Below are 230,686 nucleotides of genomic sequence, written 5' to 3'. Positions count from 1 at the left end.
TCAGCTCGTAGCCGGCCTGCTGTACGGCGTCGAAGAACGCCTCGAACAGGGGGCTGCGCGCCGGACCTCGCTCGAGCACCAGCGGCCCGTCGCCGCCGCGCCAGGAATCGGGGCCAGCCAGGCATGTCTCCATGCGCTTGAAATACGGCAGGCAGTGCCGGTAGTCCCACGCTGCCATGCCCGGCCGGCAGGCCCACTTGTCGTAGTCGGCCGGATTGCCCCGCTGGAAGATCATGCCGTTGATGGAGCTGGAGCCGCCGAGCACCTTGCCGCGGGCGTGGTACACCCGCCGCCCGTCCATGTGCGGCTCGGGCTCGGTCTCGTACTGCCAGTCGTAGAAGCGGTTGCCGATCGGCATCGCCAGCGCCGCCGGCATGTGGATGAGCACGTCCCAGCGGTAATCGCGACGGCCGGCCTCGAGCACCAGCACCTTGTTCGCGGGGTCTGCGCTCAGCCGGTTCGCAAGCGCGCATCCGGCCGATCCGCCGCCGACGATGATGAAGTCGTACACGGGATCGTCCATAGGCCAGATCGTTCACGGTTTCATGCGCTGGACTGCGGGGCTTGACGTGCGAGACGAGCCCCGTCGGGGCCGGCCCGGCTGTGCCTTGCGGCGCAGCTTGTGCCGGGCCGACGCCGACGGGTTTGCGTCGTGCTCCAATCGGAACGCTGACGGGCTAGTTCAGCCAGGCGCTCCAGGTCGCCTCGTTGTCTGCGATCCACTGCGCAGCGGCATCGTCGATCGACATTCCTTCGCCCTCGACGGCGGCAAGCATGGCGATCTGGTCAGCGCTGTCGTAGTTCATGGCCCGCAGGAACGCGTCCGCTGCGGGGGCGTTGTCGGCGAGGCTCGCGTCGATGATCTTGAACAGCACATCGGCGGGGTAGTCGCAGTCGACTCCGCCAGCATCTGCGGTGGCGTAGCACTCGTCGCTGTAGTCAGGCAGCAGCACGTTGGTGAGGTCGTAGCTGTTGAACGCCGAGTGCGGCGTCCACAGGTAGACCAGAATCGGCTCTTCCCGGCTGTACGCGGCGTCCACGGCTGCCAAGATCGCAGCCTCGGACCCGGCATACACCACCTGCATCGGCAGGCCCAGGTTGTTGATGATGTCCTCGTCGTACTGGACGAAGCTCGGATCGCCGCCCAGGAACTGTCCCAGGTCGCCGGTCTCCGCGGTGGCGTACAGGCCGGCCAGCGCCGGATCGGCGAAGCCCTCCCATGTCGCCAGCTCCGGATGGCGCTCGATCATGTAGGTCGGCGTGAACCAGCCGATCTTGCCGACCGGGCCGAGCAGCCCGGCGTTGTCCACATTGGCGCCGTCGTTATCGATGAAGTCGATCACGTTCTGCGCGTGGCCTGACGGCCACACCTCGAGCGAGGCACTGATCTCGCCGGTGTTGATGGCCGCCCACTGGCCGTTTTCGTCGATGTCGACGATCTCGACCTCGTAGCCGAGCTCGCTCTCGAGCAGCTGCGCGGCGACTGCCACGTTCAGCGCTGAGCCGTTCCACGGGTTCGCGGCCAGTGTGATCGTGCTCTGCGAGCCCAGGTCAGGACCCTCGTCGACCGGCATCTCCTCCGGCTCTTCCTCCATGGCCTCGGTCGCGGCGGCCGGCTCTTCGGCCACATCGTCGCTGTCGCTGCCCGTACAGGCAGCAGCGAACAGCCCGAGCGCTGCGATGAGCGCTATGAGCAGCTTCCAGCTACTGAGCTTTCGACGCCGGCGAACTCGCTCGCCGGATTTGAATACTTCAGACATGGGCACCCCCCGGTTTGTGTCCTCCGTCTGTCGCCGGCATCTGCCGACGGCCCTCAGCGAGGGCAGTCGGCCCTCCGCGGATCCGACCTCCCCAGTCGTCCCGGCAAAACAGGCCATTTGGACGGTTTTGAAAATAGTAGCACGCCCGAGAAACGCCAGATCCGCGCACATGTGCGCGCTCTTGACTGTCGAGTGCCACCAGCCCGTCGAGTGCCTTGTGGTGTGTCGCACATCGCCTCTACCCGAGATGCGAGACAGCGAAAACCCTGGCAGCGACGAGCGGCGCGCGTCATAGATTCGCCGACGAGAGTCCCAATGCTGCTTCGCGTCGAGCGACGGAGACGCCATGAGTACGATCACAGAAATGACCGACGAGCACGCACCGGCTGCCGTACCGGTGCCAGCAGCTGCCTCCGGCCCTGGCGAGGGCACTGCTGCGGGAGCCAAGCGGGACCGCGCGCTCGTCATCCCCGTACCCACAGCCATCACAGCGGCACTGGTCGCGGGGCTGTTCGGGCTGCTGTTCGTCAGCCTCAACGGACTCGGCAACGACATCGAAGGTTTACGCGGCGAGATCGGCTCACTTCGCAGCGACGTGGACGCGCGGTTCCGGGAGGTCAACACCATCCTGCTCGACCACACCGACTGGCTCGCTCGCATCGAGACACATCTCGACATCCGGCCGCCCTCCGACACACAGGCCCCCGAAGCGCAGCCATAGGCGCCGTCCTCACCGGCCTGGGCCGGAGCGGGGCCCAAGCTCCGCTACCCCGCGAGCAGCTGAGCCGGCTGGCACAGATGTCATAGCTGCGGAGGCGGCAGGGAACTCTGCGACGTTGCGACCTGCCGGATCGCGGGAGCAGGGGCCCTGCCGCCTCCTCCGCGGGCGCACCTCCCGTCGGGGCGAGGCTCGCAACGCTGCGGAAACACTTCGGCAACAGCGCCGACCCGCGCTGTGCATCGAGCGGTCATGTCGAGGTGACTCCCGCGCAACACGCCGTTTCTAGGTTCGCCCCGTCAGCCATATATCGGGAGTCGAGTCCTAGGAGATTCGCCATGAAACGCAAACTCTTCGTCATCGTCGCGGGCGCCGTCGGCGGCCTGTTCCTGTTCGCCGGACCAGCCGGCGCGCAGGACGAATCGCTGTCCGCCGAGATGGTCCAGGCAGTCATGGACAACCTGTGGGTGTTCATCGCCGGCGTGCTCGTTTTCTTGATGCAGGCCGGTTTCGCCATGCTCGAGTCGGGCCTGACCCGCTCGAAGAACGTGGCCAACATCATGGCCAAGAACCTGGCCGACGCGTCCATCGGCATCTTGGCGTTCTTCCTAGTCGGCTACGGCCTCGCCTACGGCGGCGACGGCAACAGCGCATTCGGCTGGGGCTCGTTCGCACTGTCGGGCGTCGACCTGTTCGACATCTCCGAAGGCCTGTCGGGCTCGACCGACTTCTTCTTCCAGGCCGTATTCGCGGCCACGGCGGTCACCATCGCCTCAGGCGCCATGGCCGAGCGCACGAAGTTCAGCACCTATCTCATCTTCAGCCTCGTGACCACGGCGATCATCTACCCGATCGTCGTGCACTGGACCTGGGGCGGCGGCCTCATCGCCAACATCTCCATCGGCGACGCCGTCTACAGCGACTTCGCCGGCTCCACCATCGTTCACAGCGTGGGCGGCTGGATCGCCCTCGTCGGTGCATGGATGCTCGGGCCGCGCCTCGGCAAGTACGGCCCCGACGGGACGTCGCGCAACATTCCAGGCCACAACGTGACGCTCGCCATCTTGGGCGTGTTCATCCTGTGGTTCGGCTGGTTCGGCTTCAACCCCGGCTCCGAGCTCGCAGCCGACGAATACGTGATGTTCGTGGCGCTCAACACGGTGCTGGCTGCGTGCGCCGGCGTGATCGGCGCCACAGCGCTGAACTGGCTGCGCAGCGGCCGTGCTGACGTGCCGATGGCCGGCAACGGTGCGCTGGCCGGCCTCGTCGGCATCACCGCCGGCTGCGGCACGATGACGCCCTGGGGTGCCATCGTCACCGGATTCGTCGCGGGCCTCATCGTCGTGCTGGTCGTCGGCTTCGTCGATCGCAAGCTGAAGATCGACGATCCCGTCGGTGCCTTCGCCGTTCACGGCGCAGCAGGCATGTGGGGGACGCTCGCCATCGGCCTGTTCGCCCGCTACGACGACGCCTTCTTGGGCCGCGAGAACGCCGGACTGTTCTACGGCGGCGGCATCGAGCAGCTGGTTGTGCAGTTCCTGATGGTGGTGATCGTGGCCGTCTGGGTGATCGTTGCCTCGGTGATCCTGTTCGGGGTCCTCAAGGCCACCATCGGGCTGCGGGTGTCGGCGGAGGAGGAGATGGTGGGCCTCGATGTTTCTGAGCATGGGGGTCCTGGAATGGCGCTGGACGACGTGGTTTCGAGCGGCTGACACTCGGCCATGGGCTGAGTTGTCTGGCCCTTCCTTTTCTGCTGTCAGCGGGGGTCCCCGGGTTCTTGCCCGGGGGCTTTCCGCGTTTGTGCGTTTGCGCCCGCGGTGGAGGCGGCAGGTTCCTCTGCTCTCGCGATCCGGCAGGGGTTTCGGTTGTGTCCGCTGCGGAGGCGGCAGGGTCCCCGGCTCTCGCGATCCGGCAGGGGTTTCGGTTGTGTCCGCTGCGGAGGCGGCAGGGCCCTCTGCTCCCGCGATCCGGCAGGTCGCAACGTCGCAGAGTTCCCTGCCGCCTCCTCCGCTGTGACATCTGTGTCTTTGCCGTCTCCGCCGCTCGGGCATCTGTGGCTTTGTGCTGATGCTCTAGGTTCGGCTGGGTGCTGCGGCGGGTGCTCTCGAACTTTGCTCGGGGGCTGGCTATGGGGGCTGCTGATGTGGTGCCGGGGGTGTCTGGTGGCACCTTGGCGCTGTTGCTGGGGATCTATGACCGGCTGGTGGGGCAGGTTGCGCAACTGAGCACTGCTGCGGGGCTGTTGCTGCGGGGGCGGGTGCGCCATTCGCTTGCGTTGATCCGGCGGGCTGAGTGGGGGTTTCTTGTTCCGCTGGCGGTGGGCATCGGTGTTGCCATTGTTGGGCTTGTCGAGGTGCTTCGGTGGTTGATTGATGAGCAGCCAGTTGGGCTTTCCGCGGCGTTTTTCGGCCTGGTTGCGATGACCGTCGTGACCACCAGGTTGCAGGTGAGCCAGTGGCGGGCGGGGCTCGTGGTGGTGTTTGTCGCGGTCGCGGTCGCCGTGTTTGTGGTGCTAGGGGTGCGCGCAGGCAGCGTCGCCGATCCCGCTGCGGTGGTGATCGTTGGCGCTGGTGCGCTGGCGATTTGCGCCATGATCCTGCCTGGGATCTCGGGTGCCTTTGTGCTGTTGCTGCTGGGGCTGTATGACCCGATCACCGAGGCTGTGTCTGAGCGAGATTTCGGCACCATTGTCTTGTTTGGGCTGGGTGCGGCAATTGGGTTGGGATTGTTCTCGCGGCTGTTGGCGCGGCTGCTGGATCGCTGGCGGGATGCGATGATCGCTGTGCTGATGGGGCTGATGGCTGGCTCGTTGCGGGTACTTTGGCCATGGCCTGTCGGTGATGCAGATTCGGGCGGTTTCGGGAACGCGGAGCTTGGCGCTGCGCCCGCGTCGGACCTCTTGGTGGCCTTGATCGCTGCCCTTGTGGCGGCCGCCGTTGCGGTTGGGCTGCACCGTCTGGGTACCCGGCACGAGACGTCCTAGAGAATCCTGAGCGTCGTTTCGCGAGGTAGTTGCGCTACCGTCCGGCGCTGTCTGCGTCAACGTCGCAACTTTCTGTACTGCGGTGCTGGCGCTGGGTACCTCTGATCTCTATGGCCACTTCTCTCGTCATCGTCGAGTCGCCCGCGAAGGCGCGCACGATCTCGCGTCTTTTGGGCGACGAGTACGTGGTGGAGTCTTCGGTGGGCCACATCCGGGACTTGCCTCGCAATGCCTCCGAGGTGCCTGCCGCCTACAAGTCCGAGTCGTGGGCGACGCTGGGCGTCAACCCCGACGACGGCTTCAAGCCGGTCTACGTGGTGACGGCGCGTGATCAGGTGCGACGGTTGAAGTCGCTGCTGCGCGACGCCGACGAGCTCTATCTCGCCACCGATGAGGACCGCGAGGGCGAAGCCATCGCCTGGCACCTGCTCGAGGTGCTGAACCCGCAGATTCCTGTGCGCCGCATGGTGTTCCACGAGATCACCGCCGCCGCCATCCGCACGGCCATCGACAACCCGCGTGACCTCGATCGGCGGCTGGTGGATGCGCAGGAGGCTCGGCGCATCTTTGACCGTCTCTACGGCTACGAGGTCTCGCCGGTGCTGTGGCGCAAAGTTGCGCCGCGGCTGTCCGCGGGGCGGGTGCAGAGCGTGGCCAACCGCCTCATCGTGGAACGCGAGCGCGAGCGCATGGCATTTCGGGCTGCGGAGTACTGGAGCATCACAGCGACGCTTGACACTGGGTCGGGCGCGGGTGCCGGCGACTCGGGTGGCGGTGCTGGCAGCCACGCGGGTGCCAGTGCCAGCAGCGGTGCGGTGCCTGGTGCGTCTCGCGCGGCGGAGCGGTTTGATGCTTCGCTGGTCTCGCTGAATGAGCGGCGGGTCGCTACCGGCCGTGACTTCGACCAGCAAGGCGAGCTGCGCTCGGGTGACATCGCTGTGCTTGACGCAGGTGCGGCCGCGTCGCTTGCTGAGGCTCTCACCGGGGCGCCGTTCACTGTGAGCTCCCGGGAGTCCAAGCCGTACAGGCGCCGACCGCCGGCGCCATTTATCACCTCCACCTTGCAGCAGGCTGCTGGTGCACGGCTGGGCTTTTCGGCCTCGCGCACCATGGCGGCTGCTCAGCGGCTGTATGAGAACGGCCGCATCACCTACATGCGCACCGACAGCACCACGCTGTCGGCTCAGGCGCTCGACGCGGCTCGGCGCATCGTCGCGGGCCGCTATGGCAGCGAGAACCTCCCGCCCAAACCCCGCACCTATACCCGCAAGGTCAAGAACGCTCAGGAGGCGCACGAGGCGATCCGCCCCGCCGGCGAGAGCTGGCCCGCTCCCGGCGGCGTCGACGACCTCGGGGGCGATGCGTCGCGCCTCTATGACTTGGTGTGGCAGCGCACCGTCGCCAGCCAGATGATCGACGCCACCGGCGAGACGGTCACCATCAAACTGGCGGGCACTGCGGTGTGCGACTTGGCGCCTGCTCTCGCGCCGGCCAACGGGGCCGGATCGGACCGTCACAGCGTCGAGTTGTCCGCCGCTGGCACGGTGGTGCGCAGCCCGGGCTTCCGGCTGGTGTACGCACCGCCTACCACCGGCGCCGACGAAGAGCCCGAGCGCATCCTGCCCGACATCGACGCCGGCGATTCGGCCACCGCGGTGGCGCTCGAGCCCGCTTCCCACAACACGAGCCCGCCAGCCCGCTTCACCGAGGCGTCGCTGGTGCGGCGGCTCGAAGAACTGGGCGTCGGCCGCCCGAGCACCTACGCCAGCATCATCGAGACCATCCAGGCGCGGGGTTACGTGTGGAAGAAGGGCTCCTCGCTGGTGCCGGCGTTCACGGCGTTCGCCACGGTGGGCCTGATGGAGCGTCACTTCGACCGCCTGGTCGACTATGCGTTGACCGCTCGCATGGAGGAAGACCTCGACGAGATCGCGAGCGGCGAGCGCCATGCGGAGCCTTGGCTGACGGAGTTCTACTTCGGCGACAAGCAAGCGCCCACGTCGGAGGCGACGGGCGGCTTGCGCTACCTCGTTTCCGACGACCGGCTGGCAGACATCGACGCGGCGCAGATCAACAGCATTCCCATCGGCATCGACGACGAGGGTGAGCCCGTGGTCGCCAGAGTGGGCCGATTCGGCCCGTACCTTCGACGCGGCGACGCCACCCGGCCGCTGCCCGACGACCTCGCGCCCGACGAGCTGACGATCGAACGAGCACTCGCCCTGCTCGACGAACCCAGCGAGCGGGTGCTGGGCACCGACGCCGACACGGGCCTTGACATCATCGTGCGGCCGGGTCGGTTCGGCCCCTACGTCTCGGTGGGGCGGCCCGACGAGGTCGACGAGCGCCCCCGTACGGCATCGCTGTTGAGCCATCACACACCCGAGACGATCACGCTCGACGACGCCCTGCAGCTGCTCTCGCTGCCGAGGACGGTGGGAGTCGATCCCGCCGACGGGGCGGAGATCACGGTTCGCAACGGGCGGTTCGGTCCGTACCTGACGAAGGCAGCGGTGGGCGAGGCCAAAGACGAGAACCGCAGCCTCGAGTCCGAAGCGCAGCTGTTCACGCTGACCCTGGAAGAAGCGCTGACGCTGCTGGCTCAGCCCCGGCGCCGGCGCGGCCAGCAAGCGGCGAATGCGGGTCGTGAGATCGGCACCGACCCCGACAGCGGCAAGCCGATGGTGCTCAGGGACGGCCGTTTCGGGCCGTACGTGACCGACGGTGAGTACAACGCCTCGCTGCGCCAGGGCGACGACGCCGAGTCGCTGACCGTCGAACGAGCGGCGGAGCTGCTGGCGATGCGACGTGCGAGGGGACCGGCCAAGAAACGAGCGTCCAAGAAGCGGGCAGCCAAGAAGTCGTCGACGCGCAAGAAGTCTGCGGCCCGCAAGACCGGGGCCAAGAAGAAGACAGCAAAGAAGCGGGTGACCAAGAAATCGCCTGCGAAGAAGAAACCGGGGAAAGAGTCAGACACTCCCGGCTCCTAGCCTGCTGAGTGTCATGAGTTCGGATAGCTCGAACCCCTCGTTCGACGGCTCGGACGCGTCCGATGTTGACGCCGGAACCGGCAATGGAGGCGACGGCGAGGCTCCGCGGTCCGGATTGTTCGCAGCGCCAGGATTCCTGCGCCTGTGGGTGGCGCAGGTTGTCAGCTCGTTCGGCGACTGGATCGGGCTGCTTGCCACCATCGAGGTGGCGCGGCGCATCGGCGGCGACCAGCCGGGTTCGGCCATCGCACTGGTGGTGACGGCACGGGTGCTGCCGGGCTTCTTCTTGGCGTCGGCGGGCGGCATCATCGTGGACCGCTTCAATCGCAAGCGGCTGCTGGTCATCTGCGACATCGCGCGGGCCGGCGTGCTGCTGACGATCCCGTTCATCGACCGGGTGTGGCTGCTGGTGCTGGCATCGCTGGCCCTGGAACTGGCCACCTCGCTGTGGAGCCCGGCCAAGGAGGCGATCGTCCCCAACATCGTGCCCGCCCGGCACCTCACCGCCGCCAACTCATTGGGCCTGGTGGCCGCGTACGGCACATTCCCGCTAGGCGCCGCTGCCTTTGCCGCCATGGCGAAGCTGGGCGAGCTGATCGGCTGGACCGACATCGGCCAGGTGGAGATGTCGCTGGTCCTCGACTCGGCGACGTTCTTGATCGCCGCAGCAATCATCGCGACGCTGCCGCTCTCGTCGCACATCACCGCCGCGCACCGCAAGCGCGACAACGGCCGCCGCATCGACTGGCGCCAAGGCTTCCGCGAACTGCGCGAAGGCTGGGACTTCATCGCCCTCAACCCCCAAGTGCGCGCCGTGCTCGTGGGCTTGGGCACCGGCATGATCGGCGGCGGAATGCTGGTGCCGCTCGGCGCGGTCTACAACGACGAGGTGCTCGGCGCCGGCAGCGCCGGCTTCAGCTCGATCCTGGTGGCAATGGGCGTCGGCGTGGGCGGCGGGGTGGCGCTGGTGACGCTGCTGCAGAGCGCTGCGAACTATCGCGGCCGCCAATCCGCGTTGGCCGCGGAAGGGCGTGCCCGCCTCTTTGTGTTCTCGGTGTTCCTCGCCGGTGCGTCGCTGTTGTTTGCCGCTTCGGCGTCCGTCACGCTGTTGGTGCTCGGCGGGGTCCTGCTGCTGGGGCTGGCTGCGGGATCGGTGTACGTCACCGGGCTGACGCTGCTGCACGAGAACGTGGAGGAGGTGCTGCGTGGGCGGGTCTTTGCGGCCATGTACACGCTGGTGCGGTTCTGCCTGCTGATCTCCATGGCGGCCGGCGGGTTCTTGTCGGACGCCTTCCAGTGGCTCTTTGACGTCGCGTTCGACAACGAGATCTCCATCGGCGGCTCAGTGCTGGCACTTCCCGGCGTACGAGGTGCCTTGTGGCTGGGAGCTCTGCTGATCCTGATGGCGGGCGTCTTGGCCGGGATCTCGCTGCGCAGCCGGCGTGGCGAGGGGCGCAGGGCGCCGCATGCAGTCCGCGACGTGGGGGAGCGTCCGTGAGCGCCCGGGGCCGGTACATCGCGCTGGAAGGCTTCGACGGCAGCGGCAAGTCGACCCAGGCAGAGATGCTGGCAACCCACCTCGATGCTGTCGCTACCCGTGAGCCGGGCGGGACGCCGCTCGGCGCATCGCTGCGTGAGGTGCTGTTGCATTCGCCGTCGCAGAATGCGCCCGCAGCGCGCACCGAAGCGCTGCTGTTTGCCGCTGATCGGTCCCAGCACATCGCCACGGTGGTCGCGCCGGCACTTGAGGCGGGCCGCGACGTCGTGACCGACCGTTCCTATGGCTCGACGCTCGCCTACCAGGGCTACGGCCGGGGGTTGCCCCTCGACGAGCTGCGGTCGCTGATCGACTACGCGTCCCGCCGACCGGCGGGCGCGTCGAGCGAACTGCCCGAGATCATCTTGCCCGACGTCGTCGTGCTGCTCGATGTGCCGCTGGTCGACGCAGATCGACGTGTGCACCATCTCGATCGCGTCGGCGGCGAGCAGATGTCGTTGCTGGAGTCTGGGTTGACGGCTGACCCAGAGGTGGGACAGCCCGGAAGCGACGGGCCGGACCGGCTGGAGGGCGAAGCGCTGCAGTTCGCGCTGCGGGTGTGGCGCAGCTACCGCGAGCTGTGCAATGCAGAACCTGATCGCTGGGTCCGCGTGGATGCTGTCGGCAGCGTCAGCAAGGTTGCCGAGCGGGTGCGTGCGGCAGTTGCCGAGCATCCCGCGATGGCGGATTGAGGCGTTCGCGGTGGCATCGAAAGCTGGCGACCCATCCGATATCGAGAGTGCAGGCGAGCCGCCTGGCGCGGAAGACCCAGCCGAGGCGCCGGCCACGTCTGAGCCGCCTCGCGCAGCCGAGCCCGCCCCGCTGTCGCTGTTCGACTTCGGAGACGAGCCTGCCGCTCCGCCACCCCCCACTCCCGATCCGCCGACGCCGGTGCCCGCATCCAAGCGCGCGTCCGCTGCTGACGTCCCAGCTGCCCCCGCGGTCGCTCCGCCCCCGGTTCAACTTGACCGGTCGGAGCCGGCGGCTGAATCGACATCAGCTAGAGCCGAGCGTGCACCGGCGACGCCTGCGCCCGCTGCGGCCCCGGTCTCCACTGCGCGATCATCGCTCGATGAGGCGCCGGCCGACGAGCCGCCGGTCGGGAACCTGCTCGACGGCATCGCCGGTCAGCCCGCAGCCGTTGAGCGGCTGCAGGCAGCGCTCGCCTCGCCGCTTCCGGCCTACCTGTTCGTCGGTCCCGCGGGTGCCGGGCTGCGCAGCGCGGCCTGCCGGTTTGCGGGCGAACTGCTGGCGGCGCGCAGCGCGACCCCCGAGCGTGAGCGCCGCCTTGCGCTCGCCGAGCAGCATCCCGACCTGCTCGTCTTCGACCGTGTCGGCGCAGCCATGACGGCCGGGCAGGCTCGCGACGCCGTGCGCGCCGCCGCCGCAGCGCCCGTGTCCGGCGAGCAGAAGGTCATCGTGCTCAGCGACGTCGACCGCGCCGCGCAGAGCGCACCGATCCTGCTCAAGTCGGTCGAGGAGCCGCCGCCGTCGACGGTGTTCGTGCTGCTCGCCGAGGAGGTCAACCGGTCGATGGAGACGCTGGCCTCACGCTGTGCACGCGTCGACTTCGAAGCGCTGGGCGAAGCCGACCTGCACGCCATCCTCATCGCCGATGGCGTCGAGGCTGGCCGTGCCAGCTTCGCCGCGGCCGCAGCCGGCGGCTCGATCGACCGCGCTCGCCTGCTCGCCTCCGACAACGACGCCGCTGAACGGATCGAAACCTGGCGAGGGCTGCGGAGTTCGCTGAACGGAACCGCGGCCGCGGCGATCCTGGCTGCGGACACCGCGCTGGAGGCGACCGAGCAGGCGGCGGCACCGCTCGAAGCCCGCCACGAGGCCGAACGTGCTGCAGCCGACGAGCAGGCCGAGCTCTACGGGACGAACGTCGGCCGCAGCTCGCTCGACGAGCGTCACCGGCGCGAACTGCGCCGTGTGCGCACCGACGAGCTGACGATGGGACTGGCAGTGCTGGCCGCACAGATCCGCGACGAAGCCAGCAGCGGCAGCCTGCGGCCCGAGCCAGCCGCGGGGCAGCTCCACGCCATCGGCGACGCAGCCGAAGCACTGCGCTTCAACGCGAACCAGCGAGTGGCCCTGGGCTGCCTGTTCATCCGCCTCGGCCACCGGGGCCGCTAGCGCGAGCCGACCGGGCGCAGCCGCCGAGCTAGCGGGGCAGCCGGCGAGCCCGAGGTGGGGATTGAACCCACGACCTGCTCTTTACGAGAGAGCCGCTCTGCCACTGAGCTACTCGGGCGCTAGCCGGCTCACGGTACCAGCGGGCGAAGGCCCCTCACGAAGGGGCTTCGACGTCGATGACCACTAATATTCCGGCTATGAACCTCCTCGCCGCGCAGGTCTGGCACTACTGGCTGGCGGTCCCGCTCACCGTGGTGACGGTGCTGACCGTCTTCAAGCTGGTTGCGGGCTACGTACAAAAGGTGGTTGCTCCGCGCTACCCCAAGCGCTGAGCCGCAAGGTGACCGACCCCGCCGACGAGCACGTCGACTGGGACTTGGCGCGCCGCATCGCGGTGCGGGTGGCGGGCACCGAACCGCTGTACCAGTCTTATCTTGCTGAGCCCCTGCGCAAGGACTTCGCCAGGTTCGTGCCGGTCGCTGCTGAGCTGGTTGCCATCGAGACCGGGCTGGAAACGCCTGGCGAGGCTCACGCGGAGGTCATCGACCGGGCTGGCTGGATTGACGCCAACATCGCAGCGTTCCGGAGACTGCTGCAGCCGCTGCTGGGCGCACCGGCCGACACTGCAGAAGCCGACGCTCTAGAACTGGCTGAGCCCTCACGTGTGACGCGCACGGTCGGAGCGGTCGAGTTGGGTTCAGTGCTGGGCTGGATGGCACGCAGGGTGCTCGGCCAGTACGACCTGCTGTGGGCATCAGACGATGCTGGCGACACGGGTAGTGACTTACGTGGCGACACGGTCGGCGACACCGTCTACTTCGTCGGACCGAACATCTTGGTGACCGAGAAGCGCTTCGCATTCGTCCCCTCCCAATTCCGCCTGTGGCTCGCGCTGCACGAACTGACGCACCGCTCGCAGTTCACCGGCGTCCCCTGGCTGCGGCCGCATTTCCTGCAGCTCGTGAACGGGTTGGTCGACGAAGCCCAGCCTGATCCCGAACGCCTGCGCGACGGCATTCGCACGCTGATGACCCAACGCCGCAGCAATTCGGGTCGAAGCAAGTCGAGTGGCAGCAATTCGGGTCAACCGGGCCAGGACCTGCTGGGCGAAGGGGGGCTCGCCGCAGTGTTCGCCACCGAGCACCAGCGCGGCCTGATCGCCCAGGTCGGCGGCATGATGAGCTTGGTGGAAGGGCACGGCGACGTCACCATGGCGCGAGCCGCCCGCGGCCATATCCCCGATGCCGACCGCTTCGCCGTGGTGATGCAGCACCGGCGCCGCAACGTTCGCGGCATGGCCCGCCTGATCCAGCGCTTGCTGGGCATCGAGGCCAAGCTCGCCCAGTACCAGGCGGGCGAAGACTTCATCGCCAGGATCGAGGCCGAGCGGGGCCCTCGTGCGGTGGACCGGATCTGGGAACGCGTCGAGCACCTGCCGTCTATGGCCGAGATCCGCGACCCCCAAGCCTGGCTGGAGCGTGTCCCCGCCGCCTGACCGCTCCGCGCGGACCCCGCCGGACGCGGGGGACGGGACTGCACCGCCGAGTTCGGAGCGTCGGCCGTCTTCGTGCAGCGACGCCGCTTCCGGCGCGCCGGGGAGCTCCGACGAGATCGAGCGTTTGGTAGACCGCTGCACATTCGGCGATGTCGCGCGCCCCGAACTGGTCTGCGCGGTGTCGGGCGGCGCGGATTCGGCCGCGCTGCTCACCCTGGCCTGCCGTTTCGCGCAGCGCAACGACTCGGCCGCAACAGCAGTCACCGCCATCCATGTGGACCACGGGTTGCGGCCTGCAGGAGCAGCCGAAGCGGCGCAGGTCGAGGCGCTGTGCGGCCGGCTCGGAGCGGGCTTTCGCGTCGTGCAACTCGACCTTGCGCCGGGCGCCAACCTGCAGGCGCGAGCTCGCGACGCCCGCCACGCCGCCGTGGGGCCCGACGCGCTGCTGGGTCACACCGCCGACGACCAGGCGGAGACCGTGCTGTTGCACTTGCTGCGCGGCGGAGCACTCGATGCGCTGGCAGCCATGCGGGCCGACCGGCGGCCGCTGCTGGGACTACGACGCAGCGAGACCGAACGGGTCTGCGAGCTGGCGGGCTACGAACCAATCCGTGATCCCTCCAACGCCGATCCTCGCTTCTGGCGCAGCCGCGTGCGTCATGAGGTGATGCCGCTGCTGTGCGACATCGCCGGGCGCGATGTGGTGCCCCTGCTGGCGCGTGGATCCGCGCTGGCAGCCACCGAGGCGGACCTGCTCGATGTGCTGGCCGCCGACATCGACCCCACCAGCGCCTCCGAGCTGCGGTCTGCGCCGGTGGCGTTGGCCCGGCGATCCATCCGGGCATGGCTGCGCACCGATCATCCGCCCGATGCCCGCACCGTCGAGCGAGTGCTCGAGGTGGCCCGCCACACCCACCGCGCGACCGAGGTCGGTGGCGGCCGGCGGGTCACCCGATCAGCCGACCGGCTGCGCCTCGAGAGCTGAGCGCTTCGCCATCGGCAACACGCAGGCGCTAGGTTCGACTCACGTGACACCCGCGCCGGGATCGCCGAGCACCCCCAGCGACCTCGACTCCATGCTCGCCGGCGACCCCGCCGTCGGGAAGGTGCTGGTCTCCGGTCCCGAGATCGCCGAGCGGGTTGTCGAGATGGGCGCGCAGATCACCGCCGACTACGCGGGCCGCGAGCCGCTGCTCGTCGCGGTCCTCAAAGGCGCTGTGATGTTCGCCTCCGATCTCAGCCGGGCCATCGACCTGCCGGTGGAGATGGACTTCATGGCCGTGTCGTCCTACGGCAGCAGCACCCGTTCGAGCGGTGTCGTTCGCATCCTCAAGGACCTCGACATCGACATCGCGGGGCGCGACGTCATTTTGGTGGAGGACATCGTCGAGAGCGGTCTGACGCTGTCGTACCTGCGTCGCAGCCTGCTGGCCCGTGGCCCCGCCAGCCTGGCGGTGTGCTCGCTGCTGACCCGCGAGCACAACGGCAGCCTGAACGGCCTCGTCGACTACATCGGATTCCGCCTGCCGCCCGTGTGGGTCATCGGCTACGGGCTGGATCTGGCCCAGAAGTACCGCAATCTGGCCGAGATCCGCGCCTACGACGCTGCTGGCGAGCAAAGCGCCTGAATCTCTTTGGGAAGGGCCGTGCAGGGCCGGATCGGCACCGGTACATTCGGCTGTGAGCACGCACTGATGTACTGCGAGTGTCAGTGGCGCTGCGAGGGACGGCGAGCTATGAGAGGGAAGTGGGCGGAGGGCATTCAGCCCCGCAACTTCAACTGGGTCGTCGCTGAGCGCCTCGCCGTGTGTGAGCGTCCCGGCGGCTATGGCGCCAGCCACCGGCGCGTCCGCCGTCAGGAAGAGATCATCTGGCTGCGCCGCAACGAATTCGACATCGTCGTGTCGCTCATCTCCGCGCCGCACAACTTGCACAATTACGACGAACTCGACTTGCCGTACCTGCACCGGCCGTGGCCCGTCATCGACGACTTGGGCAAATACCTCGAGTCGGTCCACGACGACCTCGAACGGTTGGCAAGTGAGGGCAAGCGCGTGATCTTGCACAAGGAGCGGGTCGGCGAGGATGTCTGCGGCTTCGTGGCGTCATACCTGTTGCTGTCGGGCAAGGTGCCCACCGGCCCGCAGGCGACGGCCATCACCGAGCGGATCTTCGGCCAGCGGGTCGGGCCCGAGGGGCGCCGAGTCGTCGACGTGGCACTCGGCATTCTCGCTGAACGCGGCGCAGCAAGCTGAGCACACCGGTGCCAGCACCAGATAGCGACCGCTGTGTTGATGATGCGTTCGCCACGAGCGACCGCTGCGCTGATGATCCGGTCGCCATGGGCGACCGCTGCGCTGATGATCCGGTCGCCACGAGCGACCGCTGTGCCGATGATCCGGTCGCCACGAGCGACCGCTGTGCCGATGATCCGGTCGCCACGAGCGACCGCATTGAGCTGCGCGATCTGCGGGTGACGTGCGTGATCGGGGCGCTGGCCCACGAACGCACGGCGCCCCAGCCACTCAGCATCGATGTCGACATTCACGCAGATCTGAGCCCTGCGGGAGCTTCGGACGACCTGCGCCTCACCGTCGACTACGGCGCCGTGTGCGACCGCATCGTGGCGCTGTGCCACGAGTCCCAGCCGCTGCTGCTCGAACGGCTGGCCGAGCTGATCGCCGCAGAGCTGTGCGGCATCGGTGCCGTGACCGCCGCCACGGTGACCGTCACCAAGCTGCGCCCGCCCGTTGCAGCCGACCTCGGCACCAGCGCCGTGCGCATCACCCGTCACCCAGTGTGAGCGGGCGCGCCGACCGAGCATGAGCCGGTGAACGAGCCCCGCGTGCGGGCATTCGTGGGGCTGGGCGCCAACATCGGCAATCCGGCGGCGCAGCTGATCGCGGCGCTCGAATCGCTGGATACCGCCGGAGTCCTGGTCGCCCCCTCGGGCGTGTACCGCAGTGCGCCCATCGGACCGCAACAGCCGGAATTCCTGAACCTGGTGGCCGAGTTGGCAGTATCCGAAGGTCCATACGAGTTGCTGGCCCGCTGCCAAGCCCTCGAGGCCGCGGCACGCCGGGTGCGCCGTGAGCGCTGGGGTCCCCGCACACTGGACGTTGACGTGTTGCTTTTCGGCGAGGTGGTGATGGGTGATCCCGAACTGCAGATCCCGCACCCACGCATGTGCGAGCGCCGATTCGTGCTCGACCCGCTGGCCGAGCTCGCACCCGAACTAGTCACCCTCGGCGACGTGGCCGCAGTCGCGGACCAAGACTGCGAGCGCATCGGCGGCGCCACACTGCTGCGCGAGCTGGCCGCAGCCTCGGCAGAGCATTAGCAGCATCTGATAGCCGTGGAACCCCAGCGTTCCGCTCCGACCGGACGACGGTCTAGGCGTCGGGCCAGTAGGCACAGCTGCCATAGCTGGGGAGACGGCAGGAGACTCGGCGACGTTGCGACCTGCCGGATCGCGGGAGCCGAGGCTCATGCCGCCTCCCCAGCGGGCGCACCCACCAGCGCGTCTCCTCAGTCGTCGGGGACCGCAGGCGCGTCGGCCCGCAGGATGAACAAGCCTTCGGCGTTGACGCACAGACCGTCGGGGCCGTGCACCTCGGCGTGCTGGACGATCTTGCGGCCCGACGTGTGGTCGATCCAGGCCCGAAGCCGCAGGGGCACGCCCAGCGGAGTCGCGGCGCGGTAGTGGACGGTGAGGCGGCCGGTGTAGGCCTGCCGGCCCCGCATGCGGTTCAGCGCGCCCATCAGCTCGTCGATGATGAGCGCCACCACGCCGCCGTGGGTGCGTTCGGGAGGCCCCGCGAACATGGGGTCCACCACGGCCTCGCCGGTCACCGACTCGCCCGACTCCTTGAAGTAGCGCACCTCCACCGATGCCGGATGCAGCTGCCCCCCGCCGATGGAGAACGGATCGAACTCGATCTCGTCACCGTCCGACAGCGGCAGCGGGAAGTACTGGCCCTCGTAGATCTCCCGCAGGTGCGGCCGCGAGAGCATGTCGTCGATCTTCACCCGCAGCGTGCCCGCCTCGAGCCGCGCGGCGTTGGCCTCGACCGACGCCGTGATCTCGTCGAGCACCCCATCTTCGACCCGCCGATTCGTCAGTGCCTGGTTCAGCCGGCGCATCGCAGCGGCCGCTCGCTCGACCGCGCTCCAATCATGACCGGGTCTGATGGGGCTTGGGGGATCGCTCGGCGAATCCTGCTGCGTCACGGCCCGTGACGCTAGCTGTGTTGGCACATACGCTCGTCGTATGCGGCGCACCATCTTTGAAGACGAGCACGAGATGTTCCGCGAGACGGCCAAGGCCTTTGTCGAGCGCGAGATCGTCCCCAACCACGAGAAATGGGAGGCCGACGGCAAGGTCGACAAGGCCATGTTCCGCAAGGCGGGCGACGTGGGCCTGCTGGCCACCGACGTCGACGAGCGCTACGGCGGCGGCGGTGTGGCGGACTTTCGCTACAACGCCATCGTGGGCGAGGAGATCATGGCCTCGGGCGCTGCGAGCTCGGGCCAGTGCATCACGTTGCACAACGACATCTGCCTGCCGTACTTCACCAAGCTGTGCAACGACGAGCAGGCCGAGCGCTGGATGCCCGGCATGTGCAGCGGCGAGCTGATGAGCGCCATCGCCATGACCGAGCCCGGCATCGGCTCGGACCTCGCATCGATGAGCACGACAGCCATCCGCCAGGGCGACGGATACATCGTGAACGGCTCCAAGACGTTCATCACCAATGGCATCAACTCCGACATCGTCATCGTGGCGGCAAAGACCGATCCCACCGAGAAGCACCGAGGCATGTCGCTGATCGTGCTCGAAGAGGGCATGGACGGCTTCGAGCGGGGCCGCAACCTCGACAAGCTGGGGCTGAAGTCACAGGACACCGCCGAGCTGTTCTTCGATGACGTGTTCGTGCCCGAAGAGAACGTCCTCGGCGGCGAGGGCAACGGCTTCATGCACCTGGTGCGGAACCTGCCCCAGGAGCGGCTGTCGATCGCGGTCGGCGGTGTGGCGCATGCGCAGGCTGCGTTCGACTGGACAGTCGACTATGTGGGCGAGCGCACGGCCTTCGGCCAGACCATCGCCTCGTTCCAGAACACCCGCTTCGAGCTGGCCGAGATGAAGACCGAGCTCGACATCGCCTGGGTGTTCGTGGACCGCCAGATCGAGGCGCTCAATGCTGGCGAACTCACTGCCACCGACGCCGCGGAGGCAAAATGGTGGGTGACCGAGATGCAGCTGCGGGTCATCACCCGCTGCCTGCAGCTGTTTGGCGGCTACGGCTTCATGACCGAGTATCCGATCTCCAAGGCCTACGCCGACGCCCGAGTGCAGACCATCTACGGCGGCACCACCGAGATCATGAAAGAGATCATCGGCCGCGAAGTCACCGGCACCCGGTAGGAAGCACCCATGAGTGAAATTGACACGGCCGAGCCTGCGAGGCGCATTGATTCGGCCGAGCCTGCGAGGCGAATTGACACGGCCGAGCCTGCGAGGCAAATCAACTCAGTAGCGATCATCGGCGCGGGCACGATGGGTGCTGGCATTGCCGCAGTCTCGGCGAAGGCCGGCTGCCGGGTGCTGCTGCTCGACGTCGACGAAGCCGCAGCCCAGCGGGCGCTCGACGGTGTCGAAGCGGAATTCGGTGGACTCGTCAGCATCGGCACGGTCGCCGACCGGCTCGACGACATTGCCGGCTACGACTGGGTGTGCGAGGCCGTCGTGGAGGACCTCGCCACCAAGCGCGAGCTCTTCGAACGGCTCGAAACGGCCCGAAGCGACGGTTCGGTCATCTCCTCGAACACGTCGGGCATTCCCCTTCGGCAGATCAGCGAACACATGAGCGAGCGCTTCCGGCGAGACGTCGCGATCACGCACTTCTTCAACCCGGTGCAGGTGATGAAGCTGTTCGAGCTGGTGCCCGGCGAAGACACCGAGCCCGAGGTGATCGACGCATTCGCCCGCTTCGGCGCCGAGCGGCTCGGCAAGGGCGTCGTGCACGCCAAAGACACCGTCAACTTCATCGGCAACCGCATCGGTTGCTTCTTCATGCTGTCGGGCCTGCACATGGCCAAGCCGTTCCTGGCCGACGGCATGACACAGGAGACCGTCGACGCCGTGCTCGGCGCACCGGTCGGCCTGCCCCCGACGGGCCTGTACGGGCTCATCGACCTCATCGGTCTCGACGTGATGGAGCTGGTGGGCGCCAACTTGGCCCAGAACCTGCCGGCGGGCGACCGGGGGCTCGACTTCGCTGAGTTTCCTGCTGCGGAGCAGGCGATGGCGGACCGAGGCCAGCTTGGGCGCAAGACCGGCGGCGGCTTCAGCCGGCGGATCAAGCTTGACGACGGGTCACGCTCGGCCGAGACGTTCGATCTGGTGCGCGAGGAGTGGCGGCCTGCGGCCCAGCCGGACCTCGGAGGCGTGCCTGCTGATCTCGGCGAGGTGCTGTTCGCCGATTCGCCTCAGGGGGAGTTGGCTCGGCATATCTTTGGTGGCACCTTGGCGTATGCGGCAGACCTTGTGCCTGAGATTGCCGATGACATCGCCAATGTGGACAACGCGATTCGGTGGGGCTTCAACTGGGTGCACGGGCCGTTTGAGATGCTTGACCATCTCGGTCCTGCGCGGGTCATCGAGTTCCTGAGAAGCGTCGACGCGCCGCTGCCGGCCATGCTCGCCACACTCGAGGCATCCGGCCGGTCGACCTTCTATAGCCGAGGCGCAGACGGCAATCGTTGGCAGTTGATGCCCGACGGCGCGGTCGCACCCGTCGTGAGCTAAGAGGCTAAGCCGATAGGCGAAGCCGTGGCCCGAGCGGCCCGTGAGCGACAGCGAACAAGAGCGGGAAACAACTGGTGCGACAGCGGGAAGGTCCACATAACCGCGCATCTTCTAAGACCCCAAGCCGCCTTTAGGGGGTGGGGCGGACTATTGCGTCTGTCATTTGGATTGCTTGGGTCATTTGGGGCGTGTCGTGTACTCGCACTATGTCTATGCCTGCGTAGATGGCGGCTGTGATGGTGGCGGCGGTGCCGAAGAGGCGGTCGTCGATCTTGGCGTTGGTGATCGCACCGATGGTCGACTTGCGTGAGGTGCCGATCAGCATGGGGAGCTCCAGCGCCCACAGCTCGGGCAGGCGGCGCATCATCTCGAGGTTCTGCGAGACGCCGAACCCGAAGCCGAATCCTGGGTCGACCACGATGCGATCGGTGCCAACGCCTGCTTCGGCGCAGATCTGCAGGCTGGTGTGCAGTCCGTTGGTCACATCGGTGATCAGGTCGGTGTGGGGTCGGCCCCGCTGGTTGTGCATGAGCACCGCGGCGGCCCCGCGTTCGGCCACCAGCGGCGCCATCTGAGGGTCGAGGCGGAAGCCGGTGATGTCGTTTACCACCGTGGCACCGGCGTCGAAGGCCGGCTCAGCCACTTCTGCCCAGGTCGTGTCCACCGAGATCGGCACTTCGGCGCCGATGCGATCCAGTTCGGCTCGCACGGCCTCGATGACCCTCACCGCCCGGCGCCGCTCCACTTCGATGGGCGTGGGCTCTGCACCTGGACGGCTGGAGGCTCCGCCGATATCGATGATGTCAACCTCGCCGTCCACCAGCTCATGTGTCAGCGCGAGGGCTTCGTCGAGCCGATCGGCTACGCCGTCGCCGGAGAACGAGTCGTCCGTGGCATTGATAATGCCCATGACGAAGGTGCGCGAGCCCCACTGCCAGCACGGTCCGCGGCCGGGGTCCCATGATCCATGCCGGTAGCGGCGCCGGATCGGCCAGCCCGGCTGCATGTGCGGACCGGTCGCTTTCAGACTGCGCCGGTCGCGCCGGCTGCGTCTGCGCTGGCCGCTTTGGGCGGCAGGGCGCTGAGCAGATTTGACGCTGCGGCCCGCAGGCCGACCGTGCCCGGCGTTGCATCGAACGGCGCCAGGGCGTCCAAGGCCTGGGTCACGTAGTGCTGTGCCGTCGTCACCGAGCTGGCGATTTCGGGGCCGTCCACCACGATCCTCCGGGCTCGATCCCGCCGATCATCGTCCAGCGGCTCGCCCAGCAGCTCGCCAAGGCCCTCGTCGGCGGAGCCCCCGTCGGCCAGCATCCGGATCACCGGCAGCGTGTACACGCCTTCTCGCAAATCGTTGCCCGAGGGCTTGCCGAGCTCCTCGTCGGAGGCGACGAAGTCGAGCACGTCGTCGACGATCTGAAATGCCATGCCATATGCGAGCCCGAATCTGTTCAAGCGGTCGAGAATCTCGCCGTCGGCGCCGGCCACCAGCCCGCCGATGCGGCACGACGTGGCGTACAGCTCGGCGGTCTTGCCCTGGATCGCCATGAAGTACTGGTCCTCGGTGCGGCTGAGGTCGTAGATCAGCTGCAGCTCGCGCACCTGGCCCTCGCATAGGCGCCCGATCGTGGCGGCCAGCAGGGCGGCCACCTCGGTTCCCAGTGACGCCGCCAGCTCGGAGGCCTTCGCCAGCAGGAAGTCGCCCGCCAGGATCGCCTTCAGGTTGCCCCACCGGTGGTTCACTGCCTCGATGCCGCGGCGGGTCTCCGCGTCGTCCATGACGTCGTCGTGATACAGCGAGCCCAGATGCACCAGCTCCACAGCCACGCCGCCGCAGATCATGTCGTCGGTGACCGCATCAGACGCAGCGCCGTCGGGGTCGAGCGCCAGCGCCGACGCGATGACGAACGCAGGCCGCAGGCGCTTGCCGCCCGCAGGGATCAGGTGCGAGGTCACCTCGGTGAGGAAGTCGTCGCCGGTGACCGCTGCGGCACGCAGCGCCGACTCGACACGAGCCAAGTCTTCATCCGAGCTGGGTCTGGCCTGCAACGGCGAAAGCGGCGCCACGGCGCAACCGTAAACGACAACGGTCGTGTCCCCACACCGCAGTCGCGCCCGAATCCTGTCGCGCTGCAGCGGGGTGAACGAGGCCGATCCCTGAGAGAGCGATCCGGCAGGGCATCGTTACACTGCTTTCAGCAGACCCGAAGCACCGTGTGCAACGCCGTGTGCAAGGCTCAGAGCAGGAGGCCCAGTGTTCGAACGCTTCACCGATCGGGCTCGCCGGGTGGTGGTGTTGGCGCAAGAAGAAGCGCGCCTGCTGAATCACAACTACATCGGCACCGAGCACATCCTGCTGGGGCTGATTCACGAGGGCGAGGGCGTTGCTGCCCAAGCGCTCGAGTCGCTGGGCATCTCGCTGGAGGCCGTGCGCAACCAAGTCGAGGAGATCATCGGGCAGGGCAGCTCATCGCCCAGCGGTCACATCCCGTTCACGCCACGCGCCAAGAAGGTGCTCGAGCTGTCGCTGCGTGAGGCGCTGCAGCTCGGTCACAACTACATCGGCACCGAGCACGTGCTGCTCGGTTTGATCCGTGAAGGCGAGGGCGTGGCCGCGCAGGTGCTGGTCAAGCTCGGTGCCGACCTGTCGAAGGTCCGCCAAGAGGTCATCCAGCAGCTGTCGGGCTACAGCGGCTCGGGCAGCGGCCGCGAGACCGTCGGTGCCTCGTCGGGCCAAGGCAGCGAGCAGGGCGGCCAGAGCGGCTCACTGGTGCTCGATCAGTTCGGACGAAACCTGACCTCCGATGCCCGGGCCAAGAAACTCGACCCGGTCATCGGCCGGCTGCGTGAGACCGAGCGCGTCATGCAGGTGCTGTCTCGCCGCACCAAGAACAACCCGGTGCTCGTCGGCGAGCCCGGCGTGGGCAAGACAGCCATCGTGGAGGGTCTCGCCCAAAAGATCGTCAGCAATGAAGTCCCCGAGCTGCTGCGCGACAAGCAGCTCTACACGCTCGATCTCGGAGCGCTGGTGGCCGGCTCGCGCTACCGGGGCGACTTCGAGGAGCGTCTCAAGAAGGTCCTCAAGGAAATCCGCACCCGTGGCGACATCATCTTGTTCATCGACGAGCTGCATACTCTCGTCGGCGCCGGTGCAGCCGAGGGCGCGATCGACGCCGCATCGATCCTGAAGCCGATGCTGGCCCGTGGCGAGCTGCAGACGATCGGCGCGACAACGCTCGAGGAGTACCGCAAGTACCTCGAGAAGGACGCGGCCCTCGAACGCCGCTTCCAGCCGATCACCGTCGATGAGCCCACGCTCAGCCACACCATCGAAATCGTCAAGGGACTGCGCGACCGTTACGAGCAGCACCACCGGGTCACCATCACCGACCAGGCCCTCGTGGCAGCGGCGAATCTCGCGGACCGCTACATCGCCGATCGGCACCTGCCCGACAAGGCCATCGACCTCATCGACGAGGCCGGGTCGCGCCTGCGCATCAAGCGCATGTCGACGCCGCCCGACTTCAAGGAGATCGAGAAAAAGCTGGCCGATGTCACCGAGCGCAAGAAGCAGGCGGTCGAGTCGCAAGACTTCGAGACGGCCGGCGCGCTGCGTGACGAAGAGAAAGATCTGCTCGAACAGCGAACTGAAGTGATGGCCCAGGCTCGGGCCGAAGGCCACGACCTGTTCGACGAGGTCGACGAAGAGGCCATCGCCGAGGTGCTGTCCATCTGGACTGGCATTCCCGTCTACAAACTGACCGAGGAAGAGACCCAGAAGCTCCTGAGGATGGAAGAGGCGCTGCACAAGCGGGTCATCGGCCAAGACGACGCCATCAAGGCCGTCAGCCAAGCCATCCGGCGCACCCGTGCAGGCCTGAAGGACCCCAAGCGGCCGGGCGGCTCGTTCATCTTCCTGGGCCCCTCGGGCGTCGGTAAGACCGAGCTGGCCAAGACGCTGGCGGAGTTCCTCTTCGGCGACGAGAATTCGCTGATCAGCCTCGACATGTCCGAGTACATGGACAAGTTCACGGTGAGCCGCCTCGTCGGAGCGCCACCCGGGTACGTCGGTTACGACGAGGGCGGCCAGCTCACCGAAGCAGTGCGCCGCAAGCCGTTCTCGGTCGTGCTGTTCGACGAGATCGAGAAAGCCCATCCCGACGTCTTCAACACGCTGCTGCAGATCCTCGAAGAGGGCCGGCTGACCGACGCCCAGGGCCGCTCGGTCGACTTCCGCAACTCCGTGCTCATCATGACCTCCAACTTGGGCACCGCCGACCTGCGCAAGGCGCGGGTGGGCTTCGCCACTGCCGATGAGGGCGCCAGCTACGAGCGGATGAAGGAAAAGGTCAACGATGCGCTCAAGGCGCAGTTCCGACCCGAGTTCCTGAACCGCATCGACGACACGATCGTGTTCCACGAGCTGAGCGTCGAGGAGGTCACCCAGATCGTCGACCTGATGATCGCGCGCACCAGCGAGCAGCTACGGGCCCAAGGCCTGGGGCTCGAGCTGACCGACGCTGCCAAGGAATGGCTGGCCCGCACCGGCTACGACCCGCAGCTGGGCGCCCGCCCGCTGCGTCGCGCGCTGCAGCACCACGTCGAGGACGCGCTCAGCGAGCGGATCCTCTACAAGGAGTTCCACGCCGGCGAGATCATCGTGGTGGACGTCGAGGACGACGAGATCGTGTTCCGCGCCATCGAGGGCTTTGACCCCGGGCCGATTGAGCTCGAAGAGGCCGCAGCGGCCGAGTAGCAGTGCGCCCGCGAACACGTCTTCGTGGTTCGCCGGGACCCAAGAAGCTGAACAGCGGGCCGTGCCGGCGGGCGCTTGGTGGCGCGCTGGCTGGTCTGGCGGTGCTGATGGCGGCCGCGGGCTGCCGGGTTGACCTCATCGTCGACATCGACATCTCTCATGACGGCGCCGGCAGGGTCAGCGTCGAGATCACCTTCGACGAAGAGGTGATGCGGTGGGCGCCCGACCTGGGCAGGCTCATCGTGACCGATGGCCTCGTGGGTTGGGATGTCCGCCAATTCGTCGAGCCGACTCCCGCAGGCGAGCTGCTCAGAGTGACGGCATCCAAGCGCTTCTCGACTCCAGGGGAACTGGCAGAGGTGCTGGCCGAGATCGACCGGCCTGCAGACGGCTCCGCCGGGCTGTTCCGCTCAACGACCTTCGTGGGATCGCGTGACGGAGCGCGGGTGCTGTACGACCTGGCGGTGACCGTCGGTTTGAATCGGCCGGTCTCTGGGCTCGTGAACCCGGCTACCGCCGACGCACTGGAAGGCGAGTTGTTCGGGCTCCCCATCAGTGAGATTGAACAGCGGGCCGGGACTCCGCTCGACGAGCTGGTGACGCTGGTGGTGCGGGCGACCGTGCCTGGGGGGGCGGGGAGCTTGCCTGCGGAGGGGGTGCTGCGGCTGAACGAGGGCGGGTTTCGGGAGCTGCGTGTCTTTGGTGAGCTGCTGGATGCCGAGATCGAGGCTGCTGATGCTGAGGCTGAGCGGTTGGCTGAGCGGGCTTCTCGGGGGGCTCGGATTGCGGTGATCTGGTGGGTTGTCCTGGCTGCTGTAGTTCTTGTGGTGGTCTTGGTTGCGCTTCGTGGTCGGCGACGGCGCCGGGGGCTTACGTTTCGGTAGCCGCTCGTGTGTTTCTTGCTACCCGGGCTTTTCGTGTGCCCGGTCTGGGGAGGGGCAGGCGCACCCGCGCTTCAAACAGATGAAGCGCTTCGTGCGCAGGCTGGGTGTGCGCGGGGTGCTTCATAACTGCGCGCGGGCACCCCTACCCCTCCCCAGCCCTCGTCACCTGGTGTGCTTGGACTCCGGGTGCTCGTCTGCTGGGGTCGTTGGGCGGCGCACACTTGGCGGGTGGCTCGGACTTGGACGCTCGTGCTGGCTGCCGGGGCCATGCGTCGTGGGCGATTAGCCTGTTGTGATGGCGGTCCGCGATGACGCGCTGATCGTGCCGACGCTTGTCCATGCCCGAGCCGCTGCGGAGGCGCTCGCCGCCGAAGGCGCGGCGGTGGTGGTGCTGCACGGTTCGGTTGCCTGTGGCACCGCACGCGTCGGCAGCGATGTCGACTTGGTGGCCGTGTTCGACGACATTGACTACGCCGAGCGGTATCCGTTGCGGTGGCGGCTCGAAGCGAGGTGCAGCGCCGCGGCGGGTGTGCCGGTGGAGGTGCATGTCACCGATTGGCCTGAATGGAAGCACCGTACTGGGCAGGTGCCGTCGTCGTATGAGGCTGCTGTCGCGGCCTGCGGGCAGACGCTGTTCGAGCGTGCCGCGGGGGCTGAGGCGGTGGACTGGGGCAAGGAGATCGGCATGCCCGACAGCAATCTCGACGAAGCGCTTGAACGCTTGAACGATGTCCGGCAAGCCCTGGGGGACATGAGCCGCAACTGCCGGGCAGACGCGAACGAGACTCGACGCGTGGATGGACAGCTCCGAATCGACACAGTTCGCCGAGACGGACGTCTGCGCAGTTTGTGCGCTGACGCAGCGATGACGATCGAGAATGCGCTCAAGGCGTGGTGCGCCGCGAGAAGCGTGCCTTCCGAGCGCACTCACAGCATTGCGCGGCTTGTTGACCTTGCCGGCCCGCTGCCTGGCTCGGTCGAGGATGCACTAGGGCCGCTGCAGGCCAACACGATCCGGCCGAGCCGCGAACCCTGGGACGATGTGTCCTGCTGGCGGATCGGCGGCACGTATCCGTCGGCTCTGCCGCAGGCGATGTCTGAACGAATCGCCGAACTCGCCGACGCCCTCACCGTCACAGCGCTGGTCGCGGTCGAGGCGACCGTGGAACGGCTTCTCGCGGACGGCGCCGACCCCGACGACGAACGAATAGCCATATGCGGCGAATGGCTGCGCGACGCGCAGGCGATGCTCGCCTCAGGCGATGTCGTGGCCGGCATCCCTCCCGCGGCGCCTCCTGTCGCCTCGACGCCAAGCGTCGACTGACATCCTTCGGCCATGACCGTCTACTTGGACTTCGACGACTACCCCGACCTGGAGCGGGAGGACATTCTCGCTTGCACTGCCCACGCGCATGCGGTGATTGCGGGTGACACGCTGGCCACGGTCTCCGTGGCCGGAGCGTGAATTTTCCGGCTGAACGGCGCATTGTGCTTATGTCGGAGGTCATCGAGCGCCACGGCGGTGACCTCGATGAGCGGGCAGTGGCCACTGTTCGGGGCGGCAGAATTAGGGTTTCGCGGCCTCCGTCTGAGTAACGGACGATCAATGCAGGTCGGCACACAAGGGTCGTTTCCGCAGGCAGACTTGGCGGGTGGCTCGGACTTGGGCGCTCGTGTTGGCTGCGGGGGCCGGGACTCGGTTCGGCACCAACCCCGACGGCTTGACCAAGGCAATGGTGCCCATATTGAAGCGGCCGATGGTTGCTTGGAGCGTTGAGGCGGCTCGGCGTGCTTGTGATGGGGTGACGCTCGTTGTCGCGGCGTCGATGGCTGAGCGGGAGTTCGACGGGGTCGATACGGTGGTGGCTGGCGGTGATTCTCGGTCGGAGTCTGTTCGGGCTGGGCTAGAGACGGTTCCTGATGATGTCGATGTGGTGGTCTGTCATGACGCTGCCCGACCGGGGGCTTCGGCGGCGTTGTTCGAGCGCGTGATTGCTGCTGTCCGGAGCGGGGCCGATGCTGCCGTGCCGGCATTGGCGGTGAGCGACACGTTGAAGCGCGTGCCGGAATGGGGCGACAGCGGCGGCGCGGTGGCGGAGACCGTGAGCCGTGACGGCATCTTCGCTGTGCAGACGCCGCAGGCCTTTCGCCGCGCCGCGCTGGTCAATGCCCACGACGTCGAGCCCGAGGCAACCGACGATGCAGCGTTGATTGAGGCTGCGGGCGGCACCGTGATGGCGATACCGGGCGAGGCGACAGCGCACAAGGTCACGACGGCTGCAGATCTCGTCGTGGTCGAGGCACTGCTGAGCGGCCGCGCCGGGAGCGACGGGCTCTAGCGTCCACGGTTGTGAGTGCTGCTGATCGGGACGCTGCTGGGCCAGCTCTGCGAGTGGGGCATGGCTACGACGCGCATCCGTTTGCCGATCCGGCGAGCACGCCTGCGCGGACATTGGTGCTGGGTGGGGTCCGGTTTCCTGACGAGCAGCCCCTGGCGGGTCACAGCGATGCCGATGTCGTGGCGCATGCGGTGATCGATGCGTTGCTAAGTGCGGCCGGGCTCGGCGACATCGGCACGCACTTTCCTGACAGCGATGAGCGCTGGCGTGATGGCGACAGCGTCGAGATGCTGGCCCAGGTCGCGGCTCTGCTCGAGGACAGCGGCTGGACGTTGGCCAATGCCGATTGCACAGTCATCTGTGATCAGCCGATGATCGCCTCGCATCGCGATCAGATGCAGGCGCAGCTCAGCGGCGCTGCTGGCGGCCCGGTCACGGTGTGCGGCAAGCGGACCGAGGGGCTCGGCACCACCGACGGGATCGTGGCCCATGCTGTGGCGCTTGTGATTGCCGACGACGAGAAGCTCGCAACGCAGGTCGGGGAGGGCGACGATCGATGAGCGCGGAACGGGGCAGACGCCGAGGCGCTCCCCCCCAGCGCAGCGGGCGGGGTGCTGATGCCCAGCGCGGGGAGCGGAGAACTCGGCCTCCGGGTCGCGGTCGAGGAGGACAGGCCAGGGGCTCCGGGCCCCCCAACCGTTCAGGTGCCGGCCGGGGCGGGCCAAACCAGGAGCAGCCGGCGCGCTCGCAGTCACGGCCGCGAGGTCTCGGCGGGGATCACGTCGAGGGCCGGCAGGCCGTGCGGGAGCTGCTGCGGGCTGGCACGCGCAAGGTGCACGAGGTACTGATCTGTGAAGACGCGCACTCGGCTGCCACGTTGGCCGAGATCGTCGACCTCGCCGGCGACCGCCGGGTGCCGCTGCGCGAGGTCACCCGCCGCAAGCTGGACGAAGTCGCGCTTACTGCCGCGCCCCAGGGCGTGATCGCCAAGGCTGCGGCTGTCCAACCGGTGACGCTGGAAGAACTGGCCAGACCTGTGGGGAATACGCCGCCGCTCATCGTGGCGACCGACGGCGTCACCGACCCGGGCAACCTCGGCGCCATCCTGCGCACCGCCGAGGTCGCCGGCGCCACCGGCGTGGTGCTCACCAGCCACCGCTCCGCAAACCTCACCCCGGCGGCAATGAAGGCCGCTGCAGGTGCCGTGGAGTACCTGCCGATCGCTCTGGTCGGGGGCTTGCCCGCGGCGCTCGCGAAGCTGCGAGACGCCGGCCTGTGGGCCATCGGGCTCGACGGCCATGCCCCCGGTGGGCTCGAATCGCTGCGGGTCGGCGATGAGCCGCTGGTGCTGGTGCTCGGTGCCGAAGGCCGGGGACTGTCGGCGCTCGTGGAGCGCCGGTGCGACCAGGTGGTGTCGATCCCGGTGCTTGGACGCATCGAATCGCTCAACGTCGCAGCTGCTGCCGCGGTGGCCCTGTTCGACATCGCCCGCGTCCGCAAGGGCTCCGGCGACGGCAGCACAGCTCGCGCCCGCAATCCAGCCTGAAATTTGGGACGCGGCCCATACGCTGAAGTGAGCGCCCGAGTAGCTCAACGGCCAGAGCACCGCTCTTGTAAAGCGGGGGTTGTGGGTTCGATTCCCACCTCGGGCTCGCCCCATCCGCCTGTCCGAGCAAGAGTTTCAGGTGCTCATCAGGGCGGGGCACACTACCGACCTGTGAACACGCCGGATGCAGCACGGATCGCCGTCGCCATGGCATCGGGAACGAGCACGCTCGAAGCAGCGCGGCTCGCCGTTCGAGCGGGTGCGTGGGCAGTGACGGTGGATGGCGCCCAGCCGAGCCTGCCGACGATGGCACAGCTGCAGGGCGCTGCCCCAGCGGGCGCACCTCCCCACGCGGCTGCTCAGGCCAGGCCGTAGAGGCGATCGCCGGCGTCGCCCAGGCCGGGCACGATGAACTTTCGCTCGTCGAGATGGCTGTCCACGGCGGCCGTCACGATGCGGATATCGGAGGCGCCTGCCTGCAGGGCAGCGACTCCCTCGGGTGCGGCGAGCATGCACACCATCGTGACGGGCCCCACGCCCGATGCCGCGAGCATCCGGATCACCTCGGCCGCCGAGCCGCCCGTGGCCAGCATCGGGTCGAGCACCAGCACCGGTCGATCCTCCAGCACGCTCGGCAGCGACTCGAGGTAGCGCTCGTGGCCGACGCCGTCAGAAGTCTCGATCCGACGCATTCCGATGAACCCCACCGGTGCAGCGGGCAGGAGCCTGAGCGCTGCATCGAGCATTCCCAGCCCGGCGCGCAGCACCGGCACGATCGCGGGCATCGGCTCAAGGCGCGAGCCCTCGGCGGGTCCCAGCGGCGTCTCCACCGGCTCGGCGACCGATGCCGCATCGGCGAGTGCTTCTGAGACCAGCAAGAACGTGAGCGCGTCGAGCCGCTGTCGGAACTCCTCGACGGCGGTGTTCTTATCGCGCAGCCGAGTCAGCAGGGCTGCGGCTACCGGGTGGTCGACGATGCTGACGCTCATGGGGGCTACTCACGGTTTGTTCTGGATCGGGGGATCGGGGGATCGGGGGATCGGGCTCCGTTCGCAAGTTAGGTCCTGAGGGGTACACCCGGTAGCGCATCTTTGCCCCTACGCTCACAGCACTGCCGCTGACAAGCGGTTCTTAGCCATGTTCCAGCGCGACCAACGCACAGGAGTTGCAGCGCACGCCGGCCTCGGCTGCGGATCGCAGTGAAACGAACCCGGGCCGATCACAGACGGGAGGTCACCCGATGAACAGCCAAGCCGGCGAATCCAACAGCGGCGCGGCAGTGCGCGGATTGCTGCTGGTGCTGGTGGCCGTGGTCGTGGGCGTGCTGCTGCTCCGTTCGGTCGACGACCCCGACGACACCACCGCCACCGACACGACATCGGCTGCTGAGCCCGGGGACACGGTCCCGACGGCGACGGAGGCACCGACCGCGGCGACGGGCGTCTCCGATGCCGGCGGCACCGGCTCCGTCACGGTCACCACTGTGGCGCCGACGGTCACCGCCGAGCCCTCCACCGACACGACCTCGGCGGGGGCAGAACCGTTCCAACCCCGTCCTGCGTCAGAGGTGTCCGTGCAGGTCGCCAACTCCACCGCTGTCCGGGGAGCTGCGACGCGGCTGACCGACCGGTTCAAGACGCTGAGCTACATCACCAACACGCCGACCAACTATGCGGGCACACCGCTCGACAGCACGATCATCTACTACAAGCCGGGTGCGTTGCTCGAAGCGCGGGCGATCGCAGGTGTGCTGGAGCTCGACCCCGACGACGACGTGCGCCAGATGCCCGCAGACACGGCGGCCGTGCAGGACTTCGAGTCGCCCGACGTACTGGTGGCGCTGGGGACCGATATAGCTGAGTAATCGGCGTGCGGGTTGTCGCGTGCCCGGACAAGTTCCGCGGTACCGCGTCGGCAGCGGAGGTGGCAGCTGCGATCGCGGCGGGCGTGCGCCAGCACGCTGGTACGCGAGCCGAGGTCGTCTGCCTGCCCGCGGCTGACGGCGGCGAGGGCACGCTCGACGCGCTGGGCGGGCCGAATCGAACCTCATTGGTGACCGGACCCCTGCGGGAACGGGTGGAGGCCCCTTGGCGACTCGCGGGCGACGACGCGATCGTGGAGATGGCTCGTGCAAGCGGGCTGCTGCTCGCGGGCGGCGTCGAGGGCAATGATCCGCTCGCCGCGACCACGGCTGGCACCGGTGAGCTGATCGCGGAGGCCGTTGCGAGCGGCGCCCGGCGCGTCATCGTGGGCGTGGGCGGCTCGGCGACCACCGACGGCGGCCTCGGAGCGCTCGATGCCATGTCGCCGCTGGCCCGCCTCGCCGGTGTCTCAGTGGTGGTGGCCTGCGATGTGCGCACTCGCTTCTGCGACGCCGCACGCATCTTCGGCCCGCAGAAGGGCGCCTCGCCGCCGCAGATCAAGCTGTTGACCCGCCGACTCGAGCGGCTCGTCGACGTGTACCGCGAGCGATACGGCACAGATGTCAGCGAGATGCTGGGTGCAGGCGCTGCGGGCGGTTTGGCGGGTGGGCTCGCGGCAGGTCTGCGGGCCGAGCTGACACCGGGTTTCGAGGTTGTCGCGACCGAGATCGGCCTGCTGGACGCGATCGAAGGCGCCGATCTGGTCATCACCGGCGAGGGACAGCTCGATGCGGGCTCATTCGACGGCAAGGTCGTGGGCGGCGTGCTGGAAATCGCCGCCGAGAATGGCGTGCCCGTGGGCGTCGTTGTGGGTGCTCGCGAGCCCGGCGCCGATCCTGCTCACTGGCGCCCGCCCGCGGGCGAGCTGGCCCCCACGGGCCTCGTGGTGCTGACGGAGCGATACGGGGCCGAGCGGTCGATGGGCGACACGCTCAATGCCGTGCGGGAGGCGGCCGTCGAACTGGCCGCACAACTCACTTGAGGAGTTGGCGGTTAGCACTCTCTTCCCTAGAGTGCTAATGACTGCCGCGATCGCCGCGGCATCGTGACGTCGAGTCACCCCTTCCGAGAGTCATCCAAGACAGGAGCCACCTGATATGGCCAAGATGATCACCTTCGACGACGAGGCCCGCCGTGCACTCGAGTCGGGTATGAACCAGCTCGCCGACGCCGTGCGCGTCACGCTGGGGCCCAAGGGCCGCAACGTCGTGCTCGACAAGAAATGGGGCGCCCCCACGATCACCAACGACGGCGTGTCGATCGCCAAGGACATCGAGTTGGAAGATCCGGTGGAGCGCATCGGGGCCGAGTTGGTGAAGGAAGTCGCCAAGAAGACCGACGATGTTGCCGGCGACGGCACCACGACTGCCACCGTGCTGGCGTGGACCATGGTGCGCGACGGTCTGCGCAACGTGACCGCGGGCGCCAATCCGATGGCCGTGAAGCGGGGCATCGAAGCCGGCGTCGAAGCCGCAGTGAGCGCCATCGAGGACATGTCGATCAGCGTCACCGATTCCAAGACCCACGTCGCGCAGGTGGCGGCCATCTCCGCCGCGGACGGCGACATCGGCCAGCTGATCAGCGACGCGTTCGACAAGGTCGGCAAGGACGGCGTGATCACGGTCGAGGAATCGCAGACGTTCGGCCTCGAGATGGACCTCGTGGAGGGCATGCGTTTCGACAAGGGCTACATCTCGCCCTACTTCGTCACCGATCCCGACTCGCAGGAAGCGGTGCTCGACGACGCGCACCTGCTGTTCATGCAGGGCAAGATCTCCGCGGTCCGCGATGTGCTGCCGGTGCTCGAGAAGGTGACCCAGGCGGGCAAGCCGCTCGTGATCATCGCCGAGGACGTCGAGGGCGAGGCGCTCGCCACGCTCGTGGTGAACAAGATCCGCGGCACGATCCGCTCGGTGTCGGTGAAGGCACCCGGCTTCGGCGACCGCCGCAAGGCGATGCTGGCCGACATGGCAATCCTGACGGGTGGCCAGGTCATCAGCGAGGACGTCGGCCTCAAGCTGGAGAACACCACACTCGATCTGCTGGGCACGGCCCGCCGGGTGGTCGTCACCAAGGACGAGACGACCATCATCGAGGGCGCCGGCGACGAGGCCGAAGTGCGCGGCCGCATCGAGCAGATCAAGAACGAGATCGAGAACACCGACTCCGACTACGACCGCGAGAAGCTGCAGGAACGGCTGGCGAAGCTGTCCGGCGGCGTGGCAGTGCTGCGTGTCGGCGCGGCCACCGAGGTCGAGCTGAAAGAGAAGAAGCACCGCATCGAAGACGCAGTCAGCACCACCAAGGCGGCCATCGAGGCCGGTGTGGTGGCCGGCGGCGGCGTCACCTTGGTGCGGGCCGAAGAGGCGGTTCGCTCGGTTGCGGACAGCCTTGACGGCGACGAGTCCACCGGTGCTCGGCTGGTCGAGCGTGCCTTGGCCGGGCCGCTGAAGCAGATCGCCGAGAACGCCGGTCTTGAAGGCGGCGTGGTGGTCAGCCGGGTTCGTGATCTCGACGGCTCCATGGGTCTCAATGCCGCCACTGGCGAGTACGAAGACCTGGTCGCTGCGGGCGTCATCGACGCTGCCAAGGTGACGCTGTCGGCGCTGCAGAACGCTTCGTCGATCGCGGCGCTGTTCCTTACCACCGAGGCCGTGATCTGCGAAGAGCCCGATTCGGGCGGCGGCGCTCCGGGCGGCATGCCGGACATGGACTTCTAGCGGGACCTGTCACCACCCCAAGAACAACCCAACCCAATCGAACCGGCCCGGGCCACGGCCCGGGCCGCTTCGCGTCCGGATTGGCGCCGGTATGTTCCTCATGTGTCGACTACATCAGTCGAAGTCGATCGAGACATCGCAGCACAGGCAGCCGAGATCCTGGGCACGGCGACTTTTCGAGAAACCGTCGACGCGTCGTTGCACGAGATGGTGAACATCAAGCGCCGCCTTGAGCTCATCGAACTCTTCGCCGAACACGACCGCTTCGATTGGGCTGCTGCGGATGAGGCTTGGGGCGGCGACAGCTGAGATGGCCCGCGCCGCGAATCTCGCCGGCGCCGGGGCTAGCGACCTGCAGGCGCGTACGCGTCGCCGTGTGCCGTTGCTGCTGCTCGCTGCGGTCGCCTGCGCCGTGGTCGCGCAGGGATGCGCGTCGTCGGAGCCGGAACCTCAGCAACCGACGAGTGCGTCCACAGTGGCGCCGACATCGATTCTCGAATCGGCGCCTACGACGACGGCAGTGTCGTGGTTCAGCCCCCTAGAGCGGCAATCGGGATCTCCAGCCGAGCTGCTCGGCCACAATTCCAGTCGGTTCTGGGCAGATTTGACCGGGTTGAACGGGCCGACGAGCAATAGCGCGTGGCGGGTGCGGCTGGAAGCTGCCTGTGCGGCCCCCATCTGGGAACACGCGGCGGCAGCGGAGCTTGTGGACGGGTTCATCTCGGCCGATGGAGGCGATCCCGAGGCCCCAGCCGCGTCGCCTGACGGGCTCAGCCTGCGCGATGACGCGATCTTTGTGTTGTGGACGATGGTCAACAACGGCGATTGGTGTGCCGCATCGTTCCCGCCGGCATCACTCCATGTCGACAACTGGCTCAACTCGACAGGATTTCGGGGTCCGATGGACCTTGCTGTCTGGGAGTCCCGTCTCGACCGGGCCTGCTCCATCGGCGAGGAGGACATCGATGGGTGGCGACTCCTTGCGACTGAATTCGTCGAGGTAGACGGCGGCCGCAGGGCTGAAGCTGCACGGGTCGACGGTGCTGTCGGTGCGCTGCAGATCATGCTTCGACAGCAGGTGCGCATCCGCGACGATGCTTCCGATGACTCGATGGACGGAACGTTGGTGCCGATTCACGCCTGCGAATAGACGGGCAACTCCTTGCAGTGGTGCCAGACGAACGGGTGCCGGCGCGGGCGAACCGGAACGGGGGGTGCCGGTACCCTGACCGGATGCGGCGGGGGCGCACGATGCGGGTGCTGGTTGACCGGCTGCGACAAGGCGAATGGCGGCGCTCGCCCGACGAGGTCGTGGTGGAGGAGCCGCTCGAGATCCGCCTCGACGGGCACATGGTGGCCACCACCATGCGCACGCCCGGGAACGACTACGAGCTGGCGGCGGGCTTCTGCGCAGGCGACGGGCTGCTCGGCGACGCAGCGGTGACGGGCGTGCGCTACTGCGGCGAAGGCCCAGCAGCCGAGTTCGAGTACAACGTGGTCACCGTGGGCACCGGCGGCAAGGCACCGGTGCCCACGCCGCGACTCGGCAACGTCAGCGCCGCCTGCGGGATCTGCGGCAGCACCACCATCACCGACATGGCCGCTCGTCTGGGACCGCTGGCGGGCACCCACCGCTTCAGCGTCGAAGCTGTGCACGCCGCACTGGCCGCGGTCCCGGGAACCCAAGAGATGTTCGGCCGCACCGGAGGGCTGCACGCCGCCGCAACCTTCGATGCTGACGGCCATCTCGACGTCGTGCGCGAGGACATCGGGCGACACAACGCCGTCGACAAGGTCATCGGACGCCGCCTGCTCGACGGACGAGACGACGCTGCGGCCATGGCCCTGTTCGTGAGCGGCCGCGCCAGCTTCGAGATGGTGCAGAAGGCCTGGGCGGCAGGGATCGGAACCCTCATTGCCGTGAGCGCCCCGAGCTCGCTCGCCATCGAGTCGGCTCGGGCCGCCGCCATCACGCTCGCGGGTTTCGCTCGCGGCGACGAGCTCAACGTGTACAGCGGCGGCCTGGCCGGTGTTCCTGAGCGTCTCGGCGAGACCCCCGCAGCCGTCTCGGTAAATTCCTAAGAAATGCGCGAGTAGCTCAAGTTTCCCGCGTTGGCACCTGCTGTTTCCCGCTCGTGTTCGCTGCGCTCACGGGCCGCTCGGGCCACGGCTTCGCCTCATAGGCTGCGCGGGTGTCTCAGATGCCAGAGGTGACCACGTCGGTCGGGTGGGGTGTGCTGCACCTGTTCTGCAAGTTGACTCCTGCCGCCAACCGTGCCGGCGTGCTTGCAGCAGTCGACGCCATCGTCGACGACGACCACCAAGTCCTGACGGTCGCCGTGCTGGGCCACAAGGCCGATGTCGGCTTCATGGCGCTGGGGCCTGACCTGTGGCGACTGCGCAACCTGCAGACGCTGCTGCAGACCGCTGGCCTGGACGTCGCCGACAGCTACGTGTCGATGACTGAGGTGAGCGAGTACGCGCCCGACCTGCCGCCCGAAATGAAGACCCCACGCCTCTACCCCGAGCTCCCGCCCGAGGGCAAGCGGGCCTTCTGCTTCTACCCCATGTCCAAGCGCCGCAGCGCCGTCGCCGAAGGCAGCGGCAACTGGTTCACGCTGCCCTACGACACCCGCCGCGAGCTCATGTACGACCACGGCAAGTCAGGCCGGCAATTCCGGGGCCGCATCCTGCAGGTCGTGACCGGCTCCACCGGCGTCGACGACTTCGAGTGGGGCGTGACGCTGTTCGGCGAGCACCTCGACGACCTCAAAGACGTCGTGTACACGATGCGCTACGACGAAGCCAGCGCTCTCTACGGCGAGTTCGGCACCTTCTACACAGGACTCCTCGCCGACGCCCCCACCGTCGCCGACCGCACCGGCCTGCGCTAGCAGGCGCAAGCCAGTACGGCCGCGCTAACAAGCGCGCCAGGCTCGGCCTGTACCAGCCGACTGGATCTGGCCTACTTGTCCGGGCGAATGTGTCCGATCGGTGGTCTCGAAACCCGCTCAATTCCAAGCTGACAACGCAACCGCGGTCCAGAGGGCAGCCGTAGTGCCGCATATGCTCACGGCGATGTTGTTGCGAACCGATCAGCGTCCGCTGGGCGGCAACCGGCACCGATGCGCGTGTCGCACCCCTGTGCTGAGATGTCTCGCATGAGTCCACTCGGTGACAGCCAGTCCGAGCAGCCGCCATGGTGGTGGGAAGACGTCGACCCAAACAGAACCGGTGTCAGTGGTGATTTCGCCAAGGAGTTCAAGAACGAAACGGTGAAGGAACCGGGGATACTCGCCTGCGACCACATTCCGGCTGAGGCGTCGCTGCTGGTGCGCGAGTCCATACAAAACTCCTGGGACGCTGCTCGGGAGCGCTACGCCGCTGATGCCGACGTAAACGCGCGGGGGGGGGGTTCCGAGCCTTTCGCGATCCGGTTCCGCTTCTTGGAACTCGAGGGCGCGGATCGTGACTCGTTCTGCGCCGAGATGGGCCTGAACGATCTCGCCGACCGCATTACCGAAATGCGCCACCAGTCCGGCAAGGATCCTCGAGGAGATCTGGGCTTGGGCGAACGCGACTGCCTGACGAGCCTGCGCGCTCCCCACTCGCTGCATGTCTTACAACTCGTCGAGGAGCACGGCGGCGGCATGGACGGTCCGTGGCAGGGAGGACGCTCCAAGTTGTGGCGTGCCATGTGCTCGCTGGGCATGACGCGGGAGACTGCCGGGCACGGCGGCTCGTACGGTTATGGCAAAGCAGGCCTCATCCGCGGCTCCGCGATCCGCACAGTGGTCGCATACACCTGCTTTCGCGAGCATCCGCATGACAAGGGAGTAACGCGGCGACTGCTGGGCATGACCTACTGGGGCAGCCATCGGCTCGGCGGCGACTACACGGGCACTCGATGGTTCGGAAGCGTCACGGACGACGGTGCCCGAGTGCCCTTCGTCAACGAGGCAGCGGACGATGTGGCTCGCCGATTGGGGATCGAGATCCGTAACCCACGTTTCGCGGCACAGTTGGGGACCACCCTGCTGGTCGTGGACCCGACGGTCACGTCCGATGACGTGTTGCGTGCCACGGAGCGCCACTGGTGGCCAGCCCTCGAAGACGACGATGTCGATTTCTGCGTCTCGGTCGTCGACGAATCCGGTGATGGCGTTGAACGTCATCCCCAGCCGACAAGAAATCGTGACCTCAAGCCGTTCATCGACTCCTACGAGCGAGCACTCTCGCCTCCTGACGCTGCCCCAGGAAGGAACGACCTGTGGCGAGTGCATGCTCTGAACGCGGTCCTCGAGTTCGGGAAGCCGGGGACCTTGGCCTTGGCGGCTGATTCGAGCGACGGCGAGAACTGGACATTTCCGAGTATCGGTGCCGACGACGGAACGCAAAGCGGCCGATCGTGGGAGCACCGGAGCTTGGTTGCCTTGGTCCGCGGGCCGCGCATGGTGGTCGAGTACTGGGACAAGAAGCAAGCGTGGCCGTACGTGCGTGGCACATTTGTCGCGAGTCGTGAAGTCGATGATGCCTTGCGTGCCACTGAGCCCAAGGCGCATGATGAATGGCACGACGACTGGGTGTCGGGCGATGTACCCGAGGCTTCGGCGAGGCTGGCCAAGACAGTCATCAACGCGATCGGCCGCCAGATCGACAAGTTTCGCAAAGAGCTGAAGCCTGAGCCGCCACCTAGTCGTGAGCTGAAGCTGGACATCTGGGATGACTTGGCGAGACTGCTTGACGGTCCCGACCGAGGGACTGGCAATCCGCCGCCTCCGCCGCCGCCTCCGCCTCGGTCCCTTTCGATTCACCCGGGTGGTCGGCTCGTCGCCGATCCTGACGGACGGATCCACTGCGCAGGCACCGCGACGGTGCAGTGGAACGAGGACCATCTGCCGCCTAATGCGGCGACCTCAAACATCGAAGTCCGACTGCGCTTCAACTTCGAAGGTGCTGACCGCAAGGAGGTCGTCGGCGCGGAACTTGTGGTGCAAGCACCCCATGGCTTCGCAGAGACCGAACCAGGCAGCGGCCGGTTCAGCGGACGGCTCGCTGTCGGTGAGACCGCTGAATTCGAGTATCTGAGCGAGTCGTACAACCCTGAGTGGACCGGCACGCTGACGGTTGACGCAGTCGTCGTCGGGGACTTGATGTCGGCCGCGGCGGAGACCGGAGGCGTCGAGGAGTGAGCAGTGAGTCGCGCACCGTCCGGCCTTTTGGACCCAACCGTCGGCTGAGGCGCCTCTTCAATGATGCGACGTTGCGCTTCGGCTCACAGCATTGCGCCGCTGACAGCAGCATCACGATTTCCGACGCATTCGAGCGCTGCGAGGCTTGGCTCAGATGGGCCGGGGACGGCCAGCACCGTGAATTCGTCCAGAGCATTCGTGAGGGTGTCAACGACGTGGGGCTGCGACTCGAAGACTGCTGCGTGATCGCGGTCGCACGCAACGGTTACCTCAAGATGCGAGAGGTGGTGTTCAAACACTCTTTGGTCGATCCGAGCGCACTCGTGGCCGACGCGCGCCTTGATCTCGCTGAAGACGCGGCGCAGCGCCGGAGGGTGTTTCGAGGCGGCTCGCACGGCATCACAATCGACGCCTACGTGGTGCTGGCTCGCACAGTCCCAGAGTCGGATCGCCGGCCGCTGCGGCCATGGCGAGCGGGGACATGGCTGGCGCATGGCCGCTTCACGGTGCGTTGCCGCAACGACACGGAGCTGTTCAGGCCACATCTGCTTGACAAGGAGCAACGGGCACGACTCGGTTTGCCCGACGGGTCCATGATGTTCGCGGATTTCGATGGCGATGTTGACGACCCGGAGGTTCCGGCTGCCGACGCCGTCACGTTCTGGGTAGACGAAGAACTGCTGCAGGCAATCGATGCCCAGCGACGCTCGCCCGCCAGCGAGTTGATCCAGCGTTGGCTGTTTGCCGAGTTCATAACAGCCGTCATTCACAGGTACGCCAACGAGGCTGCAGCAAGCCCCAATGCCGGCCGACCCACCTACGACGAGATAAAGGGCAGCCTCATCGCACGCATCGTCACAATGCTGGCGGGTCGAAGCGGCGCCGACGACGAGCGAGACGATCTGCTGCGAGATATCCGCCACAGGCCGGAATTGGTCATTGCCCGCGTGCAAGACCGCATCTCACTGCTTGGCCCGGCCCGCAAGACCGTCAAGGAGGCGTCACCGTGAGGCATCCGCACATCGTCCCCAGTGTCGCCGTCCGGATTGCGCAAGAGCGGGTGCGCCGCATGCATGAGACGGCGTCAACGGTCCTTGACGACCTTGCGGAGGATGTGGAGGGCAAGGTCAGCTGGCCCGGTACAGGCGTGCAGATTGACCAATTGCCGTTGGAGTCGGCGCGGGCGCAGATTGAACATCTGATCGCTGGCGAACGCCTGCTGGACGGTGCAGCGACAAGCTGCGATCAAGACAAGCTGGAAGGTGAAGCCGCCACGCTGTGGCACCGGGCGCTGCTGGCCAGCGGTGCCCGCGTCGCCGCGCTGGACGACCCCGGGTTCTGGTGTTACCTGGGGCTGGCGTACACATGGAACTTCGCTGCGTGGCGTGAGACCAACGGCTTCAAGCTCAAGCTCGATGAGAGCGGACAGCTCGTGCCCGCCAAGAGCCTGCGCGCCTATGTTGACGGCGCCAAGCAGCGTGAGTGCGTGCCGCTGCGAATGTTCTTGCGGCTTGAGGTCTTGGGCGGTCAGCAGCACGCTGCGCTTGCATCTGCTGTGCGAGACGGGACCGACTTCTGGGCAAGCCACATTCTGCGAGTGACTGCTGGAGAGCACCCGCCCATCGTCCGGGCCATGGTGCGCCGACAAGCCGAGGAATCGACTCGCCTCACCACCCCTCCGCTGCGCGAGTTTGCCAAACAGCTCAACAGGACGCTCACCAACGTGGTGCCCGATCTGCTCGACGACGATGCCGCTGACAGGCTCGTGGGCGATCTCTGGAATCGGGTGCGCGAAAGCGATGGCGGACTTGATGCCGCGCATCCCGAGGTCTTGGGGATTCAGAGAGTGTTTGAGCCCACGCGCGCCGAGTGATGGGAGTCCGGCGATGAGCACCCTGACCGAGGCTGAGTCGGACGTAGCCCCTGAACGGGGACCAGACGGATTCCGAACCCCGCACTTCGACCTGCGCGAGGGCATACTGACGCGCTCTATCGGCGTCGGCCCCGCACGGCACAGCGCCTGCATCAATCTGGGCACGCGCCTTGGCGCGGCGGACTGTATGGCGGCCGCCGATGCGGCACCTCCGAGAGCGGCAGACATCGGCGCCGACCCGGCAGGGGCTTGGTGGAAGGCACTGCTGGCCGGTGAGCTGCCGCGGCCCGCGGCCTCCGCTGGCGACGTTCGCGTCCCGGCCGCGATTGATGTGTCACCGCTGCGCACGGCGGATCTCTTCTGCGGTGTCGGCGGACTCTCTGCGGGAGTACGTATCGCAGCCGCTGAGTTCGGGCGCGAGGTCAGATGCGAGCTCGCCGTTGACACCGATGCCGAGGCATTGGCTGTATTTCAGCGCAATCACCGAGCTGGGCAGATCAGCACCGAGTCAGTCCGCGCCCTGCTCGACTACCGAGTCCGAGGCGACGGTCGCAGCGCTGCATTCGTCTATGCGCCAGAACTCCTGGATCCGTTGATAGCTGAGCAATGCGATGGGGTGGACTTGGTTGTCGCGGGGCCGCCCTGCCAGGGCCATTCCAACCTCAACAATCACTCACGACGAGCCGATCGACGCAACCATCTCTATCTGAGCGTGGCCGCATTCGCTGTGGCCACCGGAGCGCGGGCAGTAGTCATCGAGAACGTCACCGCTGTCGTGCATGACGCCAACCAGGTGGTCGCGAGCGCAACCGCGCTGCTCGAGACCGCTGGCTACGCCGTCGAAACCGGAGTGCTCGCCGCTGACGACATGGGCTGGCCCCAGACGCGCAAGCGACACTTCCTGGTGGCGTGTGCCGCAGACGGACGCTTGCTCGACGAACCGGCCGCGGCAGCCGGATGGGCCGTCGGCAACGGTCCGGCACCGCTCACGAAAATGGCTGACGCGCTGCGCTCAGCCGAGCCGCGGTCAGTGATGTGGGCCATCGGCGGCGACCAAGCACTGTCCGGTGACGCGCGATTGCACGAATTGCCAGAGATCAGCGGCACGAACCGTGAGCGCATCGCATGGCTGTTCGAGAACGATGCCCATGATCTCGCGCTCACCGAACGCCCCGAGTCACATCGTGACGGAACGACGTACGGGGCCTCTTATGGCCGCATGCACGCCGACCGGCCATCGCCCACTATCACCACCGGATACACCACGCCCGGCAGAGGCCGATTCGTGCATCCCACGGTGCCACGGACGATCAGCCATGCAGAAGCAGCGCGTTTGCAAGGGTTCCCAGACACGTACTGCTTCGCGCCGTCACCTGGACGCGTCGCGACCTCTGCCCAACTGTCGAAGTGGATCGGCAATGCCGTTTCTGTCCCGCTCGGCTATGCGGCAGCGCTCAGCACACTGCTGCCAACCCACGCGCAGTCCGATCCGGAGCGAAACACGTAGTGCCACATTGGAACCACGACACATGAGTGTCTTTGCTTGAAGTAGCGATGCTCGGGCATCTGCCCCCCGAATTGTGGACTGGAAGTCTGCCATTTTGTAGATTGTCGACATGCCAAGTTGTCGATCTGGGGCACGGCCACTGCGGAGTGTGGCTCTCGGGAGCCTTGCATGAATTCGGTGACCCCCACGCCGGGCTACCAGCAGCGCATCGCTGAATCGGCCATCGACAAGGCGCTGAGCGCTGTGGGTGCCGTGGTCATCGAGGGGCCTCGGGCATGCGGCAAGACGTGGACGGCGAGGCAGTTCGCCCGCAGCGAAGTGCTGTTCGACGGCAGCGACGAGCAGAGAATGGCGTTCGCAGTGGACCCGGCACGGACGCTCGACGGCGACGTGCCGCGCCTGCTCGACGAGTGGCACATGGTGCCCGGAATCTGGAACGCCATGCGCCGAGCCTGCGATGACCGGCGCGACAAGGGAATCTTCCTGCTCACCGGATCAGCTGTCCCACCCGACGACATCACTCGGCACTCCGGCGCTGGCCGGGTTCGGCGAGTTCGGATGCGAACTATGTCCCTGACCGAGTCCGGCCGGTCAACGTGCGAGGTTCCTCTCAGCTCGCTGCTCGCCCGTCGCACAGTTTCTGCGATGAAACCGGACGTCTCGTTCGAGGAGATCGTCGAGATCGCGGCTGTCGGCGGTTGGCCCGGCTTGATAGAACTGCCACCCGCCGCAGCACAAGAGAACCTGGTCGCGTATCTAGACGAGATTGCGAGGACAGACGTCTCGCTCGTGGATCGGGTGCATCGCGATCCGAGAGGCGTCTCGACGCTGACGAGATCGCTCGCTCGCAACGTCTCGACAGAGGTCAGCTTCTCCACCTTGGCACGGGATGCCGATCTCGACCGGACAACCGTGAAGGCGTATCTCGAAGCGCTGGAGCGGTTGTTCGTTGCTGAGCGTGTGCCGGCTTGGCAGCCCCGTCTGAGGTCCCGCGTTCCGCTGCGACAGTCACCCAAGAGACTGTTTGTCGACCCATCATTGGCCGCCGCGGCGCTCGAGGTCGGCCCTGATCGACTGCGTAACGAACTCGGCTACTTCGGCTGCATCTTCGAGAATCTGGTGATGCGTGATCTGAAGGTGTATGCCGAGGCGAACGGCTGCGGGTTGCACCACTACCGAGACAAGACGGGCCTCGAAGCGGACGCGATCATCCAGCGCCGCTCTGACGGCGCATGGATAGCCGTGGAAGTGAAGCTGGGCGGCGCCGACGCGGTGGATGCCGCTGCTGCATCGCTCAAGCGTGTCGAATCCGCTGTCGATACCAGCGTCATTGGCCCAGCGGCCAAACTGCTAGTGATCACCTCGACCGGCTACGGCTACGAGCGTCCCGACGGTGTCGCCGTTGCGCCCGTCACTGCTCTCGCACCATAGCGATGAGACGCCAGCCGCAAGCCGCCAGGCCAGCGAGCCCTCGCGGGCTGTAGAGGGCGAGCCGTAGTCTGGTCGCACGCTGGCCCGCCACCGCGACGCCCCGTCGCACGACGACCCGGCGCCGCCCGACAAACCAAGCCGCCCTGCGAGGTTGTGATGTCTGAGTACTCCGCCCCCGTCGACGACATGCTGTTCGTGCTCGAACACCTAGCCGATCTGGATGGCTTGGCGGCTCACGAACGGTTCGCGCACGCCGATCTCGAGACCGCAGGTGCTCTGCTGGACGAGGCAGGCCGGTTCATGTCCGCCGAGGTTGCTCCGCTCAACGTGCCCGGCGACCAACAAGGGCTCGATTTCGACGACGGCGTGATCACCCATCCCGACGGTTTCGCTGATGCCTACACCAAGTTCGTGGAGGCCGGCTGGAATGGCATGGCTTTCGACGACGACTTCGGCGGCGGCGGGATGCCGTGGTGCGTCGGGCTCGCCGTCCAAGAAATGCTCACCGCGGCCAGCATGGCGTTCAGCCTGTGCCCGCTGCTGACCCAGGGTGCCATCGACGCCATCACCCACCACGCGGATGAGACGCTGCAGCAGACGTTCCTGCCCAAGATGATCAGCGGCGAATGGTCCGGCACGATGAATCTGACCGAGCCCCACGCCGGCTCCGACGTGGGTGCCCTCACCAGCCGTGCTGTCCCGCAGGACGACGGCAGCTACCTCATCACCGGGACGAAGATCTTCATCACCTACGGCGAGCACGAACTGGCCGACAACATCATTCACCTGGTGCTGGCCCGCACGCCCGACGGCCCCCCCGGCACCCGTGGCATCAGCCTGTTCCTGGTTCCCAAGTACCTCGTGAATCCCGACGGCTCGCTGGGGCGCCGCAACGACCTGCGGGCAGTGTCCACCGAGCACAAGATCGGCATCCACGCCAGCCCGACGTGCGTGATGTCCTACGGCGACGAAGGCGGTGCAGTCGGCTATCTCGTGGGCCCCGAGCACGGCGGCATGCGCGCCATGTTCACCATGATGAACAACGCCCGGCTGTCGGTGGGCCTCCAAGGCCTGTCGCTCACCGACCGGGCGTACCAGCAGGCACGGGAATATGCCGTCAACCGCAAGCAGGGGCGGGCCATCGGCGCCGAGCTTCCCCCCGGCGAGTCCTCGCCGATCGTGGACCACGCCGATGTGCGGCGGATGCTGCTCACGATGCGGGCGAACGCCGAGGCCATGCGCTGCGTGATGTATTTGAACGCGGCGGCGATCGACCGCGCCCTCGTCGCGACCGATCCGGACGAGCAGCAGCGAGCCGACGAGCTCACCGCGATCCTGACGCCGATCAGCAAGGGCTGGGGCACCGACCTGGGCGTCGAGATGACCTCGCTCGGCGTGCAGGTGCACGGCGGCATGGGCTATGTCGAAGAAACCGGCGCCGCACAGCACTGGCGCGACAGCCGCATCGCCCCGATCTATGAGGGCACCAACGGCATCCAGGCGGCCGACTTGGCGTTTCGCAAGCTGCCGCTCGGCGGTGGCGAGGCCATGGCCCGGCTAATCGGCGACATGGGAGCGACAGCGGGCGCTCTGGCTGCCAGCGACGACGCCGACCTCGCCGCCATCGGCGCCGCGCTCAACGACGGAGTCGCTGCTCTGGGCGAAGCCGCCATGTGGCTGGGCGGGCAGCTCTCCTCGGCACCGAACGATGTGGCCGCCGGCTCTTCGCCGTTCCTGCGGCTGGCAGGCGTGGTGGTCGGGGGCTGGCTGATGGGCCGCAGCGCGCAAGCGGCAGCCGAGCTCCTCGATACGCAGGGTCTAACGCTTACCCAGGCCCGGCACGATGTCACAGCCGTGTCGAACGGCAGCGCATCGCCGCAGTTCCTGGCCGACAAGATCGCCACTGCTCGCTTCTACGCCGACCAGATCCTGCCGTCGGCCCGCGGGCTGGTTCCCGCGGTCACCGGCGGCGCCGAGCTGTTCTACGCCATCCCGGCCGACCGGCTCTGATCCGGGGCATCGCATCGATGAGACCGGGTGAGAGCCCCGAGCAACGGCTCGACCGGCTGCGCGCTTTCTTTGCCCAGTCGGGTCCGGTCATCGTGGCGTTCAGCGGCGGCGTCGACTCGTCGCTGGTGGCTTGGGCGGCCAACGACGTACTCGGCGACGATGCGTTCTGTGTGACCGCCGTCTCGCCGAGCCTCGCCACCGACGAGGCGGCTGACTGCGCGGCCCTGGCGGCCGAATGGGGACTTGCGTGGCGGACCGTTGAGACCGACGAGATGTCTCGCGCCGCCTACCGCACGAACGACGCCAACCGGTGCTTTCATTGCAAATCGGCCCTCATGGACCAGCTCGAACCGCTGGCCGCAGCACGCGACGCTGTCGTGGTGCTGGGCGTGAACCTTGATGACCTAGGCGACCACCGCCCCGGCCAGCAGGCAGCAGGCGACCGGGGTGCCCGCTTCCCGCTAGTGGAGGCGGGTTTCTCCAAGGCCGATGTCCGGCGCGTCAGCGCCGAACTGGGCTTGCGCACCTGGGACAAACCCGCCGCCGCATGCCTGGCCTCGCGGGTGCCCTATGGCACGCAGGTCACGGTGCCGCTGCTGGCGCGGCTCGATCGCGCAGAGGCCGCCTTGCGTCGGCTGGGCTTTGCCCAGCTGCGAGTACGCGATTACGGCGACACAGCGCGCATCGAGCTGCCGCTCGACGATCTCGGCGAGGCGGTCCGCCGGCGTGAGGCCGTCGTGGAAGCAGTCAGCGGCGTCGGCTATCGCTACGTCACGCTCGACTTGGAGGGCTTCCGCTCCGGCAATCTCAACGGTGCCCTGGCCGATGGCGTGTCGCTGCCTCGTGCACGAGGGGTCTGCGAATGAGCGCGGCTGGCACGGGCACCAGCGCGGCAGAGCCGCGGGCTGACTGGGTGCCCAGTTCCCTGAGCGAGGCGGCCGAGACGCTGGCCGACGGGGCCATCGCCGCGCTGCCCGGCTGGGTGGAGCGGTGCGTGGCGCAGGTGTGCGAGCGTGCCGGTGTCGCTACAGCGAGCCTCGGTGACTCGGCACGCACGGCCGGCGTGCGGTGCGCCGCCGAGACCGGCCCGCCGCTGCGAGACCTGTTGGCAACCGATGTCGACGAGCAGCAGACCACGCCGTTGAGCGTGCTTCGCGGTGCCGTGCGATTCCCGACACAGGTACTGAGCGACGGCGGCGTCCCGGCGCTCGTCCGTGATGACTTCGATGCGTCTCGCTTTCCCGACGATCCCTTCGGGCTGACGCCGGCTTCGTTTGCCGACATCGATCCCGCGCTGGGACCGATCGGCATCGCCTGGGGCGCCGCGAAGGCGTTCGAAGTGCTGCAGCGGCGCCGCACGGCCGAGCCTGCGAGGCGCAGTGACACGGCCGAGCCTGCGAGGCGCGGTGACACGGCCGAGCCTGCGAGGCGCAGTGCCGCGGCCGAGCCTGCGAGGCGCAGCGATACGGCCGAGCCTGCGAGGCGCAGCGATACGGCCGAGCCTGCGAGGCGAATTGATACAGAGGGCCAGCGATGACGTCGTTCGGCGAGCGTCGAGCGGCACTGGCCCGCACGGCTGACTCTGCCGATCTGCCGGCCGCGCTGTCAGCGTTGACCGATGCGTGGCTGGCCGAATGCTTTGCGGCCGAGGCAGTCGAGTGCGGGTTGGACAGCGTGAACGAGGCGGGCACGGGCGTCGCTCTTGTGGCCGTCGGCGGCTACGGCCGCGCCGAGCTGTGCCCCGGCAGCGATATCGACCTGCTGCTGCTGCACGACGACATCGACACCGGCAGCCTGGCCGACCGCCTCTGGTACCCGATCTGGGACGAGAAGCTGAAGCTCGGCCACGCCGTCCGGTCGCTGGCTGGAACGCTGGAATTGGCGGCTTCGGACACCGACACGGCCACTGCGCTCGCCGACGCGCGCCACCTGGCCGGCGACGCAACCCTGACGGCTCGCCTCAGCGAGGGCGTTCGGGCCGACTGGCGCGACAACGCAGCGGGGCGGCTCGATGAGCTGCAGCGTGCCGTGAGCCGTCGGCACGGCCAGAGCGGCGAGGTGGCCTTCCTGCTCGAACCCGATCTCAAGACCGGCCGCGGCGGGCTACGCGATGCGCACGCAATCCGCTGGGCCAAGCTGGCCGGCGTCGAACTGCCCGCGGCCGACAACGAACGCCTCGTAGAGGCCTATCAGACGTTGCTGCGGGCCCGGGTGGAGCTGCACCGCACGACTGGCCTGCGCAGCGATGTGCTGTCCGCTGACGACCAGGACGCCGTGGCCGAGCGATCCGGCGCGGTGGATGCCGATGCGTTCATGGCCGAGATTGCACAAGCCGGGCGCATCATCTCATTCCTGTCGGACCAGCTGTGGTCGAGCGTTACCCGCCGGCAGAGCGAGCTCGCCGCCGCGGAGGTGGACATCTCGGGACTGTCGATTCGCGACGGCGAGCTGGTGATCGACGGCGACCCCTCGACCGATGTCGTGCTGGTGCTGCATGCGGCCGTGCAGTCGGCCCGCAGCGAGGTCCCGATCAGCCGGGCCAGCCTCGACAAGCTGGCTCAGCGCCAGCCGCAGTTCCCCGACCCATGGCCTCAGGGCGCCCGGGCGCTCTTCGTCGAACTGCTGAGTTGCGGGCGCAAGGCCATCGACGTCATCGAGACGCTCGACTACTTCGATGTGTGGACACGAGTGCTGCCTGAGTGGGCGCCAAACCGCAACCGTCCCCAGCGCTCCCGCTACCACCGCTTCACCGTGGATCGCCATCTGCTCGAGGCCGTCGCCGAGGCGGCCCGCTTCACCCACCGGGTGGCCCGCCCTGACCTGCTGGTCATGGGAGCGCTGCTGCACGACATCGGCAAGGGCTACCCGGGCGATCACACCCAAGCCGGCATGCGGCTGGCAGGCCCCATCGCCCGGCGCTGCGGCTGGAGCTCCGACGACGCCGACACGCTCGTGCGCCTCACCCAGCATCACCTGCTGTTGACCGATGTCGCCACCCGCCGCGACCTCGACGATCCGCTGACGGTCGCCACTGTCGCCCGGGCGACCCAAACGCCCGAGTTCTTGGAATTGCTGGCCGTGATGACCGAGGCCGATTGTCTGGCCACGGGCCCGATGGCGTGGGGGGAGTGGACGTCGAGCCTGGTGTCGAGCCTGGTGGAGATGACCTCGGAGCACATGAGCGGTGCTGATCCGTCCCAGCCGAGCCGCCGCCGTTTGCTCACCACCGAAGTCGTGGAGCTGATGGCGGCAGGCGAGACGGCGCTGCGAGTTGATGACGACGTGCTGACCGTGGTCGCGCCTGACGAGCGGGGCCTGTTCAGCCGGGCTGCTGGCGTGCTGGCGCTGCGTGGGCTCGACGTGCTGCAGGCAGACGCCTACTCGAGCCCTGCGGGAATGGCGGTGTCGTCATTCCGGATCGTTCCTCCCGACACGCCAGTCGACTGGGACCGGGTGATCTTCGATGTGCGTCGGTCGCTGCGGGGACATCTGGCGCTGGAGGCGCGCATTGCCGAGCGTGCCCGGGTGTACCGGCGCCGCCGTGCGCTGTCAGCGACGCGAGCCGCCACGAGCGTCACATTCGACGCCGAGTCGGCCACCGGAGCAACGATCGTGGAGGTCCGCACCGAGGACCACATCGGCGTGCTGTACAAGGTGACCCGGGTGCTGGCCGAGATGGGCCTCGACATCCGCTCGGCCAAGATCCAGACGCTGGCGAACGAGGTCGTCGACTCGTTCTACGTGGTCGGTCCCGACGGACCGGTCATCGACGAAGCACACCAGCGAGAGGTAGAGCTGGCCCTGCGCCACGCCCTGACCTAGCTGCACAATTCTCTTGCCGCGTGCCTTGGTGCCTGGTTACAGTCCGAAGGGACGCATCGCCCCCGGCTCAGTTGGCAATTCTGGTTCGCAGAGACGCTGCGCTGCTGATCAATCTGGTTCCTGCTGGCGCAGACTGATCAGTCTGGTTCTTGCTGGCGCAGACTGATCAGTCTGGTTCTTGCTGGCGCAGACTGATCAATCTGGTTCTTGCTGGCGCAGACTGATCAATCTGGTTCTTGCTGGCGCAAGAACTGCTCCAACTCGTTGATGAGGCCGTCGGGGTTCTCGACCATCTCGCTGAAGTCTTCTACTGCTTCGGCTGCTGATTCCTCGAGAATTTGCTGCGCGTACTGGGCCAGCGTGTCGTCGCCAGCGACCAGCTCGTCGATCTGACGGCCGTAGTTGGCGGCTGCGCTGTGCAGCTCCGACTCGCCCAGCGTCACGCCCAGGAACTGCCCCACCCGCTCGGCGAGCGCCAGGGCGGCCTTCGGCGAGGGGTAGTTGTGCACGTAGGTGGGCACGGTGGCCCAGAACGACACGCTGTCGAAGCCGGCCCGATGGCAGGCATCGTTCAGCACGCCGATGATCCCGGTGGGGCCCTCGTAGGTGGATTGACGCAGGCCCATGTTCAGGTTGAGGGCGGCATTGTTGGATGCGCCCACCACGTTGACCGGTGCGTTGTGGTGGGTGTCGGTCAGCAGCGCACCCAGCGTCACCACGGTGGAGACCCCCAGCGAATTGGCCATCTCGATGATCACGTCGCAGAACGTGCGCCAGCGCAGCCGGGGCTCCACGCCAAGCACGGTGATCACCGCACGCCCGTCGTCGACCTCGCCGATGCGCACATCGGGGGTGGGCCAGTCGATCTTGCGCTCGCCCTCGACCACCTGCACGCTGGGGCGCACCGAGGCGAAGTCGTAGAAATACTCAGGGTCGATCTGCGCGACCGGATGGCAGCGAAAGCGTCGCCGCAGGTACTTGGCGGACTCGGTGGCGGCGTCGCCGGCGTCGTTCCAGCCCGAGAAAGCGGCAATGAGGATGGTGTCCTTGCCGGGTTCGGGTCGCTCGATCCACTCAAGATGGCCCACGTCGGCGAGGCTAGCGGCACCCCTGCGGCCGCCGACCCTGAGGGGATCGGATGCCCCTACGATGCGCACTGTGGCTGAGCCCGTTGCGTCGCCGACGATCTTGCAACCCGGCGTTCGCGTCGAGGTGTGCGACTTGGTCGATGACGGGTTGGTCGACGCATTCGCGCGGCTGCACCCGCAGCTGTCGAGCTCGCCGCCGCCCGACGCTGAAGCGCTCGAGCGCATTGTCGGTCACGCCGCCAACACGGTGCTGATTGCCCGTGCCGGGTCGGATGAGGCATCAGATCTGCCATCAGACGAGATCGTCGGCGCGATGATTCTGGTGCTCTTCCCGCTGGCCAGCGGCCTGCGGGCGTGGATCGAGGACGTCGTGGTGGACGAATCCGCGCGCGGCCGCGGCATTGGTGCCGCACTCAATCGGCATGCGATCGAGATTGCCCGGCAGGCGGGCGCTCGCACGGTCGACCTGACGTCCCGACCCGACCGAGAAGCTGCCAACCGCCTCTATGCGCGGCTCGGTTTCAACCAGCGCGCCACCAACGTCTATCGGCTGGACCTGTAGGTACCGCAAGACGAGTGTGATGCTCTCGGAAGCTCGGCCAGCGCATCACCAACGTTTGCCGGCTGGACCTGTAGGTACGGTTTGACTTCGAGCGACCGGCCGCACACGGCTGGGGCACCTTCGAGGAGGCCATCGGAACATGGATCCTGACAGCATCAACTTGGGCCTGTTCGTCCTGCGAGTGATCGTCGGCGTCACCCTGGCGCTGCACGGCATCGCCAAATTTCGGGGCGGGATCCGGGGCGTCGGCAACTGGTTCGCCTCCGAGGGCTTGCGCCCCGGCCTGCTGCACGCCTACCTCGCCGCTCTCACCGAGATCGGGGCCGGCATCGGCTTGGCGCTCGGGCTGCTGACTCCGCTCAGCGCCATGGCATTCATCGGCGTGATGACCACCGCAGGGTGGGTCGGCCACCGCAAGAACGGCTTCTTCATCATCCGGGAGGGCTGGGAGTACGTGTTCGTGCTGGCCGTGGCGGCGGCGGCGGTGGCGGCGACTGGCCCCGGCGAATGGTCCCTCGACAATGCGCTGGGCCTCGACTGGAGCGGCCCCGTGTGGTTCGTGGTGGCCATTGCGGGCGGGGTGGCCTCGACGCTGTTGCTGCTGGCCGCGTTCTACCGGCCGGACGCACCGGCGTCCGAGTGAGCCCCAGCGTCCGAGTGACCCCCGGTGCGCGTCCCCGGCTGTGAGGCCCGTGCGATCTGGCGTGGCAGCGAGGCGTCGATGGTGAGTGCTGCGCGATGAGGTGGGGGCTGCTGCTGCGGCGGCTGGCCGGGTACGCAGCGGTGTCGGCCGGTACCGTCGTGGTGACCCAAGCCGTGCTGATCTTGGCGTACAGCGTGCTCGGATGGCCTGGGGTGGTCGCCAACATGGTGGCGGTCTGCGTTGCGGCCGGTCCGGCGTACTACGCCAACCGGCGCTGGGTGTGGGCCCGCACCGACCCGCACTCGGTGACCCGGGAGATCATGCCGTTCTGGGCCTACAGCCTCGCCGGGCTGGGCCTCTCGTCGCTGCTGGTGGCGCTGGCGGACCGGTGGTGGCAGTCGGCGGTGGCGGTCTCGGCGGCCAATCTCGCTGGCTTCGGTCTGCTGTGGGTGGGCAAGTTCGTGCTGCTCGACCGTGTGTTGTTCGCCCGCTCGTCATCGGATCCCGTGCCGGGTTCCCCGCAGCGGCCATGATCCCGCCGTCAGATCCGCCTCGCAGCACCGATGAGCTCGTCGTGTCAATGAACCCCGAGCTGGCAAGCCTCGCCCAGCAGGTCAAGGGCTTCATGCCCCACAACGAGGGCTTGGCGCTGCATCGGGCAGCCGCCGAGGTCGCCGCGCTGGGACCGCTGGTCGAGATCGGCTCATATTGCGGCAAGTCGGCGGTATACCTCGGTGCCGCAGCGGCGGAGGTGGGCAGCGTGCTGTTCACGATCGACCACCACCACGGCTCAGAGGAGATGCAGGCTGGCTGGGAGCACCACGACCCCGAGCTGATCAATTCCCGCACCGGTCTCATGGATTCCCTGCCGGTGCTGCGCCAGACGATTGCCGATGCGGGGCTCGACAACACCGTGGTGCCCATCGTCGGCGACTCACCCACAGTCGCCCCCCACTTCGCCGGCGCCGCGCTGGTGTTCATCGACGGCGGCCACGGCCCCGCCCCCGCACACGCCGACTACGAGGCCTGGTCGCCCAAGGTGATGTCCGGCGGCCTGCTCGCCATCCACGACGTCTTCCCCGATCCCGCCGACGGCGGCCGGCCCCCCTACGAGATCTGGCTGCGAGCCCTCGACGACGGCTTCGCCGAGCACACCACCGAAGGCAGTTTGCGCGTGCTGCGAAGGTTCGCCGACGGGTGAACCCTCAGGGTGCACCTATGTTCTTGCCCGCTGTTGTCCGCTCTGCTCACGGGCCGCCAGGGCCGCTGCGTCCGGCCTCTGGCCGCCGGATCAATATCTCGGCGCTGTGATGAGGGCACCCGCAGCCGGGGTTCGGCGATCGAGCGCGTCGGTGGCGAGCAGCACGGCCGCGGCGGTGTAGCTGGTGCATTCAGCGTCGGGGAAAGTCCTCGCCTTGGGCACGACCCAGCCGGTGTAGTAGCTGCCGTCGGCGTTTCGCATCGCCGAGGTGGCCTCGATGAGCCGGCGGGCGGCGGCGGCGTCACCGGTGCGCAAGTAGGCCAGCGCACACTCGCAGGTTTCCGCTGCGGTCACCCAGGACTGATCGGCCACGCAGCGCACGCCGTAGTTGCCGAGCAGGAACTTCGGTGCGCCCGCAGCCAAGTGGGACCGGGCCTGCGCGCCGTCGAGGGCGCCGCACAGCACCGGGTAGTACCAGTCCATCGCCCAGCGGTCCTTGGGCTCGAAGCCGTCGGGCTGGTGGCGGACCTGGTGCTCGGTGCGGGCCAGCGTGCGGGCCCATTCGGGCCGTTCCTGACCCATGAGGGCGGCCAGCGCCAGGCCACACCGCAGCGAGTGGACGATCGACGACGAGCCGGTCAGCAGCGCATAGGGCCACGGCGTGCCGTCGACGTGGACGGCCCACGGGATGTGCCCGCTGGCGGTGCGCAGGCTCACGACGAAGTCGAGCGCACGGGCCACGGTGGGCCACATCGATTCGGCGAAGCCCCGGTCGGCGGTGGCGAGCCAGTGGTGCCAGATGCCGGTGGCGACATAGGCGCAGCAGTTCGTGTCGACCTTGGCGTCCTTGATGGCGGAGGCCGTGTAGTAGTTGTGCCAGCTGCCGGCGGCGTGCTGGTTGGCGGCGAGCCAGTGATAGGCGGCTTCGGCCGCGCGATGGCGGCCCGCCGCTGCGAGCGCCATGGCGGCCTCGACATGATTCCACGGGTCGGCGTGGCCGCCGTCGAACCACAAGATGAGGCCGTCGGGCCGCTGGCACGCCTCGATGGCGTCGGCGGTTGCGGCGACCTGTCCGAGTGTGAGCAGTGGTGCAGTGCCGACGGCGAGCTGCGCGTGGTGGTTCTGTCCGGTGTCGGGTGGCGTTGTGCGCTGTTCGTGGTGGTCGCGCCCAGTGTCGGGTGCTGCGGCGAGGTCGGAGGGTGCGAATTCAGGCTGCATGTGCAGCTCCCACCGGTTCGGCGAGCGGCTGAGGCGTTTCGCTCGCTCGGGCCTTGTACGCGTACAGCACCGTCGACTTGGGCAGCACTGCGTTCAGCAGGCGGTCGAGCATGCGGGTCAGCGGCGGGGCCGCCGTCATGTCCCACACCAGCAGCCGGTGGTACGCCCGCACCAGCGGGTTGGTGTCGTTGCGGGGGCCGACCATGCAGCGCAGCCACCAGTACGGGGTGTGCAGGCCGTGGGCGCCATGGCTGTCGGAGACATCGAGGCCCGCCGCAGCCAGCTTCGCCCGCAGCTCAGCTGAGCTGTAGATGCGCACGTGGCCGTCGGGCACGGCGGGGGCGTGGTAGTCGGCCGACAGCGCCCAGCAGACTCGCTCGGCAGCGGCTGCCGGGACTGTCACCGCAATCGTGCCGCCGGGGCGCAGCACCCGTGACAGCTCGGCGATGGCCCGTTCGTCATTGACGATGTGCTCGAGCACTTCTGCAGCGATGATCCGGTCGAAGCTGGCATCGGGGTACGGCAGCGCAGTGGCGTCGGCAACGACCGCGTGGCTGATCGAATCCTGGCCGTCGATGCTGCCGCCCAGCGCGCCGGGTGCCGCTGAACTGCGATCGGGTGCGTCGGCGCACGCTTTCTCGGCGCTCGGGGCGTCGAATTCTCCCGCCTCGGCCATGGCAGCGAACATCTCCGTGACAGCCCGCAGCTCGTCAGCATCACGATCCGAAGCGACCGTGACACAGCCCCGCCGGACGCTCTCGAAGGCATGACGCCCTGCGCCGCACCCCAAGTCCAGCACCCGGTCGCCCCGCCGGGCCCCAAGACGCTCGTAGTCGACGGTCAGCATCAGCGTCCGACAAACGCCCTGATCGGCGACGTGCGGGCCGTCGTCCGCCGAGCCGGGGAATCGGCCAGCAGCGCCCGATACTGCTCCACGGTGTTGCGAGCCGTCGCCGCCCACGAGTAGTTCGCCTGCACCCGTGCCCGGCCCGCCGCGCCCACCGTCGAACGAAGATTGAGCTGGTCCAGCGCCCAGCCGATGCGAGCAGCCAGCGCTTCCGAATCGCCGGGCGGCACCTGCAGGCACGTCTCCCCGTCGGCGCCGGTCACCTCCGGCAGAGCGCCCCCGGTCGTCGCCACCAGTGGCACCCCGCATGACATCGCCTCGATGGCGGGCAGTGAGAACCCTTCGTACAGCGACGGCACCACCGCCAGCTCAGCCTCGTTGTACAGCTCGACGATCCGTTCATCAGCCACGCCGCTCACAAACTCGACGCTGCCGGCCAGGTCGAGCCGATCGATCAGCCGACTCGCCGTCGAATCGTCCTTCGGCCGCCCGATCACCACCAGGTGCAGCGAGGGGTCCTCGGTGCGCAGCTTCGCCAGCGCTTCGAGCAGGTAGGCGAGCCCCTTCATGGTCACGTCCGCACTGGCGGTGGTCATGAGCCGCCCCGGCACCGGCGCCACTTCAGGCAGCGACCGGAACAGGTTCGGGTCTACGCCGACCGTCACGATGTTCAGCCGGGCAGGGTCCACGCCGAGGTCGGCGACGATGTCGTCGAAGCTGTTGGTCGACACGGTCACGATCCGGTCAAGGCGCCGGGCCACCCGGTTCTGCATGCGGGTGAACGCATAAAAGCGCCGCATGGCGAGCCGCTTGCTCCGGTTCGGCGCATGGGCGATCTCGAGGCGGCGGTCGACGGTGATGGGGTGATGAACGGTGCCCAGGACGGGCATGCCCGCCCGTCGCAGCCAGTCGATGCCGTAGCCCAGGCACTGGTTGTCGTGCACGAGGTCAAAATCCTCGAGCCGACTGCGGAGCGACTGGAAGGCCCGCAGGCTGAACGTGAGCGGCTCGGCGAACGAGGCCGTGCAGGTGATCGCCCACTCCGCCACGTCGATCGGCGAGCGAAATTCGGCCAGCTTGGGCACCCGGAACGGGTCGGGCATGCGGTACAGGTCCAAGCTGGGCAGCTCGGTCAGCTTGATGCCCTCGTCGAGGTGCGGGTAAGGCGGCCCGCTGAACACCTCGACGCTGTGGCCGAGGGCTGCGAGTTCCCGGGCGAGGTGGCGGACGTAGATTCCCTGGCCGCCGACCCAGGGGTGGCCGCGGTAGGTCAGCAGCGCGATTCGCAGCGGCGGCCCGGTGTCATCAGGGGCAGTGTCGGCGGGGGCACTGTCGGCTGGCCCGCCAGAGAGCTGCGCGTCGGCCCGCCAGTCGCTGGGCTGCATGTCTGCTGGCCCGGGGTCGGGACCCATCGCAGCCTCCGTCGGAAAGCGAGAACCCGGCGAGCGAAAGCCCGGCATAGCCGGATCGAGCAGGCAGGCTCGTCAAGGTCGCGTGAGGCTACTGGCTGACCTGCTCCCCGAATGCCGCGTAGGACTCTCTTGTCACGCGAGTACGCTGCGAAACAACGGTTGACTGCGAGGAGTCCGCAGGGTGAGCGACACGCAGCTCGGCGCTTTGCTGGAAGTCATGCCGGAAATCGCAGCAGCCGTCAACGATTTTCAGTCAGAGTCCGTCCAGCGCGACGCGTTCCGGGCGCTGGTCGACGTTGCGGGATTCGATGTCTCATGCATCGACTGGAATGAGGCCGGGATGTCGAAGGCGCTGCTCGAAGGACTTCTCGGCCATGTCGGTTTCGGGGAAGTCATGGACAAGCTGGCTGCTCTTGAGTCGGCTTCGCTCTCCTCGCTGCCCGATCAGGCGCATCGGCAGGATGGCTGCACCCCTGAGGAGCTGCGCGGCATGGCCCAGCGGGCCGGCCGCGGCGAGCCAGTCAGCCTCGCATAACACTGAGCTGCGCGGCATGGCCCAGCGGGCCGGCCGCGGCGAGCCAGTCAGCCTCGCATAACACAGCGGCTGGCCCTGGTGGACCTTCGAGAATTGTGAGTTCGGCTCGCGCCGGTACCGTTCGCAACCCATGGCTGACACTCCTGAGGTTGCCGCGGCGCACGCTGGAGCGCTGCCGACGGATCATCCCGCTCACCGAATGAGCGCCAGTCCGTACTTGCGTGCGGCGCGCTGCCAGCCGACCGAGCGGGTGCCGGTGTGGTTCCAGCGCCAGGCCGGTCGCTCGCTGCCGGAGTACCGGGCGCTGCGCGGCGAGGGCAGCATTCTCGACGCCATCGCCGACCCGGCCACCGCAGCAGAGATCACACTGCAGCCGGTTCGGCGCTACGGCGTCGATGCGGCAGTGCTGTTCTCCGACATCGTGGTGCCCGCGGCAGCAGTGGGCTTCGGGATCGATGTGGTGCCCGGCGTGGGTCCGGTAGCCGCCGAACCGCTGCGCAGCCGCGCCGACCTCGACCGCTTGCCAGTGCTGGACGCCGAGGCCCACACCCCCTACGTGCTCGAGACGGTGCGCCTGCTGGCAGCCGAGCTCGACGTGCCGCTCGTCGGGTTCGCCGGGGCGCCGTTCACCGTGGCGAGCTACCTAATCGAGGGCCGCCCGTCTCGCCAGCACGAGATCACCAAGGCGCTGATGCACACCGACGCGGCGCTGTGGCACGATCTCATGGAGCGTCTGGCCGCGATTGCGGTGGCATCCATGCGCTCGCAGGTGCTCGCCGGTGCCAGCGCGCTGCAGCTGTTCGACTCGTGGGCGGGCACGCTGTCGCCGGCGGACTATGCCGCATTCGTGGCGCCGCACAGCAAGCGGGTTTTCGACGAGCTGGCCGACCTCGGCGTGCCACGGGCGCATTTCGGCGTCGGCACCGGCGAGCTGCTCGACCAGATGGCCCAAGTAGGGGCCGATGTGGTGGGCGTGGACTGGCGGGTGCCGCTCAGCGCAGCTCGCCAGCGAGTGGGTGCCGGCGTTGCGCTGCAGGGAAACCTAGATCCGGTGCTGTGCCTGGCCGGATGGTCCGCCGTGCGCACCGCGGCCGACCGCATCTTGGCCGAGGGCACCCAGCAGCCCGGCTACATCTTCAACCTGGGCCACGGCGTGCTGCCCGCCACCGATCCCGCAGTGCTCGAGCAGCTGACCGACTATGTGCACGCGTACGAGCCGACGTACGCGGGTCAGCACGAGTGAACGAGCCGAGAGACTATGTCATGGCGCCCAGTCGTCATGTTGATGTGTAGTCATGGCACCTAACCGAGTCATCGTCGTCGGTGGCGGCATATCGGGGCTGACTGCTGCGTACCGCCTGCTGCATCCCGCTGACGCGGCGACTGCGGTGCCCCGGGTGGTGCTGATCGACAGCGCCGAACGCTTGGGCGGCAAGATTCTCTCGACGCCATTCGAAGGCCGCCCCGTCGACGAAGGTGCTGATGCTTTCTTGCTGCGAGTGCCGTGGGCGATCGAGCTCTGCGACGAGCTGGGCATCTCGACCGAACGCATCTCACCGGCGGTCGGAGGTGCCTCGGTGGCACATCCGGGCACGCCCGGGCCGGAGCTCACGCCCCTTCCCGATGGGCTGGTGGGCGGCGTGCCGACTCGGCTCGGCCCGCTCATCCGCTCCCCGTTGCTGGGCCCGGCGGGCACGCTGCGCGCCGCAGCCGACTATGTCCTGCCGCGCCGGTTTACGGCGCGCCGATTGCACCGCGATGCGATCGACCGGCTAGACGCGGCAGCGGCTGCCGCCAGTGCGTCCGGCACCGTGCGAGTTCGGCCGAGTCCCCTCACTGTGGGCGACATCGTTCGGTGCCGGCTCGGAGCGGCCGTGGCGTCGCAGGTGGTCGACCCGCTACTCGGCAGCATCAGCGCAGGCGACATCAACCGGCTCGACGCGGCGACGTCGGCACCCATGCTGAGCGAAGCACTCGGACGCAGTCGCTCGCTCATGCGGGGACTGCGCCGGATGCAGCCGGCCCCAGTCGCACGTGCTTCGGGCAAGTCGGGCCCCGCACCGATCTTCGGCAGCTTCGAAGGCGGGATGGGTCGGCTGGCCCAGGCCCTGATGGAGCGGCTGGATGGGTGCATCCTTCGGCTGGGCACCCCGGTGCAAGCCATCCGGCGCCCCGGAACGCGGTTCGCCGTGCACACCGGGTCTGAGGCGCTCGACGCAGATGCGGTGATCATTGCTGCACCCGCACATGCGGCGGCTCAGATGCTGCCCGCCGCGCCCGACACTGCCGCTGCGCTCGGACTCATCAAGTACGCGTCGGTTGCCGTAGTGACGCTCAGCGTGCGCCCCGATGCCATCGATGCGCCGACCGAGGCCGGCTTCCTGGTCACCCGGGACACCGGCTTGCTGGCCACGGCCTGCAGTTACGGGTCGGCGAAGTGGCCGCAGTGGTCCGGCGGCGACCGCAGCGACAGCGCCGACGCCGGCCCCGCCCACGCGGTTCTGCGCATCTCGGTCGGCCGGGATGACGACGACCGCCACACGCGCCTCGACGACCGCGAGCTCACCGAGACTGTGACCGAAGAGCTGTCGAGCCTTCCGCCGCTGCGGGGCCTGCGCGAACCCGACGCGGTCACTGCGTGGCGGGTCTCGCGCTGGCCGCAGTCTCTGCCGCAGTACCGGCCCGGACACGGTCATCTCGTCGATCGGATCTCCGAGGTACTCGCTCGCGAGATGCCTGGCGTGTTCGTTGCCGGTGCCGCCTACCGGGGACTTGGCATCCCGGCATGCATCCGGCAGGGCAACGAAGCCGCAGCAGCGGTCGTGCGGCACCTCGGCTCGGACCGGGCATCTAGCTCGCCGTGAGTCGAGCCGGCGTCGCCGATCGGCTGCTGTGCGACGGTCGAATCGTCGCCACGCCGTCGCCGTGAATCGACCGGTGAGGTCTCGCCGGCTGCTGCGCGACGGCCTTGCGCTCATGCTCGGGGCGCTCACGATGCTGTCGCTGCCGCCGTGGGGGCTGTGGCCGCTCGGCCCGATCGGTCTGGGGCTGTGGCTGCGTTTCTGCCATCGCGGCGCAGAGCGCTGGCGCGACCGTTTCGAAGTGGGCATCGCCTTCTGGCTGGGCGCGTACGTGCTCGGGCTGTTCTGGATGACTGAGCTGACCGTGCCGGGCTGGATCGCGGCCGTGCCTGTCGAGTCGCTCATCATGGCGCTGCCGCTGTCGCTCATCTCCGCTGGCGCCCGCTGGCGCTCAGTCGGCATTCCCGCTGCCCTGGTGGCGGGCGAGGCCGTTCGCTGGGCCATCCCGTTCGGCGGCGTGCCGATGTCCAACCTTGCGCTCGGCCAAGTCGACGGGCCATGGCTGGGCGCAGCAGTCTTGGCCGGGCCGCTGGGAGTGATTGCGCTCGTGGGCGCGGGCGCTGTCATCGTCGAAGGGCTCTGCGCGCGCGAATGGAGCGCGGTCTCATGGCCTGCGCTCTTCGCCATCGGCGTCCCCATCGCGGCGCTGGCCTGGCCCGCCACCGCCATCGACGGCACCATTACCGCAGCCGTTGTCCAAGCGGGCGGCGAACTCGGCACCAACGTCGATACACCCCAGCGCAGCGTGCGCCTCCGGCACCTGGAGGCCACCGGCGCCTGGCAGGGCGACGCCGACCTCATGGTGTGGAGCGAGAGCAGCACGTCCAGCGACGCACCGCTCGAGGATTCGGGCCGTCTCGCCGAGCTGGAATCGCTGGCGGAGCGGCGCGACCTAGTCCTGATCGCCAACTTCTACGAGCGTGCCGCCGATGCCGAGCGCTTCCGCAACACCACAGTTGCGATCAACCCTGACGGGGGGCTGTCTGGCCGCTACGACAAGGCCCACCTCGTGCCGTTCGGCGAGTATGTGCCGCTGCGCAGCGTGGTGGAGCCCTTCGCTGATCTGTCGCTGATCTCCCGGGAAGCCATCGCTGGCGAGGGGCCCGGACTGCTGGCGACCTCGCTGGGCGACATCGCCGTCGTGACGTCCTTCGAGGTGTACTTCGCCGACCTCGTGCGCGACGGCGTGCGAGCCGGCGGTCGCATCATCGCCAATCCCACCCTGGCGTCGTCGTACAGCACATCCGCGGTACCCGCCCAGTCGCTCGCCAGCGCACGGCTGCGCGCCGTCGAGACAGGACGCTGGGTGCTGCAGTCGTCCACCACCGGCTACAGCGCCATCGTGTCGCCCGACGGCGATATCGCCCGCCGCAGCGAGCTGCGCGAAGCCGTCGTGTTGAGTGCCGATGTCGACCTCCGTTCGGGATCCACCCCGGCGACGGTGTTGGGATCGTGGCCCCTGATCGTGCTGGCTGCCGCCGTGCTGGGCGGGCATGCGTTGCTTTGGCTGCGGGTGCGCCGCGAGTAGCCTTGATCAGCCTCAAAACGGTGACGGGCCAAGCGTGAGCCATCCGGAAATTCAGGCAGAACAAGCTCATATTGACCGCGCGTACGCGTTGCTGGAGTCGTCCAGGCAGCGGGCGAGGCGGTTGCGAGAGATGGTCGAGGTGGGCCGCGGCGGCACCCGGCAGGCCAGATTCGAACGCGATGTGATCGAAGATGCCGTGGCTGGGCGTCTGAGCCAGCTCGAGCTCGGCTCGTCGTCGCTGGTGTTCGGCCGCATCGACCGCGCAGCGAAGACGAACTCAGTGACGTCGAACTCAGTGACGTCCAACACAGCGAAGACAAGCGCCGACGCGCAGGTGCCGGACGCCACCGGCCCCAGCGAGACCTTCTACATCGGCCGGCTCGCTGTCGCAGACGAGCGGCAGGAACCCGTCGTAGTTGACTGGCGAGCCCCGATCGCGGAGCCGTTCTTCCGGGCTACGGGCGGCAACCCGCTGGGATTGCTGCGCCGGCGGCACTTCGTGTGCCGCGGCCGGATCCTGTCGGACCTCGAAGACGAGATCTTCGACCTCGATGCGCTCGACGGCGCCTCCGCCAACGGCGACCGCCCCCAGCTCGTCGCTCACGGGGCGCTGTACGCCGCGCTCACCCAGCGTCGCGACGGCCAGCTGCGCCAGGTGGTGGCCACCATCCAGGCCGAGCAGGACGAGATCATCCGCAGCCCCCGCAAGGGCATCCTGGTGTGCCAGGGCGGTCCCGGCACCGGCAAGACCATCGTGGCGCTGCACCGTGCTGCCTACCTGCTGTACACGTACCGGTTCCCGCTGTCCGGCCAGGGCGTGCTCGTTATCGGCCCCAACCGATTGTTCCTGCGCTACGTCGAGCGCGTCCTGCCCAGCCTGGGCGAGGCCGGCGTGCACCTGTTCGTGCTCGCCGACCTGTTCAACGAGATCTTCCCCGAGGTGCGCATCCGCCTGGCCGACGCGCCCGACGTGGCTCGCATCAAGGGCGATGCCGCCATGTCGCAGGTCATCTCGAATGCGGTGCGGGATCGCCAGCGCCCCCTGCGCAGCGATCTGCGGCTCGACTTCGGCCTGGGTTATGTCACCTTGGCTGCGAGCACGTCGCGCGCCATCGTGGCCGAGGCTCGCCGGCGTTTCCGCCATCACAACGCCGGCCGCTCCTATGTGGAGCAGGCGGTCTATTCGGCCATGTCGGCCTCGCACCGGCGCCGACCCGACCCGTCCAAGCTGCGCGAGCGCTTCGCTCGCCATCCCGACGTCATGGCGGCGTTCGAACGCATGTGGCCGCTGCTGACCCCCGCCCAGCTGCTGCGCGACCTCTACGGCTCACGCGCGCTGCTGCGGTCTGCGGCTGCCGGAACGCTGAACGAGGCCGAGTGGGAACACCTGTGGCGCGCCCGGGAGGACAGCGAGGACGACTACGAGTGGAGCGACGCCGACGTGCCGCTGCTCGACGAGGCATATGCCGTGCTGGGCCCTCGGTCTCGCTCGCGTAAGCGACGCAGCGACACCGAGGTGCGCACCTACGGCCACATCGTGGTCGACGAATGCCAGGACCAGCCGCCGATGGCGCTGCGCATGATCGCCAGACGGTCGCTCAACGGCTCGATGACGCTGGTGGGCGACATCGCCCAGGCGACATCTGCGCATGCCCCGTCGAACTGGCAGGAGATTCTGGACCACCTGCCGTCGGGGCCGGCGGAGCCGCGGCTGTCCGATCTGACGCTGAGCTATCGCATCCCCCAACCCAGCCTCGAACTCGCCAACCAGGTGCTCGCCGCGGCAGCGCCCGGCCTGGCCCCGCCTGCTGCGGTGCGCATCGAAGGCACGCCGCCGCGCTTCGTGTCAGCGCAAGCCGGTGCAGAGGCTGAGCCTTCGGGCGAAGCCGTGGCCCGAGCGGCCCGTGAGCCCGAGTCGAATGAGGACGGGGAACAAGAGCGGGAAGAGATGGTTGCCACGAACGGGTCTGACGTTGAGCGCTCCCTGCTGGCTCAGGCAGTGCTCGAGACGGTGACGACTGAGTCAGCGGCGCTCGATGGCGGGAACATGTTGGTGGTGTCGCCACTGCACCATATGGACGACATAGCGGCGCTGCTGGAAGATGCTGGCGTGGATTTCGGGCGGGCCACTGCTGCGAGCCGCAACGCCACCGGTGCGCTGCACCCCCACGTGACCCTGACGCCGGTGCGGCTATGCAAGGGCCTCGAGACCGACGGCGTGGTGGTCGTGGAGCCTGCCGACATGGTCGATGAGGAGCCTCAAGGGCTGCGGGCGTTGTATGTGGCGCTGACACGGGCGACCAAGCGTGTCGCGGTGGTGTCGTCGCGGCCGCTGCCCGAACCGCTCCGCTCGGCGGTTGCATCATGCGGTGCCGAGTCGTGCAACACTGGCCGCGCTGCCGCACACGCCGATGCGGTCGAAGAAAGCTCGGGAGATGCACATGGCTGATGTCACGGTGACAGTTCTGAACAACGGACCGCTGCTGGTCCGTGGTTTGTGTCAAATCGACGACCACGAGGGGAACACGGTTGCCGACAGCGACTCGGTCGTGGCGCTGTGTCGTTGCGGCGACTCGAACACCAAGCCGATGTGCGACGGCAGCCACAACCAGGGATTCGACGGAACGCTGAACCCGCCTAGCTAGAGATCTGGGCCCGCGGGCCCGCGCCCGCTGCGGAGGCGGCGGGTGTGACACCTGGGTTGTAGTAATGGCATTCGATGGCTGGTGCTATTGCTGACAGCGGTGCTTCTGGGCGGGTGCATCCGGTGCTCGGTGCGTTTTCCGCGCCTACTTCGGCTTGGTTTTCTTCTACGTTTGCCGAGCCGACCCAGTGCCAGGTCTCGGGTTGGGACACCATCTCGCAAGGCAGTCACTGCCTGATTGCGGCGCCTACTGGGTCTGGCAAGACGCTGGCTGCGTTCTTGTGGGCGATCGATCGGGTCATGTCCGAGCCCGAGCCGCCACGGCCCGAGCGCACCCGGGTGCTGTACCTGTCGCCGCTGCGGGCGCTGGCGGTCGATATCGACAAGAACCTGCGGGCTCCGCTGACGGGCATCGGCCTGGCCGCCGAGCGGCTCGGCGCCGACGTCCACATGCCGACGGTGGGTGTGCGCACCGGCGACACGAGCGCCGCTGAGCGGCGGCGGCTGGTCACCCGGCCGCCCGATATCGCCATCACCACGCCCGAGTCGCTGTACCTCATGCTGACCTCGCAGGCCCGAGAGACCCTGCGCTGGGTGCGGTGGGTCATCGTCGATGAGATCCACTCGGTGGCTGCCACCAAGCGGGGCACGCACCTGGCGCTGTCGCTGGAGCGGCTGTGCGAGCTGACCGCCACGAAGGGCGGGTCGCCTCAGCGGATCGGACTGTCGGCCACCCAGCGACCGCTGTCGGAGGTGGCCCGGTTCCTCGGCGGCAACGATCCCCACCAGCCGGCTTCGCGCCATGTCGAGATCACCGATGCGGGCATGACCAAGCAGCTCGAGGTGGAGGTCATCGTCGGTGTCTCCGACATGGGTGATCTGGCGGCTGCGAGTGCCGGAGCTGCGCCGAATGGCACCGTGCGCGTCGATCACGACGACGACTTCGCGCTCGAATCGTCGCCGCCCACGCTGCGGGACGTAACAGCGCCGTCGGACACAGCGTCGGACACTGTGTCGTCGGACACAGCGTCGGACACTGTGTCGCCGGACGAGGCGTCGCCGCAATCAACGCCGGCTCCCGAGACTCACTCCAACAGCATCTGGCCTGCCATTCATCCGCGATTGCTCGAGCTCGTGTATGCGCACCGGTCCACGATTATCTTTACGAATGCGCGCCGGCTAGCCGAACGGTTGGCTTCACGACTGAATGAACTGCATCTCGACGGGCTGAACCGTGCTGCGGAGGCCGAGGGCACTTCGCCGCCGGAGGGTGCTGAGCTGGTGCGGGCTCATCACGGCTCGCTCAGCCGCGAGCAGCGGCTGGGAATCGAGGACGATCTGAAGGCGGGCCGGGTGCGCGCCATCGTGGCCACCTCGTCGCTGGAGCTGGGAATCGACATGGGCGCGGTGGATCTGGTGATCCAGGTGGCCTCGCCCCCGTCGGTGGCGGCGGGAATGCAGCGCATCGGCCGGGCGGGCCATCAGGTCGGCGAGCCGAGCGTGGGCAAGATCTTCCCCCGCCACCGGGGCGACCTGGTTGAGGCCGCGGTGGTGGCGCAGCGGATGGGAACGGGCGAGATCGAGTCGATCCGCTTCCCGCGCCAGCCACTCGATGTACTGGCTCAGCAGGTCGTTGCGATGGTGGCGGTCGATGACTGGTCGGTGCCCGACATGCTCGCTGTTCTGCGCCGAGCCGCTCCCTACGAGCAGCTCAGTGAAGAGGTGTTCTCGTCGGTGCTCGACCTGCTGGCGGGCCGATACCCGTCCGAGGAATTCCGCGAGCTGCGGCCGCGCATCGTGTGGGATCGCACCACCGGGATGCTGCGCGCCCGGCAGGGCGCTGGCCGGTTGGCGGTCACCAACGCCGGCACCATTCCCGACCGGGGCCTGTACGCGGTGTTCACCACCGACGGGTCGCGTGTCGGCGAGCTCGACGAGGAGATGGTGTACGAGGCCCGGGTGGGCGAAACATTCCTGCTGGGGGCGTCGACGTGGCGGATCGCCGAGATCACCTTCGACCGGGTCGTCGTCACGCCCGCTCCGGGCGAGCCGGGCAAGATGCCGTTCTGGCACGGCGACGGGCCCGGTCGACCGCTCGAGCTGGGCCGAGCGGTCGGGGCCTTCATACGCACGGTCGGCGACGAGATTCCTGCCGACCTCGAATCCCACCTGATGCAGCTCGATGCCGAAGCGGAGCGGGCCGCCGTAGCGGCTCGGCGCGGCGATCAGACATCTCCGGGCAACGGCGCACGGCCGAGCCGGACGGCTTCACGAGCCGCAGAGCCGACCGCTCGTCTCGTCGAGCGGCTGCAGCAGGAGAACTGTCTCGACCGTGCTGCCGCGGTGAACGTGCTGCGTTACCTGGAGGCGCAGCGGGTGGCGACCGGTGTGGTGCCCGACGACCGCACGATCGTGGTGGAGCGCTTCCGTGACGAGATCGGCGATTGGCGCATCTGCATCCTCACGCCGTTCGGCGCGCGGGTGCATGCGCCGTGGGGCATCGCGCTGCAGGCCAAGCTGGCCGAGCAAGCCGCTGGTTCCGCGGGAGCGCTTGCCGACGGCATGGGCGGCGTCGAGCTGTTGTGGAGCGACGACGGCATCGTGCTGCGGCTGCCCGATGTCTGGTCGCCCGACGACCTCGACGGCCAAGGCACTGGCGATAACGGGTCTGCCTGGAGCTCGCCGGGTGCGGGCGCCGCGCCCGTGCTGGATGCGACGGACCTGGCGCTCGATCCCGACGAGGTACGCGAGGCCATCGTGAGCCATCTGCCCTCGACGGCGTTGTTCGCGTCTCGCTTCCGGGAAGTCGCGGGCCGGGCGCTGTTGCTGCCTCGCCGCCGTCCCGGAGAGCGGGTCCCGCTGTGGCAGCAGCGCCAGCGCTCCGCGGGCTTGCTGGAGGTTGCGGCCAAGTACCCGAGCTTCCCGATGCTGCTTGAAACCTCCCGGGAGTGCCTGCAAGAGGTGTTCGACGTGCCGGCGCTGACCGAGGTGCTGTCCGATGTCAGGTCCCGCAAGATCCGCATGGTCACTGTCGACACTGACGGCGCCTCGCCGATGGCCCAGAGCCTGCTGTTCGACTGGATCTCGGTGTTCATGTACGGCGGCGACGCGCCGCTGGCCGAACGCCGAGCTGCGGCGCTGGCGCTCGACCGCGACCTGCTGGCCGACCTGCTCGGCGCCGAAGAATTGCGGGAACTGCTCGATGCGGAGGTGCTCGCGACCCTTGAGCTGGAGTTGCAGCGCCTGGCCGACGGGCGCCGGGCCCGCAGCCCAGACGAGCTCGCCGATGTGTTGAGCCGCGTCGGCGACCTCACGTCCGAAGAGTTGTCGTACAGGTGCGAACCGAGTTCCCCGCTGCCCTCGCCGCACGAGCACGACGCTGCCGAGCCGGTCGAGTCTGCTCACGCCGGCGCTGCTGCCGCGGTCTCCGAGCGGTATTCGTCGTTCGGCGGGCAGGGGTCGGCGGGACCTCCCGCAATAGATGGAATGCAGCCCGTTCCGTCGCCTGACGCGTTGTCCGGGGAGGGCTGGCTCGCCGATCTGCTCATGCAGCGTCGTGCCGTCGAGCTTCGCATCGCAGGCGAGACTCGGTACGTGGCGGTGGAGGACGCCGCTCGGTACCGCGACGCGTTGGGGTGCGCATTGCCCGTGGGTCTGCCCGCCGCGCTGACCGTCGACGTGCTGCCGCCCGGCACCGACCCGCTCGACGAACTGGTGGCTCGCTTCGCGGCCACGCACGTGCCCTTCGAGGCGGAATCCATCGCGCAGCGGCTAGGCATCGGTGAGGCTCGGGTCACTGCGTCGCTCAACCGCCTCGAAACGGCACGCCGGGTCACTCGGGGGGCGTTCCGGCCCGACGGCACCGGCACCGAATGGTGCGACACGTCGGTGCTGCGAACGGTGCGGCGTCGCTCGCTGGCGCGGCTGCGCCACGAAGTGGAGCCAGTGCCGCCCGAGGCATACGCCCGCTTCGTGGCGGCCTGGCACAGCGTCGACCGGCCGCGACGGGGTGCCGACGCGCTGGCAGACGCCATAACTCAGCTTGCGGGCGCGCCCGTGGCGGCCTCGATCCTGGAATCCGATGTGCTGCCGGCACGCGCGGCTCGCTACAGCGGGGCCGATCTGGACGCGCTGTTGGCCAGCGGCGAGCTGGTGTGGATCGGCGCGGGCTCGCTTGGCCCCAACGACGGGCGCGTCCGCCTCTACTGGCGTGACGAAGTCGCCACCTTGGCACCGCCGCCCGCTGACGAGCCCGACGATCCCTTGGCCGCAGCAATCCTGGGCCACCTCGGCGAGCGGGGCGCCGCCTTCTGGCCCGACTTGCTCAACGCCGCTGCTCTTGGGACTCGCGAGCACGATTCGGAGGGCCGGCACGCGCAGCAATCGCCGCTGGGCCAAGGTGCCGAGGCTTTGGAGCTTCGCCAGCACGCTTCAGAGGGCTTGCCGAGCGCGCCGCCCACCTCAGTCGCGACCAACACAGATTTCTCCGCCCGCGTGCTCGCAGCGCTGTGGGACCTGGTGTGGGCGGGACTCGTTGCCAATGACACCTTCGCCCCGCTGCGAACCCTGGGCCCGCGCCGCACGGCTCGGCGCTCGCGCAGCCCAGCCAGCCGATCCTCCGGTGGTACTGGCAGAGCCCCAGGCGTCGGGCGCCAGAACGCTCGCCAAGGCCGTTCGGGTGTGCTCACCCGCTCAGGCCCGGGGCGCCGCCCGCGCCCGGGCCGTCTGCGCTCGGGCGGTCCGCCCAGCGCAGCGGGCCGCTGGTCGCTGACCTCGCTGCTGCGCGAGCCTGCGCCTTCGCCCACCGAGCGTGCCCACGGCTCTGCACAAGCGCTGCTCGAACGCCACGGCATCGTCACCCGCCCCGGCGTGCTGGCCGAGGGCCACCCAGGCGGGTTCGCTGCGGCCTACGGCATCCTGCGTGCGCTCGAGGAGCGCGGCAGTGTGAGACGGGGCCACTTCGTGGAAGGGCTCGGCGCTGCACAGTTCGCCACCGCTGCCGCAGTGGAGCGTCTGCGGGATCACCGCGAGGGCGCAGGCAACGTGCTGATGCTCGGAGCGGCCGATCCGGCCCAGCCATACGGCGCCGCGCTCAGCTGGCCGCCCAGTGGAGGGCGGCCCAGCCGCACAGCAGGCGGCCATGTGGTGCTCGCCGACGGCGTTCCGCTCGTGATGGCAGACCGCGGCGGCCGCACCCTGCACACGTTCGAGCACGCCGCCACCGACCTGCGCTGGATCGACGCGCTGCGCCAGGCACTCGCCGACGGCCGTCTCGCCAAGGTCGAGCTGGCCCGCATCGACGCCACCCCCGCAGCGGAGCACCCAATTCACGACACCCTCATAGAGAACGGCTTAACCCCCGGCTACCGAGGCCCCACACTCCGCCCCTGATCGTCCAATACGAGTAGTCCTCGCTCCTCGAGCTGGGCGGGAGGAACTTCGGTCTCACACGGGAATGACGTTCACCTGCAGGCGCGCCGCTTGGACGAGCGCAGAGAGATCATCGGGGTCCGAAGTCAATATTTCGTCGTCGTGGTCGCACAACGCGACGAGTGCCCCAGCGTCAAGGACGAGCGTCACTCGATCGACTGGACTCGGGCCGTGGCGCGGGCACGAACATCGGCTGCTGCATCCAGGTCGCGCCGACGCTGTTCGTCCATTTCTTCCTCGGTGATCTCGCCGAACTCAGCTTCGTAATCGGAAATGGCCTCGGCCCAGGCGGCGAGACGCTGACTGTGTCTGCTCTTGGCCTCCATTGCCGCATTCACCCACGCGCTTACCGACGATGCCTGGCCGGTGTTCACAGCGTCAGATGCTGTTTCGATGAGTTCTGCATCAATCGTGAAGGCAATACGCCGCTTCGTCATACTTCGGTCATATTTCGCGTCGCCTCGGCCGTCACGACCCGTGAGCGGGTTTGTCAGGTGTGGCAGATCGTTGAGGTAATGAACTGGACGGTGTGAATTATCTGATTTGGACGGTCTGAAATGTGTGAATTGGACGCTTTGGGTTATGCGATCCGGACAATTGCCCATCGACCGTTTCGACAGCTCGACCACTGTCTGCTTTGTGACCGTTGCTTGGCACGTGGCACCTGGCAGGTTGGTGCTCGGCAGGGCTGACAGCCACAACTGACTTGTCCGGACGTCGCGATTGGCGAGGCCGCGCGGATGCGGAGAACACTCACGCTCCGCGCCTGAGAAAAACCTGAACATGGGCGGCGGACCGGCGTGCGTAGAGTTGCGCGCCGGCCGTCAACCTCTTTGGGAGGCCCCATGTCTGTCGCGGCTCCACCCACGCATGCAGCGGCGCAGGCCGTCGCCGCCACCAAGATCTACGGCTCGGGCGACACTGCGGTGCGGGCGCTCGACGCCATCGATGTGACGTTCGGGGATGGCCAGTTCACCGCCATCATGGGCCCGTCGGGCTCGGGCAAGTCCACGCTCATGCACTGCATGGCCGGCTTGGACAAGGTGACCGAAGGACAGGTGCTCATCGGCGAGACCGACCTGTCGACGCTGTCCGAACGCGATCTCACGCTGTTGCGTCGAGACAACGTCGGGTTCGTGTTCCAGGCGTTCAACCTGATTCCCACGCTGACGGCGATCGAGAACATCATGCTGCCGATGGACCTCGCCGGCACCAAGGGCGACGCCGCATGGATCGACGAGGTGGTCGGCGCGACCGGCCTGGCCGATCGTCTCAAGCACCGGCCCGGCGAGCTGTCGGGCGGCCAGCAGCAGCGCGTGGCGGTGGCACGGGCGCTGGCCGGCAGGCCGCAGGTGATCTTCGCCGACGAGCCCACCGGCAACGTCGATCTGAACACCGGCGCGGAGATCCTGGGCTTCATGCGCAACGCCGTGGAGGACATGGGGCAGACCATCGTCATGGTGACCCACGACGCGGTCGCGGCGTCATACGCCGACCGGGTCGTGTTCCTCGTGGACGGCAAGATCGTGGACGAGCTCGCCGACCCCACGCCCGAGCGCATCCGTGCGCAGATGAACCAGCTCGGCGCTTGATCCATGCTGCGACTCGGCATCAAGTCGCTGCTGGCCCACAAGGTCCGCTTCGCGCTGACGGCCAGCACGATCGTCATCGGCGTGGCTTTCGTGGTGGCGTCATTTGTCACCGCCGACTCGCTGCGCTCGAGCTTCGATCAGCTCGCCGAGGACATCAACACCGGCACCGACTACACCGTGCGAGGTGCACAGGCGTTCGGCAGCATCACCGAGACGGTGGCGCCGCCGGTACCCGCCGGACTAGTCGAGGAGATCAACGCCGTCGAAGGCGTGAGCATCGCCGCCGGCGCCATGTTCGTCGACGGTGTGATCCCGGTGGACGGCAGCGGCGAAGCGGTGACCACCTTCGGGCCGCCCGTCGCAGGCGCCAACTGGCTCGAAGATGAATCGCTGTCGCAGTTCTACCTGATGGAAGGTCGCTGGCCCGTCGGCGGGAGCGAGTTCGCCCTCGACATCACCACGTTCGAAGACGTCGCCTACGACTTCGAGCTCGGCGAGGCGTACCAGATAGTCACCCCGACCGGCCCGCGCCTGTTCACCCTGACAGGCGTCGCGCAATTCGGCTTCCCCGACAATGCCGGCATCGGCGCCGTCTTCTCGCTGTTCGACACGCCGACGGCTCAAGAGGTGCTGGGCTTTGGGGGCCAGTACACCCAGATCGGCGTGCGAGCTGACCCCGGCGCCGACCTCGACGCCGTGCGCAGCCGCATCGAGGCGGTGCTGCCGGAGAGTGTGGAGATCATCTCGGCGGGCGAAGCCACCGAAGAGTTCAGCGACGCCACCGAGACATTCATCGGGCCGTTCCAGACCATCTTGCTGGTGTTCGCGTTCATCGTGCTGTTCGTGAGCATGTTCATCATCTCCAACACGTTCAACATCGTGCTGGGCCAGCGGGTGCGTGAACTCTCGCTGATGCGCGCCGTGGGCGCCACGCCTCAGCAGGTGCGCCGCTCGGTGCTGACCGAGTCGGCAATCATCGGCGCCGTCGCGTCGGTGGTCGGGCTGGGGCTCGGCATGCTCGGCGCACTCGGACTGCAGGCCCTGTTCGACGCGCTGGGGCTGACGCTGCCCGACTCCGCGCTGTCGCTGGCGCCTCGCACCGTGCTGTGGGCCCTCCTCGTCGGGGTGGGATTCACCGTGGCGGCTTCGCTGCTTCCCGCGATCAAGGCCTCTCGCATCTCGCCGGTCGTCGGCCTCGGCGAAGGCGTCGGCGGCGACGAGGGCGCGAGCTTGGGCTGGAAGCGTCTCGCCGGAGGATGCCTGTTGCTGGCCGTCGGCCTGCTGTTCACCGGTCTGGGGCTGTTCGCCAGCTTCGGCAGCACCACGGCGCAGCTCAGCTCGCTGGGCGCGGGCGCCGCTGTCACGTTCATCGCCGTGGCGGTGCTGAGCCCGCTGGTGGCCCGTTGGGTGGTCTCGCTAGTGGCGCGGCCGCTCGAGTGGATCATGCCAATCTCGGGCCGCCTGGCCCGCGCAAACGCCGCCCGCAATCCCCGACGCACCTCCGCGACGGCGGTGGCGCTCACCATCGGCCTGGCCTTGGTGACGATGGTGTCGATCGTGGGCCAGTCGCTCAAGGTCTCCTTCAGCGACACGCTGGCAACAGCCATCAAGGCCGACTTCGTGGTGTCGGTCAACACTCAGGCAGGTTTGCCCAAGGCGCTCAGCAGCGAAGTGGGCGCCGCGGGCATCGGCACGACGGTGGGCTTCGACTTCGACATCGCTCAGGTCACCGTGGCCGCTGCGGGGTCGCCGTCGCCGGAAGTGATCGAAGAGCAGATCACCGCCGCCAGCGTCGGCGATCTCGACGAGGTCGTCGATCTCGGCATCGTGTCGGGAACGCTGGACGGCTTCGACCCCCAAGACGGTCTGCTGGTTCGCAGCGACGTGGCCGACGATCTCGGACTGGGCCTCGGCGACGAGGTCGATCTCGCGTTCGTGAGCGGAGACACCGCAACCGTGACCGTGGCAGCGATGTTCGAGGGCAGCGCCTTTTGGACCGACTGGATCATCGACAGCGACCTGTATGACCCGGTGGCCACCAGCGCATACGACGACTTCGTTCTGGTTCGCTCGACGCTCGACGACCCCCAGGCCGCCCGAGCGGCCATCGACGAGGTGCTCGCCGACTACCCCCAAGCACGCCTCGAAGACCGCCAAGAATTCCAAGAGAGCATCGAGTCCAACCTCAACACCGTGCTGGTGCTGGTGAACGTGTTCTTGGGGTTTGCTCTGCTGATCGCGCTGGTCGGCATTGTGAACACGCTCACCTTGTCAGTCTTCGAGCGCATCCGTGAGATTGGTTTGCTGCGAGCCGTGGGTATGACCCGTCGGCAGATGCGGCGCATGATCCGCTGGGAGGCAGCCGCCGTGGCGCTGTACGGCGCCTTGGTGGGTGTCGTGCTCGGAGCAGTGTTCGGCGTCGCCACCTCGATAGCGATCCCCGATGACGTCATCGACACCGTGTCGGTGCCGATCGCCCAGCTCGTCCTCTTCTTGATGATCTCGGTGGTATTCGGGTTGATCGCTGCGCTGTTCCCGGCGTTTCGGGCCAGCCGGATGAATGTGCTCGACGCCATCGCCGACGAGTAGCGAGCCGCCGTATCGGCCCGACAGGCCCGCCGCCACAAACGGGTCTGGTTCGGTAGTCGTTTCTAGACTGCTGCGATGACGTGCCCTGCCTGCGCTACCGAAGTGCCGCAGGGCGCACGCTATTGCCCGAGCTGCGGGAACCTGCTCTCCCATACCGAGGAACGACGTGTCGTCACGGTGCTGTTCGCGGACTTGGTCGGGTTCACCGCCATGGGCGAGGCAGCCGACCCTGAGGAGCTGAAGCACCTCGTCGACCAGTGCTTCCAGCGGCTCGTGGGCGACGTCACCGCATTCGGGGGCACGGTCGACAAGATCATCGGCGACGCGATCCTGGCGCTGTTCGGAGCGCCCACTGCGCACGAGGACGATCCCGAGCGGGCGCTGCGCGCCGCATTCCGGATGCAGCGCTCGCTGGATGCCTTCAACGCCGAACGCGGCCTCGCACTGCGAATCCGCATCGGCATCAACACCGGCGAAGTGCTGGTGGGAGCGCTGCGAGCAGGCGGCGATTACACGGCGATGGGCGACACTGTCAACATCGCGAGCCGATTGGAGACCCTGGCCGAGGCGGGCGAGGTGCTCGTGGGCCCGACGACCCAAGCAGCCACGGTCGGCATCGTGAACTACACCCCCCGCGGCGAGATCGGCCTGCGCGGGCGTGACGAGCCGGTGAAGGTCTTCTTGGCCAGCGGCGAGCTGGCGCCGCCCGGTCGGCACCGCGGCTCGTCGCTTTCGCAAATGGTGGGCCGCGGCCTCGAGAGCGCCCTGCTGGATTCCGCCGTCGACACCGCCGTGGCCCGCAGGCGCGCTCAGCTGTGCCAGATCGTGGGCGAGGCCGGCATGGGCAAGACCCGCCTCGCCCGTGAAGCGGCCTCGGGTGCGGTCGAGCGTCACGACGCGATGGTGCTCGAAAGCATGGCATTGCCCTACGACGAGACCAATCCGCTGCGCTGTCTGGGCGACGCCATCGCGGCAGCGGCAGATGTGAGCGCAAGCGATTCGACCGTGCTGGCCACCCGGCGCATCTCGTCGCTGGTCGCCGACGTGCTGCAGCCGACGACCGGCGCAGGCCCGGGTGCGGGCTCGGACGCACCCGCCCGCAGCGTCAACTACGAGGAGATCGACGAGATCACCGATGTCGTGCTCGCCGTGCTCGGGCGCGTCGGCAGCGGCGATCCCGCGGAGATCGAGTGGCGCGCGGATGCCACGTTTCGCTCCCTGCGCCGCTTCCTGGGAGCGCTGACCGCTCGCCGACCGGCGCTGCTGTTGCTCAGCGACGTGCATTGGGCCGAGGAACGGTTGCTCAGCGTGCTCGAACAGCTGCTGGCGGCACTGGCGAACCAGCCGTTCGTCGTCATCACCACAGCGCGCTGGAACATGGACGAACAGCGCTGGACCGTACCCCCGGGTCGTCACAGCACCGTGGTGCTGAACCTGGACCCACTGGGTCGCGCTGCCACCGCCGAGATGGCCGCTGAGCTGCTGGGCGGGAGCGTTCCTGCCTACCTGGCCGATCAGCTCTACGAACGCAGCGGCGGCAACCCGTTCTTCTTGGAGGAGATGTGCGTGCTGCTGCGTGATTCGGGAGTCGTGGGTCCCGGCGCCCGCCCCGATCACGAGGAACGGTCGCTGGCCGAGATGCCCGACACGCTGCGCGGGCTCGTGGCTGCTCGCCTCGACACGCTGAGCCCGCCCGAGCGACGGCTGGTGGATGCTGCCTCGGTGCTCGGGGGCGGCGGGGGGATCAGCGAGCTGCTGGAGTTGGTGTCGGCGACGAATCCGGCCGACGGCGGCGAGGGAGACCTCGCGGTGTTTCAGCGGCTGGTCGACAAGGACATCTTCGCCAGCGAGGCAGACTCCTGGACGTTCCGCAGCGACGTGGTGCGCGACGTCGCCTACAGCATGCTGACCAAGAGCGACCGGGCCGAGCGGCATCTCGACGTCGCGTTGTGGCTGGCGCAGAACCGCGACGATCCCGCCAGCGACTCGGTCGGCGTCATTGCCGATCACTTCGCTTCGGCAGTGGAACTGGGCGGCGATGCCGGCCAGACCGTGACCGGCACATCGGTTGCGGGCAATGCCCGTGCAGGCAGCGGCCCCAGCGGCGATGTCTTCGAAGGCGGGATCACCGAAGTGGCCATCGAATGGCTCGGCCGCGCTGGCAAGTGGGCGGCCCTGCGCGACAGTCACTACGCCGCGGCGCAGTTCTACCGCCGCGCCATCGAAATGCTGGGCGACGCCGACCCGCGGCTCATCGACATGGCCCTGGGACGGGCGGCCGCACGCCTGCGGCTGGGGGAGCTGCACGGCGCCCATGCCGACGCCGAGCTGGCCCGCGCGCTGGCGACGCTGAACGGCAACCGGCTCGCCGCGGCACATGGTCTGCGCGTGCTGGGCGAGGTTGCCTTGGCCGGCGACGACCATGCAGCCGCAGACAAGCTGCTCGCCGACGCGCTGGACCAGTTCCGCACGATGGGCGAGGTGCGCGAGGCAGCCGAATCGCTGCGACTGCGCGGGATTGCCTCGCTGCGAGCCGGCGACTACGCACGCGCCGACCGCTACATCAACGAGGCCAACGGCACGTTCGCCTACCTGGGCGACGACAGCGGCGTGGCATGGTGCTTGCAGAACCTGGCCTGGCTGTCGTTCGAGCAGGGCTTGATCTCCGAAGCCAGCGACCGGGTCACCACCGCCATCGGGAGATTCGGCGATCTCGGCGACATGGTCGGCTTGGCTACTGCTGAAAGCCTGCTCGCGTTCCTGCGATTCCACGCGGGTGACCGCGACGAGGCCGAAGAGCTGGCCGGATCGGTGCACACCATCGCCCACGAGCGGGGGGAGCGATTCACCGAAGCAATGATGGACCTGCTGCTGGGGTCGCTCGGGCTGTGGTCGGGGCGGGCGTTGCAGGCTGTCGAGCGAGCTCGTGCAGCCGAACAGGTCTTCCGCGATGTGCACAGCGATTTCGGCGTCGTGCAGGCATTGGGACTGCTGGGCAGGTCCTATGCCGCAGTGGGCGAACTTCAGCGCAGCCGGGCCGTGCTGGCGGAGTGCTTTCAGCGAGCCAGCGACATGCCAGGCCGCCCGCTCGAAGGATTCGCCCGGGCGGTCCGCGCCGGCGCAGCAGTTCAGATGGGCCATCCCGAGACCGCCATGGACGACCTGTTGCGGGCCGGCTGGGATCGAACCACGGGACGCGATGGGTTCGCCGCTGCAGGTCCCGACGAGACCACCGACCGAACCGAGCGGACCGCGGTGATCGGCCTGCTCGACCTGGAGGTGTCGGTGGGGCTGGCGTTGCTGCAGCTCGGCCGGCCCGAAGATGCGATCACCGCACTCGAAGCCGTCAGCTCCGATGACCTGCCTTCCACCTACCTGCACTCCAGCCTGGCCATCGCCTATGCAGCCGTCGGTCGCACGATCGATGCGCTGGAGCAGTCCCGCTTCGCCATGGCGAGCGGCACGGGCACCTATCTCGATGTGCGCACTGCGCTGGTGGCCCGTGCCCTTGCATATGCGCGCGACGCCGACCGGCCCGCGATGGAATCAGCGTTCGAGCAGGCCCTGGTACTCATCGACGCCACCGACAGCCGGCTCAGCCAAGCCGTGGTGCGGCTGGCCCGCGCCATCGGCTACGAGTCGTTCGAAGCGCCCGACACCGACGCGTTGCGTTCTGAAGCCGAGGTGGCCATGGCTCAGCTCGGGACCCGGCCCAGTGGTTGGGAGACGGCGTTCCGGTTGGCTGCCGGGCTCGAGGCGGCTGCGCCGGTCATCAGCGGCCCGCTGCCCGAGGCGATCCCGTATCCCGGGCACTCAGAGCAGTAGCTGTGGCGTCTGTGTCTCTCGGTTGATCCTCTAGGGTCGCTGCGATGTCTCGGGTGCTGATCGCGAAGCTTGGCCTGGACGGGCACGACCGCGGGGTCAAGGTGGTGGCGCGGATGCTGCGTGATGCCGGCTTCGAGGTGATCTACACCGGGCTGTTCCAGACTCCCGAGAGCGTGGCTGCGGCCGCCATCGACGAGGACGTGGACGCCATTGGGGTCTCGATGCTGTCGGGTGCCCACGAGGCGCTCATGCCGCTGGTCGTCCAACGCCTGCGTGAGCAGGGGGCCGAGTCGATCCCGGTCATCTTGGGCGGCATCGTGCCCGACGGCGACCTTGAAGCCATGCACGAGGCGGGCGTGGCTGCGGTGCTGACGCCGGGGGCAACCGCGGACGAGGTGGTGGCGGCCGTGCGTGGCGCCATCGACCGATCCCGGCCCACAGCCTGAGATTCTCCTGAACCTCCACGCGGGTGCCGGCGACCCGGCGGACACGGGCCGGTAGATTGCCCCCGTGACTCAGGGTTCCATTGAACGAATAGGGGTGGTCGGCTGCGGCCTGATGGGGTCGGGCATCGCCGAAATCGCCGCCCGAAACGGGTGCGACGTCAAGATTGTCGAAGTCGACGAAGGTGCGCTCGCAGCCGGCATGGCTCGCATCGAGAAGAGCCTGAACCGGGCGTTCAACGCCGGCAAGCTCGACGAGGCCGGGCGCGAATCTGCGCTGGGTGCCATGTCGTTCGGTCTCGACCTCGACGATCTCGCCGACCGTGAATTCGTGATCGAGGCCGTCGTCGAGGCTGAGGCGGCCAAGCTGGAGGTGTTCGGCCGGCTTTCGAAGGTGCTGACCGACCCTGGCGCGGTGATGGCGTCCAACACCTCGGCCATCCCGATCATGAAGCTGGCCATGGCGACCGACCGGCCATCGCAGGTCATCGGCATGCACTTCTTCAACCCGGTGCCCGTGATGGGGCTGGTCGAGGTCATCTCGTCGCTGCTGACCGCAGAGGACACCGCCCAGCGGTGCAGGGCGTTCGCGTCCGAGCGGCTCGGCAAGCGGGTGGTCGATTCCCAGGACCGGGCCGGCTTCGTGGTGAACGCCCTGCTGATCCCCTACATCCTGTCCGCCATCCGGATGCTCGAATCGGGCTTTGCCTCCACCGAAGACATCGACGCCGGCATGGTGCTGGGCTGCAATCACCCGATGGGCCCGTTGGCCTTGTGCGATCTGATCGGCCTCGACACGACTCTGGCGGTGGCCGAGTCGCTGTATGAGGAGTTCCGCGAGCAGCTCTATGCCCCGCCGCCGATGCTCAGCCGCATGTGCGATGCCGGGCTGCTGGGTCGCAAGACCGGCCGGGGCTTCTACACCTACGGCGGCTGAGGCGCACTGTTGGCCTGCCTGCTCGGGCCTTCGGGCTGGTGCCATGCCGGCTGACGGCGACGCGCCAGCGGGGATCGACGCCCCCGCGGTCAGCGAGTGGTTCGCCGCCCACGTCCCGCAGGCTGCGGGGCCGCTTCGATTCGAGCTGATTGCGGGCGGGCGTTCCAACTTGACCTACCGCGTGCACTGCGGTGACGGCACCTCGGTGGTGCTGCGCCGGCCGCCGTTGGGACATGTGCTGGCCACGGCCCATGACATGGCACGCGAGCACAAGATCATCTCCGGCGTCGGCCGCACCGACGTGCCGGTTCCTCGTGCGATCGCGCTGTGTACCGACGAGACGGTGAACGAGGCGCCGTTCTACGTCATGAGCTACGAGCAGGGCGCGGTCCTGCACTCCGCCGACGAGTCGGCGCTGGTGCCCGAGGGCGAACGCATGCCACTGAGCCGACGGGTCGCCGAGGTGATGGCTCGCTTGCACGCCGTCGAGCCCGACGATGTCGGCCTCGGCGACCTGGGCCGGCGCGAGGACTACCTGGGCCGGCAGCTGCGCCGGTGGAAGCGCCAGTGGGAACAGTCCAAGACGCGTGAACTGCCGATCATGGATGACGTGGCCGCTGAGCTGGAGGCCCGCAAGCCCGAACAGATCGGCTCGGCCATCGTTCATGGCGACTACCGGCTCGGCAACATGATCTCCGGTGCCAAGCCCAATGAGCACTGGGCCATCGTGGCCGTGCTCGATTGGGAGCTGTGCACGCTGGGCGACCCGATGGCCGATGTGGGCTACCTGATGAACAACTGGGTGTCGCCCGACGAGCCGTCGGCGGGTACCTCTGCGCCCACCCAAGCCGGCGGGTTCGCATCGCGCAGCGAGATGCTGGATTGGTACGCCGATGCGTCGGGGCGCGATGTCTCGGGCGTCGACTACTACCGCGCGTTCTCGTACTGGCGATTGGCTGCTATATCGGAGGGAGTGCTGAACCGGTATCTGCGCGGAGCAATGGCTGACGCTGAGGAAACCGACACGGACGTCTTCCGGACCCACGTCGACTTCCTGTCGGCGAGCGCAGCCGAGCGTCTCGCCATTCGCTGATGTTCTTCCCGTACTCGGCCAGCCCGCCCCCGCTGAAAGGATCAAGCGACGAGACGCAGCCGGGCGCCGCGGCTGATGGCAGCACCGAGCCATCGCCGCTGTCAGCAGTGCTCGAGACGCGACGGGGCGGCGAGCCGGCACCCGAAGTGCTCAGCGCGCAGTCGACGGTTCAGCAACCGAGTGTGCCTTCACAGACGCTGCCCTCCGCACGCGGGGTCGATGACCTGCAGCGGTCTCGGCCCGGCTGCTTGCTGACGGGCATCGCCGCTGCGGTCGGCGCGTTGGCAGGCGCGGCGGTGGCAGGGCTGATTCTTGTCGTGGTGCTCAGCAACGACGACGCCCCGTCCACCGCTGAGGCGACGGCAATGCAGCCCGCATCGGTGCCGGACGACGCCGTCGACACCGACGACGACTTCGACGAAGCGTCGCTGCAACCGGCCCAGCAATCCGTTTCATCGGCGCTGCAGGGCAACGACGAGGGCGCTGCGGTTGGCGAGTCGGCACCCGCGGAGTCCACTGGCGACACCGATTTCTGGAGCCAGGTTCTCGCCAATGCCAACCTGTTCGGCAGCTCGGCGTCTGACGATTCCCCAACCGCGGGCGACAGCAGCTCATCGGGGGACGAGACCATCGACCTCGATCCGAACGTCCTCGCCGAGACATGGGCGCGGATGCTCGCCGGCGCGTCGAACCAGCCTGGGGCGCCGCTGGGAAGCCGGATCGAAGGCATCAACGTCAAGGCGGTGCTCGAGGAGGTACAGGAGTCGGTGGTGATCGTCAAGATCGCGACCGACGACGGCGGCGAAGGCGGAGGTTCGGGCTTCGTCGTGTCGTCTCGGGGGCACATCGTGACCAACGCCCATGTGGTGGAAGACGCAGTCACCGTCGACGTCAGACTCTTCGGCGGGGAGCTCCTGTCGGCGGAGGTGATCGCCAGCGACTCCACCAGAGACCTTGCCGTCTTGAAGATCGATCGAGACGGACTGCCGGCGGTGCGTCTGGGCTCCACCGACGGGGTCGAGGTGGGCGATGAGGTGATCGCTATCGGCAACGCGCTCGACATCATCGGCGAGCCGACGGTCACCGCGGGCATCGTGTCGGGCCTCGACCGCTACATCGAGTTTCCCGACGGCAAGCGGCTGGTGAAGCTGATACAGACCGATGCTGCGATCAATCCGGGCAATTCCGGCGGGCCGCTGGTGAACGCGGCGGGCGAGGTGATCGGCGTGAACACTGCGATTCAGGCCAGTTCGTCGACGCTGCGCGGCATTGCCGAGGGCATTGGTTATGCCATCTCGATCGATCATGCCCGCCCGATCATCGATCAGCTGCTCGAGGGAGTCGTCCAGGCAAAGGCATACCTCGGCGTGCGCATCATTTCGGTGGAGGACTTCATCGCATCGAACGGTGCACCCGAAGAACCCGACGATCCCGACGCAAACCTCGGTGACCGTGGCCCCGAGACCGTCGAGCCGGGGCCGGATCCCGATGACGATCTGGCCGATGTCGACGTCGCTCCCGAGGTCACCTATGGAGCGCTGGTCGTGGGTATTGACGAAGGCGAGGCCGCCGATCAGGCGGGCATCGAGCCCGGCGATGTGATCATCGAATTCGACGGCGTGGAGATCCGCACGAGCGAGGATCTCGTGGTGGAGATCTTGGCTCGGCTCCCGGGAAGCCGGGTCGAGCTGGGTGTGATCGGCGGTGACGGGAGGCTCCGAAGCGTCGAGCTGATCCTCGGCTCCTTCGTTCCCGACGACACCGCGGGGTAGCTCAGGCACAGCCAGTCGCATGGTCCTGCGCGTGTTCCACCCGTCCGCGATACTGCGGAGGCTGGTTGCGTCGGCACAGGCTGCACCGGCGACCAGACCGAACAAGGAGTACCAAGATGGCTGACCGGGTCTTCGATACTGGGACCGACGACATACTCGTCGACATCAGCGACGGCGTGATGACGATCACGCTCAACCGCCCCGAGCGCCGCAACGCGATGTCCACGCCGATGATGGAGGGGCTGGTCGCTGCGATCGCCGATGCCGAAGTGGCCTCCGACGTTGGGGCGCTGGTGCTGACCGGAGCGGGCGGCGCCTTCTGCGCCGGCGGCGATGTGAAGGGCATGGCCGCGGCCGGCGGCGAGGGCGGCGGCAGCCCGCTGCAGTACGACGCGCGGGTGCACGGCCAGCGCCGCAGCCAGCGCGACACCTCCGGGAAGCTGTACGAGATGCCCAAGCCGACGATCGCTGCACTGCCGGGTGCAGCCGCCGGGGCGGGCCTGTCGATGGCCCTTTCGTGCGATCTGCGGTACGCGGCGCCGAACGCGATCATGACCACGGCGTTTGCCCGGGTGGGCTTCAGCGGCGACTACGGCGGCACGTGGTTCATGTCGCGCCTGATCGGGTCGGCCAAGGCGCGTGAGCTGTATTTCCTGTCGGATCGTGTCGATATGGACCAGGCCGTGTCGCTGGGGCTGGTGAACGGCGTATTCGAAGCCGACAGCCTGATGGACGAGGTCGGTGCCATCGCCCGCCGGCTGGCCAACGGGCCCACGGTGGCCTACCGGTACATGAAGGAGAATCTGAACCGGGCGGTCCACGGCGAAATGGGCGAGTGCTTGGACATGGAGGCAGCGCACCACATCCACACCGGCCAGACCGACGACCACAAAGAAGCGGCGCAGGCCTTCGTAGACAAGCGCGAGCCGGTCTTCCACGGCCGCTAGCCAATGTGCCCGTGACAGCCGCGGGCCCCCAACAGCTTCTCTAACATCAGTTCGATTTTCGCGATTGGCGGCGTGGGCAGCGCCGTACGCTTGAGCGGATGCGGAACGAGGTCGACCTCAGCGGGGTCGACCCGGAGCAGGTGCCGCCGGTTCCGCCCGTCAGCACGGACTTCCGGCGAGGGACGGCTGCGTCCCCAGCAGTCGGTGCACCTGCGATCGGCCGCCGCGAGAAGGCCGGCCACCTCGTCGAAGCTCGGCGCAACGGTTCGACTGCGCCGCCCCCAGATGTGCCGCCCCGACCGGCGCAGGCGGCGGGAGGAACGGGTGTTCCCCGACGTCCTGGTGCCCGCGAGCAAGTGTCGGGACGGGCCTGGCGGGCGCTCACGGTGGCCTCGCTGGGCACGGTGCTGGTGGGCTTCAACACCACCGCCACCAACATCGCCTTGGACGCGATCCAGGAAAGCTATGCGGGCGCCACCGCGGCCGATGTGGGCTGGGGCATCGCCGGCTTCATGATCGGCACTGCGGCATTCCTGCCGCTCGCGGGTCGGCTGGCTGACCGCATCGGGCGCAAGTTCATCTTCCAGTTGGGGCTCGTGCTGTTCGCGCTGTCGGCGGTTGCCTCAGCGCTGGCACCCACCGTGTGGACGCTCAACCTGGCGCGGGTCATGCAGGCCCTCGGAGGCGCTGCCATCCTGCCTGCTTCGCTCAGCTTGGTGCTGCCGCTGTTTCCCGAATCGAGGCGCACCACCGCCGTTGGGTTGTGGTCCGCAGCCGGTCCGCTGGCTGCGGGCCTTGCACCCGGGTTGTCTGCCTTCCTGCTGGGAACGATGGGCTGGCGCGTCCTGTATTTCGTCAGCGCTCCGGTTGCGATCGTGATGCTGTTCGTGGCGTGGCGTGTGCTGACCGAGTTGCCGTTGCCTCAGATCTCGCATCGGCTCGATGTCACCGGCGCGGCTGCGGGCACTGTCGGACTCGCCGCGCTGGTCACGGTGATCATGCAGGGCGGCCGGGTGTGGGGCTGGACATCGCCGGTCACGCTCGTGGCCGCAGCTGTGGGCTTGGGTGCTTTCGGCTGGTTCGTCGCCAATTCGCTGCGCCATCCCGAGCCGCTGCTCAACCTGCACCTGCTGGAAGGCCGCGGCGTGTGGGTGACGCAGCTGGCGAATTTCCTGGTGGGCATCTCGTCTCAGTCGATCTGGCTCATCTGGCCGCTGTTCATGTTCGAGTTCTGGGGCTATTCGGAGAACCAGGTCGGGCTTGGGGTCACGGTCGGGCCGATCGTGGCTGGCGCTTCGACCGTGTTCTTCAGTCGGCTCGGGGAGCGCTGGAACGCAATCGTCCTGTGCCGCACCGGTGCGGCCATCCAGATCGTGGCCATCGGGTGGCAGGTGATGCGGCTGGGAACCGAGGCCGACTACCTGGCGGAGATGGCGCCCACGATTGCGCTGTTCGGACTGGGCTGGGGAATGTGCGTGCCGTTGCTCAACAGCGTGGCGCTGGCCTGGGTGGACGACTCGCACTTCGGCGAGATCAGCGGGCTGTTCAACACGCTGCGGTATGCGGCCTCGGCGATCGGCATCGCAGGCGTATTCGCTCTGCTGAAGGACGATTCCGGCTCGATCGTCTACTACCAGCATGTGCTGGTGTTCTTCTTGATCTCGGCCATAGCAGCGTTCGTGTCGCTGTGGATTCCCATCGGGAAACCCGGTGAGACGCGGCGATAGCTGCCGCTCTCTCGCACGGTTTCGCTACTGGAGACGCGCAGACCTGTATGGCACGCTGAGCCCTTGACTCTCAACCAGGTGCTGCAGATGTTCGCCGTGGCGGCGATCGTGTGCAATGTTGCGACGCTCGGTCTCGTGGTGGCAGCTGTTCGGCGCCGCGGCGGTCCCGGCCGTGGGCGCGTGCCGACCGGGCGAGAGAGGGCTGCGGTAGGCGCCCGGACAGTCGTGGGAACGGCGGCGCTATTGGCGATTGCGGCCACGGTGGGCTCGCTGTACCTGTCCGAGATCGCCCATCTCGAACCGTGCCGATGGTGCTGGTTCCAGCGCATAGCCATGTACCCGCTGGCGCTGGTGCTCGCCGTCGGCTGGGCACGCCAAGACCGGGGCGCGTGGCGCTACGGGCTGCCGATGTGCGTGGCGGGTGCGGCGATGTCGGTGTGGCACTACCTCTTGCAGCACTTCCCCGATCTGGAGGGGGCCACGTCGTGCAGCATCACGAGTCCGTGCGCTGTGCGGTATGCGTGGGAGTTCGGCTTCGTGTCGATCCCGTACATGGCGGGCAGCGTGTTCATGCTGGTGGGAGCGATGCTGATCTTGTCGCGGCGCCGTTCCTGACCGTCCGTCGCGCCAGGTGACGGATCGGCACTCACGGCTCCTACGGTTGACGTCATGAATAAGAACGTGGCCGGGCAATGAGACGGCTGGCAGGCAAGTTGGTTCCCCGCACCACGGGAGGGCGATGGGCGCTTGGCATCGGTTCCGCCGGCGTGGTGGCAGTCGGCATCTACCTGGCCTTCTTCGTCTTCGCGATTCATCTGATCTTCGTAGACGAGGTGGTGGACGAGGAGGCGCCGGAGTTCGCCGCCGATGTCGGCGATACCGACATCGACGAGCTCATCAGCACTGCACTGGCCAGTGGCGGTTCCGAAGGACGGGCTGCGCTCGCCGAGCGACGCTCGGAGCTCGAATCTGAAGCGGACCGCATGCGCACCGACGCAATGGCCGACGGCTCGGACGAGGCGATGGGCGAGATGTACGGGCATCTGAACCCGATGCTGGAAGAGATAGCCCAGTTGGAAGCCGCTGAGGAGCAGATGATGAGCCCCGACGAGGCGGCGCAGCTCGTCGCCGAGCGGGAACGGGAGCAGATCGAGACGATGGCGGCGGCCGAGGAGATGGCTGACGGCGGCGTTCGGGTCGCTTACGTCGGGAGCTTCGGGCCCCGCTCGCACCCCGCCGAGGGTACGGCGGTGGTGCTGACCGATGGCACGCAGACGTTCCTGCGGTTCGACGACGACTTCGCCACCGACAACGGTCCCGACCTGAACGTGTACCTGCACACTGCGGGTCCCGACGCCTCGGTCGGCGATCTCGTGGACGATTTCATCGACTTGGGTGACTTGAAGGGCAACATCGGGGCGCAGAACTACGTGATTCCCGACGATGTGGACCTTGAGCGGTACAGCACCGTTTCGGTTTGGTGCGTTCGCTTCCGTGTGGTCTTTGGTACTGCTGCGCTTGTGCCTATGAACTGACCGCTTGGTGCGCGCGCACCTCTTGCGCCCGCCGCTGCAGAACACGGTCGGCTACCTCGAGAGCTATGTCCATGGAGGCACCACCACGATGCTGTCGGCGGGCGAGGTGCACATCCCCGGTCGGCCGAACGACGTCGCGGGGGTGAAGGCGCTCGCGGTCACGGCCCACAAGTGCTACGAGAACTATCGGCCCGGCGGGATGCGGGTGCATGCCGCTCGGGATGCTCTACACGATCATCCACATGGCGGCAGTCAGCGACCTCAAGGTGACCGACCTGATCGGTGCTGCGCGAGTTTTAGCTCAGGCAGCTGTCATGAAGCGCACGTTGAGGTGGAGGTAGGCGTTCGTGTTCGGGTGCTTGGCCCAGATCTCCTGCCACTCGGCACCGCCGAGCTTCGAACGGAAGCCCTCCTCGCGGGCTTGCCGGCTGTCCCAGCGAATGATCCAGCACACGTTTGGCTGGCCGTGCGGGGACACCTGCGGGTCTGATCCCGCTACCTCGGGCTCATGGCCGTCGTCGACCCAGAAATCGATCACGTCCAGGTTGGCCCGCAGCCACGGCGCTGCATGATCGGTGGCCCATTGGCGGTAGGCGTCGAACCACTCGGGCTCGATGGTGTAGTCCCGTACTTCCACAATCGCTTCGGTGTCGTCAGGCATGGTGCATCCTCTTTGGGTTCGTCAATGCTGTGCGAGTTCTCTTTGCTAGCCGACGTCGCAAGCTGATGTCGGGGCTTGCCGATGGCCACAGCGTCTGGCCTGCATGCGTCAGCGCCGCAGGGCTGGCGAGCCTCGCGGCCCGTGCGTTTCGTCAGGCCGGCTGCCCAGCGGTGGGAACGGCCCCGATGTCCTCGATCACGTCGGGCGGCAGGTCGGCGCCGATGTCCATGGAGACGCTGGCGTTCACCTCGTCGACCAGGCCGTCGAAGTGCTCGGCAATGGCGCCGGCGATCTGGTCATGGCGACCAACTGCAGCAAACAGCCGCACCACGTCGTCGTCGACGCAGGCGGCCATCTGGCCCCAGCCGTCGTTGCGTGAAAGATGGTTGAGCTTCTCGCCGAGGTCCCCGAGGTCATGCTGTTCGAGCACCGGCCAGTACGCCCGGGTGCTGCCGTAGAAGCCGATCCGGTAACGGACCCACTCCACCATGCGCTCCACGGCCTCGTCGTCGGGGCCGGTGCAGATGAACCCGCCGCCGGTCACCCAGAAGTCGCTGCGGCTGCGCCCGGCCCGGTCGAGCCCGGCCTGCAGCTGGGGCATCACATGTTCCCGCAGGTAGTCCGGCGTGCAGAAGCCGTGCAGGCGCACCCCGTCGCAGTACTGCCCGGCGACGCGCAGCATGGCCGGGCCGACCGCAGCGATCATGATCGGCGGGGTCGGCCCGTCGAGCGGCTCGGGCGTGAAATTCGGCGTCATCAGCGAGAAGCGGTAGTGCTCGCCCTCGTAGCTGAGCTGCTCGCCGGTGGACCAGGTGTGCCAGATGGCCCGGATCGCCTGCACGTACTCGGCCATGCGGGGCGCCGGCGCCGACCACGGCACGCTGAACCGTCGCTCGTTGTGGCCCTTCACCTGGCTGCCGATGCCCAGCACGAAGCGCCCGTTCGAAGCCGCTTGGAGGTCCCACGCAGTCGACGCGGTCACCATCGGGCTGCGGGGGAAGCTGATCGCCACGCTGGTGGCGAGCTTCACCCGCTCGCTGTGCACCGCTGCGATGCCGAGGGGGATGAACGGCTCATGCCGGTTTTCCATCGTGACGACGCTGTTGTAGCCGTCGGCCTCGATCCGCCGCACCTCGTCGGGCACGGCTCGCAGGTTGTGCTGGGGCAATGTCGCGCTGACATGCATGGGGCGCTCCCGTCTTCCAGCGAGTCATCATGCTGCAACCGCACCGTCGCCGCTGCCAAGCGTGCCTGCTGATGCCGTGCCCGCCCTATCAGCGCCCTCGGCAGGATTCGAACCTGCGACGCACGGTTTAGGAAACCGACGCTCTATCCCCTGAGCTACGAGGGCAAATCCGGCGAATATCCCGACGGGATTGCTACTCGAAGTCTGCCTCGTTCGCCGCCGGCATCCGCGCGCCGCCGCGCTCGTTATTCACCCTGGGTTTCGCGCAGGCTGAATGTTGTGGTTTTCTGTCTTGTCGTGGTCGGTGTTGCCCGCAGGGTCGGCGGCTTCGAACTCCACCACAACGGCACCTGCTGGGCCGTCGCCGGAGCGCGGCACCCCGCGTGCGTACCCACCAAGCCCCCCACAGCGCGGACACGGCCGCGCCGACACCACAGCACCCAATAGCAGCAACGCCACGACCCAAGACGGGCTCACCGCAAGCCACTTGCTCAGCACACTCCTCGACGTTCGGGGGCGCCTCGCGATGCGCGGCGTTGGATCGCCGACGCAGGCAGAGGCCACTAGTCTCGCCTCGTGGCGAGGCCCATGCATAACTGCATTCTTCACGAACTTTGCGTGGTGCTGCTGGACAACGACTGCGGACGCGTGAGGACTCTGCCGGGGCAAGCCGAAGATTTCGGGTTCGCCGCGGGCGTCCTTCTCGAGCTGGCCCGCCGAAATCGGATCGATCCCGAGTCCGATCCGCTTCAAGTCATCGATGATCGACCGATCGGCAATGAAGTTGCGGACACGGTCTTGGATCGCATTTGTGCTGCCGAGCAGCCACACTCTGCGGAGTGGTGGGTGCGTCACATCGGCGTCGAATTCGGTTCCCGGATCGCCGATGCGAGTCTGAGCGACTTGGTCGAATACGGGATCGTGGAACGGGTGCCGGGCGATTTATTCTTCCTCGCACCCAGTGTCGAGCTCACCGGCCGCTATCCGTGTCCCGCACTGGAGCATGGTCCCGAAGAAGCCCGCACTCGGGTGATGCGGACGCTGCTGCTCGGAGAGTCGCCCGGGACGCGTGATGTCACGCTGATCCAGCTTGCCGAAGCCTGCGGCGTGTTCGAATGCATCCTTGGCCCTCCCCAAAGAGAGCAGGCACGGCGCACCATCTCGCAGCTGGGAACGTCGCATCGGCTCTGCCAAGCGGTTGAGCGCCTCGTCGCTGCTGACAGCGCGCTGCGAGCGCCGGATCCGGTGTCATGCAAGCCGATCCCCGACGTTCCAGGGCTGCCACTCTTGGGCAATGCGCTGCAAATGACGGGCGAGATACAGCCCTATCTCGCCGATCAGTACCGCAGATTCGGGCCGATATTCCGGATCCGGCTGCCCGGCAGGCGCATTGTCGTCATGGGCGGCAAGAAGGCGAACGAATTCGCACGGCAGCACTCCGAGAGGTGTTTCCGTACCGACGAGGCGTTCGCTCCGATGAGCCGCGCTATCGGGTCCCGCCGCGCGCTCCTTGCTTCGAACGGACATGATCACATCAAGCTCCGTCGCAGCGTCCACGCAATGCTCGTGTCAGCGAACGTCAGAGAGCATGTACCGGAGATGGTCGCAATCGCCCGGAATGTGCTGAGTTCCTGGCACGCGACGACATCTGTCTCGGTGTATTCAGCGATGCAGGAACTGTTCATTCAGCAGACCGGGATGTTGCTTTTTGGGAACTCGTTTGCGGAGCACGTCGATCATCTCAAGTATTGGAATGACGCAGTCATTATCGCTATGCGTCGTGATCGGCCAAAGTTCTTGGTCGAACGCCGGCTGCGACGAGTGCGTCCCAAAGTTCAGCAGCTCTTCCGCGGAATAATAAGTGAGCACAATTCGCAACTTCGTACCGGGTGCCCTCGCAATGTTGTTGATGAAGCTCTAGAGCTGCACCGCCGTCACCCTGAGCTGATAACCGAATGGGACCTCATGTGGGCGGTCGTGGCGCCGATTATGCAGTCGTTGGATCAGATGGCGTGTGCGATGGGGATATCGATGCTTCATGTGCTCGGGAATCCGCGTTACGCCCAGCAATGCCGAGCCGAAGCAGATGAAGCGTTCACATCAGGAGCACTCGAAGCTGAGGGCCTTGAGCGGCTGGCAGTGACGAGGGCGCTGATCACTGAGGTGATCCGTCTGCACGGAACCACGCCGATCCTGCTTCGAACGGCGCGCGAGTCCTTCGAGTTCGAAGGCCACTGGGTGCCCGCCGGTTCGGAGGTGTGGCTCGCCACAGCTGCGGTTCACTACGACCCCGATTACTACCGCGACGCCGACACGTTCGCGCCCGAACGGCACCTGCCGCCTCGAAGTGAGTCCCATGTGGAGGGGGCGTTCACAGCTTTCGGAGTGGGCTCGCACTCCTGTCTCGGCAGGGATCTCTCCATGGACCTGATGACGCTGAGCATGGCCACGCTGTTGCACGGCGCCGAGCTGGATCGATTTCCGGCCAGCGACCGCAGCGTGAAAGTCACTCAGTATCCGCACCTGCGTCCCAGTTCCAAATGCCGGATGCAGGTGAAGCGTCTGCGCCGAGTCGGCGATGTGTCGCCTCGAGACGGCGAAGCGCCCTTGTCCCGAACCGCCCGGTAGCAGTCGAGCATGTCGCTTCTTCGTATGCGATGGTCCCTGCGGGAAGGACGCGGGCGCTGGATCCAGATCGTCGGCATCGCATTCACTCTCGCTATCGGCATAGGCAGCTACGCGGGACCGGCCAGCGCTATCGACTGGCGAGTCGACGCGACCGACAAGAGCCTGAATCTCACCAATATGTACGACCTGCGGGCGACGGTCGGCGGGGGCGAAGACGTACCGGCGGGCTCTCTCGCGCGGATCGCCGGAGCCATCGAGGGCATCGACGAGTTCAGCGAGCGTCTCGTGCTCGACACCCAGGTCGAGACCACCGTGGACGGCGAAGAGCTGCTCGTGCACGGTCGCATCGTCGGTGTCGAGGAATCCCCCGGGGGACCACGCGTCAACCGCGTCGAAGCCGTCGCGGGAGAGGCCTTGCCCTCCTCGGGAACGGGCGGGCCTCGTGTCCTGGTCGAGTCGAAGTTCGCCCGCAACCACAACCTGCCGCAAAGCGGCACATTGATCGTCGGGGGCGACACCGGCGTCGAATACGTCGGCCACGCCACGTCGCCGGAGTACTTCTTGATCGTCGAGGGAGGCGGTTCGCTCGGCCAGTCCAACTTCGCCGTGCTCTTCGCACCTCTTTCTACCGCGCAGGACCTCCTGGGCCGCACAGGCGCGGTCAACGACCTGGTCGTGACGCTGACACCGGGTGCCGACGTCGAGGCAGTGCGGGAACAGCTGGTCGATGCCATGGCCTCACTGGAGGTGATCACCCGTGGCGAGACACCGTCGTATGTCGGATTGGTCAATGCGCCCGAGATCGACCGGGACCTCAACCTCGTCATCGCCCTGCTGCTCATCCTTGGCGCCGGCTTCGCCGCGATGAATTTCTCCTCGCGCATGGTGGAGGCCCAGCGGCGCGAGATCGGCATGTCCATGGCGATCGGCGAAAAGCCTCGCTCGATTGCGATCCGACCGATGACGGTGGGCTTGCAGATAGGCGTCCTCGGAGTCGTCCTGGGCACCGCCTTGGGTTTCTTGCTGTCCGGCCAAGCGGTGGCGGTCGCCGAAGCGAACTTCACCTACCCGGTCTTCGAACAATCATTCAGGCTGGGCGTCTACGCCCAGGCCGCCGCGATCGGCTTGGCGTTGCCGCTCGTCGCGGTGTCCTGGCCAGTTCTTCGCGCCGTCCGAGTCCGACCCGTCGAGGCGATTCGGTCCGGTCACCTGGCATCTCGGGGCGGCGTTCTCTCCCCGATTATCAGCCGCGTGCCTCTGCCTGGCAGCAGCCTCGCGCGCATGCCCTTCCGCAACCTGCTGCGTGCGCCTCGGCGGACGTTCATGACCCTGCTGACGTTCTCGTTGAGCGTGGCGATTCTGTTCGCCATGGTGGGGTTCAGCAGTTCCTTCGCAGCAACCTTTGATCGAGGCAATGAAGAGCTGCTCGGCGACGAGCCCGAGCGCTTCATGATTTATTTCGACTCCCTCTACTCAGTCGATTCGCCACAAGTGACGGATGCGCTCGCCGACCCGACGGTGCGTCTCGGCGAGCCCGCACTCGTCCTTGGGGCGAGCGTCACCGCCGACTCGCCTGTCACAGATCCCGACGAGGCCGTCCGACTCGATCTCGTGGTTCGCTTCGTGGATTTCGGCAGCAAAGTGTGGACGCCGAGCGCGTCGCAGGGATCGCTGTCTCAAGGAGCGCCGGGCATCGTGCTTGCCGACAAGGCCGCGAGCGACTTCGGCGTGAGCGCCGGCGATGAGGTGTCCGTCACCCATCCCGCACTGGTTGACGGGGCGTTCACCTACATCACAACCACGCTGCCTGTCACTGCGATCCATCCGCATCCGCTGCGGCACAACGCCTACATGGACCTCTCGCAGGCGTCGATGTGGGGGTTCGGCGACCTCGTCAACGTCATCACCGGCGTGCCGGCGGAAGGCAGCAGCCTGAACGACGTCAAACGGTCGCTCTTTGGCACCGGTACCGGAGTCTCTCGTGTGCAGGGCCTGGGCGAATCGTTCAAGTCGATCGAGGACTCGCTCGATCAGTCGGCAGGTCTCTTTATCGCGGCCCGCGTGTTCGTCATCTTGCTTCTGCTGCTCATTGCGTTCAATACCGCCAACATCAACGTGGACGAGCGGGCTCGCGACCATGCAACGATGTTCGCCTACGGCGTACCCGTGCGACGGGTGGTCGCGAACCTCTCAGTCGAAGGTCTGCTGCTCTGCGCGATTGCGGTCCTGCTCGGCGTCCTCTTCGGGTACGCGCTGCTGCTGTGGATGGTCCTGCAGCTGATGCCGACAGCCATTCCTGAGATCGGGCCATTCGTGTCGATCAGCCCTGTCGAGATGGCGCTGTATCTCACCCTCGCGCTCGTCGCAGTCGCATTGGCCCCCGCATTCTCGATTCGCAAGCTGAAGCAGATGTTCATACCGGGCGCGCTGCGAGTCATGGAGTAAGAATCGTCTGGCCGTGTGCGCACCGCGCACCCGAACGCCATGTCACCTGCAATTGCGGGTATCTGGGACACGCAGCGATAGTCACGGTGGTATCCGCAGGAGCCCACCAGAGTTCCCCGAAGTCACTCGAGCGCGCTGCCGTCGCTCACGAGGTCGATGATCCCGATCGAGGGGCGGGCGCCGAGTCGGAGCTGCGGGGCGTTGCCGCGCTCGCGGCCCACGCCCGTCGACACATAGATCGGTGTCCCGTCCAGCTCGTTCAGTCCGCCTGCGGCGATATGTCTGGGCACGTTCGACAGCGTCAGCGGCGGTCCGAAGATCGGCAGTGAGACCTGTCCGCCGTGGGTGTGGCCGGCCACCAATAGATGGACGGGCATCGTTCGCACCAGCTCGATGGCGTCGGGCTTGTGTCCGAGCAGGATCCGCACGCCGGCCTGCGAGTCGCCTGCTTGACCGCCTGCGGCCTGTTCGTCGCTGACGAGTTGCTGCGCCATCCGCCGGGCCGCCGCGTCGTCGCCGAACAGCGTCGTGCCGCCGATGCTCACCGAGACGCCGTTGAGCTCGAACGTGTCGATCTCGTTGTCGAGCACTCGCGCGCCGGTGCCGGCGGTGATCTGCCGCAGACCCGCCACGGTGTCGGTGTTGCCGCTCACCAGGTACACGAGCGGCACCTCGTCGACGATCCGCTCGATCAGTTGTGTGAACTGCGGTGCCCGCTCGTCGAGCAATTCGGCATCGAACTGGTACAGGTCGCCGGGCAGCACGACGATGTCGGGCCCGAAGCCGAGCAGGCGTTCGGTCGCATTGCGCTCGTAGTCGCCGATGGCGGTGGTCTGCAGGTCAGCCAGCACGCCGATGCGGATCGGCTCATTGACGCCTTCGACCGCAAGCTCCACGGCGTCCACCTTCAGCCAGAAGGGCTCCACATGGGTTGCATAGACGCCGACCGGCGCGGCGGCCAAAGCGAGTACGCAGGCGGCGGTGACAGCCCCAGGCCGCGGCCGGGCCCACAGCAGCACCATGCCGCCGGCCAGCGGCACCCCGACGGTCCCCACGACATAGGCGACATGGATCAGCGTGAACCCGTCCACGCCGGTGATTGCCAGCCCCCCGACGCCGAACAACACTGTGCCGCCGAATCCCACGCCCGCGGCCCGCGCGAGCATCCGTCCGCCGCCTAGGCCCCCACGCAGCCACCGCACCGCCAAGAACCCCGACACGGCCCCCACCAGCACAGCGACTGCAACGCAGTAGTAGTTCAGCAACATCGACCACACGACCCCGAGTCAGCAGGGTGCCACGGATGTACGCCACCGATCAGCCTGCGCGCATCGATGGCGTTCTGCTCTACGGCTGCGGTGCCAGCATCCACTTGTTGCCGCGGGTTCGAGGCTCAGCATGCGTGGGCATCACTATGCCGTCGGCCCTGAGTCGGCGCAGCCAGTTCAGCACTGTCTGTTTCGATGTGCCAAGCGCTGCTGCGAGATCGGCGCTGCTGCGCGGTCCCGCCTCGAGCAGTCGAATCATTTGGTCCGGAGTGCCGTTGTAGAGATCGCGCGAGGGAGCCTGATGCCCGACATCTGCCCCTGAAGTGCGTGCCCATGGATCATGGTCGAAGGCGCTCCGAATGCGGTCGGAGCCGCCAATTGCCGAGACACCGATGCGGAAGTGCTGATCTCGTACCGTTACAACGAGTTCGCGTACCCGATCGTCCAGTTCGGGCGGTCCCATCCCCATCCGGTCAAGGGCTTGAACCGCCGCACGCAATCCCGAACCTCGGTTCTCGCAGACGGGCCTGCCGGTTCCCGGAATGACGACATCTTCCAGCAGTCGTGCGAGTAGCGCATTGCGGGTGCTGTTGATGCTTGAGCCGATGAGCTGCGCCACGTCGCTGTGCCCGGCGTGCACACCGTGCAGTCCGCCGGGGCTGGCAACCTCGAATCGGTCCGGGTACAGCGAAATGCGCACTTGGGTGCCGTGCGCCGTCGGGTGGTAGTCGCGGTGCATGAGCGCATTGGCGACTATCTCGCGGATGGCCTCCGTCGGGTAGTCCCAGACGTCCTGTCGGCCGGCGCCTTCCACGACTGTGCGCCGTCGCATGTTGCGCTGCATCGCCGAGACGGCCTGCGCCACGATCGCTGGTATCGGCCCGTCGAGCGGCTGATTGTCGATGAACCGCGTTCCGTCGGCGAGGGGCGAACCGTCGGCTCTCGGCAGCACGACGAACGAAGCGGCCAACTGAGGCACGAACTGCTGCGGATAGCGGCCAAGCGCCAGCAAGCCCGCGAGCGTGACTGGCGAGTCGGGCCGTTGTTCACTCAGCACACCGAGCATGTGCAGCACTTCGTGGTCGGCCGCTTCGGTGAAAATTTCGCCGCGGCGCTGGCGAAGCCGTCTCAGCAGGTCGTCCACCAGAGCGTTGTTCAGGTGCTCCAACCGTGCATCGTCGATCGGCGCGGCATCGTCGGTCGGCTGGCCGCGGCCCGAGATCATCAGGTGAATCTCGTAGTCCGTCAGGCGTCGGTTGCCGTCGTGAACCCGTGTGTACGAACCGTGGTTCATACCTTCGGCTCGGACGTGACAGGGTCGATATTGGTGCCCCAGAGGCAGGATGCGAGCCGCAATGACAGGTTGGCCTTCGACATGGCAGATGCCGATAGTCGGCCGGATCTTGGGCTCGAGATCATCCGAGCATGCCGAAGCAAGGTCGGCAGCGAGCTGGGCAGGGTTGATCGGCACCGGCAGGAAGTCCGTATCGCTCAGTCCGAAGACAAGCAGGCCGCCTCGACCGTTGGAAAACGCTGATATGGACTTCAGCACGCTCTCAGGGAAGCCGCCCGCCGCGGATTTGACTTCGACCGACTCGTGATCGGTAGCGGCAGCCCGAAGCAGCGGTACTGCCGCGTCAAGTTCCGCTTGGAGTTCTGCCGACGCAGAATGGGTGCCGGCCGTCTCAGCGTTCACAGTACTCATGCTAACGGTTTTGTGCACATTGCGGAAATGTTATGCACAATTGAAAACGTTGCGGAAACTTTTGTGGAAAGGATATTGCTGCATCCTTCGCCTGAGATGTCCGTCGACGATGCATTCGCGCACCACCGCCAAGTCTTCGCCGATGCGGATGCGGGGTTGCCAGCTGGGAGTGGCGGCGCCGTGGCGCCGACGGCGACCAGATCAGCGCTGTCGCCGAGGAAACGGGCCTTGCGCCCGAGCTGATCGATCTCGCGGCCGATTACTACGCCACGTTCCCCGCTGAGATCGACGACCGCATCGCGGCTGATGTGAGGGCAGAATTAGAAGGGCGAGTCCTCGTCGATGAGCCCTAGGTATTGCAGCACTCTCATCTGGACTTCGTCCAGCTTGGGCCGCGGGACGCTGCCGGTCAGGTCTTGGAGATCCGACTTGGGTATGGCCTGAAGCGCCGGCACCCGAACCCAGCATTTCTCGGGCATGTTGCCGTCGCCGGCGGCGAGCTTCACGCAGAGTTCGGTGCGGAATCTCGTGGATTTCGAGATCGGACATCCGAGCACGACACGCCAGTTTTCCCGGTCGTTGTAATCGGCTGTGCTGAGTACGAGAAACGGCCGGCGCGAGTCGTGCACACTCCGATGCTTGCCGTCGTCCAGCGAGATCAGTTCGTCCGCGACCAGATAGATGCCGCCGGTGACAGGCCGGTCCACTGCTAGTCGTCGAGCAGGATCTGGTTCGCTCGTGCTCGGTTTGCCCGCAGCGGATTCAAGATTTCCGGACGGCAACCGGGCGGTGCCGGCTCTTCGTCGTCGACGTAATTGTCGAGCATGCGCTGGAAGCGGTGCAGGGTCGCTGACGCGCCCGGGATGGGGGCAGTGTCCCCCAAGTCGAGGATTACGTTGCGCTCGCCGTCCGCTTGGGCTTCGCGCATCGGCTCGGTCTCGTAGGTGAGGTCCTTGAGCTCGGTAGGGCTGAGGCCGCCATGCTCGGAGAGCACGTCTTCGAGGTGAAGCAGAAAACGGTTTGCCTCGTCGAGGCTCGTCGTCGCGGCGGCGGCTCGCAAGCGGTACTCGGGACTGCCGAAGTAGTTGTTGGTCTCTTCGACGGTGATGTCGCCGCTCGCCGCCAGCCGTTCTTCGACGCTGTAGAGATCGTCTGAGAACGGTCCGTAGTGCCGCCATTGCCACACCACACCTGAGCCCGTGACGCCGTCACTCTCGACCGAACGCAGATCGGCCAGATACAGCAGCTTGGCGGACTTGGTGCGCGTCATCCACAAGCCCCGAGCTTCTGCCAGCCCCAACAGCGCCTTCATCGCCTCCGATGCGCGAGGCACATCGGTGCGCACACGAGCCACACGTCCAGCATATTCACCTCCTGATGACGGGCCTAGACAAGCCAGCACATTCGGCATCATCGCAACCCCCGGTTCTCCGTAGTTGACTCTCGACACGGCTGACATGCTCGTGAAGGGGTGTGACAGTCATGATGTTGGGGTCAGCAGTTCGGGCCTGCTGCCACGCCGGTTCGCGATCCATGCAAGCCGGGCACGGCCACGACCCCGGCTAGCTTCGGAACGAGGTGCCGAGGGGTACGTGGCTCAATGTCTTGAGACGGGCCGGCTTCCGCCGGAGTTCGCGATGAAGCTGACGTACGCAGTCGTTATTGAGCAGACCCCGAAGAACTACGGCGCCTACGCACCCGACGTTCCGGGATGCATCAGCACCGCCGCCACCCCCGATGAGATGCTCGCGAACATCCGCGAGGCGATTGCCATGATGCTCGATGTCGATCCCGCCGATGTGGGTGCGATCGACGTACATGTGCAGGAGCAGGGCGAGGCCGGGTCGCTGGCCTAGCGGTCAGATGCGCCGCACCCTTGTGGCTACGGCGACAGTCAACGGGAGGCGCGGAACTCACCGCTTGCGCAGGGGAACCTGAGCATTAGGCCCTGCGCCGACTTCAAGCGGACCGGCTTCCCATTCCGCACGCCAGGTGCGTTGCCGTCGATCCGATGGTTCACATATCGTGACGTCCAACAACCCCGAGGGGTCGCTTCTCCAGCGGCTTCCGGGGTTCAGTCGTTCTAGCACTGTCGTGGTAGCCCGCGAGAGTTGATTTACGACGTTCCCGCCGCACGCCGATTTGGTCGGTGGCATCCCGTTTCGCGCCGACGGAAGGCGACGGGTCAGGGCAGGATCTCGAGCCGTTCGCAGTGCAGAGGCCGGACCACGCCGAAGTGGCGGCGGTCGATGGTGGCCACGGCCTTCGCGCCCAAGCGCTCTGCAGCGGCAATGACGGAGGCATCGACCGTACCCAATGGCAGATCGGCGTAGGTGTGAACCAGTTCGGCGATGCGCAGCCAATCACTCGCTGCCACGGGCTCCACGAACAGGTCGCCAGAAGCGAAGTCGCCCAAGAACCGTACTTCGGCCCGAGAACCCAGTCGCGTACCGACGAGGTTCGCGACTTGGGTGACCACCAGGGTCGGCACAATGAGCGGTCCCGGATGCTGCGAGAGCAGATTCAAGCTGGACGCGTGATGTCGATCGTCTGCGTCGATGTAGGCGTAGAGCGGCCCAGCATCGACGATCAGCGCGATGCTGGGACCTCGCTTGCCAGGATCTCCTCGATGCGTTCGGAGATGTCTGAACGACCGCTGCGACCGGCCGCACCTCGACCGTCCTGGTGCGGTCCAAGATCGCCGCGGCGAATCTCGGGTTGAGCGAGAGCACCAGTGCCCGGGCCGCTCTCGAGGAAATGCTCGGTCATAGGCGGCAGGCCACACCGCAGGCGTACTGCCGTGCGGTCGGGTCCTTGGTTCGAATCAAATGGGACCGATCAACGGGTCCCTGTCATTGGAGAATGCGGTGCGGCGAGCCCTTCGTGATGACGAAAGACACGAACACATTGGCATCCACCACAACTCGCATCGGTGTGGGTCAGCGCGTGCGGCGAGCTTTGCGGACCCGCCGAACTTCCTCGACGGCGAGATCGAGTGCCTGGTCTTCATAGAGGTCTGAGTTGTTCTCGGCGCTCGCGGCGAGGTCAGCGCTGACGGCAGCAGCCTCGGCAGGCTCACATGCAGTCGGGGCCCTTCGTGTCGTGTGTGACTGTGACAAAGCGCCGAGAAACCGGGTCTGTCCTGAGGCACGAATTCGGCATCCCTCTGCGCGACTGCTTGCAACACCGACTGCGTAGGTTCGGAGTATGGCCACGCGGCGCACACTGAGCGGTCCTTCGAAGCAGCGGCTCAGAGAAGACGTGCACTACATCCAGAACGGCAAGTGCAACAACCGTCACTGCTTGAAGCCGAAGAAGAAGTGGCGCTTGGAGGACTTGGAGCTCGACCACATCAAGCCCTTGGGCGACGGCGGCACCGATGCCGACGACAACTTGCAGCTGCTGTGCCGCGACTGCCACACCCGCAAGACACGCCGCGAGAATCAAGCGCGGGCGAAGGCCAAGAACGCACCCAAGTCGAGATCTCGCCGGCAACAGCGCAAGCGCGGCAACCAGCCGAAGCTCACGGCGCCACCAGTGAGTAATCCACACCGTGTTAGATCATCCGGCACCATGTCTGGTCGCCCACATTGACAGCGTGCAGGGTGATGACGACGACCGTGAGCGGTCCTCGTCGCCGCAGGGTGATCACTGCTGTCAGGCGCTGAGAGCGATTCGGCCGCTACTGACGGTGTCGGTGATCGATCGGCACGCGACTGACGACGAGGGTTTGGGAAGTCCTGTCGTGCCAGGCGCGTCCGTGTCGATCCCAGATGGCCGAGAGATAGGTGAGGCAGTACAGGGCAATTGCGACGAGTGTCGCTATCGGGGGGTTGGCTCCCCAGATGAACACCATTCCGCACACACTGACTGACAGTGGCAGCGCAGCGCGGACGAATGACGCAGCGACGCCCGGCTTGTGTCCGTCCTGTAGACGCACGACCTCCAGTCCCTTCAGGCGCTTTCCTCGTGTCTGTCCAGTGGCGGTTGTCGCCCAAGTCTCATACGCAGCGGTCAAGAACAGCGCGGTGAACACGATGACCAGCGGCGTGAGCAGCCACCCATAGGGCTCACGTTCGTCTTCCATGATGAGCCGGGCGTACGCGAGGCATCCCATCAGCGCAGTTGCGAGCACCAGCACAAGACCGGCGAGTATCAAGTCGATTCCGCGTGCCGCGACCCGTTCCTTGAACGTGGCGAGCGCCACATCGCGACCCGAGCGGAGTGTGATCTCAGGTTGACGCGGACCGTGGCGGGAAGGTGTCCGCATCTCAGTGGCAGTACTCCTCGGTTCGCCCAGGAATGCTGGCGGTCGGGCTGCGGCGAGCTGGCGTCGGTGCCGAGTCCCGGTCGGGCGATGGGTGACTGCCACGTCCCCGAAAAACCGTGCCCGTCCACCCGAAGTCTGGCTCTACGGTGCCACCGGAGCTTGCATCGAGCTCGCAGCGGAGGGTACCCGCCTGGCGGTGCCCGACATGTCGAATCCTCAAAAGACGTAACCCCGGCCGTTTGCCGAAGCAGGGACGGTTCCGGGGCTTTGACGAGGCACTCTACTGACGTGCCGGCCCTCGCATCGGCGTTCCCGCACCACCCAGCCCAAGGTGACCCACGCCGCATCCGTGCCGATGTTGAGCACCGGATGGAAAGGCTGCACTTGCTCCGCAACCGGATCGCTCATCGCGAGCCGATCTTCCGCCGCGATCTTGCGCGTGATCACGCTCAACTCCTGGAGCTGATCGGTTGGATGTGTGCCGACAGTCAGACATGGGCCGCCGGCGGCAGCCGCACCCCCGAGACCATCGCCGAGCGATCAGGCTGAGCCCTCTGGCTCCCGTCGCCCAGATCGAGGGCACCGAGGTGCTCAAGGGCACAATGGGCTGTCAAGGAGACACGTCGTGGCGCACGCATTCTCTGTCGAGGAGATCATTGGTCAGCCGGTTCCCCACGTGTGGGCCGCTCTCACCGACTGGCCCAACGCTCACCGTTGGATGCCTGGGATCGGCAAATTCACCGCCGACGGGGAGACCGCAGAGGGCACCCAGTTGACGTTCCGTGCTCGTGGCAAGGATCGCTCCAGCACCATCGTGCGATGCGTCGCCGGACAGTCGATAATGCTGCGTTCAGTTCAGGGCGGCGTGACCGCGGACTGCACCTACGAGGTCCACGAGCACGGCGACGGCACCTCACGAGTCATGCTGACCGCGGACTGCCAGAGCACGGGCGTGCTGTGGCGTGCGATGTCGCCCTTGCTGCGCATCGCCATCCGAGCGTCCGATGGCAAACAGCTCAGGCTCCTCAAGGCCATGATCGAACAGGGCTGACCACCGCATCTGGCCAAGTCGTCGCCGCCGCCCGCGTTCGTGCTGATGGAACGCGAAGAGATTCTCGTCGCCGCGCTGGCGTCAGGCCGAAATCGGTTGGATCGAAGTGCAGGGCTACCGTTACGTTCGTGGCGGTGAAGAAGCTGTCGGTCTCCTTGGACGAATCGGTCGCCGAACGTGCGGCCAGCGCTGCTGCGTCGCACGGGGTGAGCTTGTCTGCGTGGCTCAACGCTGCTGCGGAGCGGGCGATCCGTATCGAGGACGGGCTTGCGGCCGTGCGTGAGTGGGAAGCGGAGCACGGCGAGCTCAGCGTCGAGGAGCTGGCCTGGGCTGATCAGGTGATCGCTGCCGACATGCGGGCATGAGTCAGAGAAGTGCCCGGATACAAGTACGACACCGGCGCGTTGATTGCTGCCGAACGCAACGATCGGCGGGTGTGGGCCTTGCATCAGGGGTGCTCTCCGAAGGCCTGACGCCGACGGTGCCCGCGGTCGTATTGGCCCAGGGTTGGCGCGGCGGCCCGCAGCCACAGATGTCGAGATTGCTGTCGGGATGCCGGATCGAGACCCTCTCTGAGGCGGTAGATCGTTCTGCGCGCAGCGCATGTGCTCTGGCCGGCACCAGTGACGTCGTCGATGCCGCAGTTGTGGTTGGGGCATGTGCTCGGGGGGACATTGTCGTCACGAGCGATGAGCGAGATCTCCTGCACATCGCCGCCGCTCTCGGAGTCGCACTGCGTACACGGCAGGCCTGATTGCCGCCAGACCAGTTGCCGGTGACCAGATCAGGCTCCTCAAAGCCATGATCGAAGAGGCCTGACGACCGCATCCGGCCAAGGCGTCCGCTGCTGCCTCGGCTCAATCGGGGGATTCGGGCGTGCGTTCGTAGAACTGCACGTAGAACGCGGCGTCGTGCGCGGGTTCGATGTGATGGCTGACGCCGGGAATGATCGGAACGCGTTCTCCCGCCGCTGCGCGGACTCGCCGCGGCGAGTCATCGACGAACAGCACCGAGCCGTCGAGTACGACGAGTTCGGCCCATGTCGAGGTCACATGGGACGTGGTCAGCGCCGGGGGGACAGTGGCGGCGTCGAACGTGGGTGTTCGGCGAGCCGGCGTGGCTCCAGCGGGAATCCTCGGACTGTCTGGCGTGATGAGTCGAAACTACGCGACCAAGCGCTCATGAACCGCAGCCACATCGAGTTTGTCAGCGAATGGTCACACGACCGGCCGCTCCCGCCACCGTTCGATCCGCCGCGTCTGCGGAACTGCGGGTACTTCCACAGCAGCTTGAGGAGCACGCGTCCGTAGCCCGGCGTCACGGCAAACAACGTAACCAACGGCGTTGCCCGCCATCGTGCTGTCGACTGGCGGAACTGCCGCCAACGGGCGCTGCCGGAGCCGCATCATCGTCTTCGGCTCGTTCGCTCGCCGCGAGGCTGACCGGACGAGCGACATCGATGTCGTCGTGGTGCGCCCCGACGAGGTGGACCCCGACGACGACGCATGGATTGAAGGGATCGACCGGTGGCGCCGCAACGCCGGAGCGATCGCGGGGAACGACATCGAGGTCATCGAGGTCGGGCTGACCGCAGCCGTCGAGAAGCTGGCGGACGGTGGGCCGGTGTGGGACGAAATCTCTCGTGACGGCGTAAGCGTCTTCGGTGCGTCTCTCGACCGGCTCCAGGACCTGATCAATGCCTAAGTCGCCTCGGACAAGACCAGTGTCAGCCGCTCAAGTGCGTGCATACGCCCGCAAGGCTCAAGAGTTCGCCGACGCCGTGGCTGCCGGCTTGGGCTAGCAAAGTCCGACCGTCACGAGATGCGAAAACCGTCGCGGCAACCCAGATTCTCCCGAATGGACATCGAATGGACACTGAGCAGCCACGCATCATCCTGCTGACGGGCGTCCCGGGCGCTGGCAAGACATCGGTCGCGGACGCTCTCGCCCCGATGTTCCCCCGGAGTGCGCACGTCGAAGATTCGAAGGCGCGCCGTCAGGCGGCTATGTAGCGAGCGCTTGGTCGGATGATCTTGTTGTTGGCGGCCTGCTCGAGAATGTGAGCGCCCCAACCGACGACCCGGCTCGCCGTGAACGTTGAGGTGAACGCCTCCTGGGGCAGTCCGGCCAGGTGCAGCACCACCGCGGCGTAGTACTCCACGTTGGTGACAATGACGGCGTCGGGTTTGCGGTCGGCCAGGAATGCCAGCAACTCTGCTTCGATCGCCACCGCACGCTCCACGAGTTCGCCGCCGAAATCGAGTGCTACGTGCTTCAGCGTTTCCGAGCGCGGGTCTGCCGCCTAGTACACGGCATGCCCGAACCCCATGAGCTTGCGGCCGGCGTCGAACTCGGCCGCTGCCCACCCACGAGCCGCTGCCGGGTCGTCGATTGCGTCGAGCATGTCGAGCACCCGGCTCGGGGCACCGCCGTGGAGCGGGCCTGCCAGCGCACCGAGCGCTGCGACGAATGCGCTTGCCACCGACGCACCGGTGCTGGTGACGACCCGGGCGGTGAACGCCGAGGCGTTGAACCCGTGCTCGGCGGTGAGGCCGAGGTAGGTCTCGACGGCTCTCGCGTGGGTCGTCGGCGGATTGTCGCCCAGCGTCGATCTCAGGTAGTGCGCTGCGTATGGCAAGCCTCGTTCGGGAGCGATCGGCTCGCCGCCTGAGCGGATGCGGTTGACCGTGCCGAGCACGGTCGGTGCAGCGCCGACGGCTTGCAGCACCGCCAGGCGGCGTTCGTCGCGGGTCAGGTCGATGGTCGGGCGCCCGTCGACCACCAGCGGCAGCACGCTGGCCAGTACAGCCAGCGGGTCGAGATCCGTTCGCGACAGCTTCACGACTAGGTCGAGTGCATCCGCGTTCAGCTCCCGGAACGCAGCTAGCTCGGCGGTGAATCCGGCCAGGGCTCCGTCTTCAGGCAGCACTCCGTCGACCAGCAGGCAGGCAAGTGCCTCGAAGGAGACTGACCGAGCGAGTTCGGTGGCGTCGCGGCCTCGGTAGTGGTACCAGCCTTCGTCGCCTCGGACGGTGCCGACGGACGTCTCGGCCACGATCAGGCCCTTCAGCCCGGGTGGGGCAACAGATCCTGCGGGGAAGGCATTGGTGCTCATGTCGGCGAGCGTAAGTGCGCGAAGGTATATTGACAACGTTGATCAATATCAACGTTGCTTTGGTTCACACTGAGCGAGCGCCGATAGCAGCCGACGGAATCCAGCAACCAAGAAAGGGCGAACCAAGCGCATGGACGACTGGCTGACGACCGAGCAAGCGGCTGTCCGCCTCGGTGTCAAGCGCGAAACCCTCTACGCCTATGTCAGCAGGGGACTGCTGCACCGGGCGCTGGATGCGGACGGCCGCAGGTCGCGCTTCGATCCAGCGGAAATCGACCGACTCCGCCGGCGGCAACGGCCCGAGGGTGAATTTGCCACGCTCGTGTCAACACGGATCGCACGGCCGAGCGATGAAGGCGTGTGGGTACGCGGCCGGGATCTCGTGGCCGAGGCAGCGCTGTCGACGTTTGAAGATGCTGCCGACCGGGTGTGGCAAGCCGGCCCTGGGGAGATCTGGCCGCCGGTCACCGATCCCGACGAGATTCATGACGATGTGCTCGCCCGAGTCCCGAAGCAAGCGCCGCTCATGGACCGGCTCCAGATCGGCGTGGCGCTGGCCTCTGCAGCAGACCCACTGCGTGACGATCTCACGCCGACCTCGGTCCGCACGGCGGGCCGTCGAGCCGTGTGCGCGATGGTCCGCTCGCTGCCGCGTCGCTGCAGGCCGCAGGGCGACCGCATCGTAGATGCATTGTGGTGCCGCCTGTCACGCCGCCAGGCCAGCCAGCGGCGCCGGTCGGCGTTGAACCGGGCGCTGGTGCTCTTGGCCGAGCACGGCATGGCAAGTTCCACGCTCGGCGCCCGAGTAGCGGCTTCGGTTCGCGCCGATCCCTACTCGGTCATCACGGCCGGTCTCGGCGTGCTCGGCGGGCGATTGCACGGTGCAGCGAGCGCTCCCGTCCATCTGCTTCTTGCCGAGGCGGCGCGCAGCGGCGATCCGGCCCGTGCCCTCGGCGACGCGCAGCGAACGCTGAGCTTCACGCCGGGCTTCGGGCACGTCACGCTCAAGCGACGCGATGCCCGGTTTGGGGCACTGATGGAAGCCCTGACCGGTGCCTGGCCGACAGACGACCGGCTCGGAACCGTGCTGGAGGTGCACAACCTCGCAGCCGACCGAACCGAGGGCGTCGCCACCGTCGACTTCGCACTCGGCGCCATGACATTCCTGGCCGATATGACGCCCGAAGCCGGCGAAGCCATCTTCGCCATCGCCCGAACCGTCGGCTGGGTCGCTCACGCCCTCGAGGAATACGGCGAAGAGCCCCTCCGCTTCCGCTTCCGAGCCCGTTACGTCGGCGACTGAGCCGCACTACGGCGAACATGCAACTGGGTAGCTCCGTGAAGTGGCGCAGCCGAGCCGCCGACAGCGGCGATTGTCTCCTGGCCGGAAATTCAGTTCCGCGCAAGCGGCCTCACCGGCTAGTCAGGTGCCATGACGTACTACGACACGACCGAAGACCCACGAGACTCGGCCTTGATACTTCGCTTCGACGCCCACGTCGGCGCATTGCCCCACGCGTGCGGCTGTGGCTACGCTTGTGGTCACAAATCGATACACCGGTACGGGAGGCAGATCAGATGAGGTCGGTAGGGGTGCGGGAGTTCCGCGACCACGCGACGAAGCTGATCGGCTCCGGCGAGACGCTCGTCATCGAAAAGCACGGGGAGCCGGTTGGCTTCTTCGTGCCGATCGTCGCCAAGGACCGGCGCGCTGGGGCGCAAACGCTCGAGCGCCTGGACGTGCTCGTCACCGAAGTGATCGAAGGGACTGGGCTGACGGAGGACGAATTGGTGTCCGAGATCGTGGGCGCCGTCGACGGCCGCGACTGGAGAGACCAGCTGCAGTCGGCTCGAGGGAGCCGCAACCCGTCCGAAGGTCTGGTCTCTACCGCCACCCCGTGGCCGCGCGAGCCCGATGAGGCTGGTCGTTGACACCAGCGTTCTCGTCGGCGAACTCTTGCGGCAGGCCGGGCGAGAGCGCCTTCGTGACAACCGCCTGAATCTCTTCCTGCCCGAGCAAATGTGGCGGGAAACGCAGTGGGTGCTCCCCGCCCGAATAGAGCAATTCGGACAGCGACGCGGCCTCTCGCCGACGACCCAGCATGACTTGGTGATGACCTCTTTGGAAGCGGTGACGGGAAACGTCGACGTCGTCGCCGAGCCGATCTACATGGCGCGAGAAAACGAGGCCCGGGCTCGCTCGCTGCGCGATCCAGACGGCTGGCCAGTCGTGGCGTGCGCGCTGTCGCTCGACGCTGGAGTGTGGACCAACGACAACGACTTCCTCGGCACCGGCGTGCCGACGTGGACCACGGCAACGCTCGACCTCTGGCTGCAACGAACAGATTCGACGGACGAGATGTAGCGCTGCAACACCTGTGCTGCCCAGCCGCGCGTCAGCTCATGCGTTGATCTCGCGCCGAGAGGAGAGCCAGACGATCGGAAGCGCGGCTCGTTGTTCCATCTTGATCTAACTCCACTTAGAACAACTCCACTTGTATTGAACTCAGTTGACATAGGAGGGCGATTAGGGCCCCAGCTCGCCCGCATCCAGCCTCTCGGCCGAGGGCAGGTTCGACACTCGTCGGCGTCCGTCAGTCGAAGTCGCCCGGACTCGGGGGTCTCATCAGCGCGTCTATCGCTGTCCACAGCGTGCGTGACACCGGGTCGAACAGCACTGGAACCCCCACGCCGACAGGTGCCGCGAGCCCCAGCAGCAGACCGCGGCTGACATCAGTGCCCCAGACGAGCATTGCCGCAACGACGGTTGCAATCACGGCGGCTGCGGACACAACCGTGTTGACCGCCACTGCGCCCAGCCAGTGGCCCTCCATGCGTTCGAATCTCAAGCCGCAGCTTGGGCACCGCTCGCGTATGGCATACAACGCCCAACGCCGAAACAGACCGCGACCCCCGCAGGACGGGCAGGCCAACGTCAATCCGCGCCACAGCACCCGCACGCCCGCAGTCTGCCCTCGAACCCCGCCGTTCACTCACGGTGTATGACGAAACGTGATACGTTGCTCAAGTGGCGCACGCTATATCTGTGAGGCTCGACCCCGAAGCACTGAGGGCTCTTCGCAGGGTGGAAGCTCAGGGGCTGACCCAATCCGAGGCGGTGCGCAGATCCATCGTGAACGAGGCCGAGCGACTTCGTGACCGTCGCGCACTCGCAGCCGAGGTCGCTGCCTTGGAATCTGATGAGGCCGACCAAGCTGAGATGGCCGCCGTGGCCAGCTTGATGGAAGAGCTTCGTGCGCCGGGGTGAAATTCACGAATTGCGTTTGCCCAAGGGTCTGGGGCACGAGCAGCAGGGTCGCCGCTACGGCGTCGTCGTGCAGTCCGATGCCTTGCTGCCGAGGTCGGTCGTCTTGGTAGCGCCGACGTCGACAAGCGCACGGGCAGCCTCGTTCCGCCCCACCGTCGACATTGCAGGAAAGAGCACACGGGTCCTGGTAGAGCAGCTCGGAGCGGTTGACGTCAGCCGCCTCGGCGATGTCGTCGGACACCTCACACCCGAAGAGCAGTGGGGTGTGGACGTCGCCTTGGCGACAGTGCTTGATCTCTGATCTCGAGCTTCCTGCTTAAGTAGGAAACTCGTATGAAGATCAGCGTGAGCATTCCTGAGGAGGATGTCGCAACGCTCGACGCGTACGCGCAAGCGCACCGACTGCCGTCCCGGTCGGCAACGATCAGGCAGGCGATCCGCCTGTTGCGCACGTCGGACTTGGTGCTCGACTATTCCGCGGCGTTCGAGGAGTCGACGGAAGCAGACTTAGAGCTGTGGGACACCGCTGCGGCTGACGGACTCGAGATTGCCTGATGCGGCGCCGCGCCGAACGAGATCCGCCTGACCGTTAGGCCTCCCCATCGCAGGACGCTCCGACCGCCAGTCGCGCCTCGATCTCCTCGTTTTCGGAAGAGACCAGCACTTCGACACAACCCGGCTCGTTCACCCAGATGCCGCCTGCCCAGACAAGCCACTCGCCGCGATCGGCTCCGCACGGCCAGCCTGGGGCGTTCCCGGCCGAGTCGGGCTCACAGAGGGGACCATGCGTGTCGCATGGCCCGACGGTCAGCGCAGCCGCAGACCCGAATTCACTCTGCCCGTAGTCAAGAAATGCGTCGTCGGGGGCGCTCACGATCTTGAGCGATGCTTGGTGGGAGCGACGCACCAGCAGCCCGAACTTTGCGAACCGGTAGTCCTCGTAGCCCGAGTCCCCCGGCCCCGACCGCCCGAGCTGCAACGCGCCCGAGGGCAGTGCGACGAACCCGCCGCCGGAGCCATATGCCGTGTACCCGGAAACGAGCTCCTCGATTGCATCGATGACCCCGAGGCACTTGAGGACACGGTGAGGGGCCTGATCTTGAGCTTCAGGCGGGTCGGCAGCGCGTCCGGTGCAGCTCAGGACAAGTCCGACCATCAATGCCACAGCGATCATCCGCACCAATCCGGAACTGTGGAGACCGCGTGACGAATCGACTCGCACTCCAGCGGCTCCTTCCAGTCCAGGGCCCCGTCCGGGTTGCCTGCGGCCGACGCTCCAGACTGCGCTACGCGGCGCCGTTGGTGAATCGATGCGCCTCGAGGTCGCTCCGGCTGGCCCACTCGAGGGTGCGCGCGTGGGTCGCTTCCAGCACCACCGGGGGCGCGCTTCCCGCCTCGAGCGCTTCGGTCCAGCGCGACGCGCACAGGCACCACCGGTCGCCGGGAACCAAGCCATCGAAACCGCCGGCCGGCTGCGGAGTCGACAGGTCGTTGCCTGCCGACTTGGAGAACTCCAAGAACTCCGCCGTCATCACCGCGCACACGGTGTGAACTCCGAAGTCGCCCGAGTCGGTGTTGCAGCAGCCGTCGCGGAACCAACCCGTGAGCGGGTCATAGGAGCACGGCTGCAATTCGCTGCCGAGAACGTTCTGCGCCACGCCGCCCAGTCTCTCAGGCCGTCCGGGCGATGCGGGCTCAGCCGACGATGAGCTCTCGAAGCGGGTCGAAGATCGACGGGCTGGCGGCGTAGACCATGTCGTCGTTGAGGTCGCTCGGGAGTTCGACCTGCGCCCCCGCCTCGGTAGCAATGAGCGCGCCGGCGGCCCAGTCGTACACCTTGAGGTCGTGTTCGAAGAAGGCACCGCAGCGGCTGTTGGCGACCCAGCACAGATGCAGCGCGGCTGAACCGAAGACCCGAACGTCGCGGGCTGCGGGAAGCACACGCCCCAGCGCAGCCGCCTGAGTGCGACGCCGGTCCGCGTGGTACGAGAAGCCAGTTGCCACGAGGGCCTGCGCCACGCTCTCCGGTGCCTGAGTTGCGATGGGGGAACCGTCCAGGTGAGCCCCTGAACCGAGTGCTGCAGAGAACACCTCGCAGCGCAGTACATCAGCAACAGCGCCAGCCACGACCGTGCCGTCGCGGGTCGCAGCGATGCTCACGGCAAACACCGGCAGGTCGTACAGGAAGTTGACGGTGCCATCGATGGGGTCGACGATCCATCCGATGCTGCTGTGACCGACTTCTTCAGCCAGTTCCTCGCCCACAATCGAAGAATCGGGACAGCGACGCAAGAGTTCGCCACGAATGAGTTCCTCGGACTGGATGTCCACGGCGGTGACGACGTCGGTCGGGGAGGATTTCGTGCGCAGCGCCTCGCCGGTTCCGGCCGCCCCGCGCAGGAACGCGGCCGCAACCCCGGCGACATCGACGGCGACAGTCTCTAGCTCTGTTGGTGTCATGCGTCGATCACCTTGCCACGTCTGCCGTCACGCGGTGCTGACGCGCCGAGGTCGCCGTGGGCATCACACCGACGGGCAGTCAGTACGGCGCCCGGTTGAGCAGCGGGCTCGTTGCAGCGGCCCGATCGCCGACCGCTAGACCGCAATCTCGCTGCGGATGCCCCGCACGTCCATCTCGAAGTCGAGGTCGTGCACGGGCGGTCGCGACCGGTACCAGCGCAGTCCGTGACGAGTCGCCGGCCCCATCTGCCCGATCACGGCGTCTTCAAGCAGACCCTCGTGCATGAACACCGTGTACACGTCCGTAGTGGTGACCTGATCCCAATCGGCACCCATCGCTGCGAGGCGCGAACCCATGGTCGCCACCACGTGACCGGCCTTTTCTCGCATGGCCTCAGGTCCCGTCTCGCCCCTGCGGATGATCTCGTTGTCGTCGAGCGTCGCCTCGGGAATCTCCCCCGCACCCGACACCACGAACGTCGTCGACGCGCCCACCGGAGCCTCGACGGTGTAGGAGAACGCGTGCAGCACCGGCTCGGAGGGCGGATCCTCCGCCGGGGCGACGTTCGTGCGTGCCAGCGGGTTGTGATCGCCGACGTACAGGTCCCATGAGCGGATGAGCTCGACGTAGCCGGCGTTGAACTCGATGAAGCCAGGCATCGAGTACGGGACGGGGCAGCGCAGCTCGATAGCGCACAGCGCCGGGCGACCTCGACCGACATCGGCCAGGTGAGCGTCGATCAGCTCGAAGCCCTCGCGCCACGGCCGGTGGGCGCTCAGCGTGGCGTGCACGACCTCGTGGCCCTCAGATGCGACGACCCCGCTGGAAAAGGGGGATATGCCGGTGAGGAAGCGGTACCCGCCTCGGGGATTGTCAATCAGCATGAAATGTCTCCTTGTGTCGACCCTGGGGAGCTATCTGTCCACGAGCTGTTCGCGCAGGCGGACCTCCCGGCGGCTCGACCTCGTTGAGTCTTGCCTCTACTTAGCAGAGCATTGACTTCGGCCGGGTTGCTCGACTCAGCCGGCGGGCATGCTCCAGCTCAGGATCAGCAGGCACCCGGCGAGTGCCACCGCTATCGCCAGCAGCCAGTCGCCGGTGCGTGATCGAGTCTCAGTTGATGTGTTCATTGTGATTTCTCTGCCTCTATCCACCATGCATTACCCGTGCATGTCGTCTCCCATGCAGTGCACCAAGGGGGTGTGACAGTTGTGATCTTGGGGTCAGCAATTCGGGCCTGGGTCTGGCCCTGGGAGCGAGGGTGTGCCCGTCGCGGTGTCTCTCGTCGCCGAGTTCCGGCGCGACGCGGTCCAGGCTCAGCCGACGCTGATGTCGGGCGGGATCGGGTCTAGGCCGAGCAGGTCTTCCAGCACGGCCACGGTCTGCAGCACGCCGACATCGTCGGTCTGGTGACCGAGCACGCTCAACCCGATGGGCATCCCGTCGCCGGTGAAGCCGCTGCACACCGTCCCGGCCGGGCGCCGGGTGAGGTTGGCCAGCGGCGTGAAGCGCACCCAGTTCTCGATCTCGACGCCGTCGATCGTGCCGTTCCCACCCACGACAGGCGTCTGGCCCGCCATGGTTGGCATCAGCACAGCGTCGAACCCCGACATCGCCTCGCCGAGCTGCATCGACAATTCGGCGCTCTGCTGGCGTGCCTGCGCAAGGGTGTCCACGGTGACGGTCTCGAGGGCGTCTTCCAGTGCCACGGCCAGCCAGTCTGTGACGTCATCCCACGCGGGGGTGCCAAGCAGCGCCCGGAACGCGGGCGCTATCGAGCCGCCGAGGAACAGCGGCGCGAACGCCTGCGAGACGAGGTCGGCCGGGTCGAAGAGCGTCGTGGCCTCGACGACGTCGACGCCCTGCGTTGCCAACCGTTCGATCGCCGCAGCGCACGACGCGACGATCTCGGAGTCCACTGGCCCTCCGTCGAACGAGGGCATCCACAGAACACGCCGGGGAAGCGGCGGATCGTCGAGTGCGCGGCGCCACGACTCCGTTGGGGCGGGCAGGCTGCGAAGGTCCGAGGGGTGCGGACCGATCACGGCATCGAGGCAGTACGCAACGTCGCGGATGCGGCGAGCCATGGGCCCCACGCACGACAGGTCCAGCAGCCCCAGCGGAGGCGGACCGCTGGGCACGCGGCCGTGACTGGGCTTGAGGCCCGACATTCCGCACATGGCCGACGGAATGCGGATGGAGCCGCCGCCGTCGGAACCGGTTCCCGCCGGAACCATGCCTGACATGACCGCCGCCGCCGTGCCGCCCGATGAACCGCCGGGTGAGCGACCGAGGTTCCAGGGATTCCATGTGGCGCCGAAGACGTTGTTGTAGGTGTCACCCATGCAACCGAACTCGGGCGTATTGGTCTTGCCGACGATCACGGCCCCGGCGGCTCGCAGGCGTGCTACCTCGGTGGAGTCCGCAGCGACCGGAGGGGTGTCGCGAAGGTGCATCGCCCCCCGTGTCGTCACGAACCCCGCGGCGTCGGCGAGGTCCTTGACACCGACGGGGATGCCCGCCAGCGGCCCCACGTCGTCGCCGGCATCGAGCCGTTCGTCGATGGCCGAGGCCTGCCGGCGAGCGCCGTCGGCGTCGAGCGCGACGAAGGCGTTGAGTTGCGGATTGAGCGTCTCGATACGTTCGAGCGCATGCTCGGTGACTGCTGCCGCGCTGAGCTTGCGGTCCTGCACCATCGACGCCAGTGCCTCGACCGACACCGTCCGAAAGTCAGGTACATCCACGGCTGCCTCCCGCTGGCTCACTCGGTCTCGCTCGCCGCGGGACACTAGCGACCGGTCAGAGCGCCCCCGTCACGCTGCCTTCAGCGGGACGATGCGCCGCCGTCGATGGTGACCGAGGTGCCGCTGACGTGGCTTGCACGATCCGATGCCAGGAAGGCCACCACGTCGGCCACCTGCTCGACGGTGCCCGGCGCGGGATCGGCGGGGATCAACTCTTCCCAGCGCGATTCGTCGCCGAGTTCGTCGATCGCTTGGCGGCGGAGCATGTCTCCCATCCGGTCGGTGATGATGAGGCCTGGGTTGACGGCAACCACGCGCACGCCCTCGCTCAGGCTCCGGCTGCCGAGCGCAGCGGTCATTGCAACCAGGCCGCTGTTGCCCACACCGCCAGCGATGTAGGACGGCTGCGGCCTCAGCGACGCCACGCCGATGACATTGACGATGACGCCGCTGCCCCTGCCGGTCATCAACGGCAGAACAGCCCGGCACAGGTCGATGTAGCCGAAGACTTTCAGGTCCCAGGCATCGCGCCACGTCGCATCGTCCACGGTCGCGATGTCGCCGGCCGGAATTGCGCCGGCGTTGTTCACCCAGATGTCCACCAAGTCAGCACCGCCGCCACCGGCGCAGCCCGTCTCGGAGAGCAGCATCTGCCGACCCTCCGGCTTCGACAGGTCGACGGCATGCGTCGTGACGGTCACCTCGGGCGCCGCTTCCTGCACCTCCTTGGCGGCCCTCGCCAGCACATCGGCTGACCGGGCGGCCAGTGCCACATCGCAGCCCTCACGGGCCAGCGCCACGGCGCAACCGAGCCCGATGCCCTTCGATGCGCCCGTGATCACCGCGCGCCTGCCTGCAAGTCCCAGATCCATCGGCTCAACGTAACCCCGGCGTGCCAGACGTGCGCCAGCAGCGTCCGGGCCATGGCCGTGCCGGTGCAAGAGAAGTCGTTCGGACGGCGCCTGGGCTGCGGTTCTACGCTGCGCTCATGGCGAGCGCCGACGAGATTCGCGACGAAGCCCGGACGTGGCTGGAAGAGCACTGGCACCGCGAGCGACCCCTCATTGAATGGCGCAACCTGCTGGCCGACACTGGCTGGGGCACACCCTCGTGGCCCGTCGAGTGGCACGGGCGAGGCTTGCCGCCAACCATGGATGCGGTCGTGGCCCGCGAATTCGACGCCGTCGGAGCGGTGGGCGTCGCGGCCGGCGTCAGCATGTACCTCGTCGCGCCGACGCTTCTCGCGCACGCCAACGACGGCCAGAAGCAGCGCCACCTGCGGCCGATCCTGACCGGCGAGCACAAGTGGTGCCAGCTGTTCTCCGAGCCCACCAACGGCTCAGACCTGGCCGGGCTGGTGACCCGGGCCGACCGCGACGGAGATGAGTGGATCGTCAACGGGCAGAAGGTGTGGAACTCCGGGGCGCACAAGGCCCGCTTCGGCATCTTGATGGCGCGCACCAACTGGGACGTTCCCAAGCACCAGGGCATCTCGTACTTCCTCATCCCCATGGAACAGCCCGGCGTGGAGGTGCGCCCGCTGCGCCAGATGAACGGCCATGCCACGTTCAACGAGGTGTTCTTCGAAGATGCCCGGGTGCCGGGCAACGAGCTGGTCGGCAACCCCGGCGACGGCTGGCGCATCGGTCTCACCACGCTGACCCACGAACGGGCCGCGGTCGCGACACGCCGTCCTCGCTACCCAGCCGACGGCGGCCCGACGGTCGAGCGGGCAAAGCGAGAGAGCGACGAGTACTTCGCCACCTACAAGTGGTACCCGCAGCGGGCAGGGAGGGCGAACCTGGTCATTCCCGAGGCAGAACGAACCGGCCGGGTCGACGATCCCGTGGTTCGCCAGCAGATCGCCCGCGTCGAGACGCTGCGACGGATCTCGTCGTGGACCACCCAGCGCGCCCGAGCCGCACGTGCCGCGGGCAAGCCGCCCGGTCCGGAAGGCTCGCTCACCAAGCTCAACATGTCGGTCACCGCCCGGGCCTGCCACGTTGCCCACACGATGATCGCTGGCTCGATGGGCATGCTGGTCGGATCCGGCTCCAATGCCGATGGCATCGTGTCGGAGATCCTGATGTCCACACCGGCCATGTCGATCGCCGGCGGCACCGACGAGATCCAACGCAACATCATCGGGGAGCGCGTGCTCGGCCTGCCCAAGGAACCCGACGACGCCAAGGAGATTCCCTACAAGAACGCCCGCCGCAACTGAGGCGGGTCGCTCGATACGATCCGTCACATGGCCACGCTCGGCATCCGGCACGCAGTGCTGTGGGTCACCGATCCGGAGGCATCGGCCAGCTTCTACAACGAGGCGCTCGGGCTTGAAGTCGTGAACCGTTACGGCACCGCTGTTTTCATGGCATCGCCCGACTCAAACACCGACCACGACCTCGGGCTGTTCGACGCAGCCGGTGAGGGCGCACCGCCGCGACATGTCGGGCTGTACCACGTGGCCTGGGAGGTGGCGACGCTCGCCGAGCTGGCCGAGGCCAAGGCCCGGCTGGCCGAGATGGGCGCGCTCGTGGGCGAGAACAACCACGGCGTCAGCCGCAGCCTGTACTGCCACGACCCCGACGGCATCGAGTTCGAGGTGATGTGGGAAGTCCCGCTCGAGCTCTACGACCCCGACGCCCCGAGCAACATTCCGCTCGACCTCGAAGCCGACATGGCCCGCTGGGGTGCCGACCGGCCCGGCCGAGGCGCCCAACCCGCCGCCTAGGCGCTTGAGTCGCAGGCGCCGATCGGTGCCTGGCGCTACACGTCGATCTTGTAGAGCTCTGCGGCGTTGTCCTGCAGGATCCGCTTCTGCGTGGGGGCGTCGAGGCTGCCGATCGCGTCACGCACCCGCTCGACACTGCGGGGATACAGACACGTCGGGTGCGGGATGTCGGTCTCGAACATGATCTGGGTGGCACCGATGTGGTCGATGGCCGGCGCCAGCGTCTGCGACTCGAACCAGAAGCAGCCGTAGAACTGCCGGCGGAAGTAATCCGAAGGCTTCATCGAGAGGTGGGCCAAGTGCTCGGGGGCAGTCTCGCCGCACTGGTAGTCGAGCGCGTCGAGCAGGAACGGAATCCAGCCGACGCCGCTCTCGACCGACACGAAGTTCAGGTTCGGGTAGCGCTCGGGTACGTCGCTGACCAGCAGGTTCACCATCCAGCGCAGCTGACCCAGGAAGATCGCCGCCCCGCCGAGGGAGATCTTCACATCGCCCGACCAGGTGTCGTAGGGCACCTTGCCCGACCAGTCGATATCGCCCTCCGATGCGCCGATGTGGAAGTTGACGGGCATCTCGAGCGCTTCGCAGATCTCCCAGAACGGCCGCCAGTCGGGCTGGGCGAAGTTCGGCATGCCCGAATCGTGCGGGTTGGAGCACATCACGATGCCCTTGGCACCGTTGCGATGCGCCCGGTCCACCTCGAGCACGCTGGCGTCGATGTCCCACCACGGCACCAGCGCCATCGGCAGGATGCGACCGCCTGAGCGGGCTTGCAGGTCGGCCATCCAGTCGTTGTAGATCTCGACGCATGCGATGCGCAGCGCCCGGTCTTCCACCTTGAGGAAGTTCTGATTGCCGAAGCCGCCGACGTTGGGGTAAACGATGCCGTGGCTCACGCCCATGGCGTCCATGAGCTCGAGGCGGGCGTCGCAGTCGTAGGACGCAGCGTGCACCATCTCGATGTCGTGCTTGAGGAATTTCAGCCCCAGCATCTTCTCGCCGTCGGGCCCGATCGCGGAGACCGCCGAGTCGCCGGCGATCGGGATGTCGCCGTTCACTACCCACTTGCGCTTGCCGTTGTGCTCACGGATCTGCGGCACTAGGTCGCGGTACTTGGCCGGTGCCCCGCTGGTCCACAGGTCGTGCGGCTCCGTCCAGTGTGTGTCGGAATCAACGATCTTGATGCCCGGGAAGAACTCGGTGATTGCCATGGTGTGCGCCCCCTCGCTGCCCGACGGCAGCCACGTCGAAATTATCAGGCGGCCCCCCAGCGATCCGAGGCGGGCGCTGGATGTGTCCATTGGCACGGCACCCGGCGGTCGCCGAATGGGGCTGGAACTAGCCTCGCCGCAAGGCGAACTCGCCCGAGGCTAGGAGGCTGAGCCGATAGGCGAAGCCGTGGCCCGAGCGGCCCGTGAGCGACAGCGAACAAGAGCGGGAAACAACTGGTGCGACAGCGGGAAGGTTCACCTATCCGCGCATTATCTAAGGAGGCGAACGATGCTGCGACTGACGTTCTTGCTGCGGCGCAAGAAAGGCATGAGCCGGGCCGAGATGCAGGACTACTGGCTCAACGTCCACGGCCCGCTGGTGGTAGCGCACTCGGCGAAGGCGAAGATGCTCCGTTACGTGCAAGTGCACACGACCGACGACGATCACAGCCGGCTGCCGGGCCGGCGGGGTCAGATGGAAGAGCCCTACGACGGGGTGGCCGAGGTCTGGTGGGAATCGAAGGAAACGATGCTGGCCGCCATGCGCACCGATGCCGGCCGTGAATTCGACCGGGTGCTGGTCGAAGACGAGCTCAACTTCGCCGATATCAAGAACTCCAGCGCGTACTACTGCTACGAGTACCCGCAGGTGAACCCGACGCCGGAGAACATCGTCGCCACCGACCGCTCCAGCCTGGTCAAGCTGTACTTCAGTTTGCGCCACCTGCCGTCGCTGAGCATCGACAAGGCGCAGTGGTACTGGCGCACCCACCACGGCCCGATCATCCGCCGCCAAGCTCAGTCGTCAGGGATCCTGCGGTACCAGCAAGTGCACGCCGACGAGCACTCGTTCACCGCGGCCGTCAACCGCTCACGAGGCTCGACAGTCGAGCCCTACACGGGCCACGCCGAGGTCTGGATGGACCGCAGCGCCATGGGCAACGCGATCCCCGAGAACCGGGCCGCATCCCGCCGGGCCTATGAGGACGAGGCCAACTTCATCGACTTCGGTCGCTCTGTGATGTTCTTGGCCAAAGAGCACGTGATGGTCGACCACCGGTGAAGCTCCCGCCCGCCGACGGCAGGTATTCAACAAAAAAGTTCTAGATATACCTTAAAAATGAACAAAATATTGGTTTAGAACGAAGCTGGCAGTATTCTCTTAGCCATGGCATCGCCCACCGTACTGCCGTGGCCACGCGGCGTCCGAACGGTCTTCTTCGACGATGACGATGGTGTCGCGTCGACGGCCACGCTTCGCCAGGCAATTGCCGAGGGACATCTTCGCCGACTCGCGCCGCGGCTGTACACAGCGGACACCAAGAGCGATCCAGCCGAGATAGTCGCCCAAAATCTCTGGCGCATCTTGGGCCGTGCGATTCCTGATGCCGTGATCGTCGACCGTTCCGCTGCCGGGGACGGCAAGGTCATGGACGGCGTTCTCTACGTCGCCACGGACCAGCGGCACACCGCGCTGCGGCTGCCCGGCGTCGAGGTTCGAGTGCGTCCTCACCAGGCAGGCTTCGATGTCACCGATGACCTGCCGTGGCCGCACGGCCTGCGCATGTCCCGGCCTGCCCGCATTCTCGTCGACAACCTGGTTCCCTCACGCGGTCGCGGCACCAAGCCTTCGCGGACGCTGACACTTGCAGAGCTAGAAGACTGGGTGGCACACAAGGCCTCCTTCATGGACCGGGCGCGCGCACTGCGGCTGCGCGACGAAGCAATCGAACTGGCCGAACACATTGAGGCTGTCGACCGTGTTCGTGAGATCGACGCGCTGTTCGAACGGCTCGACGGCCGAGCGCCGTTGTCGCCAGACAGCGGAGAGTTGTTTGCAGCCTTCGTTCAGGGCGAAGCGTGGGATGAGCAGCGTCTGGAGATGTTCACCGTGTTAGCGGATGGTCTGGCCTCCTATGACGACCCCGACCTGCCCCAGCACCTCCCTGCGGGGCTCTACAACCTCGAGTTGCCCTTCTTTGAGAGCTACTACTCCAATTACATCGAGGGCACCGTCTTCGAAGTGGATGAGGCACGCCGCATCATCGAAACCCAGCAGCCGCCAGCGGCTCGCCCAGCCGACGGCCACGACATCTTGGGCACCTACCGGTGTGTTGCAGATGCCGTCGGTCGCCGGGCCGTGTCCGACGACCCCGGCGAGTCGTTGTTCTTCCTGCGGGAACGACATGCATCCATTCTCCAAGGCAGGCCCGAACTGGGACCCGGTGAGTGGAAGCGGGTGAACAACCGCGTCGGCAGTTACCACTTCGTCGCACCGCATCTCGTCGAAGGCACTTTGCTCAAGGGGCTCGAGCTGGCTCAGACTGTGCCGGTCGGATTCCGGCGAGCGCTGTACATGATGATGATCGTGGCCGAGGTTCATCCGTTCACTGATGGCAACGGTCGGGTCGCACGCGTCATGATGAACGCAGAACTCTCCGCAGTCAACGAAGCGCGTATCGTGATTCCCACGGTGTTCCGCAACGAGTACCTCGGCGGCGTGAAGCGCACTTCGGCAACTCAAGCACAGGATCTTTCCTCGGTCGTGCGAGTGATGAGCTTCGCTTGGCGCTGGACCGCCGCGATGCCGTGGGAAGACAGGGCGGCAACCGAAGGACAGATGGTCGCCACCAATGCGCTCAGCGAGCCCGACAACGCGCCATTCGGCGGCATCAAGCTCCGACTGCCGTGAGCGACATCGCCAGCGCGAGCCGCCGCCGCGACACCGGTGTGGTCGCGGCGGCTACGACAGCCGCCGCAGGCCGGGTCATTCCGAAGCTGATACCCGTTCTTGCCGGCGCACCACCAGGAACCAGGTGAGCACGAACGACAGGACCACCAGGATCACGCCCATCAGCCCTGCTTCGGCGATGAACGCATCTTCGAATGACCCGTAGATGCGGGTCGTCAGCGTGGAGAAGCCGAGGGGCGACACCAGCAGGCTGATCGGCAGCTCCTTCATGACCGAGAGCAGCACGAGGCCAGCACCTGCCGCGAGTGCGGGGCCCATGACCGGCAGGTCCACGGTGAAGAGGCGGCGCACCGGTCCTGCGCCGAGCAGGCGGGCCGAGTCGTGCAGCTGGCCGGGCACGCTGCGGACCGCCACGATGCTGACGCCCATCGCGAGCGATCCGAAACGCACGATGTAAGCAAAGATCAACAGCACGGTCGTGTCCCCGAGCAGCTCCAGCACGAGGTCGGTACGAAGCGTCCAGAAGCGCATCGACAGCGCGATGAGCAGGCCGGGCAGCGCAAAGGTGCTGATCACCACTGCGTGCGCCAACGACCCGGTGCGTGAGCGGTGACGCCCTACCAGCATCGCGATCGGCAGCACCGCGGCGACAGAGATCAGTGCCGCCACGACGCTCACCCACAGGGTGTTGAACGTGGCATCGGCGATGCTCGGATAGTCGACCGCGAGAGCTCGCTCGCCGGTGATCGAGCGAAGCACGCCTCGCTGAGCCCAATCCACCAAGGCGATGAAGGGAGCGCCCACGCTGGCGAAGACCGTGATCATCACCGCCGCCAGGGCCGCGGGCCGCCAGCGGCCCAGGTCGTAGTCGAGCGGTCGTTGGCCACCCGAACGTGCCCCGTCAGGGAGGCGGCGGGAGAACCATCGCTCGGCCAGCACCACCGTCGCAGCCAGGACCAGCAGCATCAGGCTGAGCGCCAGCGCTACGGGCGGGTTCGCGAGGTAATTCGTGGCGATCGCCCGAGTCAGCGTGTCGTAGCGCATGAGCTGGACGGCGCCGAAGTCGCTCAGCGTGTACAGGAACACCAGCAGCGTTCCCGCGCCGATAGCGGTGCCCGCATGAGGCAGGCAGATCCGCCGGAACACCGCAAACGCACTGTCCCCGAGCAGCCGGGCGCTCTCTTCGAGGCTGCCGGGGAGCTGGCGCAGCCGGGCCGCGACCGGCAGGTACACGTAGGGATAGGTCATGAGCACCAGTACCAGCCAGGCCCCGAAGAACCCCCGCAGTTCCGGCACCGTGGTGATGCCCAGGCGCGCTGCCAGATCGTTGGCCAGCCCGCCCGGGTTGAGCGTGCGGATGAATGCCGCGGCACCGACGAATGTCGGATACACCAGCGGCAGCGGCAGCAGCACGCGCCACAGCCGGCGCAGCGGCAGGTCGGTGCGCATGGTGAGCCAAGCAAGGCCGGTCCCAAGGACCAGGGCGCACGCTGAGACCGAAACCGCGAGCCGGAGCGTGCGCCACAGCGGGCCGAGGGTGCGAGCGCTCCACAGCAGGCCCTCGGGACCAGTGCCGTCACGCAGCGCCCGGTACACGAGATACACGCCGGGGAAGGCGAACAGGAACGCCAGCACCACGCCGGCGACGCGCAGCGCCGAAGGTGCGGTGCTGCGCCCCCGCCGGGCTGCTGCGATCATCTCAGCGACCCGTTCGGGCCGGCATCGGGATGGGTGTCACTCGTTCAGGATGCCGCTGGCCTCGATGATCTCGGTGGAGCGTGCAAAGCCATCACCGAGTGAGTCGGAGCTAATGCTGCCGATCTCGGGGCCGCCCAGCGCCGGCAGGACATCGGCGGGGGCGACTCCGGCGGCGAGCGGGTACTCGAGCGTTTCCCCGCTGAAGTAGTTCTGCGCAGGCTCGCTCAGCAGGTAGGCGATGAATTCGCTAGCGGCGTCGCCGTTCGAGCTAGAGGCGGTCACCGTGGCGGCCGTGATGATCAGCAGCGAGCCGATGTCGTCGCCGGCGAATTCCCAGTTCGCAGCACGGTGGTCGTCACCGGAGGCCGCCGCAACTTGGTACTGGTAGTAGTGGTTCACGAGTCCCATGTCGATCTCGCCCCGACCCGCGGCCTCCACGATCGACCGGTTATTGGGGTAGTAGCGGCCACCGTTGGCGACCATCTCATCGAGCCATCGGGCTGCGACGTCGTCGCCGTGCTGATTGCGGAACACCGTGAACCAGTCGACGAACGAACCGTTGGTCGCGGGGATTGCCACCCGACCGCGGAAGCGCTCACCGGTGAGATCGAAGACCGACGCAGGCAGTTCGCTGTCGGCGACGTTGTCGAGGTTGTAGACGAGCACGCGCTTGCGCCCGGTGAAGCCGACCCACGTCCCCGAAGCCGAACGGTTCTCCTCGCTCACGAGTCCTAGGACGTCGCCGTCGATCGTCCTCAGCAGCCCCTTGCCTTCGAGGAATCCCACCGGTCCGGGCGAGCGCGACAAGAACACGTCAGCCGCGGTGCGGTCGCCTTCTTCTGCGAGCAGCAGGGCCAGATCGGCCGACGAACCCCAGCGGACCGCCACCTCGATGCCGGTCTCGCATGCAAACGCATCGAGCACCGGTCCGATCAGATTCTCGGTGCGGCCGGAATAGACGGTGAGCTGCCGGTCGGTCTCTGAAGCGCAGTCACCGTCGAAGATCTGCGCAGCGGGTCCTTCCAGCGTGCGCGCCGAGCCGCACGCGGCGGCAATAGTCGCGACCGTCACGGCGAGAACTGCCCAACGAAGACGTCGCGGGCGCGCTACCCATGATGTCGGTCGGGTTGAGAGGCAGTGCGGGTCCGTGTGCATGGCGCAGCACTATAGCCAGAGTTTCCGCTGAATGTAAGGTATCCCTAACTAAGACCGTGCGGGGGGCCGACTCATTGCCGGACCTCGTGCCGCGCTCAGGCGAAACGCAGGGGCTCGTCGGCGCTCCAGTCGACGGGCTGCTCGTCGAGGTTCAGCGCCAGCCGATGCCAGACCAGCTCGACAGCGGCCTGTGCCGAAGCCGCAGTTTCGCCATCCTCCTCGGCGGCACTCACCATGAGCTCGTACATGGCACCGTCGGTCTCGCTGGTGGGGCGGGCCAGCAGCGCCATGAACGCCTCGGCCATCTCGCAGGGCTCCAGCATCCGTGGCTGCCAGCGCCCGAAGACCCGCTCGTTGCCGGCGTAGGAGTTGGTCATGCCCGTGCGCACGAACGGCAGCAGCAGCGTGAAACAGCTCACCAGGTCGGCGCTGCGGCCCAGGTTCACCTTCAGCACCTTGGGCAGCTGCAGCACTGCCCAGTTGCTGAGCGCGTAGCCCGGCACTGCGGGGCCAGGGTCCACGGCTTGGCGGGAGGACACATACACGAACTGTGCCGTCTCGCCCGCGTACACCGCCTCGCCCGCCCACAGATGCGTCGAAGCCAGGAAGCCGTCGACCTTGGTGTCGAGCACCAGCCGCGACTGCTCGAGGTTGTCGATGAAGTGCTGACGCACCCGTGCTCGCCGCAGCGACGATGACTCGCCCTCCACCTGGCGCAGCGTGCGTCCCAGGTTGTAGCCCGTTTCGGTCAGCCCGGAGTTGCAGATCACCAGGTTCGGCGGCAGCCCGCCCATCTGGTCCATGACGTAGCTGCGGATGGCCCACAGGTCGCGCAGGTTGGTCACGTCGGCCTGCACCGGAAAGGCGCGCACGCCTTCGTGGCGCAGCTGGTCGACGAGGTCGAACCCGTCCTCGTAGCTGCGATGAAAGTGGATGCCGACTGAGTCTGCGCCGTTCAGCCCGGCGCTGAGTGCGAACGCCTGGCCGATGCCGCCGTCCTTGCCGGCACCGGTGATGAGCACACGCTTGCCCTCTACGCCACCGCGCAGCGCTTCGAAGCGAAACCTGTCGGTGGGCGCGGTGTAGGCCATGGCAATGCTCCTCATTGAGCGACGGGCCGAACTGCCGGTCGATGTCCGGTCGAACGCTCGGTGCCGACCGCGAGTCTGCCCTACGTAGCCACGGGGGTGAGACCCGCGCATTCACGGGCCGCTCGGCCCGCAGCTCAACCTTTCAGCGGCCGGTCCACACTGGGTCGCGCTTCTCGACGAAGGCGCGCGGTCCCTCAAGGAAATCCTCGGTGCCCAAGATGTTGCGGAAGTGATCCTTGGTGATCTCCCAGCCGTCCTCCTCGGAGCGTGCGTGGCTCTCGAGCACAACAGCGCGGCTCTCGCGCACCGCCTTGGGGGCGTTCGCGATGATCCGCTCGGCGAGCTCCATCGCAGCAGGGACCACCTCGCCTTCGTCGGCCATCTCGTTGACCAAGCCGAGCTGGTACGCGCGCTCCGCGGAGATCGGATCACCGGTCATGGCGAGTTCCAGCGCGACATTGCGGCCCACCACCTGCGGCAGCCGGAACAGCCCGCCGGCGGCGGCCACCAGCGACCGCTTCACCTCGGGAATGCCGAAACGGGCCCGGGGCGAGGCCACCACAAGGTCACACGACAGCACGATCTCCAAGCCGCCGGCCAGCGCCGCTCCGTCCACCGCTGCGATGAGCGGCTTGGTGCGGGGGTAGCGAGCGAGCCCGGCGAAGCCGCCCTTCTCCGTCTCGATCGGCTTCTTTGCTGCGACCGACTTGAGATCGGCGCCAGCGCTGAACACGGTGCCGGTTCCCGCAAGAATCCCGACCCAGACCTCCGGGTCGGCCTCGAAGGTGTCGAGATGGGCTTCCATCTCCGAGGACACCTCGTGGCTGATGGCATTGCGGGCTTCGGGCCGGTTCAGCGTGAAAATCGCGACCCGCCCCTAGACTTCATAATCAACAACCATCGCGCCAATCTAGGCATGGAACTACGCGACAATCTCGACAGACATCTCCTTCCAACGCTGTGCACGTGCGGCCTCCTGTGGCTGCTCTCGGCGATGCCAAGTGACTCAGCCGAAAATGCGAGTCCCGCGCCCCTCACGCATGGCATGATCGGCCCATGGAGTCCAAGGCGTGGCGGGTGCGACCGGATCCGGTGCTGGGCCGGCTGGAAGCGCGCTTCGACCGGGCGAAGAGACGGCTCTTGCGCACCGATGAAGGCCGCTGGGCACTCGTGGTGCAGGGAACACTCCAATCTGAGATTGAGGTGTTCGACACTGAAACGGAGGCCGCTCACGCCGGGTTCTTGCACCCGTCTCGGAAGCGCTTCTGCGTCAAACCCATTGTGAAACGCGAAGAACCCATCGTGATCAGCGCGGCTCTTGGGCCTTTCCTGCACGAGCCTGACGCAATCTGAGCCGAGTGAATCTGCTCTTTGGGCGTCATTTCAACGTTAGAGCGCTTTGAGATTCGCTGACCAATGGAACGCTGTGGTTCTGACGGCGCATATCGGCCGAAACGGGGCTTGTTTCAACGTCGAATTGGCGCTCACGGCCTACGAGGCACATCGGCGCCAAGCTGGCCTCGTACAGCTTCCGCTGACCTTCCCGAAGCGCGGAGACGGTTTGGTCGACGCAGGTTCGGAAGTCTCGGTGATCAGTGATGAGGCGGCGGAGGCCTTAGGACTCGAAGCCATCCGCACTGTGCCCGTCGTCACAGTCCATGGTGAAGAGCCCGCTGAGGTCTGCGTGGTGCAAGTCACGTTGGGGCCCGGTCAGCGGCCACGCCCGCGGCCGGTCGAAGTTCATGCTGTTCGACGGCCGTTGCGAGCGGTTCACATGCTCATCGGCCGAGACATCCTCCGGCATGGACAGCTGACGTGGGACGGGCCGTCGTCGAAAGCGACACTGCGGTTTCCCGCTGCCGGGAATTAGCGGCGGATGTCGGGGGCGCCGAGGCGTGCGGCGTCGGCGGTCTGGTCGTCGGGGTGGGTTTGGCTGTCTCGCTCGGCGTCGACTCGTGCTTGGTAGTGCCAGACCTCGCGCTCGATCGTGTCAGGCGACCAACCGAGTTCGGCGCCCATCAACTCGGCCGTGTCCTGGGCAACGTCGACGCCGCGGTCCCATGACTCCACCGACAGCCGTGTGCGTCGGGTCAGCACGTCGTCGAGGTGCAGGGCGCCCTCGCTGCGGACTGCGTGGGTCACCTCGGCGCGCAGGTAGGGCAGATCCGCAGCCAGCGGCTCGCCCAAGTCGGGCTGGGCGGCGATCAACTCGAGCACCTCGGTGATCCGGTCGCCATGGCGGTCCAGCAGGTGTGCAGCCGCGGCACGGCTCAGTCCCACGCGGGCGCCGAGTTCGTCGTGACGCTGCCGGAGCTCCCCGTAGCCAGCGGCGCCCACGAGCGGGGTGCGCAACGTGGCGGATCTGCGCGCCGCAGCATCTCGACGGCGACGGCGCAGGATCGGCGCAGCCCCGCCCCGGGCCTCCATCACCTCGTCGAGCGCTCGCTCGACCGTGTCTGCTGCCATGACCCGGTAGGTCGTATATTTCCCGCCGGCCACAGACACCAGCCCGGGTGCCACGCGGGTGATGCTGTGCTCGCGGCTCAGCTTGGCTGACTGCTCGCTCACCGACGGATCGTCGCCGGCAACCAGCGGCCGCAATCCCGCATAGACGCCGCAGATGTCCTCACGGCTGATCGGGTTGGCCAGCACACTGTTGAGGCGCTCGAGCAGCAGCTCGATGTCGGCGCTGCTCGCAGCGGGGTGGGCGTAGTCGAGATCCCAATCGCTGTCGGTGGTGCCGACGATCCAGCGCTCGCCCCACGGCACCACGAACAGCACGCTGGGCGGCGTCGGCACGATCAGCCCGCAATGCAAGTCGATCCGGTCCTTGGGCACCAGCAGGTGAATCCCTTTCGAAGCGCGGATGCGGGTCCGCTCGAGGTCGGGAGCGTCGGCGCCGCACTCCGCCAGTTGCTCGATCTGACTCGTCCACACGCCGGTGGCGTTGATCACGGCGTCTGCATTCAGCTTGAACGTGCGACCGGTCTCGCCGCAGTGAGCAATCACGCCGCGGACTGCGCCGCCGGTGACGACCAGCTCCTGCACTCGGGTCGAGGTGAGAATGCGGGCGCCGTGTGCTGCCGCCGTCCGGGCGATGGCGACGACCAGCCGAGCATCGTCGGTCTGGCCGTCCCAGTAGGTGATGCCTCCGCGCACCACACCGGCATCGAGGCCGGGGGCAAGGCGCTGCGTTGCGCGGGCACCGAGGTGGCGGTGCGAGCCGTTGCTGTGGCGGCTGCGGCCTGCCAGGAAGCTGTAGAGCGCGATGCCGAGCCCGGTGCGCAGCCGCTCGCGCCACCCTCGCCGGATCGGGTAGAGGAACTGCACCGGCCGCACCAGGTGTGGCGCCAGCTGACCCAACAGCAGCCGGCGCTCGCTCAGCGATTCGGACACAAGACCGAGTTCGAGGCGCTGCAAGTACCGCAGACCCCCGTGGATCAGTTTCGACGATCGGCTCGAGGTGCCCGATGCGAGGTCGCGCTGTTCGAGCAACACGACGCTGAGACCTCGCAGTGCCAGGTCGAGGGCGCAGCCGGCGCCGGTGACGCCCCCGCCGATGACGACGACGTCTACGCGGCCGCCGTCCCGCTCGCCGCTGAGCTCGTCAAGCCAGGCGGCACGCTGGGAGGGTCCCAGCCTGCTGTCGCCGCCAGTGCCGCAGGGAGGTGCAGCCGTGCCGGTCGCGGCCGGGTCGCTCACTGGCCGCTCGCGCCGTCGGCGAACTCGTCGGGCAGGTGGCGGCGGATCGCCCAGCCGAAGAGGTTCCAGCCGAAGTCGCCGCGGGTCAGGTCGTCTTGGGCGATGCGCGCTGCTTCGGCGGAGATCGGGATGGCGTTGCGGGCCTTCATCTGCACTTCGGCTACCCGCTCCATCAACACGAACCAGCCCACAGCATCGGCGGGGCTCGTGCCGACCGTCAGCAGACCGTGATTGGCCAATATGGCGGCTCGGCAGCCGCCGAGCGCGGCAGCGATGCGCTTGCCGCCGTCGGTGGAGAGGACCTGCACCTCTTCGTCGTCGAACAGGACATGGTCGTCGAAGAAGCAGGTCGCTTCCTGATTGATCGGCTCGATCATGCGCCGCTCGGCCGAGAACGGCGTGCCCCACCCGGTGTGCGTGTGCGCCGCGGCGCCGATGTCGGGGCGCGCCTCATGAATGGGATGGTGGATGTAGTAGGCGCTGGCATTGACGAATGCGGGTCGGCCATCCTGATCGGCGGCGGTGCCGTCGGGCGCGACGAGCACAAGGTCCGCGATGCGCGCTTGTTCGAAGGGCACGCCGTAGCGCAACAGCCACATGTGGTCGGGCCGCAGCGGATCGCGGCAGGTGATGTGTCCATCGCCCAGCTCACCCCAGCGCAGCGTTCCCAACAGTCGGTATGCACGGGCCAGATCGTCTAGCAGGCGGGCGCGCTCAGCGTGCGGATCAGCCTCGAACGGCTCGACGGCTTCTGCGGCAAGGTCGCGAGCATTCACGCGGCGAATTCTGCCACGGCGGCATCACAGCGAGTCGCCCGGCTCCGTCGAGGCGAAGTAGTGTCGGCCAACCGGCCTGAGCAGGCTTGCACATGGGGGTCTCATGGCGACGGTCACCCTCGACCGGCTGACGAAGAAGTACCCGAACGGCTTCGTCGCGGTCACTGAACTGAATATCGACATCGCCGATGGCGAGTTCCTGGTGCTGGTCGGCCCCTCGGGCTGCGGCAAGTCCACCGCGCTGCGCATGGTCGCCGGGCTCGAGGAGATCAGCGACGGGGAGTTGCTGATCGGCGGCGAGTGCATGAACGATGTGGAGCCCAAGGACCGCAATATCGCGATGGTCTTCCAGAGCTATGCGCTGTATCCCCATCTCGACGTGGCCCGCAACATCGGCTTCCCCCTCAAGCTGGCAGGCATCCCCAAAGCCGAGGTCGAGACGCGGGTGCGCGAAGCCGCCCGCCTGCTGGAGCTGGAACCCCTGCTCGGCAACAAGCCCGCACAACTCTCGGGCGGCCAGCGCCAGCGGGTGGCGATGGGCCGTGCCATCGTGCGTGACCCTGCGGTCTTTCTCATGGACGAGCCGCTGTCGAATCTGGACGCAAAGCTGCGGGTGCAGATGCGGGCAGAGATCACGGCCCTGCAGCACCGCCTCGGTGCCACCACCATCTACGTGACCCACGACCAGGTCGAAGCCATGACCATGGGCGACCGTGTTGCCGTACTCAAAGACGGCCTGCTGCAGCAGGTGGACGACCCGACCGACCTGTACGAACGGCCCGACAACCTCTTCGTTGCCGGTTTCATCGGCGCGCCTGCGATGAACCTGCGCTCGGCGCGACTGGAACGCAGCGCCGACGCTTGGCAGTTGCAGCTGGGCTCGCAGACGCTCGTGCTCAGCAACGAAGTGCTCGCCGCGAATCCCGCTTTGCAGCGATATGACGGCGCCGATGTCGTGGTCGGCATCCGCCCCGAAGCGTTCGAGGACGCAACCGTCGCGGACGAGGGCGGACCACGCCTGCGGGCGACGGTGTCGCTGACCGAAGCGCTGGGCTCCGACTTGCTGCTGCACTTCCCGCTCGACGCCCCGTCAGTGGAGGCGGGCGATCCCGATGCGCTCGAAGGCATCGAGGATCGCATGGTCATTGCCCGGGTTCATCCTCGCAGTGCCGCCCGGCCGGGTTCGACGGTCGAGCTGAGCGTGGATGTCGACGGTCTGCACTTCTTCGATCCCCAGACCGAGGCTGCGATCCGCTCCTGAGCCCTCGTTTACGGATTCCAGAGCTTGCGGTGGGGCATGGATTGCAGGACGAGCTGTCCGAACAGGTCGCACTCGGCCATGTGGGGGTAGCCCGACAGGATGAACGCATCGATGCCCACCGTTCGATAGGCGTCGAGCTTTGCGGCGACCTCGTCGGGATCGCCCACGATGGCTGCCCCTGCTCCGCTGCGGGCACGGCCGATGCCCGTCCACAGGCCTTCCTCGGCAAAGCCGTCACCGTCGGCGCTGTCTCGCAGCTCGGCTTGGCGTCGCACGCCGACCGACGCCGAATCGAGTGCCCGAGCCCGTATCGCGGCACCGGTGTCGTCGTCGAGCTGGCTGACGAGCCGCTTGGTGGCCGCTATGGCCTCTGCGTGCGTGTCCCGCACGATCACATGTGATCGCAGGCCGAACGTGAGCTCCCGCCCGACCGCGGCAGCGCGATCTCGCATCTCGCTGACGGTGCCCCCAACGCCCGCCACGGTGTCGGGCCAGGTGAGAAAGACGTCGGCTGCGACCGCGGCAGTGTCTTTCGCGTCGTCGGAGAAGCCGCCGAAATAAAACGGCGGACACTGCCCGCTGACCGTGCGGACGCGGGGAGGGTCGAGCTGGACAGACACGAATTCACCGTCGAAGTCGACGGGCTGGCCGTCGAGGAGCGTCCGCAGCACGCTCATGTACTCGCGGGTGCGCTGGTAGCGCGGGGCAGACGGGAGCGGCGCGCCGGGAAGGTCGCTGGAGATGATGTTGATGGTCAGGCGCCCCGCGGACATGCGGTCGATGGTGGCGAGCTGGCGCGCCAGCTGGGGCGGCCACAGTTCGCCCATGCGCACCGCCAGCAGCAGGTTGATGCGCTCGGTCTGTGTGGCGATGCCAGCGGCGAACGAGGTGGCGTCGATGCCGAGGTCGTAGCCCGAAGGCAGCAGCACGTTGTCGAATCCGTTGCGCTCCGCGGTGGTGACGATGTCGGCACAGTGCTCCCAGGTGCTGGCCAGGTTCGGATCTGGCACCCCCAAGAACTCGTAGTCGTCGTCGCACAGCGCCGAGAACCACGCAACCTCCGGCGGCACTGTGGTCATGGCCGCGGCTCCGCGAGCTGCGCTGCTGTGGTCATGGCCGCGGCTCCGCAAGCTGCGCCGCGGCGCTCACGAGCCCAACTCCGCCGGGGCGAGCAGCTCGCTCATCTGCACTGGCCTGCCCTCGTCGATCGAGATGTGCGCAGCTCGGCCGATCGCCACCGACCACAGCCCGTCGGTCAGCGTGCACTCGGCCGGGCTTGATGTCAGCACAGCGTCGCGAAAGCGTTCCAGCTCGATGTACGACGAGCCGTGGTGATGGCCGACGACCGGGGCGGTGCTGGTGATCTGTCGTTCTTCGACATTGCCGATCCAGTCACGCTCGCGCACGCCGATCCTCAGCACGTCGTCGGGGATCAGCGCTTCGAGCTTTCCGCTGTCGCCCACCACCGACAGCTCTTCTTGGTTGCGCGTGGCGTCGGCGAACATGCACAGGTCCAGCAGTGCCCTCGCCCCTGAGGTGAACTCCACGATCACGAAGGCATTGTCCAAGATGTCCGGTGTCTCGCCGTCGTAGCGCTCGTCGAGGTGATTCACGTCCTGTGCGCCCGATGCCATCACCCGCACGGGTTCACAGCCCACGATGAGCCGCATGAGATCGAAGAAGTGGCAGCACTTCTCCACCAGTGTTCCGCCGGTATTGCGGTTGAACCGGTTCCAGTCGCGCACCTTGGGCTGGAAAGGGAAGCGGTGCTCGCGGATGGTCACCATTGCGATGCGACCCACCGCGCCGGCGTGGGCCTGCTCGATCAGCGCAGCCACCGGTGCCATGTAGCGGTACTCCAGTCCGACCCACACCAGCGGTCCTGTATTCCCCAGCGCCTCGATGCCGCCGATGATGTGTCGGCAGTCATCCAGCGTGGTGGCCAGCGGCTTCTCGACTAGCTGGGGAACACCAGCCGCGGCCACGTCCAAGACGATGTCGGTGTGCAGGTGGTTCGGCGTTGCGATCACTACGGCATCGCACAGCTCTGCGTCGAGGAGTTCCCGGTGGTCGTCGAAACACGGCACCGGATCGAGACCGTTACAGGCCAGTTCGTGCTGGGCTGCGGTGAGCGATGGTTCCCAGTTGTCGCAGAACGCCGCTACCTCAACCCCGTCGAGTGCGATGACATTGGCGATGTGCTCGATGCCCATCATGCCGGTGCCGATGACGCCGAAGCGCATCGGCCGGTCGCCGTCCGCGGCCGTCTCGCTCACCGCGAGTGCGCGCTGGCGGAAGTGCCATGCGAGCTGTCGCCGGTGCCCGTCACGGCAGCGGCACCCCTTCGGAGGCTTCGACAATGTCGTACACGTCGTTGCGATCAAGCTGGACGGCGAGCGTGGCCTGCAGCGCTTCGAGACGCTCGAGCCGCTGCGTGCCGACAATGGCGATGGGTGCAGTGGGGTGAGCCAGCACGAAGGCCAAGCAAATCGCAGCCCGGTCGACGCCTTCCCGCTCGGCCAGCCGATCCAGCGTGTCGAGCAGATCCGGTCGCACGCCGCTGTCCTCGTCCGCTTCGGCCAGCAGTCGCTCGCCGGTGAGCGACTGCTGCGCCATGAGAGGCCCGCCGTCGAGCGGGCGCTGCGTCATGAGTCGCCCGCCTGCTAGCGGACTCCATGCCAGCGGCACCATGCCCACCTCCGCGCACAAGTCGAGCGTGCCGTCGCGCAGAGGGTCCAGGCAGGCGGCCGAGTACTCAGGCTGGGTGCTCACGAGCGGCGCCTCGAGATGGGCTGCCAGCGCCCTGGTCTGGGAAGGCGAGTAGTTGGAGACGCCCACAGCACCGACGAGACCGTCAGCGACCAAGCCGTCGAGTGTTTCGGCCACCTCGGCGGGATGGGTGAACATGTCGGGCCGGTGCACTTGGTAGAGGTCGATCCGGTCGGTTCCGAGCCGTTCCAACGAGGCCTCGCACGCTGCTCGCAGAGCTGCCGCACCCGAGTCGTACGGCACCGGCGGCACGATGCCACCCTTGGTGGCGAGCACGATGCGGTCGCGCAGTTCCGGCCGGGCCCCCAGCACCGCTCCCAGGTTCTCCTCGCAGCTGCCGAAGCCGGTCCCGCCCCAGTCCAGCCCGTACACATCGGCGATGTCCACCAGATTCATGCCGAGCTCCAGCCCGGCTTCGATCAGCGTTGCGTTCTGGCCGACGTCGGTGCCGGTGAAGCGCCACAGGCCCAAAGCCAGCGGTCCGACCTTCGGCCCGCTCGATCCGAGACGCCTCGGAGCAGACCGCACCAGCCCGGTCGGTACATCGGAACTTGACACAGTCACCTCGGCCCAGACGTCAGATGGACTAGGGCGCAGTCTGCCGGGGCGGCGCCGATGCCGTGCGCCGGTTCTGAGCCCGATCGTGTCGTTGCGATGCACGCATTCAGGACTTCACAGAGCCGGCCAGCAGACCGCGAACGAAGAACCGCTGCAGGAAGAAGAACACCAGCATCGGCACGCCTGCCTGCACGAACGCACCGGCCGACAGCAAGTGCTCCCGCAGGCCGAACTCGCCGGCCATCGAGGCGATCTTGATGGTGGCCGGGTAGTTCTCGCCCGCGGCGCCGAGCATGGTCAAAGCAATCAGGTAGTCGTTCCAGGTCCACAGGAACTGGAAGATGGCAAAGGCCGCCAGGGCAGGCACCGAGAGCGGGACGACGATCCGCCAAAAGATCGTGAAGTGGTCGGCGCCGTCGATGCGGGCCGCCTCGAACAGCTCTCCGGGCAAGGTCGAGATGTAGTTGTGCAGCAGGAAGATGGCGAATGGCAAGGCGAATGCGGTGTGGGTCAGCCACACGGCCGTTGCGGTGCCGGCGAGGCTGAAATCGGGAATGAGCGTGACGACGATCTCGGTCCCAGGAAGGGACCAGTGCGCGCCGCCGGAGAACATCTGCAGCAGCGGAAGCAAGGCCACCTGGTTGGGCAGGGCAAGCAGCGACACAGTCCCGATGAAGATCCACTCGCGGCCTCGGAACGGGATCCATGCAAAGGCGTACGCCGCCAAAGCAGCGATGGCGATCGGAATGATCGTTGCCGGAAGGGCGATCGCGAACGAGTTGAGCAGCGCCTGCCACAGCCCGCCGGTCTGAGCGCCGGAGGACAGCACATCGCCGTAGTTCTCCAGCGTCCAGTTGCCCTCAGTGAACGACGTCCACCAGCCCGAGGCGCGTTGATCGTCACGATGCCGGAACGAGTTGAGGAACAGGCTGCCGGTGGGAACGCTCCACACGATCACCATCAGCCACAGCACCCATACCGGAATGGAGCGCAGGAAGCGGTACACGGCTCGCCCGACGCGGTCGGTGCCTTGACGCCCACCCGATGCCGGGCCGGCTCGGGTCGGCGGCGCAGCCTCTTCGGCCTCGACGGCGCTACTCACCGCGTTGCATCCGTCTGACGTTGAGGCCCATGACCGGCACCACGCCCAAGAACAGCACCACCGCCAAGGCCGATCCCAGCCCCAAGTTGAACTCGGTGAAGCTGCGCTGCCACATCTCGTTGGCGATGACCTGCGTGCCGAAGTTGCCGTTGGTCATCACTCGCACGATGTCGAACACCTTCATGACCAGCACGATCATTGCGGTCATGACCACCGTAATGGTGGGCACGATGGTGGGCAGCGTCACTTGGAAGAAGACCTGGCGCTCGTCTGCGCCGTCGACCCGGGCCGCCTCGATCAAGTCCGCGGGCACCGCCTTGATCGCTGCGGACAGGATCACCATGGCGAACCCTGTCTGGATCCAGATCAGCACCACCATCAACCACACATTGTTGAAGGGGGATTCCTGGACGAACAGGATCGTTCCCGCAATCGGTTCGCCGTTGGGGCCCATCACCGAACCGCCGACGCCCGGACCCATGAACCGGTAGATCAGCCACAGCAGCGGGATGGCCGCGGTCGCCGAGCCGATGGCGAGCGCCGACTGCCGTCGCCGCACGCCGAAGGCGCACAGTGCGGCCAGCATGGCAGTAACTGTTGCCAGGACGGCAACCGCAATCCACGCCCCGCCGGTGGAGGGCCTCAGCGTGCCGAGCCAGACCCAGATGGCGTTGAGCAGCCCGGTCTGAGACTTCTGAGGCGGACGGGCGATGTACATGAAGCGCCAGATGATCCCCGCTCCGACGAAGGAGATCGCCATCGGCAAGAAGATCAGGCTCTTGGCGAAGGATTCGCGCTTGGTGCGGTCGGCGATCACCGCGGCCAGCAGGCCCAGTGCGGTGGACAGGAACGTGACCGCCACCACCCACCACAGGTTGTTCATCACTGTGCCGCGCAGATTGGCGAACACGGCGAAACTGAGCAGCAGGCCTCCGCCGATCCCGATCCCGACCGTGCTGGCTGAGATGTCTGCCTTGACGCCGCGACGTCGACCCCGAACCAACGCAATGACCGCCGCAAAGGCAAACAGAATGACGCTGCCCCAGAACAACTGACTGCCGAAGATGCCGGCCCAGCCCGACAAATCCAGACTCTGTGCGTTGGTGAAGATGTCGCCGTAGTTGGCAAGCCCGCGAAACCCGGTGCCGGCCTTGTCGAACAGCGACAGGTAGATGGTCCGCAGCAGCGGGATGATCAGCCCCAGTGCGACGAACAGCATGGCCGGTCCCACAAAGGTGAGCGCTCGCAGCCGGCTCTGCATGGCCGATGTGCGTTTCGCAGAGGGGGGCCGCAGCATCCCGACGGCTGCGCCTGCCAGTCCGAATACCGCAGCACCGCCGACAATCCATGAGAGCTGTGAGCCTCCCAGCAACGGCGTGGAGTCGGCCCCACTGCGAAGACCTGAAGCCACAGCACCCGCAGCGCCTCCGGCGAGCACGCCTGAGGTTGCGGTCACGACGGCCCAGCGCCGCTCGACGAGTCCGAACAGGCGGTGAGTGACCCAGAACACTGCGGCGCTGGCACCGACGGCTATCACCACTCCTGCAAGAGCCCCCCACAACGCCGCCATGGTCGCAGTCTTGCAGTTGGCGCTGGGCAGCGGCGCACCTCGGCTCCGGCGATCGGCGCGCCGGAGTCACGACGAAGGGCCGCCCCGCACGTGCGGAGCGGCCCTTCGCCTACGAATTCGACCTGGCCGGCGGGTGCACCTCGCGGCGCAACACCGGCCATGTGCGGCTCAGTCTCAGCCGGGCCAGCTGTCGTCGATGGCCTGGGTTGCCTCAGCGACGCTCTTGTCGCCGTTGACCACCGCGGTTCCTTCGGTCCAGAAGGTGCCGGCGCCGACCTCGGCAGGCATCAGGTCTGAACCGTCGAAGCGCACGACGTCGGCGTTCTGCAAGATGCTGAGGAACGACTGCTCGAGCGGTTGGTACACGCTCGGGTCCTGATTGGTCGCAGCCGACAGGAAGCCGGACAGGCCGCCGCCCTTGCGCTCGGTCTGGGAGCGCTGGCGGACCTCGGCGTATTCGGAGCTGCCGAAGTACTTCATGACTTCCCACACCTCGGGAGCGTCGCGGAAGGCGCCCACCAGGGTGCCGGCGCCCAGTACGGGCTGGTCGCCCTTCACCGACGGGAAGTAGAAGGTGTCCACGGCGTCGGCCGAGCCGTCCGCGAACACGGTTCCCTCGGGGATGAACGCGGCATAGAAGGACGCCTGGCGGTGCATCATGCAGTCGTTGTCGACCAGCGGCTGGCCGTTGTCGCCGAACGGCGTCGCGGCGATGGAGCCACCGGCGGCGAACACCATTCCCGGCGTGTTCCACAGGTCAAGCACCTCGTTGAACACACCGCTGACCTCGTCGCTGGAGAACGCCAGATCGCCGGCGACCCACGCGTCGTAGTCCGCAGGCGTGTGGAAGCGCAGCATCAAGTCCTCGACCCAGTCGGTGAAGGTCCAGCCGGTGGCCGGACCGCTCTCGATGCCGATGCAGAACGGGGTATCGCCGTTCGCGATCATCTCGGCCGACAGTGCCTTGAGCTCGTCCCAGGTACCCGGAACTCCATAGCCCTTCGACTCGAACAGCGCCGGCTTGTACCACACCAGCGACTTCAGGTCGGACTTGTTCGGAATGCCGTACTGGGTTCCGTCGACGTCACCGAAGGCCGTCCACGCGGGCGTCCAGTGCTCGTTCATCGAGGCAATGACATCGTCGGGCAGCGCAATGACGTGGCCGTCGCGTGCGAAGTCGGCCAGCTTGCCCGGCTGCGGGAAGATGAAGATGTCCGGCGGGTTGCCGCCGGCTGCTTGCGCATTGATCTGGTCTGCAGCGTCGCGGGCACCGGTGTAGGTGATCTCGATGCCTGTCTCCGCCGCGAAGTGGTCCAGCGCATCCCGCAGGGCACCGGCCTCCTCGTCGCTGGACTCGGGACCGAAGACGGTGACCTTCGTCCCCGACAAGTCCATCATGTTCTCAGCCATGTCGTCGCTCATGTCGTCTGACATGTCATCGGACATGTCATCTGACATCTCGTCCGCCGCAGCCGGCGCCTCTGTCGTCGCTGCTGCCTCGTCCTCGTCGTCGCCCCCGCATGCAGCAGCGATCAGCGCGAACGCGAAGAGCGCGCCGATCAGCTGAGTCACACGGCGTCCCCGTCGGGTTCGCTTTTCGGATGGGTGTGCCATTGAGTAATTCCTCCCTGAATGACGCAATACCAACGCAGTGCCGCGTCTTGTCGCGCACACCGTGCGACCATGGGACGGTCGCTGCTGGCCAGTCGTCTCGGCGATTTGCCTGACCGTGCAGGCTAACGAGCGTGGGTAGCGCGCCGTGAATCCCGCAGTATGACAGTCGCGTGACGCACGCACCCGCCTAGTTCAGGCGGCAGACGATGGCACTGCGGGGCGCCAAGTTCAACTCTGCTGGCAGCAAGGCAGGCGCGACGCGGCCCGCAGCCGGTGTCGCATAAATCAGCTCGCTGCCGGTGGGGAGATGCACCGCGGCCTCGGCGTCGGCGGTGTTGACTGCTGCCACTACCGGTCCGCGGCGCAGCACGATGACTGCTCCGCCGCCGTCGCGCGCCCACTGCACCTCCTCGTCGGCCAAGCCGTCCGCTTCGAACAGTCGCCGCCGAGCCTGCAGCAGTCGCCGGTAGCTGTGCAGCTGCGAGGTCTCGACGTTCTCCTGTGCTTCGGCAGTGTGCTCGTCGGGTCGCTGCTCGCTGGCCAGCCACGGGCGGACCGCCGAGAAGCCGTTGAACGGCCCCGGCCGCCACGGCATCGGCGTGCGGCAGCCGTCGCGGCCCGCAGCCACGTCGCCGTCGGGTCCCACCGGGTCCAGCTTCGATTCCGGTGCCACCAGCCCGTCTTCGAGCCCTAGCTCCTCGCCTTGGTACAGCACCGGCACGCCGGGGGCGAAGGCGAACAGCACGTTCATGGCCAAGGTGCGTTCGCGGCCCGCTTCGCCGCCGCCGAAACGTGTCGGTGCGCGAGGCATGTCGTGGCTGCCCGCTGCCCAAAGCAACCGGTCCGAGAGTTCGCCCGGTCCCGTCAGCGTCTCCCACAGCTCGTCGACGCTCCATTCGATGTGCATCGGCGCAAACCAGTAGCCGCCGTGCATGCCGTCGGGCGGCAGCAGGCTGTCCATGCCGCGAGGGTCGAGGTGGTATGTCTCGCCGTGCAGGAAAGCGCCGTAGCTGTCGCAGATGGTGCGCCATCGGCGGAACACGTCCTGGCTCTCGGGCTGAAAGACGTCGTGGAGGTGTTCGAAGCAGTCCCACTGCTCCCAGCGGCTGACGCCGGGGGGGATCGGCTGCAACTGCGGATTCGAGCGCAGCGCGGCGTCCTTGACCAGACCGCCGGCTACGTCGATCCGGAAGCCGGCGACACCTCGGTCCAGCCAGAACCCCAAGATGGCGTCCCACTCGTCGGCCACCGCGCGGTTACGCCAATTCAGGTCTGGTTGCGAGGGCAGGAACAGGTGCAGGTAGTACTGGCCGGACTCCGGCTCCAGTGTCCAGGCCGGACCTCCGAAGTAGCCGACCCAGTTGTTGGGCGGCCCGCCGCCGGGTGCCGGGTCGCGCCAGATGTAGTAGTCGCGATAGCGCTCGCGGTCCGCCGCGCCGGCGCCGCCGAGCGCTGCTTGGAACCAGCGATGGCTGCTGCTGGTGTGATTGGGCACCAGGTCGGTGACGATGCGGATGCCGCGGTCGCGCGCTTCGTCAGCCAGCCGATCGAATGCCGCCAGGTCGCCGAAGAGCGGATCCACGTCGCAGTAGTCGGCTACGTCGTAGCCCCAGTCATCGCCGGGCGTGGGATAGAACGGGGTGATCCAGATGAAGTCCACACCGAGGTCGCCGAGGTAGCCCAGTTTCGATCTGATGCCCTCGAGGTCTCCGACGCCGTCGTCGTTGGAGTCGGCGAATGAGCGGATGTAGATCTGATAGCCGGCAGCGCCCGCCCACCACCGCCTCGAACTGCTGCTGGTCACAATGGAGTTCTAGTGCAGCCGGTCGGCCAAACCAAAGACCGACCCGCAGAAGCGGGCCGGGCCGTGCAAACCAAAGACCGACCCGCAGAAGCGGGCCGGTCCTTGGTCTGTCAGTTTGGGTTATGTGATGTGCTGCCCGGAGTTTTCACCCCGAGCGGTGAACACGTCACGATCGTAGCGCGGGAGAAAATGGCATGCGCCACACTTGGGGCACACGATCGACGACCGGACGACAACTGAAAGGCAACAGCCATGCCACAACCTCCCAGTCCCTACGACTTCCTTCCCGCCGTTGCGTCGTTCGAGGTGCGAAGCGACGACGTAGCTGAGGGCCAGATGCTGGCAATGCCGCAAGTTTCGGGCATCTTCGGTGCCGGCGGCGAAGATCGGTCGCCCCACTTGGCGTGGTCGGGTGCGCCCCAGGGCACCCAGAGCTACGCCGTGACGTGCTTCGACCCCGACGCGCCGACCGGAAGCGGGTTCTGGCACTGGGTGGTGTACGACATCGGGGCGTCGTGCACCGAACTCGCCTCAGGTGCCGGCGACGGGGAGGGCAGCGGGCTTCCCGACGGTGCCAAACAGCTCCGCAATGATGCCGGGCTGTACGGCTATCTGGGCTCCGCCCCGCCCGCAGGCCACGGCCCGCACCGCTACATGTTCGCGGTGCATGCGCTGAGCGTCGCCACGCTGCCGATCGACGACAGCGTTTCGCCGGCAATCTGCGGTTTCAACATGTTCGGCACGACGCTGGGCCGCGCCCTCATCACGCCGGTCTACGAACAGAGCTAGCCATGACGGCCGGACCGGCGGCCGGCGGTCGCGACCATCTCGAAGTGGTCTACCGGGCTATGTGGGAAGACGGCCGAGCTGGCCTTCACGAGCTCGCCGCTGGCACCTTTCGCGGCTGGGCGCAGTCGCAGCACCCCCAACTCGACGTGGCCCGCGGCGGCCCCGGCGCCGACGGCGAGGCCGGCGCAGCTCGTGCCTCGGTTGCTGCTGCTGCAGCCGATTGCCGGCTGGACCTGACCCGCGAGACGAGCACCGACGGCGGTGTCACGACCACCGCGCTGGAACTCGTGCGGCAGGCATCCGCCGGCGCGACAGTGGTCTCGACCCGTGTGCTCAGCGACGCCGACTCGGCTTGGCTGTGGGTAGATGTCGAGGTCCCTGCTGCCGTGCTGGTGGCCGGCGACCGCACGCCGGATGCGGACCGGTCGATCCCGATGCCGACGTTTCGCGCAGAGCACGCGTCCTCGCAGCTCGCTTTGCTTCGCGAGACCGGGGTTGAGGCGCTTGTGCACGAACTGCTCGAGGCCGGCATCCGCGGCGGCGGACGGCCCCATGTCGGCCGCGAGCCGTTGTCGGTCGATCCGGTGCAGGTGCGCGACGCCGCACACACCGAAGCGATTCGAAACGCCATCGTGTCGTCCCTGCGGCCCGTTCCGTACTTGGTGATCGCGTGGGATCCGATCAACCCCGACACGGCAATGGGTGACATGACCCGCCGGGCACACAGCGCCGCATCGCAGCTTGCCGGACTTGCGCGCGTGTTCGTCATGCCGCTGACGCTGCTGACCCGGTTCCAACGTCTCGTCGGCGGCGAGCTCGACTTGCAGCCCGGCGAAGCCCGGCTGTACCTGACCGGCTCGCAGGATCCTCACCGGCACCGGACGCTGTCGGCGGAATTGGTGCGCAGCGATCCCCATCAGGCGGGCCGGTGGGCATCGCAGCTGCTCCGCCTCGCGCTCACCGAGCGGGAGCCGCCGCCGCTGTACGGGCAGGCCCGCGCTCGGCTGGGCAGCCAGCGCCGAGCGCCGATGCTCGAAGCAGGGCCCAGCCCCGGCGAGCGCATCGCCGCGCTGGAGTCCGAGCGCGACGACCTGTGGGAGGCGCTGTTCGAGACGCGCGAACAGCGAGCAGCAGCACGTCAACAGCGAGAAGAGATATCCCAGCAAGTCTTGGACATGGGCGAAGAGCTGCAGCTCGCACAGCTGCGTGCCGACGATCTGCAGCGCCAGCTCATCGATGCCCAGGACCAGATGGTGGAGTGGCTGCTGCAAGCGGGCCAGAGCGCCGAGACGCCCGAAGCTGATGCGTCCAAGCGCAAATACCAGCAAGTCACATCGATCCGTCAAGCGCTGCAGCTCGCCCGGGCGAACCTGTCGAAGATTGAGATCCCGACTGCGGCCGAACAGCGGATAGCCGACTTGGACAGTGCAATCGAGTCCCAGTCATGGGCGCTGAGCGTCTTCGACGGACTGCTGGCCTTGGAGGCCTATGCCAACACGGGGGCCGAGTACAAAGACTTCCGTGACTGGTGCCGCCGCAGCAAGCATCAGCGGGTGTGGTTCGCCAACGCCAAGAAGCTGGCGATGAACGAGTCCGAGGAAGTGATGCGCCAGCCCGAGCTGCGCAAGTACCGGTTGCTGCCGGTGTCAGCCAGCGTCGATCCGGCAGGACGCATCGAGATGCAAGCGCATCTCAAGCTGTCGAACGCCTCGTTCGCGCCGCGGCTGTACTTCCATGACGGAACCCGAGGCCGCAACGCCACCGGCAAGGTTCACGTCGGCTACGTCGGCCCCCACCTGCCAACCAAGCGCTTCAGGACCTGACAGCACTCACCCAGCAGCGCGCCAGGACCGCTACGGACTCTCGGCGGTGCCGACCGAGTCGAGCGTTGACGGGAGAGCTGCAGCCGGACTGCAGGTAGGCGGACAGGCGCTCCTGAATTTGCTCAGAGTCTTCGGAGACGCCCACGACGTTGCCAAGGCTGAGGCTCAGCTGGCCCCTTGGGCGGTTTGGCGATCGCCGTGGGGGTCACGGCGTGACACGAAACCGTTGAGGTCGCAGGCCTCGCGTACCGGTGCAGACATGTCGTAGGTGCCCGGGTCCAGTGGCGTGCCGGTGCCGTCGGCGACCCGGGTCATCATGTGGAAGTTGGCGCTGACCGCTACGGCATCGACCATGACGTCGGCGCCGGCGGCATCGACCACCGCAGCACGCGCCGCAGCGGTGGCCTCGCGGTCGCCTTCCCACATCGCCTCGGCGAGGCGGGCCAGCAGGGCGCCATGGGGAACGCCGCCGTCACCTCCATCGGAACCGTTGACGGTGTCGTAGCCGACTTCCATGTCCTTTTGTTGGCCGCTCAGACCGAGCAGCAGCGCGTGAGCAGACGTTCAGTAGAAGCACTCGTTGAGCTTCGACGTCCGCGCTGCAAGCACCTCGATCTGGGGCCGGGTCAGCGAGTTGCGGTCCGACACCACATCGCCACGCACCCGCTCCATCGGCACGTACTGCGCGTCGGACAAGATGAACAGCGCCTCGTTCTCTGCCGGGACGGCGCTGAGGGCCTTGATGACGTTGGGCATCTTGAGGTCGGCGGTGGGCACCCAGTGGTACTTGACCGCTGCGGGTGCGCCTTCGCGTCCCGGTGGGCCGTCGCCGGGCTCGTCGAGTTCGATGCGCGGCAGCTCCAGCGCATCGGCGAAACGGTCGACACAGTTGGCCTGCGCCACAATGCCCACCAGCTCGACGTATGCCAGCGGATCGACGCCGCGGTCGATAATCGAGGTGTACCAGTCTTCCGTCAGCGTCCCCGGATGGTTGGTAATGCGCCAGACCGCGTCGACGGCGGCAGCGGGCAGCGGCCCTTCGGGATCGACGAGCCCGTCGATGCTGCTGGGCTGCACCCAAGGGGGCAGCACGTCGCCATCGTCGGTTCGGTGGTCACGCGCCGCCCGAACCTGTTTCACGATCTCGGAGCGCTGCGCCGCCGTCCACCACGTGCCCGGCCGGGCCCAGCGTGCGGCAATCTCGCCGTGGGCGGCACCGAGATCATCTCGGATCGGCAGCTCGGTGTCGTACGTGCGCTGTGGTGCTGCGATGCTCATGGGTGCCCCTCCGCTCGTCCTCATGTCGACGTGTGCGGGTCACGCCGTTCACGTCGCAACGTTGTCGGGCGCGGCCCAATCGACATCGTCGCACAGGTGGCCGCTACGCGCTGTGGGCGCAGGCAGTGAGACGCATCGGGCGGGGAGCGCCCGCGGTGCCGCTCTACGGGCGCCCGGTGCCGGTGCGCGGGTGCGCGCGGGGTGCCGATCGGCCTACGATCAGCCCCGCAATCTCGCCGTCTCGCCGCGTGCGGCGCCCAGCGGGGTCGCTCTCGCTTGCACCATCGAATCCCTCAAGGAGCAAAGATGCCAACGCCTCAGAAGGCAATCTTCAACGACATGGGCGCCAACCAGTGGTACGTCCACCTGAGCCGCGTCGAGGGCGCCGACCTCGGCGTGATCAGGTCCGCACTCGCCGACCTGCGCGCAGCGTGTGACGCAGACGGAATCAACCTGACGCTGGGCTTCGGTCCGGGACTGCTGCCGGAGCTGAGCGACGACACGCCCGACGACTTCCAGGCCTACGTGACCGTCCAGTCCGAAGACGGCTCGGGGCGCGAGGCCAAGGGCACTCAAGAAGAGCTGCTGCTGTGGCTGAACCACGACGACAAGGACAAGGTGTGGAAGGCGCAGTACGACGCCCGCACTGCGCTGGCCGGCCACATGGCAGTCGCCCGTGAGACGCCGACGTTCATCTACGGCGACTCGCTGGACATGACGGGCTTCAAGGACGGCACCGGCAACCCGGCCGATGAGGACCAGCCGGCCGTGGCGATCGTGCCCGACGGCGATCCCGGCGCAGGAGGCAGCCACATCATCGCCCAGCGCTGGGTGCACGACCTCGACGGCTGGAATGCCCTGTCGGACGACCAGCAGGAGAAGAACTTCGGGCGCAAGAAGTTCCCCGAAACCGACAAGACCGACAGCCAGGAGCCCTACAGCCACCTGAGCCACGTCGAACTTCGTGCAGACGGCAACCACGGCAACGAGGGCAGCGACAAGATCAACGAGATCGCTCGCCGCTCCACGCCCTACGCCTTCCACGACGGCACCGTGGGCCTGTACTTCATGGCGTTCTGCAAGGACCAGGCGCCGCTGCGTCGTCGCCTGCGCCGCATGTACGGCCTCGACGACGCCAACGGCGTGCGGGATGCCATCACCGACTTCTCGAACCCGGCCTCCGGCTCGTTCTACTTCGCTCCCAGCGAGGAAACCCTCGACGCCATCACCGGCTGACCAAGAATCCCTCGACGACCCGAATCGGGGGAGTTACAGGGCTGTTTCCCCACAGTGTTCATGGGTGCCTTGCCGATGCGCCCCGCCAGCGACACCTGGCCGGTCTCGGATCACGGCGTTCCAGCAGAGGAGTAGCCTGTGGCAATGGCTGCCGTCCATGCTGACGCGCTGATCGTGCCGACGGTTGATCATGCGCGTACGGCGGCGGAAGCGTTGCAAGCCGAAGGCGTGGCGATGGTGCTGCTGCACGGCTCCGTCGCCCGCGGCGCAGCTCGCCCGGGCAGCGACGTGGACCTGGTGGCAGTGTTCGACGACATCGACTACGCCGAACGATTTCCGCTGCGTTGGCGGCTCGAGGCGATATGCAGCGCTGCAGCCGGCGTCCCAGTCGAAGTGCATGTCGCCGACTGGCCTGAATGGCGACACCGCACTGAGCAAGTGTCGTCGTCGTTCGAAGCCGCAGTCGCGGCCGGTGGGCACGCTCTGTACGAGCGTGCCCCGCTGCCGGGGACGGACTGGGGCAAGGAGATCGGCATGCCCGACAGCAACCTCGAAGAAGCCCTCGAACGGCTGAACGACGTACGGCAAGCGCTCGGAGCAATGGCTCGCAACAGCCGCGTCGATATGAACGAGACGCACTATGTCGACGGACGCCGCGAAATCGACATTCCGCGCCGCGAGGAGCGTCTGCGCGACCTGTGCGCCGCCGCGTCGATGGCAATCGAAAACGCGCTCAAAGCGTGGGGTGCCGCGAACGGCGTCCCCTCCGAACGCACCCACAGCATCGCGCGTCTGCTCGAACTCGCCCGGCCGCTGCCCGACTCACTCGAAACCGTCCTCGCCCCGTTGGAGGCAAACACCATCCGGCCGAGCCGCGAACCCTGGGACGACGTTTCGTGCTGGCGCATCGGCGGCTCCTACCCGTCCGCGTTGCCGCAAGCAGCATCAGAACGCATGCCAACACTTGCGCGCCTGCTTGCCGTCGCGGCGGCCACAGCAACCGAAACGGCGACCGAACGGGTCCACGCGGACGGCGCGGACCCTGAGGACCCGCGGCTGAGTCGCTGCCAGGAACGGTTGAGCGAAGTTCAAGCGATCCTCGCGTCGGGCGATGTCGTGGCGGGAGTCCCACCCGCAGCGCCTCCCGTCCCGCCGACGCCTACGGTTCCGCCGTTGGTCGCTCCAACTGGCAGCAGCGAGCCGTAGACGGACAGCAAGCGGAGGTTCACTCCAGCGACAGCGACTTTGCGCGGTTCGGCGGCCTCCGCCGACGCAATCCGCCTTTGACGGGCCGCTAGTCCGAGGAGCGCATCTCAGTGCGATGGTCGCGGAACGCCGGTCGGCGAGGACCAGGGAGACCATGGGGCGGGCCCGTCATGGCAACGGACGGTTCTGAGGTCCGCTGACTACGTCGCGGTCTCGGCCTGGTCGCGGAACCACTCGCGGGCCGACATTGAGGCGATCGCTTCAAGCGCGAGCCCCGTGTGCAGGTCGTCTGCCATGGCGCGGCGCAGCGGGCGCACCAGGGCGTGACGGGTGTTGCGCAGCAAGATCGGGTTCAGCTTGGCCAGATTTGCGGCGATTTCTTGGGCGCGGTCCATCAGGCCGCCGGCAGGCAGCACTTCGCCCACGATGCCGAGATCGTGGGCTTCGGCGGCACCGATCTGCTGACCGGTGAGCAGGAAGTAGCGGCCCCGGTTCGGCCCCAGCAGCAGCGGCCACACGATCTGCATGCTGTCACCAGGCACCAATCCGCCCGGAAAGTGCGGGGCGTCTTGAAAGTAGGCGCCATCGGCAGCCAGCACGATGTCGCACAGCACGGCCAGCTCGGAGTGAACCGTCACGGGGCCGTTGACAGCCGCAATCATGGGCACCTCGATGTCGAGCATCTGGTCCACGAGCCGGTTGCCTTCCCAGATGATGCGGTCCCACACCGTGGCGTTGGCCCGCCCCTCGGCCAGCGCATTGACCTCGTCGGGCAGTTCGATGAACGAGTCCCCGGTGCCAGTGAGGATCACCACCTTGATGTCCCGGTCTGAGGCCAGCGCCATGAACAGCTCGGGAAGTTCCCGGTGCGGGCGCCCGCCCCACTGCAGCGGACCGCCACGGGTGTGCATGCGGACGGTCACGACCCCCGCGTCGTCGCGGGTGACGTCCGCGGTGCGATATCGGTCTGCGTATTCGTCAAACTCCATGGGCTCATGCTCGCAGAGCCGGCGCGCCAACGGGAGAGCTGAGGGGCCAGCCGATTACCATCGTTGAGGCGAGGGACTTTGCAGGGGGCTTGCGATGACTGACGTGGCGGATCCAGTGCGGACGGCTGACACGCCGACGAGAGAGCAGCATCTCGCCGAGATGGCCGACTATCTGTCCGGTGGTGTGCAGCGCGCGCACGAGACCGGCAACCGCGGGCCGGTGCGATTCGGCCCCGACGGCAAGCTGCACCCCGACATCTTGGATGACTTCTGGAAGCACGGCTTCTACGTGTTCACCGACGTGGTGGGCGCCGATGAGATTGCTGAGCTGCGGGTCGATGTGGCCGAAGTCATCGAACGGGCGCCGGTGCGCAAGGGCGCCGAGGTTGACCGCCACGGCCGACCTGCGCTTGGGCGAGATCGCGCCGTAGAGCCCTACATCCACATCGCGCCGCTGTCGGACCCGTTTGGCGGCACCAGCGCCCTCGGCGGTCGTCACCAAGTGCAAATGGACCAGCCCACGCCCGACGACGACGCTCCGCCCGATGTCGTCTACCTGATCTTCGGGATGTGCCAGTCGATGCCCTCGGCGCTGCGGCTGTACGGCCACCCCGACCTGATGTCGATAGCGGAGAGCATCAACGGCCCCGACTTCGTGCCCTACAACGACGCCATCTTCGTGAAGGAGCCAGGGCTCGGCGGCTCCGTGTCGTGGCACCAGGACGGCGTCACCCACTGGGACAACCCCGATTGGGACATGGGCATCCACGGCTTCAACTTCCAGGTGCAGCTGTATGAGACCACCGCGGCGAATGCGCTGTGGGTGGTGCCGGGCACGCACACAGCCGGCCGCATCGACCTGCGTGCGAAGGTGGCCGACAACGGCGGCAGCACGATGCTGCCCGACGCCATCCCGCTGCTGTGCGAACCAGGCGACGTGACGGTGGTGAACCGGCACATGGTCCACGGCTCCTATGCCAACACGTCCCCGGACCCGCGCATCTCGGTCACGTTCGGCTTCCATCGCCGCTCGTCCGTGCTCGGCGTGACAGGTCAACTGCGGGTGCACGAGCGTGACGCCTTGGTCGTCTACGACGAAGAGCGCGTGTTCAAGCGGTCGTCGGTGATCGCCGTGGCCATCGACGCCAGGGCACAGCACCGACCCGACGAGCGCCGCTACACCTACGCCCCCTTCGTCGGCCTCGAAGACGACTTCCGCTACAACGACGAGACGTTCGACCGCGTCATCCGCGACTACAACCTGAACGACCTCGCCATCTGATCGCCGACGACGAACGCGCTCCGGCAACACTGTTTGTCGCGCGATCGCGGGCTCAAACGGCTGGCGATTCCCAAGGGTTGATCAGGTGGAGGCCGAGCCCCTCAAAGTCACGGACGTTGCGCGTGGCCAGTCGTAGACGCCGCAGGCCGGCGGTCGCTGCGATGAGAGCGTCGGCCAGATGCAAGGTGCGGCCGCTGCGCCGAGCGCGCGCTCGAAGTTCGGATGCATGTTCGGCTTCTGCCAAACCGACGGGAACGATCCTCCGAGAGGTGGCTACGAGCGCCTCGATGAGGTCCGAGGCCTGATCGCGGCGACGCCCCGCGGGCCGAAGATGGATTCCGAGTTGCAGTTCGTGGATCACCACCGTGGAGAGCCAGAGATCGGGCTCGCTCACCAAGTACGCCACGACGCCCGGGTCCGGCGCGACTCGTGTCGTCTCGGAGACAACGTTGGTGTCGAGCAGCACTCCGGTCATTGCATATCGCTGTCATCAATGGCGTAGTCGATGAAGGGGATCGGCCGATCCGAGCGGCGATCGGGGAGTTCGATGTCGAGACCGCGCGGCATGTTGTCGACGAGCCACTTGCCCAGATGCACTTCAGGCTCGGCTCGCTGCTGCCATTCGTGCTCGGGGACGACGACGAACGTCCTGCGGGTACCGATGCGCTGGGGACCCTCCTCTTCTGCGCAGCGGAGAATGTGCGAGAGGCGCGACTTGGCCTCCGCCACCGTCCAGATGTGAGATGAATCCGCCGCGTCCGCAGCCACAAAGCCTCCCGCCCGATCCAAGACTTATCGAAAAACTAGTCCAATATAGACTAGAAACGCAGCGGTCTCACGCCGTTGCGCAGCGCAGCCCCACTCGGGGAATCAGGACGAGAGCGGCGAGTCGCAGAGTTCGGCGACTGCGGTCAGTAGAGCCTGGCGACGACCTGGAGGGCGTGGGACACGAGGGGAAGCGGCTCGCCTGCTGCGATGCATGCGAGAAAGGCGCATAACCTGCACGTTGATGACGGGTCTCACGCGCCGGCTCCGGAAGCGGCCGCCGAGGTACTCGGCTGCGGCGCTGGCTTGGAAGGGCCTCCGGGGCGAGGGGTGGCCCCGGGTGTGGCGCGACTGCGACCTAAAGCGTTCCTATGACGCAGTGGTCATCGGCGGCGGCGTGCACGGCCTCGCCACGGCGTACTACCTCGCTCGCAATCACGGCATGACCAACGTGGCCGTGCTGGACAAGGCCTACCTGGGCAGCGGCGGCTCGGGACGCAATACCGCGATCGTGCGCTCCAATTACCTCACTCCCGAAGGCGTGGCCTTCTACGACCGATCAGTGCACCTGTATGAGCGGATGGCAGTCGAGCTGAACATCAACGTGATGTTCAGCCAGCGCGGCCACCTGACGCTGGCCCACTCCGACGCCTCGCTGCGCACGATGCATTGGCGTGCCGAGGTCAACAAGCTCGGCGGCGTCAACTCCAGCGTGATCGGCCCCGACGAAGTCAAGAAGGAGTGTCCGAGTCTGGACACCTCCGACCACCCCCGTTACCCGATCCAAGGTGCCCTCTATCACCCGCCCGGCGGCGTCGTTCGCCACGACGCGGTGGTGTGGGGCTATGCCCGGGCGGCGGATCACATGGGCGTCGAGATGCACCAGAAGACGGAGGTCACCGACATCATCTGCGAAGGCGGTGACGGTCCCGACGGCAAGGGCGCCGGCGGCCGAGTCACCGGGGTGCGCACCAACCGGGGCGACATCTCCACGCCGATCGTGATCAACTGCACCGCCGGGTGGGCGTCGCTCATCTCGGCAATGGCCGGGGTGCGGCTGCCCATCACTACCCACCCGCTGCAGGCCGCCGTCACCGAACCGGTGAAAATGTTCCTGCCGACCGTGGTGGTTTCAGGCTCGCTGCATGTCTACGTCAGCCAGACCGACCGCGGCGAGCTGGTGTTCGGTGCCTCGGTCGACCCGTATGCCAACTATTCGGTGCGGGGCTCGCTGGAATTCACCGAGGGACTGGCCGGACACGTGCTCGAGTTGATGCCCGGCATTTCGCGCATGCGGGTGCTGCGCCAATGGTCCGGTCTGTGCGACATGACTCCCGACTATTCGCCGGTGATGGGCTTCACGCCCGTGGACGGTTTCCTGGTGGATGTCGGCTGGGGCACCTACGGCTTCAAGGCCGCACCGGTATCGGGTGAACAGATGGCCGAAGCCGCAGCGACGGGCCGCACGCCCAAGCTGATCGAGGCCTTCGCTCTCAGCCGCTTCGACGAAGGCGATCTGGTGGGCGAAAAGGGTGCAGCGTCGGTGGGCCACTGATGTTGCGTTCGTCTGCTGCCCGCTGTGCCACCAGGCTCACCGACGCCATTGCGACTGTGGTGGGCCACTGATGTTGCTCGTACCTTGCCCCAACTGCGGCCCACGCAATTCGACCGATCTCCGATATGGGGGCGAGTCGCATGCTCGTCCCGACCCCAATACGGCCTCGCCACAAGAGTGGCGGGCATACCTCTATCTGCGCGACAACCCCGCCGGTTGGCTGCGTGAAACTTGGTATTGCGCGTCGGGATGCCGCCGCTGGTTCTCGATCGAACGAAACACCGCCACCAACGAGTTCCGCGACCCGCCGCTGCCGGGCGACAAGCGAGGCGGTGCGGCGTGAGTGCGTGTGTGCCCGGTGCTGGCTGGGGTTGGCGGCCCGACGGCGGGCAAGGCGGTGCGGCATGACCATGAGCCGGCAGGGCGTGCAGCCCACCGAGGTGATCGACCGGGCGGTCAAGCTCCGGTTCAGGTGGAACGGAAAACGATTCAGCGGGTTTGAGGGCGACACGATTGCCTCCGCCTTGGCCGCTTCCGGCGAGCACATTTTCTCCCGTTCCATGAAGTACCACCGGCCGCGGGGGATCCTCACCGCCGATTACTGGGATCCCAACCTGATGGTCCAGGTAGGCGACGATCCCAACGTCCGAGCCGGCCACCGCTTGCTGGAAGACGGCATGAATGTCCGCTCGCAGAACGCATGGCCGTCGCTGAACCGCGACCTCAAGGCGGCAAACGGTCTCCTCGGGCGATTCTTGACGGCCGGCTTCTATTACAAGACCTTCATGCGGCCGCAGTGGCTGTGGCCCACCTACGAGCGAGTGCTGGCCACCTTCGCTCCCGGCGGCAAAATCGACATCGACACCCCGCACGCTTATCACGACAAGCGCTATGCGCATCCCGACGTAGTGGTGGCCGGCGCAGGCCCGGCCGGCGTCGAGGCGGCGCTGGCGGCGAGCAGCGCAGGCGCCAGCGTGTTGCTCGTCGAGCACGAGCATGCGGTGGGCGGCCATCTGCGCTACTCCAGTGACAGCACCGACCGGGCAGCACTGGCCGAACTGCGGGCTGCGCTCGACGCTTCCGACGTCGAGGTGTTGAGCAATTCCACGGTGACGGGTCGGTATGAGGACAACTGGCTCGGCATCGTCCAGCGCAATCATCCGATCGCAGTCGAGCGGCTCATCAAGGCCCGGGCCAAAGTGCTCATCGCAGCGCCCGGCCTGATCGAGCGTCCCTACGTCTTCGGGGGCAACGACCGGCCCGGCGTCATCACTTCAGGTGCGGCCCGACGCCTCATCAACCTCTGGGGCATCAAGCCGGGCGAGCGGGCAGTGGTGTTCAGCGCGAATGCCGAGGGCGACGCGGCTGCTGGCGACCTGGAACGTGCCGGCACCGAGATCGCCGCCGTCATCGACGCCCGTTCGGGCGGCCAGATCAGCTCGACGGCGGGCTCGTCACGGGCTGTCGAAGCCGTGATGTCGGGCGGCGAACGGATCGAGGCTGACGTGGTCGTCATGGCCCCAGGGTGGACGGCGCCGACTTCGCTGCTCAACATGGCCGGCGACCGGCCGGTCTATGACGCGGCCGCGGCCCGGTTCTTTCCATCTGACCCCCCCGCCAATGTGCTGGCCACCGGCGGACTCGCGGGCGACGGTGAGCTCGACCAGCTGCGTGCTCATGGCGCCGAAACAGGTCGTCTCGCCGCAGCCCGTGCTGCAGCGGTACGCCATCGCCTGCAGGCCCGCACGGCGAGAGCGCTGCCGGTCGTTGGCGACGAGCCCGCATGGGCGCCCGACGAGCGGGAACCGCTCGGCCGCGATCAACATCCCGAGCTCTACCGCGCCGATACCCACGGGATGGTCGACATGTCCGAGGACATCAGCTCCAAGGACCTGGTCGCCGCCGCGCACGAGGGCTACGACTCAGTGGAGCTGGCCAAGCGCTACACCACCGCCACCATGGGGCCGGCGCAAGGCAAGCTCGAGACGGTCAATACCGTCGCAGCCATCGCCGAAGCGCGAGGCGAGACGATCAGCGACGTGGGCACCACCGTGTGGCGGCCTCCGTACGCACCGCTCACCTTGGGCGCGCTCGCCGGTCGCATGTTCGAACCGGTGCGCGTGTCGCCCATCCATCCTTGGCACGAGGCCAACGGTGTGACCACCATTCAGGCGGGCCAGTGGCTGCGCCCCGATCACTACGGCGATCCGCAAGCCGAAGTCCGCAATGTGCGCCGCAACGTCGGGCTCATCGACGTCACACCGCTGGGCAAGCTCGACCTGCGCGGCCCAGACGTTCCCAAGCTGCTCAGCCTGCTGTATGTCAACAAGTGGATGAAGCTCGGCATCGGCCGGGTCCGCTACGGGATGATGTGCGCCGAGGACGGCGTGGTGCTCGACGACGGCGTGACCGGGCGACTCGGCGAAGACCACTACATGATGTCCACCACCAGCTCGGGCGCCGGCGGCGTGTGGGAATGGGTGGAGAACTGGCTCCAGACCGAACGCCCCGACTGGCAGGTACACGTCACCCCGGTGACCACCGCATACGCCAGCATCAACGTGGCCGGGCCCAAGTCCCGAGAGCTGATGAGCAGGGTCTGTGAGGGTGTCGACCTCGACGCTGAAGCGTTCCCGTACATGACCGTTCGCGAGGCCACAGTGGCCGGCGTGTCGGGCTGCTTCATGTGGCGCATCGGCTTCACCGGGGAGCTCTCGTTCGAGCTGCATGTGCCCGCAGGACACGGTTGCCATGTCTGGGAGACACTGATGGATGCCGGCAGCGACCTCGGCATCGGCGCCTTCGGCCTCGAAGGCCAACGCATCATGCGCCTCGAAAAGGGACACTTCATCGTCGGCCAGGACACCGACGGCCTCACGCTTGGCCCCAGCACCGGCATGGGATCGCTCATCAAGCTCGACAAGGACGACTTCGCCGGCAAGCCAGAACTTGCCTGGGCGGCCGACCGGGCGCTCCCGCTGATCGTGGCGATCCAGCCCGACGATCCCAACGTGGTGCCCGAAGAGGCCGCACAAATTGTGCGGGGCGAATCGAATGAGATCCTGGGCCGGATCACCTCCTCGCGTTTCTCGCCGACGCTGAACCGCTCGATCTGCCTCGGGCAGGTGGAACCGCACTTGGCCGCCGGCGGCACGAAGCTGACGGTGCTGCTCGAATCAGGGGAGCGCATCAGCGCAACGGTGATCGACCATCACGCCCACTTCGACCCGGCCGGGGAGCGCCTCCGTGGCTGAGACTGCATCACCCCAGAGTTCGACACCCCAGAGTTCGATATCTCAGAATTCGCCAACCCAATCCCCGGCGTTCGAGAGCCCGGTCGTACGGAGCTATCCGACGTCGCAGGCTGGCGACTTGACGCTCAGCGACGAGAGCGCCATCACCAAGTGGCTCGTACGCGCCGACGCCGACGGGCCCACCGCCGACACGCTCGGTGCTCGATTCGCATCGTCGCAGACCGCGCCCGCCGGCGCACTCGTGCTGGGCGTCCGACCGGGCGAGTGGATCATCGTGGGCGCAGCGGGCGAGGTGGCCGCAGCGACAGCCGACCTCGACGGGCTCGATTCAGGCGAGTTCACCTCGGCGCTCGACTGGACCCACGGCCGGGCGATGTACCGGGTCACCGGCCACGAGGCGACGCGCATGCTGGAAAAGGTGTGCGGCATCGACTGGAGCGACCACATGACGCCCGACGGGGCGGTGCTCTCGGCCTCAGTCGCCCTAGTCACCTGCGACATCGCCCGCAACGACGTCAGCCACGACGAAACGGCCAGCACGCCGTCATACCTGATCCTCTGCGACCGGTCCTTCGGCCAATACCTCTTCGACGCGCTCATCGACGCCGGCAACGAATTCGGCCTGACCGTCCCCGCCGGCGGAGTTTCCTGAGCCTTCGTCCTCTTTTGGGATCCGGGCGGCTGAGCGAGGCGGCGCTCAGGCGAGCACGATGACGGGGGTGCCGATCGACGTCCAGGCGTAGAGCTGCTCGGCCTTGTCGTCGCGTTGGCGCACGCAGCCCAGCGACAGGGTGTCGCCGAGCTCTGCTTCGGACTGCACGGGCGTGTCGCGCCAGCCTCGGGGAATGGAGTGGAAGCCGATCCAGTCGCCTTCTTCGTCGGTCGTGAATCGCACCATGTGCTCCATGGTGACCAGCCAGTTGTACGAGATCGCATCCTCCGACTTGGAGGTGATCGCATAGCGACCCGGCAACGGCGACTCGGCATGCCCGCTGACGGGATAGTTGTCGACGACGCTGCCGTCGGCGTCGATCAGCCACACCCACTGGCCGCCCCGGTCGTAGATGACGTGAGGTGACCCCGCCAGCCCGACATCGGGCGCCTTGTTGCCGCTGTGCCACAGCGTCCGGCCGTCTGGTGCCACCACCGACAGTGCACCGTCGTCGCCGAGCCCGAGCACCGCGCCGGTCGCGCTGCGGGTGCCGGTGCTCCACAGCTTGGCCGATTTCCCGTCCGACGAATCGTCGGGAAAGCCAGGGCTGGCGGCGTCGTAGAGGGCAAGTTCTCCCGTGGTGCGCATCACCAGCAGCGGTGTCGTCGCCGCCACAGGCCCGCTCGTCCACAGCGTGCCGTGCAGGCCCAGTCCGTCGTCGGTGTCACGCAGCACCAGACGGCCGTCGGGTTCGAGCGTCAGCCGGTACCAGCCATTCGGCGAGCCGACCGACTGACCGACTGACAGGTACTCGCCAGCACCCAGCACCACGGTCGATCGCGGCGCGGGGCGACGCCGATCGGAGGGGTCGGCGACCCCGACGGGGCTGCCGGTTCGCCAAGAAGCGTCGTACTCGGTGTGCCAGTGCCAGCTCGGCTCGGTGCCCAGATCGTCAATCGGGCCCGCAGCCGACACCGGCCCCGCCGCCAGCAAGGCCGTCGCCACAACGGCCGCGACACCGATCGCCGCCGTGATTCGGCGTCGCGGCGGCGTCGTGGCAAGCACGTAGTGCGAGAGTACGGCAGCATCTCCGCCCGCGGCAAGATGCTTCTCGACACAACGCGCAGCGGTGTTCAGACACGTGGCGACAAGCGTGACATGCCGGTGCCGCGATGCCATAGGGTTCGGCCGTCGGCCGAATCGAGCGGGGGCAACGGCACCATGTCGATGAAGGGAATGCAGGACAGCCAAGTGCTGTCGTTCAACGAGCAGATCGTCGCGGAGTTCCGGGAGAACGAGGGACGCTGCGGCGGCATGTTCGAGGGCAACCCGATGCTGCTGATGACCATGACGGGGGCACGCAGCGGGCGCCGGCTCACCAGCCCGCTCACCTACCACCGCCACGGCGACGACTACGTCGTGATGGCCTCGGCCGGCGGCCATCCCAGCCATCCCGCCTGGTACCACAACATTGTGGCCAACCCGCAGGTGACGCTGGAAGTCGGCACCGAGTCGTTCGGCGCCGACGCCGTGGTTCTCGAAGGCGACGAGCGGGCAGCGGCGTTCGCTGCGATGTGCGAGGCCATGCCCCGCTTCGGCGACTATCAGGAAGCGGTCGACCGTGAGATTCCCATCGTGGCCCTGCGCCCTGCCGGCTGAAGCCGGCTCAGCATTTCGAGAGCACCTGTACTGAGGTGCGGGAGGCAACGATGATCGAGGTTCCGGTGTGTGTCATCGGCTGCGGGCCGATCGGGCTCACCGGGGCGCTGCTGCTGGCGCGCCACGGTGTGCCCTCGCTGCTGGTGGAACGGCGCAGCGAGCTCAACACCCATCCCCGTTCTCGCTTCGTGGACACCAACACGATGGAGCTGCTGCGCGAGTTCGGCCTCGACAAGGCGGTGGAAGACACCGGTCTGGGCCCCGACTGGACGGCCTTCAACCGATGGTCCGACAGCCTCGCCGTCGAGCCGTACGCGAGCATCCCGAGCCCCACGTTCTTCAGCGTGCCGGGGCCGAACAGCCCGTGCGTGCCGGTGATGACTGCCCAAGACCAGGTGGAGGCCGCCCTGATGTCCCGGGTGGTCGAAGAGCCGATGATCACCGTGCGGTTCGACACCGAGGCCATCGAGCTCACCCAGACCGATGACGCCGCCCGGCTGACGCTGCGCGACACCAACACCGGCGAGCGCCAGTCGGTGAGCGCGCAGTACGTCATCGGGGCCGACGGGCCCGGCAGCGACTCGCGCGACGCGATCGGCACCAATCTGGAGGCCGAGCCACGGCCCATGCATCTCCAAGACGTGATCTTCCACGCCGACCTCGACGCATACGTGGGGGAGCGCAAAGGGTCGCTGCTGTACACCACCACACCGTTGGGCGTGGTGATCTTCCAGCCGCTCGACGGGCGCCGACGCTGGCGCTGCCAGATCGTGGTAGGCGACGAGCACCTGATCTCCGAGGAAACCGTCGGCGTGCGCATCCGCGCAGCGCTGGGCACCGAAGACGACGTCGAGCTCGAGATCGTCTCCATGCGCATGTGGCAGCCGACGCCGGGTTGCGTGACGAAGTTCTCCGGTGGCCGCATCTTCCTCGCCGGCGATGCCGCACATGTCTCGATTCCCACAGGCGGCATGGGCAACAACGTCGGGTTCGCCGGCGCTCGCAATCTGGCGTGGAAGCTGGCCTATGTGGTGCGCGGCCTGGCGCCCGCGTCGATTCTCGACACCTACGAGGTTGAGCATCGCCCGATCGCGCTCGAGCGGATCGCGTACGGGGTCGGCACCACCGATCACATGGCCGAGATGATGGGCGGCCACATGCGAGGCGAAGACATCGACGCCCACGTCGCGGCGACCCACCAGTACGCCGACTACGACCATGTGCTGCTCGGCTTCGAGATGTCGTCGAGCCTTATCGCCGCCGAGGCCGATCCGCCGCCGCATCTCGACGACCCCCGTACCGAATTCGTCCCGCTGGTGCGGTCGGGCCGGCGCGCACCCCATGTCTGGGTCGACGCCGACGCCGGCGAGTCGGTGCTCGACTGGTACGGATCGTCCTACGTGCTGCTGGTTGGCTCGCAGTGCTCTCGTGCCGCTTGGGAGGCCGCAGCCGCCACCCTGCCCGCCGGCGGCGTGCCCCTCGAGGTGCGCCAGCTGCCCGCCGATGTCCCTGCCAGCCCCTATGAAGCCGATGCGGTCGTCCTCGTCCGCCCCGACGGGATCATCGCCTGGCATCGCCGCCACTCTGACGGCCCTCCCGACACGTCCGAGCTCGCCGCCCGCCTGCCCAGCCACGCCCGCTGAACCACGACCCACCGGCCGCCCAGGCCGAAGTCGCCGCACGCATCCGGGCTGCCTTTGAGCGCACCCGCACCACCCAAGCGGAGTTCGCGGCACTGGTGGGCACCAGCGCGTCGCGGCTCAACACCTACATCAACGCCAAGGTCACCCCTTCAGCGGCGATGCTCATTCGCATCGAGCGCGCCGCGAACTCGTCGTAAGAGGCAGAGCCGATAGGCGAAGCCGTGGCCCGAGCGGCCCGTGAGCGACAGCGAACAAGAGCGGGAATCAACTGGTGCGACCGCGGGAAGGATCATCTCTCCGCGTATCTGTTAACGAAACGCGCGGACAGGTGAGCCTGTCCGCTGCCGTGCAGCCACAGCGGTCTGTGGCGGTGGGCTATTGCTCGGTGCTGTCGGCGAGTTCGCTCAGCACGGCGCCTGCCACTTCGGCGACGTCCCAGCTTGAGGTGTCCACGGCGGCGAGCCGGTCGAACGCAGCGTCGACCTCGCCGGCGCGGCGTTCGGCGTAGTCGCGAGCGTTGTAATGGGTCGGGATCACGAACTGCCCAGCTGCCACGCCGTCGAAGGCACGCTGCGCCACGACGGCGGCCGGCATCCCCCGTTCGATCACGGCCCGGGCGAGGGGTTCGGGCTCGGTCGGGCCGCCGAAGGCGCTGGGCCGATGCCCGCCCGATGCCCACAGGTTGCTGGCTGTCAGCCCCGGACACAGCACGCTGATGCCCAGATGCGGCGCCAGCTCTGCCCGCATCGCCTCGCACATGCCCAGCACAGCGTGCTTGGAAGCGGTGTAGGCGCCCGCACCGGCATGGGGCAGGCCCAAGGAGTGCTCTGAGCCGGTCGCCAGCAGCCATCCGGGCGTCTCGTCGGCGGCCATTGGTTGCCCGAATGCACGCAGCGTGGCCAGCACCCCGAAGAAGTTGACTTCCAGCACCCAGCGGGCATCGCTCATGTCGCCGTCGAGCAGCGGCCCGCCCGAAGCAGACACCCCAGCGTTGGCGCACACCAGGCCAGGGGTGCCGTGCGCTGCACGCAGTTCGCCGGCCAAGGCCCCCAGCGCATCGTGGTCGGTCACGTCGCAGGGCATCGCCAGCACCTCGGCGTTCGGTGCCGCGCCGGCTGAACGCACCTCGTCGGCGGTCCGCTGCGCCGCAGCGGCGTCGATGTCGGCGATCGCCACCGTCGCAGCACCTCGCCGGGCGGCTTCGTGCGCCAGTGCGGCGCCGATGCCGTTGCCCGCGCCGGTCACCACCACCAAGCGTCCCTCGACCACCCCGGTCGCGCCGCTCACGTCGGCCGCCCGGCGCGCATCTCGCTCGCCGTCATCGCCGAGTCTTCGGTGCCGGCCTCAATCTCGTTCACGATGAACTCCCCTCCGAACCGCTCCCGACACCGCTCGCCGCAGCGTGCGGGCAGGTGAGCACCGGCATCTCGGTGATGGCGTTGAACCACACGCTGCCCATTGGCGTGTACGGCTCGGCGAGCGTCAGGTCGGGCAGCCGCCGGTACAGCTCGCTGAGCAGGCAGCGCAGCTGGGTGCGCGCCACCGACGCCCCCAAGCAGAAGTGCGGCCCGGCGCCGAATGCCAAGTGCGACGACGCGTTGGGCCGCAGGATGTCGAACCGGTTCGGGTCGTCGAACACCTCGGCGTCTCGGTTGGCCGAGATGTACGACAGGTACACCTTGTCGCCCTTGGTGATCGTGGCGCCTTCCATCTCGACGTCTTCGGTGGCGGTGCGGCAGAACTGCATCACCGGCGGCGAGTAGCGCAGCACCTCCTCGATGGCGTTCGGCAGCCGCCCGTCGAGGTCTTCGAGCAGCAGCGCCTTCTGGTCGGGGTGCTCGTCCATCAGCCGCACGAAATGGGCGGTGGTGTTGCGGGTGGTCTCGTGCCCGGCGATCGACAGGGTCACGAAGAACTGCGTGATCTCGTCGGGAGTGAGGCTGCGGCCGTCCACCTCGCCGTGGGTGTACTTCGACAGCATCGTGTCGCTGTCGAGATCGCCGCTGTTCTTCACCAGGTCGTCCAAGAACAGGTACAGCTCGAACATGGTGTGCTCGAAGTTCTCGGCGAACTCGACGTTGGCGACGTTGTTGGCGATGCGCAGGTACTCACGGCGCTGCTCCTGGGGGACGCCCATCATCTGGCACAGCAGGATCATCGGCAGCTCTGCCGCGGCTTCGAACACGAACTCGGCGCGGTCTTTCGCGGCCAGCTCGGCGACCACGTTCGCGGCTTCGGCCTCGATGAACGGCTCCAACGCGGCGATGCGCCGCGGCGTCATGCCCGGCTGCAGCAGCCGCCGGTACGAGGTGTGCTGCGGGGGGTCCATGCCCATCAGGCCCGAGCGCTGCGCCTGCAGGGCGATCGGGTTCTGCTGCACGTCCACCCACAGCACCGAGTTCTCCCAGGCCGAGAAACGGGCGGGATCCTTGGAGACGGCATCCACGTCGTCGTAGCGGCTGAGCACCCAGAAGCCCGTACACGGAACGTGCATGTGCTCGACAGGCGGTGGCGGGTTCCACCACACCGGCGCTTCGCGGCGCAGCACCTCCAAGTACTCATACGGCGCCTCGCCGATGCTGGCCATGTCGGCCTGGCTTGCCAGGTTCAGGTCCCCCGGTCGCAACCCCATGACACCTCCCGTGTCCAGTCGTCCGCGTTCGGCCGCGGTGCATTCCGATGCGGTGTGCTGCGGTGACCCTACGCCACCGCTACGGCCGCCTCGGTCCGAGGCTCAGTTTCAGGGTCCAAATGACAGAGATGGCATTTCGGTGCATCTATCTTGAGATCCGTGGAAGTGATTCCGCCATTGACAGGGGCGGCCACTCGCGGTACTCGTCGTAGTTTTGCCAAGCCCTGATCGTGGATCGATTCGAGGTACTCAGCCCATGACCTTCGCCCGAACCCGATGGCGCGTCGCGCAGCACCGGCTAGTTGCCGTAGTGGCCCTCGCGACCGCCGCGTCGGTGCTAGTGCCGCTCGCCTCGCCCGCCGGGGCCACCACCACCTCGGCCGTCACGGTGACCAGCGAAGCCAGCGAGATCTTCGAAGGCGGCACCGCCGTGTTCACCTTCCACGCCGATCCGCCCCCCACGTCGCCGCTCACGGTCACCTACGACGTGAGCGAAGGCAGCCACAACACGCTGCGGGACGACCAATCTGGCACCAAGACGGTCACGATTCCCGCGAACCAAGCGAGCTTCACCGTCCAGTTCACGGTCCGCGACGAAACCCGCTACCTCTGGGCCGGCAAGGAGACGTCCAAACTTCAGGGCTACGGGGAGGAACCATATTGCCAGAACGACAACAGCAACGGGCTGCCATTCCTACCCCCCATTAGTGAGGCAGGCGCGAATCAAGACGACCCTCAAACCGGAGAGAAGTTCGATATAGCGAAGCATGGCGACAAGCAGTGCGCCCGCATTTTGGGGGACTTGTCAAATCCGAGCCAAGAGCCGAACACACGCGGGAAGGTATGGGTCCGAATCACTGATGTGGAAACGGGCGGAAAGATCGGCGACACGAAATCAGGTCTAGTTCAGGTGCGGGATAGGTCCCTGTGGAAGGACCGGCTGGCCATCGTCCAGACAGGCGGCGGTATCTCGGTGGCGGAGAACGGCGGCACCGATACCTACACGGTTGCGCTCACCCGGAAGCCCAGCAGCAACGTGACGGTGACGGTCAAGTCGGCGAAGCCGGCGGCGGCCACCGTGAAGACCACCGGCGCGGCCAGCGCGACCGCGACGCTGACGTTCACCCCATCGAACTGGAGCGCTCCGCAGACGGTCACCGTGACCGGTGTCGATGACAGCGTCGTGCAGAGCTCGGGCAAGCGAACGGCAGTCATCAACCACACTGCCAAATCGTCGGACAGGAACTACGAGGGCGCCACAAAGCAGCTCACCGCAACGGTCACCGACGACGACGCGGCGAAAGCCGTCATCAATCTGAGCACCGATGTCACATCAGTCAACGAAGACGTGGCCTCCGCTCCGACGGTGACCGTCACCGCGACCCTTGCCAACGGCCTGACCTTCGAAGCCGCCAAGACCGTGGCCGTGAAGGTGGCCGACACCGGAGCGCAGAACGCTGTCAAGTTGACGGCGAGCCCGGACCCGTTCGATATCACCATCCCGGCGGGTCAGAACTCCGCTACGGGTTCCTTCGCACTGACCCCCGCCGACAACAACGCCGAGAACCCCGATGGGGTCGTCACCGTCAGCGGAACCTCCGGCGGTACTACCGTGAACTCCGCAAAGATCGCGCTGGTCGACGACGAGACGAAGCTGGTGCCTCGGGTCAGCATCTCGGTCGATCATTCCGCGATCAAGGAGAACGACACGCCGAACGAGGCCCTCGTGACCGTCACGGTCAACAAGGCGCCCTCGCAGACCATCGATGTCGGCTACACCGTCTCGTCTGACAGCGCCGTACAGGACCAGGACTACCAGGTCTCGGGGCGCTTGGACAAGAAAATTGAGTTCGAGAGCACCTCGTCCAGCCTCACCGCCCAGGGATCAATCATCGCACTGAACGACACCTTGACCAACGAAGGCGCCGAGACAGTCACGATCACGCTGAACGCCGGCGACGGCTACCGGCTTGGCGCGAACAAGAGCGTCACCATCACCATCGAGGACAACACAGCGGCACCCTCGGAACCGGTCGTCAAATTCGGCAGGGCTGAGCCGAGCGACTACGGCAACGGGGCGGGTCGCCTCGCCGAGAACTGGCCTACCGAAGACGTACGGGTGATGCTCGACCCAGTGCCCGCATCGGCCACCACGCTCAAATACGGATTGTCGGGTACCGCCACGTTGGACAGCGACTACAGCATCACGGGCGTCACCAGCGCCACGGCAACCCTCTCGGTGCCTGCGTATGCCCGAAATGTTGATATTCCGGTCAGCATCACCGACGACTCCGATGTCGAATCCGACGAAACGGTGGTGCTGACGCTGACCACGGGCCCCGGCTACACGCTCGGCACCACCAAGGTGTACTCCATGACCATCGTCGACAATGACACGGGCGTGACGGTGACCGAGTCGGGTACGCCTGCGGGCACGACGGTTGCCGAGAATGGCGGCACCGACACATACACGGTCGTGCTGGACAGCGAACCCGCGGCCAATGTGGTGGTGACGGTGACCGCGGACACGCCGGGGGCGGCGACGGTGAACAAGTCGGGAGGCACGGCGGGCGCGTCGCAGACGCTCACGTTCACACCGTCGGACTGGAACCAGGCGCAGACGGTCACGGTGACCGGCGTGAACGACAACGTCAACAATGACGGTGACAAGCGCACCGTGACCATCAGCCACGCGGTGACCACCGGCGACGGATCGAAGTACACCACGTCGATGTCGGTGCCCAGCGTGACGGTGACCGTGACCGACGACGACACCGAGAGCACCAGCGCCACACCGGGCGTGACGGTCTCGCCGTTGCAGGTGAGCGTGACCGAGACCGAGATTGTCGGCGACGCGAACTACACCGTCGTGCTCAACAGCCAGCCAGCGAGAAGCGTGACCATCCGCGCCACCAGCTCCCTCCCCGACGGGAGCGTATATGCACTGATTAAACGCGCAGCAAGCCCGCATGGCTTCGGGTCCTTCGCGGACCTGACGTTCACGCTTGCAAATTGGGATAAGCCGCAGACCGTGACCGTCCGCGGCGTGCATGACCATGTCGACAATTCCGGCGACAAGCGCACCGTGACCATCAGCCACGAGGTGAGGAACGGCGACGGCGCCGGCTACCCAACGACTCGCGAGATCGACGGCGTCACCGTCGATGTCACTGACATTGACACTGCGGGTGTGACGGTGACTGAGTCGGGTACGCCTGCGGGCACGGCGGTTGCCGAGAATGGCGGCACCGACACGTACACGGTGGTGCTGGACAGCAAGCCCGCTTCCGATGTGGCGGTGACGGTGACCTCTCCCACGCCGGGGGCGGCGACGGTGAACAAGTCGGGAGGCACGGCGGGCGCGTCGCAGACGCTCACGTTCACACCGTCGGACTGGAACCAGGCGCAGACGGTCACGGTGACCGGCGTGAACGACAACATCGACAATTCCGGTGACAAGCGCACCGTGACCATCAGCCACGCGGTGACCACCGGCGACGGATCGAAGTACACCAAGTCGATGTCGGTGCCCAGCGTGACGGTGACCGTGACCGACGACGACCCGGCTCCACCGCGAACCACGTCGACGCCGACCACGCCGCGTGCGAGTTTCGGTTCGGGGTCGCACTCAGGCGGCGAGGCGTCAGGTTCGCGCAGCGTGAGGGTGCCGGTGCACTTGTCGGCGGCGGCCCCCGCAGGCGGGCTGACCGTGAGCTACACCGTGGAGGGAACCGCTGTGCCGGGCTCCGATTACACGGGGGTGGGCTCGTCAGTGTCGGTCAGGGCGGGTCAGATGTCTGCGACGATCCCAGTGACGATCCTCGACGACGCTGTCGATGAGGATGCCGAGACGGTGGTGCTCACCCTCAACGAGCACGCCGACTACACGCTGGGCAGTCCCATGAGCACAAAAGTCATGATCACCGACAATGACGACCCGGCGCCGAGGCAGACGCAGACGCCGTCGACGAACGGCAATACCGGCACGACGTCCAATTCGGACACCTCCCAGCGCAGCAGCAATAGCGGTACGTCCTCGCAGGGTGCCCCGTCGGCGCCGCCCGAGGTAGAGCTGCGACTCGGCCCGGCGTCGGCGGGGAGCATCTCGCTCGGCGAGTCGAGCGAGATGACTGTCGAGCTGGAACGTGCGGTGCGCCGATGGGTGCGAGTGTTCATCGAGATCGACAGCACGGCCAGTCTGACCGACGACTACACCGTGGATGCCGATGTGGGCGACGGCTGGGTGTCGCTGGGCGAGAATCCTCGCCGGCTGACATTCGACCTGCCACCCGAAGACACCGACGCCCGAGTGCGGGTGACCTCGCGGGACAGCAGCGGACCCGACACCTCCGTCACGCTGAGCGTCACGATCGGCGACCGGTCGTTCGCCGCAAGCTCGGTCGTGACGATCGTCCCTGTCGGCGAAGCCGAGATCGTCTCCTCGGGCGACCCCGATGCCTCCGCCACCGACGACGACGGCGCCGATGGTGATGGCGACGGAGAAGACGGAGAAGTCGTTGACGGCGATGGCGCTGACGGCGACGGCGATGGAGCTGACGGCGACGGCGACGGTGATGGCGATGGAGCTGACGGCGACGGCGACGATGATGGTGCCGACGGTGACGGTGACGGTGACGACTCTGACGGCGACGACGAGGCCGAGGATGACGGCGATGACGCTGAGGATGACTCCGCCGACGTGGATGACAGCGGGCACGCGGTCGAGCCGGAATCGCTCGGGAGCGTTGTGCGCACCGATGACGGCTGGTTCGTTCTCTACACCGTCGAGCCCGGCGACACGCTCCGCGGCATAGCGCTGACGTTCTACCGGGACGACGAGGCCTGGCAGCGCATCTACGACGCAAACCGAGGGCGCCGCATGAGCGACGGCTACACGCTCACCAGCGCCGACATGATCCGCGCCGGCTGGATTCTGCGTGTGCCCCTGCCGATCTCGGCACCCAGCACGGCTGCCGCAGCCGACGCTTCCTACGTCATCTATTGCGTCATGCAAGGCGACATGCTCGGGACGATCGCGCAGCGCATCTATGGCGACAGCTCGCTGTACAACCGCATCGTGCTGGCCAACCGCGGCCAGCGACAGGCAGACGGCCAGACGTTCGTCCACGGCGATCGGATCGACGTCGGCTGGCTGCTGCGCATCCCCGTCGCGGGCGCCTAGCGCGCCATTTGTAGGCTTCGGCTTTGGTCGACGCTGCTGACGCGGCCATCCGCATCGACACGGACAACCAATTGGGAGACCGAACGTGAGCAAGCTCTTTGGGGTCTATGGGCGCTGGGTCGGGAATCGGCCGTGGACGGCCCTTGGGCTGATGCTGGTCATCACCGTCGTCGCCGTGTTCGGCTTCAGCCGCACCGCCGACACCGCGGATGTGCAAGATGCGTTTCTGCCCAGCGGCAGCGAACTGGTCACCGCCATCGACAAACTCGGCGAGAGCTTCCCTGCCTCGGCCGAGTTGGAAGCGGTGCAGGTAGTGCTGCGCGGCGACGTGCTGAGTCCCGCCGGGGCTGCCGATTCGATCGCAGCAACCGAGACCGTGGCCGCCCACGCCGATCTGTCGAACTATCTGTTCGCCCCCCGCCCGCCGGTCTCGCCGGGCCACGTTCTGGCAGCCATGGTGGCTGGGCCCAACGGCGACCCTCGCAGCGTCGATGTGGCGGCGATGTCCCAAGACGATCTCGATGCCGTCATCGCAGCAGCCACCGCGGCCGATCCCGAGCTGGCCGGGTTCCTGGACGAGCTAGTGGCACGCGATGGCGACGGCACTGTGGTCGGCGGCATCGGCATCGTGACCGTGAACGCCGGGGGCGACCCCGACGGGCTGGCCGAGGCGCAGCTGGCCGCCGACGAGAGCGTGCAGGCAATGCCGCTGGGCGGGCTCGACTCTGTGCGAGCGGCGTCGGGCGGCAAGAGCGACCAGGAATCCGACGACTCCAGCCAGGCCTCCATGATGCTGCTGATGGGGGTTGCGTTCCTGGTGATCGCGATTCTGCTGACGCTGTTCTACCGACAGGTCTCCGACGTGCTGCTGTCGATGGGCGGCCTGATCCTGACCATCTTGTGGGCGCTGGGCTTCCAAGGGCTGCTCGGGCCCAACGGGCTCGGCGTGATCGGCGCGCCCAGCGTGCTGGGCCAGATGGTGCCGGTAATGCTTATCGGCCTGTGCGTGGACTACGGCATCCAGGGCACGTCTCGCTACCGAGAGGTGCGCAGCGAGGGCGGCGCCGCGGCCGACGGCATCGCGAAATCGGTCGCCGGAGTGATGCTGCCGCTCGGGCTCGCGGGAGTCACCACCATCGTCAGCTTCCTCACCAACCTGCTGGGCGACATCTCGGGCCTGGGCGACTTCGGCGTGGTGGCCGCCGTGGGCGTCCTCAGCGGACTGACGGTGTTCCTCACCGCCGTCCCCGCAGTGCGGGCCATTCTGGACCGCCGCGGCGAAGCCAAGGGACGCCTGCCGCAGCTGCGACCGATCGACCAAGCCATCCCTGGCGCGGGCACGCTGGTGCGCGCCGTCGGCGGCGCCACGGTGCGGCGCCCGGCGGTCATCCTGGTGGCGACCGGGGTGGTGACGGTGATCTTCATGGCGCTGTCCACCCAGCTCGGCACCGAATTCAACTCCAACGACTTCATCCCCGACGGCACGCAGAGCAAGGAAGATGCGCTGTTCATGTCGGAGAACCTCGGCGGCAACACCGAGCCGGTGACTGTGCTGGTCGAAGCCGACCTGTCCGACGACCGCACGCTGCGCAACCTGCTCGACTTCTCCAACGCCATCGAGGACTCGTCGCAGCGACCGGCTGCGGTCAGCAGCGACATCACCAACTCGCTGGGCGTCTACGTCCAGAATCTGCCCCCGGAGCTGCAAGCCGAGATCGGGGCCGAGCTGGCCCTGGGACAGGTGAACCCGCTCTCGCTGGACGGTGCAACCATCGACCGGGTGCTGGGCATCATGCGCGACCACAACCCTGCGCAGTTCGACTCGCTGGTCGCGTTCGGCGAAGGCGGTGCCGACGATCGCACCATCTTGCAGTTCAACGCGCTCACCGGCGACGCCGACCGCACCCGGGAGCTGTTCGCCGACGTGGACGGCCTGTGGTTCGGCGACGACTCCGAGATCACCCCGGTCGCCACCGAGATCACCTCCCTCGAGGTCACCGACAGCCTCACCGAGAGCCAGGCGTCGTCGATCCTGTTCACCATCATCGCAGCGCTGATCGTGCTGATCCTGTTCTTCTGGATCACCGAATTCCGGCCCATGCTGGCGGTGCTGTCGGTGCTGCCGATCCTGCTGGTGCTGGTGTGGGTGCTGGGCACCATGGTGCTGCTGGGCTACAGCTACAACGTGATCACTGCGCTCATCACAGCGCTATCGATAGGCATCGGCGTCGATTACACCATTCATGTCACCCATCGATTCATCGAAGAAGTCGACCATGGCAAGTCGATCGGCGAGGCCATCAACATCACCATGGGCACCACCGGCGGGGCGCTGATCGGCTCGGCGCTCACCACGGCGCTTGGCTTCATGGTGCTGGTATTCAGCCCGATCGCGCCGATGGGTCAGTTCGGCCTGCTCACTGCGATTACGGTCACGTACTCGCTGATCGCCGCAGTGGTGGTGCTGCCGCCGATGCTGGTGACGTGGGCTGCCTACCACCAGTGGCGCAAGAACAACATGGGCGAGCTGGAGTCGGCCTGAGCCGCGGCGGGCATCGGGCGCCGGGCTGGTTCTTGCGGCCTGGGCTTGCGGCCTGTGCTCACCGGCGTCGGCTTGCGGCTTCGGGTCAGTGAGAACCACCTGATGAGCAGCGGGCGATGACATCGGTGCTGGGCGCGCTTCGCAAAGAGCGCTACGACGTCATCTTGACGATCAGCGTGGCCGTCGTGGTGCTGTCCGCCTTCGGTGCCGACGTGCTGAGTTCCATCGGCGGGCTGATCGGCTTGGTGCTGATCGTCGGCACGCTGATCGAGTCTTCTGAGCATCGGCCTCGTTGGATATGGGTGCTGCTGGCCACAGTGGCTGCGGCAGTCGCGGTCGAGATCGGGTTGGTGAGCGCTCCCGATGCCGTGGTGGGCCCGATCGCGTTGACGTTGCTGGGAGGCGCCGCCGCGGCGGTGGTGACCCGCCAAGTGCTGTCGCGGCCGTTCGCCGGCACCACGTCTATTGCTGCGTCTGCGTGCGCGTACCTGCTCATCGGCTACGCCTTCGCTGCGCTGTACCTGGTGATCGACCGTGTCGGGGGGGCACCGTTCTTGAACTCGGGCGAGGCACTCACGCCCGAGTCCGCGGTGTACTTCAGCTTCGTCACGCTCACCACGCTGGGCTTCGGCGATCTGACGCCGTCGGCGGACGGCGGACGGGTCATCGTGACGCTCGAAGCGATGGCAGGCGTGTTCTATGTGGCCATCGCCGTGGCCCGCCTCGTCACCGGTTTCACCGCCCCAGCCTCTGGCTCTGCCTCCACCCCCGCCGCCACCCCTGCCCCCGCCTCTGGTGTTGCACCCGCCCCCGGCGCCGAACCGTCCAGCGCGGGCGAGGCTGTCGGCGAAGGCATGCCAAACACCGACTCAAAGCGGCAGCCATGAACGAGACATCAGCATCAGGTGCTCGACGGGGCTGACGGGGACCCGCCAGTCGGTCCCGTCGCCACCGCACACACTTCCTGCTCATTGGAGCGTCAGCCGTATGCGAGGTGGTGCCTCATTGCTCGGCGGACTACGGAACGGCGTTGTGGTCGGACACCGTCCGCACGCATCGAGCAGGGATGGGTCAGCACGATGCCGAGTCCTTCGGATTCCGGCGATAGCCCGGGAATGGTGATCCCATCGAAGACGTCACCGGTCATGTACGGCCGCGCCTGCTCCACTTCCGCAGGCGAGGACGCGAGGTACAGCTCCGACGGTGAGCCAGGGGCTTCGAGCGCTTCGGCTGACAAGCGAGGCGGCCTAGCTGTCCGGACCGGTGAGTCGCAGGCCCGGCAGTCCGTCTGGAGCGGTGAACACCTCCACATCGGAGCGGTACCGGGCGCGCCAGTCGGGTTCGAACTCGTCCAAGACCCGCTCGGGGTCACCAGACTGCTCGTGGGCGAGTGCGAGAACGAGATCGAAGCGCTCAGACGCCATCAAGTCGAGTCCGTTGAGCGGCGCCTCAGGGTGCAATGGTGTTTCGAGCCATCCTGCGACGTCAGCGATGATGAAGCGCTTCGCTGCTATCTCACAGAGCGCGACGATTCGGGCGACGCGCCGACGGTTGTCGCCGGTGGCTGACTCGCCTCGCCGCCACTTGCGCACCGCAGGGACCGACACTCCGGCGATCTTGGCGATGTCTCGCCACGAGAAGCCCAGTGTGCTCAGCCGGTCCAGCAGCGTCGGCAGCTGTTCCCGCGCGTGACGCACCGTCAGTGAGCGCAGTTCCTCCTCGAGGCTGTCCGAATGCAACTGCCCGATGGACTCGTGAAGCTCCCGAGAATCGTGGATCAACGACTCGCTGCGGTTGCGCAAGTAGCCGATGTCGTCCACGACATCCTGAATTGTTCTGGTCCGTTCCAAGCGGGGCGGGGCATGGCCGACCGAGGCTCCGGTGGGTGCGTCATCAATGTGTCGAATAGCGCTCATGTCGGGTCCTTAGTGTGCTGATCGAACACTTCCGCGCGGAGTCTGTCGGTGACGGCAATCTTGAAGAAGTCGCTCGCCGCCTGATGCACCTGATCGCAAAGTTCGAGGATGCCGTCCGCCGCAAACTCAGGGATCTCATCGTCGCCACTCCAGAACGCATCGGAGTCGAGCAGGAAATACGGCCCGGCGGGTGCAACCGACTTGCGACGGGTCGGTCCCTGCGGGTCCACGGCGTAGCCCTCCTGAGGCCCGTAGCGCACATTCAACGCGCAAGAAGCCTCTGTCTGATACTGGATGAGGCCCTGCCAGGTCGTCGGATTCATCCCATCTGGCCTCAAGTCGGCGGCGGCCGCTGCCAGCAGGCGCGGGTTGATGTAACCGTCCCAGCCGTCGGGCCCGCCGCCGGCATCCGGCACCCGAATCTCGTCGATGTACCGCAGGCCGATCCGCAGCAGGCCGTCAGGCGCACAGATGCGCTCCAATGCCTCAGTGACCTGCTTCGCCAGCGGCCGAAAGTGCTCAACCCACCCCGCGTAGACGGTCGTCTCCAAGACCAGCGCGTCGCTCCTCACCACCAGTGCAGTCGCCTGGTCACGGGCACAGAACCTCGGCGACGAGCGCTGCTCCACCTGCGGAGGCATTGCAGAATTGATGGGCACACCGATCTGGTGCTCGATCTGCGGCGCCATGACCGGCAAGCTGTCGCGCACAGCTTCCTTCATCGCCGCTACGGCAGCATCGGTCAGGCCACCCGCAATTTCGGGGTACCGAATCTCCAGCACAGTCAAGACGAGCGGCGGGTTCAGGAACGGCGGCGTGCTACCGGCGCGACGGTCTGCGATAACCAAAAGTATAACCAAGTGTGTTACACAACCAGTCCGTCAAGAGCAGCGCAACGCCGTAGCCCCCACCTCTGGTCTTGCATCCGCCTCCGGTGCCGAGCCGCCCGGCGTGACGAGCCCATCGACCGATTAACGCCCGGCACGAGCGCAACGCCGTGACGCCTAGCGTCAGTCGAGGCAGCGGCGAGCGAAGGAGAGAACGGGTGAACGACACGCAGGCTCTAGGCGACGACGGCGCGAGCCGGGACGAGAGAGATCGGCTGGACGCGGCGTCCGGCGGGACGCAGCACGCACTGGCCGAGCTGCCGACACCTGAGGCCTTCGCCCGAGTGTGTGCTGCGGATCCCGAGTTGGCGTTGTCGTGCCGATTCTGGAACGGCGGCATCCGATTTGGCATCGGTGAGGCCTGGTTGGGCTTTGCCGTTACCGACGGCGAGATCGTGCCCAAGCTGCCGGCCGCAGCCGGAGCGGGGATCATCACCGTGACCGGTTCACCCGAAGCGTGGGCGCCGCTGCTGGAAGTGCCCCAGCCGCGGCTCGCCCGGCTCGTGCCGATGATGGCGCTGGGCGTACTGGACAACAGCGAGACCGAGCAGTTGACGCTGTGGCAGTACCTGCCGGCACTCGAGCGGGCGGCTGAACTGTTGCGCGAGCTAGCGGGTGCGGCGATATCGGGCGCTGCAGGCGAGGCCGACGAGACTGCGGGGGCGCACAGTGCAAGGCCGAGCGCCGTGGCACCTGCGGCGAACGGGGGAGATCCGCCGTCGGGGGCCGGCGCCAAGGATGCGACGGGTGACCGGTCGGCTGCGCATGTGTCGTCTTTGGGCGCACCGCAGGCTCGCCACGACAGTCCCGTGGGCCGCTTTGTCCATGTGGATCTCGTAGATCCGCAGGGGCGCAGCGCCGACTACCGGATCTACTACGAGGAGGCAGGCAGCGGCATCCCGCTGCTGGCACAACACACAGCGGGCGCCCAGAGCCTCCAGTGGCGCCACCTGTTCGAATGCACCGACATCACCGACCGGTTCCGCCTGATCGCCTACGACCTGCCTTATCACGGAAAGTCGCTGCCTCCCCAAGGCGTGCCGTGGTGGCACGAGCAGTATCGGCTGGAAGGGGCATTCCTGCGGCAAGTGCCCTTGGCGCTGAGCGCGGCGCTGGATCTGGACCGACCGGCCTTCGTGGGCTGCTCGGTGGGGGGCTTGCTGGCGCTGGACCTGGCGCTGCGTCACCCCGAGGCATTCCGCGCGGTGATCTCGGTGGGAGGTGCGCTGCATGTCGGCGGCGACTGGGAAGGATTCGCGGCTGCCTCACACCCGGCCGTCTCCAGCAACGCCAAGGCTCGGCTGATGGAGAGCCTGTGCGGCCCCGATGCACCCACGCCGTTCGTCAAGGAGGTGTCCCATGTCTATTCGGCTGCGTGGCCGCCGGCCTTCTGGGGCGATCTCTACTACTACATGGTCGAATTCGACCTGCGAGAGCGTGCCGGCGAGATCGACACCGGCCAAGTCGGGGTACACATCCTCAACGGAGAGCACGACTGGTCGGGGCTTGCCGAGTACGGGCAGGCGGCCCATGAGGCCATTGCGGGCTCGACGTTCGCCGTGATGGACGGCATCGGCCACTTCGGCATGCAAGAACACCCAGAGGCATTCATTCCGCATCTGCTGGACGTGCTCGACCGCATCGAAGCCGACAGCACGCGCTGAGGCAGCCGGCCTATGGACCTGTGGGGTCGTCGGTCTCGCTGGGGAGAGGGCGACCGTTGATATCGAGTGTCGTCTCTATGCGTGCCAGACGGTCGGTGTGGTCCATGAGCACGCTGTTGACCTGATCGAACCTTTGGTTGACCTGGTCGAACCTTTGGTTGACCTGGTCGAACTTTCGGTCGGTCTCGACGAAGCGGGCGTTCATCTCGCTGCGCAGGCTGCTGATTTCGCCTCGCAGGTCGCTGATTTCGCCGCGGATGCTGCTGGTTTCGCCGCTGATTTCGCCTCGCAGGTCGCTGATTTCGCCGCGGATGCTGCTGGTTTCGCCGCTGATCTCGCCGCGCAGGCTGCTGACTTCTTCGCTCATCCCGCTGCGCAGGCTGCTGATTTGTTCGCTCATCTCGCTGCGCAGGCTGCTGACTTCTTCGCTCACGCGGTCGAGAGCGGAGACAATGAACAGGAACATGCCGCCGACGAGCGCTGTGATGACGGCGCCGAGAACCGTGGCGAGCAGTGTCGTGGAACGCTGATGGACGCCGTGCCGATGTTCGGGTGCGATGGTCTGCGCCCTGATGGGCGGGGGCTCGGCCTGCTGAGCAGTCGCGGACTCGACGGCCTGTCCGCCGTCGTGTTCGGTCACGGTCTCGATGGTAGCCACGCCTGTCCCTCGGTTTGACTGCGGACGGATTCCCGTGGGGGTGAACGTAGGCAGGCGTCCGGCTCGGTGCAAGCGGATTTCTCGCGGCAGTTGAACCGGCCGGGGCTGGGGCGGTTCAGCCGTCGAAAGGAGCTGCCCAAGCCTCCGGGCGGATGACGGTGTTCATCTCGGTGCCGGTGCCGGTGTCGGTGTCGGTGATGGCCTTGACGGCGATACGCCGCCATTCGGGCAATCGCTCCGGACGGCCCGAAGCCATTGCCGATGTCAGTCGCTCACGTCGAATGCTGTGTGCAGGAAGTAGGCGAGGTCCAAGCGCGTTGCCGGATTGCAGCGCAGGCTGCGACCAGCGGCGCACGCTGCGGCCACAGACTCAGTGCCGATAGGTCCATTGTGGCGGCGGGTTGCGGCGAGCAGCACCCCGCCGGCCGCCTCCATCTTGCTGATCGCCATGTCGGGGCAGAACCTCCGACTGACAGCGTCGCAGTAGCTCATCACACCGGCCGCGAGGGCGGCGTCGATGGCATCGCCATGTCGGTGGCCGGCGCTGTCGACGGCACCGCGCAGGCCCGCTGGCGCTGCCAGATCGGCAGCCGCGGTCAGCGTCGCGGCGAATTCTGCACGTGAGACGGTGTCGTCGGGGCAGAACCTCTCACCGTGTGCATCGCAAGCGCTCATCAGCCCCGCATCGGTGACGGAGGCGGCGACATCATCGGCGGGTCCCGGTGTCATGTCTGCGAAAGCCGGCCGGATCGGCGCGTAGGTGAAGCGAGCCGCAGCGGTGATGGGGATGCGACGCAGCGCAGCGCAGCTGTTGCGCAAGATGAGATTCGGCGCGTTGGAGATGACCGCGAAACTCAGCTCATGCCTGCTGCGGGCGTCGACGCGACCCGCAACCGCCATGACGTCGTTGAGCCCGCCGCTCTTGGACCTGACCGGATTCGCCTCGTCACCGCCGGCACCCCCCCACGAGGGACTGCACCGAATCAGCGAGCCTGTCTTGCCGGCTACCGAGAGGCCCTCGAGCAGCGGGCCGTCGCGCTGTGCCCGCTCGAGCAGTGCCACCGCGGCACGGCAGGACATCTGGTTGTGCACCGACAGACCTGAGCCGTCGACCATCTCGATCTCATCAGACACCGGGCCCAGCGCCTTCGACAGCACCGCTGCTGCACCGATCACTGCCTGCGCGCGGGCTGAGCCTGTGGTGCGATAGCCGATCTCTTTGAGGAGCATCTCCGCTGCGGTGTTCTCCGAATATGAACCCGTGCGTTCGATGATGGTGCCCAGCGCGGGTGAGCTGATCGACGCCAGCTCGACACGGCGAGTGCCGCCGGGCGCGACGCCCGATCGTGGCCGGTGCCGGATCACCAGTCCGCGGGCTTCGAGCAAGTCGTCGAACACCGACGCGGCACCCTGAGCGGGATCCGACGATCGGGTGTGGGCCTGACGCTCGCTGCGATGGCGCAGGTAGCCGTCGTTGAGCGTCAAGCCGCCGAGCGGTCCGGCGAGATTGGTGTAGCGATACGACGGCTTCCACACCGAGTCGTCGGCCCCCTCCGCTGGGCGGTCGACGGTGTGGGAGACGTAGTCGCGTTCGTTGTCGGGGTACCGGCTGCCGTCGCCGACGATCGCGCCGTCCACGATGCGCACGCCATGCTCGGTGAGTGCCGCTTTCACCGACGCAGCCAACCGGTCGGCATCGGTGAACGGCCGCTCTCCCCACAAGCGGCGCATGTAGCCCTTGGTCGCAAGCACCGGATCGCCGCCGCCGACCAGATGCACATCGCCGCGCAGCACGCCACCACGCACCGCGGCCAGATCGCCCGCATCCACCACCACCCGGGTCTCGAAGCGGTGGTCGGCGCCCATCAATTCGAGCGCCGCAGTGACGGTGGCCAGCTTCATCAGCGACGCAGGGACCATCATCTCGGTGTGGCGATGCTCCACGAGCGGTACGCCGTCCACCGACACGCTCATGCACGTATCCGCCGGAGTGTCGTTGCGTGACAGCAGGGCACTGAAGTCGTCGGTGAGCCGATCCTGCCACTGCTCAGTCTGCGCACCTGCCGGTACGGCATGGGCCAGTGCCAAGACTGTTGCGAGAACTATCGCCACCGCCGTGCGAATCCAGCGGCGTCGATGCTCGGTCACAGGGGTGGGGCTCAGTGCGGGTGGCTCGGCCGGCCTCGCGCTGCCGAACGAGGTGCCGACCGCCCAGCTCACGCCCCCGTCGAGCGCTTGTTGATGTCGGCAGCCACGTCGGTGTCTGCGCCGCTCATGCAGCCACGGTAACACTCAGCAGCCGGCTCGCCCCCTCGCGATATTGTCGATCTGCGCCCGCGTCAGCACAAGATCGGCTGGGCGATTTGCTCTACTGTGAGGAAAGAGCCGCTACCCAGGTTAGATGTGCCCTCGGATTCTGTGCTAGGTTGCGGCGGGGTCCGCGCGCGTTCGGGAGCGCGGGTTTCGGGGGCGTTACGGTTCGTATGGACCTGACAGCCGCCCAGACAGGGGGAGCAATGGCAACCGACCTTGAGAACTTCGTCAACGCAGACCGACGCGAGGAGCAGATCGCCGAAGTCGAGGCCCAAATCGCGGCCGAAGGCATCCAGTACCTGTACTGCCAATTCGTGTCTGTCACTGGCCGGATCATGGGCAAGGGCATACCTGCCAAGCACTTCGGGATGATCGCCCGCAAGGGCTTCCAATTGGTCTATGGCTCCACCGCCAATCTCTTCATCGATCGTCATGGCAACTACATCGGCTATGGCCCCGAGGCCCGCGAGCTCGTCGGCATCGGCGAGCCCGAGACGTTCATGCGGCTGCCGTGGGACCCCAAGACGGCCCGCGTGTGGTGCACCCTGTTCCGGGGTCGTGAGGAAGAGGTGGACGGCGGCGCCTTCCTGACATCGGACTGCCGAGGCAACCTGAAGCGGCTCCATGCCGACTTCGAGGCCAAGCACGGTCTGCACCTGCGGGCCGGCTGCGAGCCCGAGATGATGTGGCTCAAGGCCGACGCCGACGGTAAGCCGACCGTGGAGGGCATGACCAGGCCGAACTGCTACCACATCGACCAGTTCGCCGAGCTGCAGCCGATCATCCACAAGGTGATCGAGTACTGCACGGACATGGGTCTCGAAATGATCCAAGGCGACCACGAGGACGCCCCCGGCCAGCTCGAGCTGAACTTCCAATTCGACCGGGCCGAGCTCACCGCCGACCGGCTCACCACCTACCGCCAAGTCTGCAAGCAGGTCGGCCGTGAGATGGGCGCCTTCCCGTGTTTCATGCCGAAGCCCTTCATGGGAGTGTCGGCCAATGGCTGCCACCACAACATCTCGCTGTGGGACGCAGACGGCAACAACAAGTTCATGCCCGAGGGTGACGACCCGCAGTTGCCCGGCCCTGTGGGCATGAAGGCCATCGGCGGCATTCTCGAGCACGTCCGAGGGCTCACCTGCCTGAGCGCGCCGACGGTCAATTCTTACCGGAGGCTGTGGGATACCGGCTTTTGGGCGCCTGTCTTCGCGGACTGGGGCTTCCAGAACCGCACGACTGCTTTGCGGATCAGTGCGCCGGGTCGCTTCGAGTACCGAACGGCCGACAGCTCGGTCAACCCGCACCTGTCCTTCGCGGGGCTCTTGATGGCGATGGACGACGGCCTCGACCGCGGCCTCGACCCAGGCCCGCCCGAAGAGCGCAACATCTACGAGGCCGTGGAGTCGGGCAAGGACGTGCAGAAGATCCCGCTCACCCTCGGCGAGGCCCTTGAGGCGTTCGACGCAGACGAAGTCGTCAAGGCGGCTCTGCCCGGCGAGATGTACAAGGTGTTCATGCATTACAAGACCGACGAGTGGGAGCGGTTCCTGCACACCGTCTCCGACTGGGACGTGGAGGAATACCTCGACATCCTGCCCTGACCGCCTGCCGACGCTGCTGATTGCAGGGCCGGCGCACCTAGAGCAACGAATTTTGCAGACCAAGAAAGAACAGACGCACCCACGAAGGAGGACACACCATGTGCGGCATAGCCGGAGTGATCCACCGCGACGGATCCGCCGACATCGGAGCAGAGCTCACCGCGATGCTCCAGTCCATGAAGCACCGAGGACCGGATTCCACGGGTTACGCGGTGTACGGGCCAGCCGACGACCTTGTTGTCATCCGGTTCGTGCTGGCCGAGCCCAACAAGAGCACGGGCATCGGCATGGCCGAGCGGCTCGAACGGAACCGGGCCGAGGTCGAGAGTCGCCTCGCCAAGATCGGGGCCGAGGTGGCCACGGTCACCAGCGACACCGGCTATGCATTCCGGGCCACCATCCGCTACGGCGGTGATCTGAAGGCCCTGGCCGACTATCTCGAGGACGTTCCCGGCTGTGAGGTGCTGTCGCTGGGCAGCTCGCTGGAAATCATCAAGGACCTCGGCGACGCCGCCACGGTCAGCGACCAGTACAACCTGGGATCGTTCCACGGCACACACGGCATCGGGCATGTGCGCATGGCCACCGAGTCCGAGGTCGACCTCGCCAGCGCGCACCCCTACTGGGCGTACCCGTTCGCCGACGTGGCCGTGGTGCACAACGGCCAGCTCACCAACTACCACCAGTGGCGGCGCCGGCTCGAGCAGCACGGCCACCGCTTCCAGAGCGAATGCGACTCCGAGATCATCGCGGTGTACCTCGCTGAGTTCATGTCGCGGGGGCTGTCGCTGGAGACGTCCATGAAGCACAGCCTCGACGACCTCGACGGCGTGTTCACCTATGTTTGCGTCACCGGTAACCAGCTCGGTGTCGCCAAGGACGAGATGGCAGCCAAGCCGCTGGTGCTGTTCGAGTCAGAGCCGCTGGTGGCGGTGGCCACCGAGGAAGTGGCCATCCGATCGCTGGTGAAGCGTGAAGTGGTGACCCGCGATCCCTACGAGCGAGAGGTGCTGGTGTGGCAGGTATAGGTTCCCGCAGCGGCATTTCTTACGATGCCCGGGGCTTGGTCGAGCCCCATGCCGAGATGCCCGACAACATCGAGGTGGACGGCGAAAGGGCGCGCTTCGACGCAACTGACCTGACCATCCGGCAGATCAACATGGCGCTGCGCAAGCTCATCTACGACGACGGCATCACCGACGTCACCATCTTGAATCCGGCCTCGAAGCACTCGCTGGCGGTCGGGATCCTGAAGCGCTGCCGCATTCACTTCGAAGGCAGCCCAGGCTGGTTCGCCTGCGGGCTCATCGACGGGCCAGAGGTGACCATCAATGGCCGTGTCGGCTGGTCGGTGGCCGAGAACATGATGTCGGGCGTCGTCACCATCGAGCGCAGCGCCGGTTCGCTGACCGGGGCTGCCATCAGGGGCGGCGATCTGATCGTCAAGGGCGATGTGGGCGCGCGCACCGGCATCGACCAGAAGGGCGGCACGATCATCGTGCTCGGCGATGTCGGCATCAATACCGGGTTCATGATGCAGCGGGGCCGACAGATCATCTGCGGCAACGCAGGCATGAACTTGGGCGACTCGATGTACGACGGGGAGATCTACGTGGCCGGCAAGGTGGCCTCGCTCGGCGTCGACTGCGTGCCTGGCGACTGGACCGACGCCGACACCGAGCTGATCGAGCGCAAGTTCGGGCTCCACGGGCTCGGCAATCCGCCCGAGTTCCAGAAATTCGTCTGCGGCAAGGTGCTGCACAACTACGACCAGCTTGAACCGTCCGAGCGCAAGCTCGTCATCCACTAGGGCAGGGGGAAGAACAGTCATGACCGACGACAACCCGACTATCGACAGCGCTGTCAATGCGAGCACTGACGTGCTCGGCAAGAGCCGGATCTTCACCCGCGAGGTGATCAACGACATCCACGTGAAGTCCGAGCTGGGCCGCTACCGGATGCGGGGCTTCTCCATCTTCAAGAAGATCCCCCACTGGGACGAGCTGGTATTCCTGCCGGGCACCCTCACCCGCTTCGTGATCGAGGGCTACCGCGAGAAGTGCGAGACCAAGACGGTCATCGGCGCCCGCTTTGCCGAGAAACCGCTCGAGCTGGAGATCCCGGTGTACATCACCGGCATGAGCTTCGGAGCGCTGTCGCTCGAGGCCAAGATGGCCCTGGCCAAGGGCGCTTCGATGGCCGGAACCGCCACCTGTTCGGGCGAGGGCGGCATGATCCCGCCCGAGCGTGATCTGTCGACCAAGTGGTACTACCAGATCATCCAGAGCCGCTACGGCTTCAACCCTCACCACCTGATGCTGGCCGACGCGGTGGAGTTCTTCATCGGGCAGGGCTGCAAGGTGGGCCTCGGCGGCCACCTGATGGGCCAGAAGGTCACCGAGCAGGTAGCCGAGATGCGGTCGCTGCCGGCGGGCATCGACCAGCGCTCACCGGCACGTCACCCCGACTGGCTCGGCCCCGACGACCTGTCGCTGAAGATCCAAGAGATTCGCGAGGCGACGGACTACCAGATCCCGATCCAGCTCAAGCTGGGATCGGCCCGGGTGTACGACGACGTGCGGATGGCGGCCAAGTGCGGCCCCGACGTCATCTACCTCGACGGCGCGGAGGGTGGCACGGGTGCCGGGCCGCACTTGGCGACCGAGGAGACCGGCATCCCGTTGATGGCAGCGATCCCCGAAGCCCGCCGGGCGCTCGAAGACGTCGGTCTCGCCGACGACATCGATCTGGTCGTGGCGGGCGGTATCCGCAACGGCGGCGACGTCGCCAAGTGCTTGGCGCTCGGCGCCGACGCCATTGCCCTGGGCACGGCGGCGCTGATGGCGCTCAACTGCAACAAGGAAATCCCCGGCGTCACCGACTACGAGGGCACGATCGGCGTTCCGGCTGGCGAGTGTTACCACTGCCACACCGGTAGGTGCCCGGTGGGCGTTGCCACCCAGGACGTGGAGCTCCGCAAGCGTCTCGACGTCGACGAGGCCGCCCTGCGGGTCTACAACTTCCTCATCACCTTGACGATGGAAGTGCAGATGCTGGCCCGGGCCTGCGGCAAGACCAACATCCACTCGCTCGAACCCGAGGACCTGGCGGCGCTGACCCACGAGGCCGCCGCCATGGCCAAAGTGCCCCTCGCCGGCACCAACTACATCCCCGGCGTCACCGAGGAACGGACGCTCCAAGAGATCCGTGACCTCTTCGACAAGCACGTGATCGACGGAGGTCTCTAGACATGGCTGCAGCATCAAACGCAGGAGCAGCAAGCACGGGCGAGAGCACGCGCGAGACCCGCACCGTCGCCATCGATGCAGAGGTGCTGGCAGGCAAGCGATTTCCGTACCAAGAGGACATGTCGCTCGTCGAAGACATCGACCTCTTGGCGCTCACGCCTGGGCCCGACATCAACTGGCTCGAGGACATCACCCTGCTCGCCGAGGACGGTGTCCCGGCGGTGTTCGACCGGTACTCGAACTCGTTCCTCAAGATCTACTTCGAGATCCCGGTGGGACGCGAGGACGAGATTGCCCGCAAGGTGCTCATGAAGCACCTCATCGAGGGCAACAGCTACGGCATCACCCTCAAGGACATCCACTGCAAGTTCCCCCAGGTGGAACTCGGACCGTGGGTCGAAGACTCCCGAATCGTCGGCACCGACTGGCGCGCGCCAGTGCTGGAGGGGTGGTCAGCCCCGACTGCCCACTGAGCCGACATTCTCCACAAGCCACACCACGATCAGCTTCAAGCAGCCAATCATCAAGAAGACCCTCATGGCACTACCGACCAGCGCTCGTTACGTCATCATCGGTTCGGGCATCCACGGCCTGTCCACCGCGTGGAACCTCGCCCGCGACCTGAGGTCGTCGGGTCGGGGTTCGGGTGCCGACATCGTCGTGATCGACAAGTCGGGTGTCGGCGCGGGCGCCTCGGGCATCGCCTGCGGCGTCATCCGCAACAACTATTTCCAGCCGGCCATGCGCGAGCTCATGGCTCACTCGGTGGACGTCTGGGACAGCGACCCCGAAGCGTTCTCGTATCACCCCGTGGGCTACATGCAGATCAGCCACGAGGCCATGCGTTCAGACGTGGCGTCGATCCACGCCCAGCAGCAGGCCATCGGCTACTCGTCCACGTTCGTCGAAGGTGCTGAGGCCTCGGCCAGCTACATGAAGGGCATCTTCGACGACTGGCAGGCCCAAGGCATCACTAGCGTGCTGCACGAGCACCGTGGCGGCTACGCCAACAACATGGCCTCGCTGAAGGGCCTGGCGGGCAAGGTCTCCGCAGAAGAGGTCGAAGTGGTCGGGGGAGTGACCGTCACCGGGTTTGACCAGGAAAATTCCGGGGCAGTCACGGCCGTGCTGACTGACCAGGGCGCCGTTCGCTGCGAGCACGTAGTCGTGGCCGTGGGGCCGTGGGTGCAGAAGATCTGGGCGATGCTCGACCTGCCGACCACTACCGACATCTTGGGTGCCGACGGCGAGCTGCACAACGTGCCGACCTGGACCTACATGTGCCTGCAGGAGGGCACCCTCACGGTCGATCCCGGCTATCTGACCGACAACGAGGGCAACATGCCGCCGGTGGTGCACGTCGACACCGACGCACCCCTCTACGACGCCGACGGCCTGGTCACCGAGGGGCCGTGGGGCATCTACTACAAGCCCGACTTCAATTTCGGCGGCGTGCAAGGCGGCTACATGCCCTACGTGGTGGACAAGCCATCCGACCAGGTGGCGGTCGATCCGTACGGCCCCGACTCGCCCGACTTCGTGGTGGGAGGTGACTTCTACCGCACCTGGACCGCGGCACTGGCGCACTGCCACAAGCGCTTCGAGGGCAAGACGCATCTCATCAGCGATGAGCCCTCCGGGGGGATCGGCAGCTTCTCGCCCGACAACTTCCCGGTGTTCGACACGTTCTGCGACAACGTCTTCTTCATCGCCGACTCCAACCACGGCTACAAGATGATCGGTGTCGGTGCGCTGGTGGCCCGCGAGCTGCTCGGCGAACCCCAGGCGTTGCTGGAGCCGTTCCGCTACTCGCGCTACGCCGAGGGCCGGCTCCACCCAGTGAGCAACTCGCCCTACCCCTGGAGCTGAGGGGCCGCGCGGGTCGGTGCGCCCGCTGTGGAGGCGGCAGAACTCTCTATGTCGTCAGTGTGCAAGCCGTCTGCTGTGCTTTGAGGCGTGGGTCGGTGCGCCCGCTGTGGAGGCGGCATGACCCTCTGCTCCCGCGATCCGGCAGGTCGCAACGTCGCAGAGTCTCCTGCCGCCTCCACAGCTATGGCATCTGTGCCTACAGGCTTGAGTGTTAGGCGCGGGCGCTGGGACCGTAGGAGAGGTGCATCAGGTCGCCATCGGCGAAACGTGAGGGCCGCAGTGCGCTGGTGTCGATGGGAGGTGCGTTGCCCACTTGGTTGACGTTGAGCACGTCGGCGGCGACGATCTCGCCTAGCGCCGGAGAGAGCTTCAGCCCGTGGCCTGAGAGCCCGACTGCCAGGTAGAGGCCATCTACCGGAGCGATCTCTCGGGCCCAGCCGAGGATGGGGTGGTAGTCGGGCGAGACGTCGTAGGCGCCGCTGGTGGTGGAGACCGTTGAGGCCACCGTCAAGCTCGGCAGCCGCTCTGCGATGGCGGCTTTGAGGCGCACGTCGTGGGCTGCATGGTCTGCTGCCGACGCGTCGGCCAGCGGATCGATGACTGCGGGCATCTCGGGCGGGTAGGCCGCCGCGACGATGTGGCGTCCCATGTCGGGGCGGATGACCAAATTGGAGTTCCCGTCGGTGATGCAGGTGCCCAGCGCCCGGGCTCCGGCGTCTTGAGAGAGCACCGCCATGTCCAGTCGCCGCCGCTCGACGGGCACTTCTACGCCCAGCGGGTCCAGCAGGTCACGCGCCCATGCGCCGGTCGCGGCGACAACGGTGGGGGCCCTGATCTCGCCGGCGGCGGTGCTGATGCCGGTGACGGCTCCGCCCGAGGTCATGATTTCCTCGACGGCGACCGGGGCAAGCACGGTGGCGCCGGCTGCCGTCGCTGCCGCAAGCCAGCTCAGCACCATCTTCGTGACGTCGATATAGCCGCCCTCGGGTTCGTAGGCACCGCCGGCGAGGCCGTCGGCGTTCACCAGCGGCTCAACATCGGTGATCTCGCTGGCCACGACGAAGCGGGTGTCCACGCCGAGACTGCGGCCGAGATCGATGTTGTACCGCAGCCCGTCCAGTTGGTCCTCGACGACCAGCAGCATGTAGCCGAATCGGGCATAGCCGGGGTCGCCGACGCCGACTTCGGTGCTCCAGTTCTGAATGCAGTGGAAGCCCCGCTGCGCGATGCGCACCATGAGCTCGTTGGAGTAGTGCTGACGGATCTGTCCGAACGTCCGCCCCGAAATGCCGCCGACGGGTGCCCGAGCATCGACGATTGCCACTCGCAGATCTGAATGCCGGGCGAGCTGGTAGCCGATGCTGGCGCCGGTCACCCCCGCGCCGATCACGACGACGTCGACTTCGGACGGAACACGCGCTGCTGTGGGAGCGCCGCTCACGCTCGCTCGGTTCGTTCCATCGGCGCTCCATCGGTCGACTCAGGCGCAGAATGGGCGGATTGCTCGATCACGCGGGCGAGTTGCGCGCTCACGGTAAGAAGCCGCACCCCGAGCATCGTCCGGATTGTCAGCCTGAGTCGGCCAGGTACGACTCCAGCGAGTCGTCGAGGGCGAGTTCCCACGACGTGTGGTGTACGGGCGCCTGCGCGCCTGTCACGGGCGAGGTGTGGCCGTGGTCGCGGTAGCCGATGATCGACTGCTTCTTGTGCTTCTTCCAGTCCTTGAACATCTTGTTGATGAGCGCCGTGTTGGGGTCGGGACAGTCGGTCTGGTCGATGAGGTCCTGGGTGTAGTCGCCTTGGAAGTCGATGGCGGCGTAGTCGTCGGGCACCTCATCTTCCGCGGCCTGGAAGTCGTCGATCCAGCGGGCCTGGGTGTCGGCGTCTGGCAGTTCGATGCGGCCCAGGATCACGTCGCGGGCGTACCAGGCCTGGGCGTCGAACATGTTGAACGTGTACCACTGGTCCTGCATCCCCAGATAGAGAATCCGGTTCTCCGGCTGGAACACCACGCCTCGGTAGAGCATCGACGACGCGAGGCGGTTTGCGGTCACCAGACGCAGTTCGTCGTCCATGAACGGGAAGTGGTGGAGGTAGCCCGTGCACGACACGATGGCATCCACCTCGGCGCTGGTGCCGTCGGCGAAGTGCACCGTGCGGCCGTCTACGTGGGTGAGGATCGGCTTCTCGGTAATGCCCTCGGGCCAGTCGAAGCCCATGGGCCCGCTGCGTGACGAGCAGATGACCGCCGAGGCCCCGTACTTCCACAGCTGCGATGCGATGTCCTCGGCCGAGTAGCTCGATCCGATGACCATCACGACGTCGCCCTCGAACTGCACCGCGTCGCGGAAATCGTGGGCGTGCAGCAGGGTGCCCCCGAACGTCTCATAGCCCGGGTAGTGGGGCATGTTGGGGGTGGAGAAATGCCCGGTGGACACCACGACCCAGTCAAAGTCCTCGCTTGAGGTGGCGTCGGTGGCGTGGTCGTGTGTCGTCACTGTGAAGCCGTCGCCAGAGGCAGACCGGCTGACATTTCGCACAGCGTGGCTGAATCGGATCTTGTCGCGGATCCCGCTTCGGTTGGCGCGACCGATGATGTAGTCGTAGAGCACCTCACGGGGTGGGAACGACGCCACCGGCTTGCCGAAGTGCTCTTCGAAGCCGTAGTCGCCGAACTCCAGGCACTCCTTGGGGCCGTTCGACCACAGGTAGCGGTACATCGAACCGTGGCAGGGCTCGCCGTGCTCATCGAGGCCCGTGCGCCACGTGTAGTTCCACAACCCGCCCCAGTCGTCCTGCTTCTCGAAGCAGACAAGCTCGACGTCTGCAGCCTCCGACGAGGCGTCGCTGGCGAACGCATGCAGCTGCGACAACCCGCACGGCCCCGCGCCGATGATGGCTACCCGTGTCATCTCAAGATCCCCCCTGTGAGTAGACGTGTATGCAATGAGAGTAGAACACCGCTCAGTCTTGCACCTGCGTGCAGCGGCCCGGGACACGCCCGTCAGGGGTGCTGGATTAGGCGAGGCCTCGGACTCGGGACTTGTCGGGATCGTAGAACGGGTAGCGCACCACCTCGGCCGCGATGCGTTTTTCGTGGCCGTCCAGCTTGCCCACCTCGACCGCCGTGCCGATCTCGTTGTACGGCAGCGTCATGCGGCACAGGGCGATGTTCTTTCCCAAGATGGGGGAGATCGTGCCGCTGGTGATCTCACCGACCTGGTTGCGACCCACGAACACGCCGTCGCCAAGCGCCCCAGGCTCGCCGCCTTCGAGTTCCAGCCCTACCAGCCGCCGCTGGGGGTTGTCGCGCCGGTCGAACAGGGCATCACGACCGATGAAGTCGTCGTGCTTGGTCTTGAGCGGGACGGTGAAGCCGATCCCTGCCTCGTAGGGGTCGGTCTGGTCGCAGAACTCGTGGCCCGCGAAGACCAGCCCCGCTTCGATGCGCAGCATGTCGAGCGCGCTGAGGCCCATGGGCACGAGCCCATGGGGCGTGCCGGCCTCGAAGACGGCGTCCCACACCGCCGGGGCGTCGGAAGGGTGGCAGAACACTTCGTAGCCGAGTTCGCCCGTGTAGCCCGTGCGCGAGACGACGATCGGGATGCCGTCGTAGTCGCCGATCCGCGCGATCGCGAACCGGAACCAGCCCAGCTCGGACACAGTCGGCTGATCGGGTCGGGTCCAGATGACCTCGTCGAGAATGCGGCGGCTGCTGGGACCTTGGACCTGCAGATTGTGGAGCTGGGTGGTGGAGTTGCGCACCCACACACTCAAACCCAGCCGCTCGGCCTGCTCACGCAGCCAGACGCCGCTGTAGCCGAGCTGGCCGCCGATCCAGCGGAAATTCTCGCGCCCCAGCCTGAACACCGTGCCGTCGTCGATCATCCCGCCGGTGGGGTGGCACATGGCGGTGTACACCACCTGCCCGTCGGCGAGCTTGCGGACGTTGCGGGTGACACACGTCTGCATCAGCAGCTCCGCGTCGGGTCCTGTCACCTCGAACTTGCGCAGCGGTGACAGGTCGATGGCGGCTGCGGCCTGTCGGCACGCCCAGTACTCCTCGACTGCACCGTGCGCGGTGTAGTGGTCGGCCAGCCAATAGCCGCAGTACTCACTGAAGCTGCGCGTCGCCGCCGAGGTGCGGGGGTGGAATCCGGTCTCTTGGGTGAGCTGGGCTTCGGAGTCCGCGGTCATTCTGATCGCCGTCGCTTTCTTGAACATGTTGGCTGCGGGGTACACCCGGACCGCGATGTCGGTGGGGTTCCAGCCGTTGGCAGCGTCGACATCGCACGGGCACGCAGTGCTGACGCACACCAGATCCTCCAGCGCCCGCAGCAGCACATAGTCGCCGGGGCGCGACCACGGCTCGTCGAGGTAGATCTGGTTCGCGTCGTCCACCTGGGTGTTGTAGAAGAAGTTGATCGCCTCCCAGCCTCGTCTCGCAGCAACGCCGAAGGGGTCGAGGACCTGGTTCATGTTGTCGGTGCAGTTGACGTGGCCGGGGTAGCCCATCTCGTCGTAGTAGCGGGCGTTGCAGGCAGTGTTGAACGTGTCGTGGCGGCCCACGGTGTCCTGCACTACTTCGACGAGCGGCTGCATCTTCGCGTTGAAGAACTTCGAGTACAGACCGGGTGCGGGGCAGCTTGCCCCCATGAGGGAGCGGGTGATGGTGGCGTCGAGGCAGAGATCGGCGCCCGCTTCGAGATCCGCCACCGCGAAGCACTGGAAGTCAGAGCACTGGCGCCCTTCGGGATCCACGACTTGAAACCAGTCGCCCGCCGACACCTGGTAGGCGCGAGCCGTGCTGGCAAGCACGATGAAGTCCTGGCTGGGATCGGCCAGCGGAGTCGGCAGCAATGGCTCGGCTTCGATACCGGTCTGCTCGCCGCGATGGACGTAGGCAATGAGGTCAGTCGGCGGGACGCCGCCATGAGCCGACATTGCGGCGCCGGGTGCCGCGACAACACAGACGAGATCGTCCAGCGCGATCACCCGGCCCGAGATGTTCGCAGGCGTGTCGCCGTCGAGAAGCTTCAGCGGGCTCGCTGCCTGCACGGCAGACATGTCGATGCCGACGCGCTCGAGACCGGCTCGCACTCGGCGGGCGTCAGTCAGCGGCGCCGAGAGAATGCCGACTGCCGCCGGAGCTGGCCCCGCCGACATCCGAGTGCTGCCGTTGATGACTTCGAGCAGGCCAAGGTCGAAATGTCCGCCGACATCGAAGGCAACCAGCTCGCACGGTTGGCGTCCCTCGGGATCGACGACTTCCAGCTCGTCTCCGGCATCGAGGGCCAGCACGGTGGCACCGCCTCCGGCCACTCGATAGCGCTCCACACCCGGCTCGAGCGTCGTCAATCCGGGCACAGCCATGGACCCCTCGAGCGCCAGCAGCGTCATCGCCGGCGGCCGAGCGGCCCCGACAGCCCCCGCCTCGGCGGGTCCTCATCGTCGCCGGTCCCTGATATGTCGACCAGCATGTCCCACACGAGCAACACGGCAGCGATGCCAGCAGCGATGACTGCAGTCCAAATGCCGATGCCTGGATCGGGCGGGCGGCCGGGTGGCCCGATCCCGGACGGGGCGAAGACTTCACGTACTGCAATGGCGCCGGCGAAGCCGGCGCCGATCCACGCAGGACGCCAGTCGATGTGGATCAGACCGATCGTTACCGCGCACGCCGCGATGATGAGCCGCCCTTCGGTGACCTCGATGCCGAGCACCGTCTGGTTGCCGCCCAGCCCGGCATTGACATGCCACGGCAGCAGCATCGCCGCGCCGGCTGCTGCGGAGCACACCTGAGCGGTCCGCTTGCGTGGAGTCTTCACGACACCCATCTTTGCATTCTGCGGCGATCCATCGTCACGGTTCCTGCTGCAACAGATGTCAGCAGGAACCGTGACGATCGATGGTGTGAGGCCGAGCGGTCCTCGTACCCGACCAGCAGCGACAGTTCATGCTTGCGCCGCAGGCCGGACCAGGAGTCAGCGCAGAGCGCCTCCGCCGACAACCTGTATGGCGATGATGACAAAGACAATGCAGGCGGCGCAGAAGACCACGACAGCCCTCTCGACGTTCTTGCTGTGTCCCTGCAAGCCCTGAAACTCGATTTGCTTTCTGCGAGCCATGTCAGTCCTAACGGGTGAGCTCTATGAGCTAGTTGTACTTCTCAGCGAGCCGGTCGGCTGCGTGATTGAGCAGGGCGTTCTCGCGGACAGTCACCATCACTGCGGAAATCACCGAGATGGCGATGCCGAGGAGGGCGAGGGCAACCATCGTGCCGTTGGTGCCCGCGGGCGCGCCCCAAGTCGAGTAGCCCCCCGCCGCCTCCACGGCGGCGTCGAAGCTCTCGTAGGGAAATGTGTTCATGTGGTTCTCCTTGACCGATTCTGAGCTCTGTGCTCAGCGTCTCGTGTGCCTTGGCCGGCGTCGCGCGCCATGGCTCGCTGTCGCTTCGCCCACAGTCCTGCTGCACCTACGACGAGGTACATCAGCACGAGAGCGCCGATGAACTGGAGCCATGCGCCCGACACCGTGCGCTAGCGGTTGTCTCGGTAGGCCCCCTGCAGGACCCCTGCAGCGGACTCTTCGGAGCCGTCGGCATGGACGATGGACTCGTCCGCGCGGCCGAACTCGGGGAAGAAGTCTGTCTCGAACTCGGCCATGTCGAGGCCTTCGAGCTCGACTTCCGGTGGCACCCTCAGCAGGTTCAGCTTCTTCAGTATCCACGAAGCGATGTAGCCGGTGAAGAAAGCCAGTGCGATGAGCGCAGCGGCCCCCACGGCCTGACCCAAGAACGATGTCTTCACGTCTGACACGCCGCTGGCGGGGAAGCCGCTGGCGAAGATGCCGAGCAGCAGCACGCCCCAGAATCCCATGACCCCGTGGACCGCGACGGCGCCTACGGCATCGTCGATGCGCGCCTTTTGCTCGATCCAGTTGCCTGCCAGGTAGGCAAGACCCGCGGAGAAGAACGCCAGGATAAACGTCAGCGACGGACTGTAGATGTCGGCGCCGGATGATACCGCGACGACCCCGGCCAGCCCGCCGGACAGCGTCCAGAACGGGTCGCCCTTGGCGAAGATGTAACCGCCTGCAAAGCCTCCCGCGAACGCCATCGTGATGGTGAACGTGATGGCCGACAGCGTGGTCGGGACGAAGTAGATGTTGACGTAGCCACCGGTGGTGTCGGCCTGGATGTACAGGCATGCGGCGTAGAACGCGTAGAACCCGGTGAAGATGATCATCAGCCCCATCAACGTGAGATGCAGGTTGTGGGGCTTGAACGCTCGTGTCCCGCCGTTGGCGTCGTATCTGCCGATTCTCGGCCCGAGATTGAAGAGCACCCCGAGGGCGAAGATCCCGGCGATGCCGTGCACCACGCCGGATGCGGCGAAGTCGTGGTAACCGAAGTGGATGGTCAGCCAGCCTCCGTAGCTCCAGCCCCAGGCAGCGGCGATCACCCAGACGATGCCGCCCATGAGTGCCGTCAACCAGAGATAGGCCGAGATCCGGATTCGCTCAAGGACCGAGCCCGACATGATCGAGCCGGTTGTCCATGAGAACAGCACGAACGCCGCCCAGAAGACCCCCGTGAGGTTGTCTCCGATGTGCGGTGCCATGCTGGCGTCCCACGGCAGAACGTAACCGTCGCCGCAGAAGTACGCCGCTTCACCGGCGTTGCCGTTGCCGTCGGCCGTCCCCGTGAACTTCAGTCCTTCCTGCATGCAGAAGTACACCCAAAAGCCGACGTAGTAGAACGTCGGCGTCACCACTGCGATCGTCATGATGTTCTTCATCGCCGTCGACATGATGTTCTTGCGACGGCTGACGCCGGCCTCATAGGTCATGAAGCCGACGTGCAATAGCCACATGATCGCGACGGTGAAGTAGTAGTAGGCCTCGGTCAGTATCCCGTCCGTGGCCACGGCGACAATCCCCATTGCGCCTCCCCCCGTTTTCCAAGTGCGCTTGGATGCCGAGGATCCGGCTCCAAGTCAGTTGGGTAAAACCGTAACAGGTTTGCAATCTTGCGTTTGACATCTGCCGCCAGATGGGCGGATGTTGAACCCGGCGGGCGGTTCGGACCCGAAGTCGGCCAGCCTGGCGCGCGGCGGATGATCGCGATCGATTGGTGCCGCGAAGCCAGGCGACGCGTTGCGTGCGCCGGTCAACTGCCGTCGGGCTCGATGAACTCGATGTCGGTCACGACACCCGTTCCGGCATCGACGACCACCGCGGCCTGTCGCAGGAAGTCGTCGCGACCTCCTGCGGGATCAGTCAGGGTGAATACGACGGCCCATGACGGCCGCGGCGGGAAGCCTCGGCGGATGAGCCGGATTTCGGACCGGTCAGGCTCGAAGCTGCCGGGTGTCGCATCGAGAGCAGTTCGCGCCACGGCGATGGCGTCCTCCTGCTCGACCTCAATGCCCGAGCAGCCGTCGAAGAAGATCAGAATGATCGCGAGCAGAACGCCGGTGCCAAGCAGCAGCCACTTGCGATTTCCCAGTGTGCGTCGCGCTGGCGGATCGCCGGCGGGAGACTCAGCCATGTCTGTCCATCATGTCGCAGTCTCCTCGCGTCGGGCGTCTTGGTCGCAACGCCCCCGCCCCCCAGGTCCTCGGCACGCCTGCCGCGCTGTATGCCGGTGCTGCAGGCAACTCACGATTCGATCTCGGGCCGCGGAACGAACCGGAGCACGATGTAGCCAACCACATGGGTAAGCGCAACGAACGACATCCACCACAGCAGCACCTTGAGCCGGTAGCCCCGTTCGCGGCATTCCCAGAGGGTCAGCGCGAGCGCACCGGCGAGCAGCAGCCACAGCGCCAGACTCTGCGCGGCACCTTGGCGCTGACTGATGAACTCGATCAGGAGCAGGAAGCCCATCGCTTCACCCGCCCCCTGCGCCGCGCGATTCGCTGGCGGGGTACACCTTGATGGAGATGAAACGGACTGGCAGCTCGACGAGCTCGACCGGTCCGTGGGCCACCTCGCCGTGGATCTGCATGGTGTCGCCAGTGTTGAGCAGGTAAGCCCTTCCGCCGTAGCCGTAGCTGAGCGAGCCTTCCAGGACGTGGAGAAACTCGACGCCGGGGTGCTGGTAGAGCGGGAACACGCCGCCCGGTTCGGTGATGGTGGTGATCATCGGCTCGATGATCCGGTTGGGTCCTCGCAAGCTGCCAAGATCTTGGTACAGACGGTCCGGCCCGCCTCGGTCGTGGTGGATCTCATGGCCCTCGCCCGCCCGCACGATGACCAGATCGTGTTCCTCGTCGAGGCCGCGGAACAAAGCGGTCACCGGCACCTTGGCCGTTGCGGCCAGGCGCGCCAGCGTCGACAGGCTGGGCGCGCTCTGGCCGTGCTCGATCTTGGAGAGCATCCCCAGCGAAATGCCCGCGTCGGTGGCGAAGGCCGACATCGTCATGTTCAGTGCTTGGCGCAGCTCCCGCACGCGGCTGCCGACGACCCGGCACAGTTCGGCAGTGGTGATCGGCGATTCGATGCCCCTGTCCGCGGAATACGGTTCAGTGAGACTCAGCGAGTCGGGCACATCTTCGTCGGCACCTTCGTCGGCACCTTCGTCAAGGTCAGGGTTCGTTGCCCCGCCGTCCGTCGTCGCCGTCATCGCCCCGATAGTGCCAGATTGCGGATGCGAACCGGTACGCCAGCTGCGCCGGCGGTAGGACCCTCTGCTCCAGCGATCCAACAGTAGAGAGATTTGTGCCGCACCGCATTTCTTGCCAACGTCGTAGACGCATCACGGTGCATCCACTCTGGAACCGGTCGCAACGTCGCAGAGTCTCCTGCGGCTTGCGCAGCTATGGCATCTGTGCTTGTCGGCTCGCGTTTTCCGTCGTTCACTTTGAGAGGCCGGCGGCTGCGGCGAAGGCGCGTAGCTCGCGCTCGACGCCGCCCATGGGCTGGAACGACACCTCGGTGATGCCCGCGGCGGCGAGTCGTTCCATGCGTTCGGATACCTCGCCGGCATGGCACACGAATGGGGCGATGCGCAGCGACTCGGGGGTGAGCACCCGGCGGTCGATGGAGTTCAGCTGGGTGAGGTGGCCTTCGTGCAACGACAGGTGCAGCGTGTTCGGGTCCATGTCGCCGGTGATCTCGGCGAAGCGGTCGGCATTTGGAAACGTGTCGAGCCGCGCATCTCGCTGTTCCAGAAAGGCGTGGTAGGCCACGCTGACACCAGGGCCCGCTGTGTCGAGCACGCGGGGCGATTCGATCGACTCGTCCTCGTCCAGGATCGTGCCGAAACCCAGGAGGATCACGTCATCGATCCCCGCGTAGTCGGCATCGGGGCGGGGCCGCGAGGTGAACACGCCGCAGCCCATCTCGGCTGCTGCGGCGAGGCCTCTGGGGCCGTTCACCGCCACGATCCACGGCACCTCGATGGGCCGCTCGACCGCCTGGCCCGGCCAGTGCAGCATGCGCGCCGCCCGCCCGTCGACCTCGACGATCTCTCCCCGCAGCAGCGACTGGACGTCGGCGACCATGCCTGGGAAGTCGGCCCAGCGAAGAGGCTTCTGACCCATAGCTCGACGCCCCGTGAAGCCGGTGCCGGCTCCAACGATGACTCGTTCGGGTCCCACCAGACCGACGAGCGTCGCGATGGCCGAAGCGGTCGTCATCGGGTGGCGCAGAGTGGGAATGAGCACGCCGGTGCCTAGACGGATGCGGTCGGTGCGGACTGCGGCCAGCGCGAGCGTCATCCAGACATCGAGTTGCAGGGCCGGGGTGTCATACACCCAAGCGGTTTCGTAGCCCAGTTCCTCGGCAAGCACGATGTGGTCGGGGGTCTGCGGAACTGGCGGGAACGCAGCGGAGATTTTCATGGCGGCAGTCTCGCGGACCGAACCGAAGTCGTCACGATCTGCTGGCCTGATGGGATCGGGTGTCATGTGCGAGGCTGCGCCGATGGAAATCTCCAAAGCGCTCGACTATGTCCGCAAGAACGACCGCGCTGTGCTGGCTACCAAGGCGCGTGACGGGACACCGCAGCTATCGCCGGTGACGCTGGCGGTTGTCGACGACACGGTTGTCATGAGCACACGCGACACAGCCTTCAAGGTCAAGAACCTGCAACGCGACCCGCAGTCGTGGCTGTGCGTGTTCCCCGAGAAGTGGCTGGGACGCTGGGTTCAGCTCGAGTGCGAGGCCGAGATCATCTCCGGCGAGGCCGCGCTCGACCCGCTCGTGGAGTACTACCGGACGCTGCAAGGCGAGCATCCCGACTGGGACGACTACCGCCGCGCGATGGTCGAAGACCAGCGCTGCCTGGTCCGCTTCCACATCACCAAGGCCGGCCCCGACAAGCACGGCTGAACCTGGACGGCTCAGCGCGGCGTTCGACGCGCAGGCAATCGCTGGCGTTCGCTCCCAGTTGAAGGCTACGTCGTGCCGCCCCAGGTCTCAGAAAGTGGTCCGAGTGGGGGAGCTTCCGGCGACGTGCGCCGGGCAGCTCTGATTTGCCGCATGCGTTTGAGAACGAGTTCTTCGGCTTCTTGCAGATCAAGCGCCTGCGTGCGTGTTCGCAGTGCCCGCAGACACTTTGGCCCGTCGCCCGGCACCAGGCGCCTCGACCAGTCGTCGATACTCTTGAATACGAGCAAAGCGAGTGCTTCCCGACGGAACTGGCGGCCGTACGGATCGATCCAGACGACCGACTGTTGGCTCTCTGCGCACAGCAACACCATGTCCAAGTTGGAAGTGACGATGACTTGATTCGTCCGAAGGGCGTGTTCCAGTACCTCTTCGTCCGTTGAACCACGTGGTGGGCTCGGCGGGCTGGCGTTCTCATCGCCAACGAACGTTGTTCTCAACTCGAGAAGCTGCAGGGCGGCGGGCACACGCCAAGGAAGGTTCTCGTCGAACAGAAGCCGGGTGCGCGCTCGCTGCTTCGACGTTGACATCGATCCGCTGGCTCAGGCAGCCAGTTCCAGTTCAAAGTCAACAGCCTGTTGTACTTGCATCTGGGAGAGCTGATAGTCGTCACATGCTTGTTCGATCTCGGCCGACGGGTCATCGCCTCCGGCTGCGACCAGCCAAGCAAGCAACCCCGTTGGAACTCGCGTGCCGTCGACGCACGGCGCTCCCGCCTGTACCGCCGGATTAATCCACACCCCGGTCGCCGGTCGCCAAATCGCCGCCATGTGCGCCTCGTTGAAGGCGATCGGGCGCAAGAGCGGTTCGACCATGCTGGTGAAGGCCCGCTGACCGCCGAGGCCTGCATCGACCCAGGCGCCACCAATCTCAGCGAAGAAGCCGGACCCTACGGTCGCTAGATGCTCATGCGCGAACGGTCGATCCGTACCTAGCTCCTCGGCGAGATGCCTCGCGCCTTCGGCGATGTGCTGGCGCGAAACCCTTCGACTAACGAGCTCCGCGATGACCCGGACGCTGACGAGGTCCCAAAAGCTGAACAGGTTGTGTAGCTCTGCGGTCAGCAGCGGAGAAAGGTGTGCACCAGGCCGCGTCCAGCTCTCGACACGCCCCCGTCTGCATCGGATCAACCGAGCGACCTCGGCGACGTCGTAAATTCCTCGCCCGAGGTAGCGCGCTTCTCCTGCAATGCGCTCGCGGGTGGTTGCCGCTGACATGTCCGCAGAGTAACTGCGATCCAACCCGACGCTCGTGGAATTGCGCAATCAAATGGGTGGGGCGTCACAGCAAGGCGCCCCACCAGCCGAAGTCGAAGACTTCCGCCGCCTGCATGAATCCCGGTGCGGTTCGATCAGCTGACCGAGACCTGCCATTGGACGAGGGTGAAGGGCGGGCTGCCGTCGTCGTGGTCTTCGAAGACGGCATCGACATCGCTGCCGATGACAATGTCCTGCATCGGGTCGCCGAGCAGGTTGCCGAGCATCCGCAGGTCATCGGCGTGGGGCAACTCGACGAGCACGACGATGTAGGGGCCGTGGTCGGCCAGTGCCGGATGCACTGGGTGGTGCACGCGTTGCCATGAGTAGATACGGCCCCGTGGCTCGACTGTCACCCATTCCACCTCGAACGACTGGCAGGCGTGGCACATCCAGTCCGGCCCCCACTGGTGGGTGCCGCAATCGGCGCATCGCTGCACCCGAAGTTGGTGTTCGCGGGTGCCCTCCCAATACGGCAGGTCGAGGCCGTCACGCATCGGTGCTGGCTGCGTCAAGCCTTTCGGCAGGTAGGTGCCCTCGGCCAGCGCACTCATCGCAGAACCTCAGCGGTGCCGTAGATGGCGGTTGAGGCGATCTCGACCATCGGACCGGCATTCGACAGCGACACCTTCACGTCGCGCACCTGATTGGTCGAGTCGCCACGCACCTGGCGCACTGCTTCGATCTGCATGCCGAGGCCGTGCATGTAGCACTCGGCGAGGTTGCCGCCGCTGGTGTTCAGCGGGAGCGAGCCGCCGTCAGCCCGCAGATTCTCGAAGGTGAGCACCTCATTGGCGTTCTCGTAGGTGCACAGGCCGTGCTCGATCAGGCTCATCACAACGGCGCCGGTGAAGTTCTCGTAGCTCTGCACCACATCGACGTCCTCGGGGGTCACACCCGCCTGTTCGTAGAGGTGCTGTGCCGCGAGTTTGAAGCTCGATGTCGCGTAGTCGGTCGGGTTGTGGACCCATGCGCCCGAGCGATGCCCGCCGCTCTGCTGAGCCGCCAGCACCATTACGGGTGTGTCGCTCAGATCGGCGGCTCGCTCGGCCGAGGTGACGATCATGGCGGCGGCGCCGTCGTTCTCCAAGCAGCAGTCATACAGGCGGAAGGGTTCGGTTATCCAGCGTGACGAGTCGTAGGTGTCGGCGTCGAGCGGCCGGCCGTGCATGACCGCCCGCGGGTTATTCTGCGCGTGGTGATATGCGGCCAGTGCCACGGCTCGCATCGTCGACCGGTCGATGTCGTGCTCGTGCATGAGCCGGGTGGTGCGCATTGCGTACACCTGGGCCGGGCTCATCACACCGTAGGGAATGGTGTAGGCGTACTCCCCGCTGATCGCGGGTCGGCGACCGCCTTGGCCGAACCGTCCGTACTGCCCTTGGGCGAGGCCTCGGTAGGCGACCACGACGTCTGCCGAGCCGGCAAGCACGGCACTGGCGGCATTCTGCACAACTCCGGCCGCCCCGCCGCCGCCGCCGCCCCACTGCATGTTCGAGTACCGCAGCTCCGACAGGCCGAGAGCGTTGGCGAGCCGGGCAGGCGTGTTGCGGTCGCTGCTGTAGGAACAGAAGCCGTCGATCTCGCGGGGGTTGATGCCGGCGTCTTCGCAGGCCGCCAGGATCGCCTTCAAGACGAGCACGAACTCCGGATCGGGCGACTGGCCCCGCTTGAAATAGGTGGTCTCGCCGACACCGGCGATGGCAGTTCGGCCCCGCAGCCCGCGACTCGATTCGCTCACGGTCGCAAACCGTAGCCAAGCGCCACCCGCTTGCGCCTCGTGGTGTCAGACACGCCCCCGGGGTTTGCGGGCCGCCGAGCCGGTGCCGGTAGCCGTTCGACGGGCTAGAAACAGAGCCGATGACCGATGAAGAACTCGCTGCATTTCGCCGCGGCATCGACAAGGTCGATGCGGAATTGGTGCGCCTGCTGGCGGAACGCTTCCGTATTACTCACGACATCGGCGTCTACAAGGCTGCGAACGACATGCCGCCGGTTGACTTGGTGCGCCAGCATCAGCAAGTGGATGGGCTCCGCCGTCTCGCCTCGTCTGAAGGTCTCGACCCTGATTTCTGTGAGAGATTCGTCCACTTTGTGATGGACGAGGTCATTCGCAATCACCGACGCATAGCCGAGACCTCCAGCGAATTCACCCTCGAGCAGGAAACCCTCTAGACGGGCGAAACCGCCTGGCTGCCGCAAGGGCAGCTCAGCGCGAGGCGATGATGTCGATGCCGACGTTTGCGAGCTGATTGCGCGCTGCCGCTTCGGTCTCGGGCGCCACCGAGGCGGAGAGCGTCTCGATCACCGTGGTCGCGTAGCCATTCGCGGCAGCGTCCACCGCGGTGGCGCGTACGCAATGATCGAACGCCAGTCCCACGACGTCGACCTCGGTCACGCCGGCAGCTGCGAGCACTTCGTTCAGGGACCGACCGTCGTCGTCCACACCTTCGAAGCCCGAATACGCCGCAGCGTGCATGCCCTTGCGAACGCAGGCGTCGATCTGATCGGTCACCGGTTCGAGGGCGGGGTGCAGCTCGGCCTCCGCGGTGCCGGCCACGCCGTGCGGCGGCCAGGTCTCGACGAAGTCGGGCTCGTCGCTGAAATGATCGCCCGGGTCGATGTGCCAATCCTGCGTGGTCACCACCAGGTCGTAACCATGGTCATCGGCGAGTAGGGCCGCCACGCCTGCTGCCACGGCATCGCCGCCTTCGACGGGCAGTGCGCCGCCCTCGCAGAAGGTCGGTTGCACGTCCACGACGAGCAAGGCCGAGCGGGCCGTGTCCTGTCGCTCGTGCCGATCGGTGTATTGAGTCATGTCTGCTCTCCTGCGCCGTAGCTCGTGTCGCCGGGCGCGGCTCCCGCAGCGCTGTGCAGCTCAATTTACCGCTGGCCTAAGCGAGCCCCAGCAGCCTCAGACGCCGAGCAGGAACGAGGCGTTGCCGGCCCAGAACGGCGCCGTGACACCTTCGCCGAGCCCGGCAGCGCTGAACGATGCCTGGAACTCGGCGATCGGGTCGCGGCCGCCTTCGGGGTGCGGCCAGTCGGACGAGAACAGAAACAACTCCGGTCCGGCGTTCGACACCAGCCATCCCACGTCCTCGAAGTGCCAGGGTGTGAATCGCACCTGGCGGCGGATGTAGTCCGAGGGCGCCATGGTCAGCTTCGACAGCTCCGGCTCGTGACGCCCGAATGCCTTGACGCTGTTATCCAGCGAGCGCAGCAGGTTCGGCACCCAGCCGGCACCCAGTTCGATCAATCCGCACCGCAGCTCGGGGAACTTCTCGAAGATGCCGTCGAGCACCATGCACGCCAGCAGGTTCTCTGCGTCGTGGTACAGGTTCAGGAAATCCTTCGAGCGCAGGTTCTCGCCGCCGCCCACGAAGTCCTTGCCGGGGTTCCGACCGTTGTTGTGGTACGTCATCGGCAGCTGATTGCCGCCGTTCGGCCCCAGGTGCAGCAGCACCGGCACGCCGGCTTCGCACAGCAGTGCCCACAGCGGGTCGAAGTCGGGATGGGTGGGGCTCACCTGCGTCGGAACGCCGTGGGGGATCCACGCGGCCCGGCAGCCGACCTCGATGGCTTCGCGGGCGCATTCGACGGTGCGCTGCGGGTCTTCGAGCGGTATGAAAGCCACGCCCAGCAAGCGCGGATCCACCGAACAGAAGTCGGCAATGCCGCGGTTGTGCGCCGCCGCGCCGCCGTACGCCAGATCGACGTCGCCGCGTGCGTGAAACTGCGTGTGCGCAAAGGTGGTGAAGACGAGTTGGCTGGCGAAGCCCAGCTGGTTCAACGCCCCCACCCGCTCGTTGGCATCCATGGAGCCGTACGCGAAATAGCCCTTCGGCCCGCCCACGACATCGGCTGCCAGCTTCGCCGTTTCCTCAGGATCGTCGCGGCGCGCCCAGCACTTCTCCACAAGATCGAGCGTCGCGGCATCGCCGCCGCCCGCCAGGCTCAGATTCCGGAGCTTGCTGGCCGTCGCCCCGTCGGCATAGCTGGCCAGCCAGTCCACCGGCTCCATGAGGTGACTGTCGGTGTCGTGAATCAGCCGCTCACCGGCATACGTCGTCATGATTCCCCTCCACAGCTTGAGTTGCCGGATTGCTGATCCGGAATGCTCAGTCTCGCAGCCGAAGATTCGGAAGTCTCGCGACGTCTCGCTTAGTCGCCCGTCGTCTCGGGCGCGTTCGGCGCTTCCGCCGCTGGAATCGCGGCGACCAGCCTTCGATCAGTGGACAATATGGGTGCGCGGAGCCGGTCGGCGAGCGCGGCGTACAGCGCATCTGCCAGCCGCAGGTTCTCGCGGTAGTTCCATGCGTCGGAGAGCAATGGAGCCAATTGGTGCCGCTGTATGGGCATTCGCTGCAGGATCCCCAGTCGTAACGAGACGGCGTCGGCGCTGAGAGCACCGGCGCGATGGTGTCGGCCGATGGCTGACAGGACTTCGGCATCGAGGTGGGCTGGAGCGTGTAACTCGTTGTGACTCAAGCGGGTTCTGATCGCGCTGGCCGCCGGAGCGCCGATCAGCAAGTCGACGACGGCCGACGCATCCACGATCAGCGACTCACTCACCGAACTCGAATTCGTCCCTGACGGCCGTGATGGCTGCTTGGGCCGTCTCGTCGTCGATGCCCGTCGGGGGCAAAGCCGCCACTTCGTCGAGCCACTCGTCGAGCGCGCATCTGTCGAGCTCGCGCTGAATGGCGGCTTGCGTCAGCCTGGAAACGTTCAGGTCGGCTGCGCGCGCTCTCGTAGCGAGATCGTCCGGCAGGTAGACATTCACGCGTGCCATGCGCATAGCGTACACACTCGCTCCTGGTCGGTCGGCCGTAGACATGCACCGCCAGCATGGAGTCATCGTGGGATGACAGGCAAACGGATTTCGGCATGCAGCTGATGCTCCTGCGAGCACCTCATCCCGCTGCCGACACCGGTCCGTTCGCCACCGTCTGGCAGGGCGTGACCCTCAGCTATTCGACATCGAATCTGAGGTGATGCCTGAGTTCAGTCAGCCGCCGTGGCACCGACTGGGGCCGCCGCGGCACCTGTCGGGATCGTCAGCTGGCCGGCGCTCGGCTGGGGCTCAGTGCGGCCCCGCAGTGCCGGGAGCGCTGGTTCATGGCGACGGTGAGCGCTTGCACGATGGGGGAGGCGCGCATGGCATCGGGCAGTTCGTCGGCGGCTCGGTTGAACGCCGGGCCCACGGCGGCTGAGAGCTGTGCGGCGCGTTTTGGCCCGTCGAAGTTGCGCAGCCCGATCGTTGACGCGGTCGTGGTCCATGCCTGGGGGTTCTCTGCGGCGAGGATGCGCCGGTCAGCCAGGGCAGGCATGGCCAACGTGTGCGACCGGCTCAGATCGCCCTCATAGGGCAGGAGTGACCAGATGTCATAGAGCGGTGCGAGGCGACATTCGCGGGGGCCGAGCAGGATGCTGTAGTTCTTGGAGTGGGCGTCGCTGTTGCACACGAGCCAGTTGAACACGAGGGCGTCGAAGAACCTGCGAAGGTCTGCGTCGGGATCGGCGCTGTTGTCGGCGAGCAAGCGTGCGAGACGGCTGAGCGGGTGGCCGCGATTCTCGGTCCTGTAGATGAAGGTGCCGGGCTCGCCGCACGCTTGCTGGAAGTCCTCTTGGTGGACTCTGGTGACGGTGCCGTCTGCTGCTGCGGAGCGGTCGAAGCGGCGCACGGCGATGACGCTGTGGTCGCCGACTCGCAGTGCATGTGAGCGGGCGACGGCGAGTCCGCAGTGGCGGGCCGCTGCGAGACAGAGATGCTCGTTCACGGCCTGGTCGGCGAGGTCGCGCATGGACGGCTTGAGGATGTGTGTGGAGGGGATGTTGCCCCAAGGTTCGCCCCAGCGGTCGCCGTTGCGCACGAGCGCAGTCTTGGACTGGGCGCCGGCAAGGCTCCACGCCGATCGTGCATGGCTGCGCTGCCATCTCTGTTCGCGGACGAGTTCGTCTACGAGTTCTTCGAACTGCGGCGTGCTGAGCCAGTCGATACCCGAGGGGCGGGAGGCGATGTCATCGAGGTGGCCGAGGGGGCATGTCTGCACGGCACCGGGTAGGTCCAGCCCCAGCGGAGTGCTCAGCAGGTCGAGCGGGGAATCCGACAGCGCCCCGTGCTTCGCGGCCCAGCGGCTGCGGACCATGTCGTTGCCGGGCAGGACGCCGTCGAGCCAGCCGCTGACGCGTGGCCCTTCGGCGACGGGGTCGTTGAGGGGCAGTGACAGTGACAGCGGGGATGCGGCCGGGTCGGCGGCATATGCGGGGTCGTAGGTGAGGCGCAGCCGACGGCGGAATCGGTCGATGACAGCGGCGTGTCGTCCGGCGATGAGAACAGCGAGGGGTTCGGAGGGCATGGCTGCGGCCGGGTCAGCCGTCGGGCGGTTCTGTGTGGGTGGCGAGGACTGCGTCGATGGCGGTGACCGGGCGGGCGTGGACTGCGAGCGAGAGCCCCAGTGCTGTGAGCACTGCGGTGACACGGTCGGCGCCGCCGGGTGTGCGGCCAGTTTCAAAGTCGCTGAGCCATTGCACCGAAACTCCGGCTCGACTGGCGACATCGGCTTGGGTGAGCCTGAGGCTGCGGCGGTGGTTGCGCAATGTGCGTGCGAGGCGACGCGGCGTGCGGATGTCGAAGTCGATGAACTCGGTGGGTGTCGGGTCTGTCATGGCACAACATTTCGTGATGAGCAGCAATTTACCGCAGAGTCGCGAGATTATAGCTCATGGCGATATTTTGGTTCCCAGGAAAAAATACAGGTATCACCGAAATTGTGTGCCAACACACTGATCTACGTGTTGCGACGAAATGGAGCAGCCCTTCTCATGACCCAGAGGATCGGTCAGTTCCTACGGCCTGACTCCTGAGCCTCCGATCTCAGACGAAAGCGGATTGCTTCGGCCGCGAGGGCGTCGATGTGCACGTCGACGACGGCCGAAGCGTTGACGATCAGCAACTCATTCACGGAATTCGAGTTCGTCTTTCGCGGCCAAGACTGCTTCCATCACGGCTGACACTATGTGTCGCTTGGTGCAGTTGATGTCCATCCGATATCGCGCAGTTCTTCTGCCGCCGTGTCCGGATCGCGCCGGACCATCGCCCGGAGTTGCTGAAAGTGGAATCGAGTACGCGATGCCTCGAGCGTCTTGTGCCAGTCTGGCCGCGGTGTCACCAAGTCTTCAAGGATGCAGAACTCGATCAGGTCTTCGAGACTTGGTCTGAATCTGCGTCCGCCGACCGGCAGATGCAGGTCAACGGGACGCCGCCGCTCATGGCCACAGATGTTCAGGATGTGTTGACACCTCTGGACGTCTCCATGTACGTGCAAGTGTGCTGCCGGGTACTGATTGGTCGGCACTCGTACGTAGTCGTATGTCAGCACAGGGAGGCCATCACCCGCAGAAGCGATCGTGTACGCACTCTTCGTCGTGGTCAGGTAGCGGCGTTCAGGGTCAAGTTCAAGGGTCTGGATGATCTTGAGGCTGAGACGCGCTGCCGATCTTGAGATCGTCAGCGGAACAGCCTCACCTCTCGGATGTTCTTGGCTGATGCGGAACCCTACGAAGGCCCGGCCATCCTTGTGCATGATTGCTCTGATGCGTATGCCGTCCGTGACGGTGCCGTTCAGCAGGTCAGAGAGTTCTCCCGCGAAATCTTGGGCCTGACGGCGCAGGTCAGGCTGGGAGCGGCTCAAAGGAAGAGACCACGAACCAAGCTTCGCGGGCAATGTGGCTCTCGAATCGCCCGTCGGCCGCCTGACGCTGAAGTTCTTCCCAGGTGCAGCCAGCCTCGGCGAGCGCGTTGTCAATCATGACGCGCACCTCGTCGTCATCTAGCACGATGACCTCAATGTCGTCGTACCGGTCTGCTTCGTCGCTCATCGGTGCGCCTTGTCGTTGTGCCAAACGTGCTGACTCACGCTGACTGCGTTCTCTGGATACAGGTCGTGTGAGACATGATGATCAGGTGGGTGTGACATCAAGATAGCGGCAGTGTCGCTATGGGCCGCGGCGCAAGCAGGGCTCTGGGTGCGGTGCGTCAGCCTCCGTGGCGGAGGAGGTGGCCGCTGTAGGTCTCGGTCTGTGTGTCCTCGGAGATGGTCTCGGCGCCGTTCACGATGACGCTGCGATACCCGCTGGCTCGTTGGATCCGGCGCCACTCGCCGCCTGGCAGATCGTGGACGACCTCGTTGGGACCGATTTCCAGATTCTCGGGGTCGTACACCAGCACGTCGGCGGGGCCGCCGTTGCGGATCAGTCCTCGGTCGCGGAACCCGGCGAGCTGTGCGGGCAGCGCAGAGAGGCGACGGTGGGCTTCCTCGTAGGTCACCCACTGGTTCTCGCGTACATGCTCGGTCAGCGTCTCAGTCGGGTAGCGCCCGGCCGTGAGGAACTTGGTGTGCGCACCGCCGTCGGACACACCGAACAGCATGTGCGGGTACTGCACCACATCTCGCAGCAGGTCTGAATTGCCCTGCGGCGGCGCCACGAAGAACAGCGTGTCGAGCCCGTCGGTGACGGCGACGTCAAGCATGAGGTCTACCGGGTCCTTGCCAGCCATCTCGGCTGCCTGGCCGACCGACATCTCCCGGTACTGCTCGGTCGAGGCGCTGCGCGGCGACAGGATCGTCACCGTCTCGAGCGGCGCCGTCGCCGTGCGAGGAAGGGTGTCCTTGAGGGCCTGCCGGCGGCTGGGATCGGACATCTTCGCCAGCCGTTCGGCCTTGTCACCCATGCAGGCTTCCATCCACGCTTCGGAGTCGTCGTAGAGGTTCCAGTCTTCGAGGGTGAAGGTGAACCCTGCATCGCTGGTGACGCCTTGGCCGTAGACCGGCACACCCTGCTCGCGGCAGCGCTCCAGCCACTCGATCTGGCGCTGGTGGATGGTGGGCTTGTCCTCGAAGGCCTGCACCACGTTGTGCAGCAACGGGCGGCCGCTGATCGACGCGATCTCCTCGAGATGAGCGAGGTCGTGAGTCACATTGCCGCTGGTCAGCGTCATCTGCACGACGCCTTCGTTGCGCTCGGCCAGCACCCTGGCGAGGACGAGTGCCGTCTCGTCGTTCATCATGTCGGTGGGCATCGGCGTGCCGTCCCAGTCGCGCTGCACCGCAGCGGGACCGGTGGGAGGCAGCCGCTGGGCCGACCAGCCGCAGCCGCCGGCGTCCATCGCCTCATGCACCAGCTTGGCCAGCATCTCGTGCTCGCCCACCGTCGGCATGCGGCCGTCCTTGGCGTCGTCGAGGCCTAGCACCATCACCAGCATCGGGCCGATCGGCACGTACGGCAGGATGTTGAGCGCCTTGGGCGTGCGCTCAAGGCTGTCGAGGTACTCGGGGAACGTCACCCAGTCCCACGGCATGCCTTGGCGCATGGACTCATAGGGGATGGCCTCCACCCGGGTCATCGAGCGCATGGCGTACTCGCGCATGTCGGGGTCGACCGGGGCGAAACCGAAACCGCAGTTGCCGATGGCGACCGACGTGATGCCGTGCCAGCCCGACAGCGTGCAGTACGGGTCCCAGAACACCTGGGCGTCGTAGTGGGTGTGCAAGTCGACGAAGCCCGGCGCGATGTGCATGCCCGAGGCGTCGATGATCTTGGCGCCCTCGCGAGCATCCACACGTCCGACGGCGGCGATCCTGCCCCCGGCGATGCCGACGTCACCGCGCACTCGTGGCGCTCCGGTGCCGTCGAAGATCATTCCGTCCTTGATGACGATGTCGTAGGTGCTCATGGCGATTTCTCCCGAGGTTCCATCGTTCGGCGCGGTCGATGCGATCGATCGCGCTGCGTTCGCTGTTCTGATTGTGCCCGACGAGGCCTATGGCGTGCTTGCCGGCGACGGGACGCTGTCGGGTGTGAGGCTGTCGGACGCGGCCCCCTCACATCTGGCGCAGCCTGATGAGACGCCGTCAGACGCCGAGGTCCCAGCCCATTCGCTGTGCCGCATAGAGCGTGTCGGTGTACTCCTCCATGTGGGCGATCAAGCCGCCGCGGCAGTCGTACACCCAGCAGTACTGGTTGTCGTACTCGCGACCAGTGGCCTTGGCGGTGGCTGTGAGCCGCTGCTGCACGACGGCGGTGCCGCCGTCGACGATCATCCTGCGGACCTCGAGGCTGATCGGCTGGGAGATGTCGAAGGTCTGGCGGACCACGCGGCCACCCAAGGCTTCGACTACTTCTTTCGCACCGGACATCGTGTCGACGGCATTGCCCTGCGCGGCCGTTTCGGGCAGCACCCAGGTGACCTCCGGGTCGAGACACTCCAACATCGCGTCTCTGTCGGCCGTGGTCAGCGCCGCGTAGTAGCGCTCCAACAGTGCCCGCGTCTGCGCAGATTCCATGGTCGTCACTCCTTCGGAGATGGTCGCTCTAGGGCGCTGTGGCTCGCAGTGCGTCGTCGAGCCGGTCGAACATCAGCCCGATCTCGTCATCGGTGATGATGAGCGGCGGGCAGAAGCCCAGCGCGTTGCCGATGGGCCGCGAGATCACGCCGCGCTTGAGGAAAGCCTCGCGAGCTTCGGTGGCGTCCCTGCCGATGTCGCAGGCCCAGATGCCGCCAAGGCCCCGGTAGCTGTCGATCATGCCGTCGCCCTGCAGCGCCAAGAAGCCTTCTTCCATCCGCTCGCCGATGTCGCTCGCTCGTTCCACCAGCCCTTCGGACTCGATGACACCGATGTTGGCGACACCGGCGGCGCACGCCGTGGGGTGGCCCGAATAGGTGTAGCCGTGCATGAACTTGTTCTGGTCGGCTTCGAGCGTGTCTGCGATCTCGCGTGACACCACCACGCCCGACAGCGGGAGGTAGCCCGAGGTCACGCCCTTGGCGAAGGTGAACATGTCGGGGACCACGCCGAACGTCTGGCCGCCGAACCAGCTGCCGGTACGCCCGAAGCCGCAGATCACCTCGTCGAAGATGAGCAGCGCGCCGTGCTCATCGCACAGCCGCCGCAAGCCCTCGAAGTAGCCAGGCGGGGGCGGGATGACGCCGCCAGCGCCCTGGATCGGCTCGGAGATGACGGCGGCGATGCGCTCGCCGTGTTCGGCGAACAGCTGCGCGGCAGGTTCGACGTCGTCGTTGGGAATCTCGACTACGTGCGGCAGCAGGTCGCCCCAGCCGTCCCGGATCGGCTCGAGACCCTGCACGCTGGTGCCGCCCACGTTCACGCCGTGATAACCGCCGGTGCGGCGCACGATGATCTGCCGGTCTTCGTCGCCGCGCAGCCGGTGGATCCGCCGGGCGAACTTCAAGACGGTGTCGATGGCCTCGGAGCCCGAGCAGCCCAAGAACACCCGGCCGTCGGGGTGCTGGGAGCGCGCTCGCACCATCTCTGCGACTTCCACAGCAGGTCCGTTGGAGAATGGCTCGAAGGTGTTGTACGTCTGCAGCCGGTCGAGCTGCGCGGTGATCGCGTCGATGACGGTGCGATTGCCGTGGCCGATCTGGCACAGCCACAAGCTGGCGAGCGCGTCGATGTATTCGTTGCCGGCAGCGTCGCGCAGCATGACGCCCTCGCCTGAGACGATCTCGATGAACTCGTTCTCGTCGCGGCTGAGAATCGAGAACGGATGGATGAGTGCGTTGCTGCCCATCTCGGACACCCCCATGTGTGCGCTCCCGTGGCCGTGAGCACCCTCATCGGCACAGGTCTCTGCGCAGCCTACGCAATCGCTGCTGGTTCAAGGGTGGGACGGCCGGGGGTGCCCGAGGACTGCGCAGCGCCTGAAGGGCATGGGAGCGGACGGAGCGCCGCGCTCACGGGCCGCGGTGTCCACTGCTTCGCCCATCGGCTCAGCCCCTACGCCAATGCGGGCGAATGCGATGGGGTTTCGTAGGCTGATGGCGTTTGGCGGTGCGCTGGCAGGCGCGGTCGCTGAAGGGAGTATCGATGTCGCTGCGACACGGCCGTCCGCTGGTGATGATCCCCGGCCCGTCAGTCATTCCCGATCGCGTCCTGAACGCTATGCGTCGACCGATTCCGAATATCTACGAGGGCGAGGTGGTGGATCTCACCTACTCGTTGCTGGACCGGCTGCCGGCGCTGGCCCGCACCGAGCATCGGGCCTACATCGCTGTCTCGAACGGTCACGGCGCTTGGGAGATGGCGATCACCAACACGCTCTCTCGCGGCGACAAGGTTCTCGTGCTCGAAGTCGGGCACTTCGCCACGAATTGGGCCGAGATGGCTGCGATGAGCGGCGTCAAGTTCGAAGTGCTGCACGCTGCGGATCGAGCTGCCATCGAGCCCGATGCGGTCACCGAACGTTTGCGGGCCGATGTCGGGCGGGAGTTCGCCGCTGTGCTCGTCGCGCAGACCGACACGGCGTCATCAGTTCGCAACGACATCGCCGCAGTGCGTCGCGCCATGGACGAGGCTGATCATCCGGCACTGTTGATGGCGGACTGCGTGGCCTCGTTGGGGTGCGAGCCGTTCGAGATGGACGACTGGAACGTTGACGTCACCGTGGCGGGCAGCCAGAAGGGCCTGATGGTGCCTCCGGGCCTCGGCATGGTGTGGGTCTCTCCGAAGGCGTGGGAAGCCCATCAGCGAGCCGACCTGCGCACCGCATATTGGGACTGGACTCGCCGCACCGACCCCGATGCGCACTACTGGATCTTCTGCGGCACGCCGCCGGTCCAGCACCTGTGGGGCCTCGCTGAGGCGCTCGACATGATCGACGAGGAAGGCCTGGAGAACGTCTGGGAGCGCCATCGTGTGATGGCGAGCGCCATTCACGCAGCCGTCGACGCCTGGTCTGCGCCAGGCGGTCTCGAGCTGAACGTGGTGGACCGGGCACATCGCTCAAACTCGGTCACGATGATCCGCACCGGCGAGGTGTCGGCGCAGCAGCTGCGCGCCACCTGCGAGAGCGAAGCGGGCCTCACACTGGGGCTCAGCATCACCGGCAACGCCGACGCCGAATTCCGCATCGGCCACATGGGTCACCTCAACCCGCCGATGCTGCTCGGCACCCTCGGCACCATCGAGGCCACCCTGTTGGCCGTTGAAGCGCCGATGGGCGCATCGGGAGTGGCCGCTGCGGCGCAGATCATCGCCGAAGCCACCACGCCAGCGCCCAAGCCGCCCCCCACCCCCGAGGACCCTTGGTCCTGATCCGGCGACGCGCACCGGTGAGCGCAGCAGCTCGGTCTGCTTGCCGAGCGGATGCGTTGACATCACGCCGAGCCGACCGGCTGGTCGGCTGTGAACTCAGCCGATGATGCCGAAGGTGTCGAGCCAGATCGGCGTGGTCGCCGCAAGTATCACGCCCATCTGCCAGTAGTGGCGGTGCTGCGCGGCGCGCCGGTCCTCGGCTCGCTGGTCTGTAAATTCGCGCCGGTCTTCTGATCGCTGGTCTGTAAATTCGCGCCGGTCTTCTGATCGCTGGTCTGCGAGTTCGCCGCGGTCCTCTGCGCGTTGCTCTGCGTGTATGCGACGGTCCTCTTCGCGTTGGCGCTGGTCCTCCGCGCGTTGCTCTGCGTGTATGCGACGGTCCTCTTCGCGTTGGCGCTGGTCCTCCGCGCGTTGCTCCGCGAGTGCGCGACGGTCTTCTGCGCGTTGTTGCGCCTGAATGCGCTGGTCCTCCGAGCGTTGCTCTGCGAGGACGCGATGATCTTCGGAGCGTTGCTCTGCGAGGACGCGATGATCTTCGGAGCGTTGCTCTGCGAGTGCGCGACGGTCTTCTGCGCGTTGCTTCGCGTGTGCGCGGCGGTCTTCCGCGCGTTGAGCTTCGTACTCTTTGCGCATCTCGGCAAAGCCGGCGTACATGTCTTCCTTGGTGGCGAAGCGCGACAGCTCGGCCGTCAAGCATTCCTTGGTGACGAGTTCAGACACCGGCGCTGGTGCCAAGCAGGACATCAGATACTCCGCCGTGGGTTGGTCGTGCAATTCGCAAATCCAAGCATAGATGCGGCTTCGATGTTGTTCGGACATGGGAGGCTCCACGGAGTAGCGGGCTACGGGAGCAAACAATAAAATATCCTTTCAGTACAAGCCAACCATTTACAATCTCTCCCGCGTCTCGGATGAGGCGCGGTGGCAGCGACGCCGAAGCATCCCCGACCGCAGCTTTCGCCGGAATGCGGGTGCCACGCCTGCAGCTCGCCGTAGCCCTCGCCGCCGTTGGCGAGACGGCGATGGCCGACTGGGCGGAGTTGTTCGTTCTCAACGCAGTGGATGACGATGCCGCTCACATTCAAGTGAGCCTCAGCATTGCCGCGGGCGCGATTACCAAGGACAAGCTGATGGACGCCGCCCAGACCGCCGGCATCCATTGCGACGCCGCCGAGTTGTGATGGCCCGTCAGGTTGTCAGCGCCTTGCAGCCGTCAAGAACCGTCATCGCTGGCGGCGCGGCGACGGCGTGTGCGCTCACCTTCGTCGTGCGCTTGGCGAAGCTGGGCGATGCGGTGGTCGTCGGGACCCTCTAGCAGTTCTGCGACGAGCGCTGTCATCTCTGCCAGATCGATCGAGCGCGCTTCGAACATCTCGCTCAGGTCGAACCAGTCCCTTCGACGGTCGAAGAATGCCTTGAACACGGCGAGGTCCGAGCAGCACAGGAACGGCATCTGCTCGCCCAGGAACGGATGCCGGACGACGCGTGTTGCCACTTCGGTGTGAAACGGATCATTCGTGAGAAAGATGTCAACCGGAATGGTGTCGCACATCAGACGCGTTTGGCCCGATGTGCGCAGTTCGGACTTTGCGGAATCGGTGGCGACGATCTCGAGGGGCAGTGCAGCGAGCGCAACCTCCGCGGATTCAGCTTCGATGAAGATGTTGAGATCCACATCTCGGGTTGTACGCGGCTCAGGAATGCACCAGGCCAAAGCCAATGCACCGCCGAAGGCGTACGGCAGACCTGAGCACTGAAGGGAACGGTGCAACCGCCGGATCAACCCCAATATGTCGGGAGCGAGGACCTCAGCTGGCTGGTCGCTCATGTCGGCTCCTGAACACGGGATATTCCAGCTCGGGCGAACTCTGCCTCGGCAAATGCATGGCGAGGCAGAGCAGGCTCGCCAACACCTCGCCGCGCTCCACCTCGGTCATGGCTACAGGCGGATACTCCTTCAGCAGAAGCCTGGGGCGCTGAGCTGCTGACATGAGGCCAGTGTGCCCGATCCCAGCGGCGGGGCAAAGTTCAGGCGCTGACGAGCTGGCGGATCAGCACGGCGGTCGCACTGGTGGCCGCTACGCCGAGCACGATCATCCGAAAACGCGGTCCCGCAAGGCGCGGTCGCAGCCACCGGCCGATCGGCAGCCCGAGCACTACTGCGGGCAGCAGGCCCAGCCCGAGCCACAGTTGGCGCAGTCCGAACTCGCCGATGATGGCGAGGGCCACGATGATCGCGGTGCCGACGACCAGCATGTAGGTCGCCATGGTGGCTCGCAGTGCCGCGGGTGGCCAGTGGCTGGCGAATACGGCATACACCGGACCGGGCACGGCCGCCACGGACGACGAGAAGGCCGTTCCGGCGCCGGCCGCGTAGTCGGCCAAGCGACCTTCGGGTGGCCGCGTGCCGACCGCTTGCACCGCGACTGCCAGCAGCACGAACAGGCTCACGGCAATGGCGAGGGAGCGATCGCTCAAGGCGGCAAGCAGTGCCACGCCCCCTACCAGACCCAGCGGCGCAGCCATCAGTTGTCGCCGCATGGCTGGTGCGTTCAGCGACGCCCGGTCGGCAATTGCGTTGCGCACATTGATGCCTCCCGCCACCATCAGCATCGGACCCGGCACGAACGTGGGCTCCATGACGACCAGGATCGGCCCGGCGATGAGGCCCATGCCAATGCCGATGCAGGCCTGAGTGCCGGCGCCCACAGCGATGAACAGGGCTGCGATCACGTACTCGGCGATGCTCACTGTGCGCTCCTCGCGCGGCTCACGGCGAGATGTCTGGCTGAGCAAGGCCGTGGCCGAAGAGTCTTCGCAAACTGCACGTCACGGGCAGCCACCATCTCGTGACGCCCATGCGGTGCCGTTCATGCGGCTCAACGGATGCTCATCGGGCGACGACGGCGTTTGCCATGTCTAGATGGGCAGGTTGCCCGTCGCAGCCCCGGTGCCGCCGGTGTCGGTGTACGCGGCGATGGTGCGCTGCGCAATCCGCATCTGGTGCACCTCATCCGCGCCGTCGGCGAAACGGGCCCAGCGGGCGTGCTGGTACATGTGCGCCAGCGGCGTATCGGTGGAATATCCGAGCGCCCCGTGCACCTGGATGGACCGGTCGATGATCCGGCCGAGCATGTTTGCCACGAAGTGCTTGGCCATCGACACCTCGGCCTTGAAGTCCTCACCGGTGCCGGCTTGGGCCCGGTCGACCTTGTAGGCGGCATGCAGCACCATCAGCTTCGCCTGGTACAGCTCCATCGTGCTGTCGGCGATCATCCACTGGATGCCCTGCTTCTCGGCGAGCAGCGAGCCGTGGGCGTACCGGTTCAGGGACCGGTCCACCATCATGTCGAGCGCCATCTGGGCCTGGGCGATCCAGCGCATGCAGTGCGCGAGCCGAGCCGGGCCCAGCCGATACTGACCCAGCAGGTGACCTTGGCCGCGCCCGCCCAGCATCTGACCGGCGCCGACCCGCAGGTCCTCGATGAGGATCTCGCTGTGGCCTGTGCCCCCGTGCATGGTCTCGATCTGGCGGACCTCGGTCCAGCCGTCGGCCGGCAAGTCCACGATGAACGCGGAGTTGCCGGCTTGAGGGATGTCGGGATTGTCCTCGGTACGGGCGATGAGTATGGCGAACTTGGACCGGTGCGCGTTCGAGATGAACCACTTGTGGCCGTTCAGCACCCACTCGTCGCCGTCGGGATAGCCCCGGGTCTGAATCAGCGTCGGGTCTGAGCCAGCCACCTCCGGCTCGGTCATCGCGAAGCACGACTCGGCACGGCCCTCGCACAGCGGCGCCAGGTAGCGCTGCTTCTGGGAGTCGGTACCCCAGTGCAACAGCGTGTGCATGTTGCCCTCATTGGGGGCTTGGCAGTTGAGCACCCACGGTCCGAACCTGGTCTTTGCAGCCTCGGCCTGCACCATGGCCATCTCGACGTGGCCGAGCCCCATGCCGCCCCACTCGGCGGGCATGTGCGGCAGCCACAGCTGCTCGTCGCGAGCCCGCTGGCGCATGCCCAGCAGCGCCGCCACATACGCGTCGCGGTCGGTCTCCTCGAGTTGCTCCGCATCGATGCGGCCCTCGACTGGCCGCACTTCAGCGTCGATGAACGCAGCAATCCGCTTGCGGAGCTCTTCGAGTTCGGGGGTCAAGCTGAAGTCGATAGCCATCGTGGGACCTCTCTTGGAAGCGATTGCCGCTGCGTTAGTCGTCCGACGCGCCCGTCGCGGCGCTAGATCGTGAAGGGTTCCCCGTCGCCGCGCTCGCGAACTGCGATCTCCTCAACTGGCTTGCGGTTCAGCTTGGTGAGCTGCTTGGTCGGCTTGCCGATCGGCAGCAGGGCGCAGACTGCCTCCCAGTCCTCCAGCCCGAGGAATTCCTTGGCTGCGGGCTCGTTTGCCGACAGCAGCGTGGTCATTGCTCCGCCCAAGCCCTCGTTGCGGGCGCCCAGCAGGATGTTCCACGCGAACGGGTACACCGAGGCGCCGCTCACCACGCCGACGCGGTCCTGCTCCTTGTCGATCGAGGCGACCACGCGCAGATCGACCGTGACCACCAGCACCACTGGCACCTCATCCATGCGCGAGAACATCGGCAGCGGGAACTTCAATGACTCGTCGGCCATGGCCTCTTCGATGTTCACCGATGAGGGGTTGTAGCTCTGCCAGTAGACCTCGCCGGCTGCGACCTGCGCTGCGGCGACGCGCATGGCCGGGAAGCACATCTCGCCGAGACGCTTCTTGCGGGCAGGGTCGCGCACCACGATGACCTTGTGGCCCTGGCGGTTGCCGCCGCTGGCCGCGAACCGGGCATTGTCGAAGATGCGGTACAGCACCTCGTCGGTGACTGCGTCGTCGGTGAAGTCCCGAGCGGCGAAGGTGGTGCGCATGACGTCGTAAATCTCCATCGCGCCAGTCTCGCATCGGCAGGTCAACTCCGCGCTCAGCCGGTGCGCACCGCGGCCGGCGAGGTGTCGCCCCAAGCGCACGCTCCGGCAGTGCGACACAATCGACACCATCGAGTCCCCGCCGGTGCCACCTCGACGTCGATGACGCCGCGGCAACGGCCGAAACTGCCCCGACCGGCGGAGCAACGCCATGAATCTGCATCGTGTCCTCATTGCGAATCGCGGGGAGATCGCTATTCGCATCGCCAAGGCTGCCGTTCTCCTGAACATCGAGACCGTGGCCGTCTGCTCGTCTGCCGACGGCCGATCACTGCACGTGGCGACAGCTGACGAGGCTGTGGAACTGCCTGGGACAGACCCCGTGGCGGCGTATCTCGATATCGAAGCATTGGTCGAAGCGGCGCTGCGCCACGGATGCGATTGCGTCCATCCTGGCTACGGCTTCTTGGCTGAGAGTGCTGCGTTTGCGCGTGCGTGCGCCGATGCGGGACTGACCTTTGTGGGTCCGCCTCCAGAGGTGCTGGAATTGTTCGGCGACAAGGTCCGCGCCCGCGCCTTGGCCGCCTCCCTTGATGTTCCCGTCGCCGAAGGCTCGCCTGGCGCTGTTGCCGACGCCTCCGCGGCGGTCGAAGCCGCCGAGGCGATCGGACTTCCGGTGATGCTCAAGGCTGCTGCGGGTGGGGGCGGACGGGGTATGCGCGCCGTGGAGCGCCTTGAGGACATCGCTGAGGCGTTCGAACGGTGCTCCAGCGAGGCCGCAGCGGCCTTCGGTGACGGCACCGTCTTCGTGGAGCGTCTCGTGGAGCGGCCGCGCCACATCGAAGTACAGGTGCTAGCCGATCAGGACGGACATGTTGCTCACCTGTGGGAGCGGGACTGCTCGGTCCAGCAGCGCAATCAGAAGGTCATCGAGATTGCTCCTGCGCCGCGCCTGGACGTCAGGCTGCAGCAACGGCTGCATGCCGACGCCGTGCGGCTCGCGGCTCAGGCCGGCTTGACGAACGCAGCCACGGTGGAGTTCCTGGTGTCCCCCGAAACCGGGGATCACTTCTTCATCGAGTGCAACCCACGCATCCAGGTCGAGCACACCGTCACCGAGCAGGTCACCGGTGTCGACCTGGTCGAAGCTCAGTTCAGGATCGCTGCGGGCGCAAGCCTGGAGGACATCGGCGTCGTCCCTGCCAACCAAGATCGGACCGCGGCAGAGGAATTAGGCGCTGCCATGCGGTTGCTTGCTGGCGCTCCGCGCGGCTATGCCGTGCAAGCGCGAGTGGTGGCAACCGGCTCTGGCGCCATCTCCGCTTACCACGAACCGTCGGGCGCAGGGGTGCGGGTCGATGCTGCCGGGTACGCCGGCTACACACCGCCGCCGCACTACGATCCGCTGCTCGCCAAGGTCATCGGCGCCGGCAGCACTGCCGAGGCTGCAGTTGCCCGTACATCTGCTGCTCTGGCCGATTTCCACATCGGTCGGCTGCCCACGAACATCGACGAGCTTCGCCAGATCTTGAGCCACCCGGCCGTGCGCAGCGGTGATGCACGCACCACGCTGCTGACGGAGATGGCGGTGCTGCCCGGCGACGGTGCGACGAACACCACGAGCACCGACGGGATCTCGGGCGACATGGGCGCCAACGCATCGCGGCGTGCTGCGATGTTGGAGCCCGCATCAGCATCGCCTGTGTCGCCTGCCGCGGCATCGCCTTGCGCAGTGCCGGCGTCGACTTGGCCGGATCGCTCGCTCGACGACGGTGAAGTTGCCATTCGCAGCCCGTTGCCGGCCAGCGTTGTCGAGGTGCGGGTGGGCGCCGGCGACGCTGTGGCGGCCGGACAGACCATCGCGGTGTTGTCGGCCATGAAGATGGAGACCGAGGTCACCGCACCCAGCGCCGGGACGGTCTCGGCCGTGCGTCAGCTGCAGCCTGGAGATCAGTTGGCTGAAGGCGAAGTCTTGGCAGTCGTGATGACCGGCACAGCCGCCGGCGACGCTGGCCCGGCAGGTACGAGGCTCAGCGGCTGGGAGCCGCTGCTGGACGAAGTGCAGACGCTGCAGCGCTTGGCCGATGAACGCCTCGGCCCGGATTCTGTCGAGCCGGGAGTGGTGCGCCAGCGCGACCGGGGGAAGCTGCACTGCCGGGACCGGATCCGCCTGCTGCTCGACGAGGGCAGTTTCCGAGAAGTCGGCAGCCTCGCCGGCTTCGCCTCCTACGACGACGAGGGCGAGATAGCGGCGTTCACGCCCGCCAACCACGTCGGAGGGACCGGCAAGATCGAAGACCGCGACGTTGTGGTCTGCGCCGACGACTTCACTTCCCGCGGCGGCCACGCCGACGGCGCCATCGGCGCGAAGAGCTTCTACCTCGATCTGCTTTCTGCGGAACTGGGCGTGCCGTCCATCCGGCTGCTCGATGGCTCCTCAGGAGGCGGCAGTGTTGCTTCGATGGTGCCCGAGCAGCGCACCGAGGGGGAGAGCACCGCCAAGGAGAGCACTGGTGCGATCAAGGCCGGGCGCCCGCGGGTGACCGGCGGAGGCGGTTCGTTCCTGCCATCACATCTGGGCAGCACTGAGTACGCCGAACAGCTCGCGACGGTGCCGGTGGTCAACATGCTGCTCGGCAGCGTGGTCGGCATCGGCGCGGCGAAGGCGGTGCTGGGCCACTTCGCGGTGATGGTGCGCGACATCTCGCAGCTGTTCGTGGCCGGTCCGCCCGTCGTCAGCCACGCGATGGGCTACGACATCACCAAGGAAGACCTCGGCGACTGGCGGATCCACTGCACCAACGGTTCAGTCGACAACCTGGCCGAGACCGAGCAGGAGGCAGCCGAGCTTGTCCGACGCTTCCTGTCGTACCTGCCGTCGTCGGTGTACGAGACGCCGCCCGTGCTGACGCCCGACCCCGACGACCCGCCCGATCGGCGCGACGACGAGCTGCTGACGCTGATCCCCCGCAAGCGAACGACGACCTTCGACGTCCGCCGCGGCATCGAGCTGATCTGTGACCGAGGCTCGTTCTTCGAGATCGGCTCGCTGTGGGGCACCGACCAGGTGGTCGGGTTCGCACGCATGAACGGCCACCCCGTCGGCGTGCTGGCGTCGGACAGTCGACATCCCAACGGCGGCGCGCTCACCGCCGACGGCTGCGACAAGCTGACCCGCCACATCGACCTGTGCGACCTGTTCCACCTGCCGATCCTGAACCTGTGCGACAACCCCGGCTTCGCGGTCGGCGTCGAGCATGAGATTGCCGGCACGATCCGCAAGGGCGCGACGTGGATGACGGCATTCGCCCAAGCCGCCGTGCCGATCTTCACCGTGCTCATGCGGCGCAGCTTCGGCGTGGCCGGAAACAACTACGCGACACCGCGCCGCCAGCACAACGCCCGAGTGGTGTGGCCGGCCGCCGATGTGGGGGGCATCCCGCCCGAAGGCGGCATCGAGGCCGCTTACAAACGGCAACTTGCAGAGGCCGCGGACCCGGTCGCATTGCGGGCCGAGCTGGAGGCACGCATCGAGGCGGCCCGTGGACCGATCGGGCCGCTCAACCGCTTCCAGATCGAAGAGATGATCGACCCTCGTGACACCCGCCGACTGATCTGCGAATGGATCGAGGGTGCCTACCGAGTCGTCAGCCGACCGGTTCAACTGGTGCCGCGCCCCATCGCCTTTCGTCCCTGAGGAGGGACGCTCTGGCTCGGCTGCGTTGCCCGCGTCGGGGAGGAAATCGTGAGGAGCCGCGCGGGAATCGGAGAACGTCCCGCTTGTCAGTCGCCGCTCGTCAACTGCCGGTTTCAGGTGCCGGATTGGCTTCGGCCCACGAGGCGGCGCGTTCGGCAAACACGTCGGGGTCGTCCACCCAGTCCGCGAAACCGACAGAGCCGTCGTCGGTCAGCCATCGCAGGGCTCGGTTCATTCGATCTGCCAGATCGGTGTCGTCCGCCGCGACCGTGCATCCTCCGATCTCGACTTGTTGGTCGACCACGCTGACAACCAGCTCGTCGCCGGAAGCGGCTGCTGTGGCGGTCGTTTCCACGATCCCTTGAGCGATGGCATCGACCGTGCCGTTGCGCAGTGCTTCGAGCTGGGATTCCGACGTGTCTGCGGTGTCGAGACCTGATGCGCCAAGCCGGTCGAGGTACACCACCTCGGGCTTGGATGGATCAGGGGGGATCAGCCGCACCCTGCCGGCCAGCTCGGCCGATGAGCCTCCCGGATTGATCCACAAGCTGTTGGCGCCGGTGGCTTCCACGGTGTGCTGGTCGCCGCTGCCGTCGTCAGCCTCGATCATGACCCGGGTGCGGTCGGCGAGCCGTCCGTGCTCGTCGGCTGCACCGATGAGCTGCAGCAGGCGCGATTCCCCGGTGGTTGCGGTCTGCACACCGACCGCATCGCCGCCGTCGAGCGATTCGTACGCAGCCAGCCGGTCAGCGTCGGCTGCTCGCACCAGCAGCGACTGGCGGAACTCGATGTGGCCGTCAGTGAACCGAACGGCGGGTTCTCCATCGGGGCCGCGGGTGCGTTGTGGGTCGATCGTGATGCCGCCGCATGCGATGTCGATGCCATCCGCGGCGGGCAGCAGCCAGATGTCTGCCCAATCGTCGATGCCTCGCCGTTGGAATGTCAATCCGAATCCCGGCATCGCTTCGACAGCGTCGAGCAGGTCGGCTTCGTAGCCAAGATGCTGGTCGAACCCTGCGGTGCCCAGATGCGAGTCTGCCGAACTGCTGACCGGCGGGTAATGCGCATAGAACGCGAGGTTCACGTTGCGCTCGATGGACTCTGGCGGCTCTGATGCCACGTCGTCGGCAGCTTCAGGGCCTGTGCAGCCGACGGTCAGCAACGCGACACACAACAGAATGGATGCAACACGTCGAAGCGGCCTGCACGTCATCGCACTGGCTCGATCGCCCAGACGGCGGGAGCAGTCCGGTGGTGCATCTCGTCGAGCTCGACCCTCTCGTCGTGGTCGCCGTTGACGCCGTTGCCGACGAGCGCCGGCTGGCGCACTTCCTTCGGAAGGTCACGCATGACGGCCAGCACCGGCGTCGGCCTGGCTGCCAGGGGTCGCACCGCAGCGGCCCGCCCCTGCTGAGGCGCTGGTTGGAGGTACTCGCGAGCGGGATTGCCGGCGAAGCTGTAGACGGCCAGACCCGCGACAGCGACGACTGCCAGGGTGAAGAACGCGGACCTGTAGCTGTATAGATCGTGCAGGACCCCGGTCACGAACGGTCCCCCGGCCAGGCCCGACACCATGAGCAGCGAACCGAAGCCGTAGATGCGCGGGTAGTCACGTACGCCGAAGGCGTCGGCCAAGATCAGCGGGTGCAGCATCAACAGGTTGCCCATGGCGCTGCCCAGCACCAGTATTCCGAACAAGATGGCGAGGCCGCTGCCAGCAACTGCCAGCAGGCAGAGCCCGACGACCTGTACCACCATCAGCACCATCGTGAGCCAGCGCAGCGACACCTTCAGCGCTGCGATCCCGCCGCAGATTCTGGCCACCACGCTGGCTCCAGCCAGCACCGCAACCGCGGTCGAAGCAGCAGCGTCTGAACCGAGCCGGTCCCCGGTGAGCTTGTACATGTGCTGAATGGCTCCGACCTGGCTGCTCATCACCAGTACGAATCCGATGGCGGTGAAGATGAAGAACCGTGTGCGGATGGCCTGCTGGTAGGACATCCCCGGCGGCGCAGAATTGGGAGCTCCGACCGAATCGCTGGCCTGCCGCGCTCCGTCGGGCTGCAGTCCCACGTCTTTGGGCCATGCTCGAATGAAGAACCATGTCGAGATCAGCAGCAGGACGCAGTACACCGCGGCGAATCGGGGCGCCCAGTAGATCAGCGAATCGGTCTCGATGCGTTGACTGAGCTGCGGCAGCAGGATGATGCCTCCGAGCGACAACCCTGTCGACGCGATCGCCATCGCCACGGAGCGACGCCGCTCGAACCAGCGCGTCACCAAGGTGGTGGTCGGCACAAGGCCGCAGAGCCCGAAGCCGATGCCGAAGATGCTCATCACGACGAACATCTGCCAGCCAGATCGCACTTGTGCGAGCAGCGCCATGCCGACGGTGCTGACTGCGGTGCCCGCCGTGATCACCCAGCGAGCATCGAAGCGATTGACCAGCTTGCCCGTGTAGTACCCGCACAGACCTGATGCCAGCAAGAAGGCGCCTACACCTGCGCCCGCGAGACCGGTGCTGAAGCCCTGCTCGTCGACGAAGGCATCCAGGAAGGCGCCGAGGGCATAGAAGACCATGCCCGAGGTGATCATCATCACCCCGAAGACGCCGGTGAGCACCACCCAGCCCCGAAGCGACCGCTGGCTGCGTTCATCAGTAGCCAGCGGCAGATTCATCGCTGCACAGCCTGCCAGCTAACTTGCCCCGATGCCTCTGCCGCGGCCGGAATGCGCGTCGGTACCCCGGACGGCCGTGCGTTCATGAGCCAGTATTCGCGGGACCGATGAGAATGACCTGCAGCCAACCGGCAGGCGAGGAGCGAGCAAGCCGATGGACATGATGAAGGCCGGCCGGATGGTCGATGTCGGGCGCATGGAGTGCGAAGAGATTCCCGTGCCCCCGCTGCGCGAGGCTTCCTCGGATGCCGCTCCGTCGTCTCGGCCCGACGCAGCGCTGGGCATGACTGCTGTCAACTACGACCTGCTGATCCGCTCCGAGATGGCGTCGATCTGCGGCAGCGACCTGCACATGGTGATGATGGGCGCTGGCCTCGCGCACCGTCCGCCGTGCCCGCATGGCTTCCCGGGCCACGAAGGCATCGGCATGGTGGTCGAGAGCCGAGCGCCGAGCCTGCCCGAGGGCACTCATGTGCTGACGTTCCCGAACCCGCCGGTCGGCGAGTGCTTCAACGCCTTCCAGCGGATCAATTCTGCGTACTGCGTGCCGCTGCCGGCGAGCGATGTGCCTCGCTCGCATCTGCTGATGGGCCAGCAGCTCGGCACGGTCATCTACGCCATGCGCCAGCATCCCCGCGACGTCGCAGGCGAGACCGTCGTCGTGATGGGCCAAGGCTCCGCAGGGCTGTTCTTCACGTACCTGTTGAAGCGCGCCGGGGCGCAGCGGGTCATCGTCTCGGACCTCTCGCCGACTCGCTTGGCGGTCGCGGAGGCCTATGGCGCGGATGAGTGCCTGAACGCCGCCGAGCTCGGCAACCTCGGCGTGATCGAAGCCGTCAAGGACATGACCAATGGTCGTGGTGCCGACTATGTCGTGGAGGCAGTGGGCCGCTCGGACACGTTCTTGGACTCGGTCGAGTTGGTCCGCATGGACGGCCAGCTGCTGTGGTTCGGGCTGCCGTCGACTGACGACAACATTCATGTGCGCTTCCAGAAGTTCTTTCGCAAGCGGCTGTCCGCGGCGAGCACCTACGGCGCCCAGGACGAGCCCGGCTCGATGTCATTCCGCCAAGCGCTGCGCCTCATCGCCTCCGGCGAGATCGATGTGTCGCCGCTGCTCAGCCACGTGTTCGACGTGAGCGACATCGGCGATGCCTTCCGGCTCGCTCACGAGCCCCACGACGCGGGAGCGCTGAAGGTCTCGGTGGGCTTCGGCTAACGGGCCGGGTAGCGCGACACCGGCTGCATCCTTGCCGAGGCCGACGTGTCGGTCAGGCTGCGGTTGCTGGTTCGTGGTGCGGTGTGCTGAGAGGTCCGGAAGATCGGGGTGGTCGAGCGTTGGGCGGTTTGGTGTTGCTGTCGACCGGTGGTGTTCGATCGGTTCGGTCGTCTGGGCTGCCTCGAGCGGCTTGGCCGTCGGGTGGTGTTCGGTCGGGTCGGTCGTCTGGGGAGCGTCGGCCGGGTGGGCCGGTGTTGCGGTCGGCAGGTGGCGTTGCGCCGGGCTGGCGGTTGGGTGGTGTTCGGTCGGGTCGGCCGGCGGGTGGTGTTGTGCCGGGTCGGCCATCCGGGGGTGTTCGGCGGGGTCGGCCGTCGGGTGGGGTTTCGATGGGCCAATGGCGTTGGTGGTGGTCGGTGTGGCAGGGCTCGCACAGGTTGGCGAGGTTCGGGATGTCGGTGTTTCCGCCGTTGTCGTAGTGGTCGATGTGGTGGGCGTGGCAGCGTTCGGAGTGAGTCGCGCAGGCGATGCAGCCGCCGTCGCGGATCGCGAGGATGATCTTCTGTACTTCAGAGGCGCTGCGTACCCGCCCCAGGGCGAGCTGGCTCCAGTCGCTGCTGAAGATGGCAGGCAGGATCGTGGCGTCAGCGGCCGGCTCGGCAAGCTGCGCTGCCGACAACGGCGTGCCGTGGTCGAGGCGGGCGTTGGCGAGCTGCCCTGACGCGATGTCGTAGTCCGCGGCGATCAACAGGCTGGCTCCGGGACGCTGACGGCCCAAGATGAGATCGGACAACGCGTCGGCGTTGCGCTGGGCGAAGGAGTCGTCGGCTGATTCGTCGCGTTGGCGCACGGCCCGCTCGGCTGCTGCGAGCTGCATGCTCACCTGCCGTCCGGCGAGATAGTCCAGGTCGGCGCGCAGATGCCACATGCCGTCATCGCCGAGCACCAGCGAGCAGCGGCGTTCGGTGCGCTGGAAGGCGAGCTCCGTGTCGGCGGGATCGACCTCGCCGCTGTCGGCCTGAGCCTGCATCTCAGCAATCGCCTGCTGACGCCGGGACTCGAGCGTGCGGCGGGCGACCATGTCCGACGGATAGGCCTCGCACAGCTCCAGCAGATCGCCCTCATCGAGGCTGTGCTCCTTGGGGACTTCCCGGGCGACTAGCCGAGCGTGAGACACATGAATGTCGCCCGCTGCCAACGCGTCGAACGTGTCGGCCAGCTGATGCTCTGTGAGCGCTTCAGCGAGATGAGCTTCGCTGCGAGCCTGCGCTGTGCTCATCCGGGTGTACTCGCGCAGCTGCCACGCAGCCGACCGCGCCCCGTCACGGGCAACCAACTCGCCCACCGCAGCCAGAAACCGTGCTTCAGCACGAGACCGCTCAGCCGCCAGCTTCACGACACGATCCACCAGATCGCCATGAGCCAACAGCTCCAAACCCATCTCCGACACACAGCCAGATTCCATGAACCCGCCACGCTCCGCACCCGCCGCAGCAGCCCGCTCCCTCGCCGCTGCCCGATTCAGCTCAGCCCAATACTCCAGATCGTCAGCGACGATTTGACCGTAAGCGTCAGAAGCACCGGCCGAGTTTCCGTCAATAACGGCCGAATGACCGCTGGGCGAGTCCTCAAAGCGCCGCTCGGTAAACATAAGAGAAACATACACACGTACGCTACTAATTGCAACGACATAATCGCATCAATTTCGGTCGATTTCTGCTGTGGAAGGTAGAGAGAATCAGGGGCGTGGGTATGGAACAGATGAACATAATGAAGGCCCGGTGTAGTGCTCAATCACAGTAGTCGGCAGGTACTCCCTGCGGACCTTTCTTGCCGCATGGGTGGCACGTCTCGACGTCGTAACAGTGGTCATGATTTGAATGACGACACTCCTGCGCGTGCGGGTCCGAAGACCAGCCTCGCGGATTTGAATGCCGACCAGAGTTCGCTCTCTCTATCAATTGTGGTCACAGTGGTCAGCGCGCACCCCTTGAGGATCTGCCTCCTCGGCAGGATGGTATGCATATCGGCTCAGATACAGAGGGTGTTCAGGGTGGTGACACGCGTTTCCGTATTGAACAGAAATATCAAGAGACCAACCTTTAGGGCAGGCCCTCCGCGCCTTCAGGGTTGTGGCATCCTCCGTACCCGGTTCTGCTCTCGTTGGTTTCATAGTAACCGCATTCATTCGCAAAATCGCCAATCGCTTTCCACTCTGCTGCCCAAATCGGATTGGGGTCAATTTCCAGAACGAATTCTGCGGGATCATCTTCCCCAGACGTCTCTTGCGCCTCCTCATTCACGTCTCAGTTGCGGTGCTGGTGCCCGCAGTGGTGTCGCCGCTGACGCGTCTTCTCACGAGCTGCGCTGTGTCCCAACGAGTCGTGCCGCCCAGACGCGTCATGTCAAGGCCGGCAATCTTCGCCACCGGCGAGATACGCGCCCCCGCTCTGCGCACCCGCCATCAACAAAGCGACCCCAAGCACCGCGGCCAACAGCACGGCGAGCCAACCGCGACCACTCGCACGCATGTGTTGCGTTCCGTCTTCGCCGCCTGAGACCATCCGGCGTTGATAGTTGTGACTGACCACAAGGTCGGTGGGCGGACGTGCGTGAATCCGCCGGAAAAACAACTCTGATCTGCGACGATGCGCGTTGTCGATGGATGCGGCGGGCCGCCGTGCAGGCGTCGACGGTGCCCAACGGGAGATTGCGGTGTGTGTGCACCAGTTCGGCGATCCGCACTCCAGCCTGTGCGGGCTAGGGGGAATCGAGGTGGCTCAGTCGAGCGACTCGATGGCGTCGACGAGGATGTCGAGGCCTTGGTTGAGCTCGGCCTCGGTGACGTTCATCATCGGCGTGATGCGGATGACGTTGCCGTAGAGGCCTCCCTTGCCCACGAGCAAGCCGTGGTCCTTGGTGGACTCGAGCACTGCCGAGGTGGCCCCGGCGTCGGGCTCGATGCTGTCGGGGTGGTAGAACTCGATGCCTTGCATGAGCGCCTTGCAAGGCATCGATAGAGCTGGTGCGTGGATTGAGGCGGCCGCGGTGCAGCCAAAGGTTCTGCGCCGTCCTGAGTTCAGATCCGGACTTCACTGCCGATTCGAAAGCTCAGGAGCGCTTGGAGCTTCCTGCCTTATCTCGTTCTGGCCAGAGATACAGCGTCGCAGCGATGAGCACCAGGAGCGCCACAGGTAGAACGCTGGGTGAAATGAAGAGCTCAGCGACGGCCCCTAGTAGGAAGAGCGCAGCGAGTGTTCGGCGAGCGCGGCGCGAGCGGAGCACGCGCACGAGATCGAAGCCACTCGGCCACCTAAGCATCCGACGACTCTAACACGTTGCTAGGAGAGCCAATTTCGGGGGCATCCCGCCAATGCGCCGATCAGCAGCTTTGAAATCTGATCGCGACCGTCCGCGATTTCGGGATCTGTTGAGCGTGCTGCTAGCCGGGTCAGCTGACCACATGACATTCGATCTATGAGCCCAGCGAGCCGATGTAGAACAGGATTTCCCACACCAGCGACTCTGGATGATCGTGCGGCAAGTAGTGGCACCAATACACGGGTTGTTCGTACTGCTGGTAAGGCTGGCTGCCCCATTGCACGGTTTCGTACCTGACGATCCAGCAAAGCTGCTCGCCTGGGTGAGCGGAAACATCATCGGTATTGAACGCGAGCGTCACGCCGATCGATCCGAGCAACAGCAGTGCTGCTGCAGTCACCATCGACAGCTTGCGGCCTACACGGCCGAGTGCCGTTGGGTTCTTACGCCACGTATCAGCATCGAGCCGCAGTTGGTCTGTTGACATGAGTGATTCTCCTTGTTGTATCGGAATTATTCATTTCAGATACAGTCGTCCTATGAACAATCATTCGTATTCCTCCGATCCCGTCCGTGTCATCTCCTACGCGCGTGTGTCCTCCGGAGCTCAGGCCGAGTCGGGGTTGGGCACCGACGCCCAGCACCACGCCGTGGACCGCGGAGCCGCAGTGCGCGGCTGGCGGGTGATCGACCGCATCACCGACGAGGCGGTATCAGGCTCGGTGCCCACCCAGCGACGGCCGCGTCTGCGAAGCGCTCTGGAACAGCTCGCCCGCGGTGATGCTGAGGTGCTTGTCGTGGCGCGCAGCGACCGCCTCGCGCGCACGATGCTCGAGCTGTTGAGGCTCTACGAACGTGCCGAGTCCGAAGGCTGGATGCTGGTTTGCCTCGACGCCCCTTTCGATGTCGAGAGCCCTGAAAGCCGCCTGTTCATCGGGGTTCGCGCAGCCATCGCGGAGTTCGAGGCAGCCATGGCCAAGGCGCGCACCGCCGAGGCGCTCGGAGTCGCCCGACTCAGAGGCGTGCGCTCGGGGCGCCCCAGCAAGCACTCCGAGGCCACCAAGCAACTCGCCGCGCAACTGCGCGCCGCCGGGTGCAGCCTCGCCGAGATTGCCGCCGCTCTCACCGACGTCGGCGTTGTCACGCCCGCCGGCAATGACACCTGGAGCCGCTCATCGGTGCAGTCCCTGCTGCGCACCGTCAACCTCGACAACCAAGCCCGAGCCAACGCCGAAGCGCACCGCCGCGCCCATACCGGTCGTGACCCTGACACCGAAGCGCCCCAACAGCGTGCCGCTTGATCTCGACCAGCGAATCGGCTTGACAGGCCATCAGGGGCTGCATACAATACGAACGTTTCCCGTACACCCTATGAACCAACACTGACCACCAGGTTTGTGGATGTGAAATAACGCTCCGGCTCAAGTATCGGGTGGGAGAGTCGATTCAGTCGAGCGCTTCGATGGCGTCGACGAGGATGTCGAGGCCTTGGTTGAGCTCGGCCTCGGTGACGTTCATCATCGGCGTGATGCGGATGACGTTCCCGTAGAGGCCTCCCTTGCCGACGAGCAGGCCGTGGTCCTTGGTGGACTCGAGCACTGTTGAGGTAGTCCCTGCGTCGGGCTCGATGCTGTCGGGGTGGCAGAACTCGATGCCCTGCATGAGCCCCTTGCCGCGCAGCTCGGCGACGTGAGGCGACGCATCGCACACGGGCGACAGGCGTTCGTGCATTTGCGCCCAGCGAGCGGCGGCGTTGCCCTGCAAGTCGTTCTCAAGCAGGTAGCGCAGGGTGGCCCGGCCCGCCGCCGTCGAGAGCGGATTCCCGCCGAAGGTGGTGATCGAGTTGCGCGTCAGGCAGTTCATCAAGTCGGCCCTGGCGACGATCCCCGCCAAGGTGATGCCGTTGCCGACGCCCTTGGCGAACGTGATCGCATCGGGTGTGATGCCGTGCGCCTCGTAACCCCAGAAGTGCTCGCCGGTGCGACCCCAACCCGATTGCACCTCGTCGGAGATGAACAGGATTCCCTCTGCGGCCAGCACCTTGCCCATCGCCCCGAAGAACCCGTCGGGCGGGGTTGCGAATCCACCAACGCCCTGGATGGGCTCGGCAATGAGTGCCGAGAATCCTCCCGAGTCGGTCATGTCGATGAGCTGGACGAGGTCCTCCACGCACGCATTGGTGAAGGCGTCGTCGTCGAGGTTCCTGAAGGGGCTGCGCAGCCGGTAGCCGCCCTGCACGAACTGCACGTCGAGCCCGCTGAAACTGCTCGTCGACCAGGCGCGGTGGCTGGTGATCGCCTGGGCCGTGAGCGAGCGACCGTGGTAGCTGTTGCGCATCGCCAGCACCTGGTTGCTATTGCGGTAGTTGGTGGCCAGCAGGATCGCGGTGTCGTTGGCCTCGCTGCCTGAGGTGGTGAACAGCACACGGGGGTCTGCAATGCCCGAGACAGCCGCAACCTCCTCGGCGAACGAGATCATCTCTTCATTCAGGTACAGCGTGGAGGTGTGCATCACCTTGGCTGCCTGGGCCTGCACGGCCTCGACCACGACGGGGTTGGCGTGCCCGATCATGGTGGTGAGAATTCCGCCGAAGAAGTCCAGGTAGCGGTTGCCCTCATTGTCGAAGACATAGCTCCCCTCGCCGCGGTCGATCGAGATCGGCTCGGCATACAGCGGGCTGATGAAACTGGGCAGGATCGCGCGGTAGCGCTCCGCGAGATCGGGCGTAGTGGCCATGGCGGACATCGTAGAGTTCGCGTTCATGGCGGGGTTGACGAATTGGGTATCGCAGGCCTACGAAACGGCCCGCAGCGTCATGCAATTCGGCGAGTTCGAACACGACGCCGACAAGCGGCACTTGATCCGCGCAGCCGACGTATCCGACTTGCGCCGCATGGCGAAGCGTCGAATGCCCGCAGGCTGCTTCGACTACATCGACGGGGCCGCTGAGGACGAGGTCAGCGCCGAGCGCAGTGTCTCCGCGTATCACCGCTGGCAATTCCGGCCGCGTGTGCTGCGCGATGTGAGCGAAGTGGACATCTCGGGCAGAGTCCTGGGCAAGACCGCGCCGATCCCGCTGGTGATCGCTCCGACCGGTTTTGACCGCATCGCCCATTCACAAGGCGAGCTGGCCGTGGCACGAGCGGCCGAGAGAGCCGGCATCCCGTACTCGCTCTCGACGATGGGAACTCGCTCGGTCGAGGAAGTGGCCGACGTCTGCGGCGGCAGGAAGTTCTTCCAGGTGTACGTCTGGCGTGACCGCGAGCTGATGGCCGACCTGCTGAAGCGTTCGGCTGCGGCCGGCTACGAGGCGATCATGATCACCGTCGACACCGCAGTGCTGGGTCGCCGCGAGCGTGACGTGCGCCGCGGCTTCAGCCTGCCGCCCAAGCTCGGGCCCGACACGATCATCGACGGCTTGCTGCATCCGCGATGGCTGCTGGATTTCCTCAGCAACGAGCCAATCAAGTTCTCGAATTGCGAGGGGGCCACCGGGGGCGACGGCGGCGACGCGGTGGCGCTGGCCGACTACATCAACAGCCAATTCGACCCGTCGCTGTCGTGGGACGACATCGAGTGGTTCCGCGAGCGCTGGGACGGGCCGGTGATGCTCAAGGGCGTGCTGTCGCCCGACGACGCCAAGATTGCCGCCGACATGGAGCTCGACGCCGTGATCGTGTCCAACCACGGCGGGCGTCAGCTCGACGGGGCCCCCGCCCCCGTGGAGTGCGTGCCTGCGATTCGTGAGGCAGTCGGCGACCGATGTGAGGTCATCTGCGACGGCGGCATCCGGCGCGGCAGCGACATCGTCAAGGCGCTGGCACTGGGCGCCGACTCGGCAATGATCGGGCGTGCCTACCTGTACGCGCTCGGCGCTGCGGGGGAGACCGGCGTGGATTGGGTGCTCAACTACTTCGTCGAGGGAATGACCCGCACCATGCGCCTCAACGGCGTCCGCTCCACTGCGGACCTGAACCCCGAACTGCTTGCGAGAGTCTGAGGTACTCGTGGCAGTTCAGACCTTGCCTCAGCGTGCTGGGACGAATCGCACGATTCCCGACCGGGCGGAGGTGGTCGTCGTGGGCGGCGGCATCGTGGGCTGTGCCATCGCGTATCACCTCGTTCGCCGCGGCATTACCGACGTGCTGCTGCTCGAGCAGAATCAGCTCACCGCCGGCACGACGTGGCATGCGGCCGGGCTGGCTGCACAGCTCAAGGCGACCTACAGCCTCACCAAGCTCGCGACTTACTCGGTGCGACTGTTCGAGGCGCTGGAAGACGAGACCGGTCAGGCGACCGGCTTCCGGGCGCCGGGATCAATCTCGGTGGCGTCCGACGCGCAGCGGTGGGAGGAGATCCTGCGCGGCGCGTCGATGGGGGCCGCCGTCGGCGTCGAGTCGCGCCAGATCGACATGGATGAGCTCTCCGAGATGTGGCCGCTGATGCGGACCGACGACCTGGTGGGAGCGCTGTACTTGCCCGACGACGGCTTGGTCTCTCCCGTCGACGCCACGATGGCGCTGGCCAAGGGTGCCCGAGCCCACGGGTGCCGGATCATCGAGGGCGTGGCGGTCACCGGGTTGGAGACTCGCAACGGCGCTGTGTGCGGTGTGCGGACCGAGACCGCTGGCGACACCGACGGCGACGAGGGAGATCATCTCGTTGAAACCGAGACCGTTGTGCTCGCGACCGGCATGTGGACACGCCACCTGGCCGCGCGGATCGGCGTGAACGTGCCGTTGCAGGCCTGCGAGCACTTCTACGTGGTCACCGAGCCGCTGGCGGGGCTCGACACCTCCACGCCCATCTTGCGCGACCCCACCAACTACACGTACTTCAAGGAGGAGACTGGCAAGCTCATGGTCGGCTTCTTCGAGCCCGAAGCCAAGGTGTGGCGTCTCGACGGCATCCCGCGCGACTTCAGCTTCGGCACGCTCGACGAAGACTGGGACCACGTCGGGCCGGTGTTCGAGCGGTCCTGCCACCGAGTTCCGGCACTGGCCGACTGCGGCGTGCAGCTGTTCTTCAACGGCCCCGAGTCGTTCACTCCCGATGGCACCTACTACCTCGGCGAGGCGCCTGAGGTGGACGGCTGTTTCGTGGCGGCTGGCTTCAACTCCGTCGGCATTCAGTCTGCCGGCGGGGCCGGCTGGGTGCTGGCCGACTGGATCGCCGACCGGCACCCGCCGATGGACCTCTGCGCGGTCGACATCCGGCGTGCCATGCCGTTCCAGGCCGACAACGGCTACCTGGCCGAGCGCATCAGCGAGAGCCTCGGGCTGCTGTACGCGATGCACTGGCCGTTCTTCCAGTACACGAGCGCCCGCGACCAGCGACGCTCGGTGTTGCACGACGCGATGGATGCGGCGGGAGCGGTCTTCGGCGAAACGGCCGGCTGGGAACGGGCCAACTGGTTCGCCGAGCCGGGTCAGGAGCGCGAATACCGCTACAGCTACGGCAAGCAGAACTGGTTCGAGAACTCCGGCCGAGAATGCGACGCAGTGCGCAACGGCGTTGCGCTGTTCGACCAGTCATCGTTCGCCAAGTTCACGGTGAGCGGCCCCGATGCGCTCGACGTGCTCGACACGCTCAGCGTGGCGTCCATCGATGTGCCTGCCGGCCGTGCTGTCTATACCCAATGGTGCAACGAGCGCGGCGGCATCGAGGCCGACCTGACGGTGACCCGGCTGGGCGACGACGACTTCTGGGTCGTGACTTCTGCGGCCAGCCAGACCCGCGATTGGGCGTGGCTGCGCCGCCATTGCCGCGGCCGCGATGTTGAGATCGCCGACGTCACCGACGAGTGGGCAGTGCTCGGGCTGATGGGTCCGCGATCGAGAGATTTGCTCGGCATGGTCACCGACGCCGCACTGGACAACGAATCGTTCGGCTTCGGTGATGCCCGGCACGTCGACGTTCGGACGTCGGCTGGTCCGGCGACGGTCTTGGCGGTGCGCATGAGCTTCGTGGGCGAGCTCGGCTGGGAGCTGTATGTGCCCAACGAACAGGCGGTGACGGTCTACGAGGCGCTCAGAGACGCCGCAGCAGACGCCGACGGCGTGGGCCTTGCACACGCCGGCTACCACGCCATGAACACGCTGCGCCTCGAGTGCGGCTACCGCCACTGGGGCCACGACATCAGCGACGAGGACACGCCGCTGGAGGCCGGCCTCGGCTTCGCGATCGCATGGGACAAAGACCGTGAGTTCATCGGTCGCGGGGCCTTGGAAGCCCTGCGCCACGAGCCGCGCACCCGTCGGCTGATCCAGTTCCGACTCGAAGATCCCGATCTGCTCGCCTACCACGACGAGCCCATCCGCCGCGACGGCGAACTCGTCGGCCGGGTCACCTCGGCGATGTGGAGCTATACCCAGGATCGCTGCCTGGCGATGGGCTACGTGACCCACCCGTCAGCCGCCGACCCCGAACCGCAGGCCGTCACCAAGTCCTGGCTCGAAGCCGGCTCCTTTGACATCGAGATCGCCGGCCGCCGCATCGCCGCCATCCCCTCGATTCGCAGCTTCTACGACCCCACCAACCAACGAGTCCGCATGTAACTGCACAACGGAGCCTGCTCTGGGCACGGGGCTCCGAAACCGCAGCGCTGACCAAGCCCGGTTTCACCGTTCAGTGAAATTTGGGTTCAAGAGCGAACGGTTAGATTTGTCGGCATGGATGCCGACGAAGACTTGACGCCCGGGCCTGTTCTGCTGCGCCCGTTCGACCTCGGCCGCGCCTTGCGTGGCCTACGGGCGGAGAGCGGGATGACCCAAGCCCAGTTGGCTGCCGCTGCCGGCGTGTCCGCGAAATGGCTGTCCGAAGCCGAGAACGGCAAGCCGACAGCCGAAGTCGGAAAAATCATGGACGTCTTGGAGCATCTGGGGTTCGGGCTGGCTGTCGCACCCCGCAAAGAGCCGACATTCGATCTTGCCGCCCACATCGAATCCTTCGCAAAGCATCGATGAGCACCGTCCTGAGCGTGGCCCTCAACGGGATCCATGCAGCCGACGTCGATCTCCGCGGCGGACGCGCGTCGCTCAAATATCGGTCCGAATATGTTCGCAGCTCGTCGG

General features: G+C 66.8%; 210 protein-coding genes, 3 tRNA genes and 2 pseudogenes (2 of these 215 cut by a window edge). 118 read left to right on the top strand and 97 right to left on the bottom strand.

Annotated elements, in window-relative coordinates; all coding sequences use genetic code 11:
• A protein-coding gene (betA, locus tag ACOOF5_RS04905) for a choline dehydrogenase (RefSeq protein ID WP_420437190.1) crosses the window boundary here: on the bottom strand, nt 1–523 show its 5' portion. It extends 1,163 nt beyond the left edge of the window; 523 of the gene's 1,686 nt are visible here — the first part of the coding sequence; it begins with the start codon at nt 521–523; its stop codon lies beyond the left edge, outside the window.
• Nucleotides 524–677: 154 nt separating this feature from the next.
• Nucleotides 678–1,760 carry a glycine betaine ABC transporter substrate-binding protein gene (locus ACOOF5_RS04900; protein ID WP_420437188.1) on the bottom strand — a complete coding sequence of 361 codons (1,083 nt, stop codon included), beginning with the start codon at nt 1,758–1,760 and terminating at the stop codon, nt 678–680.
• Between the two features lie 346 nt (nt 1,761–2,106).
• Here ACOOF5_RS04900 and ACOOF5_RS04895 point away from each other — a divergent pair, with 346 nt between their 5' ends.
• From ACOOF5_RS04895 to ACOOF5_RS04865, 7 genes are all read left to right on the top strand, one after another.
• On the top strand, nt 2,107–2,481 hold the full coding sequence (locus tag ACOOF5_RS04895) for a hypothetical protein (RefSeq protein WP_420437186.1): 375 nt from the start codon (nt 2,107–2,109) through the stop codon (nt 2,479–2,481).
• A 335-nt stretch (nt 2,482–2,816) separates the two neighbouring features.
• On the top strand, nt 2,817–4,190 hold the full coding sequence (locus ACOOF5_RS04890; protein WP_420437184.1) for an ammonium transporter: 1,374 nt from the start codon (nt 2,817–2,819) through the stop codon (nt 4,188–4,190).
• 374 nt (nt 4,191–4,564) lie between these two features.
• Nucleotides 4,565–5,461 (top strand): DUF368 domain-containing protein, encoded by an 897-nt coding sequence (locus ACOOF5_RS04885; protein WP_420437182.1) that lies wholly within the window; start codon nt 4,565–4,567, stop codon nt 5,459–5,461.
• Between the two features lie 110 nt (nt 5,462–5,571).
• Complete coding sequence (topA, locus tag ACOOF5_RS04880) at nt 5,572–8,451, top strand: type I DNA topoisomerase (protein ID WP_420437180.1); 2,880 nt, start codon at nt 5,572–5,574, stop codon at nt 8,449–8,451.
• A 13-nt stretch (nt 8,452–8,464) separates the two neighbouring features.
• A complete protein-coding gene (locus ACOOF5_RS04875) occupies nt 8,465–9,949 on the top strand; it encodes an MFS transporter (RefSeq protein ID WP_420437178.1) in 1,485 nt (494 codons plus the stop codon).
• A complete protein-coding gene (gene tmk / locus ACOOF5_RS04870) occupies nt 9,946–10,680 on the top strand; it encodes a dTMP kinase (protein ID WP_420437176.1) in 735 nt (244 codons plus the stop codon). The genes ACOOF5_RS04875 and tmk overlap by 4 nt, the downstream gene beginning before the upstream one ends.
• A 10-nt stretch (nt 10,681–10,690) precedes the next feature.
• Nucleotides 10,691–12,127, top strand: coding sequence for a hypothetical protein (locus ACOOF5_RS04865; RefSeq protein WP_420437174.1), 1,437 nt, complete (start codon nt 10,691–10,693; stop codon nt 12,125–12,127).
• Nucleotides 12,128–12,173: 46 nt separating this feature from the next.
• On the opposite strand, the gene ACOOF5_RS04860 is transcribed toward ACOOF5_RS04865, so the two are convergent.
• Nucleotides 12,174–12,245 (bottom strand) — tRNA-Thr (locus ACOOF5_RS04860).
• Between the two features lie 79 nt (nt 12,246–12,324).
• On the opposite strand from ACOOF5_RS04860, the gene ACOOF5_RS04855 reads away from it, so the two are divergent.
• The 7 genes from ACOOF5_RS04855 (at nt 12,325) to folK (ending at nt 16,962) form a co-directional block, all read left to right on the top strand.
• Nucleotides 12,325–12,459, top strand: coding sequence for a hypothetical protein (locus ACOOF5_RS04855; protein WP_419840592.1), 135 nt, complete (start codon nt 12,325–12,327; stop codon nt 12,457–12,459).
• 8 nt (nt 12,460–12,467) lie between these two features.
• Nucleotides 12,468–13,622, top strand: a complete 1,155-nt coding sequence (locus tag ACOOF5_RS04850; protein WP_420437172.1) for a zinc-dependent metalloprotease — start codon at nt 12,468–12,470, stop codon at nt 13,620–13,622.
• Nucleotides 13,606–14,607 carry a tRNA lysidine(34) synthetase TilS gene (gene tilS, locus ACOOF5_RS04845; protein ID WP_420437170.1) on the top strand — a complete coding sequence of 334 codons (1,002 nt, stop codon included), beginning with the start codon at nt 13,606–13,608 and terminating at the stop codon, nt 14,605–14,607. The genes ACOOF5_RS04850 and tilS overlap by 17 nt, the downstream gene beginning before the upstream one ends.
• Before the next feature lie 91 nt (nt 14,608–14,698).
• The gene (gene hpt / locus ACOOF5_RS04840) at nt 14,699–15,250 is read left to right on the top strand and encodes a hypoxanthine phosphoribosyltransferase (RefSeq protein ID WP_420440895.1); all 552 of its coding nucleotides are present in this window, start codon (nt 14,699–14,701) and stop codon (nt 15,248–15,250) included.
• Between the two features lie 108 nt (nt 15,251–15,358).
• On the top strand, nt 15,359–15,877 hold the full coding sequence (locus ACOOF5_RS04835; protein WP_420437168.1) for a hypothetical protein: 519 nt from the start codon (nt 15,359–15,361) through the stop codon (nt 15,875–15,877).
• Nucleotides 15,878–15,885: 8 nt separating this feature from the next.
• The gene (gene folB / locus ACOOF5_RS04830; RefSeq protein WP_420437166.1) at nt 15,886–16,425 is read left to right on the top strand and encodes a dihydroneopterin aldolase; all 540 of its coding nucleotides are present in this window, start codon (nt 15,886–15,888) and stop codon (nt 16,423–16,425) included.
• A 27-nt stretch (nt 16,426–16,452) separates the two neighbouring features.
• Nucleotides 16,453–16,962: a 2-amino-4-hydroxy-6-hydroxymethyldihydropteridine diphosphokinase gene (gene folK / locus ACOOF5_RS04825; protein ID WP_420437164.1), complete on the top strand. Its 510-nt coding sequence runs from the start codon at nt 16,453–16,455 to the stop codon at nt 16,960–16,962.
• Nucleotides 16,963–17,150: 188 nt separating this feature from the next.
• Here the strand turns inward: folK and ACOOF5_RS04820 are convergent, their stop codons facing one another.
• Nucleotides 17,151–17,852: a PaaI family thioesterase gene (locus tag ACOOF5_RS04820; protein WP_420437162.1), complete on the bottom strand. Its 702-nt coding sequence runs from the start codon at nt 17,850–17,852 to the stop codon at nt 17,151–17,153.
• Between the two features lie 40 nt (nt 17,853–17,892).
• Here ACOOF5_RS04820 and ACOOF5_RS04815 point away from each other — a divergent pair, with 40 nt between their 5' ends.
• Nucleotides 17,893–19,047 (top strand): acyl-CoA dehydrogenase family protein, encoded by a 1,155-nt coding sequence (locus tag ACOOF5_RS04815; protein WP_420437160.1) that lies wholly within the window; start codon nt 17,893–17,895, stop codon nt 19,045–19,047.
• A 9-nt stretch (nt 19,048–19,056) separates the two neighbouring features.
• On the top strand, nt 19,057–20,430 hold the full coding sequence (locus ACOOF5_RS04810) for a 3-hydroxyacyl-CoA dehydrogenase family protein (protein WP_420437158.1): 1,374 nt from the start codon (nt 19,057–19,059) through the stop codon (nt 20,428–20,430).
• Nucleotides 20,431–20,560: 130 nt separating this feature from the next.
• Here ACOOF5_RS04810 and folP read toward each other — a convergent pair whose 3' ends face one another.
• Together folP and ACOOF5_RS04800 are read right to left on the bottom strand one after the other, a co-directional pair.
• Nucleotides 20,561–21,436 carry a dihydropteroate synthase gene (gene folP / locus ACOOF5_RS04805; protein WP_420437156.1) on the bottom strand — a complete coding sequence of 292 codons (876 nt, stop codon included), beginning with the start codon at nt 21,434–21,436 and terminating at the stop codon, nt 20,561–20,563.
• Between the two features lie 17 nt (nt 21,437–21,453).
• Complete coding sequence (locus ACOOF5_RS04800; RefSeq protein ID WP_420437154.1) at nt 21,454–22,494, bottom strand: polyprenyl synthetase family protein; 1,041 nt, start codon at nt 22,492–22,494, stop codon at nt 21,454–21,456.
• 187 nt (nt 22,495–22,681) lie between these two features.
• Between ACOOF5_RS04800 and ACOOF5_RS04795 the strand changes: the two genes are divergently transcribed.
• The 9 genes from ACOOF5_RS04795 (at nt 22,682) to ACOOF5_RS04755 (ending at nt 30,327) form a co-directional block, all read left to right on the top strand.
• Entirely contained in the window at nt 22,682–25,183 is a 2,502-nt protein-coding gene (locus ACOOF5_RS04795) for an ATP-dependent Clp protease ATP-binding subunit (protein WP_420437152.1), read from the top strand.
• A gap of 2 nt (nt 25,184–25,185) precedes the next feature.
• Nucleotides 25,186–26,067, top strand: coding sequence for a hypothetical protein (locus ACOOF5_RS04790; RefSeq protein WP_420437150.1), 882 nt, complete (start codon nt 25,186–25,188; stop codon nt 26,065–26,067).
• 295 nt (nt 26,068–26,362) lie between these two features.
• Nucleotides 26,363–27,391 (top strand): nucleotidyltransferase domain-containing protein, encoded by a 1,029-nt coding sequence (locus ACOOF5_RS04785; protein ID WP_420437148.1) that lies wholly within the window; start codon nt 26,363–26,365, stop codon nt 27,389–27,391.
• Nucleotides 27,392–27,403: 12 nt separating this feature from the next.
• The gene (locus tag ACOOF5_RS04780) at nt 27,404–27,532 is read left to right on the top strand and encodes a hypothetical protein (protein WP_420437146.1); all 129 of its coding nucleotides are present in this window, start codon (nt 27,404–27,406) and stop codon (nt 27,530–27,532) included.
• A gap of 187 nt (nt 27,533–27,719) precedes the next feature.
• Nucleotides 27,720–28,406 (top strand): 2-C-methyl-D-erythritol 4-phosphate cytidylyltransferase, encoded by a 687-nt coding sequence (ispD, locus tag ACOOF5_RS04775; protein WP_420437144.1) that lies wholly within the window; start codon nt 27,720–27,722, stop codon nt 28,404–28,406.
• Between the two features lie 11 nt (nt 28,407–28,417).
• A complete protein-coding gene (ispF, locus tag ACOOF5_RS04770) occupies nt 28,418–28,966 on the top strand; it encodes a 2-C-methyl-D-erythritol 2,4-cyclodiphosphate synthase (RefSeq protein ID WP_420437142.1) in 549 nt (182 codons plus the stop codon).
• Entirely contained in the window at nt 28,963–29,952 is a 990-nt protein-coding gene (gene rlmB / locus ACOOF5_RS04765; protein ID WP_420437140.1) for a 23S rRNA (guanosine(2251)-2'-O)-methyltransferase RlmB, read from the top strand. The genes ispF and rlmB overlap by 4 nt, the downstream gene beginning before the upstream one ends.
• A 33-nt stretch (nt 29,953–29,985) precedes the next feature.
• A tRNA-Thr gene (locus tag ACOOF5_RS04760) sits at nt 29,986–30,058 on the top strand.
• A gap of 65 nt (nt 30,059–30,123) precedes the next feature.
• Complete coding sequence (locus ACOOF5_RS04755; RefSeq protein WP_420437138.1) at nt 30,124–30,327, top strand: hypothetical protein; 204 nt, start codon at nt 30,124–30,126, stop codon at nt 30,325–30,327.
• Here ACOOF5_RS04755 and upp read toward each other — a convergent pair.
• Entirely contained in the window at nt 30,312–30,941 is a 630-nt protein-coding gene (gene upp, locus ACOOF5_RS04750) for a uracil phosphoribosyltransferase (protein ID WP_420437136.1), read from the bottom strand. The genes ACOOF5_RS04755 and upp overlap by 16 nt on opposite strands.
• Before the next feature lie 251 nt (nt 30,942–31,192).
• Between upp and ACOOF5_RS04745 the strand changes: the two genes are divergently transcribed.
• The 16 genes from ACOOF5_RS04745 (at nt 31,193) to ACOOF5_RS04670 (ending at nt 50,429) form a co-directional block, all read left to right on the top strand.
• Nucleotides 31,193–31,816 (top strand): LytR C-terminal domain-containing protein, encoded by a 624-nt coding sequence (locus ACOOF5_RS04745; protein WP_420437134.1) that lies wholly within the window; start codon nt 31,193–31,195, stop codon nt 31,814–31,816.
• 5 nt (nt 31,817–31,821) lie between these two features.
• Nucleotides 31,822–32,856: a glycerate kinase gene (locus ACOOF5_RS04740; protein ID WP_420437132.1), complete on the top strand. Its 1,035-nt coding sequence runs from the start codon at nt 31,822–31,824 to the stop codon at nt 32,854–32,856.
• A 115-nt stretch (nt 32,857–32,971) separates the two neighbouring features.
• A complete protein-coding gene (gene groL, locus ACOOF5_RS04735; protein WP_420437130.1) occupies nt 32,972–34,594 on the top strand; it encodes a chaperonin GroEL in 1,623 nt (540 codons plus the stop codon).
• A 102-nt stretch (nt 34,595–34,696) separates the two neighbouring features.
• Complete coding sequence (locus ACOOF5_RS04730) at nt 34,697–34,903, top strand: DUF2191 domain-containing protein (protein ID WP_420437128.1); 207 nt, start codon at nt 34,697–34,699, stop codon at nt 34,901–34,903.
• A 304-nt stretch (nt 34,904–35,207) separates the two neighbouring features.
• Nucleotides 35,208–35,744, top strand: coding sequence for a hypothetical protein (locus ACOOF5_RS04725; protein ID WP_420437126.1), 537 nt, complete (start codon nt 35,208–35,210; stop codon nt 35,742–35,744).
• An 83-nt stretch (nt 35,745–35,827) separates the two neighbouring features.
• Entirely contained in the window at nt 35,828–36,676 is an 849-nt protein-coding gene (fdhD, locus tag ACOOF5_RS04720; protein WP_420437124.1) for a formate dehydrogenase accessory sulfurtransferase FdhD, read from the top strand.
• A gap of 119 nt (nt 36,677–36,795) precedes the next feature.
• Nucleotides 36,796–37,488: a chlorite dismutase family protein gene (locus tag ACOOF5_RS04715; RefSeq protein WP_420440893.1), complete on the top strand. Its 693-nt coding sequence runs from the start codon at nt 36,796–36,798 to the stop codon at nt 37,486–37,488.
• A 267-nt stretch (nt 37,489–37,755) separates the two neighbouring features.
• Nucleotides 37,756–39,786, top strand: coding sequence for a hypothetical protein (locus ACOOF5_RS04710; protein ID WP_420437122.1), 2,031 nt, complete (start codon nt 37,756–37,758; stop codon nt 39,784–39,786).
• Nucleotides 39,783–40,796, top strand: a complete 1,014-nt coding sequence (locus ACOOF5_RS04705) for a hypothetical protein (RefSeq protein WP_420437120.1) — start codon at nt 39,783–39,785, stop codon at nt 40,794–40,796. Before ACOOF5_RS04710 ends, ACOOF5_RS04705 begins: the two co-directional genes overlap by 4 nt.
• Nucleotides 40,793–41,659 carry a hypothetical protein gene (locus ACOOF5_RS04700; RefSeq protein WP_420437118.1) on the top strand — a complete coding sequence of 289 codons (867 nt, stop codon included), beginning with the start codon at nt 40,793–40,795 and terminating at the stop codon, nt 41,657–41,659. Before ACOOF5_RS04705 ends, ACOOF5_RS04700 begins: the two co-directional genes overlap by 4 nt.
• Nucleotides 41,660–41,672: 13 nt before the next feature.
• The gene (locus ACOOF5_RS04695) at nt 41,673–43,166 is read left to right on the top strand and encodes a DNA cytosine methyltransferase (protein ID WP_420437116.1); all 1,494 of its coding nucleotides are present in this window, start codon (nt 41,673–41,675) and stop codon (nt 43,164–43,166) included.
• Between the two features lie 168 nt (nt 43,167–43,334).
• The gene (locus tag ACOOF5_RS04690) at nt 43,335–44,597 is read left to right on the top strand and encodes an ATP-binding protein (RefSeq protein ID WP_420437114.1); all 1,263 of its coding nucleotides are present in this window, start codon (nt 43,335–43,337) and stop codon (nt 44,595–44,597) included.
• A 156-nt stretch (nt 44,598–44,753) separates the two neighbouring features.
• A complete protein-coding gene (locus ACOOF5_RS04685; RefSeq protein WP_420437112.1) occupies nt 44,754–46,607 on the top strand; it encodes an acyl-CoA dehydrogenase in 1,854 nt (617 codons plus the stop codon).
• A gap of 17 nt (nt 46,608–46,624) precedes the next feature.
• Nucleotides 46,625–47,473, top strand: coding sequence for an ATP-dependent sacrificial sulfur transferase LarE (larE, locus tag ACOOF5_RS04680; RefSeq protein ID WP_420437110.1), 849 nt, complete (start codon nt 46,625–46,627; stop codon nt 47,471–47,473).
• Nucleotides 47,470–48,144, top strand: coding sequence for a hypothetical protein (locus ACOOF5_RS04675; RefSeq protein ID WP_420437108.1), 675 nt, complete (start codon nt 47,470–47,472; stop codon nt 48,142–48,144). The genes larE and ACOOF5_RS04675 overlap by 4 nt, the downstream gene beginning before the upstream one ends.
• A complete protein-coding gene (locus ACOOF5_RS04670) occupies nt 48,141–50,429 on the top strand; it encodes a [protein-PII] uridylyltransferase (RefSeq protein WP_420437106.1) in 2,289 nt (762 codons plus the stop codon). Before ACOOF5_RS04675 ends, ACOOF5_RS04670 begins: the two co-directional genes overlap by 4 nt.
• Nucleotides 50,430–50,653: 224 nt before the next feature.
• Here the strand turns inward: ACOOF5_RS04670 and ACOOF5_RS04665 are convergent, their stop codons facing one another.
• Complete coding sequence (locus ACOOF5_RS04665; RefSeq protein ID WP_420437104.1) at nt 50,654–51,517, bottom strand: PAC2 family protein; 864 nt, start codon at nt 51,515–51,517, stop codon at nt 50,654–50,656.
• A 61-nt stretch (nt 51,518–51,578) separates the two neighbouring features.
• On the opposite strand from ACOOF5_RS04665, the gene ACOOF5_RS04660 reads away from it, so the two are divergent.
• The 4 genes from ACOOF5_RS04660 to ACOOF5_RS04645 all read left to right on the top strand — a co-directional run bounded on the left by ACOOF5_RS04660 (nt 51,579) and on the right by ACOOF5_RS04645 (nt 53,923).
• Nucleotides 51,579–52,079 carry a GNAT family N-acetyltransferase gene (locus tag ACOOF5_RS04660; protein ID WP_420437102.1) on the top strand — a complete coding sequence of 167 codons (501 nt, stop codon included), beginning with the start codon at nt 51,579–51,581 and terminating at the stop codon, nt 52,077–52,079.
• Nucleotides 52,080–52,218: 139 nt separating this feature from the next.
• Entirely contained in the window at nt 52,219–52,722 is a 504-nt protein-coding gene (locus ACOOF5_RS04655; protein ID WP_420437100.1) for a DoxX family protein, read from the top strand.
• A gap of 95 nt (nt 52,723–52,817) precedes the next feature.
• Nucleotides 52,818–53,255: a GtrA family protein gene (locus tag ACOOF5_RS04650; protein ID WP_420437098.1), complete on the top strand. Its 438-nt coding sequence runs from the start codon at nt 52,818–52,820 to the stop codon at nt 53,253–53,255.
• Nucleotides 53,252–53,923 (top strand): class I SAM-dependent methyltransferase, encoded by a 672-nt coding sequence (locus tag ACOOF5_RS04645; RefSeq protein WP_420437096.1) that lies wholly within the window; start codon nt 53,252–53,254, stop codon nt 53,921–53,923. The genes ACOOF5_RS04650 and ACOOF5_RS04645 overlap by 4 nt, the downstream gene beginning before the upstream one ends.
• Nucleotides 53,924–54,013: 90 nt before the next feature.
• On the opposite strand, the gene ACOOF5_RS04640 is transcribed toward ACOOF5_RS04645, so the two are convergent.
• Genes ACOOF5_RS04640 through ACOOF5_RS04630 form a run of 3 tightly spaced genes read right to left on the bottom strand, consistent with a single transcriptional unit; the run spans nt 54,014 to nt 57,400 of the window.
• Complete coding sequence (locus ACOOF5_RS04640; RefSeq protein ID WP_420437094.1) at nt 54,014–55,141, bottom strand: prenyltransferase; 1,128 nt, start codon at nt 55,139–55,141, stop codon at nt 54,014–54,016.
• Nucleotides 55,131–55,988, bottom strand: coding sequence for a methyltransferase domain-containing protein (locus ACOOF5_RS04635; protein ID WP_420437092.1), 858 nt, complete (start codon nt 55,986–55,988; stop codon nt 55,131–55,133). Before ACOOF5_RS04635 ends, ACOOF5_RS04640 begins: the two co-directional genes overlap by 11 nt.
• Entirely contained in the window at nt 55,988–57,400 is a 1,413-nt protein-coding gene (locus ACOOF5_RS04630) for a glycosyltransferase family 4 protein (RefSeq protein ID WP_420437090.1), read from the bottom strand. Before ACOOF5_RS04630 ends, ACOOF5_RS04635 begins: the two co-directional genes overlap by 1 nt.
• Before the next feature lie 181 nt (nt 57,401–57,581).
• Here ACOOF5_RS04630 and ACOOF5_RS04625 point away from each other — a divergent pair, with 181 nt between their 5' ends.
• The 7 genes from ACOOF5_RS04625 (at nt 57,582) to ACOOF5_RS04595 (ending at nt 70,359) form a co-directional block, all read left to right on the top strand.
• Entirely contained in the window at nt 57,582–57,935 is a 354-nt protein-coding gene (locus ACOOF5_RS04625; RefSeq protein ID WP_420437088.1) for a hypothetical protein, read from the top strand.
• A gap of 130 nt (nt 57,936–58,065) precedes the next feature.
• A complete protein-coding gene (gene hemE, locus ACOOF5_RS04620; RefSeq protein ID WP_420437086.1) occupies nt 58,066–59,178 on the top strand; it encodes a uroporphyrinogen decarboxylase in 1,113 nt (370 codons plus the stop codon).
• 52 nt (nt 59,179–59,230) lie between these two features.
• Nucleotides 59,231–60,799 (top strand): protoporphyrinogen oxidase, encoded by a 1,569-nt coding sequence (gene hemG / locus ACOOF5_RS04615; RefSeq protein WP_420437084.1) that lies wholly within the window; start codon nt 59,231–59,233, stop codon nt 60,797–60,799.
• 61 nt (nt 60,800–60,860) lie between these two features.
• Nucleotides 60,861–62,324, top strand: a complete 1,464-nt coding sequence (gene lnt, locus ACOOF5_RS04610; protein ID WP_420437082.1) for an apolipoprotein N-acyltransferase — start codon at nt 60,861–60,863, stop codon at nt 62,322–62,324.
• Between the two features lie 130 nt (nt 62,325–62,454).
• Complete coding sequence (locus ACOOF5_RS04605; protein ID WP_420437080.1) at nt 62,455–64,773, top strand: HelD family protein; 2,319 nt, start codon at nt 62,455–62,457, stop codon at nt 64,771–64,773.
• Nucleotides 64,766–64,969, top strand: a complete 204-nt coding sequence (locus tag ACOOF5_RS04600; protein WP_420437078.1) for a CDGSH iron-sulfur domain-containing protein — start codon at nt 64,766–64,768, stop codon at nt 64,967–64,969. Before ACOOF5_RS04605 ends, ACOOF5_RS04600 begins: the two co-directional genes overlap by 8 nt.
• Before the next feature lie 74 nt (nt 64,970–65,043).
• Entirely contained in the window at nt 65,044–70,359 is a 5,316-nt protein-coding gene (locus ACOOF5_RS04595) for an Lhr family helicase (RefSeq protein ID WP_420437076.1), read from the top strand.
• 54 nt (nt 70,360–70,413) lie between these two features.
• Here the strand turns inward: ACOOF5_RS04595 and ACOOF5_RS04590 are convergent, their stop codons facing one another.
• Both ACOOF5_RS04590 and ACOOF5_RS04585 read right to left on the bottom strand, forming a co-directional pair.
• A complete protein-coding gene (locus tag ACOOF5_RS04590) occupies nt 70,414–70,548 on the bottom strand; it encodes a hypothetical protein (RefSeq protein ID WP_420437074.1) in 135 nt (44 codons plus the stop codon).
• Complete coding sequence (locus ACOOF5_RS04585; protein ID WP_420437072.1) at nt 70,545–70,835, bottom strand: hypothetical protein; 291 nt, start codon at nt 70,833–70,835, stop codon at nt 70,545–70,547. Before ACOOF5_RS04585 ends, ACOOF5_RS04590 begins: the two co-directional genes overlap by 4 nt.
• A 408-nt stretch (nt 70,836–71,243) precedes the next feature.
• Here ACOOF5_RS04585 and ACOOF5_RS04580 point away from each other — a divergent pair, with 408 nt between their 5' ends.
• From ACOOF5_RS04580 to ACOOF5_RS04525, 12 genes and pseudogenes are all read left to right on the top strand, one after another.
• Nucleotides 71,244–71,990, top strand: coding sequence for an ABC transporter ATP-binding protein (locus tag ACOOF5_RS04580; RefSeq protein WP_420437070.1), 747 nt, complete (start codon nt 71,244–71,246; stop codon nt 71,988–71,990).
• A 3-nt stretch (nt 71,991–71,993) separates the two neighbouring features.
• Nucleotides 71,994–74,579, top strand: coding sequence for an ABC transporter permease (locus ACOOF5_RS04575; protein ID WP_420437068.1), 2,586 nt, complete (start codon nt 71,994–71,996; stop codon nt 74,577–74,579).
• 75 nt (nt 74,580–74,654) lie between these two features.
• Complete coding sequence (locus ACOOF5_RS04570; RefSeq protein WP_420437066.1) at nt 74,655–78,404, top strand: adenylate/guanylate cyclase domain-containing protein; 3,750 nt, start codon at nt 74,655–74,657, stop codon at nt 78,402–78,404.
• 44 nt (nt 78,405–78,448) lie between these two features.
• Nucleotides 78,449–78,850 (top strand): cobalamin B12-binding domain-containing protein, encoded by a 402-nt coding sequence (locus ACOOF5_RS04565; protein WP_420437064.1) that lies wholly within the window; start codon nt 78,449–78,451, stop codon nt 78,848–78,850.
• A gap of 64 nt (nt 78,851–78,914) precedes the next feature.
• Nucleotides 78,915–79,784, top strand: coding sequence for a 3-hydroxybutyryl-CoA dehydrogenase (locus ACOOF5_RS04560; protein ID WP_420437062.1), 870 nt, complete (start codon nt 78,915–78,917; stop codon nt 79,782–79,784).
• 43 nt (nt 79,785–79,827) lie between these two features.
• Nucleotides 79,828–80,877: a phosphotransferase family protein gene (locus ACOOF5_RS04555; RefSeq protein ID WP_420437060.1), complete on the top strand. Its 1,050-nt coding sequence runs from the start codon at nt 79,828–79,830 to the stop codon at nt 80,875–80,877.
• Complete coding sequence (locus tag ACOOF5_RS04550) at nt 80,877–82,649, top strand: S1C family serine protease (protein WP_420437058.1); 1,773 nt, start codon at nt 80,877–80,879, stop codon at nt 82,647–82,649. The genes ACOOF5_RS04555 and ACOOF5_RS04550 overlap by 1 nt, the downstream gene beginning before the upstream one ends.
• 116 nt (nt 82,650–82,765) lie before the next feature.
• Nucleotides 82,766–83,596, top strand: a complete 831-nt coding sequence (locus ACOOF5_RS04545) for an enoyl-CoA hydratase-related protein (RefSeq protein WP_420437056.1) — start codon at nt 82,766–82,768, stop codon at nt 83,594–83,596.
• Nucleotides 83,597–83,694: 98 nt separating this feature from the next.
• The gene (locus ACOOF5_RS04540; protein WP_420437054.1) at nt 83,695–85,323 is read left to right on the top strand and encodes an MFS transporter; all 1,629 of its coding nucleotides are present in this window, start codon (nt 83,695–83,697) and stop codon (nt 85,321–85,323) included.
• Between the two features lie 63 nt (nt 85,324–85,386).
• Nucleotides 85,387–85,938, top strand: coding sequence for a disulfide bond formation protein B (locus ACOOF5_RS04535; RefSeq protein ID WP_420437052.1), 552 nt, complete (start codon nt 85,387–85,389; stop codon nt 85,936–85,938).
• A gap of 77 nt (nt 85,939–86,015) precedes the next feature.
• Nucleotides 86,016–86,858 carry a DM13 domain-containing protein gene (locus ACOOF5_RS04530; protein WP_420437050.1) on the top strand — a complete coding sequence of 281 codons (843 nt, stop codon included), beginning with the start codon at nt 86,016–86,018 and terminating at the stop codon, nt 86,856–86,858.
• A gap of 31 nt (nt 86,859–86,889) precedes the next feature.
• Nucleotides 86,890–87,072, top strand: a pseudogene (locus ACOOF5_RS04525) (hypothetical protein); the annotation flags it as partial.
• An 87-nt stretch (nt 87,073–87,159) separates the two neighbouring features.
• Here the strand turns inward: ACOOF5_RS04525 and ACOOF5_RS04520 are convergent.
• From ACOOF5_RS04520 to ACOOF5_RS04505, 4 genes are all read right to left on the bottom strand, one after another.
• Nucleotides 87,160–87,519: a hypothetical protein gene (locus ACOOF5_RS04520; protein ID WP_420441017.1), complete on the bottom strand. Its 360-nt coding sequence runs from the start codon at nt 87,517–87,519 to the stop codon at nt 87,160–87,162.
• A 151-nt stretch (nt 87,520–87,670) separates the two neighbouring features.
• Nucleotides 87,671–88,705 carry a TIGR03617 family F420-dependent LLM class oxidoreductase gene (locus ACOOF5_RS04515; RefSeq protein ID WP_420437048.1) on the bottom strand — a complete coding sequence of 345 codons (1,035 nt, stop codon included), beginning with the start codon at nt 88,703–88,705 and terminating at the stop codon, nt 87,671–87,673.
• A gap of 92 nt (nt 88,706–88,797) precedes the next feature.
• Nucleotides 88,798–88,870 (bottom strand) — tRNA-Arg (locus tag ACOOF5_RS04510).
• Nucleotides 88,871–88,954: 84 nt separating this feature from the next.
• Nucleotides 88,955–89,083: a hypothetical protein gene (locus tag ACOOF5_RS04505; protein WP_420437046.1), complete on the bottom strand. Its 129-nt coding sequence runs from the start codon at nt 89,081–89,083 to the stop codon at nt 88,955–88,957.
• A gap of 198 nt (nt 89,084–89,281) precedes the next feature.
• Between ACOOF5_RS04505 and ACOOF5_RS04500 the strand changes: the two genes are divergently transcribed.
• Together ACOOF5_RS04500 and ACOOF5_RS04495 are read left to right on the top strand one after the other, a co-directional pair.
• Nucleotides 89,282–91,333, top strand: a complete 2,052-nt coding sequence (locus ACOOF5_RS04500) for a cytochrome P450 (RefSeq protein ID WP_420437044.1) — start codon at nt 89,282–89,284, stop codon at nt 91,331–91,333.
• Nucleotides 91,334–91,342: 9 nt separating this feature from the next.
• A complete protein-coding gene (locus ACOOF5_RS04495; RefSeq protein ID WP_420437042.1) occupies nt 91,343–93,778 on the top strand; it encodes an ABC transporter permease in 2,436 nt (811 codons plus the stop codon).
• A 122-nt stretch (nt 93,779–93,900) separates the two neighbouring features.
• Here the strand turns inward: ACOOF5_RS04495 and ACOOF5_RS04490 are convergent, their stop codons facing one another.
• From ACOOF5_RS04490 to ACOOF5_RS04475, 4 genes are all read right to left on the bottom strand, one after another.
• Entirely contained in the window at nt 93,901–95,046 is a 1,146-nt protein-coding gene (locus tag ACOOF5_RS04490; protein WP_420440891.1) for a metallophosphoesterase, read from the bottom strand.
• A gap of 79 nt (nt 95,047–95,125) precedes the next feature.
• A complete protein-coding gene (locus tag ACOOF5_RS04485) occupies nt 95,126–96,742 on the bottom strand; it encodes an ATP-binding protein (RefSeq protein ID WP_420437040.1) in 1,617 nt (538 codons plus the stop codon).
• A 329-nt stretch (nt 96,743–97,071) separates the two neighbouring features.
• Nucleotides 97,072–97,458 (bottom strand): type II toxin-antitoxin system PemK/MazF family toxin, encoded by a 387-nt coding sequence (locus ACOOF5_RS04480; RefSeq protein WP_420437038.1) that lies wholly within the window; start codon nt 97,456–97,458, stop codon nt 97,072–97,074.
• A 2-nt stretch (nt 97,459–97,460) separates the two neighbouring features.
• On the bottom strand, nt 97,461–98,105 hold the full coding sequence (locus ACOOF5_RS04475; RefSeq protein ID WP_420437036.1) for a type II toxin-antitoxin system antitoxin SocA domain-containing protein: 645 nt from the start codon (nt 98,103–98,105) through the stop codon (nt 97,461–97,463).
• Between the two features lie 283 nt (nt 98,106–98,388).
• On the opposite strand from ACOOF5_RS04475, the gene ACOOF5_RS04470 reads away from it, so the two are divergent.
• Nucleotides 98,389–98,607: a type II toxin-antitoxin system HicB family antitoxin gene (locus ACOOF5_RS04470; protein ID WP_420437034.1), complete on the top strand. Its 219-nt coding sequence runs from the start codon at nt 98,389–98,391 to the stop codon at nt 98,605–98,607.
• Between the two features lie 329 nt (nt 98,608–98,936).
• On the opposite strand, the gene ACOOF5_RS04465 is transcribed toward ACOOF5_RS04470, so the two are convergent.
• Together ACOOF5_RS04465 and ACOOF5_RS04460 are read right to left on the bottom strand one after the other, a co-directional pair.
• Entirely contained in the window at nt 98,937–99,341 is a 405-nt protein-coding gene (locus ACOOF5_RS04465) for a type II toxin-antitoxin system VapC family toxin (protein ID WP_420440889.1), read from the bottom strand.
• Complete coding sequence (locus tag ACOOF5_RS04460) at nt 99,341–99,520, bottom strand: hypothetical protein (RefSeq protein ID WP_420441015.1); 180 nt, start codon at nt 99,518–99,520, stop codon at nt 99,341–99,343. Before ACOOF5_RS04460 ends, ACOOF5_RS04465 begins: the two co-directional genes overlap by 1 nt.
• Before the next feature lie 438 nt (nt 99,521–99,958).
• Between ACOOF5_RS04460 and ACOOF5_RS04455 the strand changes: the two genes are divergently transcribed.
• The gene (locus ACOOF5_RS04455; protein WP_420437032.1) at nt 99,959–100,345 is read left to right on the top strand and encodes an HNH endonuclease; all 387 of its coding nucleotides are present in this window, start codon (nt 99,959–99,961) and stop codon (nt 100,343–100,345) included.
• A gap of 88 nt (nt 100,346–100,433) precedes the next feature.
• Here the strand turns inward: ACOOF5_RS04455 and ACOOF5_RS04450 are convergent, their stop codons facing one another.
• Nucleotides 100,434–101,021, bottom strand: coding sequence for an RDD family protein (locus ACOOF5_RS04450; RefSeq protein WP_420437030.1), 588 nt, complete (start codon nt 101,019–101,021; stop codon nt 100,434–100,436).
• Nucleotides 101,022–101,309: 288 nt separating this feature from the next.
• Between ACOOF5_RS04450 and ACOOF5_RS04445 the strand changes: the two genes are divergently transcribed.
• The 3 genes from ACOOF5_RS04445 to ACOOF5_RS04435 all read left to right on the top strand — a co-directional run bounded on the left by ACOOF5_RS04445 (nt 101,310) and on the right by ACOOF5_RS04435 (nt 102,437).
• The gene (locus ACOOF5_RS04445; protein ID WP_420437028.1) at nt 101,310–101,570 is read left to right on the top strand and encodes a hypothetical protein; all 261 of its coding nucleotides are present in this window, start codon (nt 101,310–101,312) and stop codon (nt 101,568–101,570) included.
• Between the two features lie 76 nt (nt 101,571–101,646).
• Nucleotides 101,647–102,072 carry an SRPBCC family protein gene (locus ACOOF5_RS04440; RefSeq protein ID WP_420437026.1) on the top strand — a complete coding sequence of 142 codons (426 nt, stop codon included), beginning with the start codon at nt 101,647–101,649 and terminating at the stop codon, nt 102,070–102,072.
• Nucleotides 102,073–102,200: 128 nt separating this feature from the next.
• Nucleotides 102,201–102,437: a hypothetical protein gene (locus tag ACOOF5_RS04435; protein ID WP_420437024.1), complete on the top strand. Its 237-nt coding sequence runs from the start codon at nt 102,201–102,203 to the stop codon at nt 102,435–102,437.
• A 492-nt stretch (nt 102,438–102,929) separates the two neighbouring features.
• Here the strand turns inward: ACOOF5_RS04435 and ACOOF5_RS04430 are convergent, their stop codons facing one another.
• Entirely contained in the window at nt 102,930–103,205 is a 276-nt protein-coding gene (locus tag ACOOF5_RS04430; RefSeq protein ID WP_420440887.1) for a DUF1971 domain-containing protein, read from the bottom strand.
• A gap of 211 nt (nt 103,206–103,416) precedes the next feature.
• On the opposite strand from ACOOF5_RS04430, the gene ACOOF5_RS04425 reads away from it, so the two are divergent.
• The gene (locus ACOOF5_RS04425; RefSeq protein WP_420437022.1) at nt 103,417–103,776 is read left to right on the top strand and encodes a nucleotidyltransferase domain-containing protein; all 360 of its coding nucleotides are present in this window, start codon (nt 103,417–103,419) and stop codon (nt 103,774–103,776) included.
• A gap of 292 nt (nt 103,777–104,068) precedes the next feature.
• On the opposite strand, the pseudogene ACOOF5_RS04420 reads toward ACOOF5_RS04425, so the two are convergent.
• Nucleotides 104,069–105,187 (bottom strand): annotated as a pseudogene (locus ACOOF5_RS04420) (citrate/2-methylcitrate synthase).
• A gap of 130 nt (nt 105,188–105,317) precedes the next feature.
• Between ACOOF5_RS04420 and ACOOF5_RS04415 the strand changes: the two are divergent.
• The 3 genes from ACOOF5_RS04415 (at nt 105,318) to ACOOF5_RS04405 (ending at nt 107,552) form a co-directional block, all read left to right on the top strand.
• Entirely contained in the window at nt 105,318–106,490 is a 1,173-nt protein-coding gene (locus ACOOF5_RS04415; protein WP_420437020.1) for a citrate synthase, read from the top strand.
• A gap of 275 nt (nt 106,491–106,765) precedes the next feature.
• The gene (locus ACOOF5_RS04410) at nt 106,766–107,119 is read left to right on the top strand and encodes a type II toxin-antitoxin system Phd/YefM family antitoxin (RefSeq protein WP_420437018.1); all 354 of its coding nucleotides are present in this window, start codon (nt 106,766–106,768) and stop codon (nt 107,117–107,119) included.
• Nucleotides 107,103–107,552, top strand: a complete 450-nt coding sequence (locus ACOOF5_RS04405; RefSeq protein WP_420437016.1) for a PIN domain-containing protein — start codon at nt 107,103–107,105, stop codon at nt 107,550–107,552. The genes ACOOF5_RS04410 and ACOOF5_RS04405 overlap by 17 nt, the downstream gene beginning before the upstream one ends.
• A gap of 229 nt (nt 107,553–107,781) precedes the next feature.
• Here ACOOF5_RS04405 and ACOOF5_RS04400 read toward each other — a convergent pair whose 3' ends face one another.
• Nucleotides 107,782–108,141, bottom strand: a complete 360-nt coding sequence (locus ACOOF5_RS04400; protein WP_420440885.1) for a DUF983 domain-containing protein — start codon at nt 108,139–108,141, stop codon at nt 107,782–107,784.
• A gap of 92 nt (nt 108,142–108,233) precedes the next feature.
• Here ACOOF5_RS04400 and ACOOF5_RS04395 point away from each other — a divergent pair, with 92 nt between their 5' ends.
• Genes ACOOF5_RS04395 through ACOOF5_RS04385 form a run of 3 tightly spaced genes read left to right on the top strand, consistent with a single transcriptional unit; the run spans nt 108,234 to nt 109,010 of the window.
• A complete protein-coding gene (locus ACOOF5_RS04395; protein WP_420437014.1) occupies nt 108,234–108,455 on the top strand; it encodes a hypothetical protein in 222 nt (73 codons plus the stop codon).
• Nucleotides 108,442–108,756: a type II toxin-antitoxin system PemK/MazF family toxin gene (locus ACOOF5_RS04390; RefSeq protein WP_420437012.1), complete on the top strand. Its 315-nt coding sequence runs from the start codon at nt 108,442–108,444 to the stop codon at nt 108,754–108,756. Before ACOOF5_RS04395 ends, ACOOF5_RS04390 begins: the two co-directional genes overlap by 14 nt.
• Before the next feature lie 32 nt (nt 108,757–108,788).
• On the top strand, nt 108,789–109,010 hold the full coding sequence (locus tag ACOOF5_RS04385; protein WP_420437010.1) for a ribbon-helix-helix domain-containing protein: 222 nt from the start codon (nt 108,789–108,791) through the stop codon (nt 109,008–109,010).
• A 34-nt stretch (nt 109,011–109,044) separates the two neighbouring features.
• Here ACOOF5_RS04385 and ACOOF5_RS04380 read toward each other — a convergent pair whose 3' ends face one another.
• From ACOOF5_RS04380 to ACOOF5_RS04355, 6 genes are all read right to left on the bottom strand, one after another.
• Nucleotides 109,045–109,620 (bottom strand): hypothetical protein, encoded by a 576-nt coding sequence (locus ACOOF5_RS04380; protein ID WP_420437008.1) that lies wholly within the window; start codon nt 109,618–109,620, stop codon nt 109,045–109,047.
• 121 nt (nt 109,621–109,741) lie between these two features.
• On the bottom strand, nt 109,742–110,113 hold the full coding sequence (locus ACOOF5_RS04375; protein WP_420437006.1) for a DUF2237 family protein: 372 nt from the start codon (nt 110,111–110,113) through the stop codon (nt 109,742–109,744).
• A gap of 37 nt (nt 110,114–110,150) precedes the next feature.
• Complete coding sequence (locus ACOOF5_RS04370) at nt 110,151–110,915, bottom strand: inositol monophosphatase family protein (protein ID WP_420437004.1); 765 nt, start codon at nt 110,913–110,915, stop codon at nt 110,151–110,153.
• 135 nt (nt 110,916–111,050) lie between these two features.
• Nucleotides 111,051–111,800, bottom strand: coding sequence for a RidA family protein (locus tag ACOOF5_RS04365; protein ID WP_420437002.1), 750 nt, complete (start codon nt 111,798–111,800; stop codon nt 111,051–111,053).
• A gap of 432 nt (nt 111,801–112,232) precedes the next feature.
• The gene (locus ACOOF5_RS04360; RefSeq protein WP_420437000.1) at nt 112,233–113,681 is read right to left on the bottom strand and encodes an amidase; all 1,449 of its coding nucleotides are present in this window, start codon (nt 113,679–113,681) and stop codon (nt 112,233–112,235) included.
• A 59-nt stretch (nt 113,682–113,740) separates the two neighbouring features.
• Nucleotides 113,741–114,532, bottom strand: a complete 792-nt coding sequence (locus tag ACOOF5_RS04355) for a short-chain dehydrogenase/reductase (RefSeq protein ID WP_420436998.1) — start codon at nt 114,530–114,532, stop codon at nt 113,741–113,743.
• A gap of 116 nt (nt 114,533–114,648) precedes the next feature.
• On the opposite strand from ACOOF5_RS04355, the gene ACOOF5_RS04350 reads away from it, so the two are divergent.
• Nucleotides 114,649–115,884: an acyl-CoA dehydrogenase family protein gene (locus tag ACOOF5_RS04350; RefSeq protein ID WP_420436996.1), complete on the top strand. Its 1,236-nt coding sequence runs from the start codon at nt 114,649–114,651 to the stop codon at nt 115,882–115,884.
• Nucleotides 115,885–115,911: 27 nt separating this feature from the next.
• The gene (locus tag ACOOF5_RS04345) at nt 115,912–116,394 is read left to right on the top strand and encodes a VOC family protein (protein WP_420436994.1); all 483 of its coding nucleotides are present in this window, start codon (nt 115,912–115,914) and stop codon (nt 116,392–116,394) included.
• A 35-nt stretch (nt 116,395–116,429) separates the two neighbouring features.
• Here the strand turns inward: ACOOF5_RS04345 and ACOOF5_RS04340 are convergent, their stop codons facing one another.
• Complete coding sequence (locus tag ACOOF5_RS04340; RefSeq protein ID WP_420436992.1) at nt 116,430–117,695, bottom strand: amidohydrolase family protein; 1,266 nt, start codon at nt 117,693–117,695, stop codon at nt 116,430–116,432.
• Nucleotides 117,696–117,894: 199 nt separating this feature from the next.
• Between ACOOF5_RS04340 and ACOOF5_RS04335 the strand changes: the two genes are divergently transcribed.
• Nucleotides 117,895–118,668 (top strand): EthD domain-containing protein, encoded by a 774-nt coding sequence (locus tag ACOOF5_RS04335; protein ID WP_420436990.1) that lies wholly within the window; start codon nt 117,895–117,897, stop codon nt 118,666–118,668.
• Nucleotides 118,669–118,773: 105 nt separating this feature from the next.
• Complete coding sequence (locus ACOOF5_RS04330; RefSeq protein ID WP_420436988.1) at nt 118,774–120,297, top strand: Fic family protein; 1,524 nt, start codon at nt 118,774–118,776, stop codon at nt 120,295–120,297.
• A gap of 75 nt (nt 120,298–120,372) precedes the next feature.
• On the opposite strand, the gene ACOOF5_RS04325 is transcribed toward ACOOF5_RS04330, so the two are convergent.
• From ACOOF5_RS04325 to ACOOF5_RS04310, 4 genes are all read right to left on the bottom strand, one after another.
• A complete protein-coding gene (locus ACOOF5_RS04325; protein ID WP_420436985.1) occupies nt 120,373–121,995 on the bottom strand; it encodes an ABC transporter permease in 1,623 nt (540 codons plus the stop codon).
• Between the two features lie 36 nt (nt 121,996–122,031).
• Nucleotides 122,032–123,066 carry an extracellular solute-binding protein gene (locus ACOOF5_RS04320; protein ID WP_420436983.1) on the bottom strand — a complete coding sequence of 345 codons (1,035 nt, stop codon included), beginning with the start codon at nt 123,064–123,066 and terminating at the stop codon, nt 122,032–122,034.
• A gap of 179 nt (nt 123,067–123,245) precedes the next feature.
• Nucleotides 123,246–124,241 carry an SDR family NAD(P)-dependent oxidoreductase gene (locus ACOOF5_RS04315; RefSeq protein ID WP_420436981.1) on the bottom strand — a complete coding sequence of 332 codons (996 nt, stop codon included), beginning with the start codon at nt 124,239–124,241 and terminating at the stop codon, nt 123,246–123,248.
• 142 nt (nt 124,242–124,383) lie between these two features.
• Nucleotides 124,384–125,106 (bottom strand): crotonase/enoyl-CoA hydratase family protein, encoded by a 723-nt coding sequence (locus ACOOF5_RS04310; RefSeq protein WP_420440883.1) that lies wholly within the window; start codon nt 125,104–125,106, stop codon nt 124,384–124,386.
• Nucleotides 125,107–125,297: 191 nt separating this feature from the next.
• Here ACOOF5_RS04310 and ACOOF5_RS04305 point away from each other — a divergent pair, with 191 nt between their 5' ends.
• Both ACOOF5_RS04305 and ACOOF5_RS04300 read left to right on the top strand, forming a co-directional pair.
• Entirely contained in the window at nt 125,298–125,594 is a 297-nt protein-coding gene (locus ACOOF5_RS04305; RefSeq protein ID WP_420436979.1) for a hypothetical protein, read from the top strand.
• Nucleotides 125,595–125,667: 73 nt separating this feature from the next.
• On the top strand, nt 125,668–126,111 hold the full coding sequence (locus ACOOF5_RS04300; RefSeq protein ID WP_420440881.1) for a retropepsin-like aspartic protease: 444 nt from the start codon (nt 125,668–125,670) through the stop codon (nt 126,109–126,111).
• Here the strand turns inward: ACOOF5_RS04300 and ACOOF5_RS04295 are convergent.
• A complete protein-coding gene (locus ACOOF5_RS04295) occupies nt 126,108–127,880 on the bottom strand; it encodes a glycerol-3-phosphate dehydrogenase/oxidase (RefSeq protein WP_420440879.1) in 1,773 nt (590 codons plus the stop codon). The two genes, ACOOF5_RS04300 and ACOOF5_RS04295, sit on opposite strands and share 4 nt — an antisense overlap.
• 59 nt (nt 127,881–127,939) lie before the next feature.
• Nucleotides 127,940–128,719, bottom strand: coding sequence for a class II aldolase/adducin family protein (locus ACOOF5_RS04290; protein WP_420436977.1), 780 nt, complete (start codon nt 128,717–128,719; stop codon nt 127,940–127,942).
• Between the two features lie 103 nt (nt 128,720–128,822).
• Here ACOOF5_RS04290 and ACOOF5_RS04285 point away from each other — a divergent pair, with 103 nt between their 5' ends.
• Nucleotides 128,823–129,980 carry an ABC transporter ATP-binding protein gene (locus ACOOF5_RS04285; protein WP_420436975.1) on the top strand — a complete coding sequence of 386 codons (1,158 nt, stop codon included), beginning with the start codon at nt 128,823–128,825 and terminating at the stop codon, nt 129,978–129,980.
• A gap of 8 nt (nt 129,981–129,988) precedes the next feature.
• Here the strand turns inward: ACOOF5_RS04285 and ACOOF5_RS04280 are convergent, their stop codons facing one another.
• From ACOOF5_RS04280 to ACOOF5_RS04250, 7 genes are all read right to left on the bottom strand, one after another.
• Entirely contained in the window at nt 129,989–131,059 is a 1,071-nt protein-coding gene (locus ACOOF5_RS04280; protein WP_420436973.1) for an LLM class flavin-dependent oxidoreductase, read from the bottom strand.
• A gap of 66 nt (nt 131,060–131,125) precedes the next feature.
• Nucleotides 131,126–132,256 carry a Gfo/Idh/MocA family protein gene (locus ACOOF5_RS04275; RefSeq protein WP_420436971.1) on the bottom strand — a complete coding sequence of 377 codons (1,131 nt, stop codon included), beginning with the start codon at nt 132,254–132,256 and terminating at the stop codon, nt 131,126–131,128.
• Between the two features lie 49 nt (nt 132,257–132,305).
• Nucleotides 132,306–133,277: an aldo/keto reductase gene (locus ACOOF5_RS04270; RefSeq protein WP_420436969.1), complete on the bottom strand. Its 972-nt coding sequence runs from the start codon at nt 133,275–133,277 to the stop codon at nt 132,306–132,308.
• Between the two features lie 136 nt (nt 133,278–133,413).
• Nucleotides 133,414–134,409: a carbohydrate ABC transporter permease gene (locus tag ACOOF5_RS04265; protein WP_420436967.1), complete on the bottom strand. Its 996-nt coding sequence runs from the start codon at nt 134,407–134,409 to the stop codon at nt 133,414–133,416.
• The gene (locus ACOOF5_RS04260) at nt 134,402–135,979 is read right to left on the bottom strand and encodes a carbohydrate ABC transporter permease (protein ID WP_420436965.1); all 1,578 of its coding nucleotides are present in this window, start codon (nt 135,977–135,979) and stop codon (nt 134,402–134,404) included. Before ACOOF5_RS04260 ends, ACOOF5_RS04265 begins: the two co-directional genes overlap by 8 nt.
• 174 nt (nt 135,980–136,153) lie before the next feature.
• Nucleotides 136,154–137,551, bottom strand: a complete 1,398-nt coding sequence (locus ACOOF5_RS04255) for an ABC transporter substrate-binding protein (protein WP_420436963.1) — start codon at nt 137,549–137,551, stop codon at nt 136,154–136,156.
• 229 nt (nt 137,552–137,780) lie between these two features.
• Entirely contained in the window at nt 137,781–139,397 is a 1,617-nt protein-coding gene (locus ACOOF5_RS04250; protein WP_420436961.1) for an alpha-amylase family glycosyl hydrolase, read from the bottom strand.
• A 252-nt stretch (nt 139,398–139,649) separates the two neighbouring features.
• Here ACOOF5_RS04250 and ACOOF5_RS04245 point away from each other — a divergent pair, with 252 nt between their 5' ends.
• Both ACOOF5_RS04245 and ACOOF5_RS04240 read left to right on the top strand, forming a co-directional pair.
• A complete protein-coding gene (locus tag ACOOF5_RS04245; protein WP_420436959.1) occupies nt 139,650–140,186 on the top strand; it encodes a YbhB/YbcL family Raf kinase inhibitor-like protein in 537 nt (178 codons plus the stop codon).
• Nucleotides 140,187–140,188: 2 nt separating this feature from the next.
• Entirely contained in the window at nt 140,189–142,009 is a 1,821-nt protein-coding gene (locus ACOOF5_RS04240; protein WP_420436957.1) for a hypothetical protein, read from the top strand.
• Between the two features lie 165 nt (nt 142,010–142,174).
• Here the strand turns inward: ACOOF5_RS04240 and ACOOF5_RS04235 are convergent, their stop codons facing one another.
• Together ACOOF5_RS04235 and ACOOF5_RS04230 are read right to left on the bottom strand one after the other, a co-directional pair.
• Nucleotides 142,175–142,525 (bottom strand): hypothetical protein, encoded by a 351-nt coding sequence (locus ACOOF5_RS04235; protein ID WP_420436955.1) that lies wholly within the window; start codon nt 142,523–142,525, stop codon nt 142,175–142,177.
• A 48-nt stretch (nt 142,526–142,573) separates the two neighbouring features.
• Nucleotides 142,574–143,287 carry an alkylhydroperoxidase-related (seleno)protein gene (locus tag ACOOF5_RS04230; RefSeq protein WP_420436953.1) on the bottom strand — a complete coding sequence of 238 codons (714 nt, stop codon included), beginning with the start codon at nt 143,285–143,287 and terminating at the stop codon, nt 142,574–142,576.
• A gap of 306 nt (nt 143,288–143,593) precedes the next feature.
• Between ACOOF5_RS04230 and ACOOF5_RS04225 the strand changes: the two genes are divergently transcribed.
• Entirely contained in the window at nt 143,594–144,523 is a 930-nt protein-coding gene (locus tag ACOOF5_RS04225) for a Dyp-type peroxidase (RefSeq protein WP_420436951.1), read from the top strand.
• Nucleotides 144,524–144,667: 144 nt separating this feature from the next.
• Complete coding sequence (locus ACOOF5_RS04220) at nt 144,668–145,729, top strand: nucleotidyltransferase domain-containing protein (protein ID WP_420436949.1); 1,062 nt, start codon at nt 144,668–144,670, stop codon at nt 145,727–145,729.
• Between the two features lie 200 nt (nt 145,730–145,929).
• Here ACOOF5_RS04220 and ACOOF5_RS04215 read toward each other — a convergent pair whose 3' ends face one another.
• Nucleotides 145,930–146,718 (bottom strand): enoyl-CoA hydratase/isomerase family protein, encoded by a 789-nt coding sequence (locus ACOOF5_RS04215; RefSeq protein WP_420436947.1) that lies wholly within the window; start codon nt 146,716–146,718, stop codon nt 145,930–145,932.
• Nucleotides 146,719–146,812: 94 nt separating this feature from the next.
• Here ACOOF5_RS04215 and ACOOF5_RS04210 point away from each other — a divergent pair, with 94 nt between their 5' ends.
• Nucleotides 146,813–148,000, top strand: coding sequence for a phytanoyl-CoA dioxygenase family protein (locus tag ACOOF5_RS04210; RefSeq protein WP_420436945.1), 1,188 nt, complete (start codon nt 146,813–146,815; stop codon nt 147,998–148,000).
• 52 nt (nt 148,001–148,052) lie between these two features.
• On the opposite strand, the gene ACOOF5_RS04205 is transcribed toward ACOOF5_RS04210, so the two are convergent.
• Together ACOOF5_RS04205 and ACOOF5_RS04200 are read right to left on the bottom strand one after the other, a co-directional pair.
• On the bottom strand, nt 148,053–148,475 hold the full coding sequence (locus ACOOF5_RS04205) for a type II toxin-antitoxin system VapC family toxin (RefSeq protein ID WP_420436943.1): 423 nt from the start codon (nt 148,473–148,475) through the stop codon (nt 148,053–148,055).
• Entirely contained in the window at nt 148,472–148,768 is a 297-nt protein-coding gene (locus tag ACOOF5_RS04200; protein WP_420436941.1) for a hypothetical protein, read from the bottom strand. Before ACOOF5_RS04200 ends, ACOOF5_RS04205 begins: the two co-directional genes overlap by 4 nt.
• A 241-nt stretch (nt 148,769–149,009) precedes the next feature.
• Between ACOOF5_RS04200 and ACOOF5_RS04195 the strand changes: the two genes are divergently transcribed.
• From ACOOF5_RS04195 to ACOOF5_RS04180, 4 genes are all read left to right on the top strand, one after another.
• The gene (locus ACOOF5_RS04195) at nt 149,010–150,320 is read left to right on the top strand and encodes an FAD-dependent oxidoreductase (RefSeq protein WP_420436939.1); all 1,311 of its coding nucleotides are present in this window, start codon (nt 149,010–149,012) and stop codon (nt 150,318–150,320) included.
• A 70-nt stretch (nt 150,321–150,390) separates the two neighbouring features.
• Nucleotides 150,391–150,663, top strand: a complete 273-nt coding sequence (locus ACOOF5_RS04190) for a sarcosine oxidase subunit delta (RefSeq protein WP_420436937.1) — start codon at nt 150,391–150,393, stop codon at nt 150,661–150,663.
• A 61-nt stretch (nt 150,664–150,724) separates the two neighbouring features.
• Nucleotides 150,725–153,574, top strand: coding sequence for a 2Fe-2S iron-sulfur cluster-binding protein (locus ACOOF5_RS04185; protein ID WP_420436935.1), 2,850 nt, complete (start codon nt 150,725–150,727; stop codon nt 153,572–153,574).
• 118 nt (nt 153,575–153,692) lie between these two features.
• Nucleotides 153,693–154,226 carry a hypothetical protein gene (locus ACOOF5_RS04180; RefSeq protein WP_420436933.1) on the top strand — a complete coding sequence of 178 codons (534 nt, stop codon included), beginning with the start codon at nt 153,693–153,695 and terminating at the stop codon, nt 154,224–154,226.
• A 45-nt stretch (nt 154,227–154,271) separates the two neighbouring features.
• Here ACOOF5_RS04180 and ACOOF5_RS04175 read toward each other — a convergent pair whose 3' ends face one another.
• Complete coding sequence (locus tag ACOOF5_RS04175) at nt 154,272–155,291, bottom strand: L,D-transpeptidase family protein (protein WP_420436931.1); 1,020 nt, start codon at nt 155,289–155,291, stop codon at nt 154,272–154,274.
• 156 nt (nt 155,292–155,447) lie between these two features.
• Here ACOOF5_RS04175 and ACOOF5_RS04170 point away from each other — a divergent pair, with 156 nt between their 5' ends.
• The 3 genes from ACOOF5_RS04170 to ACOOF5_RS04160 are packed head-to-tail and all read left to right on the top strand — an operon-like array spanning nt 155,448 to nt 157,725.
• Nucleotides 155,448–155,885, top strand: coding sequence for a nitroreductase family deazaflavin-dependent oxidoreductase (locus ACOOF5_RS04170; protein WP_420436929.1), 438 nt, complete (start codon nt 155,448–155,450; stop codon nt 155,883–155,885).
• Between the two features lie 50 nt (nt 155,886–155,935).
• Nucleotides 155,936–157,528, top strand: a complete 1,593-nt coding sequence (locus ACOOF5_RS04165) for an FAD-dependent monooxygenase (protein WP_420436927.1) — start codon at nt 155,936–155,938, stop codon at nt 157,526–157,528.
• Nucleotides 157,525–157,725, top strand: a complete 201-nt coding sequence (locus ACOOF5_RS04160) for a helix-turn-helix domain-containing protein (RefSeq protein WP_420440877.1) — start codon at nt 157,525–157,527, stop codon at nt 157,723–157,725. The genes ACOOF5_RS04165 and ACOOF5_RS04160 overlap by 4 nt, the downstream gene beginning before the upstream one ends.
• A gap of 178 nt (nt 157,726–157,903) precedes the next feature.
• On the opposite strand, the gene ACOOF5_RS04155 is transcribed toward ACOOF5_RS04160, so the two are convergent.
• The gene (locus tag ACOOF5_RS04155; protein ID WP_420436925.1) at nt 157,904–158,815 is read right to left on the bottom strand and encodes an SDR family NAD(P)-dependent oxidoreductase; all 912 of its coding nucleotides are present in this window, start codon (nt 158,813–158,815) and stop codon (nt 157,904–157,906) included.
• A 67-nt stretch (nt 158,816–158,882) separates the two neighbouring features.
• Complete coding sequence (locus ACOOF5_RS04150) at nt 158,883–160,160, bottom strand: cytochrome P450 (RefSeq protein WP_420436923.1); 1,278 nt, start codon at nt 160,158–160,160, stop codon at nt 158,883–158,885.
• A 256-nt stretch (nt 160,161–160,416) separates the two neighbouring features.
• On the opposite strand from ACOOF5_RS04150, the gene ACOOF5_RS04145 reads away from it, so the two are divergent.
• The 3 genes from ACOOF5_RS04145 to ACOOF5_RS04135 all read left to right on the top strand — a co-directional run bounded on the left by ACOOF5_RS04145 (nt 160,417) and on the right by ACOOF5_RS04135 (nt 168,771).
• Nucleotides 160,417–165,342 carry a Calx-beta domain-containing protein gene (locus ACOOF5_RS04145; protein ID WP_420436921.1) on the top strand — a complete coding sequence of 1,642 codons (4,926 nt, stop codon included), beginning with the start codon at nt 160,417–160,419 and terminating at the stop codon, nt 165,340–165,342.
• A gap of 85 nt (nt 165,343–165,427) precedes the next feature.
• On the top strand, nt 165,428–167,884 hold the full coding sequence (locus ACOOF5_RS04140) for an efflux RND transporter permease subunit (RefSeq protein WP_420436919.1): 2,457 nt from the start codon (nt 165,428–165,430) through the stop codon (nt 167,882–167,884).
• A gap of 116 nt (nt 167,885–168,000) precedes the next feature.
• Complete coding sequence (locus ACOOF5_RS04135) at nt 168,001–168,771, top strand: ion channel (protein WP_420436917.1); 771 nt, start codon at nt 168,001–168,003, stop codon at nt 168,769–168,771.
• Nucleotides 168,772–168,863: 92 nt separating this feature from the next.
• On the opposite strand, the gene ACOOF5_RS04130 is transcribed toward ACOOF5_RS04135, so the two are convergent.
• From ACOOF5_RS04130 to ACOOF5_RS04120, 3 genes are read right to left on the bottom strand one after another with little or no spacing between them, the layout of a single operon-like run.
• Nucleotides 168,864–169,121 carry a hypothetical protein gene (locus ACOOF5_RS04130; protein ID WP_420436915.1) on the bottom strand — a complete coding sequence of 86 codons (258 nt, stop codon included), beginning with the start codon at nt 169,119–169,121 and terminating at the stop codon, nt 168,864–168,866.
• A 10-nt stretch (nt 169,122–169,131) separates the two neighbouring features.
• Complete coding sequence (locus tag ACOOF5_RS04125; protein ID WP_420436913.1) at nt 169,132–169,800, bottom strand: hypothetical protein; 669 nt, start codon at nt 169,798–169,800, stop codon at nt 169,132–169,134.
• On the bottom strand, nt 169,797–170,648 hold the full coding sequence (locus ACOOF5_RS04120; RefSeq protein ID WP_420436911.1) for a TIGR04255 family protein: 852 nt from the start codon (nt 170,646–170,648) through the stop codon (nt 169,797–169,799). The genes ACOOF5_RS04125 and ACOOF5_RS04120 overlap by 4 nt, the downstream gene beginning before the upstream one ends.
• A gap of 197 nt (nt 170,649–170,845) precedes the next feature.
• On the opposite strand from ACOOF5_RS04120, the gene ACOOF5_RS04115 reads away from it, so the two are divergent.
• Nucleotides 170,846–172,351 carry an alpha/beta fold hydrolase gene (locus ACOOF5_RS04115; RefSeq protein ID WP_420436909.1) on the top strand — a complete coding sequence of 502 codons (1,506 nt, stop codon included), beginning with the start codon at nt 170,846–170,848 and terminating at the stop codon, nt 172,349–172,351.
• Between the two features lie 10 nt (nt 172,352–172,361).
• Here the strand turns inward: ACOOF5_RS04115 and ACOOF5_RS04110 are convergent, their stop codons facing one another.
• The 3 genes from ACOOF5_RS04110 to ACOOF5_RS04100 all read right to left on the bottom strand — a co-directional run bounded on the left by ACOOF5_RS04110 (nt 172,362) and on the right by ACOOF5_RS04100 (nt 175,157).
• A complete protein-coding gene (locus ACOOF5_RS04110; RefSeq protein WP_420436907.1) occupies nt 172,362–172,991 on the bottom strand; it encodes a hypothetical protein in 630 nt (209 codons plus the stop codon).
• Nucleotides 172,992–173,124: 133 nt separating this feature from the next.
• The gene (locus ACOOF5_RS04105) at nt 173,125–173,265 is read right to left on the bottom strand and encodes a hypothetical protein (protein ID WP_420436905.1); all 141 of its coding nucleotides are present in this window, start codon (nt 173,263–173,265) and stop codon (nt 173,125–173,127) included.
• Nucleotides 173,266–173,273: 8 nt separating this feature from the next.
• Nucleotides 173,274–175,157 (bottom strand): D-alanyl-D-alanine carboxypeptidase/D-alanyl-D-alanine-endopeptidase, encoded by a 1,884-nt coding sequence (locus ACOOF5_RS04100; protein WP_420436903.1) that lies wholly within the window; start codon nt 175,155–175,157, stop codon nt 173,274–173,276.
• A gap of 368 nt (nt 175,158–175,525) precedes the next feature.
• On the opposite strand from ACOOF5_RS04100, the gene ACOOF5_RS04095 reads away from it, so the two are divergent.
• The 6 genes from ACOOF5_RS04095 to ACOOF5_RS04070 all read left to right on the top strand — a co-directional run bounded on the left by ACOOF5_RS04095 (nt 175,526) and on the right by ACOOF5_RS04070 (nt 182,043).
• Complete coding sequence (locus tag ACOOF5_RS04095; RefSeq protein WP_420436901.1) at nt 175,526–176,926, top strand: glutamine synthetase family protein; 1,401 nt, start codon at nt 175,526–175,528, stop codon at nt 176,924–176,926.
• Between the two features lie 98 nt (nt 176,927–177,024).
• Nucleotides 177,025–177,954: a glutamine amidotransferase gene (locus ACOOF5_RS04090; protein ID WP_420436899.1), complete on the top strand. Its 930-nt coding sequence runs from the start codon at nt 177,025–177,027 to the stop codon at nt 177,952–177,954.
• A complete protein-coding gene (locus ACOOF5_RS04085) occupies nt 177,942–178,736 on the top strand; it encodes a GXGXG motif-containing protein (RefSeq protein ID WP_420436897.1) in 795 nt (264 codons plus the stop codon). Before ACOOF5_RS04090 ends, ACOOF5_RS04085 begins: the two co-directional genes overlap by 13 nt.
• A 19-nt stretch (nt 178,737–178,755) precedes the next feature.
• Nucleotides 178,756–180,174, top strand: a complete 1,419-nt coding sequence (locus ACOOF5_RS04080) for an FMN-binding glutamate synthase family protein (RefSeq protein WP_420436895.1) — start codon at nt 178,756–178,758, stop codon at nt 180,172–180,174.
• Nucleotides 180,175–180,176: 2 nt separating this feature from the next.
• On the top strand, nt 180,177–180,647 hold the full coding sequence (locus ACOOF5_RS04075) for a hypothetical protein (RefSeq protein WP_420436893.1): 471 nt from the start codon (nt 180,177–180,179) through the stop codon (nt 180,645–180,647).
• Between the two features lie 64 nt (nt 180,648–180,711).
• Nucleotides 180,712–182,043, top strand: coding sequence for an NAD(P)/FAD-dependent oxidoreductase (locus ACOOF5_RS04070; RefSeq protein ID WP_420436891.1), 1,332 nt, complete (start codon nt 180,712–180,714; stop codon nt 182,041–182,043).
• Nucleotides 182,044–182,254: 211 nt separating this feature from the next.
• Here the strand turns inward: ACOOF5_RS04070 and ACOOF5_RS04065 are convergent, their stop codons facing one another.
• The 10 genes from ACOOF5_RS04065 to ACOOF5_RS04020 form a co-directional block, all read right to left on the bottom strand.
• Complete coding sequence (locus ACOOF5_RS04065) at nt 182,255–183,484, bottom strand: NAD(P)/FAD-dependent oxidoreductase (RefSeq protein ID WP_420436889.1); 1,230 nt, start codon at nt 183,482–183,484, stop codon at nt 182,255–182,257.
• 127 nt (nt 183,485–183,611) lie between these two features.
• Entirely contained in the window at nt 183,612–184,955 is a 1,344-nt protein-coding gene (locus tag ACOOF5_RS04060; protein ID WP_420436887.1) for an NAD(P)-binding domain-containing protein, read from the bottom strand.
• Nucleotides 184,956–185,061: 106 nt separating this feature from the next.
• Entirely contained in the window at nt 185,062–187,443 is a 2,382-nt protein-coding gene (locus ACOOF5_RS04055; RefSeq protein WP_420436885.1) for a DUF1989 domain-containing protein, read from the bottom strand.
• Nucleotides 187,440–187,880 (bottom strand): hypothetical protein, encoded by a 441-nt coding sequence (locus tag ACOOF5_RS04050; RefSeq protein ID WP_420436883.1) that lies wholly within the window; start codon nt 187,878–187,880, stop codon nt 187,440–187,442. The genes ACOOF5_RS04055 and ACOOF5_RS04050 overlap by 4 nt, the downstream gene beginning before the upstream one ends.
• A gap of 319 nt (nt 187,881–188,199) precedes the next feature.
• A complete protein-coding gene (locus tag ACOOF5_RS04045) occupies nt 188,200–188,412 on the bottom strand; it encodes a hypothetical protein (protein ID WP_420436881.1) in 213 nt (70 codons plus the stop codon).
• A gap of 170 nt (nt 188,413–188,582) precedes the next feature.
• Nucleotides 188,583–189,986, bottom strand: coding sequence for an ammonium transporter (locus tag ACOOF5_RS04040; protein WP_420436879.1), 1,404 nt, complete (start codon nt 189,984–189,986; stop codon nt 188,583–188,585).
• A gap of 227 nt (nt 189,987–190,213) precedes the next feature.
• Nucleotides 190,214–190,594, bottom strand: coding sequence for a hypothetical protein (locus ACOOF5_RS04035; protein WP_420436877.1), 381 nt, complete (start codon nt 190,592–190,594; stop codon nt 190,214–190,216).
• Between the two features lie 110 nt (nt 190,595–190,704).
• The gene (locus tag ACOOF5_RS04030; RefSeq protein WP_420436875.1) at nt 190,705–190,932 is read right to left on the bottom strand and encodes a hypothetical protein; all 228 of its coding nucleotides are present in this window, start codon (nt 190,930–190,932) and stop codon (nt 190,705–190,707) included.
• Between the two features lie 4 nt (nt 190,933–190,936).
• Nucleotides 190,937–191,671 (bottom strand): helix-turn-helix domain-containing protein, encoded by a 735-nt coding sequence (locus tag ACOOF5_RS04025; protein WP_420436873.1) that lies wholly within the window; start codon nt 191,669–191,671, stop codon nt 190,937–190,939.
• A gap of 232 nt (nt 191,672–191,903) precedes the next feature.
• Entirely contained in the window at nt 191,904–192,956 is a 1,053-nt protein-coding gene (locus ACOOF5_RS04020) for an LLM class flavin-dependent oxidoreductase (protein WP_420436871.1), read from the bottom strand.
• Between ACOOF5_RS04020 and ACOOF5_RS04015 the strand changes: the two genes are divergently transcribed.
• Entirely contained in the window at nt 192,940–193,380 is a 441-nt protein-coding gene (locus tag ACOOF5_RS04015; protein WP_420436869.1) for a PPOX class F420-dependent oxidoreductase, read from the top strand. The genes ACOOF5_RS04020 and ACOOF5_RS04015 overlap by 17 nt on opposite strands.
• 65 nt (nt 193,381–193,445) lie before the next feature.
• Here the strand turns inward: ACOOF5_RS04015 and ACOOF5_RS04010 are convergent, their stop codons facing one another.
• The 4 genes from ACOOF5_RS04010 to ACOOF5_RS03995 all read right to left on the bottom strand — a co-directional run bounded on the left by ACOOF5_RS04010 (nt 193,446) and on the right by ACOOF5_RS03995 (nt 196,434).
• The gene (locus tag ACOOF5_RS04010) at nt 193,446–193,967 is read right to left on the bottom strand and encodes a DUF5615 family PIN-like protein (protein ID WP_420436867.1); all 522 of its coding nucleotides are present in this window, start codon (nt 193,965–193,967) and stop codon (nt 193,446–193,448) included.
• A 12-nt stretch (nt 193,968–193,979) separates the two neighbouring features.
• Nucleotides 193,980–194,654: a DUF433 domain-containing protein gene (locus tag ACOOF5_RS04005; protein WP_420436865.1), complete on the bottom strand. Its 675-nt coding sequence runs from the start codon at nt 194,652–194,654 to the stop codon at nt 193,980–193,982.
• A gap of 134 nt (nt 194,655–194,788) precedes the next feature.
• Nucleotides 194,789–195,247, bottom strand: a complete 459-nt coding sequence (locus tag ACOOF5_RS04000; RefSeq protein WP_420436863.1) for a Zn-ribbon domain-containing OB-fold protein — start codon at nt 195,245–195,247, stop codon at nt 194,789–194,791.
• On the bottom strand, nt 195,244–196,434 hold the full coding sequence (locus tag ACOOF5_RS03995; protein WP_420436861.1) for a thiolase C-terminal domain-containing protein: 1,191 nt from the start codon (nt 196,432–196,434) through the stop codon (nt 195,244–195,246). Before ACOOF5_RS03995 ends, ACOOF5_RS04000 begins: the two co-directional genes overlap by 4 nt.
• A gap of 119 nt (nt 196,435–196,553) precedes the next feature.
• Between ACOOF5_RS03995 and ACOOF5_RS03990 the strand changes: the two genes are divergently transcribed.
• Complete coding sequence (locus tag ACOOF5_RS03990) at nt 196,554–196,868, top strand: chorismate mutase (protein ID WP_420436859.1); 315 nt, start codon at nt 196,554–196,556, stop codon at nt 196,866–196,868.
• A 34-nt stretch (nt 196,869–196,902) separates the two neighbouring features.
• On the opposite strand, the gene ACOOF5_RS03985 is transcribed toward ACOOF5_RS03990, so the two are convergent.
• From ACOOF5_RS03985 to ACOOF5_RS03935, 11 genes are all read right to left on the bottom strand, one after another.
• A complete protein-coding gene (locus tag ACOOF5_RS03985) occupies nt 196,903–197,511 on the bottom strand; it encodes an isochorismatase family protein (RefSeq protein WP_420436857.1) in 609 nt (202 codons plus the stop codon).
• A 96-nt stretch (nt 197,512–197,607) separates the two neighbouring features.
• Nucleotides 197,608–198,768, bottom strand: coding sequence for an amidohydrolase family protein (locus ACOOF5_RS03980; RefSeq protein ID WP_420436855.1), 1,161 nt, complete (start codon nt 198,766–198,768; stop codon nt 197,608–197,610).
• 89 nt (nt 198,769–198,857) lie between these two features.
• The gene (locus ACOOF5_RS03975; protein WP_420436853.1) at nt 198,858–199,268 is read right to left on the bottom strand and encodes a type II toxin-antitoxin system VapC family toxin; all 411 of its coding nucleotides are present in this window, start codon (nt 199,266–199,268) and stop codon (nt 198,858–198,860) included.
• On the bottom strand, nt 199,261–199,488 hold the full coding sequence (locus ACOOF5_RS03970) for a type II toxin-antitoxin system CcdA family antitoxin (protein ID WP_420436851.1): 228 nt from the start codon (nt 199,486–199,488) through the stop codon (nt 199,261–199,263). The genes ACOOF5_RS03975 and ACOOF5_RS03970 overlap by 8 nt, the downstream gene beginning before the upstream one ends.
• Nucleotides 199,489–199,753: 265 nt before the next feature.
• Nucleotides 199,754–201,055 (bottom strand): HipA domain-containing protein, encoded by a 1,302-nt coding sequence (locus ACOOF5_RS03965; RefSeq protein ID WP_420436849.1) that lies wholly within the window; start codon nt 201,053–201,055, stop codon nt 199,754–199,756.
• Nucleotides 201,056–201,068: 13 nt separating this feature from the next.
• Entirely contained in the window at nt 201,069–201,365 is a 297-nt protein-coding gene (locus ACOOF5_RS03960) for a helix-turn-helix domain-containing protein (RefSeq protein WP_420436847.1), read from the bottom strand.
• Nucleotides 201,366–201,712: 347 nt separating this feature from the next.
• Nucleotides 201,713–202,390: a hypothetical protein gene (locus tag ACOOF5_RS03955; RefSeq protein WP_420436845.1), complete on the bottom strand. Its 678-nt coding sequence runs from the start codon at nt 202,388–202,390 to the stop codon at nt 201,713–201,715.
• Nucleotides 202,371–202,577, bottom strand: coding sequence for a hypothetical protein (locus ACOOF5_RS03950; RefSeq protein ID WP_420436843.1), 207 nt, complete (start codon nt 202,575–202,577; stop codon nt 202,371–202,373). The genes ACOOF5_RS03955 and ACOOF5_RS03950 overlap by 20 nt, the downstream gene beginning before the upstream one ends.
• 157 nt (nt 202,578–202,734) lie before the next feature.
• Entirely contained in the window at nt 202,735–204,432 is a 1,698-nt protein-coding gene (locus tag ACOOF5_RS03945) for an N-acyl-D-amino-acid deacylase family protein (RefSeq protein ID WP_420436841.1), read from the bottom strand.
• 178 nt (nt 204,433–204,610) lie between these two features.
• Nucleotides 204,611–205,042 carry a nuclear transport factor 2 family protein gene (locus tag ACOOF5_RS03940; protein WP_420436839.1) on the bottom strand — a complete coding sequence of 144 codons (432 nt, stop codon included), beginning with the start codon at nt 205,040–205,042 and terminating at the stop codon, nt 204,611–204,613.
• A gap of 28 nt (nt 205,043–205,070) precedes the next feature.
• A complete protein-coding gene (locus tag ACOOF5_RS03935) occupies nt 205,071–206,291 on the bottom strand; it encodes an aspartate aminotransferase family protein (RefSeq protein ID WP_420436837.1) in 1,221 nt (406 codons plus the stop codon).
• Nucleotides 206,292–206,587: 296 nt separating this feature from the next.
• On the opposite strand from ACOOF5_RS03935, the gene ACOOF5_RS03930 reads away from it, so the two are divergent.
• The gene (locus tag ACOOF5_RS03930; protein ID WP_420436835.1) at nt 206,588–207,814 is read left to right on the top strand and encodes a pyridoxal-phosphate-dependent aminotransferase family protein; all 1,227 of its coding nucleotides are present in this window, start codon (nt 206,588–206,590) and stop codon (nt 207,812–207,814) included.
• Between the two features lie 96 nt (nt 207,815–207,910).
• Here the strand turns inward: ACOOF5_RS03930 and ACOOF5_RS03925 are convergent, their stop codons facing one another.
• Nucleotides 207,911–208,558 carry a hypothetical protein gene (locus ACOOF5_RS03925; protein WP_420436833.1) on the bottom strand — a complete coding sequence of 216 codons (648 nt, stop codon included), beginning with the start codon at nt 208,556–208,558 and terminating at the stop codon, nt 207,911–207,913.
• Between the two features lie 221 nt (nt 208,559–208,779).
• Between ACOOF5_RS03925 and ACOOF5_RS03920 the strand changes: the two genes are divergently transcribed.
• On the top strand, nt 208,780–208,995 hold the full coding sequence (locus ACOOF5_RS03920) for a hypothetical protein (protein ID WP_420436831.1): 216 nt from the start codon (nt 208,780–208,782) through the stop codon (nt 208,993–208,995).
• Nucleotides 208,996–209,027: 32 nt separating this feature from the next.
• On the opposite strand, the gene ACOOF5_RS03915 is transcribed toward ACOOF5_RS03920, so the two are convergent.
• The 4 genes from ACOOF5_RS03915 to ACOOF5_RS03900 all read right to left on the bottom strand — a co-directional run bounded on the left by ACOOF5_RS03915 (nt 209,028) and on the right by ACOOF5_RS03900 (nt 212,721).
• Nucleotides 209,028–209,642, bottom strand: coding sequence for a nucleotidyl transferase AbiEii/AbiGii toxin family protein (locus ACOOF5_RS03915; protein WP_420436829.1), 615 nt, complete (start codon nt 209,640–209,642; stop codon nt 209,028–209,030).
• A gap of 200 nt (nt 209,643–209,842) precedes the next feature.
• Nucleotides 209,843–210,565 carry a TSUP family transporter gene (locus ACOOF5_RS03910; RefSeq protein ID WP_420436827.1) on the bottom strand — a complete coding sequence of 241 codons (723 nt, stop codon included), beginning with the start codon at nt 210,563–210,565 and terminating at the stop codon, nt 209,843–209,845.
• Nucleotides 210,566–210,733: 168 nt separating this feature from the next.
• Entirely contained in the window at nt 210,734–211,984 is a 1,251-nt protein-coding gene (locus ACOOF5_RS03905; RefSeq protein WP_420436824.1) for an acyl-CoA dehydrogenase family protein, read from the bottom strand.
• Between the two features lie 62 nt (nt 211,985–212,046).
• Nucleotides 212,047–212,721 carry a nitroreductase family protein gene (locus tag ACOOF5_RS03900; RefSeq protein WP_420436822.1) on the bottom strand — a complete coding sequence of 225 codons (675 nt, stop codon included), beginning with the start codon at nt 212,719–212,721 and terminating at the stop codon, nt 212,047–212,049.
• 190 nt (nt 212,722–212,911) lie between these two features.
• Between ACOOF5_RS03900 and ACOOF5_RS03895 the strand changes: the two genes are divergently transcribed.
• Nucleotides 212,912–216,397, top strand: a complete 3,486-nt coding sequence (locus ACOOF5_RS03895) for a carboxyl transferase domain-containing protein (protein WP_420436818.1) — start codon at nt 212,912–212,914, stop codon at nt 216,395–216,397.
• Nucleotides 216,398–216,497: 100 nt separating this feature from the next.
• Here ACOOF5_RS03895 and ACOOF5_RS03890 read toward each other — a convergent pair whose 3' ends face one another.
• Complete coding sequence (locus ACOOF5_RS03890) at nt 216,498–217,517, bottom strand: transporter substrate-binding domain-containing protein (RefSeq protein WP_420436816.1); 1,020 nt, start codon at nt 217,515–217,517, stop codon at nt 216,498–216,500.
• Between the two features lie 89 nt (nt 217,518–217,606).
• The gene (locus ACOOF5_RS03885) at nt 217,607–219,076 is read right to left on the bottom strand and encodes an MFS transporter (protein WP_420436814.1); all 1,470 of its coding nucleotides are present in this window, start codon (nt 219,074–219,076) and stop codon (nt 217,607–217,609) included.
• A gap of 154 nt (nt 219,077–219,230) precedes the next feature.
• On the opposite strand from ACOOF5_RS03885, the gene ACOOF5_RS03880 reads away from it, so the two are divergent.
• Entirely contained in the window at nt 219,231–220,295 is a 1,065-nt protein-coding gene (locus ACOOF5_RS03880; protein WP_420436812.1) for a zinc-dependent alcohol dehydrogenase, read from the top strand.
• Nucleotides 220,296–220,347: 52 nt separating this feature from the next.
• On the opposite strand, the gene ACOOF5_RS03875 is transcribed toward ACOOF5_RS03880, so the two are convergent.
• The 3 genes from ACOOF5_RS03875 to ACOOF5_RS03865 form a co-directional block, all read right to left on the bottom strand.
• Complete coding sequence (locus ACOOF5_RS03875) at nt 220,348–221,943, bottom strand: HNH endonuclease (protein ID WP_420436810.1); 1,596 nt, start codon at nt 221,941–221,943, stop codon at nt 220,348–220,350.
• Between the two features lie 1,129 nt (nt 221,944–223,072).
• The gene (locus ACOOF5_RS03870) at nt 223,073–223,306 is read right to left on the bottom strand and encodes a hypothetical protein (protein ID WP_420436808.1); all 234 of its coding nucleotides are present in this window, start codon (nt 223,304–223,306) and stop codon (nt 223,073–223,075) included.
• A gap of 461 nt (nt 223,307–223,767) precedes the next feature.
• Complete coding sequence (locus ACOOF5_RS03865) at nt 223,768–224,100, bottom strand: hypothetical protein (RefSeq protein ID WP_420436806.1); 333 nt, start codon at nt 224,098–224,100, stop codon at nt 223,768–223,770.
• 52 nt (nt 224,101–224,152) lie between these two features.
• On the opposite strand from ACOOF5_RS03865, the gene ACOOF5_RS03860 reads away from it, so the two are divergent.
• Entirely contained in the window at nt 224,153–224,914 is a 762-nt protein-coding gene (locus ACOOF5_RS03860; RefSeq protein WP_420436804.1) for a recombinase family protein, read from the top strand.
• Between the two features lie 145 nt (nt 224,915–225,059).
• Here ACOOF5_RS03860 and ACOOF5_RS03855 read toward each other — a convergent pair whose 3' ends face one another.
• On the bottom strand, nt 225,060–226,349 hold the full coding sequence (locus ACOOF5_RS03855) for an aspartate aminotransferase family protein (protein WP_420436802.1): 1,290 nt from the start codon (nt 226,347–226,349) through the stop codon (nt 225,060–225,062).
• On the opposite strand from ACOOF5_RS03855, the gene ACOOF5_RS03850 reads away from it, so the two are divergent.
• The 4 genes from ACOOF5_RS03850 to ACOOF5_RS03835 form a co-directional block, all read left to right on the top strand.
• Nucleotides 226,348–227,613, top strand: a complete 1,266-nt coding sequence (locus tag ACOOF5_RS03850) for an alpha-hydroxy acid oxidase (protein WP_420436800.1) — start codon at nt 226,348–226,350, stop codon at nt 227,611–227,613. The two genes, ACOOF5_RS03855 and ACOOF5_RS03850, sit on opposite strands and share 2 nt — an antisense overlap.
• Before the next feature lie 7 nt (nt 227,614–227,620).
• Nucleotides 227,621–230,170, top strand: coding sequence for a GcvT family protein (locus ACOOF5_RS03845; protein WP_420436798.1), 2,550 nt, complete (start codon nt 227,621–227,623; stop codon nt 230,168–230,170).
• 114 nt (nt 230,171–230,284) lie between these two features.
• A complete protein-coding gene (locus ACOOF5_RS03840; protein ID WP_420436796.1) occupies nt 230,285–230,578 on the top strand; it encodes a helix-turn-helix domain-containing protein in 294 nt (97 codons plus the stop codon).
• Nucleotides 230,575–230,686 carry the beginning of a HipA domain-containing protein gene (locus tag ACOOF5_RS03835; RefSeq protein ID WP_420436794.1) on the top strand. Its footprint extends 1,229 nt past the window's final position, so the window shows 112 of its 1,341 coding nt (coding positions 1–112); its start codon is at nt 230,575–230,577; its stop codon lies beyond the right edge, outside the window. The genes ACOOF5_RS03840 and ACOOF5_RS03835 overlap by 4 nt, the downstream gene beginning before the upstream one ends.

It is taken from the genome of Candidatus Poriferisodalis sp. (assembly GCF_965214215.1).
Lineage (GTDB): Bacteria > Actinomycetota > Acidimicrobiia > Acidimicrobiales > Poriferisodalaceae > Poriferisodalis.
The sequence above is the reverse complement of the archived record's forward strand: the minus strand, read 5'-3'. Positions and strand labels throughout refer to the sequence as shown.

Coding starts and splice junctions, on each gene's coding strand:
- ACOOF5_RS04570 (WP_420437066.1), top strand. CDS start 74,655: ATGACGTGCCCTGCCTGCGCTACCGAAGTGCCGCAGGGCGCACGCTAT.
- ACOOF5_RS03895 (WP_420436818.1), top strand. CDS start 212,912: ATGAATCTGCATCGTGTCCTCATTGCGAATCGCGGGGAGATCGCTATT.
- ACOOF5_RS04355 (WP_420436998.1), bottom strand. CDS start 114,532: ATGGATCTGGGACTTGCAGGCAGGCGCGCGGTGATCACGGGCGCATCG.
- ACOOF5_RS04580 (WP_420437070.1), top strand. CDS start 71,244: ATGTCTGTCGCGGCTCCACCCACGCATGCAGCGGCGCAGGCCGTCGCC.
- ACOOF5_RS04330 (WP_420436988.1), top strand. CDS start 118,774: ATGGCATCGCCCACCGTACTGCCGTGGCCACGCGGCGTCCGAACGGTC.
- ACOOF5_RS04185 (WP_420436935.1), top strand. CDS start 150,725: ATGACCATGAGCCGGCAGGGCGTGCAGCCCACCGAGGTGATCGACCGG.
- ACOOF5_RS03850 (WP_420436800.1), top strand. CDS start 226,348: ATGGCGGACATCGTAGAGTTCGCGTTCATGGCGGGGTTGACGAATTGG.
- ACOOF5_RS04035 (WP_420436877.1), bottom strand. CDS start 190,594: ATGGCTGAGTCTCCCGCCGGCGATCCGCCAGCGCGACGCACACTGGGA.
- ACOOF5_RS03980 (WP_420436855.1), bottom strand. CDS start 198,768: ATGACGACGTATGCCGGTGAGCGGCTGATTCACGACACCGACAGTCAC.
- ACOOF5_RS04895 (WP_420437186.1), top strand. CDS start 2,107: ATGAGTACGATCACAGAAATGACCGACGAGCACGCACCGGCTGCCGTA.
- ACOOF5_RS03965 (WP_420436849.1), bottom strand. CDS start 201,055: ATGCCCTCCGAACCCCTCGCTGTTCTCATCGCCGGACGACACGCCGCT.
- ACOOF5_RS04340 (WP_420436992.1), bottom strand. CDS start 117,695: ATGGACACATCCAGCGCCCGCCTCGGATCGCTGGGGGGCCGCCTGATA.
- ACOOF5_RS04455 (WP_420437032.1), top strand. CDS start 99,959: ATGGCCACGCGGCGCACACTGAGCGGTCCTTCGAAGCAGCGGCTCAGA.
- ACOOF5_RS04900 (WP_420437188.1), bottom strand. CDS start 1,760: ATGTCTGAAGTATTCAAATCCGGCGAGCGAGTTCGCCGGCGTCGAAAG.
- ACOOF5_RS04325 (WP_420436985.1), bottom strand. CDS start 121,995: ATGATCGCAGCAGCCCGGCGGGGGCGCAGCACCGCACCTTCGGCGCTG.
- ACOOF5_RS04495 (WP_420437042.1), top strand. CDS start 91,343: ATGTCGCTTCTTCGTATGCGATGGTCCCTGCGGGAAGGACGCGGGCGC.
- ACOOF5_RS04040 (WP_420436879.1), bottom strand. CDS start 189,986: ATGGGGATTGTCGCCGTGGCCACGGACGGGATACTGACCGAGGCCTAC.
- ACOOF5_RS04550 (WP_420437058.1), top strand. CDS start 80,877: ATGTTCTTCCCGTACTCGGCCAGCCCGCCCCCGCTGAAAGGATCAAGC.
- ACOOF5_RS04205 (WP_420436943.1), bottom strand. CDS start 148,475: ATGACCGGAGTGCTGCTCGACACCAACGTTGTCTCCGAGACGACACGA.
- ACOOF5_RS03935 (WP_420436837.1), bottom strand. CDS start 206,291: ATGGGCAGCAACGCACTCATCCATCCGTTCTCGATTCTCAGCCGCGAC.
- ACOOF5_RS04030 (WP_420436875.1), bottom strand. CDS start 190,932: ATGGGCTTCCTGCTCCTGATCGAGTTCATCAGTCAGCGCCAAGGTGCC.
- ACOOF5_RS04190 (WP_420436937.1), top strand. CDS start 150,391: ATGTTGCTCGTACCTTGCCCCAACTGCGGCCCACGCAATTCGACCGAT.
- hpt (WP_420440895.1), top strand. CDS start 14,699: ATGCTCGCCGGCGACCCCGCCGTCGGGAAGGTGCTGGTCTCCGGTCCC.
- ACOOF5_RS04105 (WP_420436905.1), bottom strand. CDS start 173,265: ATGGCTTCGGGCCGTCCGGAGCGATTGCCCGAATGGCGGCGTATCGCC.
- ACOOF5_RS03885 (WP_420436814.1), bottom strand. CDS start 219,076: ATGAATCTGCCGCTGGCTACTGATGAACGCAGCCAGCGGTCGCTTCGG.
- ACOOF5_RS04245 (WP_420436959.1), top strand. CDS start 139,650: ATGCCACAACCTCCCAGTCCCTACGACTTCCTTCCCGCCGTTGCGTCG.
- ACOOF5_RS03870 (WP_420436808.1), bottom strand. CDS start 223,306: ATGCCTTGCAAGGCGCTCATGCAAGGCATCGAGTTCTACCACCCCGAC.
- ACOOF5_RS04165 (WP_420436927.1), top strand. CDS start 155,936: ATGATCGAGGTTCCGGTGTGTGTCATCGGCTGCGGGCCGATCGGGCTC.
- folP (WP_420437156.1), bottom strand. CDS start 21,436: ATGCAGCCGGGCTGGCCGATCCGGCGCCGCTACCGGCATGGATCATGG.
- ACOOF5_RS04240 (WP_420436957.1), top strand. CDS start 140,189: ATGACGGCCGGACCGGCGGCCGGCGGTCGCGACCATCTCGAAGTGGTC.
- ACOOF5_RS04020 (WP_420436871.1), bottom strand. CDS start 192,956: ATGACACCCGATCCCATCAGGCCAGCAGATCGTGACGACTTCGGTTCG.
- ACOOF5_RS04050 (WP_420436883.1), bottom strand. CDS start 187,880: ATGGGTGTCGTGAAGACTCCACGCAAGCGGACCGCTCAGGTGTGCTCC.
- ACOOF5_RS04260 (WP_420436965.1), bottom strand. CDS start 135,979: ATGGCGGCGTTGTGGGGGGCTCTTGCAGGAGTGGTGATAGCCGTCGGT.
- ACOOF5_RS04715 (WP_420440893.1), top strand. CDS start 36,796: ATGCCAGAGGTGACCACGTCGGTCGGGTGGGGTGTGCTGCACCTGTTC.
- ACOOF5_RS03875 (WP_420436810.1), bottom strand. CDS start 221,943: ATGTTTACCGAGCGGCGCTTTGAGGACTCGCCCAGCGGTCATTCGGCC.
- ACOOF5_RS04225 (WP_420436951.1), top strand. CDS start 143,594: ATGCCAACGCCTCAGAAGGCAATCTTCAACGACATGGGCGCCAACCAG.
- ACOOF5_RS04070 (WP_420436891.1), top strand. CDS start 180,712: ATGGCACTACCGACCAGCGCTCGTTACGTCATCATCGGTTCGGGCATC.
- ACOOF5_RS04370 (WP_420437004.1), bottom strand. CDS start 110,915: ATGACACCAACAGAGCTAGAGACTGTCGCCGTCGATGTCGCCGGGGTT.
- ACOOF5_RS04285 (WP_420436975.1), top strand. CDS start 128,823: ATGGCGACGGTCACCCTCGACCGGCTGACGAAGAAGTACCCGAACGGC.
- ACOOF5_RS04170 (WP_420436929.1), top strand. CDS start 155,448: ATGTCGATGAAGGGAATGCAGGACAGCCAAGTGCTGTCGTTCAACGAG.
- ACOOF5_RS04780 (WP_420437146.1), top strand. CDS start 27,404: ATGACCGTCTACTTGGACTTCGACGACTACCCCGACCTGGAGCGGGAG.
- ACOOF5_RS04530 (WP_420437050.1), top strand. CDS start 86,016: ATGAGACGGCTGGCAGGCAAGTTGGTTCCCCGCACCACGGGAGGGCGA.
- ACOOF5_RS04055 (WP_420436885.1), bottom strand. CDS start 187,443: ATGACGCTGCTGGCGCTCGAGGGGTCCATGGCTGTGCCCGGATTGACG.
- ACOOF5_RS04125 (WP_420436913.1), bottom strand. CDS start 169,800: ATGAGCGCTATTCGACACATTGATGACGCACCCACCGGAGCCTCGGTC.
- ACOOF5_RS04605 (WP_420437080.1), top strand. CDS start 62,455: ATGGTCGAGGTGGGCCGCGGCGGCACCCGGCAGGCCAGATTCGAACGC.
- ACOOF5_RS03930 (WP_420436835.1), top strand. CDS start 206,588: ATGTCGCTGCGACACGGCCGTCCGCTGGTGATGATCCCCGGCCCGTCA.
- larE (WP_420437110.1), top strand. CDS start 46,625: ATGAGACCGGGTGAGAGCCCCGAGCAACGGCTCGACCGGCTGCGCGCT.
- ACOOF5_RS03960 (WP_420436847.1), bottom strand. CDS start 201,365: ATGACAGACCCGACACCCACCGAGTTCATCGACTTCGACATCCGCACG.
- ACOOF5_RS04145 (WP_420436921.1), top strand. CDS start 160,417: ATGACCTTCGCCCGAACCCGATGGCGCGTCGCGCAGCACCGGCTAGTT.
- ACOOF5_RS04005 (WP_420436865.1), bottom strand. CDS start 194,654: ATGTCAGCGGCAACCACCCGCGAGCGCATTGCAGGAGAAGCGCGCTAC.
- ACOOF5_RS04365 (WP_420437002.1), bottom strand. CDS start 111,800: ATGCTGATTGACAATCCCCGAGGCGGGTACCGCTTCCTCACCGGCATA.
- ACOOF5_RS03840 (WP_420436796.1), top strand. CDS start 230,285: ATGGATGCCGACGAAGACTTGACGCCCGGGCCTGTTCTGCTGCGCCCG.
- ACOOF5_RS04595 (WP_420437076.1), top strand. CDS start 65,044: ATGGCTGGTGCTATTGCTGACAGCGGTGCTTCTGGGCGGGTGCATCCG.
- ACOOF5_RS04490 (WP_420440891.1), bottom strand. CDS start 95,046: ATGTTGCTGAACTACTACTGCGTTGCAGTCGCTGTGCTGGTGGGGGCC.
- ACOOF5_RS04010 (WP_420436867.1), bottom strand. CDS start 193,967: ATGTCAACGTCGAAGCAGCGAGCGCGCACCCGGCTTCTGTTCGACGAG.
- ACOOF5_RS03915 (WP_420436829.1), bottom strand. CDS start 209,642: ATGAGCGACCAGCCAGCTGAGGTCCTCGCTCCCGACATATTGGGGTTG.
- ACOOF5_RS04650 (WP_420437098.1), top strand. CDS start 52,818: ATGAGGTGGGGGCTGCTGCTGCGGCGGCTGGCCGGGTACGCAGCGGTG.
- ACOOF5_RS04585 (WP_420437072.1), bottom strand. CDS start 70,835: ATGACGAAGCGGCGTATTGCCTTCACGATTGATGCAGAACTCATCGAA.
- ACOOF5_RS04600 (WP_420437078.1), top strand. CDS start 64,766: ATGGCTGATGTCACGGTGACAGTTCTGAACAACGGACCGCTGCTGGTC.
- ACOOF5_RS04450 (WP_420437030.1), bottom strand. CDS start 101,021: ATGCGGACACCTTCCCGCCACGGTCCGCGTCAACCTGAGATCACACTC.
- ACOOF5_RS04095 (WP_420436901.1), top strand. CDS start 175,526: ATGGCAACCGACCTTGAGAACTTCGTCAACGCAGACCGACGCGAGGAG.
- ACOOF5_RS04815 (WP_420437160.1), top strand. CDS start 17,893: ATGCGGCGCACCATCTTTGAAGACGAGCACGAGATGTTCCGCGAGACG.
- ACOOF5_RS04410 (WP_420437018.1), top strand. CDS start 106,766: ATGAGGTCGGTAGGGGTGCGGGAGTTCCGCGACCACGCGACGAAGCTG.
- ACOOF5_RS04470 (WP_420437034.1), top strand. CDS start 98,389: ATGAAGCTGACGTACGCAGTCGTTATTGAGCAGACCCCGAAGAACTAC.
- ACOOF5_RS04080 (WP_420436895.1), top strand. CDS start 178,756: ATGACCGACGACAACCCGACTATCGACAGCGCTGTCAATGCGAGCACT.
- ACOOF5_RS03880 (WP_420436812.1), top strand. CDS start 219,231: ATGGACATGATGAAGGCCGGCCGGATGGTCGATGTCGGGCGCATGGAG.
- ACOOF5_RS04675 (WP_420437108.1), top strand. CDS start 47,470: ATGAGCGCGGCTGGCACGGGCACCAGCGCGGCAGAGCCGCGGGCTGAC.
- ACOOF5_RS04540 (WP_420437054.1), top strand. CDS start 83,695: ATGCGGAACGAGGTCGACCTCAGCGGGGTCGACCCGGAGCAGGTGCCG.
- ACOOF5_RS03940 (WP_420436839.1), bottom strand. CDS start 205,042: ATGGAATCTGCGCAGACGCGGGCACTGTTGGAGCGCTACTACGCGGCG.
- ACOOF5_RS04090 (WP_420436899.1), top strand. CDS start 177,025: ATGTGCGGCATAGCCGGAGTGATCCACCGCGACGGATCCGCCGACATC.
- ACOOF5_RS04810 (WP_420437158.1), top strand. CDS start 19,057: ATGAGTGAAATTGACACGGCCGAGCCTGCGAGGCGCATTGATTCGGCC.
- upp (WP_420437136.1), bottom strand. CDS start 30,941: ATGAGCGTCAGCATCGTCGACCACCCGGTAGCCGCAGCCCTGCTGACT.
- fdhD (WP_420437124.1), top strand. CDS start 35,828: ATGCGGCGGGGGCGCACGATGCGGGTGCTGGTTGACCGGCTGCGACAA.
- ACOOF5_RS04210 (WP_420436945.1), top strand. CDS start 146,813: ATGACTGACGTGGCGGATCCAGTGCGGACGGCTGACACGCCGACGAGA.
- topA (WP_420437180.1), top strand. CDS start 5,572: ATGGCCACTTCTCTCGTCATCGTCGAGTCGCCCGCGAAGGCGCGCACG.
- ACOOF5_RS04695 (WP_420437116.1), top strand. CDS start 41,673: ATGAGCACCCTGACCGAGGCTGAGTCGGACGTAGCCCCTGAACGGGGA.
- ACOOF5_RS04315 (WP_420436981.1), bottom strand. CDS start 124,241: ATGGCCTACACCGCGCCCACCGACAGGTTTCGCTTCGAAGCGCTGCGC.
- ACOOF5_RS04890 (WP_420437184.1), top strand. CDS start 2,817: ATGAAACGCAAACTCTTCGTCATCGTCGCGGGCGCCGTCGGCGGCCTG.
- groL (WP_420437130.1), top strand. CDS start 32,972: ATGGCCAAGATGATCACCTTCGACGACGAGGCCCGCCGTGCACTCGAG.
- hemE (WP_420437086.1), top strand. CDS start 58,066: ATGGCTGACACTCCTGAGGTTGCCGCGGCGCACGCTGGAGCGCTGCCG.
- ACOOF5_RS04685 (WP_420437112.1), top strand. CDS start 44,754: ATGTCTGAGTACTCCGCCCCCGTCGACGACATGCTGTTCGTGCTCGAA.
- ACOOF5_RS04660 (WP_420437102.1), top strand. CDS start 51,579: ATGCGCACTGTGGCTGAGCCCGTTGCGTCGCCGACGATCTTGCAACCC.
- ACOOF5_RS04630 (WP_420437090.1), bottom strand. CDS start 57,400: ATGGGTCCCGACCCCGGGCCAGCAGACATGCAGCCCAGCGACTGGCGG.
- ACOOF5_RS04460 (WP_420441015.1), bottom strand. CDS start 99,520: ATGACCGAGCATTTCCTCGAGAGCGGCCCGGGCACTGGTGCTCTCGCT.
- ACOOF5_RS03925 (WP_420436833.1), bottom strand. CDS start 208,558: ATGTCCTGCTTGGCACCAGCGCCGGTGTCTGAACTCGTCACCAAGGAA.
- ACOOF5_RS04230 (WP_420436953.1), bottom strand. CDS start 143,287: ATGAGCATCGCAGCACCACAGCGCACGTACGACACCGAGCTGCCGATC.
- ACOOF5_RS04565 (WP_420437064.1), top strand. CDS start 78,449: ATGTCTCGGGTGCTGATCGCGAAGCTTGGCCTGGACGGGCACGACCGC.
- ACOOF5_RS04555 (WP_420437060.1), top strand. CDS start 79,828: ATGCCGGCTGACGGCGACGCGCCAGCGGGGATCGACGCCCCCGCGGTC.
- ACOOF5_RS04855 (WP_419840592.1), top strand. CDS start 12,325: ATGAACCTCCTCGCCGCGCAGGTCTGGCACTACTGGCTGGCGGTCCCG.
- ACOOF5_RS04345 (WP_420436994.1), top strand. CDS start 115,912: ATGGCCACGCTCGGCATCCGGCACGCAGTGCTGTGGGTCACCGATCCG.
- ACOOF5_RS04350 (WP_420436996.1), top strand. CDS start 114,649: ATGGCGAGCGCCGACGAGATTCGCGACGAAGCCCGGACGTGGCTGGAA.
- ACOOF5_RS03985 (WP_420436857.1), bottom strand. CDS start 197,511: ATGACTCAATACACCGATCGGCACGAGCGACAGGACACGGCCCGCTCG.
- ACOOF5_RS04835 (WP_420437168.1), top strand. CDS start 15,359: ATGAGAGGGAAGTGGGCGGAGGGCATTCAGCCCCGCAACTTCAACTGG.
- ACOOF5_RS04545 (WP_420437056.1), top strand. CDS start 82,766: ATGGCTGACCGGGTCTTCGATACTGGGACCGACGACATACTCGTCGAC.
- ACOOF5_RS04015 (WP_420436869.1), top strand. CDS start 192,940: ATGGGATCGGGTGTCATGTGCGAGGCTGCGCCGATGGAAATCTCCAAA.
- ACOOF5_RS04075 (WP_420436893.1), top strand. CDS start 180,177: ATGGCTGCAGCATCAAACGCAGGAGCAGCAAGCACGGGCGAGAGCACG.
- ACOOF5_RS04645 (WP_420437096.1), top strand. CDS start 53,252: ATGATCCCGCCGTCAGATCCGCCTCGCAGCACCGATGAGCTCGTCGTG.
- ACOOF5_RS04385 (WP_420437010.1), top strand. CDS start 108,789: ATGAAGATCAGCGTGAGCATTCCTGAGGAGGATGTCGCAACGCTCGAC.
- ACOOF5_RS04060 (WP_420436887.1), bottom strand. CDS start 184,955: ATGACACGGGTAGCCATCATCGGCGCGGGGCCGTGCGGGTTGTCGCAG.
- ACOOF5_RS03855 (WP_420436802.1), bottom strand. CDS start 226,349: ATGGCCACTACGCCCGATCTCGCGGAGCGCTACCGCGCGATCCTGCCC.
- ACOOF5_RS04405 (WP_420437016.1), top strand. CDS start 107,103: ATGAGGCTGGTCGTTGACACCAGCGTTCTCGTCGGCGAACTCTTGCGG.
- ACOOF5_RS04025 (WP_420436873.1), bottom strand. CDS start 191,671: ATGACGGCGACGACGGACGGCGGGGCAACGAACCCTGACCTTGACGAA.
- ACOOF5_RS04280 (WP_420436973.1), bottom strand. CDS start 131,059: ATGACCACAGTGCCGCCGGAGGTTGCGTGGTTCTCGGCGCTGTGCGAC.
- hemG (WP_420437084.1), top strand. CDS start 59,231: ATGGCACCTAACCGAGTCATCGTCGTCGGTGGCGGCATATCGGGGCTG.
- ACOOF5_RS04745 (WP_420437134.1), top strand. CDS start 31,193: ATGAACAGCCAAGCCGGCGAATCCAACAGCGGCGCGGCAGTGCGCGGA.
- ACOOF5_RS04135 (WP_420436917.1), top strand. CDS start 168,001: ATGACATCGGTGCTGGGCGCGCTTCGCAAAGAGCGCTACGACGTCATC.
- ACOOF5_RS03900 (WP_420436822.1), bottom strand. CDS start 212,721: ATGGAGATTTACGACGTCATGCGCACCACCTTCGCCGCTCGGGACTTC.
- ACOOF5_RS04000 (WP_420436863.1), bottom strand. CDS start 195,247: ATGAGTGCGCTGGCCGAGGGCACCTACCTGCCGAAAGGCTTGACGCAG.
- ACOOF5_RS04195 (WP_420436939.1), top strand. CDS start 149,010: ATGACGGGTCTCACGCGCCGGCTCCGGAAGCGGCCGCCGAGGTACTCG.
- ACOOF5_RS04220 (WP_420436949.1), top strand. CDS start 144,668: ATGGCTGCCGTCCATGCTGACGCGCTGATCGTGCCGACGGTTGATCAT.
- ACOOF5_RS04305 (WP_420436979.1), top strand. CDS start 125,298: ATGGAGTCCAAGGCGTGGCGGGTGCGACCGGATCCGGTGCTGGGCCGG.
- ACOOF5_RS03990 (WP_420436859.1), top strand. CDS start 196,554: ATGACCGATGAAGAACTCGCTGCATTTCGCCGCGGCATCGACAAGGTC.
- ACOOF5_RS04335 (WP_420436990.1), top strand. CDS start 117,895: ATGCTGCGACTGACGTTCTTGCTGCGGCGCAAGAAAGGCATGAGCCGG.
- ACOOF5_RS04785 (WP_420437148.1), top strand. CDS start 26,363: ATGGCGGTCCGCGATGACGCGCTGATCGTGCCGACGCTTGTCCATGCC.
- ACOOF5_RS03945 (WP_420436841.1), bottom strand. CDS start 204,432: ATGAGCACCTACGACATCGTCATCAAGGACGGAATGATCTTCGACGGC.
- ACOOF5_RS04520 (WP_420441017.1), bottom strand. CDS start 87,519: ATGCCTGACGACACCGAAGCGATTGTGGAAGTACGGGACTACACCATC.
- ACOOF5_RS03920 (WP_420436831.1), top strand. CDS start 208,780: ATGCGGGTGCCACGCCTGCAGCTCGCCGTAGCCCTCGCCGCCGTTGGC.
- ACOOF5_RS04710 (WP_420437122.1), top strand. CDS start 37,756: ATGAGTCCACTCGGTGACAGCCAGTCCGAGCAGCCGCCATGGTGGTGG.
- ACOOF5_RS03860 (WP_420436804.1), top strand. CDS start 224,153: ATGAACAATCATTCGTATTCCTCCGATCCCGTCCGTGTCATCTCCTAC.
- ACOOF5_RS04655 (WP_420437100.1), top strand. CDS start 52,219: ATGGATCCTGACAGCATCAACTTGGGCCTGTTCGTCCTGCGAGTGATC.
- ACOOF5_RS04575 (WP_420437068.1), top strand. CDS start 71,994: ATGCTGCGACTCGGCATCAAGTCGCTGCTGGCCCACAAGGTCCGCTTC.
- ACOOF5_RS04045 (WP_420436881.1), bottom strand. CDS start 188,412: ATGAACACATTTCCCTACGAGAGCTTCGACGCCGCCGTGGAGGCGGCG.
- ACOOF5_RS04640 (WP_420437094.1), bottom strand. CDS start 55,141: ATGCAGCCTGAATTCGCACCCTCCGACCTCGCCGCAGCACCCGACACT.
- ACOOF5_RS04150 (WP_420436923.1), bottom strand. CDS start 160,160: ATGGGGTTGCGACCGGGGGACCTGAACCTGGCAAGCCAGGCCGACATG.
- rlmB (WP_420437140.1), top strand. CDS start 28,963: ATGAGCGCGGAACGGGGCAGACGCCGAGGCGCTCCCCCCCAGCGCAGC.
- ACOOF5_RS04235 (WP_420436955.1), bottom strand. CDS start 142,525: ATGGAAGTCGGCTACGACACCGTCAACGGTTCCGATGGAGGTGACGGC.
- ACOOF5_RS04670 (WP_420437106.1), top strand. CDS start 48,141: ATGACGTCGTTCGGCGAGCGTCGAGCGGCACTGGCCCGCACGGCTGAC.
- ACOOF5_RS03865 (WP_420436806.1), bottom strand. CDS start 224,100: ATGTCAACAGACCAACTGCGGCTCGATGCTGATACGTGGCGTAAGAAC.
- ACOOF5_RS04635 (WP_420437092.1), bottom strand. CDS start 55,988: ATGCTGACCGTCGACTACGAGCGTCTTGGGGCCCGGCGGGGCGACCGG.
- ACOOF5_RS04690 (WP_420437114.1), top strand. CDS start 43,335: ATGAATTCGGTGACCCCCACGCCGGGCTACCAGCAGCGCATCGCTGAA.
- ACOOF5_RS03950 (WP_420436843.1), bottom strand. CDS start 202,577: ATGAGCGACGAAGCAGACCGGTACGACGACATTGAGGTCATCGTGCTA.
- ACOOF5_RS04875 (WP_420437178.1), top strand. CDS start 8,465: ATGAGTTCGGATAGCTCGAACCCCTCGTTCGACGGCTCGGACGCGTCC.
- ACOOF5_RS03905 (WP_420436824.1), bottom strand. CDS start 211,984: ATGGCTATCGACTTCAGCTTGACCCCCGAACTCGAAGAGCTCCGCAAG.
- ACOOF5_RS04515 (WP_420437048.1), bottom strand. CDS start 88,705: ATGCATGTCAGCGCGACATTGCCCCAGCACAACCTGCGAGCCGTGCCC.
- ACOOF5_RS04415 (WP_420437020.1), top strand. CDS start 105,318: ATGGACGACTGGCTGACGACCGAGCAAGCGGCTGTCCGCCTCGGTGTC.
- ACOOF5_RS04215 (WP_420436947.1), bottom strand. CDS start 146,718: ATGGAGTTTGACGAATACGCAGACCGATATCGCACCGCGGACGTCACC.
- ACOOF5_RS03970 (WP_420436851.1), bottom strand. CDS start 199,488: ATGGCACGCGTGAATGTCTACCTGCCGGACGATCTCGCTACGAGAGCG.